General features: G+C 71.0%; 206 protein-coding genes, 3 tRNA genes, 4 pseudogenes and 1 riboswitch (2 of these 214 running past the window's edge). Of the genes and pseudogenes, 72 read left to right on the top strand and 141 right to left on the bottom strand.

The genetic code is table 11. The features are described 5' to 3' along the window. The 3 genes from GQF42_RS29460 to GQF42_RS29450 form a co-directional block, all read right to left on the bottom strand. On the bottom strand, positions 1 to 197 hold the 5' portion of the coding sequence (locus tag GQF42_RS29460; protein ID WP_158924837.1) for a hypothetical protein. The gene continues 121 nt to the left of window position 1, outside the view; 197 of the gene's 318 nt are visible here — the first part of the coding sequence; it begins with the start codon at positions 195 to 197; its stop codon lies beyond the left edge, outside the window. Between the two features lie 37 nt (positions 198 to 234). Continuing rightward, positions 235 to 753 carry a hypothetical protein gene (locus tag GQF42_RS29455; protein ID WP_158924835.1) on the bottom strand — a complete coding sequence of 173 codons (519 nt, stop codon included), beginning with the start codon at positions 751 to 753 and terminating at the stop codon, positions 235 to 237. A 75-nt stretch (positions 754 to 828) separates the two neighbouring features. Further along, on the bottom strand, positions 829 to 1,473 hold the full coding sequence (locus tag GQF42_RS29450; protein ID WP_158924833.1) for a TetR/AcrR family transcriptional regulator: 645 nt from the start codon (positions 1,471 to 1,473) through the stop codon (positions 829 to 831). Between the two features lie 97 nt (positions 1,474 to 1,570). Between GQF42_RS29450 and GQF42_RS29445 the strand changes: the two genes are divergently transcribed. Genes GQF42_RS29445 through GQF42_RS29435 form a run of 3 tightly spaced genes read left to right on the top strand, consistent with a single transcriptional unit; the run spans position 1,571 to position 3,705 of the window. Then, the gene (locus GQF42_RS29445; protein WP_158924831.1) at positions 1,571 to 2,356 is read left to right on the top strand and encodes an ABC transporter ATP-binding protein; all 786 of its coding nucleotides are present in this window, start codon (positions 1,571 to 1,573) and stop codon (positions 2,354 to 2,356) included. 13 nt (positions 2,357 to 2,369) lie between these two features. Next, positions 2,370 to 3,119, top strand: a complete 750-nt coding sequence (locus GQF42_RS29440) for an ABC transporter permease (RefSeq protein ID WP_158924829.1) — start codon at positions 2,370 to 2,372, stop codon at positions 3,117 to 3,119. Positions 3,120 to 3,132: 13 nt separating this feature from the next. Next, positions 3,133 to 3,705, top strand: a complete 573-nt coding sequence (locus tag GQF42_RS29435; protein WP_158924827.1) for a cob(I)yrinic acid a,c-diamide adenosyltransferase — start codon at positions 3,133 to 3,135, stop codon at positions 3,703 to 3,705. 15 nt (positions 3,706 to 3,720) lie between these two features. Here GQF42_RS29435 and GQF42_RS29430 read toward each other — a convergent pair whose 3' ends face one another. The 5 genes from GQF42_RS29430 to GQF42_RS29410 form a co-directional block, all read right to left on the bottom strand. Beyond that, a complete protein-coding gene (locus GQF42_RS29430) occupies positions 3,721 to 3,927 on the bottom strand; it encodes a hypothetical protein (RefSeq protein ID WP_158924826.1) in 207 nt (68 codons plus the stop codon). Continuing rightward, on the bottom strand, positions 3,927 to 4,355 hold the full coding sequence (locus GQF42_RS29425; RefSeq protein WP_158924824.1) for a hypothetical protein: 429 nt from the start codon (positions 4,353 to 4,355) through the stop codon (positions 3,927 to 3,929). The genes GQF42_RS29430 and GQF42_RS29425 overlap by 1 nt, the downstream gene beginning before the upstream one ends. A gap of 65 nt (positions 4,356 to 4,420) precedes the next feature. Continuing rightward, the gene (locus GQF42_RS29420) at positions 4,421 to 5,887 is read right to left on the bottom strand and encodes a sensor histidine kinase (RefSeq protein ID WP_158924822.1); all 1,467 of its coding nucleotides are present in this window, start codon (positions 5,885 to 5,887) and stop codon (positions 4,421 to 4,423) included. Further along, positions 5,884 to 6,606 (bottom strand): response regulator transcription factor, encoded by a 723-nt coding sequence (locus GQF42_RS29415; protein ID WP_158924820.1) that lies wholly within the window; start codon positions 6,604 to 6,606, stop codon positions 5,884 to 5,886. The genes GQF42_RS29420 and GQF42_RS29415 overlap by 4 nt, the downstream gene beginning before the upstream one ends. 9 nt (positions 6,607 to 6,615) lie before the next feature. Next, on the bottom strand, positions 6,616 to 7,197 hold the full coding sequence (locus GQF42_RS29410; RefSeq protein WP_158924818.1) for a hypothetical protein: 582 nt from the start codon (positions 7,195 to 7,197) through the stop codon (positions 6,616 to 6,618). 151 nt (positions 7,198 to 7,348) lie between these two features. Between GQF42_RS29410 and GQF42_RS29405 the strand changes: the two genes are divergently transcribed. From GQF42_RS29405 to GQF42_RS29395, 3 genes are all read left to right on the top strand, one after another. After that, positions 7,349 to 8,533, top strand: a complete 1,185-nt coding sequence (locus GQF42_RS29405; RefSeq protein ID WP_158924816.1) for a sensor histidine kinase — start codon at positions 7,349 to 7,351, stop codon at positions 8,531 to 8,533. Continuing rightward, positions 8,530 to 9,180: a response regulator gene (locus GQF42_RS29400; RefSeq protein ID WP_158924814.1), complete on the top strand. Its 651-nt coding sequence runs from the start codon at positions 8,530 to 8,532 to the stop codon at positions 9,178 to 9,180. The genes GQF42_RS29405 and GQF42_RS29400 overlap by 4 nt, the downstream gene beginning before the upstream one ends. 129 nt (positions 9,181 to 9,309) lie before the next feature. Beyond that, complete coding sequence (locus GQF42_RS29395; RefSeq protein ID WP_158924812.1) at positions 9,310 to 11,130, top strand: glycosyl hydrolase family 18 protein; 1,821 nt, start codon at positions 9,310 to 9,312, stop codon at positions 11,128 to 11,130. A 65-nt stretch (positions 11,131 to 11,195) separates the two neighbouring features. Here GQF42_RS29395 and GQF42_RS29390 read toward each other — a convergent pair whose 3' ends face one another. From GQF42_RS29390 to GQF42_RS29270, 25 genes and pseudogenes are all read right to left on the bottom strand, one after another. Next, entirely contained in the window at positions 11,196 to 11,642 is a 447-nt protein-coding gene (locus tag GQF42_RS29390) for a DUF2550 domain-containing protein (RefSeq protein WP_158924810.1), read from the bottom strand. Positions 11,643 to 11,799: 157 nt separating this feature from the next. Beyond that, a complete protein-coding gene (locus GQF42_RS29385) occupies positions 11,800 to 12,174 on the bottom strand; it encodes a F0F1 ATP synthase subunit epsilon (RefSeq protein ID WP_158924808.1) in 375 nt (124 codons plus the stop codon). 111 nt (positions 12,175 to 12,285) lie between these two features. Continuing rightward, entirely contained in the window at positions 12,286 to 13,722 is a 1,437-nt protein-coding gene (atpD, locus tag GQF42_RS29380) for a F0F1 ATP synthase subunit beta (protein WP_158924806.1), read from the bottom strand. After that, complete coding sequence (locus tag GQF42_RS29375) at positions 13,722 to 14,639, bottom strand: F0F1 ATP synthase subunit gamma (protein WP_158924804.1); 918 nt, start codon at positions 14,637 to 14,639, stop codon at positions 13,722 to 13,724. Before GQF42_RS29375 ends, atpD begins: the two co-directional genes overlap by 1 nt. A gap of 21 nt (positions 14,640 to 14,660) precedes the next feature. Continuing rightward, positions 14,661 to 16,253: a F0F1 ATP synthase subunit alpha gene (gene atpA / locus GQF42_RS29370; protein WP_031171915.1), complete on the bottom strand. Its 1,593-nt coding sequence runs from the start codon at positions 16,251 to 16,253 to the stop codon at positions 14,661 to 14,663. A gap of 140 nt (positions 16,254 to 16,393) precedes the next feature. Continuing rightward, on the bottom strand, positions 16,394 to 17,209 hold the full coding sequence (locus tag GQF42_RS29365; RefSeq protein WP_158924802.1) for a F0F1 ATP synthase subunit delta: 816 nt from the start codon (positions 17,207 to 17,209) through the stop codon (positions 16,394 to 16,396). Then, positions 17,206 to 17,757, bottom strand: coding sequence for a F0F1 ATP synthase subunit B (locus GQF42_RS29360; protein WP_158924800.1), 552 nt, complete (start codon positions 17,755 to 17,757; stop codon positions 17,206 to 17,208). The genes GQF42_RS29365 and GQF42_RS29360 overlap by 4 nt, the downstream gene beginning before the upstream one ends. 39 nt (positions 17,758 to 17,796) lie before the next feature. Continuing rightward, entirely contained in the window at positions 17,797 to 18,045 is a 249-nt protein-coding gene (gene atpE / locus GQF42_RS29355) for an ATP synthase F0 subunit C (protein WP_023546735.1), read from the bottom strand. Between the two features lie 76 nt (positions 18,046 to 18,121). Next, positions 18,122 to 18,892 (bottom strand): F0F1 ATP synthase subunit A, encoded by a 771-nt coding sequence (atpB, locus tag GQF42_RS29350; protein WP_158930729.1) that lies wholly within the window; start codon positions 18,890 to 18,892, stop codon positions 18,122 to 18,124. Positions 18,893 to 19,165: 273 nt separating this feature from the next. After that, entirely contained in the window at positions 19,166 to 19,603 is a 438-nt protein-coding gene (locus tag GQF42_RS29345; RefSeq protein WP_158924798.1) for a hypothetical protein, read from the bottom strand. 303 nt (positions 19,604 to 19,906) lie between these two features. After that, positions 19,907 to 21,223, bottom strand: coding sequence for an MraY family glycosyltransferase (locus GQF42_RS29340; protein ID WP_158924796.1), 1,317 nt, complete (start codon positions 21,221 to 21,223; stop codon positions 19,907 to 19,909). A 151-nt stretch (positions 21,224 to 21,374) separates the two neighbouring features. Next, positions 21,375 to 22,617: pseudogene (locus GQF42_RS29335) on the bottom strand (serine hydroxymethyltransferase). Positions 22,618 to 22,706: 89 nt separating this feature from the next. After that, a complete protein-coding gene (locus GQF42_RS29330; protein ID WP_158924794.1) occupies positions 22,707 to 23,384 on the bottom strand; it encodes an arsenate reductase/protein-tyrosine-phosphatase family protein in 678 nt (225 codons plus the stop codon). After that, positions 23,381 to 24,028 (bottom strand): L-threonylcarbamoyladenylate synthase, encoded by a 648-nt coding sequence (locus GQF42_RS29325; protein WP_158924792.1) that lies wholly within the window; start codon positions 24,026 to 24,028, stop codon positions 23,381 to 23,383. The genes GQF42_RS29330 and GQF42_RS29325 overlap by 4 nt, the downstream gene beginning before the upstream one ends. A gap of 61 nt (positions 24,029 to 24,089) precedes the next feature. After that, the gene (gene prmC / locus GQF42_RS29320) at positions 24,090 to 24,935 is read right to left on the bottom strand and encodes a peptide chain release factor N(5)-glutamine methyltransferase (protein ID WP_158924790.1); all 846 of its coding nucleotides are present in this window, start codon (positions 24,933 to 24,935) and stop codon (positions 24,090 to 24,092) included. 54 nt (positions 24,936 to 24,989) lie between these two features. Further along, complete coding sequence (gene prfA / locus GQF42_RS29315) at positions 24,990 to 26,066, bottom strand: peptide chain release factor 1 (RefSeq protein ID WP_158924788.1); 1,077 nt, start codon at positions 26,064 to 26,066, stop codon at positions 24,990 to 24,992. 105 nt (positions 26,067 to 26,171) lie between these two features. Next, positions 26,172 to 26,396 (bottom strand): 50S ribosomal protein L31, encoded by a 225-nt coding sequence (gene rpmE / locus GQF42_RS29310; RefSeq protein WP_158924786.1) that lies wholly within the window; start codon positions 26,394 to 26,396, stop codon positions 26,172 to 26,174. A 160-nt stretch (positions 26,397 to 26,556) separates the two neighbouring features. Then, a complete protein-coding gene (locus GQF42_RS29305; protein ID WP_158924784.1) occupies positions 26,557 to 27,687 on the bottom strand; it encodes an LCP family protein in 1,131 nt (376 codons plus the stop codon). A gap of 366 nt (positions 27,688 to 28,053) precedes the next feature. Then, the gene (gene rho, locus GQF42_RS29300) at positions 28,054 to 30,036 is read right to left on the bottom strand and encodes a transcription termination factor Rho (RefSeq protein ID WP_158924782.1); all 1,983 of its coding nucleotides are present in this window, start codon (positions 30,034 to 30,036) and stop codon (positions 28,054 to 28,056) included. A gap of 403 nt (positions 30,037 to 30,439) precedes the next feature. Beyond that, positions 30,440 to 31,357, bottom strand: a complete 918-nt coding sequence (gene thrB / locus GQF42_RS29295; protein WP_158924780.1) for a homoserine kinase — start codon at positions 31,355 to 31,357, stop codon at positions 30,440 to 30,442. Positions 31,358 to 31,647: 290 nt separating this feature from the next. Beyond that, complete coding sequence (gene thrC, locus GQF42_RS29290) at positions 31,648 to 32,706, bottom strand: threonine synthase (RefSeq protein ID WP_158924778.1); 1,059 nt, start codon at positions 32,704 to 32,706, stop codon at positions 31,648 to 31,650. A gap of 6 nt (positions 32,707 to 32,712) precedes the next feature. Next, positions 32,713 to 34,005 (bottom strand): homoserine dehydrogenase, encoded by a 1,293-nt coding sequence (locus GQF42_RS29285; protein WP_199272844.1) that lies wholly within the window; start codon positions 34,003 to 34,005, stop codon positions 32,713 to 32,715. A 157-nt stretch (positions 34,006 to 34,162) separates the two neighbouring features. Beyond that, on the bottom strand, positions 34,163 to 35,554 hold the full coding sequence (lysA, locus tag GQF42_RS29280; RefSeq protein WP_158924776.1) for a diaminopimelate decarboxylase: 1,392 nt from the start codon (positions 35,552 to 35,554) through the stop codon (positions 34,163 to 34,165). A 54-nt stretch (positions 35,555 to 35,608) separates the two neighbouring features. Further along, positions 35,609 to 36,670: an ArgS-related anticodon-binding protein NrtL gene (nrtL, locus tag GQF42_RS29275; protein ID WP_158924774.1), complete on the bottom strand. Its 1,062-nt coding sequence runs from the start codon at positions 36,668 to 36,670 to the stop codon at positions 35,609 to 35,611. 351 nt (positions 36,671 to 37,021) lie between these two features. Next, positions 37,022 to 37,561, bottom strand: coding sequence for a response regulator (locus GQF42_RS29270; protein WP_407699502.1), 540 nt, complete (start codon positions 37,559 to 37,561; stop codon positions 37,022 to 37,024). Between the two features lie 207 nt (positions 37,562 to 37,768). Between GQF42_RS29270 and GQF42_RS29265 the strand changes: the two genes are divergently transcribed. Continuing rightward, positions 37,769 to 37,840, top strand: a tRNA-Arg gene (locus GQF42_RS29265). A 141-nt stretch (positions 37,841 to 37,981) separates the two neighbouring features. Here the strand turns inward: GQF42_RS29265 and GQF42_RS29260 are convergent. The 17 genes from GQF42_RS29260 to GQF42_RS45055 all read right to left on the bottom strand — a co-directional run bounded on the left by GQF42_RS29260 (position 37,982) and on the right by GQF42_RS45055 (position 49,630). After that, complete coding sequence (locus tag GQF42_RS29260) at positions 37,982 to 39,463, bottom strand: tyrosine-type recombinase/integrase (protein ID WP_158924770.1); 1,482 nt, start codon at positions 39,461 to 39,463, stop codon at positions 37,982 to 37,984. Continuing rightward, positions 39,460 to 39,630, bottom strand: coding sequence for a helix-turn-helix transcriptional regulator (locus GQF42_RS29255; RefSeq protein ID WP_158930725.1), 171 nt, complete (start codon positions 39,628 to 39,630; stop codon positions 39,460 to 39,462). Before GQF42_RS29255 ends, GQF42_RS29260 begins: the two co-directional genes overlap by 4 nt. A 133-nt stretch (positions 39,631 to 39,763) precedes the next feature. Further along, positions 39,764 to 40,795, bottom strand: coding sequence for an AAA family ATPase (locus GQF42_RS29250; protein WP_158924768.1), 1,032 nt, complete (start codon positions 40,793 to 40,795; stop codon positions 39,764 to 39,766). Further along, complete coding sequence (locus GQF42_RS29245) at positions 40,792 to 41,694, bottom strand: bifunctional DNA primase/polymerase (protein ID WP_158924766.1); 903 nt, start codon at positions 41,692 to 41,694, stop codon at positions 40,792 to 40,794. Before GQF42_RS29245 ends, GQF42_RS29250 begins: the two co-directional genes overlap by 4 nt. 87 nt (positions 41,695 to 41,781) lie before the next feature. After that, positions 41,782 to 42,261: a single-stranded DNA-binding protein gene (ssb, locus tag GQF42_RS29240; RefSeq protein ID WP_158924764.1), complete on the bottom strand. Its 480-nt coding sequence runs from the start codon at positions 42,259 to 42,261 to the stop codon at positions 41,782 to 41,784. Between the two features lie 5 nt (positions 42,262 to 42,266). After that, positions 42,267 to 42,782 (bottom strand): hypothetical protein, encoded by a 516-nt coding sequence (locus GQF42_RS29235; RefSeq protein WP_158924762.1) that lies wholly within the window; start codon positions 42,780 to 42,782, stop codon positions 42,267 to 42,269. After that, a complete protein-coding gene (locus GQF42_RS29230) occupies positions 42,779 to 43,375 on the bottom strand; it encodes a hypothetical protein (protein ID WP_158924760.1) in 597 nt (198 codons plus the stop codon). Before GQF42_RS29230 ends, GQF42_RS29235 begins: the two co-directional genes overlap by 4 nt. 13 nt (positions 43,376 to 43,388) lie before the next feature. Further along, positions 43,389 to 43,583 (bottom strand): hypothetical protein, encoded by a 195-nt coding sequence (locus GQF42_RS29225; protein WP_158924757.1) that lies wholly within the window; start codon positions 43,581 to 43,583, stop codon positions 43,389 to 43,391. Then, positions 43,580 to 43,777 (bottom strand): hypothetical protein, encoded by a 198-nt coding sequence (locus tag GQF42_RS29220; protein ID WP_158924755.1) that lies wholly within the window; start codon positions 43,775 to 43,777, stop codon positions 43,580 to 43,582. The genes GQF42_RS29225 and GQF42_RS29220 overlap by 4 nt, the downstream gene beginning before the upstream one ends. 17 nt (positions 43,778 to 43,794) lie before the next feature. Continuing rightward, positions 43,795 to 44,049 carry a hypothetical protein gene (locus tag GQF42_RS29215; protein WP_158924753.1) on the bottom strand — a complete coding sequence of 85 codons (255 nt, stop codon included), beginning with the start codon at positions 44,047 to 44,049 and terminating at the stop codon, positions 43,795 to 43,797. Between the two features lie 141 nt (positions 44,050 to 44,190). Next, entirely contained in the window at positions 44,191 to 46,434 is a 2,244-nt protein-coding gene (locus GQF42_RS29210) for an FtsK/SpoIIIE domain-containing protein (protein WP_199272843.1), read from the bottom strand. Between the two features lie 152 nt (positions 46,435 to 46,586). Beyond that, entirely contained in the window at positions 46,587 to 46,922 is a 336-nt protein-coding gene (locus GQF42_RS29205) for a hypothetical protein (RefSeq protein WP_158924751.1), read from the bottom strand. Beyond that, on the bottom strand, positions 46,919 to 47,569 hold the full coding sequence (locus GQF42_RS29200) for a GGDEF domain-containing protein (RefSeq protein WP_158924749.1): 651 nt from the start codon (positions 47,567 to 47,569) through the stop codon (positions 46,919 to 46,921). The genes GQF42_RS29205 and GQF42_RS29200 overlap by 4 nt, the downstream gene beginning before the upstream one ends. Further along, positions 47,566 to 48,504: a DUF2637 domain-containing protein gene (locus GQF42_RS29195; RefSeq protein WP_158930721.1), complete on the bottom strand. Its 939-nt coding sequence runs from the start codon at positions 48,502 to 48,504 to the stop codon at positions 47,566 to 47,568. Before GQF42_RS29195 ends, GQF42_RS29200 begins: the two co-directional genes overlap by 4 nt. A gap of 89 nt (positions 48,505 to 48,593) precedes the next feature. Further along, positions 48,594 to 48,911: a hypothetical protein gene (locus tag GQF42_RS29190; protein ID WP_158924740.1), complete on the bottom strand. Its 318-nt coding sequence runs from the start codon at positions 48,909 to 48,911 to the stop codon at positions 48,594 to 48,596. A 94-nt stretch (positions 48,912 to 49,005) separates the two neighbouring features. Further along, positions 49,006 to 49,296 carry a hypothetical protein gene (locus GQF42_RS29185; RefSeq protein ID WP_158924738.1) on the bottom strand — a complete coding sequence of 97 codons (291 nt, stop codon included), beginning with the start codon at positions 49,294 to 49,296 and terminating at the stop codon, positions 49,006 to 49,008. Positions 49,297 to 49,456: 160 nt separating this feature from the next. Beyond that, entirely contained in the window at positions 49,457 to 49,630 is a 174-nt protein-coding gene (locus GQF42_RS45055; RefSeq protein WP_199272842.1) for a hypothetical protein, read from the bottom strand. A 654-nt stretch (positions 49,631 to 50,284) separates the two neighbouring features. Between GQF42_RS45055 and GQF42_RS29180 the strand changes: the two genes are divergently transcribed. Beyond that, positions 50,285 to 51,658, top strand: coding sequence for a hypothetical protein (locus GQF42_RS29180; protein ID WP_158924736.1), 1,374 nt, complete (start codon positions 50,285 to 50,287; stop codon positions 51,656 to 51,658). 4 nt (positions 51,659 to 51,662) lie between these two features. On the opposite strand, the gene GQF42_RS29175 is transcribed toward GQF42_RS29180, so the two are convergent. The 3 genes from GQF42_RS29175 to GQF42_RS29165 form a co-directional block, all read right to left on the bottom strand. Then, complete coding sequence (locus GQF42_RS29175) at positions 51,663 to 52,565, bottom strand: phosphotransferase enzyme family protein (RefSeq protein WP_158924734.1); 903 nt, start codon at positions 52,563 to 52,565, stop codon at positions 51,663 to 51,665. Further along, on the bottom strand, positions 52,562 to 53,014 hold the full coding sequence (locus GQF42_RS29170) for a GntR family transcriptional regulator (protein WP_158924732.1): 453 nt from the start codon (positions 53,012 to 53,014) through the stop codon (positions 52,562 to 52,564). The genes GQF42_RS29175 and GQF42_RS29170 overlap by 4 nt, the downstream gene beginning before the upstream one ends. 567 nt (positions 53,015 to 53,581) lie before the next feature. Then, positions 53,582 to 53,962 (bottom strand): DUF6083 domain-containing protein, encoded by a 381-nt coding sequence (locus GQF42_RS29165; protein ID WP_158924730.1) that lies wholly within the window; start codon positions 53,960 to 53,962, stop codon positions 53,582 to 53,584. Between the two features lie 488 nt (positions 53,963 to 54,450). On the opposite strand from GQF42_RS29165, the gene GQF42_RS29160 reads away from it, so the two are divergent. The 3 genes from GQF42_RS29160 (at position 54,451) to GQF42_RS29150 (ending at position 57,343) form a co-directional block, all read left to right on the top strand. Further along, complete coding sequence (locus GQF42_RS29160; RefSeq protein ID WP_233273503.1) at positions 54,451 to 54,702, top strand: hypothetical protein; 252 nt, start codon at positions 54,451 to 54,453, stop codon at positions 54,700 to 54,702. A 209-nt stretch (positions 54,703 to 54,911) separates the two neighbouring features. Further along, positions 54,912 to 55,835: a hypothetical protein gene (locus tag GQF42_RS29155; protein ID WP_158924726.1), complete on the top strand. Its 924-nt coding sequence runs from the start codon at positions 54,912 to 54,914 to the stop codon at positions 55,833 to 55,835. Next, a complete protein-coding gene (locus tag GQF42_RS29150) occupies positions 55,829 to 57,343 on the top strand; it encodes an Eco57I restriction-modification methylase domain-containing protein (protein ID WP_158924724.1) in 1,515 nt (504 codons plus the stop codon). Before GQF42_RS29155 ends, GQF42_RS29150 begins: the two co-directional genes overlap by 7 nt. A 107-nt stretch (positions 57,344 to 57,450) precedes the next feature. Here the strand turns inward: GQF42_RS29150 and GQF42_RS29145 are convergent, their stop codons facing one another. Together GQF42_RS29145 and GQF42_RS29140 are read right to left on the bottom strand one after the other, a co-directional pair. Then, positions 57,451 to 58,098, bottom strand: a complete 648-nt coding sequence (locus tag GQF42_RS29145; protein ID WP_158924722.1) for a wHTH domain-containing protein — start codon at positions 58,096 to 58,098, stop codon at positions 57,451 to 57,453. A 432-nt stretch (positions 58,099 to 58,530) separates the two neighbouring features. Further along, entirely contained in the window at positions 58,531 to 58,899 is a 369-nt protein-coding gene (locus GQF42_RS29140; protein ID WP_158924720.1) for an ArsR/SmtB family transcription factor, read from the bottom strand. Between the two features lie 115 nt (positions 58,900 to 59,014). Between GQF42_RS29140 and GQF42_RS29135 the strand changes: the two genes are divergently transcribed. Beyond that, positions 59,015 to 60,280, top strand: coding sequence for an MFS transporter (locus GQF42_RS29135; RefSeq protein ID WP_158924718.1), 1,266 nt, complete (start codon positions 59,015 to 59,017; stop codon positions 60,278 to 60,280). Positions 60,281 to 60,545: 265 nt separating this feature from the next. On the opposite strand, the gene ku is transcribed toward GQF42_RS29135, so the two are convergent. Continuing rightward, on the bottom strand, positions 60,546 to 61,607 hold the full coding sequence (gene ku, locus GQF42_RS29130) for a non-homologous end joining protein Ku (protein WP_158924716.1): 1,062 nt from the start codon (positions 61,605 to 61,607) through the stop codon (positions 60,546 to 60,548). A gap of 122 nt (positions 61,608 to 61,729) precedes the next feature. On the opposite strand from ku, the gene ligD reads away from it, so the two are divergent. Then, the gene (gene ligD / locus GQF42_RS29125) at positions 61,730 to 62,611 is read left to right on the top strand and encodes a non-homologous end-joining DNA ligase (RefSeq protein WP_158924714.1); all 882 of its coding nucleotides are present in this window, start codon (positions 61,730 to 61,732) and stop codon (positions 62,609 to 62,611) included. A gap of 1 nt (position 62,612) precedes the next feature. Here ligD and GQF42_RS29120 read toward each other — a convergent pair whose 3' ends face one another. Further along, positions 62,613 to 63,416 carry a nuclease-related domain-containing protein gene (locus GQF42_RS29120; protein WP_158924713.1) on the bottom strand — a complete coding sequence of 268 codons (804 nt, stop codon included), beginning with the start codon at positions 63,414 to 63,416 and terminating at the stop codon, positions 62,613 to 62,615. A 100-nt stretch (positions 63,417 to 63,516) separates the two neighbouring features. Between GQF42_RS29120 and GQF42_RS29115 the strand changes: the two genes are divergently transcribed. From GQF42_RS29115 to GQF42_RS29090, 6 genes are all read left to right on the top strand, one after another. Further along, a complete protein-coding gene (locus GQF42_RS29115) occupies positions 63,517 to 64,026 on the top strand; it encodes a protein-tyrosine phosphatase family protein (protein WP_199272841.1) in 510 nt (169 codons plus the stop codon). A gap of 119 nt (positions 64,027 to 64,145) precedes the next feature. Then, a complete protein-coding gene (locus GQF42_RS29110) occupies positions 64,146 to 64,940 on the top strand; it encodes a hypothetical protein (protein ID WP_158924712.1) in 795 nt (264 codons plus the stop codon). Continuing rightward, the gene (locus tag GQF42_RS29105) at positions 64,937 to 66,217 is read left to right on the top strand and encodes a sensor histidine kinase (RefSeq protein WP_158924711.1); all 1,281 of its coding nucleotides are present in this window, start codon (positions 64,937 to 64,939) and stop codon (positions 66,215 to 66,217) included. Before GQF42_RS29110 ends, GQF42_RS29105 begins: the two co-directional genes overlap by 4 nt. Before the next feature lie 83 nt (positions 66,218 to 66,300). Next, positions 66,301 to 66,657 (top strand): SH3 domain-containing protein, encoded by a 357-nt coding sequence (locus tag GQF42_RS29100; RefSeq protein WP_158924710.1) that lies wholly within the window; start codon positions 66,301 to 66,303, stop codon positions 66,655 to 66,657. Positions 66,658 to 66,700: 43 nt separating this feature from the next. Continuing rightward, complete coding sequence (locus GQF42_RS29095) at positions 66,701 to 68,062, top strand: FtsW/RodA/SpoVE family cell cycle protein (RefSeq protein WP_158924709.1); 1,362 nt, start codon at positions 66,701 to 66,703, stop codon at positions 68,060 to 68,062. Positions 68,063 to 68,097: 35 nt separating this feature from the next. Continuing rightward, the gene (locus GQF42_RS29090) at positions 68,098 to 69,555 is read left to right on the top strand and encodes a penicillin-binding transpeptidase domain-containing protein (protein ID WP_199273108.1); all 1,458 of its coding nucleotides are present in this window, start codon (positions 68,098 to 68,100) and stop codon (positions 69,553 to 69,555) included. Between the two features lie 6 nt (positions 69,556 to 69,561). Here GQF42_RS29090 and GQF42_RS29085 read toward each other — a convergent pair whose 3' ends face one another. Together GQF42_RS29085 and GQF42_RS29080 are read right to left on the bottom strand one after the other, a co-directional pair. Beyond that, complete coding sequence (locus GQF42_RS29085; protein WP_325100412.1) at positions 69,562 to 70,395, bottom strand: hypothetical protein; 834 nt, start codon at positions 70,393 to 70,395, stop codon at positions 69,562 to 69,564. 111 nt (positions 70,396 to 70,506) lie between these two features. Beyond that, complete coding sequence (locus GQF42_RS29080; RefSeq protein WP_158924703.1) at positions 70,507 to 71,616, bottom strand: ferritin-like domain-containing protein; 1,110 nt, start codon at positions 71,614 to 71,616, stop codon at positions 70,507 to 70,509. Between the two features lie 123 nt (positions 71,617 to 71,739). Here GQF42_RS29080 and GQF42_RS29075 point away from each other — a divergent pair, with 123 nt between their 5' ends. From GQF42_RS29075 to GQF42_RS29055, 5 genes are all read left to right on the top strand, one after another. Next, positions 71,740 to 72,678: an AurF N-oxygenase family protein gene (locus GQF42_RS29075; RefSeq protein WP_158924701.1), complete on the top strand. Its 939-nt coding sequence runs from the start codon at positions 71,740 to 71,742 to the stop codon at positions 72,676 to 72,678. Positions 72,679 to 72,867: 189 nt separating this feature from the next. Then, positions 72,868 to 73,611 carry an SDR family NAD(P)-dependent oxidoreductase gene (locus GQF42_RS29070; protein WP_158924699.1) on the top strand — a complete coding sequence of 248 codons (744 nt, stop codon included), beginning with the start codon at positions 72,868 to 72,870 and terminating at the stop codon, positions 73,609 to 73,611. Between the two features lie 47 nt (positions 73,612 to 73,658). After that, a complete protein-coding gene (locus GQF42_RS29065; RefSeq protein WP_158924697.1) occupies positions 73,659 to 74,309 on the top strand; it encodes a TetR/AcrR family transcriptional regulator in 651 nt (216 codons plus the stop codon). After that, entirely contained in the window at positions 74,302 to 74,622 is a 321-nt protein-coding gene (locus GQF42_RS29060; protein WP_199272840.1) for a hypothetical protein, read from the top strand. The genes GQF42_RS29065 and GQF42_RS29060 overlap by 8 nt, the downstream gene beginning before the upstream one ends. Before the next feature lie 110 nt (positions 74,623 to 74,732). Continuing rightward, complete coding sequence (locus GQF42_RS29055) at positions 74,733 to 75,782, top strand: C40 family peptidase (RefSeq protein ID WP_158924696.1); 1,050 nt, start codon at positions 74,733 to 74,735, stop codon at positions 75,780 to 75,782. A 67-nt stretch (positions 75,783 to 75,849) separates the two neighbouring features. Here the strand turns inward: GQF42_RS29055 and GQF42_RS29050 are convergent. From GQF42_RS29050 to GQF42_RS29020, 7 genes and pseudogenes are all read right to left on the bottom strand, one after another. Continuing rightward, positions 75,850 to 76,038: pseudogene (locus tag GQF42_RS29050) on the bottom strand (IS3-like element ISAar24 family transposase); the annotation flags it as partial. A 270-nt stretch (positions 76,039 to 76,308) separates the two neighbouring features. Then, positions 76,309 to 76,653 carry a hypothetical protein gene (locus tag GQF42_RS29045; RefSeq protein WP_233273501.1) on the bottom strand — a complete coding sequence of 115 codons (345 nt, stop codon included), beginning with the start codon at positions 76,651 to 76,653 and terminating at the stop codon, positions 76,309 to 76,311. A 661-nt stretch (positions 76,654 to 77,314) separates the two neighbouring features. Beyond that, positions 77,315 to 78,568 carry a styrene monooxygenase/indole monooxygenase family protein gene (locus GQF42_RS29040; RefSeq protein ID WP_158924694.1) on the bottom strand — a complete coding sequence of 418 codons (1,254 nt, stop codon included), beginning with the start codon at positions 78,566 to 78,568 and terminating at the stop codon, positions 77,315 to 77,317. A gap of 23 nt (positions 78,569 to 78,591) precedes the next feature. Continuing rightward, entirely contained in the window at positions 78,592 to 79,251 is a 660-nt protein-coding gene (locus GQF42_RS29035) for a GTP-binding protein (protein WP_158924693.1), read from the bottom strand. Then, positions 79,232 to 79,642, bottom strand: coding sequence for a DUF742 domain-containing protein (locus GQF42_RS29030; protein ID WP_158924692.1), 411 nt, complete (start codon positions 79,640 to 79,642; stop codon positions 79,232 to 79,234). Before GQF42_RS29030 ends, GQF42_RS29035 begins: the two co-directional genes overlap by 20 nt. Further along, a complete protein-coding gene (locus tag GQF42_RS29025; protein WP_158924691.1) occupies positions 79,639 to 80,136 on the bottom strand; it encodes a roadblock/LC7 domain-containing protein in 498 nt (165 codons plus the stop codon). The genes GQF42_RS29030 and GQF42_RS29025 overlap by 4 nt, the downstream gene beginning before the upstream one ends. Then, entirely contained in the window at positions 80,133 to 83,006 is a 2,874-nt protein-coding gene (locus tag GQF42_RS29020; RefSeq protein ID WP_233273500.1) for a sensor histidine kinase, read from the bottom strand. Before GQF42_RS29020 ends, GQF42_RS29025 begins: the two co-directional genes overlap by 4 nt. 385 nt (positions 83,007 to 83,391) lie before the next feature. Here GQF42_RS29020 and GQF42_RS29015 point away from each other — a divergent pair, with 385 nt between their 5' ends. Then, the gene (locus GQF42_RS29015) at positions 83,392 to 84,180 is read left to right on the top strand and encodes a protein phosphatase 2C domain-containing protein (RefSeq protein WP_158924688.1); all 789 of its coding nucleotides are present in this window, start codon (positions 83,392 to 83,394) and stop codon (positions 84,178 to 84,180) included. Positions 84,181 to 84,207: 27 nt separating this feature from the next. On the opposite strand, the gene GQF42_RS29010 is transcribed toward GQF42_RS29015, so the two are convergent. Continuing rightward, positions 84,208 to 84,699: a MarR family winged helix-turn-helix transcriptional regulator gene (locus GQF42_RS29010; protein WP_375992680.1), complete on the bottom strand. Its 492-nt coding sequence runs from the start codon at positions 84,697 to 84,699 to the stop codon at positions 84,208 to 84,210. A 228-nt stretch (positions 84,700 to 84,927) separates the two neighbouring features. On the opposite strand from GQF42_RS29010, the gene GQF42_RS29005 reads away from it, so the two are divergent. Next, positions 84,928 to 85,779, top strand: a complete 852-nt coding sequence (locus GQF42_RS29005; RefSeq protein WP_158924684.1) for a lysozyme — start codon at positions 84,928 to 84,930, stop codon at positions 85,777 to 85,779. Positions 85,780 to 85,901: 122 nt separating this feature from the next. Beyond that, complete coding sequence (locus tag GQF42_RS29000) at positions 85,902 to 88,307, top strand: SpoIIE family protein phosphatase (protein ID WP_158924682.1); 2,406 nt, start codon at positions 85,902 to 85,904, stop codon at positions 88,305 to 88,307. A 301-nt stretch (positions 88,308 to 88,608) separates the two neighbouring features. Here the strand turns inward: GQF42_RS29000 and lon are convergent, their stop codons facing one another. Together lon and GQF42_RS28990 are read right to left on the bottom strand one after the other, a co-directional pair. Then, the gene (lon, locus tag GQF42_RS28995) at positions 88,609 to 91,038 is read right to left on the bottom strand and encodes an endopeptidase La (RefSeq protein WP_158924680.1); all 2,430 of its coding nucleotides are present in this window, start codon (positions 91,036 to 91,038) and stop codon (positions 88,609 to 88,611) included. Between the two features lie 125 nt (positions 91,039 to 91,163). Then, the gene (locus GQF42_RS28990) at positions 91,164 to 91,949 is read right to left on the bottom strand and encodes a rhomboid-like protein (RefSeq protein ID WP_158924678.1); all 786 of its coding nucleotides are present in this window, start codon (positions 91,947 to 91,949) and stop codon (positions 91,164 to 91,166) included. A 243-nt stretch (positions 91,950 to 92,192) separates the two neighbouring features. On the opposite strand from GQF42_RS28990, the gene GQF42_RS28985 reads away from it, so the two are divergent. The 4 genes from GQF42_RS28985 (at position 92,193) to GQF42_RS28970 (ending at position 98,968) form a co-directional block, all read left to right on the top strand. Beyond that, complete coding sequence (locus GQF42_RS28985; protein ID WP_158924676.1) at positions 92,193 to 92,870, top strand: spermine/spermidine synthase domain-containing protein; 678 nt, start codon at positions 92,193 to 92,195, stop codon at positions 92,868 to 92,870. Positions 92,871 to 92,983: 113 nt separating this feature from the next. Then, entirely contained in the window at positions 92,984 to 93,724 is a 741-nt protein-coding gene (locus tag GQF42_RS28980) for a response regulator transcription factor (RefSeq protein ID WP_158924675.1), read from the top strand. Beyond that, a complete protein-coding gene (locus GQF42_RS28975; protein ID WP_158924674.1) occupies positions 93,721 to 94,836 on the top strand; it encodes a HAMP domain-containing sensor histidine kinase in 1,116 nt (371 codons plus the stop codon). Before GQF42_RS28980 ends, GQF42_RS28975 begins: the two co-directional genes overlap by 4 nt. A 301-nt stretch (positions 94,837 to 95,137) precedes the next feature. Then, the gene (locus tag GQF42_RS28970) at positions 95,138 to 98,968 is read left to right on the top strand and encodes a multifunctional oxoglutarate decarboxylase/oxoglutarate dehydrogenase thiamine pyrophosphate-binding subunit/dihydrolipoyllysine-residue succinyltransferase subunit (protein ID WP_158924673.1); all 3,831 of its coding nucleotides are present in this window, start codon (positions 95,138 to 95,140) and stop codon (positions 98,966 to 98,968) included. A 138-nt stretch (positions 98,969 to 99,106) separates the two neighbouring features. Here GQF42_RS28970 and fxsT read toward each other — a convergent pair whose 3' ends face one another. The 8 genes from fxsT to GQF42_RS28930 all read right to left on the bottom strand — a co-directional run bounded on the left by fxsT (position 99,107) and on the right by GQF42_RS28930 (position 111,274). Continuing rightward, positions 99,107 to 102,100, bottom strand: a complete 2,994-nt coding sequence (gene fxsT, locus GQF42_RS28965; RefSeq protein ID WP_158924672.1) for an FxSxx-COOH system tetratricopeptide repeat protein — start codon at positions 102,098 to 102,100, stop codon at positions 99,107 to 99,109. A gap of 77 nt (positions 102,101 to 102,177) precedes the next feature. Beyond that, the gene (locus GQF42_RS28960) at positions 102,178 to 103,452 is read right to left on the bottom strand and encodes an aKG-HExxH-type peptide beta-hydroxylase (protein WP_158924671.1); all 1,275 of its coding nucleotides are present in this window, start codon (positions 103,450 to 103,452) and stop codon (positions 102,178 to 102,180) included. Then, on the bottom strand, positions 103,449 to 103,736 hold the full coding sequence (locus GQF42_RS28955) for a hypothetical protein (protein ID WP_158924669.1): 288 nt from the start codon (positions 103,734 to 103,736) through the stop codon (positions 103,449 to 103,451). Before GQF42_RS28955 ends, GQF42_RS28960 begins: the two co-directional genes overlap by 4 nt. Positions 103,737 to 103,827: 91 nt before the next feature. Further along, entirely contained in the window at positions 103,828 to 107,103 is a 3,276-nt protein-coding gene (locus tag GQF42_RS28950) for an SAV_2336 N-terminal domain-related protein (RefSeq protein ID WP_158924667.1), read from the bottom strand. Positions 107,104 to 107,110: 7 nt separating this feature from the next. Further along, positions 107,111 to 108,127: an AAA family ATPase gene (locus GQF42_RS28945; RefSeq protein ID WP_158924665.1), complete on the bottom strand. Its 1,017-nt coding sequence runs from the start codon at positions 108,125 to 108,127 to the stop codon at positions 107,111 to 107,113. Positions 108,128 to 108,315: 188 nt separating this feature from the next. Then, positions 108,316 to 110,535 (bottom strand): VMAP-C domain-containing protein, encoded by a 2,220-nt coding sequence (locus tag GQF42_RS46990; protein ID WP_158930715.1) that lies wholly within the window; start codon positions 110,533 to 110,535, stop codon positions 108,316 to 108,318. Positions 110,536 to 110,549: 14 nt separating this feature from the next. Next, positions 110,550 to 110,957 carry a CU044_2847 family protein gene (locus tag GQF42_RS28935; RefSeq protein ID WP_233273498.1) on the bottom strand — a complete coding sequence of 136 codons (408 nt, stop codon included), beginning with the start codon at positions 110,955 to 110,957 and terminating at the stop codon, positions 110,550 to 110,552. Between the two features lie 137 nt (positions 110,958 to 111,094). Beyond that, on the bottom strand, positions 111,095 to 111,274 hold the full coding sequence (locus GQF42_RS28930) for a DUF6104 family protein (protein ID WP_003992906.1): 180 nt from the start codon (positions 111,272 to 111,274) through the stop codon (positions 111,095 to 111,097). A 667-nt stretch (positions 111,275 to 111,941) separates the two neighbouring features. Here GQF42_RS28930 and GQF42_RS28925 point away from each other — a divergent pair. Both GQF42_RS28925 and GQF42_RS28920 read left to right on the top strand, forming a co-directional pair. After that, entirely contained in the window at positions 111,942 to 112,919 is a 978-nt protein-coding gene (locus GQF42_RS28925; protein WP_158924663.1) for a DUF4097 family beta strand repeat-containing protein, read from the top strand. 1 nt (position 112,920) lies between these two features. Next, positions 112,921 to 113,976, top strand: a complete 1,056-nt coding sequence (locus tag GQF42_RS28920; protein WP_158924661.1) for a PadR family transcriptional regulator — start codon at positions 112,921 to 112,923, stop codon at positions 113,974 to 113,976. Positions 113,977 to 114,069: 93 nt separating this feature from the next. On the opposite strand, the gene GQF42_RS28915 is transcribed toward GQF42_RS28920, so the two are convergent. Continuing rightward, complete coding sequence (locus tag GQF42_RS28915; RefSeq protein WP_158924659.1) at positions 114,070 to 115,035, bottom strand: zinc-binding dehydrogenase; 966 nt, start codon at positions 115,033 to 115,035, stop codon at positions 114,070 to 114,072. Between the two features lie 193 nt (positions 115,036 to 115,228). Then, on the bottom strand, positions 115,229 to 116,452 hold the full coding sequence (locus GQF42_RS28910) for an NAD(P)-dependent malic enzyme (protein ID WP_158924657.1): 1,224 nt from the start codon (positions 116,450 to 116,452) through the stop codon (positions 115,229 to 115,231). 559 nt (positions 116,453 to 117,011) lie between these two features. Here GQF42_RS28910 and GQF42_RS28905 point away from each other — a divergent pair. The 3 genes from GQF42_RS28905 to GQF42_RS28895 are packed head-to-tail and all read left to right on the top strand — an operon-like array spanning position 117,012 to position 119,750. After that, complete coding sequence (locus GQF42_RS28905) at positions 117,012 to 117,968, top strand: ABC transporter substrate-binding protein (protein WP_158924655.1); 957 nt, start codon at positions 117,012 to 117,014, stop codon at positions 117,966 to 117,968. A gap of 37 nt (positions 117,969 to 118,005) precedes the next feature. Further along, on the top strand, positions 118,006 to 118,947 hold the full coding sequence (locus tag GQF42_RS28900; protein WP_158924653.1) for an amino acid ABC transporter permease: 942 nt from the start codon (positions 118,006 to 118,008) through the stop codon (positions 118,945 to 118,947). 50 nt (positions 118,948 to 118,997) lie between these two features. Next, positions 118,998 to 119,750, top strand: a complete 753-nt coding sequence (locus tag GQF42_RS28895; RefSeq protein WP_158930711.1) for an amino acid ABC transporter ATP-binding protein — start codon at positions 118,998 to 119,000, stop codon at positions 119,748 to 119,750. A 163-nt stretch (positions 119,751 to 119,913) separates the two neighbouring features. On the opposite strand, the gene GQF42_RS28890 is transcribed toward GQF42_RS28895, so the two are convergent. Continuing rightward, complete coding sequence (locus GQF42_RS28890; protein ID WP_158924651.1) at positions 119,914 to 120,672, bottom strand: class I SAM-dependent methyltransferase; 759 nt, start codon at positions 120,670 to 120,672, stop codon at positions 119,914 to 119,916. Between the two features lie 100 nt (positions 120,673 to 120,772). Here GQF42_RS28890 and GQF42_RS28885 point away from each other — a divergent pair, with 100 nt between their 5' ends. Continuing rightward, positions 120,773 to 121,402 carry a CGNR zinc finger domain-containing protein gene (locus GQF42_RS28885; protein WP_158924649.1) on the top strand — a complete coding sequence of 210 codons (630 nt, stop codon included), beginning with the start codon at positions 120,773 to 120,775 and terminating at the stop codon, positions 121,400 to 121,402. On the opposite strand, the gene sodX is transcribed toward GQF42_RS28885, so the two are convergent. Continuing rightward, the gene (sodX, locus tag GQF42_RS28880; protein WP_158924647.1) at positions 121,306 to 121,740 is read right to left on the bottom strand and encodes a nickel-type superoxide dismutase maturation protease; all 435 of its coding nucleotides are present in this window, start codon (positions 121,738 to 121,740) and stop codon (positions 121,306 to 121,308) included. The two genes, GQF42_RS28885 and sodX, sit on opposite strands and share 97 nt — an antisense overlap. 145 nt (positions 121,741 to 121,885) lie before the next feature. On the opposite strand from sodX, the gene sodN reads away from it, so the two are divergent. Beyond that, the gene (gene sodN, locus GQF42_RS28875; protein ID WP_158924645.1) at positions 121,886 to 122,281 is read left to right on the top strand and encodes a superoxide dismutase, Ni; all 396 of its coding nucleotides are present in this window, start codon (positions 121,886 to 121,888) and stop codon (positions 122,279 to 122,281) included. Between the two features lie 3 nt (positions 122,282 to 122,284). On the opposite strand, the pseudogene GQF42_RS28870 reads toward sodN, so the two are convergent. Together GQF42_RS28870 and GQF42_RS28865 are read right to left on the bottom strand one after the other, a co-directional pair. Continuing rightward, positions 122,285 to 122,973: pseudogene (locus tag GQF42_RS28870) on the bottom strand (site-specific integrase); the annotation flags it as partial. Between the two features lie 270 nt (positions 122,974 to 123,243). After that, positions 123,244 to 124,503 (bottom strand): hypothetical protein, encoded by a 1,260-nt coding sequence (locus GQF42_RS28865; RefSeq protein ID WP_158924643.1) that lies wholly within the window; start codon positions 124,501 to 124,503, stop codon positions 123,244 to 123,246. Between the two features lie 420 nt (positions 124,504 to 124,923). Here GQF42_RS28865 and GQF42_RS28860 point away from each other — a divergent pair. Further along, positions 124,924 to 125,283 (top strand): annotated as a pseudogene (locus GQF42_RS28860) (SLC13 family permease); the annotation flags it as partial. A 119-nt stretch (positions 125,284 to 125,402) separates the two neighbouring features. Here GQF42_RS28860 and GQF42_RS28855 read toward each other — a convergent pair. The 4 genes from GQF42_RS28855 to GQF42_RS28840 all read right to left on the bottom strand — a co-directional run bounded on the left by GQF42_RS28855 (position 125,403) and on the right by GQF42_RS28840 (position 128,250). After that, positions 125,403 to 126,338 (bottom strand): hypothetical protein, encoded by a 936-nt coding sequence (locus GQF42_RS28855; RefSeq protein ID WP_158924641.1) that lies wholly within the window; start codon positions 126,336 to 126,338, stop codon positions 125,403 to 125,405. Next, positions 126,335 to 126,691 (bottom strand): PadR family transcriptional regulator, encoded by a 357-nt coding sequence (locus GQF42_RS28850; protein WP_158924639.1) that lies wholly within the window; start codon positions 126,689 to 126,691, stop codon positions 126,335 to 126,337. Before GQF42_RS28850 ends, GQF42_RS28855 begins: the two co-directional genes overlap by 4 nt. A 159-nt stretch (positions 126,692 to 126,850) precedes the next feature. Continuing rightward, positions 126,851 to 127,078, bottom strand: coding sequence for a hypothetical protein (locus GQF42_RS28845; RefSeq protein ID WP_158924637.1), 228 nt, complete (start codon positions 127,076 to 127,078; stop codon positions 126,851 to 126,853). Between the two features lie 17 nt (positions 127,079 to 127,095). Further along, on the bottom strand, positions 127,096 to 128,250 hold the full coding sequence (locus GQF42_RS28840) for an inorganic phosphate transporter (RefSeq protein WP_158924635.1): 1,155 nt from the start codon (positions 128,248 to 128,250) through the stop codon (positions 127,096 to 127,098). Between the two features lie 209 nt (positions 128,251 to 128,459). Here GQF42_RS28840 and GQF42_RS28835 point away from each other — a divergent pair, with 209 nt between their 5' ends. The 3 genes from GQF42_RS28835 to GQF42_RS28825 all read left to right on the top strand — a co-directional run bounded on the left by GQF42_RS28835 (position 128,460) and on the right by GQF42_RS28825 (position 130,206). Continuing rightward, entirely contained in the window at positions 128,460 to 128,858 is a 399-nt protein-coding gene (locus tag GQF42_RS28835; protein ID WP_158924633.1) for a helix-turn-helix transcriptional regulator, read from the top strand. A 111-nt stretch (positions 128,859 to 128,969) separates the two neighbouring features. After that, entirely contained in the window at positions 128,970 to 129,386 is a 417-nt protein-coding gene (locus GQF42_RS28830) for a VOC family protein (RefSeq protein WP_067129055.1), read from the top strand. A gap of 55 nt (positions 129,387 to 129,441) precedes the next feature. Next, entirely contained in the window at positions 129,442 to 130,206 is a 765-nt protein-coding gene (locus tag GQF42_RS28825; protein WP_158924631.1) for a VOC family protein, read from the top strand. Positions 130,207 to 130,427: 221 nt separating this feature from the next. Here the strand turns inward: GQF42_RS28825 and GQF42_RS28820 are convergent, their stop codons facing one another. The 4 genes from GQF42_RS28820 to GQF42_RS28805 all read right to left on the bottom strand — a co-directional run bounded on the left by GQF42_RS28820 (position 130,428) and on the right by GQF42_RS28805 (position 134,380). Continuing rightward, complete coding sequence (locus GQF42_RS28820) at positions 130,428 to 130,760, bottom strand: DUF952 domain-containing protein (protein ID WP_158924629.1); 333 nt, start codon at positions 130,758 to 130,760, stop codon at positions 130,428 to 130,430. Between the two features lie 29 nt (positions 130,761 to 130,789). Next, positions 130,790 to 131,374 (bottom strand): dihydrofolate reductase family protein, encoded by a 585-nt coding sequence (locus GQF42_RS28815; RefSeq protein WP_158924627.1) that lies wholly within the window; start codon positions 131,372 to 131,374, stop codon positions 130,790 to 130,792. 308 nt (positions 131,375 to 131,682) lie between these two features. Continuing rightward, complete coding sequence (locus tag GQF42_RS28810) at positions 131,683 to 132,861, bottom strand: family 2 encapsulin nanocompartment cargo protein polyprenyl transferase (protein WP_158924625.1); 1,179 nt, start codon at positions 132,859 to 132,861, stop codon at positions 131,683 to 131,685. A gap of 112 nt (positions 132,862 to 132,973) precedes the next feature. Further along, positions 132,974 to 134,380, bottom strand: coding sequence for a family 2B encapsulin nanocompartment shell protein (locus GQF42_RS28805; RefSeq protein WP_158924623.1), 1,407 nt, complete (start codon positions 134,378 to 134,380; stop codon positions 132,974 to 132,976). Between the two features lie 281 nt (positions 134,381 to 134,661). Here GQF42_RS28805 and GQF42_RS28800 point away from each other — a divergent pair, with 281 nt between their 5' ends. Both GQF42_RS28800 and GQF42_RS28795 read left to right on the top strand, forming a co-directional pair. Further along, the gene (locus GQF42_RS28800; protein WP_158924621.1) at positions 134,662 to 135,255 is read left to right on the top strand and encodes an N-acetylmuramoyl-L-alanine amidase; all 594 of its coding nucleotides are present in this window, start codon (positions 134,662 to 134,664) and stop codon (positions 135,253 to 135,255) included. Between the two features lie 41 nt (positions 135,256 to 135,296). After that, on the top strand, positions 135,297 to 136,211 hold the full coding sequence (locus GQF42_RS28795) for a 1-aminocyclopropane-1-carboxylate deaminase/D-cysteine desulfhydrase (RefSeq protein WP_158924619.1): 915 nt from the start codon (positions 135,297 to 135,299) through the stop codon (positions 136,209 to 136,211). Here GQF42_RS28795 and GQF42_RS28790 read toward each other — a convergent pair. Beyond that, complete coding sequence (locus GQF42_RS28790; RefSeq protein WP_158924617.1) at positions 136,187 to 137,788, bottom strand: Na+/H+ antiporter; 1,602 nt, start codon at positions 137,786 to 137,788, stop codon at positions 136,187 to 136,189. The two genes, GQF42_RS28795 and GQF42_RS28790, sit on opposite strands and share 25 nt — an antisense overlap. A 61-nt stretch (positions 137,789 to 137,849) precedes the next feature. Between GQF42_RS28790 and GQF42_RS28785 the strand changes: the two genes are divergently transcribed. From GQF42_RS28785 to GQF42_RS28775, 3 genes are all read left to right on the top strand, one after another. Next, a complete protein-coding gene (locus GQF42_RS28785) occupies positions 137,850 to 138,110 on the top strand; it encodes a UBP-type zinc finger domain-containing protein (RefSeq protein WP_158924615.1) in 261 nt (86 codons plus the stop codon). A 336-nt stretch (positions 138,111 to 138,446) separates the two neighbouring features. Further along, positions 138,447 to 138,863 carry an ATP-binding protein gene (locus tag GQF42_RS28780; protein ID WP_031163342.1) on the top strand — a complete coding sequence of 139 codons (417 nt, stop codon included), beginning with the start codon at positions 138,447 to 138,449 and terminating at the stop codon, positions 138,861 to 138,863. 17 nt (positions 138,864 to 138,880) lie between these two features. Further along, complete coding sequence (locus GQF42_RS28775; protein WP_199272838.1) at positions 138,881 to 139,993, top strand: RNA polymerase sigma factor SigF; 1,113 nt, start codon at positions 138,881 to 138,883, stop codon at positions 139,991 to 139,993. Between the two features lie 10 nt (positions 139,994 to 140,003). On the opposite strand, the gene GQF42_RS28770 is transcribed toward GQF42_RS28775, so the two are convergent. Then, positions 140,004 to 140,462 carry a hypothetical protein gene (locus GQF42_RS28770; RefSeq protein WP_158924611.1) on the bottom strand — a complete coding sequence of 153 codons (459 nt, stop codon included), beginning with the start codon at positions 140,460 to 140,462 and terminating at the stop codon, positions 140,004 to 140,006. Positions 140,463 to 140,602: 140 nt separating this feature from the next. Here GQF42_RS28770 and GQF42_RS28765 point away from each other — a divergent pair, with 140 nt between their 5' ends. Both GQF42_RS28765 and GQF42_RS28760 read left to right on the top strand, forming a co-directional pair. Continuing rightward, entirely contained in the window at positions 140,603 to 141,571 is a 969-nt protein-coding gene (locus GQF42_RS28765; RefSeq protein ID WP_158924609.1) for a diacylglycerol/lipid kinase family protein, read from the top strand. Between the two features lie 320 nt (positions 141,572 to 141,891). Next, on the top strand, positions 141,892 to 142,149 hold the full coding sequence (locus tag GQF42_RS28760; protein WP_003992873.1) for a WhiB family transcriptional regulator: 258 nt from the start codon (positions 141,892 to 141,894) through the stop codon (positions 142,147 to 142,149). 223 nt (positions 142,150 to 142,372) lie between these two features. Here the strand turns inward: GQF42_RS28760 and GQF42_RS28755 are convergent, their stop codons facing one another. Together GQF42_RS28755 and GQF42_RS28750 are read right to left on the bottom strand one after the other, a co-directional pair. After that, a complete protein-coding gene (locus GQF42_RS28755; protein ID WP_158924607.1) occupies positions 142,373 to 143,848 on the bottom strand; it encodes a sensor histidine kinase in 1,476 nt (491 codons plus the stop codon). A 427-nt stretch (positions 143,849 to 144,275) separates the two neighbouring features. After that, a complete protein-coding gene (locus tag GQF42_RS28750) occupies positions 144,276 to 144,914 on the bottom strand; it encodes a TetR/AcrR family transcriptional regulator (protein ID WP_375995514.1) in 639 nt (212 codons plus the stop codon). An 87-nt stretch (positions 144,915 to 145,001) separates the two neighbouring features. Here GQF42_RS28750 and GQF42_RS28745 point away from each other — a divergent pair, with 87 nt between their 5' ends. The 8 genes from GQF42_RS28745 to GQF42_RS28705 all read left to right on the top strand — a co-directional run bounded on the left by GQF42_RS28745 (position 145,002) and on the right by GQF42_RS28705 (position 154,990). Next, positions 145,002 to 145,754, top strand: coding sequence for an SDR family oxidoreductase (locus tag GQF42_RS28745; RefSeq protein ID WP_158924603.1), 753 nt, complete (start codon positions 145,002 to 145,004; stop codon positions 145,752 to 145,754). A 126-nt stretch (positions 145,755 to 145,880) separates the two neighbouring features. Continuing rightward, complete coding sequence (gene nagB, locus GQF42_RS28740) at positions 145,881 to 146,666, top strand: glucosamine-6-phosphate deaminase (protein ID WP_158924601.1); 786 nt, start codon at positions 145,881 to 145,883, stop codon at positions 146,664 to 146,666. A 224-nt stretch (positions 146,667 to 146,890) separates the two neighbouring features. Then, entirely contained in the window at positions 146,891 to 147,655 is a 765-nt protein-coding gene (locus tag GQF42_RS28735; protein WP_158924599.1) for a GntR family transcriptional regulator, read from the top strand. 444 nt (positions 147,656 to 148,099) lie between these two features. Continuing rightward, positions 148,100 to 148,363 (top strand): DUF3311 domain-containing protein, encoded by a 264-nt coding sequence (locus GQF42_RS28730; protein WP_158924597.1) that lies wholly within the window; start codon positions 148,100 to 148,102, stop codon positions 148,361 to 148,363. Next, complete coding sequence (gene mctP, locus GQF42_RS28725) at positions 148,360 to 149,976, top strand: monocarboxylate uptake permease MctP (protein WP_158924595.1); 1,617 nt, start codon at positions 148,360 to 148,362, stop codon at positions 149,974 to 149,976. The genes GQF42_RS28730 and mctP overlap by 4 nt, the downstream gene beginning before the upstream one ends. Before the next feature lie 118 nt (positions 149,977 to 150,094). Then, a riboswitch (cobalamin riboswitch) is annotated at positions 150,095 to 150,265 on the top strand. A gap of 126 nt (positions 150,266 to 150,391) precedes the next feature. Next, a complete protein-coding gene (locus GQF42_RS28720; protein WP_158924593.1) occupies positions 150,392 to 152,761 on the top strand; it encodes a ribonucleoside-diphosphate reductase subunit alpha in 2,370 nt (789 codons plus the stop codon). Further along, positions 152,761 to 153,780 (top strand): ribonucleotide-diphosphate reductase subunit beta, encoded by a 1,020-nt coding sequence (locus GQF42_RS28715; RefSeq protein ID WP_158924591.1) that lies wholly within the window; start codon positions 152,761 to 152,763, stop codon positions 153,778 to 153,780. The genes GQF42_RS28720 and GQF42_RS28715 overlap by 1 nt, the downstream gene beginning before the upstream one ends. 247 nt (positions 153,781 to 154,027) lie before the next feature. Beyond that, a complete protein-coding gene (locus GQF42_RS28705; RefSeq protein ID WP_158924588.1) occupies positions 154,028 to 154,990 on the top strand; it encodes a GlxA family transcriptional regulator in 963 nt (320 codons plus the stop codon). Between the two features lie 32 nt (positions 154,991 to 155,022). On the opposite strand, the gene GQF42_RS28700 is transcribed toward GQF42_RS28705, so the two are convergent. The 10 genes from GQF42_RS28700 to GQF42_RS28655 form a co-directional block, all read right to left on the bottom strand. Beyond that, positions 155,023 to 156,393, bottom strand: coding sequence for a bifunctional albaflavenone monooxygenase/terpene synthase (locus GQF42_RS28700; protein ID WP_158924586.1), 1,371 nt, complete (start codon positions 156,391 to 156,393; stop codon positions 155,023 to 155,025). Beyond that, entirely contained in the window at positions 156,390 to 157,475 is a 1,086-nt protein-coding gene (cyc1, locus tag GQF42_RS28695; RefSeq protein WP_158930706.1) for an epi-isozizaene synthase, read from the bottom strand. The genes GQF42_RS28700 and cyc1 overlap by 4 nt, the downstream gene beginning before the upstream one ends. A gap of 291 nt (positions 157,476 to 157,766) precedes the next feature. Further along, the gene (def, locus tag GQF42_RS28690) at positions 157,767 to 158,417 is read right to left on the bottom strand and encodes a peptide deformylase (RefSeq protein WP_158924584.1); all 651 of its coding nucleotides are present in this window, start codon (positions 158,415 to 158,417) and stop codon (positions 157,767 to 157,769) included. A gap of 87 nt (positions 158,418 to 158,504) precedes the next feature. After that, complete coding sequence (locus GQF42_RS28685) at positions 158,505 to 159,485, bottom strand: hypothetical protein (RefSeq protein WP_158924582.1); 981 nt, start codon at positions 159,483 to 159,485, stop codon at positions 158,505 to 158,507. A 100-nt stretch (positions 159,486 to 159,585) separates the two neighbouring features. Next, a complete protein-coding gene (locus tag GQF42_RS28680; RefSeq protein ID WP_158924580.1) occupies positions 159,586 to 160,878 on the bottom strand; it encodes an HD-GYP domain-containing protein in 1,293 nt (430 codons plus the stop codon). After that, a complete protein-coding gene (locus tag GQF42_RS28675; RefSeq protein WP_158924578.1) occupies positions 160,875 to 162,179 on the bottom strand; it encodes an HD-GYP domain-containing protein in 1,305 nt (434 codons plus the stop codon). The genes GQF42_RS28680 and GQF42_RS28675 overlap by 4 nt, the downstream gene beginning before the upstream one ends. 138 nt (positions 162,180 to 162,317) lie before the next feature. Continuing rightward, positions 162,318 to 162,620, bottom strand: coding sequence for a mycothiol system anti-sigma-R factor (gene rsrA, locus GQF42_RS28670; protein ID WP_158924576.1), 303 nt, complete (start codon positions 162,618 to 162,620; stop codon positions 162,318 to 162,320). Then, positions 162,617 to 163,312, bottom strand: a complete 696-nt coding sequence (gene sigR / locus GQF42_RS28665; protein ID WP_199272837.1) for an RNA polymerase sigma factor SigR — start codon at positions 163,310 to 163,312, stop codon at positions 162,617 to 162,619. Before sigR ends, rsrA begins: the two co-directional genes overlap by 4 nt. 256 nt (positions 163,313 to 163,568) lie before the next feature. Further along, positions 163,569 to 164,195: an alpha/beta hydrolase family protein gene (locus GQF42_RS28660; RefSeq protein WP_158924572.1), complete on the bottom strand. Its 627-nt coding sequence runs from the start codon at positions 164,193 to 164,195 to the stop codon at positions 163,569 to 163,571. A gap of 1 nt (position 164,196) precedes the next feature. Continuing rightward, a complete protein-coding gene (locus GQF42_RS28655) occupies positions 164,197 to 165,012 on the bottom strand; it encodes an SOS response-associated peptidase (protein ID WP_158924570.1) in 816 nt (271 codons plus the stop codon). Positions 165,013 to 165,117: 105 nt separating this feature from the next. On the opposite strand from GQF42_RS28655, the gene GQF42_RS28650 reads away from it, so the two are divergent. The 4 genes from GQF42_RS28650 to GQF42_RS28635 all read left to right on the top strand — a co-directional run bounded on the left by GQF42_RS28650 (position 165,118) and on the right by GQF42_RS28635 (position 168,615). Next, a complete protein-coding gene (locus GQF42_RS28650; protein ID WP_158924568.1) occupies positions 165,118 to 165,840 on the top strand; it encodes a M50 family metallopeptidase in 723 nt (240 codons plus the stop codon). Positions 165,841 to 165,868: 28 nt separating this feature from the next. Then, the gene (aroA, locus tag GQF42_RS28645; protein WP_158924566.1) at positions 165,869 to 167,185 is read left to right on the top strand and encodes a 3-phosphoshikimate 1-carboxyvinyltransferase; all 1,317 of its coding nucleotides are present in this window, start codon (positions 165,869 to 165,871) and stop codon (positions 167,183 to 167,185) included. Positions 167,186 to 167,196: 11 nt separating this feature from the next. After that, on the top strand, positions 167,197 to 168,207 hold the full coding sequence (rsgA, locus tag GQF42_RS28640; protein ID WP_158924564.1) for a ribosome small subunit-dependent GTPase A: 1,011 nt from the start codon (positions 167,197 to 167,199) through the stop codon (positions 168,205 to 168,207). 84 nt (positions 168,208 to 168,291) lie between these two features. Next, the gene (locus GQF42_RS28635) at positions 168,292 to 168,615 is read left to right on the top strand and encodes a DMT family transporter (RefSeq protein ID WP_158924562.1); all 324 of its coding nucleotides are present in this window, start codon (positions 168,292 to 168,294) and stop codon (positions 168,613 to 168,615) included. A gap of 94 nt (positions 168,616 to 168,709) precedes the next feature. Here the strand turns inward: GQF42_RS28635 and GQF42_RS28630 are convergent, their stop codons facing one another. After that, positions 168,710 to 169,315, bottom strand: a complete 606-nt coding sequence (locus GQF42_RS28630) for a TetR/AcrR family transcriptional regulator (RefSeq protein ID WP_199272836.1) — start codon at positions 169,313 to 169,315, stop codon at positions 168,710 to 168,712. Positions 169,316 to 169,512: 197 nt separating this feature from the next. Here GQF42_RS28630 and hisN point away from each other — a divergent pair, with 197 nt between their 5' ends. Then, positions 169,513 to 170,313, top strand: coding sequence for a histidinol-phosphatase (gene hisN, locus GQF42_RS28625; protein WP_158924560.1), 801 nt, complete (start codon positions 169,513 to 169,515; stop codon positions 170,311 to 170,313). A gap of 161 nt (positions 170,314 to 170,474) precedes the next feature. Further along, on the top strand, positions 170,475 to 170,870 hold the full coding sequence (locus tag GQF42_RS28620) for a CBS domain-containing protein (RefSeq protein ID WP_158924558.1): 396 nt from the start codon (positions 170,475 to 170,477) through the stop codon (positions 170,868 to 170,870). A gap of 292 nt (positions 170,871 to 171,162) precedes the next feature. Here GQF42_RS28620 and GQF42_RS28615 read toward each other — a convergent pair whose 3' ends face one another. Further along, positions 171,163 to 172,614 (bottom strand): catalase, encoded by a 1,452-nt coding sequence (locus tag GQF42_RS28615; protein ID WP_158924556.1) that lies wholly within the window; start codon positions 172,612 to 172,614, stop codon positions 171,163 to 171,165. Between the two features lie 156 nt (positions 172,615 to 172,770). On the opposite strand from GQF42_RS28615, the gene GQF42_RS28610 reads away from it, so the two are divergent. Further along, complete coding sequence (locus GQF42_RS28610; RefSeq protein WP_158924554.1) at positions 172,771 to 173,187, top strand: Fur family transcriptional regulator; 417 nt, start codon at positions 172,771 to 172,773, stop codon at positions 173,185 to 173,187. Positions 173,188 to 173,341: 154 nt separating this feature from the next. Here the strand turns inward: GQF42_RS28610 and GQF42_RS28605 are convergent. The 4 genes from GQF42_RS28605 to GQF42_RS28590 form a co-directional block, all read right to left on the bottom strand. After that, positions 173,342 to 173,415, bottom strand: a tRNA-Met gene (locus tag GQF42_RS28605). Positions 173,416 to 173,483: 68 nt separating this feature from the next. Continuing rightward, positions 173,484 to 175,304: a tetratricopeptide repeat protein gene (locus GQF42_RS28600; protein WP_199272835.1), complete on the bottom strand. Its 1,821-nt coding sequence runs from the start codon at positions 175,302 to 175,304 to the stop codon at positions 173,484 to 173,486. Between the two features lie 205 nt (positions 175,305 to 175,509). Then, a tRNA-Met gene (locus GQF42_RS28595) sits at positions 175,510 to 175,583 on the bottom strand. Between the two features lie 40 nt (positions 175,584 to 175,623). Next, positions 175,624 to 178,560 (bottom strand): UPF0182 family membrane protein, encoded by a 2,937-nt coding sequence (locus GQF42_RS28590; protein ID WP_199273107.1) that lies wholly within the window; start codon positions 178,558 to 178,560, stop codon positions 175,624 to 175,626. 164 nt (positions 178,561 to 178,724) lie between these two features. On the opposite strand from GQF42_RS28590, the gene GQF42_RS28585 reads away from it, so the two are divergent. After that, on the top strand, positions 178,725 to 179,267 hold the full coding sequence (locus tag GQF42_RS28585) for a PPA1309 family protein (protein ID WP_199272834.1): 543 nt from the start codon (positions 178,725 to 178,727) through the stop codon (positions 179,265 to 179,267). A 141-nt stretch (positions 179,268 to 179,408) separates the two neighbouring features. Here the strand turns inward: GQF42_RS28585 and GQF42_RS28580 are convergent, their stop codons facing one another. From GQF42_RS28580 to GQF42_RS28570, 4 genes are all read right to left on the bottom strand, one after another. Next, positions 179,409 to 180,506 carry a YlbL family protein gene (locus GQF42_RS28580; protein ID WP_158924551.1) on the bottom strand — a complete coding sequence of 366 codons (1,098 nt, stop codon included), beginning with the start codon at positions 180,504 to 180,506 and terminating at the stop codon, positions 179,409 to 179,411. A gap of 50 nt (positions 180,507 to 180,556) precedes the next feature. Beyond that, positions 180,557 to 180,730, bottom strand: coding sequence for a hypothetical protein (locus tag GQF42_RS45050; protein WP_199272833.1), 174 nt, complete (start codon positions 180,728 to 180,730; stop codon positions 180,557 to 180,559). Between the two features lie 183 nt (positions 180,731 to 180,913). Then, on the bottom strand, positions 180,914 to 181,372 hold the full coding sequence (locus GQF42_RS28575) for a molybdenum cofactor biosynthesis protein MoaE (RefSeq protein WP_158924550.1): 459 nt from the start codon (positions 181,370 to 181,372) through the stop codon (positions 180,914 to 180,916). A gap of 117 nt (positions 181,373 to 181,489) precedes the next feature. Then, complete coding sequence (locus GQF42_RS28570; protein ID WP_158924549.1) at positions 181,490 to 182,611, bottom strand: SDR family oxidoreductase; 1,122 nt, start codon at positions 182,609 to 182,611, stop codon at positions 181,490 to 181,492. 192 nt (positions 182,612 to 182,803) lie between these two features. Between GQF42_RS28570 and GQF42_RS28565 the strand changes: the two genes are divergently transcribed. Both GQF42_RS28565 and GQF42_RS28560 read left to right on the top strand, forming a co-directional pair. Further along, positions 182,804 to 184,246, top strand: a complete 1,443-nt coding sequence (locus tag GQF42_RS28565; protein ID WP_158924548.1) for a zinc-dependent metalloprotease — start codon at positions 182,804 to 182,806, stop codon at positions 184,244 to 184,246. Continuing rightward, positions 184,243 to 184,764 carry an NUDIX hydrolase gene (locus GQF42_RS28560; RefSeq protein WP_158924546.1) on the top strand — a complete coding sequence of 174 codons (522 nt, stop codon included), beginning with the start codon at positions 184,243 to 184,245 and terminating at the stop codon, positions 184,762 to 184,764. Before GQF42_RS28565 ends, GQF42_RS28560 begins: the two co-directional genes overlap by 4 nt. A 55-nt stretch (positions 184,765 to 184,819) precedes the next feature. Here the strand turns inward: GQF42_RS28560 and GQF42_RS28555 are convergent, their stop codons facing one another. From GQF42_RS28555 to GQF42_RS28540, 4 genes are all read right to left on the bottom strand, one after another. After that, positions 184,820 to 185,575, bottom strand: a complete 756-nt coding sequence (locus GQF42_RS28555) for an AIM24 family protein (RefSeq protein ID WP_158924544.1) — start codon at positions 185,573 to 185,575, stop codon at positions 184,820 to 184,822. Between the two features lie 17 nt (positions 185,576 to 185,592). Next, complete coding sequence (locus GQF42_RS28550; protein WP_158924542.1) at positions 185,593 to 186,273, bottom strand: AIM24 family protein; 681 nt, start codon at positions 186,271 to 186,273, stop codon at positions 185,593 to 185,595. An 11-nt stretch (positions 186,274 to 186,284) separates the two neighbouring features. Continuing rightward, positions 186,285 to 188,060 carry a TerD family protein gene (locus GQF42_RS28545; protein WP_158924540.1) on the bottom strand — a complete coding sequence of 592 codons (1,776 nt, stop codon included), beginning with the start codon at positions 188,058 to 188,060 and terminating at the stop codon, positions 186,285 to 186,287. A 130-nt stretch (positions 188,061 to 188,190) separates the two neighbouring features. Next, positions 188,191 to 188,787: a M48 metallopeptidase family protein gene (locus GQF42_RS28540; RefSeq protein ID WP_158924538.1), complete on the bottom strand. Its 597-nt coding sequence runs from the start codon at positions 188,785 to 188,787 to the stop codon at positions 188,191 to 188,193. 361 nt (positions 188,788 to 189,148) lie between these two features. Here GQF42_RS28540 and GQF42_RS28535 point away from each other — a divergent pair, with 361 nt between their 5' ends. After that, entirely contained in the window at positions 189,149 to 190,375 is a 1,227-nt protein-coding gene (locus tag GQF42_RS28535) for a TOMM precursor leader peptide-binding protein (RefSeq protein WP_158924536.1), read from the top strand. Then, positions 190,368 to 191,747, top strand: a complete 1,380-nt coding sequence (locus GQF42_RS28530; protein WP_158924534.1) for an ABC1 kinase family protein — start codon at positions 190,368 to 190,370, stop codon at positions 191,745 to 191,747. The genes GQF42_RS28535 and GQF42_RS28530 overlap by 8 nt, the downstream gene beginning before the upstream one ends. 62 nt (positions 191,748 to 191,809) lie before the next feature. Here the strand turns inward: GQF42_RS28530 and GQF42_RS28525 are convergent, their stop codons facing one another. The 5 genes from GQF42_RS28525 to GQF42_RS28505 form a co-directional block, all read right to left on the bottom strand. Continuing rightward, positions 191,810 to 192,025 (bottom strand): hypothetical protein, encoded by a 216-nt coding sequence (locus GQF42_RS28525; protein WP_158924532.1) that lies wholly within the window; start codon positions 192,023 to 192,025, stop codon positions 191,810 to 191,812. Positions 192,026 to 192,163: 138 nt separating this feature from the next. After that, the gene (locus GQF42_RS28520) at positions 192,164 to 192,487 is read right to left on the bottom strand and encodes a hypothetical protein (protein WP_158924530.1); all 324 of its coding nucleotides are present in this window, start codon (positions 192,485 to 192,487) and stop codon (positions 192,164 to 192,166) included. Continuing rightward, on the bottom strand, positions 192,484 to 192,852 hold the full coding sequence (locus tag GQF42_RS28515; protein WP_053664703.1) for a WhiB family transcriptional regulator: 369 nt from the start codon (positions 192,850 to 192,852) through the stop codon (positions 192,484 to 192,486). The genes GQF42_RS28520 and GQF42_RS28515 overlap by 4 nt, the downstream gene beginning before the upstream one ends. A gap of 174 nt (positions 192,853 to 193,026) precedes the next feature. Beyond that, positions 193,027 to 193,347 carry a hypothetical protein gene (locus GQF42_RS28510; protein WP_158924528.1) on the bottom strand — a complete coding sequence of 107 codons (321 nt, stop codon included), beginning with the start codon at positions 193,345 to 193,347 and terminating at the stop codon, positions 193,027 to 193,029. Between the two features lie 164 nt (positions 193,348 to 193,511). Continuing rightward, on the bottom strand, positions 193,512 to 195,764 hold the full coding sequence (locus GQF42_RS28505) for an ATP-dependent DNA helicase UvrD2 (protein ID WP_233273496.1): 2,253 nt from the start codon (positions 195,762 to 195,764) through the stop codon (positions 193,512 to 193,514). A gap of 147 nt (positions 195,765 to 195,911) precedes the next feature. Between GQF42_RS28505 and GQF42_RS28500 the strand changes: the two genes are divergently transcribed. Continuing rightward, a complete protein-coding gene (locus GQF42_RS28500) occupies positions 195,912 to 196,154 on the top strand; it encodes a mycoredoxin (protein ID WP_158924526.1) in 243 nt (80 codons plus the stop codon). Positions 196,155 to 196,536: 382 nt separating this feature from the next. On the opposite strand, the gene nudC is transcribed toward GQF42_RS28500, so the two are convergent. From nudC to GQF42_RS28475, 5 genes are all read right to left on the bottom strand, one after another. Next, positions 196,537 to 197,481, bottom strand: a complete 945-nt coding sequence (nudC, locus tag GQF42_RS28495) for an NAD(+) diphosphatase (protein WP_199272831.1) — start codon at positions 197,479 to 197,481, stop codon at positions 196,537 to 196,539. A 153-nt stretch (positions 197,482 to 197,634) separates the two neighbouring features. Next, positions 197,635 to 199,038, bottom strand: a complete 1,404-nt coding sequence (locus GQF42_RS28490) for a dipeptidase (protein WP_158924524.1) — start codon at positions 199,036 to 199,038, stop codon at positions 197,635 to 197,637. A gap of 53 nt (positions 199,039 to 199,091) precedes the next feature. Continuing rightward, entirely contained in the window at positions 199,092 to 202,664 is a 3,573-nt protein-coding gene (locus GQF42_RS28485; protein ID WP_158924522.1) for a UvrD-helicase domain-containing protein, read from the bottom strand. 115 nt (positions 202,665 to 202,779) lie between these two features. Next, positions 202,780 to 206,262 (bottom strand): ATP-dependent helicase, encoded by a 3,483-nt coding sequence (locus GQF42_RS28480; protein WP_158924520.1) that lies wholly within the window; start codon positions 206,260 to 206,262, stop codon positions 202,780 to 202,782. A gap of 257 nt (positions 206,263 to 206,519) precedes the next feature. Next, positions 206,520 to 206,906: an MGMT family protein gene (locus GQF42_RS28475; protein ID WP_158924518.1), complete on the bottom strand. Its 387-nt coding sequence runs from the start codon at positions 206,904 to 206,906 to the stop codon at positions 206,520 to 206,522. 185 nt (positions 206,907 to 207,091) lie between these two features. On the opposite strand from GQF42_RS28475, the gene GQF42_RS28470 reads away from it, so the two are divergent. Together GQF42_RS28470 and GQF42_RS28465 are read left to right on the top strand one after the other, a co-directional pair. Continuing rightward, positions 207,092 to 209,947 (top strand): lysylphosphatidylglycerol synthase domain-containing protein, encoded by a 2,856-nt coding sequence (locus GQF42_RS28470; protein WP_158924516.1) that lies wholly within the window; start codon positions 207,092 to 207,094, stop codon positions 209,945 to 209,947. Between the two features lie 69 nt (positions 209,948 to 210,016). Then, positions 210,017 to 211,561 (top strand): alpha/beta hydrolase, encoded by a 1,545-nt coding sequence (locus GQF42_RS28465; protein ID WP_158924514.1) that lies wholly within the window; start codon positions 210,017 to 210,019, stop codon positions 211,559 to 211,561. A 434-nt stretch (positions 211,562 to 211,995) separates the two neighbouring features. Here GQF42_RS28465 and moeZ read toward each other — a convergent pair whose 3' ends face one another. The 12 genes from moeZ to GQF42_RS28410 all read right to left on the bottom strand — a co-directional run. Continuing rightward, complete coding sequence (gene moeZ, locus GQF42_RS28460) at positions 211,996 to 213,174, bottom strand: adenylyltransferase/sulfurtransferase MoeZ (RefSeq protein ID WP_158924512.1); 1,179 nt, start codon at positions 213,172 to 213,174, stop codon at positions 211,996 to 211,998. A 63-nt stretch (positions 213,175 to 213,237) separates the two neighbouring features. Further along, positions 213,238 to 213,987, bottom strand: a complete 750-nt coding sequence (locus GQF42_RS28455) for a spherulation-specific family 4 protein (protein ID WP_158924510.1) — start codon at positions 213,985 to 213,987, stop codon at positions 213,238 to 213,240. Next, positions 213,975 to 214,934 (bottom strand): NAD-dependent epimerase/dehydratase family protein, encoded by a 960-nt coding sequence (locus GQF42_RS28450; RefSeq protein WP_158924508.1) that lies wholly within the window; start codon positions 214,932 to 214,934, stop codon positions 213,975 to 213,977. Before GQF42_RS28450 ends, GQF42_RS28455 begins: the two co-directional genes overlap by 13 nt. A gap of 178 nt (positions 214,935 to 215,112) precedes the next feature. Beyond that, complete coding sequence (locus tag GQF42_RS28445) at positions 215,113 to 216,195, bottom strand: hypothetical protein (protein WP_158924506.1); 1,083 nt, start codon at positions 216,193 to 216,195, stop codon at positions 215,113 to 215,115. Positions 216,196 to 216,434: 239 nt separating this feature from the next. Then, positions 216,435 to 218,141, bottom strand: coding sequence for a glycosyltransferase (locus GQF42_RS28440; RefSeq protein WP_233273810.1), 1,707 nt, complete (start codon positions 218,139 to 218,141; stop codon positions 216,435 to 216,437). A gap of 293 nt (positions 218,142 to 218,434) precedes the next feature. Beyond that, positions 218,435 to 220,027, bottom strand: a complete 1,593-nt coding sequence (locus GQF42_RS28435) for a dipeptide ABC transporter ATP-binding protein (protein WP_158924502.1) — start codon at positions 220,025 to 220,027, stop codon at positions 218,435 to 218,437. Next, a complete protein-coding gene (locus GQF42_RS28430) occupies positions 220,024 to 221,022 on the bottom strand; it encodes an ABC transporter permease (RefSeq protein ID WP_158924500.1) in 999 nt (332 codons plus the stop codon). The genes GQF42_RS28435 and GQF42_RS28430 overlap by 4 nt, the downstream gene beginning before the upstream one ends. Further along, positions 221,019 to 222,098, bottom strand: coding sequence for an ABC transporter permease (locus GQF42_RS28425; RefSeq protein WP_158924497.1), 1,080 nt, complete (start codon positions 222,096 to 222,098; stop codon positions 221,019 to 221,021). The genes GQF42_RS28430 and GQF42_RS28425 overlap by 4 nt, the downstream gene beginning before the upstream one ends. Before the next feature lie 4 nt (positions 222,099 to 222,102). Further along, a complete protein-coding gene (locus GQF42_RS28420) occupies positions 222,103 to 223,821 on the bottom strand; it encodes an ABC transporter substrate-binding protein (protein WP_158924496.1) in 1,719 nt (572 codons plus the stop codon). A 193-nt stretch (positions 223,822 to 224,014) separates the two neighbouring features. Further along, positions 224,015 to 224,110, bottom strand: a complete 96-nt coding sequence (locus GQF42_RS47320; RefSeq protein WP_325100358.1) for an Ms4533A family Cys-rich leader peptide — start codon at positions 224,108 to 224,110, stop codon at positions 224,015 to 224,017. Positions 224,111 to 224,177: 67 nt separating this feature from the next. Beyond that, entirely contained in the window at positions 224,178 to 225,665 is a 1,488-nt protein-coding gene (locus GQF42_RS28415) for a DUF3152 domain-containing protein (protein WP_158924494.1), read from the bottom strand. 7 nt (positions 225,666 to 225,672) lie between these two features. Then, on the bottom strand, positions 225,673 to 226,270 hold the 3' portion of the coding sequence (locus GQF42_RS28410; RefSeq protein WP_233273494.1) for an alpha/beta fold hydrolase. The gene runs 422 nt beyond the window's last position; the window shows 598 of its 1,020 coding nt (coding positions 423-1,020); its start codon lies off the right edge, out of view; its stop codon occupies positions 225,673 to 225,675.

Below are 226,270 nucleotides of genomic sequence, written 5' to 3'. Positions count from 1 at the left end.
TCGTCGACGCTGACGGGGGCGACGTCCGGGAAACCGGCCTCGCCCGCGGTGGACTTCGCCATGTTCAGCCGCAGTCCGACGAGTTGGGGCACCGCCGTGCCGTCCGGGGCTGCCTTGTACGTTTCGCCGCAGGCGGTTGCGAGCAGCGCGAGGACGGTCAGAGTGACGGCGGCGGAGACCGGATGCCGGGGCCGCACGACGGACACCTCTGCCCTGTGACGGTGACCGGCGGCCCTAGCCGACCCACTCCCGCAACAGCGCCTCCCGCTCCGCCGCCCGGGGTGAACCGCCCTCCCGGGCGCGGCCCCACTCGGACATCGCCGCGAGGGTCGTCGCCATCGTCGCGGCGCCGTCCGTGAGGCGGGCGAGGAGGGCGCGGGAGAGGTCGACCTCGGTCCGGGAGTAGCCGACGGCCGCCGCGACGTAGGCCGCCAACTCGTGCTCCCCGTCGGACGACTGGACGCGCACCGTCATGAGCGGCGGAGCCTCCTGGCCGTACCCCGTGGTCAGGACCAGCTCCGTCATGCCCAGGGCCAGGTCCGCGACCGCACCCAGCTGCCGCTTCAGGGACTTCTCGGGGACGTCCGCCACCGTCAGCGCGGACACGTCCTCCCACAGGTGGAGGCCGGACCGTCCGTCGCCGAGGGCCATCACGCCCTCGGACGTCAGGCGCACCCCGGGGGCCAGGCCGGCCGGCTTGGCGCCCACGTACACGTCGCCCTCGGCGATCCAGAACAGGCCCACCATGGCCATGGTCAACCCACTTCCCCGACGGTCAGATCGCCCTTCGCAACGCGCGAAGGAACCGGAAGGTTCCCGCTCGGAGCGTCAACGCGTCTGTGCTCGCACCGCGTAGCCGAGGACACGCTCGCTCAGCAGGTCCTCGATGTCGTCGAGGAGGGCGAGCACCTCCCGGGAGACCTCGGCAGGTCTGCGGCCGGCGAGCATCTCTCGGCTGATGGTGACGAAGACCGACTGGTGGATCCAGCAGATCTGGCCGGCCATCAGGTCGGGCAGCGGGTCGCCGGGCTCGGCGCCGGTCTCCTCGCGCAGGGCCGCCGTGACGTTGTCGTGCACCTCCTGCTGGAAGGTCCACAGCCGGGAGCGCAGCGCCGGCGCCTCGTGGATGACGCGCATGAAGCGGTCGTAGCCCTCCATCAGGCCGACCCGGGGCGAGACGGCCTGGACCTCCTCACGCAGCTCGCGCAGCACGGCGCTCGCGGCAGACTCCCCCGCGTCGCGGCTGCGGATCCAGCGGGCGAGCCGGTCGACCATGCCGGCCGAGCGGTCGAAGAAGAGGTCCTCTTTGGCCGGAAAGTAGTTGTAGACCGTGTTGACGGAGACGTTGGCCGCCTCGGCGATCTCCGCGACGGTCACCGACTCGAAGCCGCGCTCCAGGAACAGGCCCGTGGCGACATCCGAGATGTACTGCCTGGTCTGCCGCTTCTTCCGTTCCCTGAGTCCCTCAGCCATGCCCGCATCGTAGCTTCGCTGGACCCACTGGAAAGTTGGTGACATATAAAACTTGGTGTCGTTGCAAAATTTCAGAGACTCTGTTTTTCTGTGGGGCATGGCATCAGTCATCAGTGCGGCGGGCCTCGCCCGCACCTTCCAGAGCAAGTCCGGCCCGGTCGAGGCCGTCCGGGGCATCGACCTCACCGTCCGCGCGGGCGAGATCCTCGGCTTCCTCGGGCCCAACGGCGCCGGCAAGACGACCACCCTGCGGATGCTCACCACCCTGCTGAAGCCGACCGGCGGCGCGGCCACCGTCGCCGGGCACGACCTCGCGACCGACCCGGCCGGGGTGCGCCGGGTGTCCGGGTACGTGGCCCAGTCCGGCGGGGTCGATCCGCAGATCAGCGTGCGGGAGGAACTGGTCACCCAGGGCCGGATGTACCGTCTGACCAGGGCGGAGGCGGCCGGGCGGGCCGAGGAACTCGCCCGCGACCTGGACCTCGGCGACCTCCTCGACCGCAGGACGGCGGCGCTGTCCGGCGGCCAGCGCCGCCGCCTGGACATCGCGATGGCCCTCACCCACCGCCCCGAGGTCCTCTTCCTGGACGAGCCGACGACCGGCCTCGACCCTGCCGGCCGCGCCGAGCTGTGGGACCTGGTGCGCCGGCTGCGCGACGAACACGGCACGACCGTGTTCCTGACCACCCACTGCCTGGACGAGGCCGACGCCCTCGCCGACCGCCTGGTGATCGTCGACCGGGGCACGGTCGCCGCCGAGGGCACACCGAGCGCGCTCAAGCTGCGGCACGGCGGCTCGCTGGACGCCACGCTCCAGGACACGTTCCTCGCCATCACCGGCCGCGGTCCCGCCCCGGCCGACACCACCCCCGTAGCCGTCTAGGGATCCCGAGAAGATGCTGCTGAACGACACGGCCCTCATCTACGGCCGCTATCTGCGCCAGTCCCTGCGTTCCCGCTTCGCGCTGCTCTTCGGCGTGCTCACCCCGCTGCTCTACCTCCTCTTCTACGGCCCGCTGCTCACGCATCTGCCGCTGGGCGGGGGCGGCAGCTCCTGGCAGGTGCTCGTGCCCGGCCTGCTGCTCCAACTGGGCCTGTTCGGCTCCCTGTTCGCCGGATTCACGGTCATCATCGAGAACGGGCAGGGGGTACTGGAGCGGATGCGGGTGACCCCGGTCAGCCGGCTCGCCCTGCTGCTCGGCCGGGTGCTGCGCGACACCACGGTCTTCGTCTTCCAGGCCGTGCTGCTGGTGCTGGCCGCGCTGGTGATGGGGCTGCGCGCGCCGCTCGCGGGCATCCTGATCGGCTTCGCGTTCGTCGCCCTGCTCACCCTGTCGCTGGCCTCGCTGTCGTACGCGCTCGGGATGAAGGTCCGCACCCCGCAGGAGTTCGGCCCGCTGGTCAACATGGTGTCGATGCCGTCGATGCTGCTGTCCGGCCTGATGCTCCCGATGACCCTCGCGCCCACCTGGCTGGACGTGCTCTCGCACTGCGTCCCGTTCCGCTATCTGGTGGACGCGGTGCGCGACGCCTACACCGGCCACTACGCCGACGCGCACATGCTCCACGGCGCCCTCGTCGCCGTCGGCTTCGCGGCACTGGCGGTGACGGTGGGCACACGGGTGTTCCGGACGGCCGGAGCATAACTACGCTGGTCACATGGTCAATCTGACGCGCATCTACACCCGGACCGGGGACAAGGGCACCACCAACCTCGGTGACATGAGCCGGGTGCCCAAGACGGATCTCCGTATCTCCGCCTACGCCGACGCCAACGAGGCCAACGCGGCGATCGGCACCGCGATCGCGCTGGGCAACCTGGACACGGAGGTCGTCCAGGTCCTCTCCCGCGTCCAGAACGACCTGTTCGACGTAGGTGCGGACCTGTCGACGCCGGTGGTGGAGAACCCCGAGTTCCCGCCGCTCAGGGTCGAGCAGTTCTACGTCGACAAGCTGGAGGCGGACTGCGACCGCTTCAACGAGCAGCTGGAGAAGCTGCGGTCCTTCATCCTCCCGGGCGGCACCCCCGGCGCGGCCCTCCTGCACCAGGCCTGCACGGTCGCCCGCCGGGCCGAGCGCTCCACCTGGGCGGCCCTGGAGGCACACGGCGAGACGATGAACCCGCTCACGGCCACGTACCTCAACCGGCTGTCCGACCTGCTGTTCATTCTGGCGCGGATCGCCAACAAGGAGGTCGGGGACGTGCTGTGGGTCCCTGGTGGGGAGCGCTGAGCGCACCCCACCAGGTCACCGGTCCGCGTTGCTCGTCGCGTCCTGGTCGGCCGCCGCGGCGGCGGACTGGGCCGCGTTCACCTTCTGCTGCATCTGCGCGTACCCCGAGGGCGTTGCGGAGGGGGCCGGTGCCCCCGAGGAGGCGCCGGTGTGGTGCGCGCAGCCCGCGGTGAGCGCCACGAGCAGTGCCACCGCGGGCAACGCGGCGTGCCGGACCCGCATCAGCCCGCCGCCTTGGCTCCGCCGTTGCCCGCGGCCTTGCCCATCCCGTTGTCCTTGCACCAGGCGGAGACGGCGACGAGGTCCTTCTGCCGCTGCTTGAGGTTCGTCACCAGGGACTTACGGAGGTTCAGCCGGTCCTGGAGATACGTGGCGATCTGGGTGTGGCCCGCCTTCTTCGCGTTGTCCACCCGCTGCTCGAGCCGGGCGACCGAACCGCGCCGTGCGACCCCGGCGTCGAGCCGCTTGAGGGCCCGCTCGATGCGGCGGTCGAGCTTGGGCACCCGCTTGCACAGCGCCTGCGCGCCGTCGCCGGTCGGGCCCGGCCCGGGGGTGCTGTCGGCCGCGGCTGCCGTCCCCGCCGTGCCCGCCAGCACGGCCGTCACGGCGAGCCCCGCGAAGAACGTGCGCGCGCGTCGTCGTAGGTACATGTGCCTCTCCGTTCACTTCCGTTCACGTCCGGAAGGCCGGCATCGGCCCTCCGTCGTCCCGGACGCTAGGCGGAGTCCTTGGGGAAACTCTGTGACCGGTTTGCCCCGGCTGTGCCGATCAGCCAGTCCCGTCGGCCGGGCAGGTCGCCACCGTCCGAGGGCAGCCGTACGGCACAGCGGGCGCCGATGCCGTCGGGCCCGTCCGTGACCGTGGCACTCCCCCGGTGCAGCGCCGCCTGCTGGGCGACGAGGGTGAGGCCGAGGCCCGAGCCCGTACTGTCCGGGCCCCGCTGGAAACGCTCGAAGATCCGGGCGCGGGCCTCGGCCGGAACGCCCGGGCCGTGATCGTCCACGGTCACCAGCACCTCGCCCGGGGCTTGGCCCCGCACGCCGACCCGCACCACGGCCCGGCCCTCGCGGTCCCGGCCGTGGGCGAGGGCGTTGGCCAGCAGGTTGTCCAGCAGCAGCCGCAGGCCCGGCTCCCAGCCGTGCACGGTGAGCCCCGGCGCCGCGTCCAGGGTGATGTCCGCGTCCGGGGCGCGGCGCCTGGCCTCGGCCACGGCCGCGTCGGCGACCTCGGTGAGATCGACGGGGCCGAAGGCCTCCGCCTCCACCAGGTCACCACGCCCCAGGGCCCGCAGCATCACCAGCAGTCCCTGCAGCCGGGCGTGTTCGCGGCCCAGGTCGGCCAGCACCTCGCTGCGGTCCGGCTCCGGCAGCCCGGGGTGGGCGGCGAGGATGTCGAGGTTGGTGCCCATGCTCATCAGCGGGGTGCGCAGTTCGTGCGCCGCCGCCGCGGAGAAGGAGCGGGCGGTGTCCAGCGCCTGGCCGGTGCGGGCGGCCTGCTCGTCGTAGCGGGCGAGGACGGTGCGCAGCGTGGCGGCCAGCTCGTCGACCTCCCGCACCCCGGTGCGCTCCTCGGGCAGCCGGGCCGCGCTGGTGCGCGGGTCGAGTCCCGCGGTACGGCGGGTGAGCCGGCGCAGCGGCACGCTCGCCCCGGCGGCCAGGCCCCAGGCGAGCAGCCCTGACAGCGGTGCGGCGAGCAGCGCGGTGCCGAGCACCCGGCGGCGCACGAGCGGGATCTGCACGCGGTCGGCGGTGTCGGGCGAGAAGAGCCACAGCGTGCCGGAGGCCGTGCCGCCGTGCACCGGCCGGGCCAGGGCCCGCCAGCTGCGCCCGCCGCCGTGCACCGTGACGATCCCGGCGGTGCGGTCGGGCAGCCTCACCGCGGGGCCGGGCTGGGGGCCGCCGCTGAAGGTCGTGTCCGGGCCCACCACGCGTACGCCGACGTCGAGGGCCGCGTCGAACAGCTGCCGTTCCCGGGTGTCGGCGGCCTTGGGGTGGTCGCCCGCCGCGGCCCGCAGGAGCGCGCGGGCGTCCGGGGCGACGGCCGTGGCGCGCCGGCGCAGGTGCTGGTCCTCGGCCCGGTGCAGGTCGCGGCCGACCAGGTGCAGCAGCAGCCAGCCGCCGGCCAGCACCAGCAGCGGGACGGTGCAGCCGACGGCGAGGCCGATGCGGGCGGAGAGTCTCATGGCGTGTCCCGCGGTTCGCGCACGTCCCGCAGGACGAAGCCGACGCCCCGGACCGTGTGGATCAGCCGGGGGCGGCCCTGCGCCTCCAGTTTGCGCCGCAGGTAGCTGACGAAGGTGTCGACGGTGTCGGTGCGCACGTCGAAGTCGTAGCCCCAGACCCGGTCCAGCAACTGGTCGCGGGTGAGGACCAGGCCGGCGTTGCGGACGAGGACCTCCAGCAGCTCGAACTCGCGCCGGGTCAGCTCGAGCGGGCGGCCGTCGCGCTCGGCGGTGCGGGCCGCCGGGTCGATCACCAGGCCCGCGGCGCGCAGCGGCTCCGTACGCCTGCTGTCGGCCGGCGGGCGGCGGCGCAGCAGGGCGCGCAGCCGCAGCACCAGTTCCTGCAGGGCGAACGGCTTGACGAGGTAGTCGTCGCCGCCCGCCTGGAGCCCGGCTATCCGGTCGGCGGTCTCGTCCAGCGCGGAGAGCATCAGCACGGGCAGGTCCAGGCCCTCGTCACGCAGCCGGGTGCACACCTCGATGCCGCTCATGCCGGGCATCGACACGTCGAGCACGAGGACATCGGGCGGGGCGGTCCCGATCGCGGCCAGTGCCTCCGGGCCGTCGGCGGCGGTGCGCACCGCGAAGCCGCCGAGCCTGAGCCCGCGCTCCAGCGAGCGCCGGATCGCCGCGTCGTCGTCGACGACCAGCACCGCGCCGCCACCCGCCCTGTCACTCATGCGCTCTCCTCATCGCCCGGCCAGCGTACGACCCTCCGTCTCACGGGTGGCAGTGCCGGCCGGGGGCTTCTTGGGCCACAGCAGATAGGTCAGGGCGATGACACCGTGGATCGCGACGATGCGCAGTGCGCCCCACTGCCAGGACCGCAGCGGGCCGGTGGCGGTTCCGTCGCCGACGTACCAGATCGCCGCCTGGAGCAGGGCGAGGGCCACGGCCGCGGCCAGCAGCGTGCGCAGCCACAGGCGTCCCTCGTACCGGGCGCGGGCGAGCCCGTACCGGGGCGGCTTCGGGGGCCGGGGTGCGCCCGCGAGGCGATGGGCCGCGTGGCCGTCCAGCCGGCCGATCGTGTAGTGGCCGTAGCCGACGGTGAAGCCGATGTAGAGCGCGGCCAGGCCGTGTTCCCAGCTCGGCCGGGCGCCGTTTCTGAGGTCGACGGCCGTGGCGACGAACAGCACGACCTCCAGCAGCGGCTCGCACAGCAGCAACGCCACGCTCGTACGGCGCCACTTGAGCAGGTAGCGGACCGCCAGCCCGGTGGCCAGCAGCACCCAGAACGCCACCTCACACGCGATGATCAACCCGACGACCACGACTCGCTCCTTTCGTCGCCTTTACCAGGCTGGCCGCCGTGCCGCCCGGTTTCGTCGTCACCGCGGGCGAACTCGCCGTAAGCGAAAGTTGCAGGACGAGACCCTTCCCGGGGAGCAGGCGGGTGCGTCCACGGCCGTGTTGGATGGGCGCATGGCTCCCGCACTCCCCCGCCCCCACCGTGACGACCTGCGCATCGCCCTGGGCGGGCTGCTGGGCGGGGTGCTGCTGTGGGCGCTCGGGATACATCCCCGGGTGCCCTCCGACCCGTTGGTGCAGTGGCAGGCGTCCTGGGCCCCGCTGCTGCCGCTCCTCGCGACCGCGTTGTGCGAGCCGCTGCGCCGGATCCGGCCCCGCGTCGGCCTGCTGGTCGGCACGCTCGCGCTGACCCTGGACACGGTGACCCTGGGCAACGTCGTCACCCTCGTCCTGTACACCGACCTGATGTACGCGGCCGTCCTGTACGGCACCCCCGCCTCGGCCCGCCGGATCCCCTGGGTCACCGGGATGCTGACGGTGCTCGGCGGTGTGGTGCCCGCCGCGCTCTGGCGCGATCCCCAGGGCCTGCTGATCGGCGTGGGCGTGGGTGTGCTCGCGTTCGCGCCGGCGGCGACGGGCCTGGTGGTGCGCAACCACCGTGACGCCGCCGAGACGGCCCGGCTGCGCGCCGAACAGACCGCGCTGCTGGCGGAGATGGACCGGGCACAGGCGGTGACCGCCGAACGGGCCCGGATGGCACGGGAGTTGCACGACATGGTCGCCAACCATCTGTCGGCGATCGCCATTCACTCCACGGCCGCGCTCTCGCTCGACGATCCGCAGACCTCCCGGGACGCCCTCGTCGTGATCCGCGAGAACAGCGTGGAGGGGCTGGCCGAGATGCGCCGGCTGATCGGTATCCTGCGGGACAGCAGCGGCGACCGGGAACCGGCCGCGACACCGACGCTCGACGGCCTGGCCGCCCTGGTCGACAGCGCCCGCGCCAACGGGCTGGAGGTCCTGCTCGAGGACGGCCACGACCGGGTGCCGGCGCCGGTCGAGCTGGCCGCCTACCGGATCGTGCAGGAGTCGCTGACCAACGCACTCAAGCACGCGGCCGAGGGAGAGGTCCGGGTCACCCTGCGGCAGCAGGACGGCACCCTGCGCATCCGGGTGACCAGCCCGTACCGGCCCGGCGACAGCCCGCGCGCACCCGGTTCGGGCGCCGGGCTCGCCGGGATGGGGGAGCGGGCCGCGCTGCTCGGCGGCAGCTTCGAGGCCGGGCCCGAACCCAGGTCCGAGGGCGCCCGGTGGGCCGTGTGCGCCGCTCTTCCGCTCGACCAAGGAGATTCCGCATGACCCCCGCCATCCGGGTCCTCGTCGCCGAGGACCAGTCCGCCGTCCGCGCCGGGCTCGTGCTGATCCTGCGCAGCGCACCCGACATCGAGGTGACCGGGGAGGCGGCGGACGGCGAGCAGGCGGTGGAGCTGGCCCGGGAACTGCGGCCGGACATCGTCCTGATGGACGTGCAGATGCCGCGTCTGGACGGCGTGTCGGCGACCCGGCAGATCGTCGCGGAGGGGCTCGCGGACGTGCTCGTGCTGACCACCTTCGACCTGGACGCGTATGTGTTCGGGGCGCTCAGGGCGGGAGCGGCCGGGTTCCTGCTGAAGAACACCGAGGCGCGCGATCTGCTGGAGGCGGTACGCACGGTGGCGCGCGGTGAGGGGATCGTCGCCCCGGCGGTCACCCGGCGGCTGATCACCGAGTTCGCCGCCACGCCGGTGCGCGGGCCGAAGGCCGATCCAACGGTGCTGGAGGGGCTGACCCCGCGCGAGCGCGAGGTGCTGTCCTGCATCGGCGAGGGCCTGTCGAACGCCGGGATCGCCGAGCGGCTGCACATGGCCGAGGGCACGGTGAAGACGCACGTCAGCCGGTTGCTGGCCAAGCTGGGGCTGCGCAGCCGGGTCCAAGCGGCCGTGCTGGCTCAGGAGTTGGGGATCTAGCGGGCACTCCGAGGCGAGTGGTCCAGACCTATTGACCCGTGGTCCAGACCTTTCTACTCTCGCAGCACCGTGAGCGTGAAGGCTCAGTCATGCCCACGACACCCCACTCCTAGATGAGGGAGGCGCAGCATGCGCTTCAGACACAGAGCCGCGGCAGCTCTCGCGACCCTGTTGCTCCCCGTGGCCGGTCTCGTCGGTCTCGCGGGCCCCGCACAGGCCGCGACGAACGCGACGGCGAGCTTCACCAAGACCACCGACTGGGGAACCGGCTTCGGCGGCCAGTGGACCATCAAGAACACCGGTAGCAGCAGCATCAGTTCCTGGACCGTCGAGTGGGACTTCCCCTCCGGAACGTCCGTCACCTCCGCCTGGGACGCGGACGTCACCAGTTCCGGCAACCACTGGACGGCGAAGAACAAGTCCTACAACGGCACCCTCGCCCCGGGCGCCTCGGTCTCCTTCGGCTTCAACGGCGCGGGCCCCGGCGCCCCGTCCAACTGCACGCTGAACGGAGGCAGTTGCGACGGCGCGACGGTCCCCGGTGACAGCCCGCCGAGCGCACCCGGCACCCCCACCGCCTCCGGTGTCACCGACACCTCGGTACAGCTCAGCTGGGGCGCGGCCACCGACGACAAGGGCGTCAAGAACTACGACGTCCTGCGCGACGGCAAGGTCGTCTCCACGGTGGCCACGACCTCGTACACCGACACCGGCCTGAGCGCCGGCACCGACTACTCCTACACCGTGCAGGCCCGCGACAGCGCCGACCAGACCGGCCCGGTCAGCGGCGCGGTCGCCGTGCACACCACCGGCGGCGGCACCACGCCCCCGCCCACCAGCGACAAGGTCAAGCTCGGCTACTTCACCGAGTGGGGCATCTACGGCCGCAACTACAACGTCAAGAACCTGGTGACGTCCGGCTCGGCCGCGAAGATCACGCACATCAACTACGCCTTCGGCAACGTGACGAACGGCCAGTGCGCGATCGGTGACGCCTACGCCGACTACCAGAAGACGTTCACCGCCGACCAGTCGGTCAGCGGCGCCGCGGACACCTGGGACCAGCCACTGGCCGGCAACTTCAACCAGCTGCGCGAGCTGAAGGCCAAGTACCCGAACCTCAAGGTGCTGTGGTCCTTCGGCGGCTGGACCTGGTCCGGCGGCTTCGCCCAGGCGGCGGCCAACCCCACCGCGTTCGCCGACTCCTGCTACAACCTGGTCAACGACCCGCGCTGGGCCGACGTGTTCGACGGCATCGACATCGACTGGGAGTACCCGAACGCCTGCGGCCTGTCCTGCGACACCAGCGGGGCGGCGGCCTTCAAGAACGTCATGGCCGCGCTGCGCGCCAAGTTCGGCAGCAGCAAGCTGGTCACGGCCGCGGTCACCGCCGACGGAACCTCCGGCGGCAAGATCGAGGCCGCGGACTACGCGGGCGCCTCCCAGTACGTCGACTGGTACAACGTGATGTCGTACGACTTCTTCGGCGCCTGGGACGCCCAGGGGCCGACGGCCCCGCACTCCCCGCTCACCTCGTACTCGGGCATGCCAAAGGCCGGTTTCGACACCGCCGACGCGATCGCCAAGTACAAGTCGGTCGGCGTCCCCGCGTCCAAGCTGCTCATCGGCATCGGGCTCTACGGCCGCGGCTGGACCGGTGTGACGCAGGACGCGCCGGGCGGTACGGCCACGGGTCCGGCGGCGGGCACGTACGAGCAGGGCATCGAGGACTACAAGGTGCTCAAGACGTCCTGCCCGGTCACCGGCACCGTCGCGGGCACGGCGTACGCCCACTGCGGCAGCAACTGGTGGTCCTACGACACCCCGTCGACCATCGCCGGGAAGATGAGCTGGGCCAAGTCCCAGGGCCTGGGCGGCGCCTTCTTCTGGGAGTTCAGCGGCGACACCAGCGACGGTGAACTGGTGAACGCGATCAGCAGCAACCTGTAGTACCTGCAGGTGTCCTGAGCGACGTTGGCTCTCCCCCGGACTCGTCCGGGGGAGAGCCAACGTGGCTACGCCACATTCACTCTCTGACCGGGTGGGGCTGCCTCCAGCCACGCGAGGAATCCGGTCAGCGCGTCCTCGCTCATCGCGAGTTCGAGGCGCGTGCCCCGATGCATGCAGGCGAGGATCACCGCGTCGGAGAGCAGCGCCAGCTCCTCCTCGCCCTCGGGCAGCCGGCGCCCGGCCACCTCGATGGCGGCGCGCTCCAGGGTGCGGCGCGGGCGGAAGCCGTAGGAGAAGACGCGGTACCACTCGATGCGGTCGCCGTTGTAGCGGGCGACACCGTAGGACCAGCCCTTGCCACTGCTGTCCGGTTTCTCGGCCACGTCCCAGCGCAGCGAACAGTCGAACGTGCCGCCGGAGCGCTGGATCAGTCTGCGGCGCAGCCCGAACAGGAACAGCCCCACCACCACGAGCGCGACCACGACCCCGCACACAGTCAGAGCGAGGACCATCGGCACCGACCTCCTCGTCTCCTAGGTAGGGGAACTGCTTCTGTTACTGAGTAATGAAACTTAAAAAACACCCACATCTGCCTCAGCCGCGACCGGCACCGGATTGCTCCGGGCCGACCGCGGCTGAGTGACGTCATACGGCAGACGAGCTATGGGCTCAGCTCGCCGCCGCCGCACGCAGGCGGACATCCGCGCGGCGCTCGGCGGCGGCGTCGCCCTCCGCCTTCGCGCGCTCCAGCTCCCGCTCCGTGCGCTGGACATCGATCTCGTCCGACAGCTCGGCGATCTCGGCCAGCAAGGACAGCTTGTTGTCCGCGAACGAGATGAAACCGCCGTGCACCGCGGCGACGACCGTTCCACCATCACTCGTACGGATGGTCACCGGGCCCGACTCCAGCACACCGAGCAGCGGCTGGTGACCGGGCATGACGCCGATGTCGCCGGACGTGGTGCGCGCGACGACCAGGGTGGCCTCGCCGGACCAGACCTGGCGGTCCGCGGCGACCAGCTCGACGTGCAGCTCAGCAGCCAAGGGTGGCTCCTCGGGTCACCACCCGGCAGGGGCGCCGGGTGTTGGGGTCAATTCTAGAGGGCGTGGCAGAGGGGGCGGGACGCGCCCGCCCCCTCACACGAGCACGGGGGCTCAGGAGACGCCCAGCTCCTTGGCGTTGGCCTTGAGGTCCTCGATGCCACCGCACATGAAGAACGCCTGCTCCGGGAAGTGGTCGTACTCGCCGTCGCAGATCGAGTTGAACGCCGCGATCGTCTCGTCCAGCGGGACGTCCGAACCGTCCACGCCGGTGAACTGCTTGGCGACGTGGGTGTTCTGGGACAGGAAGCGCTCCACACGACGGGCACGGTGGACGACGAGCTTGTCCTCCTCGCCCAGCTCGTCGATACCGAGGATCGCGATGATGTCCTGCAGGTCCTTGTACTTCTGCAGGATGTTCTTCACGCGCATGGCCGCGTTGTAGTGGTCCTGCGCGATGTAGCGCGGGTCCAGGATCCGGGACGTCGAGTCCAGCGGGTCCACGGCCGGGTAGATGCCCTTCTCGGAGATCGGACGGGACAGAACCGTCGTCGCGTCGAGGTGGGCGAAGGTGGTGGCCGGGGCCGGGTCGGTCAGGTCGTCCGCGGGGACGTAGATCGCCTGCATCGAGGTGATCGAGTGACCGCGGGTCGAGGTGATGCGCTCCTGGAGGAGACCCATCTCGTCGGCCAGGTTCGGCTGGTAGCCCACCGCGGAGGGCATACGGCCGAGCAGGGTCGACACCTCGGAACCGGCCTGCGTGAAGCGGAAGATGTTGTCGATGAAGAACAGCACGTCCTGCTTCTGGACGTCACGGAAGTACTCGGCCATGGTCAGGCCGGCCAGCGCGACACGCAGACGGGTGCCCGGGGGCTCGTCCATCTGACCGAAGACCAGCGCGGTCTTGTCGATGACGCCCGAGTCGGACATCTCCTCGATCAGGTCGTTGCCCTCACGGGTGCGCTCACCGACACCGGCGAACACCGAGACACCGTCGTGGTTGTTGGCGACACGGTAGATCATCTCCTGGATGAGCACCGTCTTGCCGACGCCGGCGCCGCCGAACAGGCCGATCTTGCCGCCCTTGACGTACGGGGTGAGCAGGTCGATGACCTTGACGCCCGTCTCGAACATCTCGGTCTTGGACTCGAGCTCGTCGAAGTTCGGGGCCTTGCGGTGGATGCCCCAGCGCTCGCCGTCGTACGTCTCGTCGACGTTCAGCACCTCACCGAGGGTGTTGAACACCTTGCCCTTGGTGAAGTCGCCGACGGGCACCGTGATGGAGTTGCCGGTGTCGGTGACCGGGGCCTGGCGGACCAGACCGTCGGTGGGCTGCATGGAGATGGTGCGGACCAGGCCGTCACCCAGGTGCTGGGCGACCTCCAGGGTCAGCGTCTTCTTCTCGCCGGCGTTGGCCGGGTCGGCCACGTCGACGTGCAGGGCGTTGTAGATGTCCGGCATCGCGTCGACGGGGAACTCCACGTCGACGACCGGGCCGATGACCCGGGCGACGCGGCCCGTAGCCGTCGCGGTCTCAACAGTGGTGGTCATTATCGGTCACTCCCCGCGGTCGCGTCGGCCAGGGCGCTCGCGCCACCGACGATCTCGCTGATTTCCTGGGTGATTTCGGCCTGGCGGGCCGCGTTGGCAAGACGGGAGAGCGTGTTGATCAGCTCGCCCGCGTTGTCGGTGGCCGACTTCATCGCGCGCCGCGTGGCGGCGTGCTTCGAAGCGGCCGACTGGAGCAGCGCGTTGTAGATACGGCTCTCCACGTAGCGCGGCAGCAGGGCGTCGAGGACGTCCTCCGCCGAGGGCTCGAAGTCGTACAGCGGCAGGATCTCGCCCTTGGGCACCGCCTCCTGCGCAACCTCTTCGAGACGCAGCGGAAGGAGCCGGGCGTCCAGCGCCGTCTGCGTCATCATCGAGACGAACTCGGTGAAGACGATGTGGAGTTCGTCCACGCCGCCCGCGGCCGTGTCCTTCTCGATGGCCTCGATCAGGGGTGCCGCGACCTTCTTGGCGTCCGCGTACGACGGTTCGTCCGTGAAGCCCGTCCACGACTCCGAGATCTTGCGCTCACGGAAGTTGTAGTGGGCGACACCACGGCGGCCGACGATGTACGTGTCCACCTGCTTGCCGTCGCGCTCCAGGCGCTCGGTCAGCTGCTCCGCCGCCTTGATGGCGTTGGAGTTGAAGGCACCGGCCAGACCCCGGTCGCTCGTGAGGAGCAGGACCGCGGCACGGGCCGGGTTCTCCGTCTCCGTGGTGAGCGGGTGCTTGGTGTTCGAACCGGTGCCGACCGCCGTGACCGCGCGCGTCAGCTCGGTCGCGTACGGCGTGGAGGCCGCCACCTTGCGCTGCGCCTTGACGACGCGCGAGGCGGCGATCATCTCCATCGCCTTGGTGATCTTCTTGGTCGCGCTGACGGATCGGATGCGACGCTTGTAGACCCGGAGCTGGGCTCCCATGAGTCAGGTCCCTTCCTTACGTCACTTGGCGGCAGCGGCAGGAACGTCCTCGCCGAGCAGCTTGCCGTCCGAGGTCTCGAACTGCTTCTTGAACTCCGCGACGGCGTCGTCGATCGCCTGGATGGTGTCGTTCGACATCTTGGCGCCCTCCTTGATGGAGGTCATCAGGCCCTGGTGCTTCCGGTGCAGGAAGTCGATCAGTTCCTTCTCGAAGCGACGGATGTCCGCGACCGGGACGTCGTCCATACGGCCGTTGGTGCCGGCCCAGACGGAGACGACCTGGTCCTCGGTGGCCATCGGCTGGTACTGGTCCTGCTTGAGCAGCTCGACCATGCGCGAACCGCGCTCAAGCTGCGCCTTGGAGGCCGCGTCCAGGTCGGAACCGAAGGCGGCGAACGCCTCCAGCTCACGGAACTGGGCGAGGTCCACACGGAGGCGGCCGGAGACCTGGCGCATCGCCTTGTGCTGCGCGGAACCACCGACTCGGGAGACGGAGATACCGACGTTCAGCGCGGGGCGCTGACCGGCGTTGAACAGGTCCGACTCCAGGAAGCACTGGCCGTCGGTGATGGAGATGACGTTGGTCGGGATGAACGCCGACACGTCGTTGGCCTTGGTCTCGACGATCGGCAGACCGGTCATCGAGCCGGCGCCCATGTCGTCGGAGAGCTTGGCACAGCGCTCCAGCAGACGGGAGTGCAGGTAGAAGACGTCACCCGGGTAGGCCTCACGGCCCGGCGGGCGGCGCAGCAGCAGGGACACGGCGCGGTAGGCGTCGGCCTGCTTCGAGAGGTCGTCGAAGATGATGAGGACGTGCTTGCCCTCGTACATCCACTGCTGGCCGATGGCCGAACCGGTGTACGGCGCAAGGTACTTGAAGCCGGCCGGGTCGGACGCCGGGGCGGCGACGATGGTCGTGTACTCCAGGGCGCCGTTCTCCTCCAGCGCGCGGCGCACGCCGGCGATGGTGGAGCCCTTCTGGCCGATGGCGACGTAGATGCAGCGGACCTGCTTCTTCGGGTCGCCGGTGCGCCAGTTGTCACGCTGGTTGATGATCGTGTCGACGGCCAGGGCGGTCTTGCCGGTCTGGCGGTCACCGATGATCAGCTGACGCTGACCGCGGCCGATCGGGGTCATCGCGTCGACGGCCTTGTAGCCCGTCTCCATCGGCTCGTGCACCGACTTGCGCTGCATGACCGTGGGGGCCTGCAGCTCAAGGGCACGGCGGCCGGACGTCTCGATCTCGCCGAGGCCGTCGATCGGGTTGCCGAGCGGGTCGACAACGCGGCCGAGGTAGCCCTCGCCGACCGCGACGGAGAGGACCTCACCGGTGCGCTGCACCGGCTGACCCTCCTCGATGCCGCTGAACTCACCGAGGACGATGGCACCGATCTCGCGCTCCTCGAGGTTGAGGGCGAGGCCGAGGGTGCCGTCCTCGAACTTCAGCAGTTCGTTGGCCATGGCCGAGGGAAGACCCTCGATCTTCGCGATGCCGTCGCCGGCAAGGGTGACCGTACCGACCTCCTCGCGCGAGGCCGCGTCCGGCTTGTACGACTGGACAAAGTTCTCCAGCGCGTCCCGGATCTCCTCCGGCCGGATCGTGAGCTCCGCCATCTGGGTTCCCTGCTCTCCTTGTTGGGCCCGAAGTTTCACTTGGGGGGGATGGGGACTCCCCCCTGAAAGAGGTGAATCCTCTGCACGGCCCAACCAGGGCCGTAAGTACGTACTGCTGTTCTCGACGTATCGAGTTGCTGCTAGCTCGCCATGCGGCGGGCGGCGTCGTCCAGCCGGTCCGCGATCGAACCGTTGATGACCTCGTCACCGACCCGCACCCGGATACCGCCGACGACCTCGGGGTCCACGTCCAGGTTGAGGTGCATCCGCCGGCCGTAGAGCTTGGCGAGGGCGGCGCCGAGGCGCTGCTTCTGGCCGTCGCTCAGCGGCACCGCCGAGGTGACGACGGCGACCATGCGGTCCCGGCGCTCGGCAGCCAGCTTGGACAGGGACTCCAGTCCCGCTTCCAGGCTACGTCCACGCGGCACCGTCACCAGGCGCGCGACCAGGCGCTCGGTGGCGGGCTTGGCCCGTCCGCCCAGCAGCCGGTGCAGCAGCTCGGTCTTGGCCTGGCCGGTGGCGGTCCGGTCGGTCAGCGCGGCGCGCAGGTCCGTGCTCGAGGCGACGATCCGGCCGAACCGGAACAGCTCGTCCTCGACCTCGTCGAGGTTGCCCCGCTTCTCCGCCGCGGTGAGGTCGGCGATGTCGGCCAGTTCCTCCAGCGCGTCGACCAGGTCGCGGGGCTGCGACCAGCGGGCGCGGGCCATCCCGGACACCAGGTCGGCGGTGGGACCGCTGACCTGGCCGCCGATCAGACGCTGGACCAGCTCCGTCTTGGCCTCCGCCTGCTGCGCCGGGTCGGTGAGGACCCGGCGCAGGCCGGCCTCGCGGTCGAGCAGCGCGGTGACGGCCGTCAGCTCGTCGGCGAGCGATGCGGCATCCACGGACGTGGAGTCCGTCAGCGCGTCGAGACGCTCACGTGCGGCAGCCAGGGCCTCGCGGCTCGCTCCGTTCATCGCGTGGCCTCGGCCTTCTCCTCGAGCTCGTCGAGGAAGCGGTCGATCACACGGCTCTGGCGGGCGTGGTCCTCGAGGGACTCGCCGACGAGCTTGCCGGCCAGTTCGGTGGCGAGCTTGCCCACGTCCTGGCGAAGCGTCTGCGCGGCAGCCTTGCGGTCGGCCTCGATCTGGGTGTGACCGGCGGCGACGATCTCCTCGCGCTGCCGCTGGCCCTCGGCCCGCATCTCGGCGATGAGCGCGGCACCCTGCTCCTGCGCCTCCTGGCGCAGGCGCGCGGCCTCGTGCCGGGCCTCGGCGAGCTGAGCCTTGTACTGCTCAAGGACGCCCTGGGCCTCGACCTTCATGGCGTCGGCCTCTTCGATACCGCCTTCGATCGCCGCGCGGCGCTCCTCCAGAACCTTGTTGATGTTCGGAAGCAGCTTCTTCCAGAAGAAGAAGAACACGATGGCGAAGGCGATGGTGCCGATGAGCAGCTCGGGGCCGGCCGGGACGAGCGGGTTCTGCTCGGTCTCGGAGGCCGCCAGCTGTGCCAGGTTGGCGATCACATCAGTGCCTTTCGTCGTTTCGTGTCGGGTAAGGGGTGATTACTTACCGAACACGAACGGCATAACGATGCCGATGAGGGCGAGCGCCTCACAGAAGGCGAAGCCCAGGATCTGGTTGGCACGGATCAGACCGGCGGCCTCGGGCTGGCGGGCCAGGGCCTGGGTGCCGTTACCGAAGATGATGCCGACGCCGATGCCGGGGCCGATCGCAGCGAGGCCGTAGCCGATCGAGCCGACGGAGCCGTGGACACCAGCGGTGGCGGCGAGGGTCTCAAGAGCAGCGGACATGCCGGTTCTTCCTTCTCTTTCATGGACCGGTGGGGGTTGGCCACCGGACGTCTGGGGGTTGGCGGGGTGGTACGGCTCAGTGGTGCTCGGCGAGAGCGCCCTGAATGTAGGAGCAGGCCAGCAGCACGAAGACGTACGCCTGGACGGCCTGGACGAAGAGCTCGAAGAGGATCATGGCCATCGTCATCACGAAGGAGACGCCGGCGCCCACGACCAGCCAGCTGTTGAGCAGGTACCAGGAGGCCACGGTGAACATGACCAGCATCAGGTGACCGGCGAACATGTTGGCGAAGAGTCGCACCGCGTGCGTGAACGGGCGGACCAGCAGGTTCGAGAAGAACTCGATGAGCATGACCAGCGGCAGGACGGCGCCGAGCGACTTGTCGTAGCCCGTGACGTTCTTGAAGAAGCCGACGAAGCCGTGCTTCTTGAAGGTGAGCGCGACCCAGGTGATGTAGACGATCGCGGCCAGCACCATCGGGAACGCGATGACCGAGGACACCGGGAACTGTGCCAGCGGGATCACGGACCAGACGTTCATGAGCCAGACGAAGAAGAAGAGGGAGACCATGAGCGGCACCCACTTCTCGCCCTCGCGCTTGCCGAGCGTCTCGTAGACGATGCCGCGGCGCACGAAGTCGTAGCCGGCCTCGCCGATCATCTGCAGCTTGCCCGGGACGACCCTGGCCTTGCCGAAGGCGGCCGAGAAGAAGACGACGATGACCAGCGTGGTGACGAGCGCGAGCAGCATCACCTTGTTGAACTCGAAGCCGCCGACCGTGAAGAGCGGCTTGAACAGGAAGGAGTTGAGGCCCGGGGCCGGGAAGCCGCACCCGTTGTCGGACATGACCCGACAACTCCAGTCAAAGGCGAGCTGGGTCTGGTCAGCACTCACCGCGGGCTCCTTCGGCATGACGCATGGGTACGGCAACCTCGTTGTGTCGGCGCGGCACACGGCCGCGGATCGGCACCGGACTGGTGTTACGGATGTGGGGGCGGCTGGGGGCCCTCGAGCCTCGCCATTGAGCAGGCGTCAGCTCAGATGCCCGCGCCCGCGATGCCGCAGTTGGCACCGGACGATAGCAGGAGATCTCACAAGCCTTTATCCCGCCCCTACCCCTCACGACGACGGCCCTGTCTTCTCGGGCTTCTCGCTCTTCTCGGAGTCCGGGTCGACGTAGAAGATCTTGGCCTTCATGTGTGCGCGAGCCTGCGCGGCCATCCACACGACGGTCGAGACGACGAGCGACACGGCGAACGTCTTCGGGTTGAAGAGGGAGGTGTCCTTGAAAACAGCGACGAAGATCAGGAGGAGCAGCAGCTGGGCGACGTAGAGCAACAGGCCCATCATCTGGAACAGCTGCGGGAGCGTTTTTGCCGTCCACTGCAGCACGTAGAGGCCGACTCCCATGAACAGGACGGCCAGCACCGTGCCGACGGCCGCGCCGAGCGCACCCTTGCCCCCCGCGACCGCGGCGCTCACGGCGACAGCGATCGCGCCTGCAGCCGCTGTGGGCACAGCGATCCGCAGAAGGTTCCGGGCGTCTTTGGACGGCATGGCGGCAACTCCGCTTTCACAAGGGGGCAGGGTGTCGTCATGGACGAGCGTAGTCCCGGGCTGAGTGATCGAGACCTCACACCAATGGACCGTCGCACTACGGTCCTTCGGTTCTATCCGGGGTTCTCGTGAACCGTATCACAAACTATTTGATGAGGTCTTTACCTGCTAGGTGTGCTTGCTGTCACACATGAGAGTGACAGTGCGCGTCTGTGCAATTGCCGTGCCCACTTGTCTGGTATTAGGGGACTTTGCTCCCCCACGAGTTGGCAATGCTCTAGTCAGATTCTTACCTTGTTCGTCTCAGTGACGATCAACAAAACGCGATCGGGGGCCAATGGCCGTCGCCCCGTTGACGCCCGAGATCCCCGCCGCGACCGGCGCCCGTCCCGCGGTCTCCCCCGCCTCGGCGGCCTCGGGGGCCACAGCGGCCCGAGCCGCCTCGGCCGCGCGGCGCCGCCGGTAGCGCGGCGGCACGAACCGTTGCGCCCACACCGGCACGCGCGGGGTGAAGCGCGGGAGCAGCAGCAGGACCAGCCCGACCGCGCTGAGGAAGACGATGCCGAGCACGATCCACATGGACGCCGAGTTGACCGAGTACGCCAGCGCGCCGAAGGCGATCAGGGCCGACCAGAAGTACATGATCAGCACGGCCCGGCTGTGCGAGTGGCCGATCTCCAGGAGCCGGTGGTGCAGATGCCCGCGGTCGGCGGCGAACGGCGACTGACCGCGCCAGGTACGGCGCACGATCGCGAGGACCAGGTCCGCGGCCGGCACCGCGATGATCGTCAGCGGGAGCAGCAGCGGGATGTAGACCGGCACCGTCTGGTGCACCGCCGCCTTCTCCGAACCCGTGAACAGCGCGAGCGCGTCCGGGTCCACCTGGCCCGTGATCGAGATCGCGCCCGCCGCCAGCACCAGGCCGATCAGCATCGAGCCCGAGTCGCCCATGAAGATCCGCGCGGGATGCATGTTGTGCGGCAGGAAGCCCAGGCACATACCCATGAGGATCGCCGCGAACAGCGTCGCCGGGGCGGCGGCCTCGATGCCGTACGAGTACCAGATCCGGTACGAGTACAGGAAGAACGCCGCCGCCGCGATGCAGACCATGCCGGCCGCCAGGCCGTCCAGACCGTCCACGAAGTTCACGGCGTTGATCGTGATCACGACCAGTGCGACGGTCAGCAAAGTGCCCTGCCACTGGGTCAGCGCCACATTGCCGACGCCCGGGATGGGCAGCCACAGGATCGTCAGACCCTGCATGACCATCACGCCCGCGGCGATCATCTGGCCGCCCAGCTTGATCAGCGCGTCGATCTCGAACTTGTCGTCCAGGACGCCGATCAGCCAGATCAGGGCGGCGCCGGAGAGCAGCGCCCGCGGCTCGTTCGACTTCGCGAAGACCTCGTTGAGGTTCGTCAGGTGGTCGGCGACCAGCAGCCCCGCGCACAGGCCGAAGAACATGGCGATACCGCCGAGACGCGGAGTGGGCTCCCGGTGCACGTCACGGGCCCGGATCTCCGGCATCGCCCCGGCCACGATCGCGAACTTCCGCACCGGCCCTGTCAGCAGGTACGTCACCGCGGCCGTGATGCAGAGCGTCAGCAGGTATTCACGCACAGGCTTCCCCACAGGTCTCGCTGGCCATCACAGCCCCACACCCTAGCGATGGACGTATATGGATGGGGACTTCCGGGTAGCCACGATGGTTGCACGGGTAGCTGTGGAGCACGGTCGGCATCAGGGTGGTCGGGGCATCTCCTGTCCCTGTTCAGCCCGGATACGGCGGAAAATCACCTGTCAGTTCGCGCACGTCCTCCCGGGCCCGAGCCGGTTCGGTCACACCGCGCAGCACGGCCGTCATCATGGCGCCGATCCGCACCATCTCCTTCTCCCCCATGCCCTGCGTGGTCACCGCGGCCGTGCCCAGGCGCAGGCCCCGGCCGTCGCCGTGCGGCAGCACACAGCAGTCCAGGACGAGCCCGGAGGCGGCGAGCCGGCCACGCGCGGTGCGGCCGTCCACGCCGAGCGGAGCGGGGTCGGCGGTGATCAGATGGGTGTCCGTGCCGCCGGTGGTGACGCCGAACCCCTCGGCGGCCAGGTGACCGGCCAGGGTCCGGGCATTGGCGACCACCTGATGGGCGTACGCGGCGAACGCCGGTGTCGCCGCCTCGCCGAACGCGACGGCCTTGGCGGCGATGGTGTGCATCTGGGCGCCGCCCTGGGTGAAGGGGAACACGGCCCGGTCGATCCGCTCGGCCAGGTCGGCGGAGCCGCACAGGATCATCCCGCCGCGCGGCCCGCGCAGCACCTTGTGGGTCGTCGCGCACACGACATCGGCGTACGGCACCGGGTTCGGCGCCGCTCCCCCGGCGACCAGCCCGATCGGATGCGCGGCGTCGACGATCAGATAGGCCCCGACCTCGTCGGCGACCTCGCGGAAGAAGGCGTAGTCGACGTGCCGGGGATAGGCGATGGAGCCGCACACCGATCGCCTTGGGCCGGTGGTTGCGCGCCAGATGCCGGACCTGGTCGTGGTCGATGAGACCGGTCTCCGCGTCCACCCCGTACCCCACGAAGTCGAACCAGCGGCCCGAGAAGTTCGCGGGCGAGCCGTGGGTGAGGTGGCCGCCGTAGTGCAGGCCGAGGGCGAGGACGGTGTCGCCGGGGCGCAGCAGGGCGGCGTAGGCGGCCAGGACGGCAGAGGAGCCCGAGTGGGCCTGGACGTTGGCGTGCGCGGCGCCGAACAGCGCCTTGGCCCGCTCCACGGCGAGCCGCTCGGCGACGTCGACCAGTTCGCAGCCGCCGTGGTACCGGGCGCCGGGATAGCCCTCGGCGTACTTGTTGGCGAGCGGCGAGCCCAGTGCGGCCAGCACGGCGGGCGAGGTGAAGTTCTCGGCGGCGATCAACTGCAGTGAGGTCGACTGCCGTCGCAGCTCACCCAGCAGGATCTCGGCCAGCTCGGGGTCCTGCCGCCGCAGGACATCGGTCGAGAGGGTAGGGGTGACCGACATGGCGGGCTCCCGGGCGGTCGACGGTGACGTATCCCCAATGTAGGCCGGGCCCGCGCCGCACGCGCGACCACCGCACCGGGATATGCGCCTTATGCCCGGGCGGCTACGCCGGTCAGCGCCGTCACCACCGGATCCAGCGCCTGGTGTATCTCGCCCCCGACCGACCGGAAGAACGTCAGCGGGGCGCCGTACGGGTCGTAGACCTCGTCCGCCTCCGCCGTGGGCGCGAGCAGCCAGCCGCGCAGCGCCGCCGCCGCGCGGACCAGGGCGCGGGCGCGCATCACCACGCCGTCCTCCAGGGGCGGCAGCGTGGCGGGGTCTATCGCGCGGACCAGGCGGGTGAACTCCTTCAGGGTGAAGGTGCGCAGTCCCGCCGAGTGGCCCATGGAGATGACCTGGGCGCGGTGGTCGCGGGTGGCCGTGAGCACGAGGTCGGCCCTGATGACGTGCTCGTCCAGCAGCTCCCGGCCGACGAAGCCGGTGGCGTCCGCGCCGAACTCGGCCAGCACGGTCTCCGCGTTGGCCTCCATCGGCGCGCCCTCGTGGCCCCAGGTGCCCGCGCTCTCCACGATCAGACCGCCGCCGAGCATGCCGAGCCGCTCCGCGACGAAATGGCGGGTCAGCCGCTCGGTGATGGGCGAGCGGCACACGTTGCCGGTGCTGACGTGGAGGATGCGGAAGGTGTCGCGCGGAAATCCGAAGGTCGTCGTCTCCTCCGCGACACGCTCCCCGATGCCTATGCCACGCCCCGCTTCAGGGGCCGTCAATTCGCCACCTCGAGGTCGGGTACCACCTTGCGCAGCTCCTCGGCGGACAGGGCACCCTCGCGCAGCAGCACGGGCACGGAACGGCTGACGTCCACGATCGACGACGGCACGATACCGGGGGTCGGGCCGCCGTCGAGGTAGACGGAGACGGAGTCGCCGAGCATCTCCTGGGCGGCGTCGCAGTCCTCCGGCGCCGGGTGCCCGGTGAGGTTCGCCGACGACACCGCCATCGGGCCGACCTCGGTGAGCAGCTCGATCGCGACCGGGTGCAGCGGCATGCGGACGGCCACCGTGCCCCGGGTGTCGCCGAGGTCCCACTGCAGCGACGGCTGGTGCTTGGCGACGAGCGTGAGGGCGCCCGGCCAGAACGCGTCGACCAGTTCCCAGGCCATCTCGGAGAAGTCCGTGACAAGGCCGTGCAGGGTGTTCGGGGAGCCGATGAGGACAGGGGTGGGCATATTGCGGCCCCGGCCCTTGGCGGCGAGCAGGTCGGCGACGGCCTCCGAGGAGAACGCGTCGGCACCGATGCCGTACACCGTGTCGGTCGGCAGCACCACCAGCTCGCCCCGGCGGACGGCGGACGCGGCCTCGCGCAGACCCGTCGCGCGGTCGGTCGCGTCGTTGGTGTCGTATCGCCGTGCCATGTCTAGCGGGCCTCCTCGTACACGTACTGCGGGACTTCGGAAAAGACTGCCTGGTGGGTGCTCACGGCAGCGCCTTGCGGGCGGTCGCGAACCGGGGGCGGTTGTTGAGGTCGGGGTGGTCGGCCGCGTCGGCCCAGCCCCGCTCCTCGGTGAAGATCCACGGCACCTGGCCGCCCTGGGTGTCGGCGTGCTCGATCACGACGACGCCGCCGGGGCGCAGCAGCCGGTGTGCGGTGCGTTCGATGCCACGGATCAGGTCGAGGCCGTCCTCGCCGGAGAACAACGCCAGCTCAGGGTCGTAGTCACGGGCCTCGGGGGCGACGTACTCCCACTCGGTGAGCGGGATGTACGGCGGGTTGGAGATCACCAGGTCCACCTGGCCGTCGAGGTCGGGGAAGGCCTCCAGGGCGTTGCCCTGGCGCAGGTCGACCCTGGAGCCCGCCACGTTCTTGCGGGTCCACACCAGGGCGTCCTCGGACAGCTCCACGGCGTGCACCCGCGAGCGCGGCACCTCCTGGGCGAGGGCGAGCGCGATGGCGCCGGAGCCGGTGCACAGGTCGACGATGCACGGCTCGACGACGTCCATGGCGCGCACGGCGTCTATGGCCCAGCCGACCACGGACTCGGTCTCCGGCCGGGGCACGAACACCCCCGGCCCGACCTGGAGTTCCAGGTACCGGAAGTAGGCCCGCCCGGTGATGTGCTGCAGCGGCTCGCGCTGTTCGCGCCGGGCGATGACCTCCCAGTACCGGGCGTCGAAGTCGGCGTCCTTCACGGAGTGCAGTGCGCCGCGCTTCACGCCGTGCACGAACGCGGCCAGCTCCTCCGCGTCGTTGCGCGGCGAGGGCACGCCGGCGTCGGCCAGCCGCTGGGTGGCCTGGGCCACCTCTGCGAGCAGCAGGTTCACGCGAGTCCTCCGTGTCGTGCCCGTACGTGTCGTGCCCGTACGTGCGTACGTGTCTTACGCGGCGGCGAGCTTCGCCGCCGAGTCGGCGTCGACGCAGGCCTGGATCACCGCGTCGAGGTCGCCGTCCAGGACCTGGTCCAGGTTGTACGACTTGAAGCCGACGCGGTGGTCCGAGATGCGGTTCTCCGGGAAGTTGTAGGTGCGGATCTTCTCGGAGCGGTCGACGGTGCGGACCTGGCTGCGGCGGGCGTCGGCGGCCTCCCGCTCGGCCTCCTCCTGCGCCGCGGCGAGCAGCCTGGAGCGCAGGATACGCAGGGCCTGCTCCTTGTTCTGCAGCTGGCTCTTCTCGTTCTGGCAGGAGGCGACGACCCCGGTCGGCAGGTGCGTGATGCGCACGGCGGAGTCGGTGGTGTTGACGGACTGACCGCCCGGCCCGGAGGAGCGGTAGACATCGATGCGGAGGTCGTTCGGGTTGATCTCCACGTCCACCTCCTCGGCCTCGGGGGTCACGAGGACACCGGCGGCGGAGGTGTGGATACGGCCCTGGGACTCGGTGGCCGGCACGCGCTGCACGCGGTGCACACCACCCTCGTACTTCAGCCGGGCCCACACGCCCTGGCCGGGCTCGGTGGCGCCCTGGCCGCCCTTGGTCTTCACGGCGACCTGGACGTCCTTGTAGCCGCCCAGCTCGGACTCGGTGGCGTCGATGATCTCGGTCTTCCAGCCGACGCGCTCGGCGTAGCGCAGGTACATGCGCAGCAGGTCGCCGGCGAACAGCGCCGACTCGTCACCGCCCGCGCCCGCCTTGATCTCCAGAATGACGTCCTTGTCGTCACTCGGGTCGCGCGGGACCAGCAGCAGGCGCAGCTTCTCGGTCAGCTCCTCGCGCTGCTTGTCCAGCTCCTTGACCTCGGCGGCGAAGTCGGGATCGTCGGCGGCCAGCTCACGGGCCGTCTCCATGTCGTCGCCGGACTGCTTCCAGGAGCGGTACGTGGCGACGATCGGGGTCAGCTCGGCATAGCGCTTGTTCAGCTTGCGCGCGTTCGCCTGGTCGGCGTGGACCGACGGGTCGGCGAGCTTCTTCTCCAGATCGGCGTGCTCGGCGACGAGTTCCTCGACGGCCTCGAACATCTTTCGGCTCCTGTACAGCGGTGAAGGGAAGGGCGGGCGACCAAAAACGCCGGTCCCGGGCACACCCGGCGGGGGTGTGGCCGTGGACCGGCGAATGGGGGCTCGCTACTTCTTGGAGCCGGCGGCAGCCTTGCCGAAGCGGGCCTCGAAGCGGGCCACACGGCCACCGGTGTCGAGGATCTTCTGCTTGCCCGTGTAGAACGGGTGGCACTCGGAGCAGACCTCGGCCCGGATGGTGCCGGACTCGATGGTGCTACGGGCGGTGAACGACGCGCCGCAGGTGCAGCTGACCTGCGTCTCGACGTACTCGGGGTGGATGTCGCGCTTCAAGGTGTCTCCTAGGTTTCGGGAGGGCGCCGGGTCGCCGCCCGCGGGGTGCGGGAGCGTGAACCGGAGCCGACGTACCAGTCTGCCAGGACTGGCGCCATCCCCCAAAACCGGGGGCGACTGTCATCTATTCCCCGAGGTGGTCGCCCCCGGGAAGCCGCAGCTAGGAACTCACCACGCCCTTGGCCTCGCCCATGGCCGTGCCCTCGGTCGCCGACCTCGGAATGGGCCGGTCGTGCTTGAGCGCGTCCCACACCAGCTGGGCCTTGGTGGTCTGCATGACCACGCGGTTGGGGTTGGCCGGGTCGTACTGGACCGGCATGGTGACCATGGTCATCTTCTTGGCGCCGATGCCCTTGAGGCCGTCCGCGAAGTCCATCAGGGAGTTGACCGAGTCCAGGTCGGAGTCGGTGGTGACGGTCTTGGTGGCGGTGTCGGCGAGATCGTACAGCTTCTTGGGGCTGGTGAAGATCCCGACGTGCTCGACCTGGTTGATCAGCGCCTTGACGAAGGCCTGCTGGAGCTGGATACGGCCCAGGTCGGAGCCGTCGCCGACGCCGTGCCGGGTGCGGACCAGACCGAGGGCCTGCCGGCCGTTCAGGGTGTGGGCGCCGGCCTGGAGGCTCAGGTGGCTCTGCGGGTCGTCGATGTTCTTCGTGGTCGTCACCGGGACGCCGCCGAGGTCGTCGATGAGCTTCTGGAAGCCCTCGAAGTCGACCTCCAGGTAGTGGTCCATGCGGATGCCGGTGAGGGACTCGACGGTCTTCACGGCGCAGGCCGCGCCGCCGGTGGAGTAGGACTCGTTGAACATCACGCCGGTCGCGGCCGGGTGGGTGGTGCCGCCGGTGTCCGTGCAGGCGGGACGGTCGACCAGGGTGTCCCGGGGGATGGAGACCACGTCGGCCTTCTTGTGGCCCTTGTAGACGTGGACGATCATCGCCGTGTCGGAGCGGGCACTGCCGTCGTCGGTGCCGCCGCCGAGCTTCTTGTTGGAGCCGGAACGGCTGTCCGAGCCGAGGACCAGGATGTTCTGGGAGCCGTTGTCGATCTTCGTGGGCCGGTCGGCGCCGAGGGCCTGGTTGATGTCGACGCTCTTGAGGTTGCCGTTGAGCTTGAAGTACACGTACCCGGCGCCGGTGCCGCCCAGGACGACCACCCCCGCGGCGGTCCAGGCCATGACGCGCAGAGCCTTGCGGCCCTTGCTGGGACCCTTGCGGCGCCGTCCCCTGCCCTGGTGGGGTGCGCTTCCGTCCGGCTCGGGTATGACGGGCTCCGGCGTGCTCTGGGCGGACACATCGCTCCTAGGTCTCGTCGGTCGGCTTACCCCCTGCTTTCAGGGTCGGGAACGGTCGTGACCGCTCCATCGTCGCTCCGTACGGTCAGACGGAGAAACTCGGGAAAGAGTTGCACAACGCTAAGTGCTCCTCCCGTGCGGCGATGGACACCGTGTGTAGTCGACCGTGCGAGGGTCGCCTCGCTGACCTGCGGGTTCAACCCCGGATGCGGTACGCCTGGAAACCGGTACCTAAGGCAACTCTTGTGGCAAAGATCTCGCTTGTGGCCTTTCCGGTGTGCTTGTGCAGATGTGCCAAAGGACCGCCCCCCGTCGCTGACGGACAGGGGGCGGCCCCGGTGAACCTCTGGATGAAGTCCCTTGCGACTAGTCGCCGTTGCCCGGCGTCGGCGTCGTCTTCTGGATCTGCATCAGGAACTCGACGTTCGACTTGGTCTGCTTCATCTTGTCGAGCAGCAGCTCGATCGCCTGCTGCTGGTCGAGCGCGTGCAGCACGCGGCGCAGCTTCCAGACGATGCCCAGCTCCTCGGCACCGAGCAGGATCTCTTCCTTACGGGTGCCGGAGGCGTCCACGTCCACGGCCGGGAAGATCCGCTTGTCCGCGAGCTTGCGGTCGAGCTTCAGCTCCATGTTGCCCGTGCCCTTGAACTCCTCGAAGATCACCTCGTCCATGCGGGACCCGGTGTCCACGAGAGCCGTGGCCAGGATGGTCAGCGAGCCGCCGTCCTCGATGTTGCGCGCCGCACCGAAGAACCGCTTGGGCGGGTACAGCGCGGTCGAGTCGACACCACCGGACAGGATGCGGCCGGAGGCCGGCGCCGCCAGGTTGTAGGCACGGCCCAGACGCGTGATGGAGTCGAGCAGGACGACCACGTCGTGGCCCAGCTCGACCAGGCGCTTGGCGCGCTCGATGGCCAGCTCGGCGACCGTGGTGTGGTCCTCGGCCGGGCGGTCGAAGGTCGAGGAGATGACCTCGCCCTTGACCGACCGCTGCATGTCGGTGACCTCTTCCGGACGCTCGTCGACGAGGACGACCATCAGGTGGCACTCGGGGTTGTTGTGCGTGATCGCGTTGGCGATCGCCTGCATGATCATGGTCTTGCCGGTCTTCGGCGGGGCCACGATCAGACCGCGCTGCCCCTTACCGATCGGCGAGACGAGGTCGATGATGCGGGTGGTGAGCACGCCCGGGTCGGTCTCCAGACGGAGCCGGTCCTGCGGGTAGAGCGGGGTCAGCTTGTTGAACTCCGGGCGGCCACGGCCGTGTTCGGGCGCCATGCCGTTGACGGAGTCCAGACGGACGAGGGCGTTGAACTTCTCGCGGCGCTCGCCCTCCTTCGGCTGACGGACCGCACCGGTGACGTGGTCACCCTTGCGCAGGCCGTTCTTGCGGACCTGGGCGAGGGAGACGTACACGTCGTTCGGACCCGGGAGGTAGCCGGAGGTCCGGATGAAGGCGTAGTTGTCGAGGATGTCCAGGATGCCCGCGACGGGGATCAGGACGTCGTCCTCGGCGAGCTGCGGCTCGACACCCATCTCGTCACGGCCACGGCGGCCACGGCGGTCGCGGTAGCGCCCGCGACGGCCACGGCGGCCACCCTCGAAGTCGTCGTCGTCCTGCGGGCCGTTGTCGCGCTGGCGGTCCTGCCGGCCGCCGCCCTGCTGCTGGCCGCCCTGCTGCTGACGCTGGCCGCCCTGCTGGTCGTCGCCCTTGCCCCGGCGGTCCCGGTCCCGGCCGCGCTCGCGGCGGTCGCGGCGGCCACGGCCCTCGCCGTCACCGGCGTCACCCCTCGCCTCGCCCTGCGCCTGCGGCTGCTGGGCGGGCGCCTCGGCCTTGGCCTCGGCGGCGACGGTCTCGGCGCTGCTCGCGGAGGGGCTGCCGGCCTCGGCGGTGGCACGGCGGCGACGGCGCTCGGTCGGCGCATCGTCGGAGGCCGGCTGACCGGGGATCTCGATCTGCTGCTGGGCCGCGGCCTTGTCGGCCGGAGCCTCGGCCTTCTTCTCGGCGTCGGCGGCGGCCTCACCCGTACGGGCCTTGGAGGTGGCGCGGCGCTTGGGCTTGGTCTCAGCGGCGTCCCCGGCGGGGGAAGACGCTGCCTTGGGGGCGGCGCCCCCGGCGGCCTGCGCCTCCTTGATGACCTCGATCAGCTGGCTCTTGCGCATCCGCGCGGTGCCCCTGATGCCCAGGCCCGAGGCGACCTGCTGCAACTCGGCCAGCACCATGCCCTCGAGGCCGGTACCGCGGCGCCGCCGGGAGCCGGCACCGGTGGCAGGCGCGGAGGCGTCCGTGGCGGGCGCGGCAGCGGTCTCCTCGACACGTGCGCCCATCAGATCGGTGGTGTCGCTCACGAAGGGTCCTTCCCTGGAGCGGACGTCGGCCTGTCTGGCTCGGCGACCGGTTGTGCTGTCCGGCTACGGTCCTGTCTTCTGTGAACCGCGCCGGGGCGGTGGTCCGCCAAAGCGGCGGAAGAAATGTGCGGTGATGGCGCTTCCGCGAGCCGTGGCACCCAGTGTCACGTGGCGTGGTAGCACCTGTTCCGAAGCGTGCCCGGCGGCCCGCTCAATGCCCACATACGACGTACTGCCCAGGTACGAAGCAAGGAACACGGAGTGGCGTGGGAGGCTCCCGGAAGAATGTCTGTCCCGGACGGGGACACGAGGCACCTCGCCATGGTGGGGTCGGGTGCAGACTTGAGGTTAACACTACCGGATCCAACAAACATTCCCCCTCTCCAAATCCGGCAACCGGGTGTCAGGTCGCAAGCGGCAGCACGCTCGCTCCCTGCACGTCCAGGTCCAGCCGGTTGGCTGCCCAGCCCTCACCCGCGAGGTGAGAGACCTTGTCGGCGCTGTCGGTGTCGGCCAGGGCCATGACGGTGGGCCCGGCGCCCGAGATGACGGCCGGGATGCCGTCGGCGCGCAGCCGCTCCACCAGCGCGGCGCTCTCCGGCATGGCCGGGGCGCGGTACTCCTGGTGAAGGCGGTCCTCGGTGGCGGGCAGCAGCAGCTCGGGGCGTCTGGTCAGGGCCTCGACGAGCAGGGCGGCACGGCCCGCGTTGGCGGCGGCGTCCACGTGCGGCACGGAGCGCGGGAGCAGGCCGCGGGCGGTCTCGGTCAGGACCGGCTTTCCGGGGACGAAAACCACCGGAACGATGGAATCATCGGGGTCCATCCTGATCGCCCGGGCGGCGCCGGACTCCATCCAGGACAGGGTGAAACCGCCGAGCAGACAGGCGGCCACGTTGTCCGGGTGGCCCTCGATCTCGGTGGCCAGCTCCAGCAGGGCGGTGTCGTCGAGCCTGGCCTCCCCGCCTATGGTCACGGCGCGGGCGGCGACGATGCCGGCACAGATGGCGGCGGAGGAGGAGCCCAGGCCACGGCCGTGCGGGATGCGGTTGGCGCAGACGATTTCCAGCCCACGGGGCTGTCCGCCCAGCAGATCGAAGGCGGTACGCATCGAGCGGACGAGGAGATGGCTCTCGTCACGCGGGAGGGTCTCGCTGCCCTCGCCCGCGATGTCGATGTGCAGCCCGGAGTCGGCCACCCGGACGACCACGTCGTCGTAGAGCCCCAGCGCAAGGCCGAGGGCGTCGAAGCCCGGCCCGAGATTGGCGCTGGTGGCGGGAACGCGCACCCGGACGGCGGCGGCGCGGAACGCTGGACCGGCCATCGCTCGTTGACTCTCCTTGAGCTGCGTGACGGTCGAACGAGTTCGAAGGACTCGATGGACATTCGACCGATGTTCGGTGGACATCCGATGACGTACGAAGACCCGTCGGGCCGCGGAGACGGTGCGGCGCCGTGCCACACGCCTGGGCATATGCGGTGGACGGGTTCAGTACAGCCTATCGAAGGAAGGTTCTGTGGCGACATAGGGCGCACAGGAGGCGCACGATGCGTGTCGTAAGCCCCCTGTGCACCCTGTCAGGGGTTTCCCGGGATCGGGCGGGTCGGGCGCGCTCAGGCCAGACCGAGGCGCTCGGCCGCGGTGGCCGCGTCGACCGGGACGGTGACCGGCTGCGGGGCGCCGGCGACGGCCCAGTCCGGGTCCTTGAGACCGTTGCCGGTGACCGTACACACGATCGTCTGGCCCGGGTCGACCCTGCCCTGCTCGGCGGCCTTGAGCAGACCGGCCACGGAAGCCGCGGAGGCGGGCTCCACGAAGACACCCTCCTGCGCGGCCAACAGCCGGTAGGCGCGCAGGATTTCACGGTCCGTCACCTCGTCGATGGCGCCGCCGGACTCGTCGCGGGCCTGCAGTGCGTACTGCCAGGAGGCCGGGTTGCCGATACGGATGGCGGTGGCGATGGTCGAGGGATCCTTGACCACCTCTCCGCGCACGATCGGGGCACTGCCCGAGGCCTGGAAGCCCCACATGCGAGGAGTCCCCGAGGCGATGCCGTCGGCGGCGTACTCCTTGTAGCCCTTCCAGTAGGCCGTGATGTTGCCCGCGTTGCCGACCGGCAGGACGTGGATGTCGGGTGCGTCGCCGAGCATGTCCACGATCTCGAAGGAGGCGGTCTTCTGGCCCTCGATACGCACCGGGTTGACCGAATTGACCAGCGCCACCGGGTAGTTCTCGCTCAGGTCGCGCGCGAGGGTGAGGCAGTCGTCGAAGTTGCCGTCGACCTGGAGGATCTTCGCTCCGTGCACGAGGGCCTGGCCCATCTTGCCGAGGGCGATCTTGCCCTGCGGCACGAGGACGGCCGACACCATGCCCGCGCGTACCGCATAGGCGGCCGCCGAGGCGGAGGTGTTGCCCGTGGAGGCACAGATGACGGCCTTCGCCCCTGCCTCCTTCGCCTTGGAGATGGCCATGGTCATGCCGCGGTCCTTGAAGGACCCGGTGGGGTTGGCACCCTCGACCTTGAGGTGGACCTCGCAGCCCGTGCGCTCGGAGAGCACCTGCGCAGGCACGAGGGGCGTGCCGCCCTCGCGGAGCGTCACGACCGGCGTGGTGTCGGACACCGGCAGCCTGTCCCGGTACTCCTCGATGATTCCGCGCCACTGGTGGGTCATTGCTGGTTACTCTCCTTCAACCCGCATGATGCTGGCGACACCCCGCACGGTGTCGAGCTTGCGCAGCGCCTCGACGGTCCCGGACAGGGAGGCGTCGGACGCCCGATGGGTGACGACGACGAGGGAGGCCTCGCCGTCCTTGCCCTGCTGCCGAACGGTGTCGATCGAGACGCCGTGCTCGGCGAAGACGGTGGCGACCTGGGCGAGCACGCCCGGCTTGTCCGCCACGTCGAGGCTGATGTGGTAGCGCGTGACGACCTCGCCCATGGGCGAGACGGGCAGGGCGGCGTACGCCGACTCACCGGGCCCCGTTGCGCCGTTGAGCCGGTTGCGGCAGACGGCGACGAGGTCGCCGAGCACGGCGGAGGCGGTGGGGGCGCCGCCCGCACCGGGGCCGTAGAACATGAGCTGGCCGGCGGCGTCGGACTCCACGAAGACGGCGTTGTACGCGCCGCGCACGGAGGCGAGCGGGTGGCTCAGCGGAATCATGGCGGGGTGCACGCGCGCGGTGACGGAGCCCCCGTCAGCGGCCCGCTCGCAGATGGCGAGCAGCTTGATGGTGCAGCCCATCTCCTTGGCGGAGGCGAAGTCGGCTGCCGTCACCTCGGTCATGCCCTCGCGGTAGACGTCGTCGAGACGCACGCGCGTGTGGAAGGCGATCCCGGCGAGGATGGCGGCCTTGGCGGCGGCGTCGAACGCCTCGACGTCGGCGGTCGGGTCCGCTTCGGCGTACCCGAGCGCGGTGGCCTCGTCGAGCGCCTCCTGGTACCCCGCCCCCGTGGAGTCCATCTTGTCGAGGATGAAGTTGGTGGTGCCGTTGACGATGCCGAGCACCCGGTTGACCTTGTCCCCGGCGAGGGACTCGCGCAGCGGGCGGATCAGCGGGATGGCACCGGCGACGGCGGCCTCGTAGTACAGGTCCCGGCCGTGCTCCTCGGCGACGGCGTGCAGGGCTGCCCCGTCCTGGGCGAGCAGCGCCTTGTTGGCGGAGACGACCGAGGCGCCGTGCTCGAAGGCGGTGGTGATGAGGGACCGGGCGGGCTCGATCCCGCCGATCACCTCGACCACGACGTCGATGTCCCCGCGTTTGACGAGAGCGGTGGCATCGGTGGTGACGAGGCCGGGGTCGATGCCCTCACGCACCCTGCTCGGGCGGCGTACGGCCACCCCGGTCAGTTCCACCGGGGCGCCGATCCTCTGGGCGAGGTCGTCGGCGTGCGTCGTCATGATGCGCGCCACCTCTGAGCCGACAACCCCACAGCCCAGCAGCGCCACCTTCAGCGGACGCGTACGCATCATCCGACCTCGTTTCCTCATACCGTCTACGGTTGGACCAGTCTCACTCACCGGACGGGAGTTTCTACCCTTGGTCCGGATCGTGAGACATGTATTTCATTTGTACGGGGCCGGAAGACAGGAGATCTTCCAGCCCTTTTCCGTCGGGGCTTCTTTTTGGCTAACCGACGTCGAGACGCAGAAGGTCCTCCTCCGTCTCACGCCGGACGATCACCCGGGCCTCGCCGTCCTTCACCGCGACGACGGGCGGCCGGAGAACGTGGTTGTAGTTGCTGGCCATGGACCGGCAGTAGGCACCGGTGGCGGGTACGGCGATGAGATCGCCCGGCGCCAGGTCGGCGGGCAGGAACGCGTCCTTGACCACGATGTCCCCGCTCTCACAGTGCTTGCCGACCACGCGGGCGAGCATCGGCTCGGCGTCGGAGGCGCGGGACACCAGGGCGACGCTGTACTCGGCGTCGTACAACGCGGTGCGGATGTTGTCGGACATACCGCCGTCGACCGACACATACGTCCGCAGCCCCTCGAGCGGCTTCACGGTGCCGACCTCGTAGAGCGTGAAGGCGGTCGGCCCGACGACGGCCCGGCCGGGCTCGACGGAGATCCGAGGCGTCCGCAGCCGGGCGGCCTCGCACTCCCGGGTGACGATCTCGGTCAGGGCCTTGGCGATCTCGTGCGGCTCGCGCGGATCGTCGGCACTGGTGTAGGCGATGCCGAGCCCGCCTCCCAGATCGATCTCGGGCAGCTCCACACCGTGCTCGTCACGAATGTCCTTGAGCAGTCCGACCACACGATGGGCGGCGACCTCGAACCCGGACATGTCGAAGATCTGCGACCCGATGTGGGAGTGGATCCCGATCAGCTCGAGCCCGTCGAGCTGAAGAGCGCGCCGCACCGCTTCCGCCGCCTGACCCCCGGCGAGCGGAATCCCGAACTTCTGGTCCTCGTGGGCGGTCGCGATGAACTCGTGCGTATGCGCCTCCACCCCGACGGTGATCCGGATCTGGACCCTCTGCCGCTTGCCGAGGGACTGCGCGACATGGGCGACCCGCACGATCTCCTGGAAGGAGTCGAGCACGATCCGCCCGACCCCGGCCTCGACGGCGCGACGGATCTCGTCCGTGGACTTGTTGTTGCCGTGGAAGGCGATGCGCTCGGCGGGCATGCCGGCGGACAGGGCGGTCGCCAGCTCCCCGCCCGAGCACACATCGAGGTTGAGCCCCTCCTCGTGGAGCCACCGCACGACGGCACGCGAGAGGAAGGCCTTTCCGGCGTAGAAGACATCGGCATCGGGACCGAAGGCGGTGCGCCAGGCACGCGCCCTGGCCCGGAAGTCGGCCTCGTCGAGGATGTAGGCGGGCGTGCCGAACTCCTCGGCGAGCCGGCCCACGTCGACTCCGCCGACGGTGACGACCCCGTCGGCGTTGCGCCCGACGGTCTGGGCCCACACCTTGTGGTCGAGGACGTTGAGGTCGGCGGGCGGCGCGGAGTAGTGCCCCTCGGGCAGGACGTCGGCGTGGCGGGGCCCGGCGGGGTGGGCGGAACGGCTCATGACGGTGGCTCTCAGACTCTCTGTCTCTCTCCGGGGCGTCCTCGGCGAGGGGCCTCAGAGGTGTTCGGGTGCGTCGATACCGAGCAGGGACAGGCCGCCGGCCAGCACCGTCCCGGCGGCTTCGGCGAGCGCGAGCCGGGCACGGTGGGCGGCCGAGGGTTTCTCCTCGCCGCTGGGCAACACGCAGGGCAGAAAGGGCAGCACGGCATCGGCGACGGTGACGAGATGCCGGGCAAGCCGGTCCGGGGCACGGTGGGTGGCGGCCGCGGCGAGGATGCGGGGATGGTCGGCCAGGGGGGTGAGAAGGTCACGGGAGGCGGCGACGGCTTCATTGCCGGCATCGGTACGGGTACCGGCGCCCGTGACGGGCTCGAGGGGACCGGACTCGAGGGGACCGGACTCGAGGGGACCGGGCTCGGCGGTGAAGCCCAGGCGGGCGGCATTGCGGCTGACGGAGCGGACGCGGGCGTGGGCGTACCGCACCCGGAACAGCGGATTACCCTCCCGCTGGACGAGGTGGTCGGCGGTGATCCGGGGCCGGTCGTGCGGGGCGGGATGGAGCAGGGCCCACTGCACGGCGTCCGGCCCGAGCGGCGCCGGGTCCTCCGGCGCGGGCACAGGCCGCAGAGTGACAGGCTCGCCGTGCTCGACGGTGGCCCGCCCGCCCTGCGCGGCGACCAGTCGTACGACGGCGTCGGCGACGACCTCGGCCCGGACCTCGTACGGCACCCGCAACGCGACGACCTGCCCGGCGAGCGCGTCACCGTGGCCGTACGCGGCACCGCGGGCGCGGATCTCCCGGACGACGGCGGTGACGAGGCCGGCCTGCGCCTGCTCGGCGAGGCTGATGTTGAGGAATCCCGGCCCTGTGACGACGACCTCACGGATGCCGTCGGCGTCCGCGAGCCGCAGCCGCAGGATCTCGGCGACCCGACGCGGCGGCTGCCCGGCCGGCCGGGCGAGCTGGAGGGCGATGGTGGTGGCGTAGTCACCGCACCCCCCGGCCCCCGGCTCGGTCACCACGACCCGCTCGGGCACGGTCACCCTCAGCTCCCCGTCATCGACAGCACGACGCACCGCGTGCAGCACGGTGCGGGACAGTTCGACGGGGGTCACGGGACAAGCGTAGGGGAGGACGGGACGGGTAGGTGAAGCGGTTCTCACTGTGGGACGGGGGACGACACGGTCCGCCTCGCGGGGCGGGGGGACGGTGGGGACAGTGTTGATGGCGCGGCCAGCTGCGCCGATGGTGCCGCTGGCGCCTGACGCTGGTGCAACTGGTGCCGCTGGTGCGCTGGTGCCGCTGATGCAATGACCGCAGTAGGTGCCGCCCCGAGCCGCCCGCCGCCCGGCCGGCCGGGCCTGTGGCGAAACCGCCCTGACCTGCTGTGCCTGACCGGTGCGCCAGACCACCATGCCTGACCACCGTGCCTGACCACCGTGAGGGATCAGGAGCGATGCGCTGCGCTATCCGCCGTAGGAGATCCGGCCGGGAACGCCGTCGACGAAGCCGTCACCGACGCCACCGTCATCCCCACAGCCTTCCCCTTCCCCTTCCCCTTCCTCTTCCCCTTCTCCGCACCCGTCCCCACCGTCGTCGCTCCCGTCACCCTGACCCCCTCCGTGTCCCCCAGGCCCTCCGCGGCCTCCCGCGGAGCTGTCGGCACGCTCGATCAACTGCTTGACGAGCCGCACCAGTTCGGCCGGTTCGAAGGGTTTGGCGAGGAAGGCGTCGACGCCGACGTCGAGACCACTGTCGACCTCGTGCTGTGTGCACGCGCTGATGATGGCGAGAGGGAGGTGGTGTGTACGGGGATCGGCACGCAGCCGTGCGGCGGTGCGCAGGCCGTCCAGCCGGGGCATGACGACATCGAGCGTCACAACGTCGGGCCGCACCTGATGCACCACGTCCAGACACTCGGCACCATCGGCCGCGGTCACGACCTCGAGCCCTTCCAGCTCAAGATTGACCCTGATCAACTGCCGGATGACCTTGTTGTCGTCCACGACAAGGACCCGACCCGAGGCGCCTGGCACACGTCGAGAGTAGGTCCGGACCGGCCATCGCGTCCGGGTTTTCCCCACTTCCGCCCCGTACAGGGGACCCGTACCGCCCTGCCTGCTCCCCCACCCCGACAAACGGGTTCCTGATCATCCCGCCGGACCTGCTAGTGTTCTACCCGTCGCCGCGAGCAACAGCTCAACAGCCGACACGCCCCCGTAGCTCAGGGGATAGAGCAACGGCCTCCGGAGCCGTGTGCGCAGGTTCGAATCCTGCCGGGGGCACTCGCCGGTCAGAGACCCAAAGCAACGGTCTGACCAGGGCGGATGCCGACAGAAAAGGGCGGGAGTCAGTCTCACTGACTCCCGCCCTTTCTCACTCTCTCTCACTGATCGTGCGTGAGGAGTGCGTGAGCCACGCACGGCTCACCCAGCATCCGGCGGCTCCCATCCCATGGCCTTCTCGATCTTCTTGTTGTTCTCCTCCTCGCTGTTGTCGAGACAGCCCGCGTAGTGGCGGTCGATAACCTCCGGGGAGGTGCCCGCACGGCGGGCCACCTCCGCCACAGGGAGGCCGGAGCGGAGCCAGTCCGTGATGCACGTGGCCCGGCCGTCGTACGGCTTCCTGGCGAGTGGGGACGCGACCTTGTACGGCGGGAAGGCGAAGGGGCGAGCCTCCTGCCAAACGCGCCAGTAGCTGGAGGTGCCTACCAAGCCGCCTCGCTCGTTCTGGAACAGCCGGCCGTCGGCTGCGGTGCCGAACTCCTTCACGTGCGCCCGGAGCATCGCGACCAAGATGGGCGGAATCGGCACCGGACGATCCGCCTCGGGGTCTCGCATCTTGAGCCCCCGTTTGTCATGCCGCTGCCCTGAGTCGGTCCATTTCTTGCCCGATACGGGACGCGTCTCCCGAAGGGTGAGCACGCCCCATCCCTTCTCCGGCAAGTGGCAGTCTGCCAGTCTCAGCCCCACGACTTCCGCCGGGCGCATCGCGGCGTAGAGGATGCAGCCGAAGAAAGCGACCAAACGTCTTCCCCGGTTTCGGTGGACCGATCCAACGTACGAGACGGCCGTCAGGAATTCGCGCCCCTGTACTGCGTTCATCAGTACGCGCGGATCGATCGCGCCATGGCTTGCAGTGGCGTAACGCTCCAACCCATCGATCGGGTTTTCGTCCAGATACCCCTTCTGTATCGCGTAAGCCATGGCTGCATTGAAGCTGCGCCGACGACGCTTGTACGTGTCCTTAGCGGCCAACTTGCCATCCAACTTGTAGGCCAGGCGATAATGGACATCCTCGGCGACGCCAGATTCCCTCAGAGCAGAAAGCGGGAGAGCGTTCTCCGCGAGCCATGCGCAGACCTTTTCGAGGTCCGGCGGGGGCTCTTCATTCTCGTGAGCCGGTACGACGGCCCACCTCACGGCTCGTCGTACAAGCCGGAGGTTCGGGGCATCTGGCTTGTCACCCATCATCCCCAGAGATGCGGATGCAAGGCTGTCGGCGAACCCCTCCCGCGTCTTCGCTGCCGCCGTACGCCAACGACGCTTCATGAACTCCCGCGAGAACTCCCACCAAGTGGGGTCCGGCCTTTTCTCAGTCTGAGCAGCCTCCGCTTCCGCCCGCCGAATTTCCGACTCGGGCAAACCCGATTCCACATCGAATGCTTCGCCTCTGCGCATGGCCTGGCGCAATTCTGAACGGCGATTGTCGGCAAGTGTGGAGGTGGCAAACGATGCATAGCAGCGCTTGCCCGCAACGGCCCAACGGAGCTGATATGGGGCGCTCTTACTCCTTACCTTGCTGACACCCCATACACGGACGTCATTGGAGAAGACGCGTTCCTTGCTGCCCCCAGGGCGCCCACTTCCGTGAGCGCCCTGAGTTGCACCGGTCGTGCGGTTGTTCACGCGGTTTCCTCCAACGTGGCAATCCAGCGGTCCAAGTCGGAGCGACGAATCCGTACGGAGCCGTTCGGGAGCTTGATTGACCTCGGCCCTTTCCTCAATTGGCGCCAACGGTGGAATGTCGACAGAGGAACGCCGATTTCCTCAACAACGTCGGAGATGGTGAGCATTTCGTCACGCGCCACGTTCGACTCCCTTCCAGGATTCGTTGGCGGACCGAGAGTCGGACAGTCGGACACTGGGGGCTTGGGGGTGTCCGGTCTGTTCGCGCAGGTCAGATCGGGTGATCGGACAGTCGGACACCTAGGACACCCCCGGGGTAAGGCTGTCCGGGTAGTAACAACCCCCGGCGCCCTTGGTGAGCTGCCCTGCCTCTGCCATGCGCGAGCAGTAGCGGCGAACGGTGTCCGCGTCGATGTCCGGCAGCGCGGCCACGATGTCCCGCGGCCGAACGCCGGGGTTCTCCCGGACGTACCGCAGGATCGCGGCGCGGGTGTCGCCAATGGTGTGGTCCGAGACCGGCCCATCGAGCATCTGCCATGCACCGGAGGCAGCTTGGAAGCTGAGCGCGTATTCGGCTTCGTCGACGTCGCGTCCGGTGGCGTGCAGGATCCCATCTGCCTGCCCACGGGCCCGCTTCAGTACGAGCGTGGCGTCAGCGGCCCCAGCGATGCCGTTCGTGCCGGACACTTCCGTGAGGAAGTCCTCGGACCCCGCCTTGCGGACGTGGTGGACAAGGACCACGGCAATGCCGTAGTGGTCGGCGATCCGTTTCGCGTAGCCGACGGCGACGTAGTCCGCGTCATAGGCGGATACGCCCTGCGGGGCGGGGCCGCGCATCTTGGCGAAGACGTCGATGACGACCAGGCGGGCGTCCGGGTTGCGGTCCAGCCATCCGGCGATGGCGTCGCTGCCGCCCTGAGGGAAGGGCGGGCATTCGGTGACCAGGGTCAGCCCGGCCGGGGCCGCCTGCCCTCCCAGGATCTTGCCCATGCGGGTCTGGAGACGGCGCGGGGTGTCCTCCAAGGCGAGGTAGAGCACGGGTCCGCCCTGGACGGGGACGGAGTCGAAGGCGTGACCGCCGGCCGCGACCGCGAGGGCCAGACCGAGGGACAACCACGACTTGCCCACCTTGGGCGGTCCGGCGAGCAGGGTGACGCCCTCGGCGAGGATGCCGGGCACGGCCCACTTCGGCTCCGGGAAGTCCGCGGCCATGAGCTGATCCGCGGTCCACGCCGTGCGCGGACGCTCCCGCTTCGGCAGCTCCCGGGGGCCCGCCTCGGGGTCACTGGGCACGGAGTAGAGATGCAGCGGGGGAATCGCGTTGGCGCTCATGCAGCGACCTGCCGGGGGCGGTTGGCACCGGCGCGCAGGCCGGAAGCGATGGTGCGGCGTGCCTCGCGCTCGCCTTGGCCGACGCTGAGCGCTGCCTCGGTGAGCTTCTCGGTCACCTCGTACGTGTCCAGCTCTCCCCCGGCGACCAGCTGTCCGAGGGCCACGGATGCGCGGTAGAGCGCGTTGTTGTGCTCGTGCGGGCCGGAGCCGGTGACGCGGGCCAACTCGCCGTTGAGCGCGGCGCTGAGGAACTTGCCGCGTCGGTCGCCGGTGGTCAGCGGGACCGTGACCGGTCGCTGCGGCGGCAGGGGCGCCGGGCGCAACAGTGTGGCGAGCCAGTCGGGCAGGGGGGCCACGGGGGCGTAGTGAATGGTGGCGTAGGCGCGTCCCATCGCGGTGCTGCCCGCAGCGACGACGTAGCCGCCTGCCGCGCGGGTGTCGACCTTCCAGCCGAGCCCGTTGCCCTTGTCCCCTGCGGTGTTGCGCAGGGGCTCGCCGTCGGTGGGGGCGGTGAAGTACAGGTGCAGACCGCCGCGGCAGGTGCGCACGGTGTGGGTGTCGCAGGGGAAGGGCTGGCCGTGGCGCTCGCACAGCACCGCGAGCACGTCCGCGCCGTCACTCACGCCGGGCAGGGCCCACGCGGCCGGCGGCGTGTCGTCCGGCGTCTTGGGGGTGTCCAGGTCTACGACGACCAGCCGTGAGGGGCCAGCGGCGATCCCGACGTTGTATGCGCCGTGCGTCCAGCACCGGGTGATGCGGTCCAGGTCGGTGGTGGCGCGGTTCTCCCAGTCGCGGACGGCGGGGCGCTTGTCGCCGGGGATGAGGGGGAAGACGTGCCAGCCCCGCGACGCGGCGTCGAGCGCAGAGACGAGCTGGTCGTGGGGGCGCGGTTGAGTCATGCTGGTGGTTCTCCTTGTTCCTTGGAGGGACGAGGGAAACCGGGGTGGGTGCAGGCTTTGGCGAGACGGCACCCACCCCGGGCGCATCTAGAACGGCGGCTCGTCACCGGTCGACGGCGCGCCCCAACCGGACGTCGCCGGAGCCCCGGGACTGGTCGACCAGCCACCGTTAGACGGGGCCGGGGCGGCGCCGTTGGTGCGCTGGACGCGGGTGACGGTGGTGGTGGCGAAGCGCAGGGACGGGCCGATGTCGTCCACCTCCAGAGCGAGCATGGAGCGGTTCTCGCCCTCCGGGGTCTGCCAGTTGTGCTGGCGCAGGCGGCCGGTGACGACCACGCGCATGCCCTTGGTGAGGCTGTCGGCGATGTGCTGGGCAAGGTCGCGCCATGCGGTGCAGCGCAGGAACATCGCGGTGCCGTCCTGCCACTGGCCGGATGTCTTGTCGTAGCTGCGCGGGGTGGAGGCGACGGAGAACTTTGCCATGGCCACGCCGCTGGGGGTGAACCGGAGTTCGGGGTCGTCGGTGAGGTTGCCGACGATGGTGAGCGGGGTCTCTCCCACGGACATGTGGATCACTCGCTTTCGGAGTCGGTGACGGGCTCGTGGTCAGGGCTGGGGTGACGGGGGCAGGAGCCCTCGCCGATGCCGTCGCAGACGCACGTGATCCAGCGGGCGTACTGCTTGCGGACGTAGTCGCGGGGGTTGTCCGTCACGTCCGCTCCGTCCAGGGCGATCAGGGCGCGGGCGACGTAGACGGCCTGTTCGTCAGGGTGGAACCGGTCGGCGAGGGCGGCGCGGCGCAGCCACCAGTTCCGGTCGCACCTGCCGGCGTTGGACTCGGCAATCAGCCAGTCCAGCTCGGTGCGCTGGTCAGGTGCGCCGATGTAGGCCGCGTGGTTACGGGCGCGCTCGTGTTCAACCAGGTCGGGGCACGGGCTGCGGTGGTCGGCGGTGACGTACAAGCGCCGACGCTTGCCGTCGCGGGTGGGGTAGTCACGCACAGCGCCGGTGTCGAACGCGGCATTGAGTGCGGTGGCGACGCGGTCCGTGTCGGCCGGGTCGCAGATGACGCGGATCTCGAACGTCACCGGCCCTCCCGCGCGGCCGGGAGCTCCGGCAGCCCTGCGGCTTCCAGGGCAGTGGGGTCGAAGCCGGGCAGCGTGGCGCGCGTGATGAGTGCGGAGGCGAGCTGTTCGGCGTAGGCGGTACCGGCGCGGGCCATCTCGATCTGTGTTTCGGCGCGGATGGTCTCGACGCGTTCGAGGTGGGCGTGTTCCTCGCGTCGCTCGCTCAGGTGGCGCTGGTGGTCGAGGGCGTCGCGGCGGTCCTGGCGCCAGTGGCGGGCGGTGAAGCAGTAGGTGAGCACGGTGGCGAGCGCCCACAGCAGCAGCGGCAGGGACAGGCCGTCGGAGTATCCGGCGACGCCCGCGAGGGCGAGGCTGCCGGAGACGGCGTAGCCGGTGGCGGCGAGCACGGGTTCACCGGCGCGGGCCAGGGAGGCACCTCCGGCTGCGGCTCCGGCGGCGAGGACGGTCATGAGGGCGGCGTTGCCGACGGAGTGTTCTGCGCCGTTGGCGTTCCAGATCCGGGCGAGGGCGAGCACGGTCGTGGTGGCGACGGCGGGCGCGGCCTTGGGTGCGGCGGTGATAGCCCAGTGCCGTACGACGATGGGTTCGTTCACGGGATGCCTCCGGTCAGTGGCCGAGCTGGGTAAGGAACCGGGCGAAGGACGCCACCAGGTCGTGAATCGGGCCGTAGGCGCCGGTCCCGGCGGTGAAGAACCCGAAGAGGAACAGCAGCACCGCGGCGCCCGCGCCGGTGGACCTGGTCTTGACGGCGACGGCGGAGGCGAGACCGAAGAGCAGCACGGCCGAGACGGTGAGGGTCATCGGCCGGCCTCCGGGCGCGAGCCGAGGTGGGCGGCGCGGGCGCGCATCTCGGCTATGAGGCGGCGGAGTTCATCAAGGGTGACCGGCGGCTCGCCGGACAGAGAGCGTTCGGCGCGGGCCAGGTTGAGGAGGTCCGCGGCTTCGTCGTGGACGATGACGATCGGGGGCGTGGTGGGCTCGGGGTTGTGGGTCATGGGTGGTCCCTTCGTGGTCAGTCGGCGGTGCCTGCGCGGTAGATGCGGGCCCAGCGGTTGTAGAGCCAGCGGCCGGCGCGGATGCGCTTGCCGGTCGCGTGGCAGCGACGGCAGTCCTTGCCGCGCTTGAGCCGTCCCTTGCGGTCGGTCTTGAGCTGGTGGCCCATGCCACGGCACTTGCGGCAGTTGCCGAACGGCGAGGCCGCACACAGCCCGCCGTAACTCAGAGTGACTATGGACAGGCAGGCCACAGCAAGGAGGATGGGGGTCACAGGGGCCCTTCCCAGGCGGTTTTCAGGGGTTTCCGCAGGTGGGCCGCTAGCTACTAGCGGCCTGATCAGAGCGCGGATGGGGCGATAGGTGCGGTGCTAGGTCTAGCGGCGTGTGCCGCTAGACCTAGCACCGCGTGAGGGTCAGCCCGCGTCCCGCTTTTCGTCACGCTCCGCAATCGCAGCCGTGATGCGGGCCCGCTCGATGCCGCGCCGGTTGGCGCCCTTGCCGGACTCCGTCTTGCCCCACACCTGCAAGGTGGGCACACCGTGCGGCTTGAGCATGTAGGCGAGCTGTTCGGGCTCCCACCCGGCGTAAACGTCGGGCCGCAGCTCGCCGAGCCGGGCGACGACCGTTTCGGACCACACCTTGGGTTCCTCGGCCGGGACAACGGCGAGGATGTCGGCGAGCAGGTCGTACCGGGCCGACTCGCTCACCTCGGGCTCGTGTCCGAGGGCGTATCCGGCGAGCGTGCCCGCCGTCTCCCGCGCGGCGCGGGCGCGCAGGGCGATGGTCTCTGCGGCCACCGCGTCTACGAACACGGAGCGGACGATGCGGGCGTCCGCGCCTTCGCCGACGAAGTAGCAGATGCCCTTGTCGGCCCAGCTGAACATGGTGGCCCGCACGCCGCGCTTGTAGCTGGACGTGCCGAGCACCATGTCGTTCTCCAGCTGGCCCATGACCTTCAGGCACCAGCGGGCCGACGCGTTCGCGGAGATGCCCGTGGGCAGCGACTTGGCATCCGGGCGCTGCGTGGCCAGCAGCAGCACGATCCCGGTCGCCGGGCCGCGCTTGACCAGGTCGGTGCAGATCTCCTCGAACTCCGCCCCGTACTTGGGGTGTTCGAACCACTTCTGGCACTCGTCCACCCCGATCACGATCGGGTGCAACCCGAGCGAGGGCATGTTCGCCAGCTCGGTGGTGACCTTCGACTCCGGGCAGATGTCCCGGGGCAGCGAGCGGATCACCTTCGCGCGGCGGCGCAGCTCACCGCGGACCTCGCGCATGTCGGCGAGCGCGTACTCGAAGTCCTCCTCGTCCTCGCCGGCCCGGTGCCGGTAGGACACGGCGTCGCCGACCGGGTCCAGGTCACCGGTGCCCTTCATGTCGTAGGTGTGCAGCTCAGCACGCGGGTCCAGAGCGGCGATCAGCATGAGCAGACGCAGCAAGAACGTCTTGCCCATGCGCGGGATCGCACCGATCACGCCCGCGATGTACATGAGCGTGACCTCGACCCAGCGTCCGCGCTGGTCAGTGGCGAACGCGGCAGGCTTGAACAGGTCCACCGCACCCGACCTGGCCAACGGCCACACCGGCGCCGGGGTCTTGGACATGTCCTGATCGCCCACCCACAGCACCAAGCGGCCGGTGTGCTCGTCCGGGACCGACTCCGGCCACACGCACCCCAGCGGACGGCGAAGCCCCGACGCGAGCCGCTCGCGGCGGTCCATGACGTCGGTGACGGTCACGCCGTAGGGGAGGTCACCCTCCGCGCGCCACCCGGGGCCGTCCCGGGTGATCGGAGCGGTGAAAGCGAAGCCGTCCCGGCCCTTGCCTTGCGCCTGGTTGATCGCCGGAATACCCAGCGCACCCAGTGCCCGCAGCACGATGTCACTGGTGAGCTTGGGCGCGTCCGGCAGTTCCACAGCCTTGTGGATAACCGGGGCGTCCGCCTTACGGCCCGCGTAGCCGAGCGCCATCACGACCGCGCTCACCGACACCGCTTGAAGCCAGTCGGGGGCCAGCACGTAGATGGCCAGGGCCGCGCCGACCCCGATGAACAGGGCCAGCACCGCCACCAGGGTCCGCAGCCGGACCCGGCCGTCGCGCTGCCGCGACAGCTTCAGGTACTCGGCCGCGTCCTCGCGGCGGACCGCGGCCAGGCGGACCGGCTCGCCCTCTCGGTCGGCCACCCACCGCATGGTGCCGCCGATGAACCGGGCGGTGCCGGTCGGCGCCTGGAGGGTGAGGCGGGCGGCGTAGACCGGGGCGCGCAGCGCGTGGTACCCGGCGGTGTGCGCGTAGTGGCGGGCCACCCACCCTGCGGCCGTGCGCAGCTCGGCCACCGAGCGCAGCCACACCGGGACGACCGCCCGGCGCCGGGCGCCCGCGAGCCGACCGAGGTAGCCCGGACCGGTGGCGGTCGGGGTCGGCTGGTCGACCATCACACGGACGGTCGGGTCGCCCGACTCGTAACCCGCCCGGCCCGCGCCGGAGTCGGGCGACCGGTCGACATCCGGTCGGGCAGTCGGATCGGCCGACTCGGAGCGAGCCGACCGGGCCTTGTCGAGGTCGACCACCTCACCGCCCGAGTCGGGGCGGGAGTCGGCGGCCATTTCGGCTTCGAGTCGGTTGAAGAGTTCGTTGTCGTCGTCGGGGTGCTTCACTGAGGGTCCTTCCACAGGGAGGTGTGACGGGGCCCGGCCGCTGTCTTGGTCGGTCGTGACCGGGCCCCGTCGGTGCAATGGTGAGCCCGTGGAATCGGCGCAAGTGCTACAGCTTGTAGCACTCCTCGCCGTTGACACGGGCCGCTTGGCTGCTACAGGTCGAACAGGCCGCACTGGTCGTCGGGCGCCGCGGGCAGGCGCTTGCGGGCGAGCCGTGCGGTGGCGGCGTGGCAGTCGGGGCACCAGGCCCGCAGCTCACCGGGCGGCAGCGTGACTGCCTTCACCGGCGAGACACGCAGGTCGGCGGGCGCGGCCATCAGGCGGATGCGGTGGCCGCGCTTGCTGGTGTAGCCGTCGTGCTCGCGCGGGCAGCGGCCCTCGGTCTTGGCGTGCGGGTTGCCGCACTCGCCGGTGCACTGGCAGCGGTAGCCGGCCGTCTCCATCACGGGCAGCCAGACGTCAACTGCGGCGAGCGGTGCGGACTTCATGCCGCCACCCCCACGACCAGGGCGTTCGTGCGGGCGCCGGTACGGCCGGCGCGGCGTCCGGCGAGGGTGGCGAACAGCCGTCCCAGGCCCGCGCGGCGCGTTCCCGCGCGGGCCTGTTTGGCGGCGTACATCGCTTCGTCCGCCCGCCGCAGCAGGGCGGACAGGTCCTCGCCCGGGAAGTCCGCCGCGCGCACCCAGCCCAGGGAGACGGTGGTGCGCACGTTCGGGTCCTGCCCGTCGACGGGACGGGCGAGGACACCGTGCAGGACGGCGAGCCGGTCACCGCCGCTACCGTGGTCATCGAGCAGGACGGCGGCGAACTCGTCGCCCCCGAGCCGCCCGGCGACACCGCTGCGGCCGGCATGGTGGGCGAGCCGGTCCGCAGTCGCCTTCAGCAGCGCGTCTCCGGCGGCGTGCCCGTAGGCGTCGTTGATCCGCTTGAACTTGTCGACGTCGGCGAGGACGACGATGGCGCGCGGGTCCTTGAGCAGGGCCGTGGCGCGGCGGGTGAAACCGTCCCGGGTGTGCAGGCCGGTCAGTGGGTCACGGCGGGCCGTGTCCAGGGTGGAACGAAGCCGCCACGCGTGGACGGCCCACCCGCAGGTGAGCGGCAGCGTGGACGATAAGACCGTGGCCAGAGTGTTCACGCCGCTACCTCCTCGCGAGCAGCACTGGACGCGTCGGTGTCGACGGGGCGAAGGGCGTGGCCGTCGGTCCGCTCGGCGAGCAGGGCGTCACGCACCTGCCGGGCCGGGGCGGAGCCGCAGTGAAGCGCCCTGCGCAGCGCTTCGGCGTTGACCTCGGCGTCCTTCCAGTCGGCCGTGACCGTGCGCGCCTCGGCGAGCAGTTCGGCCGTCGTGCGCTGCGGCGTCTTGGCCTTGCCCTTGGCGGGCCGCTTGCGGGGCGGCTTGGGCGCCTCACGCTCCGGCTCCTCCGGGGCCTGCTCCGGCCCCGGGGCCTCCGACACGTCGACGCCTGTGGGGGCGAGTTCACCGATGCGGAGAAGCACACGCTCACGGCGCGGGGTCTTGCGGCGCCAGCCGCGGCCGTAGCGCTCGCGCAGGTCCGCGCGGGCCAACAACCGCTCCCGCTCACGAGCGAGCGCATCCGCGTAGGCGGTGACCTCCCACAGCGTCATGCGCCGCCACAGCAGGAACGTGGACAACGGGGCCAGCAGCCAGCGGGAGACGCGGATCTTCTCCATGCGGCGGCCGGTGACGGCTCCGATGCGGACGGCGTAGACGTGCGCGCCGATCTCGGAGAACACCACCCACAGCAGCGGCATCGTCCCGTGCGCGACCTTCGCCCACAGCGAGTGGCCGGCCGCGATGTTCAGCCCGCACGTGACCAGAGTCAGCGCCCAGGGCACGAACCGTACCCACGCCAACCCCATGTCCAGCCGGATCAGCAGCAGGTTGGCCAGGGTGAACACCGGGATCGCGATGTCGATCGCGATCGGCAGGGTGTGCGGGTTGCTGAACCCCCACCGGGCGGCAGCCAGGGACACCGCGTCGAAAGAGGAGTACAACCCGAGCGCACCGACCGCGGCGGCGGCCAGCGCCCCCACCCCGGCCAGCCCCATCTCAGGACGGGTCAGCGGCGGCACCGAAGCCGTGGACGGGATGGTCGTACCGGCGTCCTGCGGCAGGGGCGTGGTGGTGTGGTCCACGCTCACCACCACCCCGAGGACTTCTTCGCCGCCTTGTCCTTGGCGGCGGCAGCGATGATCCGGTCCCGCTCCTTCTCCAGCGCGGAGACCTCCGCGCCCAGCCGCCGCTCAGCCCCGCTCCACGCCCTTTCGAGGTTCCGCTCGGCGCGCGCCGGAGTCTTGCCACGGACGATCTTGATCGCACCACCGGCAGCGGCGGACAGGATCGCCCGCTTCTCAGCGCCAGTCAGGGGCCACAGCTCACGCTCGCGGACCGCTTCGAGCTTGCGGTTCGCCTGCGAGATCTCACGGTCCAGACGGCGGGTGTTCGGCTTGCTCATCGCTGACCACCGCCCCGGCCCTGCTCGGAGCGCTTGTTGGCGTCTTTGACCTTCTGCGACAAGGCCTTGTGCTCTTCCTCGGTCAACTGCGTGATCACGCCGCCACTCCCTTCCGGGACGGCCGGCGGCGCCCGGTGGGGCGGGCCAGCGGGATGACGTCGAACAGCTCCGGGTGCTCCTGGACGATCCCGGCCGCCAGGCGGATCAGGTCGTCGGTCATCTCGGGGTTGTCGGCGAGGATGTCGCGCGCGGCGTCCTCACGGGCCGCGCGCTCTTCGTCCGTCTCGCCCTCCACCCCGAGCCACAGCTCGGGCGGGGTACCGAGGGCGAGTTCGGCGAAGTCGAGATCGGTCACCGCCAGATGGCGGCCGACGTAGGAACGCATGATGGCTCCTGGCTTGGAGGGACAGAAAGCCGGAGCAGTCGCAGGCTTTGGCGAGACGACGACTGCTCCGGGAAACACCGGGCCGCGGGTGCGGCGGGGTGAGTGCCCCGGGCCGGATTCGATCCGGCGCCCCTCACGGCTGAATGCCGGGGCGGTGGTGTTAGCGGCCGTTGACGTCGGAGATCTTGACGTTCTTGCCGTAGCCGTCGCGAAGACGGACGAGCTTGAAGTAGCTGCCGCCGACGTCCGTGATCCGGTGCGGCTCGCCCTCGTACTCGACGTCCGTGCCGACCTGGTTCACGTTCGGGTGCTTGGGGTTGGTGATTCGGCGCATGGCTTCTCCTCTCGTGTGCGGCGTACCGCACAGGGCGTGTGGATCGGAGGGGCAGGAAGCGGAGGGGCCGCAGGCTGTTGGCGAGACGACAGCCACTCCGGAGAGCAGGAAGCGAACTAGTCCCGGCTCCCCTCGGCGCTGCTCGTTCGAGACGAGCAGCGGAGGCAACCGGCCGCGGCATGCGTGAGTGCGCCGCGGAGAGGTCGAAGAGTGCGCGGGTCGTTCTCCGCGCGGGCCGCCTTCTTGATGCTGAGGACAGGCGGTAGTTCCTCGGTCCACTGTTCAGTTCTCAAGGCACTGGCACTCCCCGACGAGCGCGGTAACCCCCGGGAAAGGGGCTCCCGTGGCCTCACGGCCACAGGACTCGCCGGACGTGCATCGGTGCTGCACACTCGCTCAGTGCGTGGTGTGTATTACCTACCACTCACGTTGGCAGACGAGTTCCGCGTCGTCAAGCGCTCTCGCTTTTTGATCTCGGCTCGCCGTCTGCCCTGTGGCGATGACTCAACTGTCGCCAAGGTGAACGTCGTTCGGGAGCGTCCACTTGGGGGTGCACTCGTGTGGAGGGGGGTGTAAACCCTCTACACCCCCACCCTGACCTGCGTAGAGTGGTGCTGCGCCACAGCGAGGCTCCGACCGCACCCAGGGGGTGTGATGGCAGACCAGAACGGCAAATTGGCTGCACTCATGGAAGAGAGCGGCTTCTCACACAAGGCTCTGGCCCGTGCCGTCGTTGCCGCTGCCGCGCGGGCCGGCAAGGACATCAAGTGCGATCACACGTACGTGAGCCGGTGGTTGAAGGGGGCCATCCCCCGCGGCGATCTCCCGCACTACGTAGCCGACGCGTTGAGCCGCAAGGTGGCACGGTCTCTCACGCTCGATGACATCGGCATGGGTGCGGCCTCGACCGCTGCGGTTCAACCGGACGTCGGGCTGGACTTCACGGACCGGCCGGACGACGCGGCCAAGACCGTAGCCGACCTGTGGCGCGCAGATCTCGCGGAATCTGAGCTACTGGTCAAGGCCAAGCCGGACTCCGTCGCATGGCATGAGGCGTCCGTACGGTTTCTCGTCGCCCCTCCTGACGCCCAGCTCACCCGATCTGGAACCAGGGCTGTTGGCTTGGCCGATGTTGAGATGCTTCGCTCTACGGCCGACATGTTCGCGAGGCTCGATGGGCAGTTCGGCGGAGGCCACGCCCGGCGCGCGCTGATCCAATACCTGCACTCGGACGTCCGACCCATGCTTGACGGCCAGTACTCGGATGATGTCGGCCGGCGGCTTCACAACGCCGTCGCCGAAGCCCTGCTGATCGCCGGATGGATGACGTACGACAGCGGCATTCACGGAGCCGCTCAGCGCTACTTCATTCAGGCGTTGCGCATGGCTCAAGCCGCAGGTGACAGGCTCTTGGGCAGCAGCATCCTTTCCGCAATGAGCCACCAAGCAACCTTCGTCGGGAACTATCGGGAAGCCGCGACGCTGGCCCGCGCGGCGAGCATGGGACCAGCGGCGAGCCTCACCCCCACCCTGGCGGCACAGTTCCGCGCCATGGAAGCTAGAGCCCTTGCCCGCCTGGGTGACGCGCGAGGGTGTGACCTGGCACTTGCCGAAGCCGAACGACAACTCAGCCTGCGCACGCCGGACAGCGATCCGCCATGGATTGCGTACTTCGATGAGGTAGAGCTTGCTGCCGAGTTCGGGCATTGCTTCCGCGACCTGGGCCGATCCGTCGAAGCCACGGAGCGCGGGGCAGGGTCCATCGTCGGCGACGGCTTCAACAACCGCAGCGACTTTTTCGCAACCATGGTCCAAGCCGAGTCGTACATCGCTCAAGGCGAGATAGGCCGTGGCTTCGAAATCGCCCTTACGGCTCTACAGCTCGGCGAGACCCTGAAATCCGCACGATGTGTGCAGTATGTAAGGGAATTCCAAGGACGCGTCACCCCGGCCATGAGGCGGGCCGCAGAATTCGGTGACTTCACCGAACGGGCCCACGGCTTCCGCCTATGGCAGCAAGCTTCTTGACGTCCTAGAAAGGCGCCCAGTCTCGACGGGAGCCCCCTGAGCGCAGGGTATCAACGCGCTTCTCAACTTCCTCAGCTGCGCGCGGGTTCATGCCAGCATTCTGCGAAAGCCAAGTGACCATCAACAGTTCTCGCACGCCACGAAGGACGGCGTACCCGGACCATTCCCGGACGTCGAATCCATAGCCATCCACAAAGTCGACGTATTCGGCCTCTGTATGCCATCCGAAGCTGTCGTAGTACATGGCCGTCTGCATCAGGTCCCACTCGCGCGGACCGATGACGAAGCCGTCCAGGTCAATGACCTTCGGGTGTCCCGCAGCATCACGCAGGACATTTCCGACGTTGAAGTCTCCGTGCAGGTGGCCGGTCGGCAAGGCGAACGATAGCCGGTCGTACTCATCCGCCAACTCGTCTGCCAAGGAGACGAGGTAGGCCCGGGTGCCCGACGGGATCACGGCACGCTGCAACCGCTGCCTCACCTTGTCGAAGGGTCGGAGTTCGGGAAGTGAAAAAGTCGGCGGCTCCAATTCATGGAGTCGCCGAAGCAGTTCACCCATCTCTCGCGTGCTCGCATACGTGTCGCCGTCGCCCAACCCTTCCCAGAAGGTCACGGGATGGCCGTCGACCACGACGGGCTGTTCGGCTTTCGTGACGAGCCGGGCAGCCGGATACGCCTCGGTCGCCAGCCACTGAGCTACGGCTACTTCTCGGCGAACGGACGACAGGCGGTCTGGGCTCCGGCCGACGCGCGAAATGATCCGACCGCCGTCGATACGGAAGACAGCATGGTCGCCAAACCGCTGCATCGCGATACCGTCCGGTTCCACGTGGGCGACATCGCACGCCCTTCGCAAGAGGTCCTCGGCCGCCACTGCATCGAATTCCGTACGCTCGCTCGTCGTCATGCCCTGGGGTCCCCCTGCCCAATAGGAAGCGCGTGGACTTCTCGCCCACGCGTCGTTCCCTTGCCGATGAGCCCTTGTCCTTCCATCTGCGCGATGGCAGAGCGGATCGCCGTCCGCGAAGCCTCGAACCGCTCGCACAGTTCCTTCTCGGTGGGGAAGGGATCCCCAACCTTGACTCCATCGGCCCGCAAGAGGTCCGTCACTCTCTCCACGAGCGGGCGCCGGTCGCCTGTCCCGACCACGTACCAGCCAGCCCCCTGCACGGACTCGATCACGCCCTTGCTCTTGAGGTCACCCAACGCGCGCTCGATGGTGCTGCGGCTGACGTCGTAGAGCTCCATCAGCTTCGCCTGAGACGGCAGCTTCTCAGTGATCTTGCCCTTCTCGATCTTCTGACGCAGAGAATCCGAGACCTCTAGGTACGTGTCTCGCGGACTGGCCGGCGGCACCTAGCCTCCCCTTCGATAGTCTCGCTTGGCAGCGGCTCACAGCTTCCAGCTTCCCACGGTGGCCCTTGGCTGGCGTAGGGCGCCATAGGGAGTGTCCCACGTGTCCGACTGTCCGGTTAGAGCGCTGACCTGCACGAACTAACCGGACACCCCCTACAAGCACGTGTCCGGGTGTCCGGGGTTCGAGGCTGCAACACCGGGGTGTTACAGCGCTCCCCACGCCGACAGCACACAGGCAGATGTCGGCGGAGGCACACGGCGCGTGCGTGAGTGGTGCGTGAGATTCGGGACCGAGGAACCTTGGTTGTACGTCCGCGCAGGTCACAGCCACAATCACGCACGCCATTCGAACGTTCTCCGGAGCCGTGTGCGCAGGTTCGAATCCTGCCGGGGGCACCCAGCATGAGGTGCCCAAAGACCCCGTCACCAGCGGAAACGCTGAGGCCGGGGTCTTCGCGTTTGTGCAGGCGTGTGCAGCACTGAGCGGCCCTCGGACGGGATCTATGCACTACTGACAGGATCTTGGGGCATTCGCCCTGGTCAGCCCCGGCGTCTTCCGAGTGCCCGTCAGCCGGCGTCCGGCCATTGCGCAGGGGGCGGAGGCGGCTCCGGCTCGTCCCGTTCGGTCTGCCGTGCGTTCTCCCCTCGCAGGGCCGTCAGCCACGGCCACAGATCCGGCAACGGTTGTGCCGGGCAGGCCAGGCGGTGTTCGATACGGCACCGCTGGAACTGATCCGGCGGACAGACCCCGTAGACGGTCACCCGTCCGTCGGACAGTTCGATCCACCGGTGCTCCGCCGGCACTGTGTGGGCGAGTGGAGCCATGTCCGGTTCCAGCATCACCCAGTCGTACTCGAGCGTCGCCACCCGATCTTGCGGTAAACCGCAGTACGGGCAGCGCAACTGTCCGCTACCCAGCCGGCGTGGTGTCTTCTCCAAAGCCCCCATAGGGCGAGGGTCGGCACCTCGGCGGCCCATGCGTAGAGCGCGAACCAGCCGGGACGCCTGGGGCAGTCGAGCACTGATGGATCGGGATACGACGCGGCAGGTGCAACTGGCAACCACCAGCCGAGGAAACGCGGCCGAGACACGACGAAGCTCCTGCTGCCGGACACGTCGTGAGCGGGCCGAGTCGGACGCGAGCCTCCGCACAGAGAGCCGACGGGGGCCGAGCGCCGCGGGGCCAGGGCATGGCCGGCGCCATCGCCCACCCGGTCGTCGCCCACGGCAGGGATCAGGGCCGCACCGTACCCGCAGAGCTGTCCGCAGATACCCGATGGGTGGGCCATCCGTCGCGGTCGCATTCCCCCGCCATCTCGTCGGCATGGAACTCGGGCGCCTCGGACAAGGCAGGGGAGTGGGTGTCCGACGGCTGCGAGTTGATGGCGAAGGCCCGGCCTCCCACGTGAAGCCGTGCCTCGTGCATGCTCAGTCGTATGAGCGCCTACAGCAGCGATCTGGATCTGCATGTCACTGACGCCAACGGCAACGACATCGAGGTGGACGTGGCAACGAACCTGCTGACCGGCGCCGTGCGGCTGTCGGTGCTGTGGGCCCAGGAGATCCATCTGCCCCCTGACGACGCCGAACGGGTAGGCCGCTCGCTGTTACGTGCTGCCGAACACGGCCGTCGCATCGCACGGACCGAAGGCTCGGGACCGGGTCGAAGCACCGGCCCCAGCCAGTGAGTTACAGCCTTCTCTGCTGGCTTCAAGCGCACGGTCCGAGCCGTGGCAAGCATCCCGAGGTCACTCCACTCCCGGGGCACAGACTTACGCCCGTGTGAGCCGGCTTCCGTCAGTAAGCTTACTCGCAAGCAGATAGAAGATGATCAAGATGCGGCCGGGGGCCGTATGTCCTCGAGCGAAACTGCACGCGTCCCAACAAAGGACCATCCTTGCTGTCTATTGACCCCAGCCTCGGGAAAGACCCGCAGATCCTCCTCGCTTACTTTCGCGATGAATTCTCCAGATCGACAGCCCGCCTGGACTCCGAATACAAGAACTCGCAATACAAGCAGCATGCAGCCGCATTCAACCAATCCGCGGCCAAAATCATAAGCAGCGTGAAGCAGACCATTGACGGCGCCGCTCGCAGTCAGAACTGGACGGGCGCGGAACGGCTATCAGCACTCCTCATGGCCCACTATACCGGCTGCGTCAGCATGATTGAAGGAAGGAATGCAATATGGCCGTATGAGTACATGGCCTTTTCGCGGCGCATGGGAGAACTGTGGCAGGCATTCTGCCAGTTGGCCTTTGAGCACCCGTTGGGAAAACTGGAGCTGATCGATCCACCGGCGTTCCAGGACATCAGGTCCGGACTGCAGCGGGAGCTTGCCGAATATGTAGCGTCACTCGACCTCGATACGCCCGCAAAGAATGAGCTTCACGGCTACTATGATAAAATCTGGCTGCTTGTGGACTCAGGCCAGATAAAGATGGATCTCGATCTTCATTTTGAGCAGCAAGGCCAGAAAGTGGTAGTCGACTTCAAGAGCGGATTCGGGTCCAACGAGAAGGGCAATACCAATCGACTGCTACTGGTGGCCACCATATACAAAACGCTGGTCGAAGACTACCGCTGCCTACTGCTGGTTCGTTCGCCCGAGGATCGAAATAACCACTACTTCAGAACGCTTCGGGACTCCAAGGTCTGGGAGGCTTATTCGGGAGCCGAGGCGTATGAAAAGATCGGGGAGTTCACTGGATTCGGCTTGCGGAGCTGGATCGATTCTCATGTCGACTGGCTGGGACACCTCAATGACGAGACCGCGCGCCTGATCCAAGGCTCGGGCATGAACGGGTACACAGAGTGGTAACGCAGAACAAGAAGCGATTTCAGGAATACTATACGACCTCTTCTCCCATCGTGGAGTACATGAGCCGCATGCTGCTGCTCGAGGCCGGGGACCGGGTGCTGGAGCCATCAGCCGGACAGGGTGCACTCGTTGATTCGGTCATCCGGGCCGAGCCGTGCCTCACTGTCGACGCATACGAACTCAACGAGGAATCAGTACTCCACCTCAAGAACACATATGCCGACGACAACAGAGTTAACGTGACTCACGCGAACACGTTGCTCCAGCAGTCCTTTGGCGAGGAGGGCAGGTCTTCCGGAATCTACGACAAGATCATCGGCAATCCGCCGTACGGCGCCTGGTTGGACTACGACGAACGAGCCGATCTGAAGAATTTGTTCCCGGGCATGTACGTGAAGGAGACGTACGGCCTTTTCTTGGCTAAGTGTATTGGGCTGCTCAAGCCGGGTGGGCGACTGGTCTTCATCATTCCTGAGACCTTCCTCAGTCTGCATCGGCATCAAAACCTGCGACGCCTGGTCCTGGAGACCTGCGCAATTCACGAGATCTCGATCTTCCCCTCCTCCTACTTCCCAGGCCTTAAATTCGGTTACGCCAAGCTGTGCATCATTTCGCTGGAGAAGGCGAGGACTCCAGGTAACCTTCCGGATCATGAGGTTTCTGTCCGATACGGCTTTTCGGGCGCCCACGAACTACTGGAAGGTGCTTCGTTCTCGGGCACCAGGGTCCTGCGTAAGCAGAGGGACATCTACGACTCGGCCGACCATGCCCTGCATCTTCACAGCACCCCGGGTGTCGTCGAACTCATCGGCTCGACAACCACACGGCTGGGCGACATCGCAGACTGCGTTACCGGGTTCTACTCCGGCAACGACCTCCGGTTTCTTCGCCACAACTGTCCTGGCGCACGAAGCGCCAAGCGGTATGAGCACATCACCGAAGAACTAGTGACTTCCTCACCGGACGGCGAAGAGAGGACACTCGGGATCAACGGGCCTCGACGCTACGTTCCAATCCGTAAAGGCGGGTCGGCGGAGTACGTGGCCCTGGAGAAGTGGTACATGGACTGGTCGCCGGCTGCCGTGCACCACTACAAGACCGACAAGAAGTCTCGTTACCAGAACTCTCAGTACTACTTCCGTAACGGGATCGGCGTGCCGATGGTTTCCTCGAAGAGGATCAAGGCCGCACTGATCCAAGAGGAACTGTTCGATCAGTCAATCGTCGGCATCTTCCCGAGGGACGAAAGACTTATCCCGTACCTGCTGGCCTTCTTGAACTCGGCAACCGGGAATACTCTTGTCAGGGCGATCAATCCGACGGCGAACAACTCCGCAAACTACTTGAAGAAAGTTCCGGTGATCATTCCGGAAGCCCCTGTACTCGACCGGATCGGTGAACTCGTCTCTCGTACTGTCGGCGCACTTTCCACAGACCCCTCGTCGGTAGTTCTGAGTTCGGTTCGCGATGAAGTCGATTCCATTTTCAAGGATATCTACGGCTTCTGACCGCCGAATCGAGCGGTGGTCGCATCGCCAGGTCGATGCGCGCGGGACGCGAGCGAGGGCCGTGCCCAGGGTTTCTCCGGTGTCCGGTACCGGGGCGCCCAGTTGTGTCAGCCATGAGATGACCTGAGCGAGGGTCGTCTTCCTGTCGCGCGGTGGACCAGGTGCTGCAGGGAGACCTCGCTGTCTCCGAGGTAGTGATCAACCGTCTTGCTCACGAGAAGCAGGTCGAGCGTGCGGCTGAAGGACAGCCCGTCCGGCAGGTCGGGGCAGGAGGGCGGCACACCGTAGGACGCGAGTCTTTCCGCCAGTTCCCGTGGACTGCGGTGGAGGTCCCGCGCGGCTACGACGATGTGGGCGAAGGGCATCGCGTCACCCGTGGCCACGCCCCACCAGGAACAGGGCCCCATGGCATCGAGGAGCTGTCCGTCCAGGTCGTCCTGATGGGCGGGGACGCGCAAGGAGACCGGAAACCCGCGGTCCTGCAGTCGGGAGCAGACTTCGGGCACACGCAGTCCCGGTTCGACGGCGGCCTCGGCGATCCGTCCCGGCGGTACGATCTCGCCCGGTCCGAGCCGGCCCGCTTCTTCGTCCTCGAGATCCCACAGCAGAATCAGGTCCCCGGTCGCGGCCGGGAGCGCCACGTCGATCACCTCGTCCGGTACCTCGACGCCCAGTCCACGCCATACGGCGGCGAGTTCGGTGATGCTCGTGTTCGAGGACTCGGCCTGCCGGCGAGGTCCGGTCGCCGTGGGCACGTGACTCCGGCTCGGGATCCCGCCGTAACCGCGCCGGACCGGAGCCGGATCGGCTTCGGAGACCACCGGGCCTGCTGGTTACGGACCTCACCCTGCCCCATGCCGAACGCCCGCCCCTGCGCCGTCCGCAGGCGCGCCCTTCCGGCGGCCTTCTCCGGCTCCGCTGCCGGTCCGCCCAGCAGGGCACCTCGCCACAGACGCCACCCGCGTCCTGGCCGAGCCCCCGGGACCGGCGGCCGGGCGTCAGCCCCGGCTCATGCCCATGCCCATGCCCAAGGGGCCGAGAATCCCACGACCAGGAGGGCCGGGTACGAGGGCCGGGTACGAGGACCGGGAACGAGGACCGGGAACGAGGTCCGGGTACAAGGTCCGGGTACGACGGCTTCGCCGGGGTGAGGAGTGAGGAGCAAGCGGGTCACCCCGGGAGCCGGTTCAGTGGTCGTCCGGTGGAGTCCATGCGGTGACCAGGGCCAGCAGGCCGGGGAAACGGGCGTCCAGGTCGGCGACCCGGACGTGGCTGCGGCGCTCCAGGCCGTACTGGCGCTGTCGGGTGATGCCGGCCTCGCGCAGGGCCCGGAAGTGGTGGGTCAGCGAGGACTTGGGGCGGTCCAGGCCGAACCAGCCGCAGCTGTGGTCGAAGTCCTCCGACTCCAGCAGCAGCTTGCGGACGATCCGCAGGCGCAGCGGGTCGCTGAGCGCGCCCAGGACCGTCTCCAGGCGCAGCTCCTCGACGGGCGGTTCGGGCAGTGGGGCGGGCAGGTCCGGGGGTTCGGGCAGCGTCTTGATCGCGGTTCCGGTCATCTGCGGCTCTCTCGCATCGGCTCCTTGTACGACTTTGATCGTACTGCATGCTAACTTCGTCTCCACTCGTACAAGTACGACTGAACTCGTACAGCCTCTCGGGAGGGACTTCGTCATGCCCGGAACCGGAAACGGAACCGACCCGCGTACAGCCCGCACATCACCACCGGTCCGGCGTACCGCCGAGGTGCCCGCGCGCTGGATCTGGCTCGCCGCCTGGCCCGTGACCGCCGTGTTCGTGCTGTCCAACGCGGCCACCCCGCTCTATGTGCTGTGGCAGCGCGAAATGGGGTTCGGCAGGGGCACCCTGACGGTGGTCTTCGCCTGCTACATCGCGGGGCTGCTCGGCTCGCTGCTGGTGTCCGGTGTCGTCTCCGACCGGCTCGGCCGCAAGCCCGTGCTGCTGCCGGCGCTGGGGCTGGCCCTGGTGGCCTGCCTGGTCTTCGCGACCGCGGGCGGCGTGGCCGCGCTGATCGCCGCCCGGCTGTGCACCGGCATCGCGGTCGGGGCGGTGGTCTCGGCCGGTATGGCCGCGGTGACGGACGTCGCCGGACCCGGACGGCGGCCGCTCGCCGCGCTGCTGGCCTCCTGCGCGATGGTGCTGGGGGCAGGGACGGGGCCCTTGCTCGCCGGGGTGCTGTCAGAGACGCTGCCCGGGCCGACCGTGACCGTGTTCGCGGTGGAGGCGGCGCTGCTGGTGACGGCGGTCGTGGTGGTGCTCCGTATGCCGGTACGGCGTCCGGCCCCGGCCCCGGCCGGCGCCGGCGCCGGGGTCTGGATCCGGGTGCCGGGCGTGCCGCGCGGCTCCGGGCGGCAGCTCGCCCTCGGTATCGCGGTGTTCGCGCCCGGCATCACCGCCACGTCGTTCGTGCTCTCGCTCGGGCCGTCGCTGCTGTCGGGCCTGCTGGGCACCGGGAGCCGCATCGTCTCCGGAGGGCTGGCGTTCGCGATGTTCCTCTGCGCGACGGGGGTGCAGTTCGCGGTACGACGGCTGCCGCGACGTACTGTCCTGGTCGCCGGGGCCGGTGCCACCGCGCTCGGCATGCTCGCGCTGATCACCGCCGTGCACACCGGCTCGGTGCCGGCGCTGGGCGCCGCCGCGCTGCTGGCCGGGGCGGGGCAGGGCATGGGGCAGCTGGGGGGTCTGTCCCTGCTGAACTCCTCCGTGCCGGCGAGCCGGCTGGCCGAGGCCAACGCGGCCCTCAACGTGGGCGGTTACCTTCCCGCCGGGCTCCTTCCCGTCGCCGTCGGCTATCTGAGCGACGCGGTGGGGCTGACGACCGGCACGACGGCCTTTGGCGCGGCGCTGGCGGTCCTGGCTGTCGCCGGGGGCGCTCTGGCGCTGTTCGGGCACCGGGGCCGGGAGTTCCCGAGCAGTTGAACGGCGGCGTGACGAAGTCCCCGGTGCCCCGGCTCCCGACCAGGGACGGGCTCGGGGAACGGCCCGACCGGCCCACCGCCCGGCCCACCCACCGCTCGACCAGCCCACCGCCCGACCGACCCACGACGCGACCGACCCACGACGCGACCGACCCACCGCCCGCCCGACCCACGGCGCCTCCGAGCCCGGCAGCCGGACGGACACCCTCCGGCCCCTGAGGGACCCCGGCCCCGGACGGGCACGTCTCGGTGCCGGGCTCTCGCCCTCAAGCCGTCCGCTTGCGGGACGTGGCCCTCTTCTGCGTCGCCTTCTGTGTCGCCTTCTGCGTCGCCTTCTGTGTTGCCTTCTGCCTCGTCTTCTGCGTCGTCTTCTGCGCAGCGGACTTGGCCGAGGCCGCCTTGTCCGTGGTCGCCTTGGCCGTCGTCGACTTGGCCGTCGTCGACTTCTTGGCCGCCGCCGTCTTCTTCGTACCGGCCGTCTTCTTCGCGGCAGCGGCCTTCTTACGGGGCAGCCGCCGGACCTCGGCCTCGCCCTCGGGGGGCGGTGCCTCGCCACGGGACTCCCGGGCCGCGCGGACGCTGCTCTCCAGGGCCGCCATCAGGTCGAGAACCTTGCCGCCGGTGGCCGGGGCCGGGGCCTCGGGCGGGACCTCTCCGGTGGCCTTCGCGGCGATGACCTCCTCCAGCGCCTCCCGGTACTCGTCGTGCAGATCCGCGAGGTCGACCTCGCCCAGGGTGTCCATCAGTGCGTCGGCGAGGTCGAGTTCCTTGTCGCGGACGGTGACGTCGGTGTCCGGGGCGACGCCCTCGGGGGCGCGTACCTCGTCCGGCCAGAGCAGGCCGTGCATGGCGATGGCGTTGTCGACCACCCGCAGCATGCCGAGCCGTTCACGGCCGCGCAGCGCGTACTTCGCGATGGCCACCTTCTTGCTGCGCTTGAGGGCCTCGCGCAGCAGGACGTACGGCTTGGCCGCAGGCGCGCCGCCGGCCGCGAGGTAGTACGCCGCGTCGATCTGGAGCGGGTCGATCCGGTCGGCCGGCACGAAGGCCACGATCTCGATGGTGCGGGCGGTCGGGATCGGCAGGTGGGAGAGGTCCTCGTCGGTGATCGGGATGATCGTGCCGTCCGCGTCCTCGTACCCCTTGCCGATCTCGGCCTGGCGGACCTCGCGGTCCTCCAGCTCGCAGACCTTGCGGTAGCGGATGCGGCCGTTGTCCTCGGTGTGGATCTGGCGGAAGGAGATCGCGTGGCTCTCCGTGGCGTTCACCAGCTTGATCGGGATGCTGACGAGCCCGAAGGAGATGGCGCCGTTCCAAATCGACCGCACGTGCCGCACCCTTCCTCTGCCGATGGCCTTGCCGGTGGCCTTGCCGGCGAACTTGCCGATGAGCTTGCCGATGGCCTTGCCGATTCCACCGATTTGGGCGGTTCTTCTGGGATTGTCATCCTATGACGCCTATCACCGAGGTGGAGGGGCGGCGGGTCCCGCTCAGCAACCTGGACAAGGTGCTGTATCCGCAGACCGGCTTCACCAAGGCGGAGCTGGTGCACTACTACGCGACCGGCGCCGACGCACTGCTGCCGCACCTGCGCGACCGGGCCGTGTCCTTCCTGCGCTATCCGGACGGCCCGGAGGGCGAGCTGTTCTTCACCAAGAACGTGCCGCCGGGTACGCCCGAATGGGTCACCACCGCCGAGGTGCCCCGGTCGGAGGGGCCGGCCCGGATGGTCGTCGTACAGGACCTGCCGAGCCTCGTCTGGGCGGCGAATCTCGTCGCCGAGTTCCATACGCACCAGTGGCTCGTACAGGACCCGGACCAGGCCGACCGGCTGGTATTCGACCTCGATCCGGGGGCGCCGGCGCATCTCGTCCACTGCTGCGAGGTGGCGCTGTGGCTGCGCGAACGGCTCGCGGCCGACGGGATCGAGGCGTACCCGAAGACGGCCGGGTCGAAGGGGCTGCACCTGCTGGCCGCTGTACGGGGCTCGTCGTCGGAGCGGACCAGCGAGTACGCCAAGGCGCTCGCCGTCGAGGCCGAGCGGGCGCTGCCCCGGCTGGTGGTGCACCGGATGACGAAGAGCCTGCGGCCGGGGAAGGTGCTCGTCGACTGGAGCCAGAACGCCGCACGCAAGACCACGGCCGCGCCCTACACCCTGCGCGCCCGCCCGGCCCCGCTGGTGTCCGCCCCGCTCACCTGGGCGGAGGTCGCGGCCTGCCGCAGCCCGGCCGAGCTGGAGTTCCAGGCGCGGGACATCGCCCCACGGCTGCAGGACCTCGGGGATCTGATGGCACCTTTGCTGGACCCGCAGGCAGCGGCGCGCCTCCCCTGAGCTACAGCCTCCCCCACGTGTTCCGGTCCCGGGCCATGCCGTGCAGGGCCTCCACGTCCGCCGGCTTGAGCACTCCGCCCGAGCGGGCCAGGCCCGCCAGCTCGGTGTCCTGCAGGATGCGTACCGCGCGCGGCGGGGCGGTCGCCGTCACTTCGGCGGGACCCGCCAGGGCCAGTACCGGGCGCACCTCGGCGGTCAGGGCGTAGGAGGCGCGGTCTGCGTCGGCGCGCAGCCGGCGCAGCAGCGGCTCGGCCTCGCGGCGGCCGACGGTGACCATCGGGTCGGCGACCAGGATCCGGGTCTTGCGGGCGTACAGGGCGTGCACGGCGAACACACCACCGGGACCGAGCAGCAGATGGTGGATGCGGTCGCCGCCGGGCAGCGGGACGGAGTGCAGGGTGTGCCAGCCGGCTCCCTCCAGGCGGTCCAGGGCCTCGCCGACGGTCTGCTCGGCGGTCAGGGCACGGCGGCGCGGGTCGGGGCGCAGCCGGTGGGCGGGTCCGGGGTCGCGGTCGAGGGCGACGAGCAGGGCCTCGCCGGGGCGGTTGGGCGCCAGGTCGTCGTCCGGATGCAGGGTCAGCCGGGCCAGTTCCGCAGGGGTCGGGACCGAGGGCGGCCCGACGGTCACGGGGCCGGTCAGAAAGGGTTTCAGGGCTTGGAGTACATCGTCTCTGCTGTCCTCGCCGAGCAGGTTGACCCGGGCCGCCTCCCGGTCGTACCAGGCGACGTTGCTGCCGTCCGGGCGGCAGACGTACAGCCGTTCCCGGCCGTGCCGATAGGCCGGCACCACGCGCAGTGCGTTCATGCGCCATCACCCCTCGACCATGGGAACAGGCGGGGTGCTCCCGGGGCAAGACCGGTTACCTTGGAGGACGGCCCCGCGAGGGGGAGTTGGGGAGGCGCCGTTGCGGATCCGCGGAGAGCAGCCCGACGTACCGGCTCCGGAGCGCCCGTGGAACGAGATCGTGCCAGGCCTGTGGATGGGCGGGCACGAGGTCCGCGGCCGTTACGGGCAGGTGGAGCCCGTCGTCGTACGGGACCAGTTCGATGTGGTGCTGTCGCTGTTGCGGCTGCCGGGGTACGGCCCCGATCCGGGCATCGAGCACCACGTGTGGCCGATTCCCGACGGTCCGCTGGACGGCACGCAGCTCGCCGGGGTGATGCGGCTGGCCCTGACGGCGAACGAGGCACTGGACGTGGGGCTGCAGGTGCTCGTGCGCTGCTACCACGGGTACAACCGCTCTGGCCTGGTCGTCGGGCACGCCCTGGCCCAGCGCGGCCATTTTTCGCCCGACGAGGTGATCCAGCTGATCCGGGCCCGGCGCTCGGCCTGGGCGCTGCACAACGAGCTGTTCGTGGAGTACCTGCGTGCGGGGCTGCCGACCGTTCGGCTGCTCGAGGAACTGGCCGAGTAGCCTCTCTCCCAGCGCCTCCCCCAGGGCGCAAAAAGGACTTCCCTACGAAACTAAGAACAATAAGAAACTACGAATAAGGTGTACGGGGTCCCGACCGGCCCCGACGCCCCAGGAGCACCGTGCCAGCCCGCCGTCCCGCGCGCACCGCCCTCACCGCGGTCCTCGTCGCCCTGCTGTCGGCGACGGCCGCGGCCTGCGGGGACCGCGGCGGGCTGCGAGCCGCCGGGCCGACGCAGACCGCGGTCAGCCCCGCCAAGCTCTGGCCCGACCTGCGTCCCGCCTCCAGCCCGGCCTACCCCTACGCCGTGTCGACCCGGGTGGTCGTCAAGGGCATCACCGTCCCCGGTGGCGACATCCACAAGGTTGACCCGGTGGCCGTGGTCGAGGCGGAGATCAAGGCGGAACCGGACGACTACGGCTCCAAGGGGGCGTACCACGCGACCGTGGACCGGCTGAAGGACTGCCGGGCCGGCGGTGACAAGGCGCGCTGCCCGCTGCTCAAGCCGTACTACCGGGACCTCACGGGCGACGGCCGGGACGATCTGACGCTCGGCTTCCGGCTGTATCCGACCAACCAGACGGGGGTGCGGGTCTACACCGTCGAGAAGCACAGGCTGGTGCAGGTGCTGGCCGACAACGACGCGATCCTCGGCGTGGAGCTGGCCGGCCGGTCGCTGATCGAGCGCTCGCCGGCGGACATCTCCGGCTACGAGTACCGCACGACCTGGGTGTGGGACCCGGGGCAGCGCGCGATGGTGTTCTCCCGCGACGAGTATTTGCACACCGGTGACGGCCGCAAGCCCACCAAGCCCACCAAGCCCACCAAGCCGACCCGGTCCGCCTCCCCGGCCCCCTCCACCTCCGCGGCCCCGTCCTCGTCCCTGTCGGACACCTCCTCGGCGAGCACCCCGTGAAGCCCGTCCTGCCCCGGTGGGCCGGTCCGCTCGCCGTGAAGGCGGCCGTGTTCATCACGGTGATGTGCTGTGCGCTGGCCGCGCTGCTCGGTGTGCTGGTGCACGTCTCGGTGACCAACCAGACCGTCGGCCAGGCCCGCGCCCAGGCACTGTCCCGCCTGGGCGACGCGACCGAGGCGTACGAGGCCGGGGACACGCTGCTGCCGGGCGCCGGAGTGGACCCCGAGGGGCTGCCCGCGTCGCTGCGGTCCCTTGCGGCCTCCGGTCGGCGCGGCACGATCGTCTCCCGGCACCGGGGGCGCCCGACCATGTGGGCGGCGGGCCCGGTGGCCGGGCACCGGGCGCTGGCCGTGGAGGTCGACTACTCCCAGCAGTCCCGCACCATCGCCGGGCTGGACAACTCGATCCTGTGGTCGTCGGGGCTCGCGATCGGAGCGACGGTGCTGGTCGGCGTGTTCGCGGTGACCCGGGTGACCCGGCGGCTGCACGCCACCGCGCGCGTGGCCCGGCGGATCAGCGCGGGCGACCTGGACGCGCGCGTGGACGACCCGCTGACCAAGGACCCGTCCCGGCCGCAGGACGAGGTGGCCGCGGTCGCGGCGGCCCTGGACACCATGGCCTCCACGCTGCAGAGCAAGCTGCTGAGCGAGCAGCGGTTCACCGCGGACGTGGCGCACGAGCTGCGCACCCCGCTGACCGGGCTGCACGCGGCGGCGGAGCTGCTGCCGCCGGGCCGGCCGACGGAGCTGGTGCGGGACCGGGTGGCGGCGCTGCGCACGCTCACCGAGGACCTGCTGGAGATCTCCCGGCTGGACACCGGCCGGGAGAGGCTGGACGTGGGCACCGAGGAGCTGGGGGCGCTGGCCCGGCGGGTGGTGCGGGCCTCGGGCACCGACACGGAGGTGCGGATCGTCCGTGGCGCGCGCGTGGAGACCGACCGGCGGCGGCTGGAGCGGGTGCTCGGCAATCTGGTGGCCAACGCGCACAAGCACGGCCGGGCGCCGGTCGTGCTCACCGTGGACGGGGCCGTGGTGACCGTGCGGGATCGCGGGGAGGGGTATCCGGGGTATCTCGTGGCGCACGGTCCGCAGCGGTTCCGCACGGAGGGCGGGGCGACCGGGCACGGGCTGGGGCTGACCATCGCGCTGGGGCAGGCGGAGGTGCTGGGGGCGCGGCTGGTGTTCGCCAACGCGGTGGACGGGGGCGCGGTCGCCACGCTGGTCCTGCCGGTGGTCCCGCCCTCCGCGCAAAAGAACGACGAATCTCCACGCCTCTAGACGAGCGTCGCGGCGGGCTTGGGCCGAATCTCCCTCCTAATCTGGCAATTGGTCAGATTCCGCCTGTTTTCTGGAGGTTCCCCATGACCCTGCGTCATCCCCTTGCCCGCTCTCTCGCCCTGGTGGCCGCCACCGGGGCCCTGCTCGCCACCGCCCTTGCCGTTCCCGCGACCGCCGGCGGGCAGGGCAAGGAGCACGGACTCGGACAGTACAAAGGGGTCGTCACCGCCCGGGACGGCATGTGGCTGCGGGACCGGTCGGACCGCAGCAGCCGACGCGTGCGGTTCGTCGCCAAGGGCAAGGAGGTCACCATCTACTGCAAGATGGCCGGCGGTGGCGTGCTCGGCAACCAGGTCTGGTACCTGCTGACGGACGGCACCTGGGCCTGGGGCTCGGCGCGCTACATCCGCAACGTCGGTCCCGCGCCACGCTGGTGTTAGCGGGCACGACCCACAAGACGCCCCATTTGGGTAGGTTCCGGGCATGACCAAGGCCGGAACCACCCTGGCGGCGGCGAAGGCTCCCGCAGCCGTCGTACGCCTCCCCCGGCGCCGTGGCATCGAACTGGCCCTGCTCGTGCTGGCCGTCCTGCTGTGCGTGTACGGCTACTGCGCAGTGGGGTTCGCGCGGACCGGTAGCGTCCCGCCCGGCGTCGCCGGTTACGGCGCCGGGCTCGGGGTGCTCGCCCTGTGCACGCATCTCGCCGTGCGCCTGCGGGCGCCGTACGCCGACCCGCTGCTCCTGCCGATCGGGGTGCTGCTCAACGGGCTCGGCCTGGTCCTGATCTACCGGCTGGACCTGGAGACACCGCACAACCGGGCGGCCCCCGCCCAACTGGTGTGGTCCACGCTCGGGGTCGGGCTGTTCATCGTCGTCGTCCTGGTGCTGCGCGACCACCGGGTGCTGCAGCGGTACGCGTACCTGTGCGTGGCCGTCGCGCTCGCCCTGCTGGCGCTGCCGATCCTCTTCCCGGCCGTCAACGGCGCCCGTATCTGGATCCGGATCGCCGGATTCTCCATCCAGCCGGGCGAGTTCGCGAAGGTACTGCTCGCGGTGTTCTTCGCCGCCTACCTGGCCGCCAACCGCAGCGCGCTCGCGTACTCGGGCCGCCGGCTGTGGCGGCTGCAGTTCCCGACCGGGCGGGTGCTCGGTCCGATCGTGACGATCTGGCTGCTGAGCGTCGGCGTGCTGGTCCTGGAGCGGGATCTGGGCACCTCGCTGCTGTTCTTCGGGCTGTTCGTGGTGCTGCTGTACGTCGCCACCGGGCGGACGGGTTGGATCGCGGTCGGCCTGGCACTCGCCGTCCTGGGGGCCGTCGCCGTCGGACGGCTGGAGCCGCATGTGAACCAGCGGATCGAGGACTGGCTGCATCCGTTCGCGACCATCGACGCCGGCCGGGGGCCCAACCAGCTCGCCCAGTCGCTCTTCGCGTTCGCGGCCGGCGGGATGCTCGGCACCGGGCTCGGTCTCGGGCACTCCGTGCTGATCGGCTTCGCCGTGAAGTCGGACTTCATCCTGGCCACGGCGGGCGAGGAGCTGGGTCTCGCCGGTCTCGGCGCGATCGTCCTGCTGTACGCGCTGCTGGTGGAGCGCGGCTACCGGGCGGGCCTCGCCCTGCGCGAGCCGTTCGGCCGGCTCCTCGCCGTCGGGCTCGCCTCGATCCTGGCGCTGCAGGTGTTCGTGATCGCGGGCGGGGTCACCGGGCTGATCCCGCTGACCGGCATGGCGATGCCGTTCCTGGCCCAGGGCGGCTCCTCGGTGGTCACCAACTGGGCGATCGTGGCGCTGCTGATCCGGGTGAGCGACTCGGCACGCAGCCAGTACGACGGGCGGGAGGCCCCATGAGCGAGTACGGCGGCTTCCCCGACGGCGGGCGGCCCATGGCCCGGTACATCCGGCACGCCTGCGCGTTCTGCGCCCTGCTGCTGGCCGCCCTGTTGGTCAACGCCGCCCGGGTCCAGGTGGTGCAGTCCCGGCTCTACGACACCAATCCGGCCAACCGCCGTGCCACGATCGCCCGTTACGCCCAGCCGCGCGGCAACATCCTGGTCGGCGACGAGCCGGTCACCGGCTCCACCGACACCGGCGAGCCGCTGCGCTTCGAACGCACCTACCGCGACGGCCCGTTGTACGCCCCGGTCACCGGTTTCGCCTCGCAGACGTACGGCACCACGTTCCTGGAGCACGCCGGGGACGGGGTGCTCGCGGGCACCGATCCGATGCTGGCGCCGCTGCCGCTGTGGAACGACATGACGCGCAGGCCCCCTCCGGGCGGGAACGTGGTGACCACCCTGAACCCGGGCGCGCAGCAGGCGGCGTACCGGGGGCTCGCCGGACGCAAGGGCGCGGTCGCCGCGATCGAGCCGGCCACGGGCCGCATCCTGGCGCTGGTGTCGAGTCCGTCGTACGACCCCGGGCAGCTGTCCGGCAACGGGGAGGCGGTGGCGTCGGCGTGGGAGCGGCTCAACCACGACCCGGAGAAGCCGATGCTCAACCGCGCGGTGCGGCAGACCTATCCGCCGGGCTCGACGTTCAAGGTGGTCACGGCGGCAGCGGCGCTGGACGCGGGCGTGGTCACGGACCTGGACGCGCTCACCGACTCCCCCGACCCCTACCGGCTGCCGGGCACCACGACCCGGCTGACCAACGAGGCCGACGGCTGCGGCGACGCCTCGCTGCGGTCGGCCTTCGAGTGGTCCTGCAACACGGTGTTCGCCAAGCTCGGGGTGGACGTCGGGGTGCAGAACATGGTGGCCATGGCGCAGGCCTTCGGGTTCAACGACACCGGGGTGCGCATCCCCTTCTCCGTCTCGCCCAGCACCTTCGACCCGCACGTGGACCGGGCCCAGCTGGCACTGTCCTCGATCGGGCAGTACAACACGCGGGCCACGCCGTTGCAGATGGCGATGGTCGCGGCGGCCGTCGCGGACGGCGGGCAGCTGCGCTCGCCGTACCTGGTGGAGCGCACGACCCGGCGCACCGGTGAGACGGTCGCCGCGAGCGGGCCGCATCCGATGCGGCAGGTGATGAGCCCGGCGACGGCCGTGCGGCTGAAGGAGCTGATGGCGAACGTGGTCCAGGAGGGCACCGGCACCCAGGCGGCCATCCCCGGCGCCCTGGTGGGCGGCAAGACCGGCACCGCTCAGCACGGGGTCGGCAACTCCGGTGTGCCGTACGCCTGGTTCGTCTCCTGGGCGCAGGCCGACGACGTCCTGGAACCGCAGGTGGCGGTCGCGGTGGTGGTGGAGGACGCCTCGGCGAACCGGGGCGAGATCAGCGGCGGCGGGGATGCCGCGCCGATCGCGCGGGACGTGATGCGAGCGGTGCTGAACCGCTGAGCGGGGTCAGCCGATAGGCTGGACCGCCTCGGTGCGGATCTGCCGGGTCTTCTTCGCGAGCGCCTCCAGGTCCACCTCCGACGGGCTCTGCGAGAGCAGCGGGGTGTTCACCTCCGCGACCGTGGCGCCCGTGTTGCCGTCGGCCCAGGCGCACATCGGCACGGTGATCTTCGTACCCATCTGCTCCTGCGTCACCACCTCGCAGGTGATCGTCACACCGTCGAGGGCGAAGTCCTTGGGGGCCACCGCGACGGTGGCGCCGTTGCCCTGGGCGGCGCCCTTCATCATGTTCCTGCGGGCGGCGTCGCTGTTCTTGAACCGGCCGTACATGCCGGACAGCGCCAGGGTGCCCTTGGCCGCGTCACCGTCCAGGTTGTAGCTGCCGACCACGCCGTGGATGTCCTTGGCGTCCCAGGCGCCGTCGGCCTCGTCCTCGATCTTCTTGCCCTCGGAGTCGGAGAGGTCCCGGGCGAGCCTGTACTTCCCGTCGAGCAGCGTCCCGGGCAGGGTGAGCTTGTTCTTCGCCTCGGGGAAGCCGCTGCCGGCCACCGCGCCGAGCAGGACGAACCCCACGACGACCAGCGTGACGACACCGCCCACGATGCCGAGCACCAGCCCGACCCGGCGCTTCTTCGGCGGCACGGGCAGGGGCGGCGCGCCCCAGCCCGGATAGGGCTGCTGCGCCTGCGCGTAGGGCTGGGGCGGGTACGGCTGGGCCTGCGGGTACGGCGGGCCGTACGGGCCGGGGGCAGCGTGCGGAGGCGGACCGTACGGAGGCTGCTGGCCATAGGGAGGCTGCTGGCCGTACGGCGGCTGCGGCTGCTGCGGTGGTGGAGGCATGGACACGCCAGCACGCTACTGCACCTGGGTGAACGGCCCGCCACCGCGCCCGGGGACCCCCCTGCACAGCGGGCCGGTGGCGGCCCTCGACCGCCCCGGCCCCGTACGGCCTCAGCCCTCGGCCGCCCCCGCCTCGACGGCCTCCTCCACCTCGGCCACCCGTGCCCGCTCCTCGGCGGCGAAGCGCTCCTCGTCCAACTGCTCGGCGAGTTCCTCGTCCTGGGCCATGAGCAGGTCCAGGCTGGCGTCGCCCAGCTCGAAGACGCCCATGTCCACATAGGCCCGCTGGAGCCGTTCGCCCCACAGGCCGATGTCCTTGACACAGGGCACGATGCGGCTGAACAGCAGCCTGCGGAACAGCTGGAGGAACTCGGAACGCTCGCTCAGCTCCGCCGCCTCGGCCTTGGGGACGCCGAAGTTCTCCAGCACCTCCTCGCCGCGCAGCCGGTCGCGCATGAGATAGCAGCCCTCGATGACGAACTCCTCGCGCTCGCGCAGTTCGGCGTCGGTGAGCTGCCGGTAGTAGTCCCGCAGCGCCATCCGGCCGAAGGCCACGTGCCGGGCCTCGTCCTGCATGACGTAGGCCAGGATCTGCTTGGGCAGCGGCTTGGTCGTGGTGTCCCGGATCATCCCGAAGGCGGCCAGCGCGAGGCCCTCGATGAGCACCTGCATGCCCAGGTACGGCATGTCCCAGCGGCTGTCGCGCAGCGTGTCCCCGAGGAGAGACTGCAGATTGTCGTTGATCGGATAGACGAGCCCCATCTTCTCGTGCAGGAAGCGGCCGTAGATCTCGGCGTGCCGGGCCTCGTCCATCGTCTGGGTCGCGGAGTAGAACTTGGCGTCCAGGTCGGGCACCGACTCCACGATCCGCGCCGCGCAGACCATCGCGCCCTGCTCACCGTGCAGGAACTGGCTGAACTGCCAGGAGGCGAGGTGCCGGCGCAGTTCGGCCCTGTCCCTTCCGGTCATCTTCTCCCAGTACGGGGTGCCGTACAGGGCCATGGACTCGTCGGGGGTGCCGAGCGGGTCGTAGGGGTCGACCTCCAGGTCCCAGTCGATGCGCTTCTGCCCGTCCCACTGCTTGTCCTTGCCCTTCTGGTACAGGGCGAGCAGACGGTCACGGCCGTCGTCGTACTCCCAGTTGAACCGGGCCGCGCCGCTCGCGGGCACCTGCCAGAGGGAGTCTCCCGGATCGTTGGCGTACAGGTCATGGGTCGGCATACCTCGCAGGCTCACACGTAGACGCGCAGTCAACAAGTCATGTGCAAGGGATTGACGCCCTTGCTGACAGGCAGTCTCATAAAGGCAAGACGACGTACCCCCCGGTAACGAGGTGAGGGAGCCATGACGACGCTGACGGAAGCGGACGCGCTGGAAGGTCTGCGCGACGCGCTCGGCCTGCTCAAGGACCGCGAACAGGTGGCCGAACGGCTGCTCGTCTCCTCTGCCAAGCACTCCTTCGACCCGGACACGGAGCTGGACTGGGACGCGCCCTTCGAGGAGGGCAAGTGGTTCTGGCCGCCGGAGCTGGTGTCCCTGTACGGCACGCCGATGTGGAAGCGGATGAGCGAGGAGCAGCGGATCCTGCTCTCCCAGCACGAGGCGGCGGCACTGGCCTCGCTCGGCATCTGGTTCGAGATCATCCTGATGCAGCTGCTCGTCCGGCACATCTACGACAAGGCGGCGACGAGCGCGCACGTGCGCTACGCGCTCACCGAGATCGAGGACGAGTGCCGGCACTCGAAGATGTTCGCCCGCCTGATCTCGCACGGTGGCACACCCTGGTACCCGGTGAGCCGGGCCCACCTGAACCTCGGCCGCGTCTTCAAGACGATCTCGACGACCCCGGGTTCCTTCACGGCGACGCTGCTCGGCGAGGAGGTCCTGGACTGGATGCAGCGGCTGACGTTCCCGGACGAGCGGGTCCAGCCGCTGATCCGGGGCGTCACCCGCATCCACGTGGTCGAGGAGGCGCGCCATGTCCGGTACGCCCGTGAGGAACTGCGGCGCCAGATGATGACGGCACCCAAGTGGTCCCAGGAGTTCACCCGGATCACCTCGGGCGAGTTCGCCCGCGTCTTCTCGGTCGCCTTCGTCAACCCCGAGGTCTACACGAACGTCGGCCTCGACAGGCGGGAGGCGATGGCCCAGGTGAAGGCGAGCGGACACCGACGGGAGGTCATGCAGACGGGAGCGAAGCGGCTGACGGACTTCCTGGACGACATCGGGGTGCTGCGGGGGGCCGGGAGGCGGCTGTGGAGGTCGTCGGGGCTGCTGGCGTAGCGGACGAGGGCGATCCGACCCGAGGCCGGGCAGCGGGCCCCGGGCCGCCGAACTCCCGGGTGCGGGCTATGTCCTGGTCTGGAAGGATTGCTCCTGGTGCGGGGCGGGGCACACGTGGAGCAGGCGTTACCGGTGTGCCCGGATGCCCACCTCGCCGACCTGGGCTGTGGGGGCTGCGACGGGAAGACCATGACTGATCAGAGCAAAGGCGTGGCGGTCGTCACGGGCGCCAGCCGGGGCATCGGCGCGGCGATCGCCGAACGGCTGGCCGGCGACGGCTACGCCGTGGTCGTCAACTACGGGGTCGACGCCGAGGGAGCCGAGTCGGTGGTGGCCGCCATCCACGCCAAGGGCGGCCGGGCCGCGGCCGTGCGTGCCGATGTCGCCTCGGAGGGCGAGGTGTCGGACCTGTTCGACCGGGCACGGCAGATGGGGTCGCTGGCCGCACTGGTCAACAACGCCGGCACGGCCGGCCTGCGGGTCCGCCTCGACGAGCAGCAGACGGACGGGCTGACCCGGCTGATGCAGGTCAACGTCGTGGGGCCCATGCTGTGCGCCCAACGCGCCGTCCGGGCGATGTCGACCGCTCGCGGCGGCACCGGCGGATGCATCGTCAACATCGCCTCGATCGCCGCCAAGGCGCCGGCCGACTTCTCCGGGATGACCCCCTACGCGGCGAGCAAGGGCGCCCTGGTGACGTTCACCCGCGCGCTGTCCAACGAGGTCGCCGCGGAGGGAATCCGGGTCAACAGCGTCTCACCGGGGGTCATCGAGACCGGGTTGATCACTCCCAGGGACCAGGAGATGGGCGCGCTCAGCCCGCAGGGTCGCACGGGCCGGCCCGAGGAGATCGCGGCTGCCGTGTCGTGGCTGATCTCGCCGGAGGCGTCGTACGTCACCGGCAGCGACATCACCGTCTCGGGTGGGCGCTGACCACAGCCGACGTGGAGCCGGCCAGGACGGCGATTAGGCTGCCGTCCATGACCCCGTCCGCCACCCCCGCCTACCGTCGGCTCAGCGTCGAGGAGCGGCGAAGCCAGCTCCTCGACGCCGCCCTGAACCTCTTCGCGCACCGCGCGCCCGAGGACGTGTCGCTGGACGACGTGGCAGAGGAGGCCGGAGTCTCGCGCCCCCTGGTGTACCGGTACTTCCCGGGCGGCAAGCAGCAGCTGTACGAGGCCGCGCTGCGCTCCGCCGCCGAAGAGCTGCAGCAGTGCTTCGACGAGCCCCTCGAGGGCCCGCCGCTGCGCCGGCTCTCCCGCGCCCTGGACCGCTACCTGGCCTTCGTCGACGAGCACGACACCGGCTTCAGCGCACTGCTGCAGGGCGGCAGCGTGGTGGAGACCTCCCGTACCACCGCCACCGTGGACGGGGTGCGCCGGGCCGCCGCCGAGCACATCTACCGCCATCTCGACATCGCCGACCCCGGCCCCCGGCTGCGCATGACCGTGCGGACCTGGATCACGGCCGTCGAGGCGGCCTCCCTGATCTGGCTGGACGAGGACAAGCAGCCTCCGGTGGAGGAGCTGCGCGACTGGCTGGTGGAGCAGTTCGTGGCCGTCCTCACGGTCACCGCCGCCCGGGACCCGCAGACGGCCGCCCTCGTCGGCACGCTCGCCGAGGATGGCTGAAACTGAACCCGTGAAGAGCCAGGACACCCCCTTCGAGGGCGGCCCCATGGACGGGCGCGTACTGCCCGTCGTGCTGGGCCCCACCGGGCACCCCCCGAAGACGTACCGCATCCCCGTCCCGGACCCGGACGGCGGTCCGCCCACGGTGCTCGTCTACCGGCGGGTCCCGCGCGGCCACAGCAGGCGACTGGGTCTGATCCAGGGCTGGAAGTACAGCTACGACCCCGACGACGCCTCCGCCGGAAAGCTCAGGTGGCCCTGGTCGAAGCCACAGGCCGGGCCGCCCGGCGGGCCCCGCGACACGAACGGGTGACAGGCATCGGCCGAAACGCCCGCACGCCGCGCGCCTTGCGCCGACTCATCCGATAATCGCGGTGCCATGGGAGGTGAACCGCCCACCCTCCCCGCACCCGAGGTGATGACGTGTCAGGACGGCTTCCGCGCCTGGCCTGTACGGCGGCGCTGGCGGCCCAGGCCGTCCTCGCGCCCGTGCCCGCCGTGGCCGAACCGGCCCCCCAGCGCTCCGTCTCCCAGCTGCTGACCGACCTCCAGCAGCTGTACCGGCAGACCGAACAGGCCACCGAGGCCTACAACACCACCACGGACAGACTCAGGCGGCAGCGCGCCGAGGTGTCCCGGCTGGACGGCGAACTGGCCCGCTCCCGCCTCGCCCTCCAGGACAGCCGGGCCGACGCCGGCCGGCTGGCCCGCGAGCAGTACCGCAGCGGCTTCGGCCTCGGCCCCTACGCCCGCCTGCTGCTCGCCCCCGACCCGCAGCACGCCCTGGACGAGGGCCATGTCATCGCCGAGCTGGCCCGCGAACGGGCCCGGACGGTGGACCGGCTGACCACCGCGGAGCGGCGCACGGACGTCCTGGCCCGGGCCTCCCGCAGGGCCCTGGACACCCAGCTCGCGCTGGCCGGCCGGCAGAAGAGACAACGCGACGCCGTCCGGGCCGGACTTGCCGACGTGGAACGCCTGCTGACCGGCCTCACCCCGGCCCAACTGGCCGCGATCGCCGCTCTGGAGCAGCAGAGCGTCACACAGGCCCAGCAGCGGCTCACCACCGCGGGTGCGCTGCCCACGGACCGCTCCGCCTCCCCCGCGGGCGCCCGCGCGGTCCGCTTTGCCATGGAGCAGCTGGGCAAGCCGTACCAGTGGGGCGCGCAGGGCCCGGGCTCCTACGACTGCTCGGGCCTGACCTCCCAGGCCTGGCAGCACGCGGGCACGCCCATCCCGCGCACCAGCCAGGAGCAGTGGCGACGGCTGAGGAAGATCCCGCTGAACGGACTGCGGCCCGGCGACCTGGTGGTCTACTTCCCCGACGCGACCCATGTGGCGATGTACATCGGGGACGGCAGGATCGTGCAGGCACCGAGACCGGGAGAGGACATCAGGGTGTCGCCCCTGGCGTCCCTTCCGGTACTCGGTGCCGTACGTCCGGATCAGGCTCCGGCGACCGCAGCCAGGTAGGCGCCCGTCTTCTCCGGCTCATAGAAGCAAGCCAACGGCCCCGCAAGGGTCTGCTGCAGGTTTGGGTGCGGCTGAACGCATCCAGGACCACCGCGCAGTACACCCGCCCTTCCCTGGTGCGGTGCTGCGTGATGTCGGTGACCCACAGCTCGTCGGGACGCAACCGATGAAACGTGCGATTGACCAGGTCCTCGGCGGTGACGATGCCACGCAGCCGCTTGATGCGCACCGGTCCGGGCAGGCCGCGGATCCCGGCCGATCACCCCAGGGCCATGGTTCCCAGCCGCACGGCCAAGCAACGCCTTCGGATCGGCTTCAGCTGACACTCCGCGGCGAAGGACAGCACCCGCGAAGAACCGATTGGGGGCGGATACTTCGATCACGCGGGGGACCTATGCGGGCCGCAATGAGGAAGGGGAGCCCTTCCAGCAGGCACTCAACCAACTGCGCCGGCCTGGGCCTCACCTGGTGGGTCGGCTGCGTCCCGCACCCGGACGCCGGCTCGGCCAAGTCGCACCGCGCAGCCCTAGTGCAAGGTTCTGCGGTGCCGCAAACTTCGCGCCAAGAGCGAAACCGACAAAAGGAGAAGGGCCCCTTCGACGGCCAGGCTGACCAGCCCGAGCGGTTCCGTCCAGTTGCCGATGTCGTCGCTGTAGTTGGGCAGTCCCGGGCCCCTGGAGAGGATGTATCCCAGCAGGGGGCCCGCGGCGACCCCGACCGCCAGCAGCCACCCCGGTCGGACGATGCCGGAAAGAAGCAGCGCGGCAGCGACCACGGCCACGATCTCGAGGACGTGGTAGGCGACACCGATGTAGCGGGGATCCCTCGTTGTCGTGACGCCGCCTTGATCTTTGACATGGATGACGGCCACCGCGAGGCACAGTAGGGCCCCCGCCGACCTGGCCACCCACGTGGCCTCCGGCCCCCTCACAGCGCGGTGTGACATGCAACGGCACCTCTTACTTCCATCGGCAGTGCGTGTCTGAGGCGCCGCATCCAAGGCCGTACGGTCGGGCTTGAAGATCGGCAACGCGCCGCACTTGTGTCATGTCCAGCCTCGGCGGACTGATGCTCGCTGTCGCCCCCGACGACGCAGACGGGTGACGCAGAAGGAGCGCGTTCTGACATCAACGCCTGACACCAACAGGCGCGAACGCCAGCGGTCAGTGGCGATCTCCAGCACACGCCCCCTGGATGCCCCGGTCGGTTGGTGGACGTCAGGGCGGGCCGTGATCGACCTGATAAAGATGAGGGCAGACCTCAAAGCCTGCGGCCGGGACGGCTCAGAGCACTGAGTGAGAGCGGAGGCCCAAGGCAGGCTTGGCGGCGCAGGAGGGCTGAGAACGCGGCTTGACCAGGGCGGAAGACCTCAGCGACCTTACGTGCCCGTAGTTCGCACCGAGGGGCTGAGTCCCCGTGCGCCGCCAACGGCCCCGGCAGCAAGACCGGGGCCGTCTCCGGGCCGTCCGAGGGCGACCAGCAGCGACCAACGACGACAGGTGACGGTGGTCGAACTGCCGGTCAGAAGCCCGTCACGCTCCGGCGACCGCAGCCAGGTAGGCGCCCGTCTTCTCCGGCTCGTAGAAGAAGTTCTCGAAGTCGGCCGGGTCGTTGAAGGCGTTGGCGAAACGGTCCGCCACCGGCTGCAGCTGACCGGCCGCGCCGATGAGGTTCAGGATGTGCTCCGGCGGCGGGGCGAGCATCGCGTTGGTCCACTTGGTGACGTGCTGCGCGGTGTTCCAGTAGCGGTCGAACGTCGCCTGCATCCAGGCCTCGTCGAACTCCCGGTCCCCGTGCTCGAGGATCGAGTCGAGGTAGGCGGCGGCGCACTTGGCCGCCGAGTTGGAGCCCTGGCCGGTGATCGGGTCGTTGGCGACGACGACGTCCGCGACGCCCAGGACCAGGCCGCCGCCGGGGAGACGGCCGATGGGGTTGCGGACGGTCGGGGCGTAGCGGCCGGCCAGCGTGCCGCCGGCGTCGGTCAGTTCGACCTTGGTCGCGCGCGCGTACTCCCAGGGCGTGAACTTCTCCATGAGTTCCAGGGTCAGGGAGAGGTGCTCCGCCGGGTCCTTGACGCCGTTGAAGACGTCGAGCGGGCCGCCGGGTATGCCCTCCCAGAACAGGATGTCCGCGCGACCGGAGGTGGTGAGGGTCGGCATGACGAACAGCTCGCCGACGCCCGGCACCAGGTTGCAGCGCACGGCGTCGAACTCCGGGTGCTCCGGACGCTGGCCGAGCCCGTGGACGTACGCCACGGCCAGCGCCCGCTGCGGCTCGCTGTACGGGGAGCGCGAGGCGTCGCGGCCGAACATCTGGACCAGCTCGCCCTTGCCGGCCGAGACCAGGACGAGGTCGTAGGCGCGGGAGAAGTAGTCGAGGTCGCCGACCGCCGCGCCGTGGATGACCAGCTGGCCGCCGCGCTGCGCGAAGGTCTCCATCCAGCCGGCCATCTTCACCCGCTGGTCGACCGACTGCGCGTACCCGTCCAGCTTGCCCACCCAGTCGATCGCCCGCTGGGTGGGGCCCGGGTCGTGCGAACCGGGGGCCGCGACCGAGACACCGAGCCCCTCGATCTTCGGGGCCTGGGACTCCCAGAAGTTCAGCTGGAGATCGCGCTCGTGCTGCAGTGCCGTGTGGAACATGCACTGCGTCGACATGACCCGGCCGGTGCGGATCTCGTCCGCGGTCCGGTTCGACATCAGGGTGACCTCGTAGCCGTGGGACTGGAGGCCGAGGGCGAGCTGGAGGCCGGACTGGCCGGCTCCGACGACGAGTATCTTCCGCATGCGGGTGGTGCTCCTAACCGGGACTACTCGGGGGTTTCGTCCAGCGCGTGGCCGACCAGGGCGAGGAGTGTCTCGATGGCCGAAATCCGACGCCGCGCATCCATGATCATGACAGGGATGTGCGCGGGTATGGTCAGCGCCTCCCGGACGTCCTCCGGCTCGAACAGCTCGCTGTCGTCGAAGTGGTTGACGGCGACGACGTACGGCAGCCCGCAGCTCTCAAAGTAGTCCAGTGCCGGGAAGCAGTCCTTCAGCCGACGGGTGTCGGCCATGACGACCGCACCGATCGCGCCCCGCACCAGGTCGTCCCACATGAACCAGAACCGCTGCTGGCCCGGCGTGCCGAACAGGTAGAGCACCAGGTCGTCGTCGAGCGTGATGCGGCCGAAGTCCATGGCCACGGTGGTGGTGAGCTTGTCCGGCGTGGCGGTCAGGTCGTCGGTCTCCTCGCTCGCCTCGGTCATCAGCGCCTCGGTCTGCAGGGGCGTGATCTCCGAGACGGCGCTGACCAGCGTGGTCTTGCCGACGCCGAAGCCCCCGGCCACCACGATCTTCGTGGCGACGGGAGCCCGGGTGCGGTCCGTCTGCCAGGACTTCAGGTCCTCGTCGGGCTCGGTGAAACCGGCGACGAGGGGAATGCCTCCGACCGCGGAGGCGGCGGCGTCAGAGACGACGGAGTCCACCGAGCACCCTTTCCAGCAGAGCGCGGTCCGGACGGCCGGTGCCGTGACCGGTCCCGGTGCCGTACACACGGATCTTTCCCTGGTCCGCGAGGTCGCTGAGGAGCACGCGGACCACGCCGAGCGGCATCTGCAGCAGCGCGGCGATCTCGGCCACCGTGCGCATACGGCGGCACAGTTCGACGATGGCCCGCATCTCCGGCATGACCCGGGTGTTGAGGGAACCATTCGCCAGCTCCCTACGCTCCTCCGGGGCTTCGAGCGCCGCGACGAACGTCTCCACGAGGAGGACGTGGCCGAAGCGGGTACGGCCGCCGGTGAGCGAGTAGGGGCGGACGCGGGCGGGTTTGCGTTCGCCGCCGCGCACGGGGAGCCTCTTGGGCGTGCCGCTCATCGGGTGCTCCCCACCGACTCGGCTTCCAGGGACTTTCGCAGCTCGCTGCGGAGTTCGGGGGTCAGGACGTGCCCGGCGCGGCCGACGAACAGGGCCATGTGGTACGCCACCACGCTCATGTCGCACTCGGCGGAACCGTGCACTCCGAGCAGTGAGCCGTCACTGATGGACATCACGAACAGACTGCCCTCCTCCATCGCGACCATCGTGTGCTTGACCCCGCCGAACGCCATCAGCCGGGCGGCGCCCACGGTGAGGCTGCCGATGCCGGAGACGACGGTGGCGAGGTCCGCGGAGGAGCCACGGGGCCCTTTGGCCGGGCGGGCCCGGCGGGTCTGCTCGGTGTGTCCGGGGTCGGACGAGAGCAGCAGCAGGCCGTCCGAGGAGACCACGGCAACCGATTCGATGCCGGGTACTTCCTCCACCAGGTTGGTCAGCAGCCAGTGCAGGTTGCGGGCTTCACTGCTCAGTCCGTAGGTACTGGGCGCGGTCAACTGCTTGCCTCCTCGGCTGTGCCCCCCGTGGATTCTTCGGCGTGTACGTATGCGGCCGGGCGCTGGTGGCCGGCGGTCTGTTCGGCGATCTCGGCCTCCACCTCGCGGTAGCCGGCCTGGGCGCCGCTGCGGAACCCGCCGAGCCTCCTGCGGAGGGCTTCGGCGTCCACGTTGCCGCTGCGCTGGCGGGGCGGGGCGGCGGGTGCGGTGATCCTGGGTGTGCGCTTGGGGAGCCCCTTGCTGGTGACCCGCTCCGCCGCCTCGGGTTCGCCGCCGTCGGCGGCTGCCGGAGCCGTGGGCGCGGCCGGGGAGTCGGGCACTGACGGATGTGCGGGGGCCGACGAAGCGGTGAAGGCGGCGTCCCGCTCGGTGGCTGCTTCGGTCGCTGCTCCGGTCGCTGCTTCGGTGGCCGGCTCGATCACCGGTTCAGTGGCCGGTGCGGTGCTCGGCGGGTCCTGGCGTACGTCCGGGAGTAGCAGTTCCATCGTCGACTCGGCGTAGGTCTCCGCCGGGGCCTTGGGACGGGTCTCCGCCTGCTGCGCGGCGGCCGGGGCGGCCTGCTCGTGGACGGCGGGCTCTTCGGTCTCGGCGGCAGAGGCGTCCGCGCGGGCAGGACCGGCGGTGGCCGCCTCCGCCCGTACCGCCTCTTCCGCCAGGGCGACCAGGGGGTCCGTGTGCTTCGTACGGCCGTGCAGGACGTTGGAGTTGACCTCGGCGTCGGCGCCGGGCAGGGAGAAGGTGCCGGTGCCGCTCATGGATGTGGTCTGCGGGGGCATGGCCGTCGGCGGGGCCTCGGTGAGCAGGGTGGCGGGCAGGACCACGACCGCCGCGATGCCGCCCTGCTTCTGCTCGCGCAGCTGCACGCGGACGCCGTGGCGGTGGGCGAGGCGCGCGACGACGTACAGGCCGAGGCCGAGACCGGCGTCGCCCTCGTGGTCGTAGTGCGACTCGGGGTCGAAGCCGGCCAGGCGGGCGTTGAGGTGCTCGAGGCGGTCGGTCGCCATGCCGATGCCCTCGTCCTGGACCGAGAGCATCACTTCGCCGCTCTCCAGCAGCCAGCCGGAGACCTCGACCGGCAGGTCCGGCGGGGAGAACGACGAGGCGTTCTCCATGAGTTCGGCCAGCAGGTGGGAGAGGTCGTCGGCCGCGAAGCCCGCCAGGTGGGCGTGCGGGGGCAGCGCCGCGATACGGACGCGTTCGTAGCGCTCGATCTCGCTGACCGCCGCGCGGACGACGTCGACCAGCGGGACCGGGCCGTGGTGCTGCTGGACGTGCTCGGTACCGGCGAGGACCAGGAGGTTCTCGCTGTGCCGGCGCATGACCGTGGCGAAGTGGTCCAGCTTGAAGAGCGTGGCGAGCCGGTCGGGGTCCTGTTCGCGCTCCTCCAGGCCCTCGATGACGGCGAGCTGGCGCTCGACCAGGCCGAGGGTGCGCAGAGCGAGGTTGACGAACGTACCGCCGATGCTGCTGCGCAGCCGTTCCAACTGGGCTGCTGATTCTGCGAGTTCGGAGCGCAGTTCCTCGCGGGCGTCGGCCATCTTCTGCCGCTGTCCGACCAGGTGCTTGCGGTCGGTCTCCAGCGTGGCCACCCGCTCGCGCAGGGCCGCCGCGTGCGTGTGCAGGGCATTGACCGAGCGGACGACCTGGGCGAACTCGTCGTTGCGACCGGTGAAGGCGATCGGCTCCTGGGTGCCCGGTTCCTCGGACTCGGCCAGCCTGGCCGAGCCGCGGCGCAGCACGGACAGGGGACGGGTGAGGGTGCGGGCCAAGGCCGCCGCGATGCCCACGGCGACCAGCATCAGAGCGCCGAGGACGGCGATCCGGATCTCCAGGGTGGTGACGTCGTCGTCCCGGAGCGTGGCCAGGGTCTTGGTGCGGTGGTCGTAGAGGGCCGATTCCGCGCCGCGCATCAGGTCGACGCGGGCGGACAGGACCGCGTCCAGCTTCTTGGCGCTGGTGGCCTGCTCGCTGTCGGTGAGGGTGGGCTGCGCGGTGAGCGTGGCCAGGTACTTCTCCGCCGAGTTGACGTCCGGACCCGTGACCGTGGTGTCGTAGGACTCGACGGAGGCCTGGGGGGCGGTCTCGCGGAAGTCGGCGAGGGCCGCGTCGGCGCGCAGCCGGGCCTGCTGGGCGGCGGCGGACAGGGCGTCGCGCTGCCTGCTGTCGGCCCGCGAGGCGGTGGAGGTCGTGACGGGCAGGCCGGTGACCGGGTTGATCACCGTCCGGGTGACGGAGGGCACGTTCAGCGCGGCCAGCAGCAGACCGCGGGCGGCGGCGGACTGCTGGACGGCGGTGTCCAGCTCGGCGAGCGCGTGGGCGCCGGAGCCGGCCCGCGCGGTCGACTGTTCGGCCAGTTGCTCGGCGACCAGGTGCAGGGCGGTGATCGTCGCCGAGTACGCCTCGTGGGCCTGCAGGGCCGTGGTCTTGCCGGTGAGCGCGTCGTGCCGGACCGCGTCGATGCCGTCGAGGGTGCTGCGCAGGCTCGCCGGGGTGTCGGACTCGGCGCGCAGGTCCTCGACCTCGCGGTCGACGCGGGCGCTGCGGTCCTCGGAGGGAGCCTCGGACTTGGGACGCCCGGCCGCGATGTAGGAGGTGACCTCGTCACGCTCGTCGGCGAGGGAGTTCGCAAGGGCGAGCGCGTCCTGGGTGCGGGTGGCCAGCGTCACCAGGTCCTGGGTGTCACTGACCTGCTGGGAGGCGCTGAGCAGGGAAGGCGCCCCGGCGCCGGCGATCGCGGCGGCCACCACGGCGACGGCGACGATCAGCCGGGTGCGCACATGAGTGGGGCGGCCGTGGCCCACGGAAGTCTGCCGGGCGGCCCCCGTGAGGTCCGTCTGCCTGCCTGTGCGCCGAGGCCGCTTTTTCTGCACCGGTGCTCGCATTCCTGAACTCGTCTACCCAGGGGCCCGGGTGGCGCCCCGTCATTTCGGTGCCAAGTGGTGCGTACACCCGGTTCGTACGGTTCCCGACCCTCCCAGTGCCGGTGGGCGGTGGTCGCGCATCACCTGACCCGCCACCCGAAGGAGTGAACATCGGAGGGGAGTTGGCGGGCAAGTTCCTGCGGCCCGTACGCAGCCCCCGTGGGGCACGCCGGTTGGACGCACGCGGCAGGCTTTGGCAGTATTCGCCGCTCGCGCCTTCCCGGAATGGGCCATTCCGCCGCAAAGCGGACGTCCGACCTGCTGGATCGCATCAATTCGAGGGCGCTCACCAGCCTTTGGCGGATCCCGTGAAGGCCTCGTGCAGACTGGCCCGATGCGAACTGATCTCGTTTCGGAGCCCGGCGAGGCCAACCGCCCCAACGAAGACTTCGCCGGTGTCGGACTACCCGCCTCCGGACAGGGCGGTTGCGTGGTCGCCCTGGACGGGGTGACGCCGCCGAGGGGTGAGACGGGGTGTCTGCATTCCGTTCCCTGGTTCACCACACGGCTCGGCGGCGCACTGACCGAACTGACCGTTTCGAGGCGAGATCTGACGCTCCCGGAGATTCTCGCGCGGGCGATCGCCCGGACCGCGGAGGCCCACGTCCAAACCTGTGAGCTTTCTCACCCGCGAACCCCTCAGGCAACCGTGGCCCTGGCCCGCTGGTCGGCCGACACGGTCGAGTATCTGGTGCTGGCCGACGCCGCACTGTTCCTGAAGGCTCCCGACGGCACGCTCACCCCGGTCCTGGACGACCGGCTGGCCCGGCTGCCGCGCTCCGCGCTCGCCACCGAGGCCCTGGTGGACGCGAATCTCCGCAACAAGGAGGGCGGCTTCTTCACGGCCGCCGCCGACCCCTCGGTGGCCGCCCGCGCGGTCGCCGGCACCGCGCCGCGCGAGGCGGTCCGGGCCCTGGCCGCGCTCACGGACGGGGCGACCCGCTGGACGGAGAAGTTCCACGAGGGCGACTGGGCCGCCCTGTTCGACGTGGTCGAGAAGGAGGGCGCCCGGGCACTCGTGGACCGGGTGCGGGAACGGGAGACGGCGGACCGGGAGGAGCGGGCGTTCCTGGGGCGCAGCAAGACGCACGACGACGCGACGGTGGTCTACGTGGAGCTGTGACCGGTTCCCCGTGCGCCACCGTCGGGCCTACTTCTCCATGACGCCGTTCAACTGGTGCAGCAGCCGGGCCAGTTCCGCGACCTCGCTGCGGTCCCAGTGGGCGAGCTGGCTGACATAGCGCGCGCGGCGCGCCTCGCGGACCTTGCCGACCCGGCCGCGCCCCTCGCCGGTGAGCGTGACGAGCCAGGCGCGGCCGTCGGCGGGGTCGGGCTCCCGGGCGATCAGTCCCAGCTCCTCCAGGGCGCGCAGCTGGCGGGACATGGTGGCCTTGCCGACGCCGATGTAGGCGGCGAGTTCCGTGGCCCGCTGACCGCCGCACTCGTCGAGCCGGATGAGCAGCCCGTACGCGGAGGACTCCAGGTCGGGATGGACCTCGCGGGCCATCTCGCCCTGGTTGGCCCGGGCGCGCCGCAGCAGCACGGTCAACTCCCGCTCCAGCGCCAGGAATTCCTGGTCTGCACCACTGGGCGTCATCTGCCCGGCTGCTCGATGTGCGCCATCGTTTCCGTCCTCGTGCACGTCAGCACCCCTACCCGGTTTCGCGATCCTGAAAGTTTCTGCCAAAAGTCGTCATTGCCGCAGCTCCGTAAGTATTTCGCAGGCGTAGACCAACGGCGGCGTCCGGACCCCCTTCCCACGCCGTCATCTACGTGCGTAGCTTCTTTATCAGGCAATGAATGGCATGCCCACGCCAGTGGGACGGACCCCCCACATTCTCGCCCCCACCTCACTTTCCGGAGGCACGTCATGCCCGTGCACAGACCCGGCTCCGACCGCACCCCCCACACCCCTCGTTCCCCGCGTCCACGCCCGGCCGCCGTCCTCGTCACGGCCCTGTTCGCGGCGCTCTGCCTCAGCCTTCCCCTAGCCTCCGCCCAGGCCACGACCACGCCCGGCCGCGGCTCCGCCCACATGGGCATGGGCGTCCTCGCCCACGACGGCCAAAGCGGCACGCCCACCACGGGTGACGCCACCCAGACCGAGGGCGTGGACGTCGCCGGCTACCAGGGCAACGTCGCCTGGTCGACCCTGTGGAGCAGCGGGGTCAAGTGGGCGTACACCAAGGCCACGGAAGGCACGTACTACACGAACCCGTACTTCGCCCAGCAGTACAACGGCTCGTACAACGTGGGCATGATCCGCGGCGCCTACCACTTCGCCACCCCGGACACCACCAGCGGCGCCACCCAGGCCAACTACTTCGTCGACCACGGCGGCGGCTGGTCCAAGGACGGCAAGACCCTGCCCGGCGCCCTCGACATCGAGTGGAACCCGTACGGCGCCGAGTGCTACGGCAAGTCGGCCGGCGCGATGGTCAGCTGGATCGCCGACTTCCTGAACACGTACAAGGCGCGCACCGGCCGGGACGCCGTGATCTACACGGCGACCAGCTGGTGGAGCGACTGCACCGGCAACTACGGCGGCTTCGCGGCGAACAACCCGCTGTGGATCGCCCGCTACGCCTCGGACCCGGGGACGCTGCCGGCCGGCTGGTCGTACTACACGATGTGGCAGTACACCTCCTCCGGCCCGACCGTCGGCGACCACGACAAGTTCAATGGCGCGCTGGACCGGGTGCAGGCGCTGGCCAACGGCTGACGCCCGGGTCAGGACCGCGGTGACCTCTGCCGGGCGGCAGGGGTCACTGCGTTGGTGCTCCAAGCCGCCCCGGACGATGCTGGTCAGGGAGAGCCTGCCGAGCAAGGGCGAGATGAGCGGCGATGGAGCGACAGGAGCGGCAGTCGACGTACACGGCCACGGCCACCATCGATGAGCAGGGCGTCCTCACGGGCTGGAGCGAAGGCGCACGGCGGCTGCTCGGCTACGACTCCCCCGCTGTCGTCGGCCGCCCCGCCACCGCCCTGCTCGCCGCCGACGGCGGACCGGCCCGCCGGATGCTGGCCGGACGGCAGCGCTGGAGCGGCATCGTCCCCCTGCGCCACCGCGACGGCCGACTGCTGGAACTGGGAGTGCTCGCGCACCGCCGGACCTCGGCCACCGGGGTCTCCGACTGGCTCGTGGTGAGTGCCGTACCGGCCCGCGCGCGACCGCCGCGAGGCGAGCCGCTGGAGGAGTGGACGTTTCTGCAGTCCCCGTTCCCGCTCGCCATCTTCGACGCCGAGCTGCGTTTGGTGCGCGCCAACCACCGGATGGAACGCGCCCTCGCCCTGCCCGAGTCCACGATGCGCGGGCTCGGGCTGCCGCACATCGTGCCCGGCGCCGCGAGCGAGGAGGCCGACCGGTCCATGCGACGCGCGCTGGACTCCGGCGAGGCACAGGAGACCCGGGTCCGGCTCGGCCCTGAGCTGGACCGCGGCATCGTGCTCACCCCGCTGAAGGACGCGGGCGGCACGGTGCGGGCCGTCTGCCTGTCCACCCGGCCCCCGGTCGCCCCGGACTCCCCGGGCGCACCGGAGTCGGCAGGCGCACCGGAGTGGGCAGGCGCACCGGGCGAGAGCGGCGCACGGGCCGGCACGGCGGCGGACCAGGCACGGGCCGCGCAGGAACTCGGCGAGGTCACGGTCCCCCGGCTCGCCGACGTCATAGTGGTCGACCTCCTCGACGCCCCGCCCACGGAGGCCGAGGACTCCGCCCCGCTGCCGGGCCCTGTCGTGCTGCGCCGCGCCGCTCTGCGGGCCGTACCGGACGAGGCACGGCCCGGGCCCGGCGCCGGCGTGGGCGAGACGGTCGTGTGCCCGCCGGACTCCCCGCCCGCCCAGTGCCTGGCGGCCGGCCGGCCGCTGCTGTACGACACGGTGGACCCGATCGTCACCGAGTGGGCCGCGCTGGACCCGGGCGCGGCCTGGCTGCGGGCGTCCGCGACGCGCTCGCTTCTGGCGGTGCCGCTGCTCGCCGAGGGCAGCCTGCTCGGCGTGGCCCTGTTCGGCCGGCTGCGCGAGCGGCAGGCGTTCGGTCCCGAGGACCTGCGGCAGGCCGAGGAGTTCACGGCCAGGGCCGCGGCCGGCATCCGGCAGGCCCGCGACCGTTCCGGCGCCCGCACCACCACGGTGGCCCTGCAGCGCAGCCTGCTGCCGCACACCCTGCCCGACCAGGCGGCCCTGGAGGTCGCCTCCCGCTATCTGCCGACCGCCACCCGGGCCGGCGTGGGCGGCGACTGGTTCGATGTGATCCCGCTGTCCGGGGCCCGGGTGGCGCTCGTCGTGGGTGACGTCGTCGGGCACGGCATCCGTGCCTCGGCCACCATGGGCCGGCTGCGCACCGCGGTGCGCACCCTGGCCGACGTCGACCTGCCGGCCGACGAACTGCTGACCCACCTCGACGACCTGGTCCTGCGGCTCGCCGCCGACGAGAGCAGCGCGGACCCGGCCGGCGACACCGCGGGCGGCATCGGCACCACCTGCCTGTACGCGGTCTACGACCCGGTGTCGCGCCGGTGCACCCTGGCCCGGGCCGGGCATCCGCCGCCCGCCCTGGTCACCCCGGACAGCGAGGTCCGCTTCCTCGACGTGCCCGCCGGGCCGCCGCTCGGGCTGGGCGGGCTGCCCTTCGAGGCCGTCGAGACCGACCTGCCCGAGGGCACCCTGCTCGCCCTGTACACCGACGGGCTGTTCGAGGCCCGCGAGCACGACATCGACGAGGCGCTGGACAAGATGTTCGCCGCGCTCGGCCGGCCCGCGCGGTCGCTGGAGGCGGTCTGCGACCACGTGCTCGCCGCACTGGTGAGCCACCGGCCCGACGACGACATCGCCCTGCTCGTCGCCCGCACCCGCGCCCTGCACGAGGACCAGGTCGCCACCTGGGAGCTGGCGGACGACCCCGCGACGGTCGCCCACGCCCGCCGCCTCACCGAGGAGCAACTGTCCGCATGGGGTCTGCCGGACGCCGCGTTCACCACGGAGCTGATGGTCAGCGAGCTGGTCACCAACGCCATCCGCTACGGCCGTCCGCCCATCCGGCTCCGGCTGATCCACCACGACTCGACCCTCATCTGCGAGGTGTACGACGCGAGCGGCACCACCCCGCACATGCGCCGCGCCCGCATCTTCGACGAGGGCGGCCGGGGCCTGCTGCTGGTCGCCCAGCTCGCCGAACGCTGGGGCACCCGCCACGACCGGGTCGGCAAGACGGTGTGGGCCGAGCAGTCGGTGCCCGCGGCCACCGGCTGAGTCGGCCGCGGCCACCGTCGCCGCCGTTGGCGCCGACGCGGCCGGATCCACACCCGGCCGGGCGTCCACCAGGGTCGGTGCACGGCGGCGGGGGCCCGGCCGGCCGACGGGAGACGCGGCTGCTGCGCACCGACGGCGCGCGGCGGCTCGTACCGGCGCGCCCGCAGCAGTTCCAGGGAGTGCTCGAGGGGCACTCGCGGCGCCTTTGCGGGGGCATGGCGAAGGCCCGGGCCTCCCTCACGGGAGCCGGGCCCTCGTCCGTCCGGACCCCGCGGGCGAAGCCCGCTGAAGGGCACCGTCGTCACGCCGCGACCGGAACCTCCGGCGCCGCACCGTTCGTGGCGGGCGCGAGCGCCAGCTCCAGGACCTGTCGGACGTCGGTCACGGTGTGGACGTCGAGCTTGTCCAGCACCTCGGCCGGGACGTCGTCCAGGTCGGGTTCGTTGCGCTTGGGGATGATCACGGTGGTCACCCCGGCGCGGTGGGCGGCGAGCAGCTTCTGCTTCACGCCGCCGATGGGCAGCACCCGGCCGGTCAGCGAGACCTCACCGGTCATCGCCACGTCCGTGCGCACCAGCCGCCCGGACAGCAGGGAGGCGAGAGCGGTGGTCATGGTGATGCCCGCGCTCGGCCCGTCCTTGGGGACCGCGCCCGCCGGGAAGTGGATGTGCGCGCCCCGGTCCTTCAGGTCGGCCACCGGCAGCTCCAGTTCGGCACCGTGGCTGCGCAGGAAGCTCAGCGCGATCTGCGCCGACTCCTTCATCACGTCACCGAGCTGACCGGTCAGGGTCAGGCCCGCCGCGCCCGTCTCCGGGTCGGCCAGGGACGCCTCGACGAAGAGGACGTCTCCGCCGGCGCCGGTGACCGCGAGACCGGTCGCCACGCCCGGCACGGCCGTACGGCGCTCGGCCGGGTCCTGGGCGGACTCGGGTACGTGGTGCGGGCGCCCGAGCAGAGCGCGCAGGTCCTCGTCCCGGACCGTGAACGGCAGCTTCCGCTCGCCGAGTTCGTGCTGGGCCGCGACCTTGCGCAGCAGCCGCGCGATGGACCGCTCCAGGGTGCGCACGCCCGCCTCGCGCGTGTACTCGCCGGCCAGCTTGCGCAGCGCGCCCTCGTCGATCGTGACCTCGTCCGTGTTCAGACCGGCCCGCTCCAACTGGCGCGGGAGCAGGTGGTCGCGGGCGATGACGACCTTCTCGTCCTCGGTGTATCCGTCCAGCCGCACGATCTCCATACGGTCGGCGAGGGCCTCCGGGATCGCCTCCAGGACGTTGGCGGTCGCGAGGAAGACGATGTCGGACAGGTCCAGCTCGACCTCCAGGTAGTGGTCCCGGAAGGTGTGGTTCTGCGCCGGGTCGAGGACCTCCAGCAGAGCCGCCGCCGGGTCGCCCCGGAAGTCCGAGCCCACCTTGTCGATCTCGTCCAGCAGGACCACCGGGTTCATGGACCCGGCCTCCTTGACGGCGCGCACGATCCGGCCGGGCAGCGCACCGACGTACGTACGGCGGTGGCCGCGGATCTCGGCCTCGTCGCGGACGCCGCCGAGGGCCACGCGGACGAACTTGCGGCCCATCGCGTGCGCCACGGACTCGCCGAGCGAGGTCTTGCCGACGCCGGGCGGTCCGACGAGGGCGAGGACGGCACCGCCGCGCCGCCCGCCGATGACGCCCAGGCCCCGCTCACCGCGCCGCTTGCGCACCGCCAGGTACTCGGTGATGCGCTCCTTGACGTCCTGAAGGCCCGCGTGCTCGGCGTCCAGGACCGTCTTGGCGCCCTGGATGTCGTACGCGTCCTCGGTGCGCTCGTTCCACGGCATCTCGAGGACCGTGTCCAGCCAGGTGCGGATCCAGGAGCCCTCGGGGGACTGGTCGCTGGACCGCTCCAGCTTGTCGACCTCCTTGAGCGCGGCCTCGCGGACCTTCTCGGGCAGGTCGGCGGCCTCGACACGGGCGCGGTAGTCGTCGGACTCCTCGGCCGAGTCCCTGGAGCTGTCGCCGTTCAGCTCGCGCAGTTCCTTGCGGACGGCCTCCAGCTGACGGCGCAGCAGGAACTCCCGCTGCTGCTTGTCGACGCCCTCCTGGACGTCCTTGGCGATGGTCTCGGCCACGTCCTGCTCGGCGAGGTGGTCGCGGAGCTGCTGCGCGGCGAGCTTGAGCCGGGCCACCGGGTCGGCGGTCTCCAGCAGTTCGACCTTCTGTTCGGTGGTGAGGAACGGCGAGTAACCGGAGTTGTCGGCGAGCGCGGAGACGTCCTCGATGGCCTGGACCCGGTCCACGACCTGCCAGGCGCCGCGCTTCTTCAGCCAGGTGGTGGCGAGCGCCTTGTACTCCTTGACGAGGTCCGCGACCTGGCCGGGCAGCGGCTCGGGCACGCTCTCCTCGATCCGGGCGCCCTCGACCCACAGGGCGGCGCCGGGGCCGGTGGTACCGGCGCCGATCCGCACCCGGCTGCGGCCGCGGATCAGAGCCCCCGGGTCGCCGTCGGCCAGCCGGCCGACCTGCTCGACCGTGCCGAGCACACCGGTCTTGGCGTACGTGCCGTCGATGCGTGGCACCAGCAGCACCCTGGGCTTTCCGGACGCCGACCGGGCGGCGGCCTGTGCGGCCTCCACCGCGGCCCGCACCTCGGCGTCGCTCAGGTCCAGCGGAACCACCATGCCGGGCAGCACGACCTCGTCGTCGAGCGGCAGCACGGGCAGGACGAGCGTGAACGCCGTGGACTCAGCAGCCATGATCTCCCCTTCGGCAGTCAACTTGAGCTATGCCGACTCAACCTCTGGGCAGGGGCCGGTGTTCCCCGCACTTGTTCGCTGTGAGCGATCAGGGGATGACGCAGAGATGGGTGCAGGCGGGAGGGTCAGGCAGCGCGCGCCCAGCGACGCACGAGGGGCCAGCTCGCCACCCCTATGGTGAGCGCGATCAAGTGGCCCCAGTCCGTCATCGGGTCCACGAACTCGGCCAGATCGTTGAGCAGCAGGCCGGCCACCACGGTCAGCAGGGGCCAGCGCAGCCAGGGGGCGAGCAGGCCCGCCAGGGCGCCGATACTGGCGGCAACGCCGAAGCTGATGCCGTAGTCGAGGCGGTGCAGCGAGCTGGTGGGGAGATGGCCGAACAGGACGGCGAAGCCCACCGGGATCTCGGTCGCGAGCGTGGCCAGGACATGCCCGGCCAGGAACACGCAGGCCGCCCGCGCCCCGCCTATGCGCCGCTCCAGCGCGGTGAGCACCAGCACGAAGGCGGCCGTGTACGGAGAGAACACCCCGCCCGCGATCCACAGGGCGCTCGCCAGCAGCACCTGCACGGGCATGCACACCAGGTGGGCCACGTCCGTGCTGGAGTTCTCGTAGAGCGTGCGCAGCAGCCCGGGGGCGGCCACGGCCGCGATCGCGGAGGTGGCGGCCAGCACGGCCGCGTAGGCGAAGGTGAAGGGCGTGCCGGCCGGGGTGGGCAGCAGCCGCCACAGCCGCGCCCCGAACGGGAGCGGGCGCACCACGACGGGGACGGGAGCGAGAGGCGTGGTGCCGCGCTGGCGCGGCATGCCGTCCAGCAGGGCGGGGAACACGGCGGTGGTGCCGTCGGACAGGGGCGTGCCCGCCGGGGGCGGGGACGCGGCCGTCGCAGGGCCCGTCGCGGTCCGTTCCACGATGAGGCGCTCCTTCCGTCGCGCCCCACCATTGGGGCTCGAAGGCCTGTGTGTCTATGACCGACGCCACGCGAGAGCCGATTCACAGCAACCTCTCACGCTGCGCCGGCGTCCGCACCCCGCCGCACCCCCGCCGTACTCCCTCGGAACCCGCGTCGCACGAATGGGTACATCGCGCCACGCTCCCCCCTCGCCATCCGTAATTCCCGCGAACGACAAGGCGTGTTCAAGCAGGATGGAAGCATGACTGCCGCACATGACGCCCCCGTGGTCCTCGACCGGCGCGACGGCCCGTACGGCGAGGTGGTGCTGCGCAGGCACGGTGAACTGCTCCAGATCATCGCCAACGGGTGTTTCCTGATGGACACTTCCGACGGCCGCTCGGAACGACTGCTGGTCGACGCGGCGTACGACACGCTGGACGGCCGGCCGGAGCCATCGGTGCTGATCGGCGGCCTGGGGGTGGGATTCTCGCTCGCACACGCCGCCGCGGATCCCCGCTGGGGGCGGATCACCGTCGTGGAGCGGGAGCCGGCGGTCATCGACTGGCACCGGGACGGCCTGCTGGCGGAGCTGTCCGCCGGGGCGCTCGGCGACCCGCGCACGCAGGTCGTGCACGATGATCTCGCGGCCTACGTCCATGAGACTTCGGACACGTTCGACGCATTGTGCCTGGACATCGACAACGGGCCCGGCTGGACCGTCACGGAGGGCAACGCCGGACTGTACTCTCCGGCCGGACTGGCCGCCTGCGCAAGGGTGTTGAAGCCCGGCGGGGTGCTCGCGGTGTGGTCGGCCGAACCCTCTCCGGATTTTGAAGGAACCTTGCGGAATGCCGGGTTCCGGCAGGTGCGTACCGAAGAGGTGCCGGTTGCCCGGGGCGTTCCGGACGCCGTGCACCTCGGGGTCCGCCCTGGATAGCGACAGCGCGGTGGATCCCCGTAATGTGCTGCCCTGACGCGGATCATTCAAGCGTCAATCGCAGACATGGGATCACCCCACTGATTCCGGAAAGCAACAAGCAGGGGCGGGCGATGGAGCAGACACACACCTCCCAGAGCGGCGCGGCGACGAGCACTCCCGGCGCCCAGCGACGGGTGCTGGTCGTCGAGGACGACCCCACGATCGTCGACGCCATCGCGGCCCGGCTGCGCGCCGAGGGGTTTCTCGTGCAGACGGCGTCGGACGGTCCGGCGGCCGTCGACACGGCGGAGGCCTGGCAGCCCGACCTGCTGATCCTCGACATCATGCTGCCGGGCTTCGACGGCCTGGAGGTCTGCCGTCGGGTGCAGGCACAGCGGCCGGTACCGGTGCTGATGCTGACCGCGCGCGACGACGAGACGGACATGCTGGTCGGGCTCGGGGTCGGCGCGGACGACTACATGACCAAGCCGTTCTCGATGCGGGAGCTGGCGGCGCGCGTGCACGTGCTGCTGCGCCGCGTGGAGCGGGCGGCCCTGGCCGCCACCACGCCCCGCTCCGGCATCCTGCGCCTCGGTGAGCTGGAGATCGACCACGCGCAGCGCCGGGTGCGGGTGAAGTCCGAGGACGTCCACCTGACACCGACCGAGTTCGACCTGCTGGTGTGCCTGGCCAACACCCCGCGCGCGGTGCTCTCCCGTGAGCAGCTGCTGGCCGAGGTGTGGGACTGGGCGGACGCCTCCGGGACCCGTACCGTCGACAGCCACATCAAGGCGCTGCGCCGGAAGATCGGCGCCGAGCGGATCCGTACGGTGCACGGCGTGGGCTACGCCCTGGAGACACCGACGCCATGAGCGACGGCGGGCGCCCGGCCGCACGGAGGAGCCCCGGGGAGGACCCCTGGGGCGGCGTACGCCCGTTCTCGATCAAGACCAAGCTCGGCGCGCTCGTCGTCATCGCGGTGCTGATCACCACCGGACTGTCGATCGTCGCGGTGCACACCAAGACCGAGCTGCGCTTCATCACGGTCTTCTCGATGATCGCCACCCTGCTGATCACGCAGTTCGTGGCGCATTCGCTGACCATGCCGCTGGACGAGATGAACGCGGTGGCGCGGTCGATCTCCCAGGGCGACTACACCCGCCGGGTGGGCGAGGGCCGCCGGGACGAGCTGGGCGACCTGGCCGAGACGATCAACGTCATGGCGGACGAGCTGGAGGCCCAGGACCGCCAGCGCAAAGAGCTGGTGGCGAATGTCTCGCACGAGCTGCGCACGCCCATCGCCGGACTGCGTGCGGTGCTGGAGAACATCGTCGACGGTGTCACCGAGGCCGACCCCGAGACCATGCGGACGGCCCTGAAGCAGACCGAGCGGCTCGGCCGGCTCGTGGAGACCCTGCTGGACCTGTCCCGGCTGGACAACGGCGTCGTCCCGCTGAAGATGCGCCGCTTCGAGGTGTGGCCGTACCTGTCGGGCGTGCTCAAGGAGGCCAACATGGTGGCCTCGGCGCGGGCCGGCATCGCCTCCGGCTCCGGCAGCCACACGCGCACCGACGTCCATCTCCACCTGGACGTCTCCCCGCCGGAGCTGACCGCGCACGCGGACCCCGAGCGCATCCACCAGGTCGTCGCCAACCTGATCGACAACGCGGTCAAGCACAGCCCGCCGCACGGCCGGGTCACGGTGAAGGCGCGGCGCGGGCCGCAGCCGGAGTCGCTGGAGCTGGAGATCCTGGACGAGGGTCCCGGTATCCCGCGCTCGGAGTGGCACCGGGTTTTCGAGCGCTTCAACCGCGGCGCCGTGACCCGGCCGCACGGCCCGGGCAGCGACGGCGGTACGGGCCTCGGGCTCGCGATCGCCCGCTGGGCGGTGGATCTGCACCGTGGCCGGATCGGCGTGGCCGAATCCGAGCGCGGCTGCCGGATCATCGTCACCCTTCCGGGACTGACTTCCGCATCAAGTTGACGTAAAGTCCGAACCGGAAGCACAAGATCCACGACAGTCGCTGCCCCTCCGCGCAGCTGGACACGTGTGATCAGGAGCAGGCCCGCGCCACCCTTCGAACGAAGGGGCGCCGGGCCGGGTCTGTGCACCTTCTCACATGTGGAACCACGCTTGTTTCCCGCCATATCAAGCCCTGAAACAAGATTTCCGGTGTGACTTACGCGACGATGACCTTGCTCGACCTGACCTTCACGGCTGTGGAGGCGTAGCCTTTATTCCCGCTGTCCATCACCTTGTGAAGCGGAAGAGGGCGGTTGCCGCCGTGTCGCCACAGTCCCCCAGTAACCCGAGCGTCTCAACCGACGACCAAGCCGGGAAGAACCCCGCTGCTGCGTTCGGTCCCAACGAGTGGCTCGTCGACGAGATCTATCAGCAGTACCTCCAGGACCCGAATTCGGTAGACCGTGCCTGGTGGGACTTCTTCGCCGATTACAAGCCGGGAGCACCTGCCACCCCGGCTGCGGCGGGTACTGCGGCCGCGGGGGCCGCAGGGACCACCTCCACGGCCCCGCAGGCCCAGCCCGCGGCTCCGGCCGCCCCGGCTGCCGCCGCGCCGGCTCAGGCCGCCCCGAAGCCCGCCGCGGCCCCTGCCCCGGCGCCGGCTCCCGCAGCCCAGGCCGCCCCGGCCCCGGCCAAGCCGGCGCAGCCCGCACAGGCGCCCGCTCAGCCGAAGCCGGCGCCGGCCGCCAAGGCCGCGCCCGCCGCCGCGGCTCCCGCGGCCCCCGAGGGGCCCGAGCTGGTCACGCTGCGTGGCCCGGCCGCCGCGGTCGCGAAGAACATGAGCGCCTCGCTGGAGCTGCCGACCGCCACCTCGGTCCGCGCGGTCCCGGTGAAGCTGCTGTTCGACAACCGCATCGTCATCAACAACCACCTCAAGCGCGCCCGCGGCGGGAAGATCTCCTTCACGCACCTGATCGGGTACGCGATGGTGCAGGCCATCAAGGCCATGCCGTCGATGAACTGGTCGTTCGGCGAGAAGGACGGCAAGCCGACCCTCGTCAGGCCGGCCCACATCAACCTCGGCCTGGCCATCGACCTGGTGAAGCCCAACGGCGACCGCCAGCTCGTCGTGGCCGCCATCAAGAAGGCCGAGACGCTGAACTTCTTCGAGTTCTGGCAGGCCTACGAGGACATCGTCCGTCGTGCTCGTGACAACAAGCTGACGATGGACGACTTCACCGGTGTCACGGTCTCCCTGACCAACCCCGGCGGCCTCGGCACCGTCCACTCCGTGCCGCGTCTGATGCCCGGCCAGTCCGTGATCATGGGCGTCGGCTCCATGGACTACCCGGCGGAGTTCCAGGGCACCAGCCAGGACACCCTGAACAAGCTCGGCATCTCGAAGGTCATGACGCTCACGTCGACCTACGACCACCGGGTGATCCAGGGCGCCGCCTCCGGCGAGTTCCTGCGTGGCGTCGCGAACCTCCTCCTCGGCGAGAACGGCTTCTACGACGACATCTTCGAGGCCCTGCGCATCCCCTACGAGCCGGTCCGCTGGCTCAAGGACATCGACGCCAGCCACGACGACGACGTCACCAAGGCCGCCCGTGTCTTCGAGCTGATCCACTCCTACCGGGTCCGCGGCCACGTCATGGCCGACACCGACCCGCTGGAGTACAAGCAGCGCAAGCACCCCGACCTGGACATCACCGAGCACGGGCTCACCCTGTGGGACCTGGAGCGCGACTTCGCGGTCGGCGGCTTCGCCGGCAAGTCGATGATGAAGCTGCGCGACATCCTCGGCGTGCTGCGCGACTCGTACTGCCGCACCACCGGCATCGAGTTCATGCACATCCAGGACCCCAAGCAGCGCAAGTGGATCCAGGACCGCGTGGAGCGCCCGCACTCCAAGATGGAGCGCGAGGAGCAGCTGCGCATCCTGCGCCGGCTGAACGCGGCGGAGGCCTTCGAGACCTTCCTGCAGACGAAGTACGTCGGCCAGAAGCGCTTCTCGCTGGAGGGCGGCGAGTCCGTCATCCCGCTGCTGGACGCGGTGATCGACTCCGCCGCCGAGTCCCGGCTGGACGAGGTCGTCATCGGCATGGCCCACCGCGGCCGCCTGAACGTCCTCGCCAACATCGTCGGCAAGTCGTACGCGCAGATCTTCCGCGAGTTCGAGGGCAACCTCGACCCCAAGTCGATGCACGGCTCCGGCGACGTGAAGTACCACCTGGGCGCCGAGGGCACCTTCACCGGCCTGGACGGCGAGCAGATCACGGTCTCGCTGGCCGCCAACCCGTCCCACCTGGAGACCGTCGACCCGGTCATCGAGGGCATCGCCCGCGCCAAGCAGGACATCATCAACAAGGGCGGCACGGACTTCACGGTCCTGCCGGTCGCGCTGCACGGCGACGCGGCCTTCGCGGGCCAGGGCGTGGTGGCCGAGACGCTGAACATGTCGCAGCTGCGCGGCTACCGCACCGGCGGCACGGTCCACATCGTCATCAACAACCAGGTCGGCTTCACCGCGGCCCCCGAGTCCTCGCGTTCCTCCATGTACGCGACGGACGTGGCCCGCATGATCGAGGCCCCGATCTTCCACGTGAACGGCGACGACCCCGAGGCCGTCGTGCGTGTGGCGCGGCTCGCCTTCGAGTTCCGCCAGGCGTTCAACAAGGACGTGGTGATCGACCTCATCTGCTACCGCCGCCGCGGTCACAACGAGTCGGACAACCCGGCCTTCACCCAGCCGCTGATGTACGACCTGATCGACAAGAAGCGCTCGGTGCGCAAGCTCTACACCGAGTCCCTGATCGGTCGCGGCGACATCACCCTGGAAGAGGCCGAGCAGGCCCTGCAGGACTACCAGGGCCAGCTGGAGAAGGTCTTCACGGAGGTCCGCGAGGCCACGTCCCAGCCGGCCTCCGGTGACGTCCAGGCCCCGCAGGACGGCTTCCCGGTCGCGGTGCCGACCGCGATCTCCTCGGAGGTCGTCAAGCGGATCGCCGAGTCCCAGGTCAACATCCCCGAGACCTTCCACGTGCACCCGCGTCTGCTGCCGCAGCTGCAGCGCCGGGCGACGATGGTCGAGGACGGCACGATCGACTGGGGCATGGGCGAGACCCTCGCGGTCGGCTCCCTCCTGCTGGAGGGCACCCCGGTCCGTCTGTCCGGCCAGGACTCCCAGCGAGGCACCTTCGGCCAGCGCCACGCGGTGCTCATCGACCGTGAGACGGGCGAGGAGCGCACCCCGCTCCAGTACCTCTCCGAGGACCAGGCGCGCTACAACGTCTACAACTCCCTGCTGTCCGAGTACGCGGTCATGGGCTTCGAGTACGGCTACTCGCTGGCCCGCCCCGACGCGCTCGTGATGTGGGAGGCGCAGTTCGGCGACTTCGTCAACGGCGCGCAGACCGTGGTCGACGAGTACATCTCGGCGGCGGAGCAGAAGTGGGGCCAGACGTCCGGCGTCACCCTGCTGCTCCCCCACGGCTACGAGGGCCAGGGCCCGGACCACTCCTCGGCCCGCGTCGAGCGCTTCCTGCAGCTGTGCGCCCAGAACAACATGACGGTCGCCATGCCGACCCTCCCGTCGAACTACTTCCACCTCCTGCGGTGGCAGGTGCACAACCCGCACCACAAGCCGCTGGTGGTCTTCACCCCGAAGTCGATGCTGCGCCTGAAGGCCGCGGCGTCGAAGACGGAGGAGTTCACCTCGGGTCAGTTCCGTCCCGTCATCGGCGACTCCACGGTGGACCCGGCGGCGGTCCGCAAGGTCGTCTTCGTGGCCGGCAAGCTGTACTACGACCTGGAGGCCGAGCGGATCAAGCGCGGCGTCACGGACACGGCGATCATCCGCATCGAGCGCCTGTACCCGCTGCCGGGTGCCGAGCTGCAGGCGGAGGTCAACAAGTACCCGAACGCCGAGAAGTACCTGTGGGCCCAGGAGGAGCCGGCGAACCAGGGTGCCTGGCCGTTCATCGCGCTCAACCTGATCGACCACCTGGACCTCGCGGTCGGCGCGGACATCCCGGCCGGCGAGCGGCTGCGGCGCATCTCGCGCCCGCACGGCTCGTCCCCGGCGGTGGGTTCGGCCAAGCGTCACCAGGCGGAGCAGGAGCAGCTGGTGCGGGAAGTCTTCGACGCGTAAGGCTTTCCCAAGGGGCCCGGTGCCGAGTTCTTGCTCGGCACCGGGCCCTTCGCCTGCCCAAGGGACCGGTCAAGTCCGTTGGCGACTGCGGGTTCGTCGTGGCTTGTCGCGCAGTTCCCCGCGCCCCTTTGCGGCGCTTCAGCCCAGGTATGCCTCGAAGTCCCAGTAGGGGCGCACCCGTTGGCGGGCCGAGATGGTGTGGGGGTGTTGGGCGCCCAGGGTGCGGGTGAGGGTGAGCAGGGCGTCCTCCTCCAGTTTCCCGGCTTCCTCGCGTTCGTTCACGCCCCTCAGATCCGCGGCGAGTGCGACCTGGGCGGAGAGGGTGAGCGGGTGCTCGTGGCCGAGGACCCGCCGGGCCCGGCGCAGGGTGTCCCGGCTCAGCTCGGCGGCCTCGGCGAGGCGGCCGGTGAAGTTGCGGGCGGCGGCCGTGTTCAGGGCGCAGCCGAGGACCCAGGGGTGGTCGGCGGTGAGGGTGGAGCTGAGCCCGGCCAGCGCGGCCTCCGACATGGCGAGCGCGTCGGAGCGGTCACCGGCGACCTGCATGACGAGCGCCGTGTTGGAGAGCATGCCCGTGGCCACCGGGTGGGCGGGGCCGAGCAGGGCGCGGTAGCCGGCCTCGGCCTCCTCGATCAGCTCCCGGGCATGGCTCAGATCGCCGTGTTCGCGCAGGTAGTTGCCGTAGTCGGTGAGGAACGCCAGGGTGCGGTAGTGCTCCCTGCCGTGCAGCTGGACGAGTTGGTCGAGGAGGTCGGCCATCATGGCGCCCACGTCCTGGCTGTAACCGCCCTCGCGGCGCCGGCACAGGGCCATCTGGACCCGTGCCGCCACCGTCTGCGGATGCTGCGGGCCGAGCACCTGCACATGGAGGCGGACCACCGGTTCCTGGCGGGCCAGCGCGTCCCGGTAGCGGCCCAGGAGGCGCAGGTCGTGGGCGACGGCGCTGGCCGAGTGGAGCGTGCTGATGTGCCGGGCGCGCAGCACGTTCTCGCGCCGGGTCAGGGTCTCCAGATCGAGTTCGTACGCCTCCGCGTAGCGGCCGAGCAGCCGCAGGCTGACGCCCAGGTTGTGCCGGGCGATCAGCGTCGCGACCTCGTCGGGGCCGAGCAGCCGTTCGTTGCCCTCCCACACCCGGACCTGAAGGGCGTGCGCCTCCTCGTACCGTCCGAGGTAGCGCAGGTCGCTGGCGACGGAGCCCTGGGTGATCAGCTCGGTGAGTTCGTCGCTGCGGGGCGCGGCCTGCTGGCGCTCCAGCAGCCGGCGGTCCAGCTCGTGCGCCTCGCGGAACCTGCCGCTGGAGCGCAGGATGTAGCTCTCCTGGTAGGTCAGGTCGAGCATGCTCTTGTCCAGCGGGTCCATGGTGTTCGACCAGCGCTCGCGGATCTTCTGGGCCAGTTCCAGGCCGCTGTTGTACTCGCCGCTGCGCAGGCAGTACTGGAGGCAGTTGAGGACCGTGGCCCGTACCCTCGGCTGGCCGCTGCTGAGCGCACCGGAGGGTTCCAGGTGGGGCAGCAGTTCGGCGTAGCGCGGCCAGTTCCTGCTGTCCACGGGGTTGCCGGGGTCCGCCTCGGCGAGCAGGGTGCGCACCGCCCGGCGGTGCAGGGCCCGGTTCTCCTCGCTGGTCAGCTTGGAGACGATGTCGTACACCAGCCGGTGCATGTGCACGGACTCCTGGTGCGGGCCCATCTCGGCGCCGAGCGGGCCGCGGGTCTCGCGGGTGAGCACCGAGTAGTTGACGAGGGTGTCCAGGGCGCGGGTCCAGGCGGGCAGGTCGGTGACCATCCAGCGCAGCTCTTCGGGCAGGTCGGCCTGCGGGTAGGCGCGGATGAGTCCCAGGGGGATGCGTCCGGGCGCGAAGGACGTGCACAGCCCGAGGACGTCGATGGCCTGGGGCTGGGAGCGGCGCAGCCGGTTGAGCAGTATCGACCAGGAGGTCATGGAGGACTGCGGGAAGCCCTCGCCGGTGGCGGGCTCGTCCACGGTGGAGAGCTTGCGTTCCCGCACCATCCGCAGGTACTCGGGCACCTCCATGCCGGACTCGCCGAGCCAGGAGGCGGCCTGAACCAGCGGCAGCGGTACGTCACCGAACTCGGCGGCGACCTCGTCGGCCTCGACCGCCGTGATGTGGGGGGCGCGGCGCAGCAGATAGCCGGTGGACTCGGCGCGCAGGAAGGCCGGCACCTCGAGGACGTCGGTGTACTCGGTCCAGGCCCGGCTGCGGGAGGTGACGAGGACGTGGCCGGAGCCCTGCGGGAGGAGCGCGTTCATGCCCTCGGAGTCGTCCCAGCCGTCGAAGATGACCAGCCAGTTGGCGTACGGCTCGCCCCGGCGCAGCGCCTCCCGGACGGCGCGGATGCGCTCGCCGGGCTCGCCGCCGATGGGCAGGCCGAGTTCGACGGCGAGTTCACCGAGGCGGTCGCGCTGGACGTTGCGGTCGTCGGAGTTGACCCACCACACCAGGTCGTAGTCGGTGCTGAAGCGGTGCGCGTACTCGGCGGCGAGCTGTGTCTTGCCGATGCCGGACATGCCGAGCAGAGTGCAGGCCGAGGCACCGCGCTCGGCGTCGGACAGGCGCTCGTGGATCTCGTTGAGGAAGTCGTCGCGGCCGGTGAAGCGGGGGTTGCGGCGCGGCACCTCGCCCCAGATCTCGCAGCGCAGCTCCGGGTAGCGGGCCGCGCCGGGCAGGACCCGCGGATTGCGCCGGCGATCCAGGCCGAGCCGGCTGAGCAGGCGTTCCTCGGCGGCCTCCGCGCCGAGCGCCCACAGGCTGGCCGGTTCGAGGACGGCGGTGGCGGGCAGCAGCGGGCGGTTGGTGAGGTTGACGGCGGCGAACCGGTCGGCGTGGTGGGCGACGAAGCCGCGCAGCACGTCGTTCCACTCACCGGCCGGACGCGGACCGAGTTCGAAGAACCAGTCGTTGAGCACGAGCAGCACCCGGCCGCTGGAGAGCAGCAGGTCGCCGAGCGAGTCCTCCAGCGGGACCTCACGCGGTGGATCCCAGCGCTGCAGGGTGGCCCGGTGGCCGTGGCGTTCCAGGGTCTGGGCGATCCAGGCCGCCCAGGAACGGTGATAGCCGGGGAAGACCACCAGGAAGTGCTGCGCCCCGTTGGTGTCCGACCGCCGTTGTTCCGCCATCGCCGCTCCCTGCCTTCCGCACCCGGCTCACGGGCGAGCGCCCGCACCACGTAGCGCAATACACCATGTACGACCTGTCACCCGGGACTTCGGGCCGCCACGCCGAGATCTGTGTGCCGCCGTTCCATCTCCTGGACGAACTCCCGCCCGGTGAAGGTCAGTTCATCGGATTCACGGAGGATGGACAAGGCTTCGCCGACCTGATCCCAGGAGACCTCGAACTGGCGCCCGGCCCGGGTGCGCCAGTCGTCCGTCCCGGCCGGCCCGGCGCGGGCCCGCCGCCACAGGTCGGCCAGGGCCAGATGGGCGTACGCGCCGTGGAGCACCCCGGGGACGGGGCGCGGGTCGGTCCGCCAGCCCACCCGGTACCGGGCGCCGCCCGGCCGGTACAGCGGGACGAGTTCGTGCAGCGCGGCCAGCTTGGTGTGCTGGGTCTCGTGCACGAGCACTTCGGCCAGGCGGTCGGCCTCGCCCGGCAGCTGGCTGAGCAGGGCGCCGGGCGCGGCCCGTAGGGTGGCGCTCATCGGCGGGCCGTGCCTCCGCCCCGACGGCGCGAGGGGCACCACGGCCCGCAGCACCGTCCCGGTCTCCGCCACCCGGCCGGGATCGACGGCCGCGAGCAGCGCCCGTGCGGCCCGCCAGCGTTCGGCCCACCGGCCGGGGGTGGACTGCGGGCGCCCTGCGGCGGGCAGCGCCTCGGGGCCGATCCCGTGGGCCGGTACCCGGTGGGGGTCGAGGTCGTCGAGGAGTACGGCGCTGCCGGGCAGTGCGCACAGCCCCGACCAGCCGGTGCCGCTGCCGACCGGCCGGCCGCCGGGTCCGCCGCGGGCGAGCAGCACCTCCGTCCGCCCGGCGCCGTCGCCGATGCGCACCAGGCGCGGATCCCCGTCGACCAGGACCCGGCCGGACGGGCAGCGCAGCACGCCGAGGCCCGGCAGCACGAGCACGCCCGAAGGCACCGCCCACTCCCCCGACACGGCACACCCCGCGCGTACGGCGGCAGCCAGGGCGACGCCGCCCAGCCGGGCCAACTGCCCTTCCCACGCGGGCCCTCGAGGGGCGGCGAGCGCGGCGGTGAGCCAGGCTCCGGTCATCGGGTAGTCGAGGAGGGCACGGACCGCCACCGGGTCGGCGTGCTCGGCCCTCTCCAGCAGCGCCCAGTCGGTCTCGAAGCGGCTGCGGGCGGCCGGTGCGAGCAAGCCGCCCTCCCGCTCGGCCCGGACCAGGAGGGCCTTCAGAAGCAGCATGCGACGCGCGTGGAGTGCGGCACGCAGTGCCACCGTCCCCGCGGGCGCGGGCCGGGTGGTGGCGAGTTGCCTGATGGTCTCGGCGGGAACGGTCGCCGGGATCATCCCCCGTCGTCCCCATCGGTGGCCGACGCGCCTGGTCCGGCCGGAAACGTACGGTCCCCGGGCCAGGGTGACACCCCGGGCGGCCGCGGGGGCGGGTCGTCGTTCACGTACCAGACCTCGCCCTGTTCCCGGGACCGGCACAGGACACCCGCCACCGCCGCCATCAGACCCGGATCGTCCATGGCGCGCAAAGTCCGCAGGTCGACGTCGGTGAGATCGGGCGGGAACGCGGCCCATCCGCCGTACTCCCCGGGACCGGCCGCTCCTTTCCTCTGCTCCGCCACCTCGGCTCCTCCCTGCCCAACGCCCGCCCCGCACGGCCATATCGGCTGCCCAGTTCTTCCCGAGGTGCAGGAAGGAGAAACCCTGAATCGATCAACTCCGGTCAACCGCCGACCAGTTCTCCCGCTCCTCGGTCCATGGCCACCAGGGCGGAGCTGTTTCCCGCCACTGGTCCTCCGGCATCCGGCGGCCGGCGCCGGCCGCGAGTGCCGCGGACCCCTCCTCGGCCCGCCGGGTCAGCTCGACATCCGCCCAGTCGACCTCGTACAGCGTGGCGAGCAGCCGCTGCCACTGTTCGCGGGCCGCCCGGTAGGCGCCGCGGGCCGCGCCGGGCCGCTCCATCAGCGCCAGCACCGTGCCGGTGGCGTGCCGGGCCCGCGCGGCCGTGACCGAGCCGGGGTCGCCGCCATGCGCGGACCGCGCCTCCCGCTCCGCGCTCTCGTACGCCTGCAGCGCCTCCATCAGCGCCGGCGCGCCCGCGTGGTACCAGCCCTCCAGCCGCACCCGCCCCAACTGCAGCCACGCCTCGGCCCGTACGGCCGCGTCGACGGCCGCGCGCACCGCCTGGCCGAGCAGGTGCCGGCTCTCGAACAGGTCGGGCAGGAAGCCGAGATGGCGAAACCGCTGGGCGAGCGCGCTGCCCACCAGGCCCTGGAGCCGGCCGCGCTGGGCCGAGCGGGCCGGCAGCGCCTTGAGCGCCTCGCGCAGCACGTACTCGGCCCGGTCCACGATCTGCGCGCCACCCTGCGCCGAGGCCCGGCGCAGCAGCGACTCGCCCCAGCCGGTCAGCAGCCGGCAGCGCAGGGCACTGTCCGCGGGGGCGAGCAGCACGGCCCGCTCGTAGGCCGTGTCGGCCTCGCCGCTGTGCCCGGTCTCGTCCTGGAAGGCGGCCAGCGCGGCCAGGCAGGGCAGCAGCAGGCGGGGCTCGTCCCCGGCGGCCCGCTCGGCCCGCTCGAGCGCCCGGCGGATCTCGGTGTCCTCGGCTCCGGCGGCCCGCAGCGCCCGCGCCAGATCGAGCAGCGCGGGCGACCGCACCGCGCCGGAAGCCTCCTGGAGCGCCAACAGCTCGCAGCCTTCCCTCAGTTCGGGCACCGCGGCACCGGCATGCCGCAGGTCCAGCAGAATCCGGCCGCGCAACAGCAACCGGGCGCGGTGCACCCCGACGGCCCACAGCACGTCCCCACCGCCCGACGCGTCCCCGGGGCCCGACGCGGCCGGTCCGGCCCCGCCTCCCGCGGTGGCGCGGTCGCCGCCCACGGCACCGTCGTCCGGACGGTGCAGACGTGCCCACGCACGTGCCTGCTCGGCCGGCCGCACCCAGGGGGCACCGTCCGGGTCGAGGACCGCAAGGGCGGCCGAGAGCTGGTCGGCCTGCGCCGTCAGCTGCCACAACTCCCGCTGACAGGCGGCGAGTTCGAGGGCGGACTCGGCGTGCTCCCGGCTGTCGGCGCGGGCCGCCCCCCGGGCGAGGGCGAGTTCGGCCACGGCCTGGCGCAGCAACACCTCGCGCCGGCCGGCCGCGCGGACCGCCGCCGTACCGGCCTCGGCGCGCAGCACCCGGCCGAGCAGCAGCCGGGCCCGTACGGCGGTGACCGGGGCGTCGTCCGAGCCGCTCGCCGCCGTACGGGCGAGGTCCCGGGCCTGGCGCAGCACCTCGGGATCGCCCCGTCGCCGCCACTCCTCGAGCAGCCGGACGCCCTCGGCGAGCGGGTCGACCGCCGGGCTCTCGGGCTGGTAGAAGCGCAGCACGCGGGCCGGGATCCGGGCGAACAGCTCGGCCTCGACACTGCCGCCGTCCTGCACCCCGGCGTCCTCGGCCGGCGCCGCCGCGCCGCCCGCCGGGTCGTGGTCGGTGAGCCGGGCCGCGGCGAGGGCGGCGAAGTTCCGGGTCCCCCGGCCGAAGTGCCGTTCCACATAGGCCGAGCAGTGCTTGAGGACGAGGCCGGCGGTGTCCTGGTCGAGGGAGGCGAGCAGCAGGTCCTGCACCCGGCCCGGATAGACGAAGCAGGGCTGGTCCTCGGTGCCGGGCAGTTGCCGCAGCAGTCCGCCGAGCAGCACCTCGGCCAGCTCCATGGGCCCGGTGTCGGGCAGCATGGCCCGCTGCACCAGCTGCATCACGGGCAACGTGAGCGGGGCCGCGGCGAGGTAGACGGCGAGCCGCAGGGCACCGGGCGAGGCGCCGGCCCGGAAGGCGCGCAGCAGCGCGTCGTCACCGGGCGGTCCGGCGGCGGCCGGCGCGGGCGCCGGGTCCGTATCCGCTCCCGTGACCGCGGCCCAGGCCCGCTCGCTGGTCGGGCCGGTGCCCGCGAGCAGCCGGGCGAAGGCCTCGAAGGCGTCCGGGGTGGGCTGCAGGACCGGCACCGGCCGGGCGTCCGGGGCCGGTTCCTCCCACGGCTCGTCGTCGGGGACGAAGACGAGGCGCCCGCCGACCTCGGCGCCGCGTACCAGCACCCCGGGCTCGGCGGGCAGCGCGGTACGGCCCCACAGACGGGGCGGCAGCGGCTGGACGACGGCGAGCGGGGCGGTGCGCGGCCAGCTGTGCAGCAGCCGCTGCGCGCTGCCGTTCTGCCACAGCGGGCCCACGCAGTCGCTGATCACGAAGGTGACACAGCGTCCGGTGGGGTCGTGCAGCTCGTCGGCCGGGCGCAGCCGGGTGCGCCGGCCGGGGCCGGCGGTCGTACCGACGAGCGGGATGCCCGAGTCCCCCGCGTACAGGTGGTGGACGCGGACCGAAGCGAACGCGCCGGACTGCTGGCAGGCCTGGCGCAGTTCCTCGACCATCCGGCCCCAGACGGCCATCGCGGGACCGGTGTCCATCAGGAGCTGGACGTCGCAGCGCCGGCGGCGCCCGGGCCGGGTGACGGGGAGCAGGATGCCGCCGGCGGCGGCGCGGTCGGCGGTGGCCTCCTCGTCGATCCGCTCGTCCTGGCCACGGGCGGAGCCGGTGCGGTAGCGGCCGAGGGATCGCAGCGCCTTCTCCAGGCCGAGCAGGCCGGGCAGGGCACCGGCGGCGGGAGCACGGACGGGGAAGGCGCCGGGGGCGCCCTCGGCGGCCGGGCGCCCGGGGGCGGCGCTCGTGGTGCGCGTGTGCAGCGGGACGGAGGCGGTGGCGGACTCCGGGCGCGGCGGCAGCGGGTGGGCGGTCTCCGGATCCGACGGAGTGGCGGAAGGGGCGGCCTGCTGCGGCCCCGGCGGGACGGCCGCGGGCGGGTGGACGGGTGGGTCCGTGCGGGGCCCTGGTGCGTCGCGCGCCGGGCCCGCGGCGAGCCGGCCGGCCAGCCAGAGCGCGTCGGCCACGTCCTCGGGGGTGAGGTCGAGCCCGCCCTGGCGCAGCTTGCCGATCAGCTCGTCCAGACCCATGCCGGGCATCGGGCCATCACCTCGTACGGTCGAGCGGCTGCATGAGCATCTCGGCGATGCGCTCCCGTGTGAGGCTCTGTGCGCGCGGGTCGTGCCGGGTCAGGAAGAGGGCGTTGAGGAGCTGGTCGGCGGCGAGCACCTCGCCCGGCTCGCGCCCCAGGAACCTGCGGATCAGGTCCGTGCCCGCGGCGACGCCCTCCGGCCCCAGGTGCGCCTCGACCATGGCGGTCAGCTGCTCCTCGCCGGGCGCCTCCAGCTCCAGCTGGATGCAGCGGCGCAGCAGCGGGGCGGGGAAGTCGCGTTCGCCGTTGGAGGTCAGGACGATCACCGGGAAGGCGGTGCAGGCGACCCGCCCGCCGCGCACGGCCACCCGCTCGCCGTCGTGCGTGAGCACCTCCACGACGGGCTCGCGGACGGCCAGCCGCTCCAGCTCGGGGATCGCGAACTCGCCCTCCTCCAGGGTGTTCAGCAGGTCGTTGGGCAGGTCGAGATCGCTCTTGTCCAGCTCGTCGATCAACAGCACGCGCGGCTCGTCGGCGGGCAGCAGCGCGGTGCCGAGCGGCCCGAGCCGGATGTACGACCCGATCCCGGAGGCACTCGCCGGGGCCTCGTCGCCGCTGCGGGCGCGCTCCAGCTGGACGTCCTGGAGGCGGCCTATCGCGTCGTAGCGGTACAGGCCGTCCTGCAGCGCGGTCCGGCTGACGATCGGCCAGCGCAGCACCTTGCCGAGGCCCAGTTCATGGGCGATCGAGTAGGCCAGGGTCGATTTCCCGGTGCCCGGGTTGCCGGTCACCAGCAGCGGCCGGCGCAGATACAGGGCCGCGTTGACGGCGTCGACCTCGGCGGGCCGGGGCGCGTAGTTCTCGACCATCCGGCGGCGCACACCGAGCCGGCGGGCGCTGCTGGGGTCCTCCGGGCCGGACTCCTCGCTCTCCCGTGACGCCGCGAAGTCACGCCAGGGCGGCGGCGCCGGCAACCGCCGTACGCCGTCGTGCGGCTGGCCCACTCCGCGGTAGATCCGCCAGTCGTTCACCTTGGGCTCCTCCCGGCTCTGGTGATCATGCAGCGGGTCCCGGCCGTCCGGCCTATGAGGCTACCGCCAGCGGGCCGTGCCTGCCGAGTTTCAGGGACGCCCCGCCGTTCACTTCCGGCCGGGCGAACGCCCCGGCGGATCAAGCATGTTGACGAGGCGTCCGATCGCGTACCGGCCCGAGGCGGGGGTCAGCCGGCCGGCGCGGCCGGCGGCGGCGGACGCATCGCCTCCGCGCCGTACGGCGGCCGGTCCGGCGGATCGAACAGTACGGCGATCTTGCCGCGCAGTCCGTGGGCGCGGGCGGTGTCGGGGTCGGCGAGGCGGATGCGCAGGTCACGCACCGGACCGTGCAGACCGCTCGCCCGCCGGGCGGCCGTCAGCAGCTCGGCGGCCTGCCGGTGAAAGGCCCCGCACTCCTCGTGGTCGTGCCCGTCCCGGCGCCACAGCACCACCGCGTGCCCGGCCATCAGCGCGTCCCTCATCGCGGCCTGTCCCTCTCCGCCGCCGACGGGCCCGCAGTAGACGGGGACGCCGGCGTCGCCCAGTGCGGTCAGCCCGCCGTAGTACGCCAGGCGGCCTGCGGGGCGGGCACCGGGCGGATGAGCTGCACCCGGCGGCCGGCCGTGCAGCGTCCCGGCGGCGAGCGGCCCGTCCTGCACGCCGTTCCAGCGCCGACGCCACTCCGGGGAGGGCGGTGACGCGTTGCGCCGCATGTCCCGCACGACGACGGTCCGCCGCATGCCGAGGGGGATGGCCCGCTCGTCCACGAAGTCGTCCTCCTCGTCGTAGGCGTCGTAGGCGTCGTGGCCTTCCTCGCCGCCGGGCCGCTCGGGCAGCAACTGCCATTCGTCCACGGGCAGATCGAACAGCTTGCGCGGCAGGAACACCTCGATCGCGGCCAGGTGCTCCCCGTGGTCGCCCTGCCTGAGCGCCCGGGCCAGCGGTTCCCGCAGCGCCCGCACCAGTTCCTCGGCCCGCACGCCCCGGTCGTCGGCGGCGACCGGGGTGACGTCCCGGCCGTCGTAGATCAGCTGCACGCTCCAGGGGTAACGGCCGTCGTACATGGCGGCGCAGACCTTGACGAGGACGTCGGTGCGCGAGGCGCCGGGGGCGAGTGCGGGCGCGGGGACGGGCGTGGGCCCGGGTACGAGTGCGGGTGCGGGCTGGGGTGCGGGTGCGGGTTGGTGTGCAGGCCGGGGCAGCGAGCCGCCCTCGAACGCCAGGAGCGCCCGGATGGCCTCGCCGACCGCCCAGTTCCGGTGCCCGGCGGCCTGTCCGGCGATCCAGCCGGTGAACGCGCCCAACCGGTCCGGATCCACCTCCCCGGCCCGCTCCGCGGCGATCGTGCGGGCCACCTTCGCCGCGTAGAGCAGGACGGCGTCCAGATCGACCAGCGTCCCGCCGCCGCCCGGCTCCAGCGTGCGCAGCCCGTACAGCAGTCCGGCGCCCTCGCGCCAGGTGCGTGCGGTGTGCAGCACCAGCGACGGCAGTCGCTCGCCGCGCACCTGTTCCTTCACGTCCTCCACGAGGTGGACGACCTCGCCCGGGCCGACCGGCGGCGGCAGCTGGGCGAGGTGGCCGTGGAGCCGGGTGCGCAGCTCGGCGGTGATGCCGGTGACGGCGGGCGCGTGCCCGGGCAGCCCGGCCTGGTACGAGGCCCAGTCGGGGTACGCCGGGAAGTCGGCGGACGCGGTGGAGGGCGAGGAGGCAGCAGCAGCGGCGTCCAGGCGGCGCAGGTGATGCAGGTCGTGCGCGCGCAGCGCCTCGCGCACCGCCGGGCCGCCGTCGCGCAGGTCCAGCAGCTCGTACAACGCCGTGACCGGGACGGCGACGCCCTCCTCCGGTCGCCGCCCTTTGATCACACCGACGACCGAGCCGTGCCGCAGGTCGATCACCGGGCCGCCGGAGAGTCCGCCGACCGGCAGGCTCCCGGCGAGCAGCAGGGCCTGGGCGTCGGACCCGGCGAGTTCGCCGTCGCCGTGCCGGATGCCCAGCTCACCGGTCTGCACGGACCAGCCGTAGAGCCCGACCGGGGTCCGCGGGCCCGCCTCCCGGTCGGCGAGCCACAGGCAGGGCACGTCGTCGGCGCCGACGACCCGGACGAGCGCGAGGTCGGGGAACGGCCAGCGGTCCCGCGGTGCCTGAGCGGCTTCGGGGCGGGGGGCGACGAGTACGGCCGTACCGGTGCCGGTGCGCTCCGCCCAGCCGTCGCCTGCGGAGCGCTCCTGCCAGGTCACGCTCATGGCGCTCTCCCCTCGGCACACCGCGGCGCCTCCCCTCCCCACGACATGCGCGCACGTCAGCAGCCAGCCGGGAGCGATGAAGAACCCCGATCCCCAGTACGGGTCACGGTCCGTTGCATACCCATCACCCGGTGCGCCGACGCGTGCCAGGCAGGGGCGCACCATCGCAGCGAAGGTGCTCATTCGGCGCCAGGGGCCGTCGCCTGCGGCGGTACGGCCGGGCCGGCCGGCATCGCGGGATCCGTGCCGCCCGCCACGGTGGCGGGTTCGGTCCAGCTCAGGGACACGGTGAGGGACGACTTGCCGCCGCCTTCCGCGATGGCGCTCACGATCTTGCCGGACTGCGCCGTCAGTTCGATTCCGAAGCTGACGCTGACCTCCACCGGGGCCGGGGTGTCCAGACCGGCGCGCAGGGAGCGCACGACCCCACCGACCGTGCCGGCCAGTCCCCCGGCCATGTCGATGACCCGATCCCCGAGCGAGGTGTCCGCGTACCCGCCCTCGTACCCGCTCTCGCTCCCCGCACCGATCCTGGCCCAGACGACGGTCCCGTCGTCCAGCCGTATCCGTTCGACTCCCGCGGCCATGACGCCCCCCGTTCCCCGATGGGAGGAGAAGGCTAACGCCAGGGGAAAGGGAGAGGGAGGGGCAACGAGCGATACGGCTGATGATCGCCCCCGCTCATGAGCCCGCCGGGCGCGCGGCTCACCGGTCGCGCGGTCGCCTACTCGTCGTCCTCGTCGTCGAGCCGCGCGAGCCAGGTGGCAAGGCGCTCGACGGGCACCTCGAAGTCGGGATTGAGATCGACGAACGTGCGCAGCTGCTCGGCGAGCCACTCGAAGGTGACCTCTTCCTCGCCACGCCGTTTCTCCAACTCCTCGATCCCGCGGTCCGTGAAGTACATGGGGTGCGTCTCCTGCATCTGCATCAAGGCCGACAGTGCCTGCACAGACAGCCTATGCAACGTACGGACCTGCTCGGGCGCAGCCGTGCGGGGACCCACGGTGGGGCCGCGCAGCCGGCACCCGCGGACACGGGCGAGCGCCCCCGCACCTTGCCGCGCGCCGTGTGCCGTGTGCCGTGTGGCGTGTGGCGTACGCCGTGAGCTGTGTGCCGTGCGCCGTGCGCCGTGAGCTGCGTGCCGTGAGCTGTGTGCCGTGTGCCGTGAGCTGTGAGCACCTCCCAGCCGCACCCCCATCGCACGACTCCGGCCACTGCCCCGGCGCGCACGCTCGCCCGTGCCGGCGCATCTGCTCGTACGCCGTCCCCAGCGCCCCGTGCGCCAGAAGCAGCGCCCCGCACACACCATCACGCGGCGACCGGCACCCCCAACGCCACCTGCGCCATCCCGAGCCGACGGGCCCGCGGATCCCCCGACTCGCCCTTACGGCGCCCGACGCGCGCCCCCGATGGGCTCGACCTGCACCTCGGCGCACGCGAGAGGCACCCTGGCACCCTCGGCACGCCTGCTCACTCGAATGAGTGCCTTGACTTCCGGCGGCCACGATATATCGTGTTTTACGCGAGACGCGATATGGCGCGTTGTGACCGTGTCCGGCCAAGGAGGCCCCATGTCCGAGTGGTCCGTCACCGAGCCCCAGAAGCTGACCTTCGACGCCGGCGTGAACGACCTCCAGGTCCGCATCGTCAGCGGAACGGTCAACGTGGTGGGCACGGAAGAAGGTTCCGCCCGCCTCGAGGTCTCGGAGATCAAGGGCCCGCCCCTCGTGGTCACCCACAAGGGCGGCACCCTCACGGTGGCCTATGAGGACCTGCCCTGGAAGGGGCTGCTGAAGTGGCTCGACCGCAAGGGCTGGCGGCGCAGCGCCGTCGTCTCCCTGGCGGTCCCGGCCGACACGCGCGTGGAGGTGGGCGTGGTCGACGCCGGCGCGGTCGTCTCCGGGATCCGCGGCCCCGCCGTGGTCAAGGGCGTGACCGGGGACACGACCCTGGTCGGCGTCTCGGGCCCGGTCCACGCGGACACCGTGTCGGGGAACCTGGAGGCCCAGGCGGTCACCGGAGACCTGCGGTTCAAGTCGGTCTCGGGCGACCTCACGGTGGTCGCGGGCTCCGGCCGCACCGTCCGGGCCGACTCCGTCAGCGGATCCATGATCGTCGATCTGGACCCGGACGGCCCCACGGAGGTCAGCCTCACCAGCGTCTCCGGCGAGATCGCCATCCGCCTGCCGCACCCGGGAGACGCGGAGGTGGAGGCGAACACGGCGAGCGGCACGATCTCCAACGCCTTCGACGGACTGCGGGTGCACGGCCAGTGGGGTGCCCACAAGATCACCGGTCGGCTGGGGGCGGGCACCGGCCGGCTCCGGGCCACCACGGTCTCCGGCTCGATCGCCCTGCTGCGCCGCCCGCCGAGCGAGCACGAGGACCACACCCCGTGGGAGTCCGAGCCGCCACGGCGCCCGGACACCGCCCCCGCCACCGGCGCCCCGGCCGCCCCGGGAGACAATTCCGTCTCCGACCAGGGCTCCGAGTCCACAGAGGCCACCGACGCCCCGGCCGACGGTACGACCGACAAGAAGGTGCTCTGACATGCCCCCCGTCTTCGCCCACGGGCGCCTCCGCCTGTATCTGCTCAAGCTGCTCGACGAGGCCCCGCGCCACGGCTACGAGGTGATCAGGCTCCTCGAGGAACGCTTCCAGGGGCTGTACGCCCCCTCGGCGGGTACGGTCTACCCCCGACTGGCCAAACTGGAGGCCGAGGGCCTGGTCCGGCACACCACGGAGGGCGGCCGCAAGGTGTACGCCATCACGGACGCCGGACGCGCCGAACTGGCCGACCGCCGCGGCGAGTTGGCCGACCTGGAGCTGGAGATCCGCGAGTCGGTCGCGGAACTGGCCGCCGAGATAAGGGCCGACGTGCGTGGCGCGGCCGGCGACCTGCGCCGCGAGATGCGCGCGGCCGCCTCCGAGGCCCGCCTGGGTCCCAAGACGGGCGCGTCGGCCGGGGAGTACGGCGACCTGGGCGACGACAAGGAGTCCTGGCGAGCCGCCAAGGAGGAGATGCGCCGGGTCAAGCAGGAGTGGAAGGAGCAGGCCCGCCGCGCCAAGGACGAGAGCCGCCGGGCCCGCGAGGAGGCCCAGCGGGCCCGCCGCCAGGCCCAGGAGGCACAGGCACGGGCGCGGGCCCAGGCCCAGGAGGAGATGCAGCGCATCGCCCGGCAGGTCCAGGACCGGGTCCAGGACCACTTCACGCGCGGCGACTGGCCGACCGGCGTCCGCGAGGGCCTGACCGAACTGGCCAAGGAATTCGGCGATTTCGGCAAGGACTGGGCCAAGGGCCGGGGCAGGGACCGGAGCTTCATCCGCACCCCTGAGGACGCGACCGCACCGTCCACCCCCACCGAAGCCCACTACGTCCCGCCCACCGAGGACTTCCCCGTCGAGTACGAACCCTCCTGGGCGCACGAGGACTTCACCGGAGACCCTGCCCGCGACCTGGACCGTCTCCTGGACCGCTTCCGCGACGACATCCGCGACGCGGCCCGCGACCACGGAGTCACCCCCGGCCAACTCCACGAGACCCGCCACCACCTGTCGTCGGCGGCGGCCCGCATCGCCGCGCTCCTGCGACAGCCGAAGGTCTGACGGGGCCCGCCCGGGCGGCCGGGTTCCGCGCGGGAAGAGGGCGGGCCGGGAACACCCCGGACCCGCCCGAACGACCCAACCACCCTGCGAACCTCAGGAGTTGGTGAGCACGATCTTCCCGAACTGCTCCCCGGACGCGAGCCGCTCGAAGCCCTCGCGGGCCCGGTCCAACGGCAGTTCCTCGTCGATGACGGGCCGTACGCCCGTGGCCGCGCAGAAGGAGAGCAGATCCTCCAGCTCCTCCTTGGTGCCCATGGTGGAGCCGACGACCTTCAGCTCCAGGAAGAAGATCCGGGTCAGCTCGGCGTGCGAGGGCCGGTCGCCGCTCGTCGCCCCGGAGATGACGAGCGTGCCGCCGGGCCGCAGCGACTTCACCGAGTGGGACCAGGTGGCCGCACCCACCGTCTCGATCACGGCGTCCACCCGCTGCGGCAGCCGCGCTCCCGGCTCCACGGCCTCCACGGCCCCCAGTTCCAGGGCTCGCTTCCGCTTGGCCTCGTCCCGGCTGGTGGCGAAGACCCGGAGCCCCGCGGCCCTGCCGAGCACGATCGCGGCCGTCGCCACGCCACCGCCGGCGCCCTGCACGAGGACCGAGTCACCGGGGCGTACCCCGGCGTTGGTGAACAGCATCCGGTAGGCCGTCAGCCACGCGGTCGGCAGACAGGCGGCCTCGGCGAAGGACAACTCCTTGGGCTTGGGCAGCACGTTCCAGGTCGGCACGGCGACCTGCTCGGCGAAGGTGCCCTGGTAGCGCTCGGTGAGGATGGAGCGCGGCTCGTTCGGGCCGACACCGTGGCCGGTCTGGCCGATGACGGAGTGCAGGACGACCTCGTTGCCGTCCGCGTCGACCCCGGCGGCGTCGCAGCCGAGGATCATCGGCAGCCGGTCCTCGGGGAGGCCGACGCCTCGCAGGGACCAGAGGTCGTGGTGGTTGAGGGAGGCGGCGCGCACATGGATCGTGCTCCAGCCGGGCCGGGCCTCGGGAGCCGGACGCTCCCCCAACTCAAGGCCGGTGAGCGGCTGGTCGCGGTCGATTCGGGCGGCGTAGACAGCGAACATGGGCCCGACGATAGGTGCGCGGGTCGGCCGACGGAACCACGGCGGCCTGTGACACATGCCCTCTTGCACAAGGGCACCCATGCGGCCCAGCCCGCCACAGGCCCCCTCAGGGGCACCCCTGCAGCGCCCGCGTCGGGGGCAGGCGGGGGAAAGAAAATGGCCCCGCCTCAGCAGGCGGGGCCATTCGACCGACTCAGCGGCGCGCAACCCCTTCGGCCCGCGCGGCAGCCGCGACCGCCGCCGTCACCGCAGGAGCGACCCGCTCGTCGAACGGCGAGGGAATCACGTAGTCGGCGGCGAGGTCGTCGCCCACCACGGCCGCCAGCGCCTCCGCCGCGGCGATCTTCATGCCCTCGGTGATCCGAGAGGCCCGCACCTGCAGCGCGCCCGCGAAGATGCCCGGGAACGCCAGCACGTTGTTGATCTGGTTCGGGAAGTCGGACCGCCCGGTCGCCACGACCGCCGCGTACTTGTGCGCGACGTCCGGGTGCACCTCGGGGTTCGGGTTGGCCATCGCGAAGACGAAGGCACCCTTGGCCATGGAGGCGACGGCCTCCTCCGGGACCGTACCGCCGGAGACGCCGATGAAGACGTCGGCGCCCGCGAGGGCGTCCTCCAGCGTGCCGGTGATGCCCGCCTTGTTGGTAAAACCGGCCAGCTCCCGCTTGACGGAGGTGAGGTCCTCCCGGTCTGCGGACACGACGCCCTTGCGGTCCGTCACGGCCACGTCCCCGATGCCGGCCTCGACCAGCATCTTGGCGATGGCGACACCGGCCGCGCCGGCACCCGAGATGACGGCCCGCAGCTGCCCGATCTCGCGCCCGCTCAGCCGCGCCGCGTTGCGCAGCGCCGCGAGCGTCACGACGGCCGTACCGTGCTGGTCGTCGTGGAAGACCGGGATGTCGAGGCGCTCCTGGAGCCGGCGCTCGATCTCGAAGCACCGGGGTGCCGAGATGTCCTCCAGGTTCACTCCGCCGAAGGACGGGGCGAGCCGGACGACGGTCTCGACGATGTCGTCCACGTCGGTGCAGTCGAGCGCGATCGGGACCGCGTCGACGCCGCCGAACTGCTTGAACAGGATCGCCTTGCCCTCCATGACGGGGAGGGAGGCCTGGGGACCGATGTCCCCGAGTCCGAGGACGGCCGTACCGTCGGTCACGACGGCGACCACGCTCGACTTCCACGTGTAGTCGTTGACCAGCTCCGGCTGCTCCGCGATCGCGGTGCACACGCGCGCGACGCCGGGCGTGTACGCGAGGGAAAGGTCGTCCTTGTCACGGACCGGCACGGTGGCCTGCACGGCCATCTTGCCGCCGCGGTGCAGCGCGAACACCGGATCGAAGGAATCGAGGGGCTCGGCCCCGCCGTCCTGGTCCGTTGTGCTGTCGCTGCGAGGATTGACGATCTCCGCTGCCACTTTGTCTTACCCCTTAGGTATGCATGGTTTGAGGGTCGACCACTCCTGGTGAGGGGTGGGCGGGCACCGCGCAGGACCCGATTGCTGATACGTACGAGCATCTGCGCGACGGGCGCGCCGCACACGCGCCCTGAGCCCCGGATGAGGGGTGTAAAGAACCTTCTTACCGGACGGACGGCGCCCACGACGAGTCCATTAGGTCCAAGGTCACATCCGGCGACTAGAGAGCCACACGCGGATGACACGAGGCTGACGTCCACGCCGAGCGCGGACAGCCATGGGTACGCGCGTAGATGCGCTGACCACATCGTGAGACGAGCCGAAGATTTTCCGGCCGGAGTACCGCATTCCCGCAGATGGTCCGGTGGTCAAGGACCGTTGTTTCACCGACTGATGCGGTTCGGGGGATCACCCGTTATGCGATTTTGACATAGTCACAACCCTGAATGGCGTAGTCCGAATGGCAAGATGCCGTAAACCCACGAGGTCGCGACACCCGAAGGTGTGTGTTCCCGTCGACCCCATCGGAAAATCTTCCCCATCCGCCGGAGGAACCACGATGACCGCAAGCTCCACCCGTCGTACCACCGCCGCGCACTCCCGTCTGGCCGCGGTGGGTGCGATCGCGGTCGCGGGCGCTCTCCTGCTCACCGGCTGCGGTGACCAGACCAAGACCAAGAGCACCGGCTCCACCGGCTCCACCGGCGGCGCCCCGCTCGCCGGCAAGCTCCCGGCCGACATCCGGAGCAAGGGCGAGATCAAGGTGGGCTCGGACATCGCGTACGCCCCCGTGGAGTTCAAGGACTCCTCCGGCAACGTCGCCGGCCTCGACCCCGATCTCGCCGCGGCCATGGGCAAGCAGCTCGGCGTGAAGCTGACCTTCGAGAACGGCACCTTCGACGGCCTGCTCACGGGCCTGCGCTCGGGCCGCTACGACATCGCGATGTCGGCGATGACGGACAACAAGAACCGCCAGGAGGGCGTCGACCCGGACACCGGCAAGAAGGTCGGCGAGGGCGTCGACTTCGTCGACTACCTGACCGCCGGTGTCTCGATCTACACGCGCAAGGGCGACACGCAGGGCATCAACGGCTGGTCGGACCTGTGCGGCAAGAAGATCGCCGTCGAGCGCGGCACCGTCTCCGAGGACCTGGCCAAGCAGGAGGCCAAGAAGTGTCCGGGCGGCAAGAAGCTCTCCATCGAGCCGTTCGACGACGACCAGCAGTCCCAGACCCGGCTGCGCTCGGGTGGTGTGGACGCCGCCTCCTCCGACTTCCCGGTGGCCGCGTACGCGGTGAAGACCTCCGGCGGCGGCAAGGACTTCCAGGTTGTCGGCCAGCAGGTCGAGGCGGCCCCGTACGGCATCGCCGTCTCCAAGAGCGCCACCCAGCTGCGCGACGCGCTCCAGGCCGCGATGGACGCGATCATCAAGAACGGCGAGTACGAGAAGATCCTCGAGAAGTGGGGCGCCCAGGACGGCGCCGTCAAGCAGTCCGTCATCAACGGCGGCAAGTGACCCGCGTCCGGCAAGCGGCCACCGAGAGGCAACACCCGTGACTGACAAGGACAAGACGGCCGGGCAGACACCGGCCCAGGAGACTCCCCCAGCCCGCCCGGAGGCCATCAAGGCCATCCCGGTCCGGCACTACGGACGCTACGTCTCCGCCGTCATAGCCATCGCGATCCTCGTCGCGATCGTCTACGCGTTCGGCCAGGGCAAGATCAACTGGCACGCGGTGCCGGAGTACTTCTTCGACCACCGGATCCTGACCGGCGTCAGCAAGACCCTCCTGCTGACCGTCCTGTCGATGCTGATCGGCATCGTCGGCGGCATCGTCCTCGCGATCATGCGCCTGTCGAGGAACCCCGTGACCTCGTCGATCGCCTGGTTCTACATCTGGTTCTTCCGCGGCACGCCGGTCCTGGTCCAGCTGTTCCTCTGGTTCAACCTGGGCCTGGTCTTCGAGTACATCAACCTGATGCCGTTCTACAAGGACTACTGGTCGAACTTCATGACGCCGCTGCTGACGGCGCTGCTCGGCCTGGGTCTGAACGAGGCGGCGTACATGGCCGAGATCTGCCGGGCGGGCCTGCTCGCGGTGGACGAGGGCCAGACCGAGGCGGCCCACGCGCTCGGCATGAGCCACGCCAGGACCCTGCGCCGGGTGATCATCCCGCAGGCGATGCGCGTGATCGTGCCGCCGACGGGCAACGAGGTCATCAACATGCTCAAGACGACCTCGCTCGTGGCGGCCGTCCAGTATCCCGAGCTGTTCCGTTACGCCCAGGACATCGGCCAGAACTCCGGCGCCCCGGTGGAGATGTACTTCCTCGCCGCGGCCTGGTACCTGATCATGACCTCGGTCCTGAGCGTCGGCCAGTACTACATCGAGCGGTACTACGCCCGCGGCTCCAGCCGCAGCCTCCCGCCCACCCCGTGGCAGAAGGTCAGGTCCCACCTGACGACCTTCTCGAGCAGGAAGGTCACGGCATGACCGAGAAGCCGAGCAGGACCCAGGACGCTCCCGCGAAGGGCACCGTCCCGATGGTCAGGGCGCAGGGCGTCCACAAGTCCTTCGGCCACGTCGAGGTGCTCAAGGGCATCGACCTGGAGGTGAAGCCGGGCGAGGTGTTCTGCCTCATCGGCCCCTCCGGCTCCGGCAAGAGCACGTTCCTCCGGTGCATCAACCATCTGGAGAAGATCAACGCCGGCCGGCTGTACGTCGACGGTGAGCTGGTCGGCTACCGCCAGCAGGGCGACAAGCTGTACGAGCTGCGGGACCGCGAGGTCGCCCTCAAGCGCCGGGACATCGGCATGGTCTTCCAGCGCTTCAACCTGTTCCCGCACATGACCGCCATGGAGAACGTCATGGAGGCGCCGGTCCAGGTCAAGGGGACCGGCAAGGCGCAGGCCAAGGAGCGGGCGATGCAGCTGCTGGAGCGCGTGGGGCTGGCCGACCGGGCCGGGCACTACCCCTCACAGCTCTCCGGCGGCCAGCAGCAGCGCGTGGCGATCGCCCGGGCCCTCGCGATGGACCCGAAGCTGATGCTGTTCGACGAGCCGACCTCGGCCCTGGACCCGGAGCTGGTCGGCGACGTCCTGGACGTCATGCGAGACCTCGCCGAGTCCGGCATGACGATGGTCGTCGTCACCCACGAGATGGGCTTCGCCCGCGAGGTGGGCGACAGCCTGGTGTTCATGGACGAGGGCGTGGTGGTCGAATCCGGACATCCACGGGACGTCCTGACGAATCCGCAGCACGAGCGGACGCAGTCGTTCCTGTCCAAGGTCCTCTGAGGTCCTTCGACCGGGTGACGCACGAGGGGCGGTACGGACTTCCCGTACCGCCCCTCGCCCTTCCATGCCCGTCCGTGCCGGGCCACGACCGTCCACAACCGGCCACGACCGTCTGCACCCGGCTACGACCGGCCACGACCGTCTGCACCCGGCTACGACCGGCTCATTTCACCGCCAGCAGCATCGTGTCCGACGGCGAGCACCACACCGGCCGGGCCTCGCCGAAGCCCTTCTCGCGCAGCACCCGCGCGTGCCAGGCGGCCGAGGGCATGTCCCCGTCGGCGTGCTCGCCGTAGATCTCGAAGCGGCGGGCGGTGGGCTCGGCGAGGACCGGGTCCTGCGCGGCGAGCTGCCACCACTCGGTCCAGTCGACGGCGCCGTCCCGCTTGGCCTGATCCATCCGGGCGTGCCTGAGGGCGCGCTCCGCCTCGTTGATCCGTGGCGTGCTGTCGTCGATCATGTGGTCCGCGTTCATGAAGACACCGCCGTCGCGGACCAGTTCCGCGACCTGACCGTAGAGGGCCGCGAGGGGTTCGCTGTGCAGCCAGTGCAGGGCCGTGGCGGTCAGAACGGCGTCGTAGGTGCCGTAGGGCAGTTCCGCCCGCCAGCCGGGGTCCTTGAGGTCGGCGGTGACGAGGGAGACGCGGTCGTCTCCTTCGAAGGTGCCGCCCGCGATGGCGAGCAGGGCCGGGTCGAGGTCGACGCCCGTGCTGGTGGCCTCCGGGAGGCGGGCCAGCAGCCGGGCGGTGACGGTGCCGGTGCCGCACGCGAGGTCGAGGACCCGCGGGGCAGGTCCCACCAGTGCCTCGACCATGTCCAGCATGATCCGGAACCGCTCCTCGCGGTCCGGCATGTACCACTCCTGCTGCCGGTCCCAGCTCTCCTGCCACGCTGCCCAGTCGGTTCCGGTACTCGTGGTCACGGCACCTCATCTCCCCTCGCGACGCGTAATACCCTGGAAGCACGACCGGCTGTTACCCGACCGCAGACACGACCATAAAGCGCCCCCGTAAGGACTACAAGTGGAACTGGCCTATTACTCGGATTACGCCGTACGTCTCGTCAACAGCGAGGAACCGGCCCGGGGCAAGGACTCCCTGACGTCGGTCGAGGCCGTCCGTGATCTGTTCGGCGCCAACGCGTCCGCGGGCCGCCGTGCCACCGACGCCGACGTCACGCGCTTCCGCTCGGTACGGGCGAGGCTGCGCGCCGTCTTCGAGGCGGCGGACAAGGGCGATGAGACGCTGGCCGTGGACCTGCTGAACTCACTGCTCCTGGAGTTCCCGGTCAGCCCCCAGATCTCCGGTCACGACTTCCGCGACGAGGACGGCCGCCCGCTGTGGCACATGCACCTGGCCGACCACCCCTCCAACGCCACCGCCGGCTATGCGGCCATCGCGGCGATGGGCCTGGCCTTCCACCTGACCGAGTACGGCGTCGACCGCCTGGGCCTGTGCGAGGCGACCCCGTGCCGCAACGCCTACCTCGACACGTCCACCAACCGCTCCCGACGCTACTGTTCGGACCGCTGCGCGACCCGGGCCAACGTGGCCGCCTACCGCGCCCGCAAGCGCCTGGAGGCCGACCGGTCGGGCAGCAGTGGCCGCGCGGCCGAGAGCGCCCAGCGTGCCAGCGCCAGCGGCGAACGCTGACCGACCGGCCGCGGCCGGTACCTGAAGTACGCCTTGCCCAGGACCAGTTCGTCCGGTACGACGCCGTAGTCGGTGCTGTCCCCGCCCGCGTACGGATTGTCCCCGAGCACCCACCAGCCGCCCTCCCGCCGCTCCACGGCGCGCTTGACGACCAGCAGGTCCTGCTGGAACGGATGGCGCAGGACGACGACGTCCCCCGGCCGGACCGCTCCCCCGTACCGCAGCAGCAGCCGGTCCCCGTGCCGGAGCGTGGGCACCATGGACGGGCCCGTCACCTCGGCCAGCCCGAACGGCGCCACGGCCCTGCCCCGCTCGGTCTCCTGCGACAGTTCCGGCATCCCCGGCACCTCCCCGGTCCGTTCCTCCACCAGTCTCAGTCTCACCCTGGACTTTTGTCCTAAGCCCTAGGGGGCACCCGAGAAATCGTGTTCCTCAGGGAGTAATGTCGCACCTGAGAAGACGATCACGAGGAAGGAATGCTCCATGCTTTCCCGCCTGTTTGCCCCCAAGGTCAAGGTCAGCGCCCACTGCGACCTGCCCTGCGGCGTCTACGACCCGGCCCAGGCCCGCATCGAGGCGGAGTCGGTGAAGGCCGTGCAGGACAAGATGGCCGCCAACGACGACCCCCACTTCCAGGCACGCGCCACCGTCATCAAGGAGCAGCGCGCGGAGCTGGCGAAGCACCACGTCTCCGTGCTCTGGAGCGACTACTTCAAGGCTCCGCACTTCGAGAAGTACCCGGAGCTGCACCAGCTGGTCAACGACACCCTGAAGGCCCTCTCGGCCGCCAAGGCGTCGACCGACCCGGCGACCGGCCAGAAGGCTCTGGACTACATCGCCCAGATCGACAAGATCTTCTGGGAGACCAAGAAGGCCTGATCTTTACGCCTTCTGACCTGCGATTTGTTTGGTTGCAGCGTCTCCCTGTCCGCACCCGGTCCGCAGGCCGCCGAGCACGGCGTCCATGGCGGATCGGGTGCGGTCTTCTTCACCCGGCCACAGGTGCGCGTAGATCCGCAGCGTGATGACGGCGGACGCGTGGCCGAGGACGAGCTGGACCTGCTTGACGCTCGCTGCGCCCGCGATGAGCGCGGAGGCAAAGAAATGCCGTGGTGGGTCACCATGTGCGGCAGCTCGACGGGCTTGCGCTCCTCGCGCTCGGCCGCCTCGTTCTCCGCCTTCTGCAGCGCCTTGCGGGCGCACTTCCACTCGGTCTTCCAGCGACTGTAGTTGAGGGGCTCCCCCTCCTCCATCGTGAACAGCCACTCCTTCGAGGGCCGTGCGGCGAGGTGCGCGAGGAGGGTGTCCGTGACGACCTCTCCGACCGGGACCGTGCGCCGGGACTTGGCGGTCTTCGGCGGGCCGATGAGGCCGGACTGCAGCCGCTGCCGCTCGATGCGGATGGCACCCCGCTTGAAGTCGACGTCCGGGACCTCCAGGCCGAGCAACTCGCCAATGCGCAGTCCCGATCCGGCCAGCACGACGATCGCCGCGCGAAGGTACGGCGGCATGACGCCGGCCATCGCCTCGACCTGTGCGACGGTGGGCGGCGTGACCTCCTCGTCCGAGAGTGCCGTTCTACGCCGACCTGGCCGACAGCGTGCGGCAGCATCTCGATCACCTCAGCTGAACGTCTGCGGCGTCAGCGCGACCGGGGCGGAACGTGGTCGACGGGTGCCGGTCGCCCGCCGATCTCCTCGACCCGGGCGCGTAGCTCTGATCAATGGGCGCGTCCGGGGCACTGCCCTGCACAGGTGATCCAGCGCCGTAACAGGGGACACCGATACCGCCGAGTCTGCGCCGGGGCATTTGCGCGGCCCGCGCCGCCGCTCACCACACGCCTAAGGCGTCGCCGTGGCCCGTTCGGTGGTCAGGCGGGCCCGCCAGTCACGGACGTAGTCATGGGACATAGAGGCCAGGCGGGCTATCTCCGCGTCGTCGCGGCCGTCGGCCCACGCCAGGATCCGGGTCACGGTGCGGTTCCGCGCGGCGCGGAAGTCCCTGAGCATGCCTTCGAGACGTTCGACCTCCTCGCCTTCGTAGACAAGCTGCCGGTCGACGGAGGCCCGTTCGTCGGCGCGCAACCGCTGCAGATAGGCGGACAGGCCCGTCAGGACCAGCCCCTCCTCGTGCGCGGCGCTCTGGAAGCGTTCGGCCAAGGCCGCCAGCACACAGTCCGGCACATCGGCGAGCGTGGCTCCGGGGGGCTTGGCCGCCTCCCAGGTGCCCCTGCCGGCCTCTGTCGTCTCCAGCCAGGTGCGGGCCTCCGTCGGGGAACGGTCGCCGCACGCCCGGGCGCGATAGGCGTACAGGGCGGCGCGGTGGCCGTAGAAGGTGAAACCGTCCTCGATCTGCCGGTCGGCGGCGCGGCACATCCGCCCCGGGACACCGCCGTAGCCCGAGTCGGGCCGGTAGTCGGCGTAAGCCTCCAGTTCCGCGTCGGTGGCCACTCCCCAGGACGGGTCGCACAGGTCGGGGTTGCTCGCGAGGAACGCGTCGACCTCGACCCGCCACGCGGGGACCGGGCTCATCCGGAGCCTGGGCCAGACGACCGCTCCGGAGGGAGCGAAGGTGTAGGTGGCGGCCTGCTCGATGTCGTCCCAGGCGGTGGCGGCCTCGGCGGACCACTCCAGTTCGCCGGCCGGTCCCGTACGGTGTATCGAGTCCACGAGCCGCTGTACGGCGGGGAGTATGCGCAACGCGAGCGCGTGCAGTTCCTCGGCGGTGAAGAAGCGCCAGGAGTAGCCGCGCTGCTCGTCGTGCGCAAGGTGGGTCAGCAGGTACACGAGAACGCCGGGGGCCGGCAGCGTCCCGTCGCCGAGTGCGCTGCGCGGGACACCGGGGAGCTGGCGCTCCAGGTGCTCGCGCGAGGCCCGCCAGTCGACGTCCCCGAACCAGACCGCACCGCTCTGCGCGTCGACGGCCAACCATTGGTGGTATCCCACGCCCGGGCCGTACCGCTCCTCTTGCTGCTCGGCGTCTTCGTCGTGCCAGACGTATTCGGCGGGGGGCGGGTTCAGCTCCACGGCCACGAAGCCGTCCTCCGGGCGGTAGCCGGTGAGGATGCGGGCCGTGATCGGTGCGCTGTCGGCGGCGGTCATGAGGGGTTTCCTCTCGGTGGAACAGCAACCGCCGCAAACCGTAGTGCGCCCGTCGACCATTAGTTCAATTTTTAGTCATTTGCGCCTGGCCCGACACGGCAGGCGGGCACCGCCGGGGCCTCGGTGTCACGCGAGGTTTACGCGCGTGCAAGCGGCCACCAGGTTGGCCATATTTCACATGGCCTCCATGTTTTGCTCACTTCACGGGATGCTTCCGCGGCCCACCCCCGGTCGATTCGAAGGCATGTCAGGCGTATACGGCCACATTGAACACCGGACGCCAGGCCGGACCTGATAGTTTAATATTCTACTACTTACCAGGGGTGCGGCACGCTCCCCACGAACGCGACGTGCTCGACGCCAGCCGCCGCCGACCCGGCGCGACCTTTCACCACCGGCATCCCCCGAAAGGCTCTGGCCCTGAACACCGCACTCGCAGAAGCCTTCTCTGTCGCCCTGCTCCTAGCGGTGCCGGCCTGCGCGGTGATCCGGCCGTGGGGGTGGCCGGAGACGATCGTGGCCGTCCCTGCCGCCGGAGTGGTCATCGCCACCGGTGCGATCTCCCTCGACCATGCGGCGGCCGAGGTCATCCGACTGGGCCCGGTGATCGGCTTCCTCGCGGCCGTCCTGGTCCTGGCCCAGCTCTGCGACGACGAGGGCCTCTTCCACGCCTGCGGTGCCTGGATGGCCCGCAGAGCGGCCGGCCGCCCCCGTCGCCTGCTGGTGCTGGTGTTCGTGGTCGCCTCGTTGATCACCGCGGTGCTCAGCCTGGACGCCACGGCGGAAGGACGTCGCCCTTGACGACGGCGAACACGCCGGCGGTGGGGTCCGTGACGACGGTCCGACTGTCGCCCCTGCAGATCCTCACGCGCGATGCCGAGCGCACCGCACGGACCGTCCTACGCCGCGCTCGGCGGTGCCGGCCGGGTGCGGTGCCTGCGTGCGCGCAGGACGGCCACGGCCGCGCCGACCAGCAGCGCGAGCAGGGCGCCCGCGCCCGCGGGTGAGAGCGGGAACAGCAGTGGCACCGTCATCTGCACCGCGGTGGGCAGCAGAGCCACCGCCAGGCCCGCGGGAGCCCGCCGGTCCCGCCCACTGAAGAGCAGGGCGACGGCGAGGACCCCGGCCCAGAGCGTGTGCACCGCACGGGGTCCACCCGGCAGGGCGTGGTAGATGCCGAAGAGCTGCGCTCCCCACAGCAGGACGGCCAGGGCCCCGGCGCCCGCGATGGCGGCGTGCTGTGACCGGGAGAGCCCGAGCAGGTCCCTGGGCGCGGCGAGGACGACGGCGCCGGTGAGCAGCGGCACGACCAGGCTCAGCACCGCGGCCGACTGGGCAAAGGGGCCGCCGGGGTGGGCGAGCAGGAGGAGAGGGACATCGGCCAGCCGCAGCACCGTCGCCGGTACGGCCAGCGTCCCTGCCGCGGCCCAGCGCCCGGTCCAGACCGCCGCGAGCGCCACCAGCCAGAGCAGCGGCACGAGAACCTGGTCGGCAAGGACGACCACGTCCGGGAACGAGGACCACGACAGGGTCCGGACGCCGGGGACGAAGAGCCACAGCATGTTCACCACACTGCCGCCCGCCGCGACGGCAACGGCCGACGGAGCCGCCTGGGCCAGGACCTGACCGGCGGTCCGGTCGGACCCCAGCCCGGTACGCCGGCGCAGCCCGTGCCCGGCGACATCGAGCGCCTCGCGCAGCCGGCCGAGCGGGCCGGCGCCCTGCGTAGCCTCGGCGTAGATCGCGGTCAACTCGGCTTCGTGCCGGGCGCGATAGGCGGCCGGGTGACAGCGCAGGGCCCAGCGCAGGGCGCGCGGCGGATGCTGCTCCCTCATGCCAGGGCCCCCTTCGGGCGGACGGCGAGGACGCGGCGGGCGGCCAGGCGGCGCTCGGCCTCGGCGACGACGGTACGCAGCCGCTCGGTCTCGGCGGCCAGGGCGGCGCGGCCGGCCTCGGCGAGCGCGTAGACCTTGCGGGCCCGGCCGTCGACGACCTCCTCCCGCTCCACGCGGATCAGGCCCTGTTGCAGCAGCCGGTCCAACGCGCCGTAGAGCGTGCCGGTGCGCATCCGCACCCGGCCCTGCGAGATCGCGTCGATCTCCTGGATCAGTCCGTAGCCATGCCTGGGCTCGTCGGCCAGGGCAGTGAGCAGGAGCAGCGTAGGCTCCTGAAGCGGTCGGTCACTCATGCCGCCTATATATATCGGTGAACGACATATGCTGTCGAGCGACTTATTGAGCCAACGAAGATCTTTCGACGCATGCGACGAGCAGGGGCCCGACCGGTTCACCGGTCGGGCCCCTGCAGGTGTTCCACCGCGCAGCGCCGCCGCGGTGTGCTGCCGCCGTCAGTGGAACTGCGGCACGATCAGGTAGATCCCGTACGCCACCACCGCCGCGCAGGCGAGGAAGGACAGCGCGGCCTGGGCGCGGCCGGACGTGCCGGTACCACCGTCACGGGCGGCTTCCGCGCGGGACAGGCCGAGGACACCGAAGGTGAAGACGGCGACCACGGCGACCGTGGTGCCGAGGCTGACCGCGGCGACGCGGCCGAGGGCGGACCAGTCGACATGCATGCGGGGCTCCTCGAAGCTCAGGCGGCCTTGCCGACGTTCGCCGGGGCCGGGGTGCGGAGGCTGACCTCGTGGTGGTCGTTGACGTTGTCGGCGCGCACGGGGTTGCGGCGGGACGCGGCCACGATGACCCCGGCGAGGGCGAGAGCCACCAGCGCGATCACGGCCGTACCGGCGTTGCCGCCGTGCTTGACCACACTCGCGGCGAGGCCGCCCACCAGCGCCGCCGAGGGCAGCGTGATCAGCCAGGCCAGCACCATCCGGCCGGCCACGCCCCAGCGGACCTCGGCCAGCCGCCGGCCCAGACCCGCGCCGAGGATGCTGCCGGAGGCGACCTGGGTGGTGGACAGCGCGAAGCCGAGGTGGGCGGAGGTGAGGATCACCGCCGTGGACGCGGTCTCGGCGGCGAAGCCCTGCGGGGACTGGATCTCCGCCAGGCCCTTGCCCATGGTGCGGATGATCCGCCAGCCGCCCAGGTAGGTGCCGAGCCCGATGGCCACGCCCGCCGTGCCGATCACCCAGACCGGCGGTCCCGCGTCGCGGTGGAGCGCGCCTGCCGAGATCAGGGTCAGCGTGATCACGCCCATGGTCTTCTGCGCGTCGTTGGTGCCGTGCGCGAGGGAGACCAGGGAGGCGGAGGCGATCTGCCCCAGCCGGAAGCCCTTCGCGACCGAGTCCTGGCGGGCGCGGGCGGAGAGCCGGTAGGCGAGGTAGGTGGCGACCAGGGCCGCCACGCCAGCCACCACGGGAGAGGCGACGGCGGGGATCAGCACCTTCTCGACAACCTTGTCGAAGTGCACACCGTGCGAGCCCGCACCGACCCAGACCGCGCCGATCAGACCGCCGAAGAGGGCGTGGGAGGAGCTGGAGGGCAGTCCGGCGAGCCACGTCACCAGGTTCCACAGGATCGCCCCGACCAGCCCGGCGAAGATCATCGCCGGGCTGACGAGTGTGTCGTCCACGATGCCGCCGGAGATCGTCTTGGCGACCTCGGTGGACAGGAACGCCCCGACGATGTTGAGGACTCCGCTGACCAGGACCGCTGTCCGCGGCTTGAGCGCCCCGGTGGCGATGGAGGTGGCCATCGCGTTCGCGGTGTCGTGGAACCCGTTCGTGAAATCAAACGCCAGTGCTGTGACGATGACGACCGCCACGAGGAACGTGATGTGGTCCATTCCCCAAGGCAAGCAAGGGCAGGCCAATGCGCGGAGAACTGAAGGCTAACGGCGTGTCGAAGATGGGGAAGTCTGTTGTGCGTTCCTGTCGGAAAACGTTTGGGCAGCGCTCGAGGAGACGTTTGGGCGGCGCCCAGGCAGGCCGTGCGGGACGGCGCTCGGGAAGACGTCCCCTCCTCGGTGTCAGTGCCCTGTGCCAAGCTGTCGGCGTGACCCTGGAGGACCTCAGACGGCTGCGCCGGGTGCGTGACCGGATGGACCGCGAGTACGCCGAGCCGCTCGACATGACCGAGCTGGCCCGGGGCGCCCACATGTCCCCCGGCCACTTCCAGCGCAGCTTCCGCAAGGCCTTCGGGGAGACGCCGTACAGCTATCTGATGACCCGCAGGATCGAGCGGGCCAAGGCGCTGCTGCGCCGGGGTGATCTCACCGTGACGGAGGTGTGTCTCGCCGTCGGCTGTACGTCGCTCGGCTCCTTCAGCTCCCGCTTCACCGAGCTGGTCGGAGAGACGCCGAGTGCCTACCGGGCCCGCGACCACCGGGAGAGCGCGGTGATCCCGTCCTGTGTGGCCCGTACGTTCACCCGCCCCCGCCGTCGCCCCTACTGAACCCGTCCCTACTGAACCCGTCCCTGTTGAGCCCGTCCCTGTTGAGCCCGGCCCTGTTGGCTCTCGACCGACTCGCGCGCGCCGCGGTCCGGATGGGCCTAGCGTGAGCCTATGGACGTGAAACTCAAGACCTGCTTCATCGCGGTGGACGACCATGACAAGGCGCTCGCCTTCTACCGCGACGTGCTCGGCCTCGAGGTCCGCAACGACGTGGGCTTCGAGGGCATGCGCTGGGTGACCCTGGGCTCGCCGCTCCAGCCGGACGTCGAGATCGTGCTGGAGCCGCCCGGCGCGAACCCGGACGCCTCACCCGCCGACCGGCAGGCGATGGCCGAACTGCTCGCCAAGGGCATGCTGCGGGGCGTCCTCTTCACGACCGAGGACTGCGACGCGCTGTTCGAGCGGGTGCGGGAGTCCGGCGCCGATGTACTCCAGGAGCCGACGGACCAGCCGTACGGCGTGCGCGACTGCGCCTTCCGGGATCCGGCGGGCAACCAGCTGCGATTCCTCCAGCGGCCCGCCGAGTGACGCGTGCCGTGAATTCCCGGCGGTCTTCCGGCGGTTCGCGCCTACACTCCGGGGCGTGACCATTCGCTGGACGTACGCCTTCGCCGACCGCCCCGCCGACCGCCTGTCCGAGGCGAGTGCCTTCTGGACGACGGTCACCGGCACCCGGGCGTCCGAACCCCGGGGCGAGCAGGGTGAGTTCATGACCCTGGTGCCCGACGCGGCCGACTGGGCGGATGCCTGCGTGAAGCTCCAGGGGGTCGCCGAGGGGGACGGCGGCGCCCATCTCGACCTGTGCACCGAGGACGTAGGGCAGTTGGCCGGGGCCGCCCGCGGACTCGGCGCGGATCTCGTGGCGGACCACGGCGACTGGGTCGTACTGCGCTCTCCCGCAGGGCAGTTGTTCTGTGCGGTGCAGTGGCACGGCGAGGCGGTACGGCCGCCCGTGGTGGCGGGCAGCCGGCTGGACCAGGTGTGCCTCGACATCCCGCCGTCCGCGTACGCCCCCGAGTCGGAGTTCTGGGCCGCTCTCACCGGCTGGGACCGGCTCACCGGGTCCCGGCCGGAGTTCGAGGTGCTCAGGCCGCCGGCCGCGCTCCCCGTACGGATCCTGCTGCAGCGGCTCGACGCCGAGCGCCCCGCCTCCGCCCATCTCGACCTCGCCTGCGCGGACATCGCCGAGGTCCGCGCCCGGCACGAGCGACTGGGGGCCGTCGCCGTGCACCACGGCCCGCACTGGTCGGTGATGCGCGACCCGGCAGGCGGCGTCTACTGCCTGACCGGCCGGGACCCGCAGACGGGCGGCCTGCCGAGCACCGGTCGTCGGCCCGGCGGTCACTAGGTCCTGCCGTCGGACTCCCGCCGTCCGCCCGGAGGACGGGCCTCGCGGCGTCAGGTGCGTGCTCCCGGGGTGCCGGGTCCCGGCCCTCGTGCTGGACGTACTCGGGCCCGGGCCCGGTGCGGCGAGAGGGCGTGCACGGCGTCGCGGGGCAGGCGGGAGTTCGACGCCAGGGCCCAGGCCGGCATCGGGCGACCGCTACGCGCGAGACGCGACCGGCCCGCTCACTTCCAGGGCTCCACGTCCACCACGGCGTCGGCCGGGACCGGCCCGTACACATGCGGGAACTCCTCCCCGCCGGGCTCCACCGCCTCGTACTTCACCGGCGCGCCGACCAGGGCCGGGTCCACGACCAGTACGACCAGTTCGTCCGGGCCGTCGTAGTCGCCGTAGAGGAAGGCGGCGATGCGCGGGAGCTGCTCGCGGGTGGAGAAGTGGATGAAGCCCTCCTCCTGGAGCGTGCGGCCGCGTGTCGACAGCTCATAGGTGCCGCGCGCACGAGCCGCTTCCCACAGGGAGCGTTCGGTGATGTGGAAGATCCGGGGCAGTTTCGGCATGCGCCCACGGTACGGCGCCGGCGGCGGGCTCAGCGCTTCCTTTTGTACGTCCGCACGATGGCCCCGTTGGTGAAGGTGCGCACCCCTTCGAGGCCGAACTCCTTGATGTCGAGGCCGGTGCCGAACATCGGCATGCCGGTGCCGTAGACGATCGGGTAGCTCTTGATGACGAGTTCGTCGATCTCGTCCAGCAGTTCACCTGCGATGTGCGAGCCGCCGCACAGATAGATGCCGAGGCCGCCCTCCTCCGCCTTGAGTGCGCGGACCCGGCCGGTCAGGTCGTCGGCGATGATCTCGACGTTCGGGTCCGGGGACGCGCCGAGCGTGCGGGAGGCGACGTACTCGCGCAGGTGGGCGTAAGGGCTGGTGACGCCCTCCTTCAGGGCCAGGTCGTAGCTGGCCCTGCCCTGGATGAGGGTGTCGAACCGTTTGTTCTCCAGGTCACCGAGGCCGAGCGCCGCACGGGCGTGGGTGGGGATGGTCTCCGGGAACTCGGTCTTCAGGAAGTCGAGGTACTCCTCGTCCAAGAAGCGGAGCATCGCGGAGCCGTCGCCGTGCTCGTCACCGATGAAGCCGTCGAGCGAGCAGGCGATGAAGTAGGTGAGCTTGCGCAAACTGATCCCTTTTCTGCAGGACTTGACGGGATGCGGCGCGGCGTCCGGGTGGCCGAAGACCTGACCACTGCATCTGTAGTGGTTCAGTTGTAGTGACAGGGAGGCTGCGACCGCAAGGCATTTCGGGGGACGCGTTCGGTACGGCCTCAAGTGGGAGGACGGCTTCCGAATCCATGCAAACGGCGGGCCTCGCACACTGTGGGGATGTGCGAGGCCCGCCTGGCCGGAGCCCCCGTGACCGCGCGGGGTCAGGAGCCGCGCGGGTCCGGGGACTCCGGATTCCTCCCGGCCGCCGTTTCCGGCAGCCGTCAGCTGCTGCGCCGGGTCACGAACTCGGCAAGGGCCAGCAGTCCACCCGCCGCCTCGGGGTCGGGGACAGCCCGGGCCAGCTCCTGCATCACGCGGGCCATCCGGTCGGCCGCCTCGGCCTGCGCCCAGTCCCGGCCGCCGGCCCGCTCCACGGCCAGTGCCGTGCGCGCGATGCCCTCGGCGTCCCCGGCGACGTACGGCTTCCCGTACAGCTCGGCCAGCTCCGCCGCCGCCTCGGTGCCGGACGTGAGCGCCGCCACCACCGGCAGCGACTTCTTGCGGGCCGCGAGATCCGCGCCGGCCGGCTTGCCGGTGCGCTCCGGATCACCCCATATCCCGATGACGTCGTCGATCAGCTGGAAGGCGAGCCCCACCTGGCGGCCGAAGCCGTCCAGCGCCGCCACCTCCTCCGGCCCGGCGCCCGCGTACAGCGCGCCGAGGGCGCAGGCGCAGCCCAGCAGCGCGCCGGTCTTGGCCTCGGCCATGGCGAGCACCTCGTCGAGGGTGACCTCGTCCGGGGCGCGGTGCTCCATGTCCGTGTCGGTGTGCTCTCCGGCGCACAGCTCCACGACGCAGTTCGCGAGCCGGGCCGCGGCCGGTCCGCCGGCCGGGTGGGCGTCCTCGGCGAGCAGTCGCAGGGCCAGCGCCAGCAGGGTGTCCCCGGCGAGGATCGCGTCGGTGTCACCGAACACGGTCCAGGCGGTGGGCTGGTGCCTGCGGGAGGTGTCGCGGTCCATCACGTCGTCGTGCAACAGCGTGAAGTTGTGGACCAGTTCGACCGCCACCGCTGCCCCGACGGCCGCCGCTCGGGCCGCCGGGCCGCCGAGGGCCTCGGCCGCGGCCAGGACGAGCGCGGGCCTTATGGCCTTGCCGGCGTTGCCCGCCGCCGAGGTGCCGTCGGCGTTCTGCCAGCCGAAGTGGTAGAGCGCTATCCGGCGCATGGAACCGGGCAGCGACTCCAGGGCCGCGCGCAGCTCCGGGTCGACCAGGGCCCTGGTGCGCTCCAGCAGGGCCAGTGCCTCCTGCCCCTCGGCCGGCTCTGTGCCGTCGCCGTCCGGCGCCCTCTGCTCCTGCTCCGGCCTGCCGGTACCGCCCCGCGCGTCCCCCGCCGCGCCCGGACGGGGCACGGCGGGGGACCGCTGTTCGCTCTGCGTCGTCTCCGTCATGAACTCGGCCATGTCTCCCCCTTGCCAGGTCCGCGCACGCCGGTGTCACCGGCCCGCCCGGACACGTGTGCCGAGGGTCTACCCGCCCCGGCGGGCGAGAACACGGCCGCGAAGTGCGGAAACGTCACCTCCACCGGCCGATCTCGACGTTCTCCAGCACGCCGAGCGCGTCCGGCACCAGCACGGCGGACGAGTAGTAGGCCGTGACGAGGTAGTTGATGACTGCCTGTTCGTTGATGCCCATGAAACGGACCGACAGGCTCGGCTCGATCTCGTCCGGGATGCCCGACTGCCGCAGGCCGATGACGCCCTGGTCCTGCTCGCCGGTACGCATCGCGATGATCGACGTCGTGCGCTCCGGGGTGACCGGGATCTTGTTGCAGGGGTAGATCGGCACACCGCGCCAGGTCGGGATGCGGTTGCCGCCGATCTCGACGGTCTCCGGTACCAGGCCCCGCTTGTTCAGCTCGCGGCCGAACGCGGCGATCGCGCGCGGGTGGGCCAGGAACAGCTTGGTGCTGCGACGGCGGCTGAGCAGCTCGTCCATGTCGTCCGGGCTGGGCACGCCGTCGTGCGGCTGGATCCGCTGGTCGTACTCGCAGTTGTGGAGCAGCCCGAACTCGCGGTTGTTGATCAGCTCGTGCTCCTGGCGCTCCTTGAGCGCCTCGACCGTGAGCCGCAGCTGCTGCTCGGTCTGGTTCATCGGCTGGTTGTACAGGTCGGCCACGCGCGAGTGGACGCGCAGCACGGTCTGGGCGATGCTCAGTTCGTACTCGCGGGGCCGCGCCTCGTAGTCCACGAAGGTGTGCGGGATGTCGGGCTCGCCGGAGTGGCCGGCCGCCAGCTCGACTTCCTTCTCGCCGTACTTGTTGGTCGCCTGCTCGGGGATCGAGCGCAGTTGCTCGAGGTGTGCGCGCAGGGAGTCCGCGCGCTCGGCGACCTGCTGGAAGTCCTGGCGGCTGAGGATCAGCACCGTGGTCGCGGTGTCCGCGCGGGCGGTGAACTCCCAGATGGCGTCCGGGTCGAGCAGGGCCTGCTCGCCGAAGTAGGCGCCGTCGGCGAGGACCCCGAGGACGGCGTCGTCGCCGTACGGGCCCGTGCCGATCTTCTCGACCCTGCCGTGCGCGAGCAGGTAGACCTCATTGGTCTGGTTGCCGAAGTCGGCGATGACCTCTCCGGGAGCGAAGTCGCGCTGACGGCAGCGCCGGGCCAGCTCCGTCAGCACTTCCTCGTCCTCGTAGGCGCGCAGGGCCGGCAGCTCGCCCAGCTCGGCCGGGATGACCTCGACCTGGTCCCCGGTCTTCACGAAGGTGATGCGGCCGTCGCCGACGGCGTACGTCAGCCGCCTGTTCACGCGGTACGTGCCGCCCTGTACATCCACCCACGGGAGCGTGCGCAGCAGCCAGCGGGAGCTGATCTCCTGCATCTGCGGAACGGACTTGGTGGTGGTGGCCAGGTTCCGCGCGGCCGCTGTGCCGAGGGACTGCTGGGGCTTGCCCTCGTCCGTGCGGACCTCTTCGCCTACCGACATAAGGAAATGTCCTCCCATGTATGCCCGGTGCCGGATCGCACGCGCACCGGTCTCGAGGCCGAGCCTTCCATCACGGAACGCGCCGTCGCCATTACCCGAAAGAGCGGGAATGGATCATTGAACTCCTGGGCATAAAGGGGGACTTCGTACAGACCCCACGGGGCCGCCGACCCACGCCACCTGGCCGGATCGGCTCGCACGGCGTGCGAACCAGGTGGTCCGGGACGCCTGCTTTTCGGTAGAGGTTCGCTGCGGGACGAGGCGCGAGTGAAGGAGACGGCATGGCCCCACCCATGTCCGCGAGCACGTTTCTGGACGTTCTGCTGGCGGAGGGCGTCAGGGTCGCCGAGGCCGGCGACTGGCGGCACCACAACCGCAACCACAAGGGGCCGTGGGGACCGGTGCACGGCGTGATGGTCCACCACACGGTGACCCTGGGCGGCGCGCGCACGGTCCAGGTCTGCCGGGACGGCTACGAGGGGCTGCCGGGCCCGCTGTGCCACGGTGTGATCACCAAGGACGGCACGGTCCACCTGGTCGGCCACGGCCGGGCCAACCATGCCGGGCCCGGCGACGACGAGGTCCTGCGCGCGGTGATCGCCGAGACGGGGCTGCCGCCGGACACCGTGGCGGACACCGACGGCGACCGGCACTTCTACGGCTTCGAGTGCGAGAACCTGGGCGACGGCGTGGATACCTGGCCGAAGGCCCAGCTGGAGGCGATCACCCGCGCCGCGGCGGCGGTGTGCCGCCGGCACGGGTGGTCGCAGCAGTCGGTCATCGGCCACCTGGAGTGGCAGCCGGGGAAGGTGGACCCGCGCGGCTTCGACATGGCCTGGCTGCGGGAGCGGGTCGGAGCGCGGCTGCAGGGGTAGTACCACCGCGGCCGGGCACCCGGGCCGGGCGACAATGGAGCGTGACCAGCCTCGACGCCCTCGCTCCCCGGCTCCCCTCGCCCCTGCAGGAGGTGCGGGACGAGCGGTTCGGGCGGCGCGGGCTGCGGCTGCTGCTCAAGCGCGACGACCTCGTCCACCCGGAGCTGATCGGCAACAAGTGGCGCAAGCTGGTGCCGAACATCGCGGCGGCGCACGGCCGGCCGCTGGTCACGTTCGGCGGGGCCTACTCCAACCATCTGCGGGCCACCGCCGCCGCGGGCCGCCTCCTCGGGCTGCCGACCACCGGCGTGGTCCGCGGCGAGGAGCTGGCCGGCCGTCCGCTCAACCCGTCCCTGGCCCGGTGCGCGGCCGACGGCATGCGGCTGCACTTCGTCGACAGATCGACGTACCGGCGCAAGACCGAGCCGGACATCCTGGCCGCGATCCTGCGCGCGGCCGGTGTCGAGGAGGCGTACGTCGTCCCCGAGGGCGGCAGCAACAACGCGGCCGTGCGCGGCTGCCGGGCCCTCGGCGAGGAACTGCGCGGGCACGCCGATGTCGTGGCCGTCGCCTGCGGCACCGGTGGCACGCTCGCGGGGCTGGCCGCGGGTCTGGCACCCGGGCAGCGCGCGCTCGGCGTACCGGTCCTCAAGGGCGGCTTCCTGGAAGCCGACATCCAGGCACTGCAGGAACGTGCCTTCGGCCGTCGTACCGGCTCCTGGTCGCTGGAGGAACGCTTCCACTTCGGCGGGTACGCCCGTACGACCCCCGCACTGCATGCGTTCGCACGGGACTTCGAGGACCGCCACGGGCTGCTCGTCGAGCGTCTCTATGTCGCCAAGTTGCTCTACGGACTTGTCACTCTCGCGGAAGAAGGCGCCTACGCGCGCGGGACGACGATCGCCGCCGTGGTCACCGGTCGGCCGTTCCCTCAGGCCTGGCCCGCCTCCCGGTAGGCCGCCGCCTCCTCCAGGTCCAGACGTCTGAGCAGGACGCGCAGCATCTCGTCGTCGAGGTAGCGGTGGTCTCGGAGCTTGACGAAGACCGCGCGTTCGGCGCTGATCATCTCGCGGGAGAGGCGGCGGTAGGTCTCGTCGACCGACTCCCCGGTGACGGGGTTGGTCTGGCCGAGCCGCTCCCAGACGGCGTTGCGGCGGCGCTCCAGGACCGTGCGCAGGCGGTCGGCGAGCGGCGGGGGCAGATCGTTGCGCTCGTCGCAGAGGAGTTCGTCGAGGCGTCTTTCGGCCGCTCGTGACGCCTGGGCCTGGGCGTTGGCCTCGGCGAGCGTCTCGGCCTGCCGGTCCCGGCCGGGAAACCGCATCAGGCGGATCAGCGGCGCGAGCGACAGGCCCTGCACGACCAGGGTGCCGATGACCGTCGTGAAGGTCAGGAAGAGGATCAGGTTCCGCTGCGGGAAGGGAGCGCCGCCGTGCACCGTGAGCGGGATCGAGAACGCGATGGCCAGGGACACCACCCCGCGCATGGCGGCCCACCCCATCACGACCGGTGCCCGCCACGTGGGGTTGTCCTCGCGCTCCCTGATCCGGCGGAAGAGCGCGCGGGGCAGGAAGGTCGCCGGGAACACCCACGCGAAGCGGGCCGCGACGACCACGGCGAAGACCGCGAACGCGTACCAGGCCGCGTCGGCCCCCTGGTACGCACCCAACCCCTTGAGCACGGTCGGCAGCTGCAGGCCGATCAGGGCGAAGACCGCCGACTCGAGCAGGAAGGCGACCATCCGCCACACCGCGTCCTCCTGCAGCCGGGTGGCGAAGTCGACCTCCCACGCGCGGTGCCCGAGATAGACGGCGACCACCACGACCGCGAGGACGCCGGAGCCGTGCAGCTGTTCGGCGACGCCGTAGGCGACGAACGGGATCAGCAGGGAGAGGGTGTTCTGGAGCAGGGCCTCCTTCAGGTGCGTGCGCAGCCAGTGGATCGGCACCATGAGCACGAGTCCGACGAGCACACCGCCGACCGCGGCCCGCAGGAACTCCTCGATGCCGCTCGCCCAGGTGGCGCCCTCGCCGACGGCCGCGGCAAGGGCCACCCGGTAGGCGGTGATCGCGGTGGCGTCATTGAGCAGGGACTCGCCCTGGAGGATGGTGGTGATCCGGGACGGCAGGCCGACCCGGCGTGCGATCGACGCCGCCGCGACCGCGTCCGTCGGCGCCACCACGGCGCCCAGCACCAGCGCGGCGGGCAACGGCAGCCCCGGCACGACGAGATAGGTGACCCAGCCGACGACGAAGGTCGCGAAGAGCACGTACCCGATGGACAGCAGCCCCACGGGCCGCATCTGGGCCCGCAGGTCGAGGTACGAGCTTTCGGTGCCCTCCTTGTACAGCAGCGGGGGCAGCACCAGCGGCAGGACGATCGCCGGGTCCAGCGTGTAGTGCGGGATCCCGGGGACGTACGAGACGGCCAGGCCCACCGCGACCAGCAGCAGCGGTGCCGGCACCGGTGTGCGCCGGGCGACCCCCGCGATACCCGCACTGCCCGCCACCAGCAACAGCAGCGGCATCACGTCCATGGTCCTCGCCCACCCTCGTTTTTCGCGCGGCCACCCGCACACCCGTCGTAATCTGGCAATCATGAAACAGTGCACGCACTCCGACGCACTACCGCGCCCGGAACCCGAGCCGCTCAACCCGACCTGCCCGGAGTGCCTGCGCGACGGCACGCACCCGGTGCAGCTGCGGCTGTGCCTCAGTTGTGGTCACGTCGGCTGCTGCGACTCCTCGCCGGGGCAGCATGCGACGGGGCACCACAAGGAGTCCGGACACCCGGTCATGCGAACCTTCGAGCCCGGCGAGGACTGGCGGTGGTGCTTCGTGGACCACATCCTCGTCTGAACGGCCTGCCGCGCCGACGGCTTCCCGCCCGGCCGCAGCCCGGCTGCTCGGCGTCCGGGTGCGTTCTCGTGTGACACTGCATGCGGTAGCGGCCGTACGACGGTTCGAGCGTCGGACGCCTGGGTACGTCAACCCGGCGCGCGCTCTTCCCTTTTGGGCCCGCAAACCCTCTAGACACGGAGCGTATCCACAGCTTTACTGTGAGTGACGCCAGGGGGTTGGGGTCCCGGGGACAGGACCGATCGGAGCGCGATAGCGTCACCGCGGAACCACGTACGCGTTACCCCGGGGGGCGACCCTCGGCCCCGTAGAGCTTGTACCACCATGGAGGTGAGGGTGTCCCAGATCGCAGGCGAGCCCACGGCGAATCAGGACTTCGTGGAAGTCCGGCTGCCGGCCGCGGGTGCCTACCTGTCGGTGCTGCGGACGGCCACGGCCGGTCTCGCGGCCCGCTTGGACTTCACCCTGGACGAGATCGAGGACCTGCGCATCGCCGTGGACGAGGCCTGCGCGATCCTCCTCCAACAGGCCGTGCCCGGCTCCGTGCTCAGCTGTGTCTTCCGGCTCGTCGACGACTCGCTGGAGGTCACGGTCGCGGCGCCGACCACGGACGGACACGCCCCCTCGCGGGACACCTTCGCCTGGACCGTGCTCTCGGCCCTCGCGGGCAAGGTCTCGTCCGCCGTCGACGAGGACAAGACCGTGTCGATCAGCCTCTACAAACAGCGCGGCGCGGGCCCCGGCCCGGCGTGAGGAACGGGGACGGTCCGGTGCGGGACGAAGAGCGCGGCACACGGGAGCTGCCGGCCGGGGACGGGGGTGCCCCCTGGCCGAGCGCAGGCGGGATCTCCGGGGAGCCCCCTCGGGACGGTTCGCGGCGCATGGCGGACGGCATCGACAGCATCCCCGAGCAGGCCAGACCGCACCCGGAGGACGACTCCGTGCGGGCCGGCGACGGCGGCGCCGTGCTGGGCGTGCCGCCGAATCGGCCCGGCGGCGCCGAATCCGCCGTCCGCGCAGGTGCGAGGGCTCGGGGAAGGGCTACGGGCGGGACGATGAGCGAGCACGAGCGATACGCCGGGGACGAGGCGCTGGGCGCGGAGGCCGTGCAGGCCGTACAGCACGGCCCCCAGGACCGCAGCGGGGCGCGGGCGATGTTCGTCGAGCTGCGCAAGCTGAACGCGGGCAGCCCGGAGTACGCCGAGCTGCGCAACCAGCTGGTCCGTATGCATCTGCCGCTCGTGGAGCACCTGGCGCGCCGCTTCCGCAACCGCGGCGAGCCGCTGGACGACCTCACCCAGGTCGCCACGATCGGCCTGATCAAGTCCGTCGACCGGTTCGACCCGGAGCGCGGCGTGGAGTTCTCCACGTACGCCACCCCGACCGTGGTCGGCGAGATCAAGCGGCACTTCCGCGACAAGGGCTGGGCGGTGCGCGTGCCGCGCCGGCTGCAGGAGCTGCGGCTCGCGCTGACCACGGCGACGGCCGAGCTGTCCCAGCTGCACGGCCGCTCCCCCACGGTCCACGAGCTGGCCGAGAAACTCGCGATCTCCGAGGAGGAGGTCCTGGAGGGCCTGGAGTCCGCCAACGCGTACTCCACGCTGTCCCTGGACGTCCCCGACACCGACGACGAGTCACCGGCGGTGGCCGACACCCTCGGCGCGGAGGACGAGGCGCTGGAGGGCGTGGAGTACCGCGAGTCCCTCAAGCCGCTGCTGGAGGATCTGCCACCGCGCGAGAAGCGCATCCTGCTGCTGCGCTTCTTCGGGAACATGACCCAGTCGCAGATCGCGCAGGAGGTCGGCATCTCCCAGATGCACGTCTCCCGCCTGCTGGCCCGCACGCTGGCCCAGCTGCGGGAGAAGCTCCTCGTCGAGGAGTGAGCCGGCGGCTCTATTCGCTCCGGCCCGGACCCTTGATGCCGAGGGCCCGGGTCGTCGCGGGATTGACGAGGAGCACCAGCCCCAGCACGGCGACGGCCGCGAGGGCGATGCCCGCGGGGATGGCCATGCTGTCGGCCTTGAGCAGGCTGTAGGCCACCGGAAGCGCCATGAGCTGGGTGATAACCGCCGGGCCCCGGCTCCAGCTGCGCCGCAGCAGCAGACCGCGCGCGGCGAGCAGCGGCAGCAGCGCGAGCACGACGAGGGTGACACCGAGGGACACACCCTGCTGCCGGCCGGAACCGCCGCCGGTGATCCCGAGGACGAGCATCCACAGGCCGCCGACCACCAGGGCGACGCCCTCCAGCACGGCGAGCGCCGCCGCGTACGTCAGCCGGCGCGGGCGCGGCTCGGCGGCGACGGCTTCGGTGGTGTCCGCGGCGCCCTTGGCGGGCTTCTGCTCACTGCTCACCTCAGCAGGGTAGCCGCCGCCCCACGGCCGCAGTTCCGCGCCCCGAGAGCCCGTGGAGTGTCCAGGCTCACGCCCCCCTCTCTTACCCGATCCCTACCTCGGCCTTCGTCGGGTACCCCCCAGTAGGTACGCTGCCATCCATGCGTGCACTTCTCGTGGTCAATCCGGCGGCTACCACCACAAGCGCACGCAGGCGTGACGTCCTGATCCACGCGCTGGCGAGCGAGATGAAGCTGGAGGCGGTCACCACCGAGTACCGCGGCCACGCGCGCGACCTCGGCCGGCAGGCGGCGGACAGCGACGACATCGACCTCGTGGTGGCCCTCGGCGGCGACGGCACCGTCAACGAGGTCGTCAACGGCCTCCTGCACGCCGGTCCCGCCCTGGACCGCCTGCCCGGTCTGGCCGTGGTGCCCGGCGGTTCCACGAACGTCTTCGCCCGCGCCCTGGGCCTGCCCAACGACCCCGTCGAGGCCACCGGGGCCCTGCTGGACGCGCTGCGCGAGAGCAGGGAGCAGGTCGTCGGGCTCGGGCTGACCTCGGGCACGCCCGGCACCGAGGACGAGGCGGTCCCCAAGCGCTGGTTCACCTTCAACGCCGGGCTCGGCTTCGACGCGGGTGTGGTCGGCCGGGTCGAGCAGCAGCGTGAGCAGGGCAAGACGTCGACACACGGGCTCTACGTCCGTCAGGTGATCCGGCAGTTCCTCGGCGAGTCGAACCGCCGGCACGGCGCGATCACGCTCGAACGGCCCGGCGAGGACCCGGTCCAGGATCTTGTGCTCGCCATAGTCTCGAACACGGCCCCTTGGACGTATCTCGGCAATCGCCCCATGTACACGTCGCCTAAGGCCTCGTTCGATACCGGCCTCGACGTACTCGGTCTCAGCCGCCTGTCGGCGACCGCGGTTGCCCGGTATGGCACCCAGTTGCTCACTTCGTCCCCCGAGCGCGGCCCCCATGGCAGGCATGCCCACTCACTGCACGATCTGGACCAGTTCACCTTGCATTCGAAGGCGCCTCTGCCCCTCCAGATGGACGGCGACCACCTCGGGCTGCGTACGAGCGTGACGTTCACAGGCGTACGCCGTGCACTGCGTGTGATTGTGTGAGCGGAAGGGGCCAAAGTCCTTTCACTCGAACGTTTAGGCCAGGATCCACCCCATGGAAGTACGGCTGTGACCTAGTCGACACCGAGGAATCAAAAAAAACTTTCCGGAAGGGGTTGTATCCGCCGCTGAGGTTTGCGAGTCTCTACGTGTCGATCGGGACGGCCCGCAACACCGGCCTCCGCTGATCGACAGAACCCCTCTTCAAACCCAGGACCACGCCGGGAAGATCTCGGCGGTCGGCCCTTCACTTGTTGAGGGATTCGTGAAAGCGTTCACATTCACAAGCACCCAGCACGTAATACCAAGGAGAGGTAGCAGCCATGGACTGGCGTCACAACGCCGTTTGCCGCGAGGAAGACCCCGAGCTCTTCTTCCCCATCGGCAACACCGGTCCTGCGCTGCTGCAGATCGAGGAAGCCAAGGCCGTCTGCCGTCGCTGCCCGGTGATCGAGCAGTGTCTGCAGTGGGCGCTCGAGTCCGGTCAGGACTCCGGCGTCTGGGGTGGTCTCAGCGAGGACGAGCGCCGCGCCATGAAGCGCCGCGCCGCTCGCAACCGGGCTCGTCAGGCCTCCGCCTGACATTCCCACCCCTGCTGACAGCCTGAGCTTGGCGGCGCGTGCACCACGTACGCATCTCCCGCCCCCGAGCCGCAGCGCGCAGTATCCCCCGATGCGCTTAGCGATAGAAGCAGAGCAGCAACGAGCACAAGCCTCGGACCCATGGTGGTCCGGGGCTTTTTGCTGTGCTCAGCAGCGCCGGCCCATGGCCCGCCCCAACCCGCTTGTTCCGCAGGGCCGTTGGCTATTTCTGCGCCCGCACCGGAATGTCGAGGATCACCCGGGTCCCCCGCTCCGGCGCCCTGACCATGTCGAACGAGCCGCCCAGCTCGCCCTCCACCAGCGTCCTGACGATCTGCAGGCCGAGGTTGCCGGAACGGTGCGGGTCGAAGTCCTCGGGCAGGCCGACGCCGTCGTCCTGGACGGTGACGAGGAGGCGGGCCTCCTTGGTCGTGCCGCCGCGGACCGCGGAGACCTCGACCGTGCCGGTGTCGCCCTCACGGAAGCCGTGCTCCAGGGCGTTCTGGAGGACCTCGGTGAGGACCATGGACAGCGGGGTGGCGACCTCGGCGTCGAGGATCCCGAAGCGTCCGCTGCGCCGACCGGTCACCTTGCCCGGCGAGATCTCGGCGACCATGGCCAGCACGCGGTCGGCGATGTCGTCGAACTCCACCCGCTCGTCCAGGTTCTGAGACAGCGTCTCATGCACGATCGCGATCGAGCCGACCCGGCGGACGGCCTCCTCCAGGGCCTCCCGGCCGCGCTCGGAGTCGATGCGCCGGGCCTGCAGGCGCAACAGGGCAGCGACCGTCTGGAGGTTGTTCTTCACCCGGTGGTGGATCTCCCGGATGGTGGCGTCCTTGGTGATCAACTCACGCTCACGGCGCCGCAGTTCGGTGACGTCCCGGCACAGCACCAGCGAGCCGATCCGGGTGCCCTTGGGCTTGAGCGGGATCGCCCGGAACTGGATCACCCCGTCGTTGGCCTCGATCTCGAACTCGCGTGGCGCCCAGCCGCTGGCCACCTTGGCCAGCGCCTCGTCCACCGGTCCGCGCGTCGGGGCGAGTTCCGCGGTCGTCCGCCCGAGGTGGTGGCCGACCAGGTCGGCGGCGAGGCCGAGGCGGTGATACGAGGACAGGGCGTTCGGGGAGGCGTACTGGACGGTGCCGTCCGCGTCGAGCCGGATCAGTCCGTCGCCGACGCGCGGCGCGGCGTCCATGTCGACCTGCTGGCCGGGAAAGGGGAAGGAACCGGCCGCGATCATCTGCGCGAGGTCGGAAGCGCTCTGGAGGTAGGTCAGCTCCAGCCGGCTCGGGGTGCGCACGGTGAGCAGGTTGGTGTTGCGGGCGATCACGCCGAGGACCCGGCCCTCACGGCGTACGGGGATGGACTCGACCCGTACGGGGACCTCCTCGCGCCACTCCGGGTCGCCCTCGCGCACGATCCGGCCCTCGTCCAGGGCCGCGTCCAGCATGGGCCGGCGGCCGCGCGGGACGAGGTGGCCGACCATGTCGTCCTGGTAGGAGGTGGGGCCGGTGTTGGGGCGCATCTGGGCGACCGAGACGTACCGGGTGCCGTCCCGGGTGGGGACCCACAGAACCAGGTCCGCGAAGGAGAGGTCGGAGAGCAGCTGCCACTCCGAGACCAGCAGGTGGAGCCACTCGAGGTCGGAGTCGTCGAGGGCGGTGTGCTGGCGGACCAGTTCGTTCATGGAGGGCACGTCTTGGAGCGTACCCGCACGTTTGAACGTGGCTGAAAACACCCGCGGGCCGCGGCGCCTGGAAGGGACCCTCAACCCTCCCGGCACCGCAGCCCGGAGCATCATCGGCCGTGGGGTGTGCGGTCCCGGTCGGCCGAAGGTCGAGGAGCCGGGGCAGTCAGGGCAGAGAGCTCCGGTTCCTCGATCCGCCTTCCTGTGCGGGGAAGACGGAGGCTTGTGTTCTCTTGGAATTGTGGACTAGACCACAAGGATGTGTCCATGGTCTTGTCGGCATGTACGAGGACCGCGTACGCACAGGCCACCGGCACAAGGCCGCGTACATGAAGCCGCCCGCACGAGGCGCGTGCACAAGGCCGCGTGCACAGAACCTCACGCACAAGGTTGATGGCACTCGATGCCATGCAGCACGCAGCCTAGCCCGCCGGGCTCACTCATGGGGCCAGATGGCCATGGCAATTTCCGCGAGGGCCTCCAGATCCTCCCGGCTCGCCCCGTCCCGCGCCTGCTGGGACATGCCCTGGATCATCGCGCCAGTGTGCCGGGCGAGGGCGCCTGCGTCGGTGCCGGCCGGGAGCAGCCCCGCCGCGACGTCCGCCCGGATCCGGGTGGCGAAGGCGGCGATGTTGGCGTTGCGCCGCTCGCGCAGCAGCCCCTCCACCTCGGCGCTGGAGCAGTTGGTGGCGGCGTGCACGACCAGGCAGCCGTAGGGGTGGGCGGGGTCGGTGTACTCGGCGGCGGCCTCGCGCAGCATGCGCTCCACGGCCGCGCGGGCGGTGGGCTCCTCTGCGAGGGCGCGGTCGCCGAAGGCGCCGTGCGTGTCGGTGTAGACCCGGACGACCTCCTCGAACAGGCTCCGCTTGTCACCGAATGCCGCATACAGACTGGGGGCCCCGATGCCCATGATCCGGGTGAGGTCGGAGACCGAGGTGGCCTCGTAGCCGTGTTCCCAGAAGGCCATCAGCGCCTTCTCCAGTGCGGTGGCCCGGTCGAAGGAGCGCGGTCGGCCGCGCGTCCGGCGGGCGCCGTCCTGCACTGTCGTGTCCTGCCCGTTCACCATGAGGTTCATTTTATAGCGGACCCTAGAAAAATACCGGAGGGATGGTGTACGGTTTTTGTGTAGCGACCGCTAGACAAATGTGAAGGGATGGCGGGGATGGGTGTGCTCACGGGGAGGACGGCGCTGGTCACGGGCGCGAGCCGGGGTATCGGACGGGGAATCGCCGAGCGGCTGGGGCGGGACGGGGCCCGGGTGGCGGTGCACTACGGCAGCGACGCGAAGGCCGCCGAACAGACGGTCGCGGCCATCGAGGCGGCCGGCGGCTCGGCGTTCGCGCTCGGGGTGAGGCTCGGCGAGCCGGGGGACGCCGCGCGCCTGTGGGAGGAGTTCGACCGGCACGCGGACGGCGTGGACATCCTCGTGCACAACGCGGGCATCGGCACCTCCCGCCCCTTCACGGAGATCGACGAGGAGGAGTACGACAGGCTCTTCGCGGTGAACGTGAAAGCGCCGTTCTTCCTCACCCGGCTCGGGGCGGACCGGCTGCGCGACGGCGGACGGGTGGTGAACATATCGTCGGGGCTCGCACGCAACGCCGCGATGCCCCAGTTGCTCGCCTACGCGATGACGAAGGCCGCACTGGACGTCTTCTCGCGGGACCTGTCCAAGCTGCTCGGCCCCCGCGGCATCACGGTGAACTCGGTGGCACCGGGCATCGTGGACACCGACGTCAACGCCGACTGGCTGCGCGGGAGCGAGGAGGCACGGCAGGGTGCGGCGGCCTACTCGGCGCTGGGGCGGGTGGGCGCGCCGGCGGACATCGCCGACGTGGTGGCCTTCCTGGTCTCACAGGACGGCCGTTGGGTGACGGGCCACTGGCTGGACGCGACGGGCGGCTCCCTCACCTGACCATTTCCCGGGCTTTCCCAAGGGACCTTTCCCTCTCCTTGGCCACGCCCACGAACGTCGATTCTGTTAGATTGGTCTAAACCACATAGAGACGCACAGAGCCCACTTCAGAACGGCAGGCCCAGCGTGGAAGTTGTCATCGTTCCGGACGCCGCGGCGGGCGGCGAGCTGATCTCCGAGGCCATGGCCAAGCTGCTGCGACGCAAGCCCGACGCCCTGCTCGGCGTGGCCACCGGCTCCACCCCGCTGCCCATCTACCAGGCACTGACCGCGAAGGTGCGTTCCGGCTCCGTGGACACCTCGCGGGCCCGGATCGCCCAGCTCGACGAGTACGTGGGGCTGCCCGCCGACCACCCCGAGTCCTACCGCTCGGTGCTGCGCCGGGAGGTCCTTGAGCCGCTCGGCATCGGCATGGACGCGTTCCTCGGACCCGACGGCACCGCCGAGGACATCCAGGCGGCGTGCGAGGCGTACGACCGCTCGCTCGCCGAGGCGGGCGGGGTGGATCTGCAACTGCTCGGCATCGGTACCGACGGGCACATCGGCTTCAACGAGCCGTGCTCCTCGCTCGCCTCACGCACCCGGATCAAGACTCTGACCGAGCAGACCCGCGTCGACAACGCCCGCTTCTTCGACGGCGACATCGAGCAGGTCCCGCACCACGTCATCACCCAGGGCATCGGCACCATCCTGGAGGCCCGGCACCTGGTGCTGCTCGCGACCGGCGAGGGCAAGGCGGACGCCGTCGCCGCGACGGTCGAGGGCCCGGTCGCGGCCGTCTGCCCGGCCTCCGCGCTCCAGCTGCACCCGCATGCCACGGTGGTCGTCGACGAGGCGGCCGCGTCCAAGCTGAAGCTCGCCGACTACTTCCGGCACACCTACGCCAACAAGCCGGACTGGCAGGGCATCTAGCCCGGGGCGTCGGTACCGATACGCCGCTGCCCGTGCCGTTGCCCATACCGGTACGGGCAGCGCACACCGAGCCCGATGGACTAGACCAACCTGGAGTGCGACGGTATATAGAGGAGATCACGGAGCGTGCGGGTGGACTCCGGACACACAAAGCCGTGCCACGATGTGAGCCGTGGCCGATGTCAGCCGGTCGCTTTCGGCATCCGGAGCCGGGAAGGCAGAGCATGAGCACCGACGTCAGCAGTGCGGAGAACGAGGCCGGCACGACCGTCCGTACGGCTCGCGTGCCCAAGTACTACCGCCTGAAGAAGCACCTGCTCGACATGACGGAGACGCAGGCCCCGGGCACGCCAGTGCCGCCCGAGCGCACGCTGGCCGCCGAGTTCGACACCTCCCGCACCACCGTCCGCCAGGCCCTGCAGGAGCTGGTCGTCGAGGGCCGGCTCGAGCGCATCCAGGGAAAGGGCACCTTCGTCGCCAAGCCCAAGGTCTCCCAGGCGCTCCAGCTCACCTCCTACACGGAGGACATGCGCGCCCAGGGCCTGGAGCCGACCTCGCAGCTGCTGGACATCGGGTACATCACGGCCGACGAGCGGCTCGCCGATCTGCTCGGCATCTCGGCCGGCGGGCGCGTGCTGCGCATCGAGCGGCTGCGCATGGCCAACGGCGAGCCGATGGCCATCGAGACCACCCATCTGAGCGCCAAGCGCTTCCCGGCGCTGCGCCGGTCCCTGGTGAAGTACACGTCCCTCTACACCGCCCTCGCCGAGGTGTACGACATCCACCTCGCGGAGGCCGAGGAGACCATCGAGACCTCCCTGGCCACCCCGCGCGAGGCGGGCCTGCTCGGCACCGACGTGGGCCTGCCGATGCTGATGCTCTCCCGCCACTCCCTGGACCACGAGGGCAGACCGGTGGAGTGGGTGCGGTCGGTGTACCGCGGGGACCGCTACAAGTTCGTGGCCCGACTCAAGCGGCCTGCCGAGTAGAACAGTCCGGGACTCGTCCCCGTACTCGGCCCCCGTGCTCGGCATCGACTTGCGACGGACGCTGATTGAGTGGGGCCCGACGGTGCGCCACAGCTTTCCGAGAATGTGGAGAGCTGAGTGACCCCGCCCTGCACGCCGAGGCGCTCGGTCTCCTGCAGGAGCATCCGGCGATCGACACGGCCCGCGCGGAAGTGCGGAAAGGGGCGAACATCACGCTGCGGGAGATTCGGGATCCACCTGGCTGTCCGGCTCGCGAAGTCTTCGCGGCACTCTGCGACTTCGTGGTGACCGAGCCGCTGAGAGCCCACCGCGGCCGTACCGGGGAACCCGCGATCCGGAATCCGGACGAGGTCTTCCGCTGGGGTCCTGCGTCACCTAGATTGCCTGCGCATTACACAGGTGATCGCATTACCCGGGTGATCAACGAGGGGACGGAGTCGCGGCATGTCCGATACACCAGAAGTGAGACCACCGGTCGTGACACCGGTCCGCGTGATCATCGGCCTGTGTCTCGTCGCACCCTTCGTGGCGATGCTGTGGGTCGGCTCGTACGCCAAGACGGATCCCGCGTTCATCGGGATCCCGTTCTTCTACTGGTACCAGATGCTCTGGGTGCCGATCTCCGCCGCACTCACCATGACGGCGTACAAGCTGTGGCAGTACGACCAGCGCTCCCCGACCGCGCCCCAGGGCGGTGAGGCGAAGTGAAGAACGGGGTCAACGGCGTCGCGCTCGGCGTCTTCATCTTCTTCTTCCTGGCCGTCACGGTCATGGGCTTCCTCGCCGCACGCTGGCGCAAGGCCGAGAACGAGCACTCGCTGGACGAATGGGGCCTGGGCGGACGGTCGTTCGGCACCTGGATCACCTGGTTCCTGCTCGGCGGGGACCTGTACACGGCGTACACCTTCGTCGCCGTGCCGGCGGCGGTCTACGCGGCGGGCGCGTCCGGCTTCTTCGCGGTGCCGTACACGATCCTGGTCTACCCGCTGATCTTCACCTTCCTGCCGCGCCTGTGGTCGGTCTCGCACCGCCACGGGTACGTCACCACCTCGGACTTCGTCCGGGGCCGGTTCGGCTCGAAGGGCCTGTCGCTCGCGGTGGCGCTGACCGGAATCCTCGCGACGATGCCGTACATCGCGCTCCAACTCGTCGGCATCCAGGCCGTGCTGGACGTGATGGGGGTCGGCGGCGGGGACAACACCAACTGGTTCATGAAGGACCTGCCCCTGCTGATCGCCTTCGGCGTGCTGGCGGCCTACACCTACTCCTCCGGCCTGCGCGCGCCCGCCCTGATCGCGTTCGTCAAGGACGCCCTGATCTACATCGTCATCGCGGTGGCGATCATCTACATCCCGATCAAGCTGGGCGGCTTCGACGACATCTTCGCCAAGGCGGGCCACGCGTTCAGCCAGGTCAGCCCCGCCACCGGCAAGCCGCGCGGCGCGCTCGCGCCGCCGGAGGCGGGCCAGTGGACCTACGCCACCCTGGCCCTCGGCTCGGCCCTGGCCCTCTTCATGTACCCGCACTCGATCACCGCGACCCTGTCGTCCAAGAGCCGTGAGGTGATCCGCCGCAACACCACGATCCTGCCGCTGTACTCCCTGATGCTCGGCCTGCTGGCCCTGCTGGGCTTCATGGCGATCGCGGCCGGCGTGAAGGTCACCAACGGCCAGCTGGCGATCCCGCAGCTGTTCGAGGACATGTTCCCGGACTGGTTCGCGGGCGTGGCCTTCGCGGCGATCGGCATCGGCGCGCTGGTGCCGGCGGCGATCATGTCGATCGCGGCGGCGAACCTCTTCACCCGCAACATCTACAAGGACTTCATCAAGCCGGACGCCACGCCGAGGCAGGAGGCCCAGGTCTCCAAGATCGTCTCGCTGCTGGTGAAGTTCGGCGCCCTGCTCTTCGTCCTGACCATGGACAAGACCGTCGCCATCAACTTCCAGCTGCTGGGCGGCATCTGGATCCTGCAGACCTTCCCGGCCCTGGTCGGCGGCCTGTTCACCCGCTGGTTCCACCGCTGGGCGCTGCTCACCGGCTGGGCGGTCGGCATGATCTACGGCACGGTCGCCGCGTACGGTGTCGCCTCCCCGACCCAGAAGCACTTCGGAGGCTCGTCGAAGGAGATCCCGGGCATCGGTGAGATCGGCTACATCGGCTTCACGGCGTTCGTGCTCAACGTGGCGGTCACGGTGGTCCTCACGCTCGTCCTGCGGGCCGTGAAGGCCCCCGAGGGCATCGACGAGACCAGGCCGGAGGACTACACGGCGGACGCGGGCGACCAGGGTGTCGAAACGGAACTGGTGGGCGTCGCCCACTGACGCACGTCGTACGCGGCACACCACCACAGCGGGCCGCCGGGGGACGAACCCACGGCGGCCCGTTTCGCATACCTCCCGTCATACACAAGTTGACGCTCTGAAGCCAGCGCAACACACAACAGACACAACATCTGGTGGTGCCACGACAGCCCGGCACTAGATGTATGCTCATCCTCGCTGTCGTCGCAGGGGAATCCGGTGTGAATCCGGAACTGTCCCGCAACGGTGTACTTGTGCGCGTATGCGCCCAGGAGTCAGTCCGAGGACCTGCCGGCAGCGTGCGCCCGGCCGTCCGGCCCGGGTGCCTTCCGACGTCCGGGCCTCGTGGAATGGGCCGGTGGACGCCACGCGTGTGCGCTCGTGGCTGCCCCCTGCCCTCCGCAAGGCCCCCGTGCCGAGCGAGGGAGAGCCCCACGTGACCATCGCGCCAGCAGATCCGGCTTCAGCCAGCGGCCTGGACACCGACGGTCCCGGTACCGCGTTGCTGCGGACCCTGACCGAGCTGACCGCCGACCTCCCCGACGCCGACCCCGGCCGGGTCGCCGCCGCCGCGCTGCGCGGCCGGTCCGCCCGGGCCGACGAGGCGGAGTTGCGCGAACTGGCCACCGAGGCCGCCGCCGGGCTCATCTCCGAGGACCCCGCCTACTCGCGGCTGGCCGCCCGGCTACTGACCCTCTCCATCCGCGCCGAGGCCGGCTCGCAGGGCGTGACGTCCTTCACCGAGTCCGTGGCCGTCGGTCACCGCGAGGGCCTGATCGCCGACCGCACCGCGGAGTTCGCGCGGCTGCACGCGGCCCGCCTCGACGCCCTGATCGACACCGGCGCCGACGACCGCTTCGGCTACTTCGGCCTGCGCACCCTGCACAGCCGCTATCTGCTGCGGCACCCGATCACCCGCAAGGTGATCGAGACTCCGCAGCACTTCATGCTCCGGGTGGCCGCCGGACTCGCCGAGGACGACACCGCACGCTCCGTCGACGAAGTCGCCGCGCTCTACCGGCTCATGAGCCGCCTCGACTACCTGCCGTCCTCCCCCACGCTCTTCAACTCCGGTACGCGGCACCCGCAGATGTCGTCCTGCTACCTGCTCGACTCCCCGCTGGACGAGCTGGACTCCATCTACGACCGCTACCACCAGGTTGCCCGGCTCTCCAAGCACGCGGGCGGCATCGGGCTGTCGTACTCCCGTATCCGCAGCCGCGGTTCGCTGATCCGGGGCACCAACGGGCACTCCAACGGCATCGTCCCGTTCCTCAAGACGCTGGACGCCTCGGTGGCCGCCGTGAACCAGGGCGGCCGGCGCAAGGGTGCCGCGGCCGTCTACCTGGAGACCTGGCACTCCGACATCGAGGAGTTCCTGGAGCTGCGGGACAACACCGGTGAGGACGCCCGCCGTACGCACAACCTGAACCTCGCGCACTGGATCCCGGACGAGTTCATGCGCCGGGTGAACGCGGACGCCGAGTGGTCGCTGTTCTCCCCGGCCGACGTGCCGGAGCTGGTGGACCTGTGGGGCGAGGAGTTCGACGCCGCCTACCGCAAGGCCGAGCAGGCGGGCCTGGCGAAGAAGACCATCCCGGCCCGCGAGCTGTACGGCCGCATGATGCGCACCCTCGCGCAGACCGGCAACGGCTGGATGACCTTCAAGGACGCGGCCAACCGCACCGCCAACCAGACGGCCCTGCCCGGTCACGTGGTCCACTCCTCCAACCTCTGCACGGAGATCCTGGAGGTCACGGACGACGGCGAGACGGCGGTCTGCAACCTGGGATCCGTGAACCTGGGTGCCTTCGTCGACGCGGCGCGCGGCGACATCGACTGGGAGCGGCTGGACGAGACCGTCCGCACGGCCGTGACCTTCCTCGACCGGGTCGTGGACATCAACTTCTACCCGACCGAGCAGGCGGGCCGCTCCAATGCCAGGTGGCGTCCGGTCGGCCTCGGGGCGATGGGTCTGCAGGACGTCTTCTTCAAGCTGCGTCTGCCCTTCGACTCCGCCGAGGCCAGGGCCCTGTCGACGCGGATCGCCGAGCGGATCATGCTTGCCGCGTACGAGGCCTCCACCGACCTCGCCGAGCGCAGCGGCCCGCTGCCGGCCTGGGAGAAGACCCGTACGGCCCAGGGCGTGCTGCACCCGGACCACTACGACACCGAGCTGACCTGGCCCGAGCGCTGGGACGCGCTCCGCAGGCGCGTCGCGTCCGTCGGCATGCGCAACTCGCTGCTGCTCGCCATCGCCCCGACGGCGACCATCGCCTCCATCGCGGGCGTGTACGAGTGCATCGAGCCGCAGGTGTCGAACCTGTTCAAGCGCGAGACGCTGTCCGGTGAGTTCCTGCAGGTCAACTCGTACCTGGTGCAGGACCTGAAGAACCTCGGCGTGTGGGACGCGCGCACCCGTGAGGCGCTGCGCGACTCCAACGGCTCGGTGCAGGGTTTCGTGTGGATCCCCGAGGAGGTGCGGGCGCTGTACCGCACGGCGTGGGAGATCCCGCAGCGCGGCCTGATCGACATGGCCGCGGCCCGCACCCCGTTCCTGGACCAGGCGCAGTCCCTGAACCTGTTCCTGGAGACGCCGACCATCGGCAAGCTCTCCTCGATGTACGCGTACGCCTGGAAGTCGGGCCTGAAGACGACGTACTACCTGCGCTCCCGCCCGGCGACGCGGATCGCCCGCGCGGCCCAGGCGCAGAGCACCGCCGGCATCCCCGTCCAGCAGGCCGCCGACCCCGACGCCGTCGCCTGCTCCCTGGAAAACCCCGAGTCCTGCGAGGCCTGCCAGTAATGAGCACCACCACCCGTAACGCCAACCTGCTCGACCCGGGCTTCGAGCTGACTCTGCGCCCCATGCGCTACCCGGACTTCTACGAGCGCTACCGGGACGCGATCAAGAACACCTGGACCGTCGAGGAGGTCGACCTCCACTCGGACGTCGCCGACCTCGCGAAGCTGACGCCCGAGGAGCAGCACCTCATCGGCCGGCTGGTCGCCTTCTTCGCGACGGGTGACTCGATCGTCGCGAACAACCTGGTGCTGACGCTGTACAAGCACATCAACTCCCCCGAGGCGCGGCTGTACCTGAGCCGTCAGCTCTTCGAGGAGGCCGTGCACGTCCAGTTCTACCTGACGCTGCTGGACACCTACCTCCCCGACCCGGAGGACCGGGCGGCGGCCTTCGCGGCGGTGGAGAACATCCCGTCCATCCGCGAGAAGGCCGAGTTCTGCTTCAAGTGGATCGACTCGGTGGACAAGATCGACCGGCTGGAGACGAAGGCCGACCGCCGCCGCTTCCTGCTCAACCTGATCTGCTTCGCCGCGTGCATCGAGGGCCTGTTCTTCTACGGCGCCTTCGCGTACGTCTACTGGTTCCGCAGCCGGGGTCTGCTGCACGGCCTCGCCACCGGCACCAACTGGGTGTTCCGCGACGAGACCATGCACATGTCGTTCGCCTTCGACGTGGTCGACACCGTCCGCAAGGAGGAGCCGGATCTCTTCGACGACGAGCTGCAGCAGGAGGTCGTCGACATGCTGAAGGAGGCCGTCGAGGCCGAGCTGCAGTTCGCCCGCGACCTGTGCGGTGACGGCCTGCCGGGCATGAACACCGAGTCGATGCGCCAGTACCTGGAGTGCGTTGCGGACCAGCGCCTCACGCGCCTCGGCTTCGCCCCGGTGTACGGCTCGGAGAACCCGTTCTCCTTCATGGAGCTGCAGGGCGTTCAGGAGCTGACGAACTTCTTCGAGCGCCGTCCGTCGGCGTACCAGGTCGCGGTCGAGGGCACCGTCGACCTGGACGAGGACTTCTGATCCTGCTCTCTTCCCGCTCTCTTCCCGGCCTCCCTGAGCTGTCGGTCGATGCGCCGTTCGCGCACGGCACCGACGGCGGAGGGGAGGACGAGGAGGAGCAGGATTCCGAGGGTGAGCACCATGCCGATGAGGCCTTGGATCTGGTTTCCGTTCATGACACCACTGTCGCGCCCGACACTGCTGACCGGCAGTGGCAGGACTGCCGGACACCCTCGAAATACTGCCACTGACGAGGCACACTGGCAGCATGCTGAAGAACGTGGCCGCCGTATTGCTCGAGGGGGTGCATCCCTTCGAACTGGGCGTCGTGTGCGAGGTCTTCGGCATCGACCGCCGGGACGAGGGGCTGCCGGTCTACGACTTCGCCGTGGTCTCGGCCGAGGGGCCGACGCTCGGCACCCGCTGCGGGTTCACCGTGTCCACGCCCTACGGGCTGGAGCGGCTGGAGGAGGCCGACCTCATCGCCGTACCGGCCGGTGACTCCTACGTCGAACGGGACTATCCCGAGGAGCTGCTGGACGCCCTGCGGCGGGCCGTCGGGCGGGGCGCGCGGGTGCTGAGCGTCTGCTCAGGGGTGTTCCTGCTGGCCGCCGCGGGGCTGCTGGAGGACCGGCGGTGCGCGGTGCACTGGCATCACGCCGAGCAGCTGGCCCGGCGCTATCCGCGGATAGCCGTCGAGCCGGATGTGCTGTACGTCGACGAGGATCCGGTGATCACGTCCGCCGGTACGGCCGCCGGGATCGACGCCTGCCTGCACATCGTGCGCAAGGAGCAGGGCCCGGAGGTCGCCAACAAGATCGCCCGGCGGATGGTGGTACCGCCGCACCGGGACGGCGGGCAGGCACAGTACATCGAGCGGCCGCTGCCCAGAGGCTCGTGCGACACCGTCGGCGAGGTGCTGGTGTGGATGGAGGAGCACCTCGAGGCGGAGGTGACCGTCGAGCAGCTCGCCGCCCGCGCGCACATGTCGCCACGCACCTTCGCCCGCCGCTTCCAGCAGGAGACCGGGACCACGCCGTACCGCTGGATTCTGCGCCAACGGGTGCTGCGCGCCCAGGCGTTGCTGGAGGGGACCGACGAGACCGTGGACGCGATCGCCTGGCGCACCGGGTTCGGTACGGCGGCGGCGCTGCGGCATCAGTTCGTCCGGGCGCTCGGCACCACCCCGAACGCCTACCGGCGCACGTTCCGCGGCCCCCACGCCGCGTGAGCGCACGCCGGTATCAGGTGTGGCCCCCTGGGTCACCAGGGCATCGGTCGCAGCAGCAGGTCGTGCGGGCGCAGCGTGATGCCCACCCGGGTGCTGTCGTTGGACCCGGTGACCTGCTCGAAGCGGTACTTCGCCGAGATCGCCGCGGTGATCAGGGTCAGCTGGGTCATGGAGAAGTGGTCGCTGGGGCACTTGCGGTTGCCCGTGCTGAAGGGGCTCATGGCGTGCTTGGGCACCTGCTTGGCCCGCTCCGGAAGCCACCGGTCGGGGTCGAAGTCGAGGTTGCGGTCGTAGGAGCGGGCGTCGCGCTGGATGGCGTACGGGCTGTAGACGATGTCCGCCCCGGCCGGAATGCGATAGCCGCCGAGTGAGGTTTCGGTCACCGCGCGCCGCGTCAATATCCATACGGCCGGCCTGAGCCGCATGGCCTCGACGACGACATTGTTGGTGTGGGTGAGTGCGCGGACGTGCTCGAATGCGACGGGTCGACCACCGGTCACGGATTCGACCTCGGTCCGTACCTTCTCCGCGTGTTCCGGGTGCGCGGCAAGGACTTGGAGCAGCCACATGATCGTGGAGGCCACCGTTTCGCTGCCCGGGGTGACTATCGCGACGACCTGATCGTGGATCTCCTGTTCCCCGATGGGGTCGCCATTGTCGTCCTTCGCTTCCAGCAATGCCGTCAGCAAATCGTCCGGCTTTTGACCAGATGCCCTCCGCTCGGCCACGATCTCGTCGACCAGGAGATGCAAATCGGCCAGGGCCCGGTTGAATTCGCGGTTGGCCGGAAACGGCAGTCGGTACAGCGGTCCGAGCGGGACGACCATCCGGCGGTACATGCCGCGGAAGACCGTGGCGAGGTCCGCGCTCAACCGCTCGGCACGCTCGTCCATGTACTCGCCGCGCAGCAGGCAGCGGGCGGCGATGCGCACGGCGACCCGGAAGGACTCCGAGGTGCAGTCGACGGTCTCACCGGGTTTCCAGCGCTCGGTGAGCCGATGCGCCTCCTCCTCCATGATCGGCCCGTAGCCGGGGATGGCGTCGAGCCGGAACGCGGGCTGTATGGTGCGTCGCTGGCGGCGGTGCCGGGGACCGTTGGCGGTGGCCACGCCCTCCTTGCCGAGCAGCCCCTCGAGGGACTCCCACAGCGGGCCGTCGATCTTGAAGTCGGGGCTGAGCGCGAGCGCACCGGTGAGCGCCGGCGTGGTGACGGCGTACACCGTCTTGGGGCCCAGTTTCAGGCGTACGACGTCACCGTGGTTCCGCAGGCCCGACATGAAGGCGAGCGGGTCGCGGACGAGCTTCAGGCCGTGCCCGAGGACCGGCACGGCACCGCCGGCCAGCGGCGGCTCGCGCAGCTCGGCCGCCTCGGTGGTCACGGGCTCCACAGAGTCGAGGGTCATTTCTCACCTACCGCTTCGTTGGTGACGTACGGGGGCGTGGACTGGTCGTCCCAGCTGTCGACCATGTACCGGCCGGACTCGTGGTGGAACCAGTAGACGGAGCTGAACCAGTTCCGCATATTGCCGACGCTGTCTCGCACCGCAGTGCTCAGTTCCTTTCCCCGGATGCTTCCGTCGGCAATTGCGTCGGCGAATTGCAGGGCTTCCTGCTCGGCCTCGATGAAGTCTCGGATGCACTCCTCCACACGCCGCCTCACTTCGTCGACGGCTTCTTCGAGAGTCAGTCCCTCGTGGCTGATGAGGCAGATGCCGAGATTGTGGACCTCATCGCCCGCTATTTCTTTCGGCAGCGAGCACAGATCGTTGTACCAGGCGGCGAATTCCTGGGTGAGCAGTGCGGCCCGGCGAAAGGCCGGGTTCTTCCGCACGGCGTCCGGGAGTTCGCATCCGGCGCTCACCTCGAGCAGATCCGTCCATATCCAGTGGGCGAAGGTGTGCCGACGCAGGGCGAGATATTCCTCGACGCCCGGCACATATCCCTCGGTTCGATTGCGGAATTCCCGGTCGTAGGCCTCGATCACGGTATGGAAGTGCCGGGAGAACCGCTGGTTCCAGGTGCGCGGCAGGAAGCCGTACAGCCGCAGCACACTGTCCGCGAACCCCGCGACCAAGGGGTCCGGATGGTGCAGATGGTGCCTGGGTGCGTCGAGGGCCGCGTGCAGGCGGTAGCGCAGCCGCCGCCAGTCGCCCACCCGGCCGTGCACGATGTCGCGATCATGGCGGTCGTCCCAGACGAAGAACCATGCGCTGTAGTCGGCGATGGCTTGCAGGACCTCGTCGGCGGCGTTCACGTAGAAGCCCGCCATCAGGTCGGTGTAGCACAGTCCGTCGGCATATTCCTGCACCTTGCCCGCCGGCATGAGCCGCTTTTCCAGCAGCCAGAGCCGTGTCTTCTCCTGGAGCTGCGGCCAATACGGATGCAGTTGCCGGGGAAAGGCGGACTCGATCACCGGGAGTGCCAGTGAGGGTGGTACTACGACCGCCGTCGGTGTCGCTGTGGTGCTGTGTGGGAAAGCTTGCACGAACAAACCCCTCTCAGCCGCCAGGAGCGCACACCCCTCCTGTTGTGCCGGGCGTGCGCCGTTGCGTATCCCCGCCGCTCCATTCAGCACCACAACTGACCGTCATGGGAACGGATTTGCTCCACTCACTACCCCAAGGTGCCGAGAATCCCCCCTTGCGTGACCGGTTAGGGATCACTAGGGGGCCGGACGGGATCAGTTGTACGACGCACGGATGAGCGAAGCCCGGCCATACGAAGGACGCCCGACCGGGAGTGATCCCGGCCGGGCGTCCCAACGGCTCGATGGGGCCTAGTCGTTGGCGATCACCGGATAACGTGGCTCGTTCTCGGCCATCTGGCGCAGCGCGTCCTTGCGGTCCCGCTTGGACAGCCGGTCGATGTACAGGTAGCCGTAGAGGTGGTCGGTCTCGTGCTGCAAACAGCGCGCGAAGTAGCCGGTGCCACGGACCTTGATCGGGTTGCCCCGCTCGTCCTGGCCGGTCACCTCGGCATAGTCGGGACGCGCGAGCGGCGCGTAGGCGCCGGGCACGGACAGGCAGCCCTCGTTGCTGTCGTCCAGCCGGCGCCTGTCGGCCGCCAGCTCGACCAGCTTGGGGTTGCACACCACACCGGTGTGCCGGACACCGTCGTCGTCCGGGCAGTCGTAGACGAAGACCTTCAGGTCGACACCGATCTGGTTGGCGGCCAGGCCCACGCCCTCGGCGGTGCGCTGGCTCGCGAACATGTCCGCGACCAGCTGCTGCAGCTCGTCGCCGAACTCGGTGACGTCCCTGCACTCCTTGTGCAGCACCGGGTTGCCGACGACCGTGATCGGCCGCGAGGCCCCGCGCTCCCGCCAGGCCTTCTCGCGCTCCTCGCAGTCCTCCGTGTCGACGACATAGCCCTCGTCGTCGACGGGGAGCACGCCCGCGTGCTGCTGATCGGTGTCCTGCTGCGCCATGACCGACGTACGCCTTCCTGCAACCTTGGAAAAGTCCCGAGCGAAAAAGTCTCGAGTACAGACTAAAGGTGGCTGGTCATCGGCGGCTCAGCAAACCTCTTCGAGATCCCGCCAGTCCCTGGAGTCCGGGCTGTCCGCGATCCACCCGTCCAGCAGCCCCCGCACGAGGGAGGCCGGCGCCGCGACCCCGCACTCCCGCTCCGGCACCCACAGCTGCCCGTCCGTCCGGTGGCCCAGCGGGCCGGGGTGACCGGGCTCGCTGTGGTCGTGCGGATCCAGATGCACGCCCTCGCCCTCGTCGGAGGGCATCCGGGACTCCGAGCACATCCGGCACAGCAGCCGCACCGAGGAGGACCAGTCCTCCGCGGCGAACCCGGCGTCGGCGGCCAGCTGCTCCAGCGCGTCCCGGTCCGCCTCCGTGGCCGCCTCCAGCAGGACCACCCAGGTCGGCACGGGCGAGGGCGCCCACAGCTCGATCTCGTCGAAGACCGGGTAGGCATGGCCGGCGGACGTCGTGCGCTCGCCGTGCGGGACGCCGTCGTGCAGCACGACCTCGCCCCAGCGTCGTCCGGAGGAGGGAAGCGGGATGGACAGCACCTCGATCCGCGCCGGGTCCAGCCTGCGGCCCCACACGACCTCGGCCTCGCCCTCCGGCGAGAGCCGCACGGCCGCGCTGCCCAGCTCCATGCCGGCCGGTTCCCCGGCCGTGGTGGCACCGCCGGGCACCTTCAGGCCGTACGCCTGCCAGGCGCGGCGTGCCAGCGGCCAGTCCTGCAGGGCGGTGGCGGCGATGCCGACGTTCCACCAGTCGGGCGTTCCGGTCTCCCGGTCCAGCAGGGCGACGGCGCGCAGTCCGGCCGCGCGGGCCTGCTCCCAGTCGTGCCGGAACTTGTGCAGCAGGGCAAGGTTGAACCACGACTCCGACAGCCAGGGTTCCAGGTCGGCGGCCCGCGTCAGCAGCTCGCCCGCGTCCTCGTAGCGGCCGTCTCCGATGAGCGTGAACGCTCGGTCGGTGGCCTGCCGCCAGGAGGCGGAGGGCCGGTGCCGTCCCTTGCCGAAGATCCTCACGATTCCCGCCTGCCAGTTCCAGTTCCGCACAGTGGGCTGGCTTGTGCCCCCGGACACCCTCTCCCTCGCATCCAACCACGTACGGTGGGAAAGGCGCTCATTACCCATGGGTTACCCAGCCGAGGGTGGGGTCAGACAGTGCCGTATGTCTCCCGTCCCCTTGCGCCGGCGCGGTCCGGCACCAGCCACGCGGCTGGGCCAGCACCCGGGCGAGTGACTCGACCACCTCCGGTGCGTAGTCCCCGGCGGCGGTGAGCCGCAGCTCCTCCAGTGCCCGCAAGGGGCCTTCGGGGCCGGCGTCCCGGGTCTTCTCCTCATAGGCGTTCACGGCCCGGACGATCCGCGCGGCCAGGGGCTGTTCCCGGCACGGGTCGGCCTGCCGCTCGACCACGACGGCGACGGCCGCGTCCACCCCGGTCTGCCGGACCACGGCTCCGCCGAGCAGCGCGATCCGGCGCTGCTGCGCCGGCGGCAGCCCGGCCGTGGCACCGGCCGGGACCGGGTCGACGAGGCTGAGCTGGCCGATGTCGTGCATGAGGGCCGCGTACTCCAGAACGGTCAGTTCGCCTCCGGCCAGCCCGAGATCGCGGCCGACGGCGAGGCTGAGCGCGGCGACCCGGCGGGCGTGGCCCGTGGGGGTGCAGCCGGCAATCTCGGTGGCGCGGGCGAGGGAGGCGATGGTCTGCCGGTAGGTGGCGCGGACGGCGGCGTACCGCCGCACGGACAGCTGGGTGAGCAGCAGGGGCAGACAGAACACGGGCAGCGCCCACAGGCCGACGACGGCGACCGCGAGCGCCATCACCGCGCCGGTCGCGCCGACGGCGGAGCCGATCCCGAGCAGTCCGCGCAGTTCCTCGCGCAGCAGCGGGGCGAACGGCCAGTGGGTGCGGCAGTGGGCGAGGGCGGCGGCCAGGACCGCGTCGCACAGGCCGGTGAGGCCGAGCAGGGCGATGAGGAGCAGGGCGTAGGCGGGGCCGTTCCAGGAGGCGAACAGGCGCTGGTTGTACAGGGGTTGGAAGCAGACGGCGGCGAATCCGACGGTGAGGACGCGGCGGGCGAGGTGGTCGAGGGTGGGGGTGCGACCGGACCAGATGTGCGGGACGGCACCGAGCACGGAGGCGACGAGGACGACGGTGACGACCTGGTCGGCGTGATGTCCGGTGGGCCGTCCGGCGTCGTCGCCGAGCAGGGCGTACGCCAGCGAGCCCGCGGCGGCCAGCGGCGCGGCCCGGCCCGCCTCGGCGTCGCTCCACCGGGTCAGCTCACCGACGGCTATGAGCACCCCGAAGGCGAGCGCGACGCCCCGGCCCGTGAGTCCGGTGCCGAGAGTGGCGGCGAGGGATCCGGCCGCGGTGAGGGCGGCGGCGCCGTGGATCAGCCGCAGGGCGGTCACCGGGGTGTCCCGGTGCCGGCCGCCCGCTGCCGGGGTGCCGTCTCGTGCGCCGGTTCGTCGGCGGTGACCGTGGGATGCCAGCCCTGACGGCGCAGGGCCCGGGCCAGCGCCTCGACCATCCGGGGGTCGAACTGCGTACCGGCGCAGCGCTCCAGCTCGGCGACAGCCGTCTCGACGGGCCGGGCCCGGCGGTAGGAGCGGGTGGAGGTCATCGCGTCGAAGGCGTCCGCGACGGCGACGACCCGGGCGCACTCGGGGATCCCGGAGCCGGCGAGGCCGTAGGGGTAGCCGCTGCCGTCGAGGCGTTCGTGGTGGTGCAGGATCGCGGCGCGGGCCTCGCCGAGGAAGGAGATCCCGCGGACCATCTCATGGCCGTACTCGGGATGCAGTTCGATGATCCGGCGCTCCTCGGGAGTCAGCGGCCCCTCCTTGCGCAGCAGCCGGGTGGGGACGCCGAGTTTGCCGACGTCGTGCAGGATGCCGGCGAAGCGCAGCACCTCCACGCGGTCGTCGTCCATGCCGAGTTCGCGCGCGATCAGCACGGAGGCCTGGCCGACGCGTTCGCTGTGGCCGCGGGTGTAGCCGTCCTTGATGTCGACGGCCTGTACGAGGGCCCGGATGGTGGCCTGGTGGGCGGCGCGTTCGCGGTGGTACTGGGCGAAGATCCACCAGGAGACCCACATCGGCAGCAGTACGAGCAGCGCGGCGACCGGGCCGTACGGGCTGCGCCACAGCACGGCCATCATCAGCCCGGCGAGTCCGTGCACGGCGACCGGCGCGAGCGAGCGGGACAGCAGCCCGCGCCAGGCCCGGCGCAGGGGTACGCGTTCGGCGAAGGCGAGGATGCCGCCGTCGAGGACGGTGAGGATCAGGCAGAAGGCGAGGACGGCCGCGCCTGCGGGCAGCAGGGCGTAGGGGAAGTCGGAGCCGACGACGGCGTCCCGGCCGCCGAGCGTCCAGTGCACCTTGGCGGCGCCCCACACGGCGAGCGCGGGCCGCGCGGCCCGCCACAGCCGCCGCAGCAGGGCGGGCCGGTGCTCGACCGGGCAGAGCAGGGCGGCGGGCAGCGGAACGAGCGCGGCAGCCGGCGCGGGCAGCAGGAACGCCGCGGCGAGCAGAACGGGGTGGAAGGTGGAGCCGAAGCGACGCCGTACGGCGTACTCGCAGGCGGCGTAGAGCGCGGTGAGCAGGCCCAGCGCCCACCACGGGGTGCGTACCGTCGGCAGCGGCAGCAGGCAGAGCAGCGCCAGCACCGCGACGGCGGCCACATAGCCGCGCGCTCTCGCCGGAACCGCCTCCATCGCGCCCCTCCCCGACCGTGGACCGTGCCTGTCCAGGCTCGGAGCCTAGGGCGGGAACGGCGGGGCAGGGGGCTTATGACCTGAGGATTAGCACGTTCGGGTGATGACCGGGGCGGTCCGCGCTCCGGGAGCGGGCGCTCAGCCGTCCTGGGCCGTGGCGGTGACGTCGTGTTCCGGCACGGCCTGCCCGGAGCGGATCAGGTCGATCCGCCCCATGACCTTGGCGCGCAGGTCCGCGGGCACGTCGTCGTGCCCGCAGCACCGCTTGACCAGCTTCTTCACGGCCTGCTCCAGGCCGTACTTCTCCAGGCACGGAGAGCACTCCTCGAAGTGGTGCTGGAACTTGTCGCGATCGACGTCCGGCATCTCGCTGTCGAGGAACTCGTACAGATGGTCGAGGACCTCACTGCAGTCCGTCTCGTGCGACTCTCCGCAGCTCATGAGCCCGAGCCTTTCGCTTCGTCCGACTCCCCGGCGCCCGCCGGTACCAGCCCGCGGTCACGGGCATAGTCCTCCAGCATGCCGCGCAGTTGACGGCGGCCCCGGTGCAGCCGGGACATCACCGTACCGATGGGTGTCCCCATGATGTCCGCGATCTCCTTGTACGCAAAGCCCTCTACGTCCGCGAGATAGACGGCGATGCGGAACTCCTCGGGGATCGCCTGCAGCGCTTCCTTCACATCCGAGTCGGGCAGGTGGTCGAGCGCCTGCGACTCGGCGGAGCGCAGACCCGTCGACATGTGCGACTCGGCGCGGGCGAGCTGCCAGTCCTCGATCTCCTCCGCGGCGGAGCGCTGCGGCTCGCGCTGCTTCTTGCGGTAGGAGTTGATGAACGTGTTGGTGAGGATCCGGTACAGCCACGCCTTGAGGTTGGTGCCCTCACGGAACTGGTGGAAGGACGCGTACGCCTTGGCATACGTCTCCTGCACCAGGTCCTCGGCGTCGGCCGGGTTGCGCGTCATGCGCAGCGCGGCCGAGTACATCTGGTCGAGGTATTCGAGCGCGTCCCGCTCGAAGCGCGCACTGCGCTCCGTGCTGGACTCGGAGGCCGCCTCCGCGCCCACGCCCCGGCCCTCGGGCTGCTCCGCCTGGCCGTTGTCGGTCCCTGCGTCGGTACCGGTGACCGCACCCACCTCCTCAAGATCCCGGGCAGGACCGAGACCGGTCCCACTCGATTCGGAGGATAGAACACGACCGGTGCCTGCCGCCGCTCGAATAGGTGCCGTCTTGGCCGCCTGCAGCACCGTCCAGTCCAGGTCAGTACTGCTGCTGCGGGCCGGGCAGATGGTCGAACCCATGCGGCGGACTTCCTTCCCTACGACGTCGGTGCCGAGGCCTCAGCACTTCTGTCCGCCACAACAGTGGTGTGTCACGCAACATTCCCGGCCGTCACCCGAGTGACGCGGCCCACTTCACGACACCGTCGGTGATGATCTCCAGGGCCCGCTCCTGGGTGATCTCCGCGCGCTTGGGCACCGCGAACCCGTGATCGCCGTACGGCACCTCGATCAGTTCGTACGAGCCCCTGGGGAACTCGGCCGGCCGGCCGAAGGGGTCGTTGCCGCCCTGGACGACGAGTGTGGGCACCCCGGTCCCGAGCAGCTCCTCGGCGCGGGACTTCTCCGGCTTGCCCGGCGGGTGCAGCGGGAAGCTCAGCGCGAGCACGGCGTGCGCGCCCAGCTCGGTGGCGGTACGGCAGGCGACCCGGGCACCGGCGCTGCGGCCGCCGGAGATCACCGGCAGCTCCATCCCGGCCAGCGCGGGCCAGATCCCGCGCCATCCGGTGTCCAGCGTCCTGGGGGCGGGCGCGACCTTCCGGCCCGCGACCCGCCAGGGCTGCTCGACCAGGGCGACGGTGACGCCGTGCGCGGGCAGGGCTGCCGCGAGCGCCATCAGGTCGCGGGCCTCGATGCCGCCTCCCGCGCCATGGCTCACGGCAAGGACGAGTGCGGGCCTCTTCGCCTTGTGCCAGGTGATGCGTGCGGTCCCGGCGTCGGTCTCGACAATCTCGATCACGCTAGAAGAGTGTGCCCTCTTCCGGCGCCTCAAGCTCCTTCAGCAGCTCCGCGCCGTTGTTGCGGACGTTGCTGACGGCCGTGGAGACCGGGTAGGCGCGCAGCAGACCGGGCGGGGGCGGGGCGAGCAGGTCGCGCAGGGCGTCGGGGTCGGTGCGGGCCGGGTCGAGCCAGGCGTCCCAGCGGTCCGGGGTGAGCATCAGCGGCATCCGGGGGTGGATCTCGGCGAGCGTGCCCGGGCCCTGGGCGGGGGCCACGGCCAGCGGGGTCCGCTCGGCCTCCGTGGTGATCACCGAGCAGGTGGCCCACCAGGCCTGCGGGTGGTCGTCGGGCAGGGTGCGGTCGCGCCAGAACTCGTACAGCCCGGCCATCGCGAACACCGAGCCGTCGGCGGGCAGCACGAAGTACGGCTGTTTGCGGGGCCGCTTCTTCTTGCCCTCGACCTCCAGATCCCGTTCCTGCGTCCCGGTGACCCACTCGTAGTAGCCGTCGGCGGGCAGGATGCAGCGCCGGGCGGCGAAGGCGCGCCGGTAGGACGGCTTCTCGTGCACGGTCTCCGCGCGCGCGTTGATCATCCGGGCGCCACCCTCGGGCGTCTTGGCCCAGGACGGCACCAGTCCCCACTTGAGCTTGCGCAGCTGGCGAACCGGACGCGGGGAGTCCGCGTCTTTCAGGGGACGGTCGAGGACGGCGTAGACCTCTTTGGTCGGCGCCACGTTGTAGTCGGGCTCCAGAGTCTCCTCGGGATCCCACTTCTCGACCTCGAAGACTCCTGCGAGATCCTCGGGCCTACGACTCGATGCATACCGTCCGCACATACGTGCCACACTGCCAGGCCCACCCGTCACCCGACCACCACCCCACGACGACGGCGCTTCGCGCCGACTCCTCTCCGATCACGACGACAGGGAGCCACCACCGGAATGGACAGCCTCGCCGCCACCTCGCTGCCCGGCCTCTGGGACCGGCTCACCGGCACCCAGCCCGACCCCGACCTGTGGGTGGTGATCGCGACGCTCGCCGCCGCGCTGGCCGTCGTCGCCCCGCACCCGGTGTGGCGCATATCGCGCAACGCGGTCACCATCGCGCACGAGGGCGGCCACGGTCTGATCGCCCTGCTCACCGGCCGGCAGCTCACCGGCATCCGGCTGCACTCCGACACCAGCGGCCTCACGGTCAGCCGGGGCAAGCCGTACGGGCTGGGCATGATCCTCACGGCGGCGGCGGGGTACACCGCGCCTTCCCTGCTGGGACTGGGAGGAGCCGCCCTGCTGGCCGCCGGCCGGATCACCCTCCTGCTCTGGGTCGCGACGGCCCTGCTGGTGACGATGCTGGTGATGATCCGCAACGCGTACGGCGTCCTGACCGTCGTCCTGGCCGGGGGCGCCTTCGTGCTGGTGTCCTGGCTGGCGGGGCCCCAGGTGCAGGCGGCGTTCGCCTACGCGGTGGTGTGGTTCCTGCTGCTCGGCGGGGTCCGGCCGCCCTTCGAACTGCAGGCGAAGCGCACCCGGGGCGGGGCGGGCGACTCGGACGCGGACCAGCTGTCCCGGCTGACGCACGTCCCCGCGGGACTGTGGCTGTTCCTGTTCCACGCGGTGTCGGTGTGCTCGCTCATCGGCGGGGGGCGCTGGCTGCTGGAAGGTTGACGGCCGACCCTCCTTATAAAGTGGGCCCATGGCCCCGAACACCGCCCTTCCCGCACTCTGGCCCGCCCCGCACGCGAGCGGAGCCGTCGACGCGACGGTCCACGTGCCGGGGTCCAAGTCGGTCACCAACCGCGCCCTCGTCCTCGCCGCCCTCGCCTCCGAGCCGGGCTGGCTGCGCCGCCCGCTGCGCTCCCGCGACACCCTGCTGATGGCGGGCGCGCTGCGGGCCATGGGCGTGGAGATCGAGGAAGGGGTCGGCCCCGACGGCACGGGTGAGGCCTGGCGGGTGCTGCCGACCGGCCTGCACGGCCCGGCCACGGTCGACGTCGGCAACGCCGGCACGGTGATGCGCTTCCTGCCGCCGGTCGCCGCACTGGCCGACGGTCCGATCCGGTTCGACGGCGACCCGCGGTCCTACGAGCGCCCGCTCAGCGGTGTGATCGACGCGCTGCGCGTGCTCGGCGCCCGGATCGATGACGACGGCCGGGGCGCGCTGCCGCTGACCGTGCACGGCGGCGGGGCACTGGACGGCGGCCCGGTGTCGGTCGACGCCTCCTCGTCCTCCCAGTTCGTGTCGGCTCTCCTGCTCTCCGGCCCGCGCTTCAACCAGGGCGTCGAGGTCCGCCACACCGGCGCGACCCTGCCCTCCGTGCCGCACATCCGGATGACCGTGGACATGCTGCGCGCGGTCGGCGCCCAGGTGGACACCCCGGAGTCCGGCGGCGAGCCGAACGTGTGGCGGGTGACGCCGGGTGCGCTGCTCGGCCGGGACCTGACGATCGAGCCGGACCTGTCCAACGCCCAGCCGTTCCTGGCGGCGGCGCTGGTGACCGGCGGCAAGGTGGTCGTCCCCGACTGGCCGGAGCGGACCACGCAGCCCGGTGACCGGCTGCGGGAGATCTTCACCGAGATGGGGGGTTCCTGCGAACTCACCGACTACGGGCTGATGTTCACCGGTTCGGGTGCCATCCACGGGATCGACGTGGACCTCGGCGACGTCGGCGAGCTGACCCCCGGCATCGCGGCCGTGGCGGCCCTCGCGGACTCCCCCTCCACGCTGCGCGGCGTGGCCCATCTGCGACTGCACGAGACGGACCGGCTGGCCGCGCTCACCAAGGAGATCAACGAACTGGGCGGTGACGTCACGGAGACGGCCGACGGTCTGCACATCCGCCCGCGCCCGCTGCACGGCGGGACCTTCCACACCTACGAGGACCACCGCATGGCGACCGCCGGCGCGATCCTCGGCCTGGCGGTCGAGGGCGTGCTCATCGAGAACGTGGCGACGACGGCCAAGACCCTGCCGGACTTCCCCGAGCTGTGGACCGGGATGCTCGGGCAGTAGGGACGTACGCCATGCGCCGCTACGGCAAGCACACCGACGAGGACGACATCCGTACCCGTCCCAACCGCAAGGGCAACCGGCCGCGGACGAACATCCGGCCCAAGCACGAGGACGCGGCCGAAGGAATGGTCCTCACCGTCGACCGGGGCCGGCTGACCTGTCTGGTCGGCGACCGCACGGTCATGGCGATGAAGGCCCGCGAACTGGGCCGCAAGGCCGCCGTGGTGGGCGACCGGGTGGCGCTGGTCGGCGACCTGTCCGGCAGGAAGGACACCCTGGCCCGGATCGTGCGCATCGAGGAGCGCGCCTCGGTGCTGCGCCGCACCGCCGACGACGACGATCCGTACGAGCGGGTGGTCGTGGCGAACGCCCACCAGCTGGCCGTCGTCACGGCGCTCGCCGACCCCGAACCCCGCCCGCGTCTGATCGACCGCTGTCTGGTGGCCGCCTTCGACGGCGGCCTGGAGCCGCTGCTGGTGATGACGAAGTCGGACCTGGCTCCGCCGGACAAGCTGCTGGAGCTGTACGGCGACCTCGACATCCCGTACGTCGTCACCAGCCGCGAGGAGCTGGAGAACGGGGACGCGGCGGACCGGGTGCGCGCGCATCTGGACGGCCGGATCACCGCGTTCGTCGGGCACTCGGGCGTCGGCAAGACGACGCTGGTCAACGCACTCGTTCCGCAGGAGCGGCGGCGTACGACGGGACACGTCAACGCGGTCACCGGCCGCGGCCGGCACACCACGACCTCCGCCCTGGCCCTTCCTCTCGGCGGGGACGAGGGCTGGGTCATCGACACCCCGGGCGTACGTTCCTTCGGGCTCGCGCACATCGACCCGTTCCGGGTGATCCACGCCTTCCCCGACCTGGAGCCGGGCACGGCGGGCTGCCCGCGCGCATGCAGCCACGACGAGCCGGACTGCGCGCTGGACGCCTGGGTCGAGGAGGGGCACGCGGACCCTGCGCGGCTGTATTCGCTGCGTCGGCTGCTGGCCACCAGGGAGCGCCGGGAAGGGGACTGACGCCCGCGTTGTTTGCCGGGGCGTACGGCCGGTAAGTGCATAATCGCACCGAGCCGGTGATCCGGATCAACGGGAGGACAGCGCATGGCGTGGCTGCTGGTCGTCGTGGCCGGGATTCTCGAGACCGGTTTCGCCGTCTGCCTGAAGCTCTCGCACGGATTCACCCGCCTGTGGCCGACGGTCGCCTTCGCGTCGTTCGCCCTCGGCAGCTTCGGCCTGCTGACCCTGTCCCTGAAGAAACTGGACGTCGGCCCCGCGTACGCGGTGTGGACCGGCATCGGCGCCGCGGGCACCGCGATCTACGGCATGGTCTTCCTCGGCGACCTGGTCTCCACGCTGAAGATCGTGTCGATCAGTTTCGTCATCGTCGGAATCATCGGTCTGCAGCTGTCGGGTTCAGCGCACTAGCTCTGCACGGCGGCGAACCGCTCGGCGGCGAGGCCGTCTGCCAACTGCCTGGATCCTCATGGCAGTTCCGTGATCCGTGTGGCGGTCCTGTGGTTCACGCCGCCTGCCGAGGAACCACCGCGCGGACCAGTTCCGCCATTCCGCCCTCCCCAGGCGGGGCCGCGACGCAGGACAGCGCGAGGCGTACGACCAGTTCGCAGGGGTGGGCCAGATCGGCGGGGTCGACGGCGGTGGCGGTGGGTCCGGCCAGGGCGGTGACCGCGCGGTCCCGCACGATCCGCAGGAAGTCGTGGGGCGTCGGCAGCGGCCCGTCCGCCCGGCGCTGTGCGGGCACCGCGGAGGAGGACGGCACGGCGGCGAGCGGCGGAGCGGGCAGCCGCTCGCTCCAGCAGCCGGTGAGCAGGGCCCGGATCAGCACGTCCTCCTGAGCGGCCCATCTGGTCCACTCGGCGACCGCGGTGAGCCGCTCGCAGGGCTCGACGGAGCCGGCGAGTGCCCGCTCGACGCCGGCGAGGTAGCGATCGGCCGCCCGCCGCACCAGCGCCCGGGCCAGGCCGTCCTTGCTGCCGAACTCGTTGTACAGGGTCTGCCGGGACACCCCGGCCGCCGCGGCCACATCGACCATCCGCACCGCGGACCACGGCCGGCGCGCAAGCGCCGTGAAGGCGGCGTCCAGTAGGGACTCCCGGGCAGCAGGCATCAGCGCCTCCCTGGGCCAGACCAGTTCTGCGCCCAGATTTGACGCGCCGGTAGGCACTGTCAAGGGTTCGCGAGCGCACGCACGGTTCTCCCGGCCTCTTGGGAACCTCCGCGGAACCTCTCGTAACTTCTCGGGAAACCCCAGTGCACCGTGTCCACGCTGGCCCCGACCCGACCTTGGCCGATACCGTTCCCTGTATGCCGGACTATCTGGACGACCTGCGCCTCGCCCACGTCCTCGCGGACGCCGCCGACGCCGCCACCATGGACCGCTTCAAGGCCCTCGACCTGAAGGTGGAGACGAAGCCGGACATGACTCCCGTCAGTGAAGCGGACAAAGCGGCGGAGGAACTCATCCGCGGCCAGCTCCAGCGCGCCCGCCCCCGGGACTCGGTCCTCGGCGAGGAGTACGGCACCGAAGGCACCGGACCCCGCCGCTGGGTGATCGACCCGATCGACGGCACCAAGAACTACATCCGCGGTGTCCCCGTCTGGGCCACGCTCATCTCCCTGACGGAGGCGGGAGAGGGCGGGTACCACCCCGTCGTCGGCCTCGTCTCCGCCCCTGCCCTCGGCCGCCGCTGGTGGGCCGCGAAGGGCCACGGCGCCTTCACCGGCCGAAACCTCACCGCCGCCAGCCGTCTCCACGTCTCCGGCGTCGGCAAGCTCTCGGACGCCTCCTTCGCCTACTCCTCCCTCTCCGGCTGGGAGGAGCAGGGCCGGCTGGACGGCTTCCTGGACCTCACCCGCCAGGTGTGGCGCACGCGCGCGTACGGCGATTTCTGGCCGTACATGATGGTCGCGGAGGGCTCGATCGACATCTGCGCCGAGCCGGAACTGTCCCTGTGGGACATGGCGGCCACCGCGATCGTCGTCACCGAGGCCGGCGGCGCCTTCACGGGCCTCGACGGCCGCCCGGGTCCGCACAGCGGCAACGCGGCCGCGTCCAACGGCCTGCTCCATGACGAGCTGCTGGCGTATCTGAACCCGCGTCACTGAACAGCAGGGGAACCCGAGCAGCACCAGGAGTAACCCGGGCGCGCCCTCAACTCACCACGCGCGCCCTCTTGTTGACCCGGCCTTTACCTGTCACTCTGGCGCTACCCCACTTGTGAACTTGTGAATCCACGTCGTGCGGATTCCTAGGAGGTGGCCCATCCATGCTGGTCCGTGACGCCATGAGCACGGTGATCCTCACCCTCGGCCCTGCCCACACACTCCGCCAGGCGGCCACACTGATGTCCGCCCGCCGCATCGGCGCCGCCGTGGTCTTCGACCCGGACGCCGGCGGCATCGGCATCCTCACCGAACGCGACATCCTCAACTCCGTCGGGCTCGGCCAGAACCCGGACACGGAACGCACCCACGCCCACACCACCACCGACGTAGTCTTCGCCGCCCCCACCTGGACCCTTCACGAGGCCGCCCGCGCCATGACCCAAGGCGGCTTCCGGCATCTGATCGTCCTCGACCACGGCGAGGTGGCCGGCATCGTCTCGGTCCGCGACATCATCCGCTGCTGGCTCCCCGCCCGCGAGCCCGCACCTGCGCTCTAGGCCCGGCTCCGCTCCGGGCACGGCTCGGCTCAGGGCACGGGACGGGGCTCCGCTCCGGGCACGGCCCGACTCCGGGCACGGCTCGGCTCCGGGCACGGCCCGGCTCAGGGCACGGCCTGGCTCAGGCGTGGCTTCGCTGCGGACATGGCCTCGCCACGCTCCCGGCACGGCTCGGGGCAAGCGGAACGGGCCGGACCCCGAGCACCGTGGGGTCCGGCCCGCCCTGGGGCTCCCCCAGGACCTCGAGGCACTGGCCGCGGCACGGGCAGTGCCGCCGGCCAGTGGCGCCGACTCAGCCGCGCAGCGCCTGCACCGCCGCCTCCAGCCGCTTGCCGAAGTCGGCGTCGGCGCTCGCGAAATTACCGATCGCCCGCGCGACGATGTCCTCGCGCGAGACCGGCGCGAGCGCCCCCGCCAGGTTCGCGACCAGCCGCTCCCTCTCCTCCTGCGACATCAGCCGGTAGAGGTTGCCCGCCTGGACGAAGTCGTCGTCCTCGGCGTGCACCGGGGTCGGGTGGTTGCCCGTGAGGCCGTCGACGGAGGTGGACCGCCACAGCGCACGGCCCGTCTGCTGCGGACCGCCGAAGCTGTTCGGCTCGTAGTTCTTCGCCCCGCCGTGCCGGCCGTCGTAGAGGAAGCCGTCCCGGGAGTTGGTGCGCGCCTCGGTGGCGTGCGGGCGGTTCACCGGCAGGTGGTCGGCGTTGATGCCGACGCGGTAGCGGTGCGCGTCGCCGTACGCGAAGAGCCGGCCCTGGAGCATCTTGTCGGGCGAGGGGCCGATGCCCGGCACGAAGTGCGCGGGCGAGAAGATCGACTGCTCGACCTCGGCGAAGACGTTCTGCGGGTTGCGGTTCAGCTCCAGCTTGCCGATCTCGATCGGCGGGTAGTCCTCGTGCGGCCACACCTTGGTGAGGTCGAACGGGTTGAAGCGGTACGTCGCCGCGTCCGCCGCCGGCATGATCTGCACCTGCACGGTCCAGGTCGGGAAGTCCCCGCGCTCGATCGCCTCGCGCAGGTCGCGCTGGTGCGAGTCGGGGTCCTTGCCCGCGAGCACCGCGGCCTCGTCCGCCGTGAGGTTCTTGATCCCCTGATCGGTCTTGAAGTGGTACTTGACCCAGAAGACCTCGCCCGCCCCGTTGCTCCACTGATAGGTGTGCGAGCCGTAGCCGTTCATGTGCCGGTACGACGCCGGGATGCCGCGGTCGCCGAACAGCCAGGTCACCTGGTGGGTCGACTCGGGGCTGAGCCCCCAGAAGTCCCAGACGTTGTCGGCCTCCGTGGAGCCCGTGTACGGGTCGCGCTTCTGGGTGTGGATGAAGTCCGGGAACTTGATCGCGTCCCGGATGAAGAAGACCGGGGTGTTGTTGCCGACGAGGTCGTAGTTGCCCTCCTCGGTGTAGAACTTCAACGCGAAGCCGCGCGGATCTCGGACGGCATCCGCCGCGCCGAGGTTTCCGGCCACGGTCGAGACGCGCAGGAAGACCTCGGTCTCCTTGCCGACCTCGGAGAGGAAGGCGGCGCGCGTGTACGGCGTGACGTCCGCCGTCACCGTGAAGGTGCCGTACGCACCCGCACCGCACGCGTGCACGACGCGCTCGGGGATGCGCTCCCGGTTGAAGTGGGCGAGCTTCTCCAGCAGCAGCTGGTCCTGGACCAGGACCGGCCCGCCGACGCCCGCCGTCTCGCTGTTCTGGTTGTCGGCGACCGGAGCACCGGCCTCCGTGGTGAGCGGTCCCTGCGTCACGTGCGCCTCCTGCGTCATTCCTGACCAGTCCTGTCCCAGTCCTGTCCTGTGGCCAAAGCCGTTCTCGATCCTACATTGGACTAGATCTAAGTCAAACAGTGTTCCAATCTCACACCTATTCCCGTCCTGGTGCTCCCTGCTGTTAGGCTGGTAGCCATGAGCGACCTTCTGGAACGGCTGCGTGGACGCGGATGGCGGATGACCGCGCAGCGACGCGTGGTGGCCGAGGTCCTGGACGGCGAGCACGTCCACCTGACGGCCGACGAGGTCCATGCGCGCGCTGTCGCGAAGCTCCCGGAGATCTCCCGGGCGACCGTCTACAACACCCTGGGTGAGCTGGTCTCCCTCGGCGAGGTGCTGGAAGTCTCCACGGACAAGCGCGCCAAGCGGTACGACCCGAACGCGCACCGCCCGCACCACCACCTGGTCTGCGCCCGCTGCGGCTCGATCCGCGACGTCCACCCGACGGGCAACCCGCTCGCCGACCTCCCCGACACGGAGCGCTTCGGCTTCACGGTGTCGGACGTCGAGGTGACGTACCGGGGGCTGTGCCCGGACTGCGCGGGCGCGTAAGCCGCACGCCGCACACCGCGAGCAGGAGGGGGCGCAAGCCCCCTCTTTTTGTTTGCCGGGTTCTTCTCGCGGTCCGGAATCTTCTGGCGGCCCGGATGTCCGAAAACGACTGAGGGCCGGAATCCATCTCTGGATTCCGGCCCTCGGCCTTGAGTAGCGGGGACAGGATTTGAACCTGCGACCTCTGGGTTATGAGCCCAGCGAGCTACCGAGCTGCTCCACCCCGCGTCGGTGAACACGACATTACGTGAGGGAGGTGCGTGCAGGCAAATCAGTCGGCGGCGACGTGGCCGGGCTCACGCCGACAGCTCTTCCCGCAGGGCGTCTCGCAGTCGCCCCGCGCGCTCCGCGACCTCCGCCGGCCCCAGCGCCACCGCCCGGTCGGCCCAGCGCTGCCCCTCCGCCAGCTCTCCCCGACGCGCGTAGACAAGGGCCAGCCGGAGCGCCGCCCGGCCGTGCCCGGCATCCGCGGCCCGGGTCCACCACACCGCCGCCTCGGGCCCGCTGCCCTCCCGGGCCAGCAGCAGCCCCAGATTGAACGCGCCGTTGCGCGACCCGGCCTCCGCCGCCATCCGGTACCACCTCGCCGCCTCGACGACGTCGCCCCTGGCGGCGGCCAGCATGCCGACCCGCACCTGGGCGCGCCGGTGCCCCTGAGTGGCGGCACGCTCGTACCACTCCTCGCACTCGGTCTTCTCGTGCACGATCTCGCCCAGCTCATGCGCCGGCTCCGGCGGGCGGCGCGCGTCCAGCAGCGTGGCCAGCCGGTACGCCGCCTCGGCGCTGCCACCGCCCGCCGCACACCGCAGATGCCGCTCGGCCTCCTGCTCCTCGCCCGCGCGCAGCCGGGCGATGCCGACCTGGAGCGCGGCCTCGGTGTGCCCGGCGGCGGCGGCCCGCTCGTACCAGCTCAGGGCCATCTCCGCGTGCTGCCCGGTGCCGCGCCCGGCGTAGAGGATCCCGAGGTTGAAGGCGGCGTCCACGCTCCCGGCCTCGGCGGCCTTGGAGAACCACGGCTCGGCGCCGGTCGTGTCACCGCCCTGGAGCAGCAGGATGGCGAGCGCGTTCGCGGCCTCCCGGTGCCCGGCGTAGGCCGCGCGCCGGTACCACTGCTCGGCCTGCGCGGTGCGCCCCTGCTCGGCGCAGAGCAGCCCGAGGTTGTACGCCCCGTTGTCGTCGCCCGCGTCCAGCGCCGCCCGGTACCAGCGCTCGGCGGTCTGTGTCTCGCCGCGCTCGGCGTGCAGCGCGCCGAGCGCGTTGGCGGCGTTGCCGTCGCCGTCCTGGGCGGCGCGCAGCCACCACACGGCCGCACTCTCGGTGTCCCCGGCGTCGCGCAGCAGGAAGCCCAGCGCACAGGCGGCCCGGGCCTCGCCGTCCTTGGCCGAGGTCAGATACCAGCGGCCGGCCTCCTTCAGCTCGCCCCGCCTCTCCAGGATCGCCCCGAGGTGCAGCGCGGCCCGGCGGTGACCGCGCGCGGCGGCCTGCCGGTACCACTGCTCGACCTCCGCGACAGCGTTGTCGGACCCGGTCCCCTCCTCCGGGCCGGCCTTGCGGTCGAGGGCGCGCGCCAGCCGGTACGCCGCCTCCCGGTGGCCGCGTTCGGCGGCGGCCCGCATCCAGTGCTCCGCGGCGACGTCCCCGCGGTGCTCCAGCAGATCGGCGAGCGCATAGGCGCCGAGGACATGGCCCTGCTCGGCGGACTGGCGCAGCCAGTACTCGGCGGCCGGCTCGTCCCCGCGCTCGCGGTGGTAGCGGCCGAGCGCGTGCGCTGCGGCGGCGGATCCCGCGACGGCGGCGATGCGCCACCACCCGGCCGCCTCCTCGGGGTAGCCGCGCTGGTGCAGGAGGACGCCGAGGTTGTTGGCGGCGGCCCGGTCGCCGGCCGCGGTGGCGGCCCGCAGCTGGGGTTCGGCCCCGTCGAGGTCGCCGCGGCGCAGCAGCATGGCCCCGAGGACGCTCGAGGCCTCGGTGTCACCGCTCTGCGCGGCGAGACCGAGGCGTACCTCTTCCGCCGCGTCCCCCGTCTCGGTCAGCTCGTCGCGGGTCGGCTCCTCAGCGGAAGGCTGCACAAATCGCCCTGACTCGAACAGAGTTGCCTTGTCCCCCATAACGTCCATCGTCGCACCACCTGCAACCTGGGTACACCCGGTATACCGCAGCCCGTGAGGTCACTTCAGCGTTTTGTCGACATGCCCACAGGGCGACAAGTCAAACACACATCGACCAACTCCCCACGGCGGCGCGGCCGTACCTCCCCTCCGTATTTGAGTTCGCACACCACGAAGGCCCGGATCCCTTGGGAATCCGGGCCTTCGACTGCAGTAGCGGGGACAGGATTTGAACCTGCGACCTCTGGGTTATGAGCCCAGCGAGCTACCGAGCTGCTCCACCCCGCGCCGTTGCTCGGCAACCATATCACGGCGCGGGGGGCCTTGATCAACTCCCGTTCTTGCCGCCGTTCTTTCCTGCGTTCCTGTCGGCGTTCTTGCCGTTTCCGCCGGACTGGCCGGCCTTGGCCTGGGCCTCTTCCGCCCGCTTCAGCGCGGCCTGCAGGTCCTTCTGCGCCTTGTCGTACGCGGTCCAGTCCGGGCCGTTCGTCCCCCGTAGGGCCTGTTGTCCCGCGTCGAACGCCTTCTGGGCGTCGTCCAGGGCCTGTTGGACGGTCGGATTACTGGACGTCGGCGGATTGGCGGTCCCGGTGTCCGGTGGCGTGGTGGTCGAACCCTGCACCCCGAAGACCTTGTTCAGCGCCTCGTCGAGGGTGTTCTCGAACGCCGTGGCGCCGTTGTAGCTGACCAGCACCTTGCCCAGCAAGGGGTACTTGAGCTTACCGCCAAGGACGTAGACCGGCTCCGCGTACAGCAGTCCGCCGTCGAGGGGGACGGCCAGCAGATTGCCGTACTCGATCTTGGAATGCCCGCGGCTGAGCAGGCTGATCGTCTCCGCGATGTCCGGCCGGGAGTTGAACTGGCTCTGCACCTGTTTGGGACCGTCGACGGTCGTACTGGTCGGCAGTTTCAGAATTCTGATCTTGCCGTAGTCGCTGGCGCCCGGGTCGGAGTCGACCGCCATGAAGGCGCTGAGGTTGTCCCGCCCGTTCGGGGTGAACGTCGTCGTCAGCGAGAACGACTGCGCGCTCTGGTCCGGCATCTTCATACTCAGGTAGTACGGCGGCACCGCACTGCCCGAGTCGTTGGTCGGGTCGTCCGGCACCTGCCAGACCTCACTGCCGGTGAGGAAGGTCTGCGCGTCCGTCACGTGGTAGCGGGTGAGCAGCTCGCGCTGGACCTTGAACAGGTCCTGCGGATAACGCAGATGGGACAGCAGGTCCCCGGAGATGGCGCTCTTGGGCTTCACCGTGCCGGGGAAGGCCTTCATCCAGGTCTTGAGCACCGGGTCCTGGGTGTCCCACTGGTAGAGCTTGACCGCGCCGGTGTACGCGTCGACGGTCGCCTTCACCGAGTTGCGGATGTAGTTGACCTGGTTCTGCTGAGCCACCACCGCGCGGTTGTCGTTGCCGGCGGTCAGCGAGTCGGCCGTCGTATCGCCGAGGGTCGTACGGGAGGAGTACGGGTAGCCGTTCGACGTCGTGTAGGCGTCGACGATCCACTGGATGCGGTGGTTGACGACCGCCGGGTAGGCATCGCCGTCGATGGTCAGCCAGGGGGCGACCGCCTCCACGCGCTCCTTGGGCGTGCGGTTGTAGAGGATCCGCGAACCCTTGCCGATCGCGCCCGAGTAGAGGATCTGCGGATCGTTGAACGCCACCGCGTACGCGGCCCGGTTGACCGGGTTGTCGAGGTTGACCCCGCTCTTGCCCGTGTAACTGGTGGTCTCCTCGTCGCCGTTGTTCGCCGAGTAGTCGACCTCCTTCTGCGGCCCGCCGACGATGGAGTACGTGGTGGTCTTCTCGCCGTAGTAGACGCGCTGCTCGTACGTGCCCAGGTCGCCCTTGGACGGCAGGTCGGACTCGGTGAAGACCGGCTGTCCCTGGGAGTCGGCCTCGGTGCCCTTGGCGGCGACCACGCCGTAGCCGTGCGTGTAGCGGAAGTGGTCGTTGATCCAGTTGTTCTTGGGGATGCCGTCCAGGTTCAGCTCGCGCAGGCCGATGACCGTGTCCTGCTCCTTGCCGGTCTTGTCCTTGTAGCGGTCGACATCCAGGTTGGTCGGGAATGCGTAGTAGTTCTTCATCTGCTGGGACTGCTGGAACGTCGGCGAGACGACGTTCGGGTCCATGATGCGGATACTCGCCGCGGCGTCCGCGTCACCGCGCAGTCTGGTCTTGTCCGAGGTCGTGGACTTGCCGTCGTACTCGGTGACCTTGGTGTCGTCGATGCCGTACGCCTCGCGGGTCGCCGTGAGGTTCTTCTGGACGTACGGGGCTTCCTTGGCCTGCTCGTTGGGCTGGACCTGGAACTTCTGCACGATCGCCGGGTACAGCCCGCCGATCAGGATCGCCGACAGGACCATCAGGCCGAAGCCGATGACGGGCAGCTGCCAGGTGCGCCGCCACAGGGTCGCGAAGAACAGCAGCGCGCAGATGACCGCGATGCAGAACAGGATGGTCTTCGCGGGCAGATAGGCGTTGGCGTCGACGTAGCGCAGGCCGGTCCAGTTGCCGGTCGCCTTGAAGTCGCTGGACTTGACGGCCAGGCCGTACCGGTCGAGCCAGTAGGCGACGGCCTTGAGGGCGACGAAGATGCCGAGCAGGACCGACAGATGCCCGGTGGCGGCGGCGGTGGCCCGGGCACCCGGGCTGGTCACGCGCAGCCCGCCGTACAGGTAGTGCGTGAGCGCGGCGGCGATCAGGCACAGGATGGCCGCGGCGAAGCCGAAGCCCAGCAGGAAGCGGTACCAGGGCAGGTCGAAGGCGTAGAAGGAGACGTCGAGGTGGAACTGCGGGTCCTGCTGGTGGAAGGGCACACCGTTGACCCACATCAGCCAGAGCCGCCACTGGCCGGCCGCCGAGGCGCCCGCGATCAGTCCGACGAGGGCGGTGACAGCGAGCAGCAGCCACGTCTTGTACGGCGCGATGCCCATGCGGTAGCGGTCGAGGCTCTGCTGCTCCATGGACATGGCACTCAGCGGGGGCCGCAGCCGGTGCGCGATCCAGATGTTGACCCCGACCGCGACCGCCATCAGCAGGCCGAAGACGAAGAACAGCCCGATCTTGGTCCACAGCGTGGTGGTGAACACCGACGAGTAGTGCACCGACCGGTACCACAGCCAGTCCGTCCAGAAGCCCGCGAACATGGTGAACGCCATGCCGAGGACGGCCAGGACGCCCAGTGTCATGAGCAGGGTCCGAGCCCCGCGGGACGGGCGGCCCGCTCTGATCCGTGGCCCCGTCGGGCCTCCGCCACGGTCCGGCATCTGGAAAGCCAAGGTGCGCACCTCGAAGTTCGCTGTCGATCCGTCAGGCCCTCGTGTTCGCGGGCCCGCCGTGGCCCCCCGTGATCGCGGACCCACACCTATGCAACTTACTCACGGTTTGCTCGGTTCCCGATTCCGGCCCTGAACGAGGCAGGATTGTGACCATGTCCAACACTCCCATGGCAGCGAACCCGCTCACCCGGGCCGTACTCGAGATCGACGAGTACGTCTCCGGCCTCGGCTGGGACCAGCCCGCTCGCCTTTTCGCCCTTGTCGACACCGCACGGCTGCGGTCCCAGGAACCCTCGCTCGCGGCCCAGCTGGGTCTCGAGAACGAGTCCGAGACCACCGGTCTCACCCCGATCGAGCAGGACGAGCTTCCGGCCGGCAAGCCGCTCGACGACTTCCTCGGCACCATCGCCTGGCCCGACGCGGTGGCCGGCTGCGCGCTGTCGGTGGAGCGCCTGATGCTGCCGCCGTCCGCCGAGGCGCAGGTCCCGCAGAACCTGAGCGACGCCAAACTGGCCCAGTGGGTCGCGCAGCACCCCGAGCGTCAGGAGGTGCGCATGACGGTGGCGGTGCTGCGCGACGGCAGCCGCGAGTCGGCGCTGCGCCTGCGCGAGAAGGACTCCCCGTCGGAGGTCCTCACCGGCCCGGACCTGGTGCCCGGCCTGGCGGACGCCCTGTCGGCGACGTTCGCGGACTAGCCGTTCGAGGTCCGGACGGACGAGGACGGGACGGACGAGGACTGGGCCGACGAGGACTGGCGGCCTCTCCGGCTCTCCCCAGTACGGCGATGGGGGTGCCCCTGCACCGAGGGGCACCCCCAGCCGTGCCTCACGGGCCGCTCAGCCCTTGGTGGTGCACTTGGGCAGCGCGCCGGTGTTGCCGCTGCGGATGTCCTTCAGCGCGCTGAGCGCGTCGCCGATGTTCTTCACCTTGACCAGGGTGAGCCCGCCCGGGGTGTCCTTGGCGGCGGCCGCGCAGTTGTCGGCGGGCGTCAGGAAGTACTGGGCGCCCTTTTCGCGCGCGCCGATGGTCTTCATCTCGACACCGCCGATCGGGCCGACGGTTCCGTTGTCGTCGATCGTGCCGGTGCCGGCGACGAACTTGCCGCCGGTGAGGTCGCCCGGGGTGAGCTTGTCGTAGATCCCGAGGGCGAACATCAGGCCGGCGCTGGGCCCGCCGACGTCGGCGAGCTTGATGTCGATGGTGAACGGGAAGGTGTGGTCGGTCCCGGCGGAGATCCCGACGATGGCCCGCTTGGGGGCGCTGTCGTCGGACGTCCTGGTGGTGATGGTGACGTCCTGGGTCGCGGTCGCCGTCCGGTGCGCCTTCTCGGCGGCGGCCTGTTCCTTGACGGGGACGACGGTGAAGACGACGTTCTGCCCGGGCCGGTGCTTGGTGACGAGCTTGGCGACGTCGGACGGATGCTTGACCGCCGTACCGTCGATGGCCTTGATCACGTCTCCGGCGTGCAGCCTGCCCTCGGCCGGTGAGTCCTTGACGACGGTGGAGACGATCACCCAGGACTTCACCGGGATGCCCAGCTCCTTCAGGGCGGCGACCTTGGCGCTCTCCTGGGACTGGCTGAACTCCTCGGCGTTCTGCTGCGAGGACTGCTCCTCCGTCGTGCCGGCCGGGTAGAGCGTGTCGTGCGGGACGACCTTGGTGTCGGGATCGAGCCAGCCGTAGACGGCCTCCACCAGGTTCATCCGGAAGTCCGCGCTGGTCACGCGGACCGTGGTCATGTTCAGGTTGCCGCCGGCCTGGTACGTCTTGTGCCCGGTGATCTGCAGCACCGGCTCGCCGCCGTGCTCCCCCAGCGTGTTCACGGTCGGGCCGGGAGACATCTCCGCGTACGGCACGGGGATGAGCACTCCCGCGCACAGGAGCGCGATCAGCATCAGGGTGGAGGCGAGCATCGTCGCGGTGCGGCGTGGCATGCCACGACAGTACGTGACGCCTCTGTCAGCGGCCCGTCAGGGCACCCCTGTCAGGCCTCCCCGGCGCCCGTGTGGGACTTCTCCATCGCCGCACGGAACCGGGCATAACCATCCAGTTCGGGCCCGTCCCCGCGCACCTTGCGGGTCCGGTTGGCCCAGCTGCCCCAGAGCCCGCCACCGATCGCGGCCAGTAGCGGAATCAGCAGCCAGACAAGCGCCCCCATGCCGACCTCCCAATGCCAAGAGCGTCTGCAACTGACTGATCAGCAGATTAACCATCCGCACGGACAACGCTCACGCGAGGGGGCGGGTTACGCAACCGGAGGGACAGATGTGCTCCAGATGACGGACATGAGCAAGCCCCCACCCCGCCCTCCCGTCACCCGACCGCCACTCCGACGACGGCGCTACGCGCCCACCCACTCCTCGGTGCCGTCCGAGAACTTCTGGTGCTTCCAGATCGGCACCTCGCGCTTGAGGTCGTCGATGAGCTTGCGGCAGGCGTCGAAGGCCTCGCCGCGATGCGGGCAGGCCACCCCGACGACCACGGCGATGTCCCCGACCGCCAGGTCCCCCACCCGGTGCACGGCGGCCAGCGCCCGCACCGGATACTGGGCCGCCACCTTCTCGGCGATGCGCCGCATCTCGGCCTCGGCACTGGGATGGCAGGAATAGCCGAGCGCGTCCACGTCGGCGCCCGCGTCGTGGTTGCGCACGGTCCCGACGAACAGCGCGATACCCCCGGCCGCCTCGTCCCCGACGGCGCGGAGCACCTCGTCCACGGAGAGGGCGGTCTCCCGGACGGCGATCAGCTTGATGGGATCCCGCGCCGCCTGCTCACCGGGATGCTCGTTCGCATGTGCCATGCTCCCATCGTGCCGCACGCCTGTGACAACGGGGAATACGAGATTCACCAGGCACGCGCGTGGAGCGCTTTGGATGCTCCTACAGCCACCTTCCGGTCTGCGGTCCCGGCCGGGGTCTCACAGACGCCGCCGAGCCTTGCGGGCCCGCCGTACGACAGCCGCCGCGCCCAGCAGGGCGACCGTCGCGCCCGCGGCGCCCGCGGCCGTGGCGTCCTTGCGCCCGAGCCGCCGGCCGGCCACCGTGTGCCGCCCGGAGACCTCCTCCAGCAGCTCCGCGAGCACCTCCTCGTTGGTCCACAGCGGCCGCCACCCGGCGTCGTGCAACCGGCTCCCGCTGACCACCCAGGGATACATCGTGTACGCGAGATCCCCGGCCGGGGACGGCGTGAGCCCGATCCGGTGCAGCCGGGCCGCGGCGCCGAGCGCGACCGCCGACGGCAGCTCCATCCGCCGGATCCCGGTCAGCTCCTCGACCTCCTCCTGCTCCAGCCACCCGTCGCAGCCGACGGCCAGTTCCCCGTCGACCTTCTCCAGGACGGCGTACTCCAGCGCGCTGCACAGGTCCTCGACATGGCAGAACTGCCACGCGGGCCGCGACCCGGCGACGACGAGCAGCCGCGGCGACTCGAAGTACCGGGTCAGCGCGGTGTCCGTGCCTCCGACCAGCACGGCGGGCCGCACGACGGTGACGTTGAGCCCGGGATGCGCGCGCGGCGCCCGCCGGGCCAGCCGCTCGATCTCCAGCAGGTCGCCGACCCCGGTGGCCTCGGCGGTCGCGCGCAGCTCGGCGTCCTCCGAAAGGGGCAGCTCGTTGTCCGGCAGGGCGCCGTAGACCATCGACGACGTGCACAGCACCACCCGGTGCACGCCGGCGGCCGCCGCGGCCGTGAGGACGGTCTGCGTCCCCCGGACGTTGTAGGCCGTGCGGGCGGCCGGATCGGTCTCCAGATCGAGGTCCAGCGCGAGGTGGACGACGACGTCGGCGCCGCGCAGTTTGTCCGCGATGGCGGGGTCACGCACGTCGAGGATGTGCCACTCGGCGTCGGCGCACTCCCCGCGCCGCTCGTCGATGGCGACGACCTGCCTGATCTCCCTGGAGGCGACCAGCCGCTCGGTGAGCAGGGCGCCGACCCCACCGGCGGCGCCGGTGACCGCGACGACGGGCCCGCGCACGGCGGACTGTGCGGACGGGGTGGAAAGGTTTCGCGCTGCGCGAACCTGCGGATCTGGGGAACTCACCGGGCGTCTCCAGCGGTTGTCTTCCATACGGGCGCGAGTGACGCGTACGTACCAGGTGCATCCATCCTGCCGCAGGCCTTGCGTGGGCGAAGCACCGAGGCCCGATCGGGTCCGGGTGTCTACGCTGGGTGGTGTTGTCGGGCAGCCGCGCCGCCGGAGACAGACCGGTGGCCTTACCAGCCGAGGAATCCCGTGAGTGACACCCCATTCGGTTTCGGCCTTCCGCCGGAGGAGCCGGAGGACGGCGACGAGGGCAAGAAGAAGGACCAGCAGAGCGGTGGTGGGCAGGGACCGGCCAACCCGTTCGGCTTCGGCGGCCTGCCCGGAGCCGGAGGCTTGGGCGGCCCCGGCGCCGACAATCCGCTCGCAGCGATGTTCGGGTCCCTGAACCCCACCGACCTGGGCGCCGCCTTCCAGCAGCTGGGCCAGATGCTCTCCTACGAGGGCGGTCCGGTGAACTGGGACATGGCCAAGCAGATCGCCCGCCAGACGGTCGCCCAGGGCACCCCGGACGGCACGAAGGACGCCAGCGTCGGCCCGGCCGACCGCAAGGCGGTCGAGGAGGCCGTCCGCCTGGCCGACCTGTGGCTGGACGACGCGACGTCCCTGCCGTCGGGCTCCGCCTCGGCGGTGGCCTGGTCCCGCGCGGAGTGGGTCGAGGCGACCCTGCCCGCCTGGCAGGAGCTGGTCGACCCGGTCGCCGAGCGGGTCGGCGCGGCCATGGGCGACGTCCTGCCGGAGGAGATGCAGGCCATGGCGGGCCCGCTGATCGGCATGATGCGCTCGATGGGCGGCGCCATGTTCGGCACGCAGATCGGACAGGCCGTCGGTGTGCTCGCGGGCGAGGTCGTCGGCTCCACCGACATCGGCCTGCCGCTGGGCCCGGCCGGCAAGGCCGCGCTGCTCCCGGCCAACGTGGAGGCCTTCGGCAAGGACCTCAGCGTGCCGCAGGAGGAGGTGCGGCTCTACCTGGCCCTGCGCGAGGCCGCCCACCAGCGCCTGTTCGCGCATGTGCCGTGGCTGCGCTCGCACCTGTTCGGCGCGGTCGACGGCTACGCGCGCGGGATCAAGGTCGACACGGCCAAGCTGGAGGATGTGGTCGGCCAGTTCGACCCGCAGAACCCCGAGCAGCTGCAGGACGCGCTCCAGCAGGGCATGTTCCAGCCGGAGGACACGCCCGAGCAGAAGGCCGCCCTGGCCCGCCTGGAGACCGCTCTGGCGCTCGTCGAGGGCTGGGTGGACGCGGTGGTCCACGCAGCCGCGAAGCCGCGTCTGGCGTCCGCGGACGCCCTGCGCGAGACCCTGCGCCGGCGCCGCGCGACCGGCGGCCCCGCGGAGCAGACGTTCGCCACGCTGATCGGCCTGGAGCTGCGCCCGCGCCGGCTGCGCGACGCCTCCCGCCTGTGGGCCTCGCTCACGGACGCGCGCGGGGTCGACGGCCGGGACGGCCTCTGGGCGCACCCGGACATGCTGCCGACCGCGACCGACCTGGACGACCCGGACGGCTTCGTGCACCGCGAGCAGCTGGACTTCTCCGAGCTGGACAAGATCCTCGGGGAAGCGGCGGGCGGCTCCCAGGGCAAGCCCGACCTGCACAAGAAGGACGACGAGGCCAAGGGCGACGAGGCCGAGTGAGCCTGTACGACGACGCGGTCCTCGTACTGAAGGCGTACGAGGACCAGGGCGACCTGCGCCAGGCCTATGTGGACCATCTGGCAGCCCACCCGGACGGCATGTGGAAGGCCTGCGGGGCCGGGCACATCACGGCGAGCGCCCTGGTGATCGACCCGTCGCGCGCGCGTGTGCTGCTCACCCTCCACAGGAAGCTGCAGATGTGGCTCCAGATGGGCGGCCACTGCGAGCCCGAGGACACCTCGCTGCGGGCGGCGGCGCTGCGTGAGGCGACCGAGGAGTCCGGTGTCACCGGGCTGACGCTGCTGCCCGGCGGCCCGGTCCGCCTGGACCGGCATCCGATCCCGGCGCCCTGCCACTGGCACTACGACGTCCAGTACGCGGTGCTGGCCCCGCCCGGAGCGGTGCAGGCGATCAGCGACGAGTCGCTCGACCTGCGGTGGTTCGCCTACGACGAGGTGGCGGGGGTGGCCGACGAGTCCGTCGTACGGCTGCTGGAAGCGACCCGCGCAAGGCTGTGAACGGGTAAGGGGCGCCGCACATTGCGGACGCCCCTTACGTTGGCCGACCGGACGCTCAGTTCCAGACGTTTCCCTGGTTCTGGCCGCGCGCTCCGTGCTGTCCCATGCCGAACTGGGCGGCGAGGCCCTGCCCGATCACCGCGTTCTGCGGCGGCAGCAGCTCGCTGGGCTGGACCAGCGCGAACCCGGACCCCATGAAGCTCAGCTCCCAGCCCTCACCGGTGTTGCCACGTCGGCGCCACACCCCGGACGAGTGCGTCTGGGCCTGCATCTGCACGCGCAGCCCGGCGGACCAGGCGACGATCGCGTCCGCGTCGCAGTTGACGTACCGGTCGGGCGTGACCTGCATCAGCAGCGGAGCGCCGGAGGTCATCAGGGCGACCTTGCCGCGTCCGGTGATGTTCAGCTGGTACTTCCCGGAGCCGGAGATGCCGTAGAGGCTGTCGACGGCGACGACCTCGTAGTGGAGCGAGGAGTCCATGGCGAGGACGTAGGAGTTGTCGACGGTCAGCCCGTCCTGCTCGACGTCCATGATGTGCACGTGCTGGGCGAGGTTGGCGAGATACACCGTGCCCTGTCCGTGGCAGCGCATCAGGTCCAGGCCCTCGCCGGTGTACGCACGCGCGCGTGCCTGGTTGTTGTTCTGGTACTCGGCGTCGAACTCCATCAGCCCCTGGTAGGCGACCATGGTGCCCTTGCGGGCGAGGATGTCGTCGTGGCCCTCCAGGGTGACGCGGAGCAACTGCGCGTTCTGCAGGCTCCAACGCTCCTGCGTCTGGAGGTCGTTGTGCGCGAAAAGCGGGCTCTGCATGACGTTCTGACTTCCCCTCAGCCCCGGATCCGGAGGCGGTCGGTGCTGTCCTCGCTGGGCTGGACGACGACGATGCCCTGGCCGGAGAAGGCCATCTGGTAGGCCTCGCCGCTGCCCCTGCCGATCAGCGACTGCGCCTTGAAGCTGCGCTTGCCCTTCACCTTCAGGTTCGGCGACCAGGCGACGAGTGCGTCGGGGTCGACGTACGTCTCGTCCTCGCCACCGCCGCAGTCGACGACGATCGGCGTGCCCCGGGAGGTCAGCGCGACCCAGCCCTGCCCCGAGATCCTGGTGTTCCACAGGCCCTGCCCGGCGAACTTGGCGAGCCCCTTGACCCGCTCGACACCCCAGCTGAGGTGGGCGTCGAAGGCGAGCAGGTTGGTGGCGTTGACCGAGATGCCGTCGCCGTTGAGGTTGACCACGACCACGTTGGCGCCGTAGTCGGCGAGGTAGAGCAGCCCGTCGCCGGAACACTTCATCAGGGGCGCGCCCTCGCCGGTGATCCAGTCGCGGGCGATCTGGCGGACGGCCGGCGGGTTCGGCTCGTACTGGACGAAGCCTTCGTAGGCGACCATCGACCCCACGCGCGCGAGAAGGTCGTTTCCGGTCTGCATGGCGACCTTCAGCATGTGATGGCCGTGGTTCTCCATGCGCGCGGTGACGGGTGCGGGGGCGAAGCCCGCGAGCGGCTGGTTCATGACGGGCTCCCTCAGACCTCGTACGGCTGGACGACGATGAAGTTGCCGGGCGCGCCCCGGAACTGGAGGTTGACGCTCTCCCCGGTGTCGCCCGGGTACGCGTTGCGGCGCATGCGGACCTGGCTGGAGACGATCACCTGGGAGGCGGCCGACCAGGCGACGACGGCGTTGCAGTCCGCGAAGGTCGTCGGTGTGACCGGCAGGACGACGGGCGTGCCGTGCGTCTTGACGACGACCGTCCCCGTGCCCTGGAACTGCATCGTGAACAGCGCGCCGCCGGGGATACCGTGTCCCTCGATCCGGCGGACCTCGTGGTGCAGGCCCTCGTCGAAGGCGAGCACGTTCTCCGCGGACACGCAGATGGCGTCGCCCTGCAACTCGATGGCGTGCAGCTGGGTGGCGTTCTCGGCGAGGAACACCTGGCCGTTGCCGGTGCAGCGCATCAGCTGCATCTCCTGGCCGGTGGCGTGACCGACGATCCGCCCGGCGAACCCGGCGCCCTTGTAGCCGAAGTCGACCTTGCCCTGGTAGAGCACCATGCTGCCCTGCCGGGCCAGCACGGGCTGTCCGCCGATGCCGAGATCGACCCGGACGAGCTTCGTGTTCTGCAGCGTCCAGCGCTGCCCGGTGGGCGTCTCCTTGTACATCTGGAGCGCGGCCGTCACACCGGCACCGCCCTGCGGGGCTCCCTGCGGCGCCGCGTAACCGGCGGTCTGCTGGCCGGGGATCTGCCCGTAGGACGGCTGCTGGCCGTATCCCGGGGGCATGGGGGCGGCCGGCTGACCACCGTAGGAGGGCGGCTGCTGGCCGTGTCCCGGTGGCACCGGCGCACCCGGCCGGCCGCCGTACGACGGCTGCTGCTGCTGCGGCTGGCCGTAGGGCGAGGGAGCCGGCGCGGGCGGGGGGACCATGCCGGCGGCCTGCGCGCCCAGGGGTGCGATGACCGTCGGCGCGGCGTGCACGTTCGGCGCGGGAGCGGGGGGCGGAGGCGGGGTCTGGCCGGGCGGGGTGTGGCCGGGCTGCGGGGTGAAACCCTGTGGGGGCGTGCTCCCGGCCGGAGGGGGGAAGCCCTGCAAAGGAGTGCTTCCGGACGGAGCCGCGTAGCTCTGAGCGGCGGGCTGCGGGGCGGGGTTCGGTGCGGGAGCGGCGGCGGGGGCCGCCGGGGCGGCGAAGGCGGGCGGGGTCGTGGCCTGGGCGGGCGGGGCGAATCCGGGGGCGGCGCCGGTCTGCGGCGCCTGCGGGGCGGCGGGCGGCTCCTCCTCCAGCACCTCGCCGCCGAAGTTCTTCAGCAGCGCCTCCAGTCCGCCGTCGAAGCCCTGTCCGACGGCGGCGAACCGCCACGCGTCCTTGAAGTAGATGTCACCGAGCATCACGGCCCGCTCGGTGGAGAACTCCGCGCCGTCGAAGGAGTACCGCGCGACCTCCTCGCCGCCCGCCACGATGCGCAGGTAACCGGGGGCGATCTGCGACATCTGCCCGGCCCCGTCGACGGTCGCCGTGAAGGACAGCTTGCGGATGTGCGCCGGGATGCGGTCCAGAGTGACCCGGAACGACTCCGTGTCGCCCGCCTGGGCGCCCAGCAGCTGAAGGGACTCCTCCGGGGACTTCGGCTGGTTGAAGAAGACGAAGTACCGGTCGTCCGAGAGACGCTCGTCGCCGTCCAGACCGAAGCAGCTGATGTCGAAGGTCAGTCCGGGGGCGGAGATCTGCACCCCTACGTACAGATCCGTGCCCGCCGTCAGGTCACTGATCCTGGCCTTGTGGCCGCGTTGGAATTCCCTGGCCATGCGTTACGACCGTCCCCCATCCCGAATGCGAGTGCGTCGCGTCAGGCTAACGGCAAAGTCCGACAACGGGCGCAGCCGGTACAGAGCCGGTACACAACCCGCGCAGGGGACGGACGTACGGCGTCCCGGCTCACTCCCCGCGCGCGCCGGGCACATGCGGCAGCCGGTCGGCCGCCACGACCCCCTCGAGATAGCCGCGGGCCCGCTCGGTGCGCGGATAGGCCTCCAAGAGCCGCCAGAAGTCCGGCCCGTGACCGGGCACCAGCAGATGCGCCAGCTCATGGCAGAGGACGTAGTCGATGACGTAGTCGGGCGTCCCCTGCAGCCGGTGCGAGAGCCGGATGCTGCCCTCGGCCGGGGTGCACGAACCCCAGCGCGTGTTCTGGTTGGTGACCCAACGGACGGAGGCGGGACGCGCCCGGCCGTCGAAGTACTGGGCCGACAGCCGCTCCGCACGCTCGGCCAGCTCGGCGTCGCCGAGAACCCGTTTGCTCTCCTGGGCGGCGAGTTTGTCGAGCATGACGGTGACCCAGCGCTGCTCCTCCGCCTTCGACATGCGGGCGGGGATCAGTACGACGGTGCGATCACCCTCGCGGTACGCGGAGACCGTCCGGCGACGCCGGGCACTCCTGCGGACCTCGATCGCGCTCGCCTTTGAGCCGCTGGGCGGCTGGCTCGTCGTGCTGCGCTGTGGCTTTCCGGCGCGGTGCAGTGGGTCGGCGGGCACGCCCCGACGTTACCCGGTGGGCACGGCCAAAGTCCCGGCTCCGGAACGGTTCCGTGCCGATCCCCCACCATGCGTTTGATTCCTATGATTCCTCCGACTGATCCGCACATCCGGTTTCCGTGACTCTGCCCGAGTGATCCAACCGACTTCGCCCGACTGCTGTTGGTTATTTTCGATCGAACAGGACGATTTCACCCACCCAGCTTGTACGACAAATACCCCCACCCTGTGGATAACTCTCGGCAGCGGACGGCCGGGCACGGCATGCTGACAGGCATCGGCGGAGCGCTACCGGCTGCCACCGACGACGAGGATGTTCCAGGGGGGTACGGGCGATGCTTCAACGGACGGGGGGTCAGTCATGCATCCGGTGATGAAGCCCGCGCTGCGGCGCGGCTGGCGTGATCGCGACACCGTGCAGTTCGGGATGACCGCGGCGCACGCACAGACGCTGGGACCGATGGATCCGGCGACACGCGACTTCCTCGACCTGCTCAACGGCACCCGCGGGCTGCCGCTGCTGCGCGAGGAGGGCCGCCGCATGGACCTGCCGGCCGACCGGGTCGACACGCTGCTGGAACGGCTCTCGCGCGCGGGCCTCGTCGACGACGCGCGCGGCGGCGGACCGGCCGCCGACGCGCTGCGCGCGCGGGACGACGTCCTGCTGCGGCTGCGCCCCGACCTCACCTCGCTGTCCCTGACCACGGCCGAGCCGGGCGGCGCGCTCGCACGGCTCGCCGCCCGCCGCGCGCTCAGCGTGCGGGTGGAGGGAGCGGGACGCGTCGGCGCCGTGCTGGCGTCGGTGCTCTCGGGCGCCGGCGTCGGCGAGGTCGACGTACGCGACACGGGACGCGTGGAGCCCTGGGACGTGGCCCCGGGCGGCCTGCCCGCCGATGCGCTCGGCGAGCGCCGGGACACGGCGGCGCGGGCCGCGGTCCGCCGCGCGGCACCGGACCACCCTCGACGCCGCGCCCACCGGCCGGATCCCGGTACCCCGGATCCCGGGCTCTCCTTGGTGATCCTCACGCCCCGGGACGACGTGGCCGTGCACGCACCGGACCCGGTCGCCGCCGAGCCGCTCATGGCCTCGGGAACGCCCCACCTGTACGCAGGTGTCGTGGAGAGCACCGGGGTCGTCGGCCCGCTCGTCCTGCCCGGCGAGACCGGCTGCGCCCGTTGCCTGCACTTTCACCGCACGGACCGGGACCCGGTCTGGCCCCGGCTGATCGCCCAGTGGCGCTGCGCGAGGTCCCGTCGGGTCGGGGCCTGCGATCTGACGCTGGCCACAGCGGTCGCCGGTTTCGCCGCGGCGCATGCGCTGGCCTTCCTCGACGGGGAGTCACCGTCCGGCGCGGGAGCCCGCTGGAAGGTGTCCGCACCTGGCCTGAACTGGTCCTCCCGACCGGTCCTGCCGCATCCGGAGTGCGAGTGCGGTGCGGCCCGGCAAGCTGCGAGAAAAGCCAAGGGGGAGCACTCCTCAACCAACGGGGAGCCTCGCGCGACAATGGCGGTGCAACGGCCGCCGACGGAGCGACGACGCACAGCAGGCGCGGCGCGGCCGACTGGGACTTGGAGGGCGCATGTCTGATCTTCCCCGGAAGGCGGTCACCCGTACCGCCAAACTCGCCGCGCTCCCGCTCGGCTTCGCCGGCCGGGCGACCTGGGGGCTGGGCAAGCGGATCGTGGGCGAGTCCGCGGAGATCGTCGGCCGTGAGCTGCAACAGCGCACGGCGGAGCAGTTGTTCAAGGTGCTCGGCGAGCTGAAGGGCGGCGCGATGAAGTTCGGGCAGGCCCTGTCCGTCTTCGAGTCCGCGCTCCCCGAAGAGGTCGCCGGCCCCTACCGGGTGGCCCTGACCAAGCTCCAGGAGGCCGCACCGCCGATGCCGACCCGCACGGTGCACTCCGTGCTCGAGAAGCGGGTCGGTCCGGACTGGAGGGAGCTGTTCGAGGAGTTCGAGGACAAGCCTGCCGCCGCGGCCTCGATCGGTCAGGTGCACCGGGCAGTGTGGCACGACGGCCGCGAGGTGGCGGTCAAGGTGCAGTACCCGGGCGCCGGCGAGGCTCTGATCTCCGACCTGGGCCAACTGAGCCGTTTTGCACGCCTGTTGGGGCCTCTCATCCCCGGCATGGACATCAAGCCGCTGATCTCGGAGCTGAAGGACCGCGTCTCCGAGGAGCTGGACTACGGACTGGAGGCCCAGGCCCAGGCCGTGCACGCGGAGGAGTTCGCGGGCGACCCGGACGTGGTGGTCCCGGCAGTGGTGCATCAGTGCGAGCAGGTCCTGGTGACCGAGTGGATGGACGGCATCCCGCTGGCCGACATCATCACGGACGGCACCCCTGAGCAGCGCGACCGGGCCGGGCAGCTCCTGGCCCGCTTCCTCTTCTCGGGCCCGGCCCGCACCGGCCTGCTGCACGCCGACCCGCATCCGGGAAATTTCCGTCTGCTGCCCCCGGGCCCGTCCGGCGAGGACGACTGGCGGCTCGGGGTCCTGGACTTCGGCACGGTCGACCGGCTCCCCGGCGGCCTGCCGACACCGATCGGTGTCTCCCTCCGTATGACGCTGGACGGCTATGCCGAGCCGGTCTACGAACTCCTCTGCGAGGAAGGGTTCGTGAAGGAGTCCATAGAGCTGGACCCCGACGCGGTGCTCGACTACCTGCTGCCGATCATCGAACCGGCCCGAGCGGAGGCCTTCACCTTCACCCGCACCTGGATGCGCAGCCAGGCCGCCCGCATCGCCGACCCCCGCTCCCCCGCGTACCAGCTGGGCAAGCAGCTCAACCTGCCGCCGGCCTATCTGCTGATCCACCGGGTGACCCTGAGCACGATCGGCGTGCTGTGCCAGCTGGGCGCCACGGTGCGCCTGCGGGAGGAACTGGAGGAGTGGCTCCCGGGCTTCGTCTCCGGCGCCCTTGATGACGAACTGGCCGAGGAGGAACCGGCGGCGGAGGCCTGAGCCGTCATTTTCGGCCGACGGTGGCGGAGTACGCAGCGATCACCTGGCGGCGGGAGGGGTACTCACCACCACGCCGAGTCAAGCCGTCCCTCGATCGCCCGGAGGTTCTCACGGGAGCAGGTGTCGCAGAAGTACTGGCGGGTGCCGTTCTCCACGGAGCAGGTCCAGGTGGCCGGCTGGGGGCCGTCGGCAGGGGTGCCGCAGCGGGCACACACGAGGGGAAGCCGGGGCTCCGTGCTGGAGCCGCCCTGATCACTGCCTCGGGGAAGACTCGTCACCTGCTGACCATAACTCCCGGACCGGCCGATCGCCGTGCACAACGCACCGCGGGGGCCGGTCCGTTCGGCCGGACCGGCCCCCGCAGGGAAGGTTTCGCCTCCCTGGGCCGGGAGGCCACCGCTTCTCGGGTGTGATCGTTACTGCATGACGGCCATGGCGAGCGCGCGGCGGGCGCGGAGCGAGGCCCGCTCGGCCCGGCGCTGCATCCGCTGGGCGACCACCAGGCGCAGGGCCCGGCGCTCTCTCCCGGCGTCATGAAGTCGCTCGTGCATATGCGCACGAGCCAGGGCTTCTTGCATGAGTTGCATCTCACGGTTCCTGTTCTGGCGCGCTTCGGTCGCGCCGGTGGTGGTGAAGTCTGTGGTTGCGGAGCCGGCGGGCTCGCTGGTGGACGGCTTCATCGGGGCCTGCTTCTGGGGGTCGTGCGTGAGGGGGCGATCGATCGTTCCTGCGGTGTTCATGCCGTGACCGGGTTCTTCCGCGGGCGACCACGCGGCCGCTTCCGGGCGACGACGACACCCTGGACGAACAGCTCGCCACCCCAGACGCCCCAGGGCTCACGCCGCTCCTTGGCGCCGGCGAGGCAGGCCTCGATCAGCGGGCAGGTGCGGCAGAGGGACTTGGCGTACTCGACGTCCGCCGGCGACTCGGCGAAGAAGACCTCCGGGTCGTAGGAGCGGCAGGGGACGGGTACGCCGAGGTTCTCGATGGCGTCGTCGAGCGCGGTGAGCGCAGTGAGGGGGATCAAGGTGGAGTCCTCCGTGAGGCCGGGCGGGGGGATCGTTTGCGAAGGCGGTACGGACGGGGCGTGCGCTTCGAGTTGCACGGTTGGTCTTCCTCGTCTGGTCGTTCCGGCCGGTTGACCGGGTGTCGGCTGGTACCGGGTTCTTTTCTTGTCCCGAGGCCCCTTCGGCTTCGTCTTCCCGCTTGAGGGAAAACAGAAGGGCCGCGGATCCCGGTTGGGGTTCCGCGGCCCTGAAGGCGCCGGCCTGATCGGCTGTCAGGCTGGATCACTCCAGGGTTTTGGCCCACGGAAGGCCCACATCTGGTGGTGCTGCGTCGTCTGCTTCCGGAATCCGGCACCGGCCGCCGCAAAGACATAGGCATGTGCCTGTGCCGCTACCGCTTCCAGTGCCTTGGTCGGTCGCTCATTGCGCTCACGAACGGGAAGACCCGCGAGAGCAAGGGAGGACGCCGGACGGGCGGCACGGATGCCGGACAGACCGGTGCCCTGGTTCGAGGCGCCGAGCATGCACGTGGAGACGGTCGAGCGATCGGTCAGTTTGGCCGCGCTGATGTTGCTGATGTTGATGCTGATCACTGGACTCGCCTCCTCTCGGCGTCTTGGGGACTGGGGCGAACCAGTCCGTTCGGATATGCAAGTACATCACGGAGCCGCCGCCTTCGAGAAGGCCGCTGCTTCCGTGCCTAGAACCTATGGGGATTGCTGGGGCATGCGCAAACTATTTTTTCGACGAGTTCGCATCAGTCGCCCCCGGCGGCCTCGCTGGCCTCCTGGCCTGCACAGATGGCCAGAACTTCGCCTCCATAGCTGCGCAGCTTGCGGCTGAGGACACCAGGGATGCGGGAGAGCTGGGCGGAGTTCTCGGGCCGTGCCTCGGCAATGGCCATCAGGGTCCGGTCGGTGAAGACGCAGAAGTCCGGCTGCCCGCTGCGCTCGGCCTGGACCGCCCGCCACTCGCGGAGCCGTTCGTAGAGCCCTTCGTCCATGTCGGACGGGCAGTCCTCACAGCGCATCAGCTTCATCTCGCCCGCCTCGGTGAGCGTCCGGCCGCAGACCCGGCAGCGGGCGGGGGTGCGCTGGGCACGCCGGGGCACGGCGGTGGTGTCGCGGCCGGTGCCGCGTTCGACGCCCGCGCCGGTGCCGCTACTACTGCGGCCGACGGCGGCGGCGGTGCCCGGGCGCAGGCCGTCGAGGAAGCGGCTGGGTCTGCGGTTGGGGCGCCCGCCGGGCGAACGGGACAAGGCCCAAGAAATGTGGAGCCGTTCCCGCGCACGGGTGACGCCGACGTAGAGAAGCCGGCGTTCCTCCTCGATCTGCTCGTCGCTCTTGGCGTAGGTGATGGGCAGCATGCCCTCGGCGACGCCGACCAGGAAGACGACGTCCCATTCCAGGCCCTTGGCGGCGTGCAGGGAGGCGAGGGTGACGCCCTGGACGGTGGGGGCGTGCTGGGCACCCGCCCGCTCGTCCAGTTCCGTCACGAAGTCGGCGAGCGTGGCCTTCGGGCTGGCCGCGGCGAGGTCGTGCGCCAGGTTGACCAGGGCGGCGAGGGACTCCCAGCGCTCTCTGACGGCGCCGGAGCCGGCCGGGGGCTTGCTGGTCCAGCCTTCCCCCGACAGGACGGCACGGACCTGGGAGGGGAGGTCGACGGCGTCGTCCAGCAGGGAGTCGTTGCCGCCGAAGCGTGCCGCACCGCGCAGGGCGATGCCGGCCTTGCGGATCTCGGGCCGGTCGAAGAAGCGCTCGGCGCCACGCAGCTGGTAGGGGACACCGGCGTCGGCGAGTGCCTGCTCGAAGGTCTCGGACTGGGCGTTCGTACGGAACAGGACGGCGATCTCGGCGGCCGGCACGCCCGCGTCGATCAGCTCGCGGATACGGCGGGCGGCGCCTTCTGCCTCGGCGGGCTCGTCGGTGTACTCGGTGTGGACGGGCTCGGCGCCGGGGGCACGCTGGGAGACCAGTTCCAGCCGGTGGTCGGCGGCGCGACCGCGGGCCTGGGCGAGCAGGCCGTTGGCGAGGTGGACGACCTGGGGGGTGGAGCGGTAGTCGCGGACCAGCTTCACGACGGTGGCTCCCGGGTGTCTGGTCCGGAAGTCCAGGAGGTGGTCGGGGGTTGCTCCCGTGAACGAGTAGATGGTCTGGCTGGCGTCGCCGACGACGCACAGATTGTCGCGGTCGCCGAGCCACAGCTCCAGCAGCCGCTGCTGCAGCGGGCTGACGTCCTGGTACTCGTCGACGACGAAGTGCTGGTACTGCGCGCGAACCTGTTCTGCGATGTCGCTGCGATCCTGGAGGATGGCGACGGTCAGGAGCAGGACATCTTCGAAGTCGATCACCGCGCGGTCGCGCTTGAGGTCTTCGTAGGCCGCGTACAGGTGGGCGATCTCGGCGGGGGCGCGAGGGGCTTCGCGACCGGCCTTCGCGGCCGCGTACGGGTAGTCGGCGGGGACGGTCTGGGTCACCTTGGACCATTCGATCTCGGCGGTGACGTCCCGCAGCTCACCGCGGTCGAGCCTGGTGCCGCAGGCGGCGGCAGCGTCGGCGACGAGCTGGATCTTGCGGTCGACGAGCCGGGGCATGCCGCCACCGATGGCTTTCGGCCAGAAGTACTGGAGCTGGCGCAGCGCGGCGGAGTGGAAGGTGCGGGCCTGGACGCCCTGCGCGCCGAGCTGGCGCAGTCGGCCGCGCATCTCCCCCGCGGCGCGGTTGGTGAAGGTGACGGCGAGGACGCTGGAGGGTTGCAGGATGCCGGCGCGCACCCCGTAGGCGACGCGGTGGGTGATCGCCCGGGTCTTGCCCGTGCCCGCTCCGGCGAGGACGCACACCGGGCCGTGCAGGGCGGTGGCCACCGCGCGCTGCTCGGGGTCGAGCCCTTCGAGCACCGCGTCGGCAGAGTCCGGTGCCTGCGGGAAGAGGGTGGAGTGCGTTGCTGCTGTCACACCGCAATGCTGCCAGGTCCCCCGGGGCTGCCGTGGCCGTTGTCCACAGGCGGGCATCTCTTGTCGTACTAATGCGGCAAGCGTCACAGCGGCTGTGGACAACCAGGGTGAGAAGGTGCATACCCCTGGCGGGAATGGCGGGCCTGCCGCGTACGTTCTCCCCGCGGACGAACTTTTTCGAGCTGCCTGAGGAGCGCGAGAGACATGCAGGGCACTGTGACGATGTACAGCACGACTTGGTGCGGTTACTGCCGGCGGCTCAAGAGCCAGCTGGAGCGGGAGGGCATCGCCTACACCGAGATCAACATCGAGCAGGACCCCGAGTCCGCCGCGTTCGTGGAGAAGGCGAACGGCGGAAACCAGACGGTCCCGACCGTGCTCTTCGCGGACGGCAGCACGCTGACGAACCCGTCGCTGGCCCAGGTGAAGCAGAAGATCAGCGCGTGACGCGCCGCGGGTCCTCCGCGGTGACCACAGCAGGGCGGCCCCTGAGGGACCAGGGGCCGCCCTGCTGTGTCTTGTCCCGGACCACGGCGCAGCGCCACGGCAGCCGGCGCCGGTAGCCGCAACCGCAACCGGGCAGCATGCGCTGGGCGGCCTCGCGGGCCCCGCCCCCCATGCGCGGGCGGGGCACTTCAGGGGCGTGCCGGCCGGACCACGCTTGCCGACGCGCGGTCGCGCAGTCGCATGCAGAGGGTCAGGGGACTCGGGCTCGGGCTCGGGCTCGGGCTCGGGCTCGCCGGATCATCTCCGGCGAGCGGTCCACGCCCACGACCGACTCCGCGCGGGCAGCGAGCCGGTACGGGTCGCCCCGCACCCGGTACAGGTCTCAGACGAAGCTGCGTGTCGGCAGCGGCTTGCCGTACCACATCTCGATCAGGCGGGCGGCGATGGAGATGCCGTAGGGCGGCATGACCTCGCCGGACTCGAAGGCCTCGTGCAGCTCCTCACGGGAGAACCAGCGGGCCTCGTGGATCTCGTCGCCGTCGACGTCGATCTCGGTGGACGTGGCGCGGGCCATGAAGCCGAGCATCAGGCTGGACGGGAAGGGCCAGGGCTGGCTGGCCACGTACTCCACGAAGCCGACGGTGACGCCGACCTCCTCGAACACCTCGCGGCGCACCGCCTGCTCGATGGACTCGCCGGGCTCGACGAAGCCGGCGAGCGTGGAGAAGCGGCCCTCGGGCCAGTGGACCTGGCGGCCGAGCAGGATGCGGTCGTCCGCGTCGGTCACGGCCATGATCACGGCCGGGTCGGTGCGCGGGTAGTGCTCGGCACCGCAGGCCTGGCAGCGGCGGATGTGGCCGGCCGCGGCGATGACCGTGCGCTCGCCGCAGCGCGAGCAGAAGCGGTGGGTGCGCTGCCAGTTCTCCAGACCGACCGCGTGCACCATCAGGCCCGCGTCGCGCGGCGACAGCAGCAGACCCGCCTCCCGCAGGCCGGCGGGGCGCGCGGACTGGTCGATGCGGCCGGGCAGCGCGTCCTTCTGGAGCGCGAAGTAGCTGACGCCGTCCTCGTCGATGCCGAGGAAGTAGCGGTGCGCCTCGGTGAGCGGGGCCTCGAAGGAGGGCGTCATGACGAGTTCGGTCCGGCCGTCCGGGGTCTCGTCGATGAGCACCTGGCCGCCGGAGACAACGAAGCAGCGGGTCGTGGGGTGGCTCCACGCCGCCGCGAGCCAGGCCTCGTCGAGCCGGTGGTGGGCGGCGCGGTCGATGCCGCTCGGGGCGGTCAGTGAGATGGGTCGGTCGGCTGTGTCGTCGGTCCAGGTGGTCACGGGTGCTTCCAACTCCCCCAGTGCAGCGGTTCGTTCAGCGGGCGGTTCGGCGGGACGTACGGCGTGGGGCACCGGGCCGGGCGGGGGCGGGCGTGCGGGGCGGTTCTTCCAGTGTGCCCCGCGCGCGGTGGCTTCCCGTACGGCGCGGTCCGGTCAGGGCGTGGGTCGCCAGTTCTCGGCCAGGTCACCCCACAGGTAGGCGCTGGTTTCGACGCCCTTGAGGAGGAGGTCCAGCTCGACCTTCTCGTTGGGGGCGTGCCAGCCGTCGGAGGGGACGGAGATGCCCAGGAAGAGCACGGGGGCGCCGAGGACTTCCTGGAGGTCGGCGGCGGGCCCGGAGCCGCCCTCCCGGGTGAAGCGGACCGGTCCCTCGAAGGCGCGGCCCATGGCGCGGGCCACGGACTGCAGCGCGGGATGGTCGAGCGGGGTCAGGCACGGGCGCGTGGCCGAGCCGAAGTCGATCTCGCAGCGGATTCCGGCGGGCACCTGCTCGGCCGCCCAGGCGCGCACGGCCTTCTCGACGTGGTCGGGGTCCTGGCCCGCGACCAGCCGGAACGACAGCTTCACCATGGCCGAGGACGGGATGATCGTCTTGCTGCCGGGGCCCTGGTAGCCACCCCCGATGCCGTTGACCTCGGCGGTCGGGCGGGCCCAGATCCGCTCGAGAGTGGTGTGCCCGGCCTCGCCGTGGGTGGCGCGGGACTTGGCGGTGCTCAGCCAGCGCTCCTCGTCGAAGGGCAGCTCGGCGAAAAGCTCGCGTTCGCGGTCGGTCAGCTCGACGACGCCGTCGTAGAAGCCGGGGACCGCCACGCGCGCGTGCTCGTCGTGCAGGGCGGCGACCAGGCGTGCGGCGGCGGTGGCCGGGTTCGGTACAGCGCCGCCGAAGGAGCCGGAGTGGATGTCCTGGTCGGGGCCGTACAGGCGGATCTCGCACTCGGCGAGACCACGCATGCCGGTGCACACGGTCGGGGTGTCCTCGGACCACATGCCGGTGTCGGAGACGATCACGGCGTCGGCGGCGAGCCGCTCCGCGCGCTCCTCCACGAGGGCGCGGAAGTGCGGGGAGCCGGATTCCTCCTCGCCCTCGACCAGCAGCTTCAGGTTGACCGCGGGGGCGGTGCGGCCGGTGGCGGCGAGGTGGGCGCGGACGCCGAGTGTGTGGAAGAACACCTGGCCCTTGTCGTCGGCCGCCCCGCGCGCGTAGAGGCGGTTTGCGCGGACGACCGGCTCGAAGGGGTCACTGTCCCAGCCGTCCTCGCGTGCGGCGGGCTGTACGTCGTGGTGGCCGTAGACGAGCAGGGTGGGGGCCTCGGGGTCGCCCGAGGGCCACTCGGCGAAGACGGCAGGGGCGCCGGGGGTCTGCCAGACCTCGACCGTGGGGAACCCGGTCTCCTGCAGCTTGGTGGCGAGCCAGTCGGCGCTGCTCCGTACGTCGGGCGCATGGTCGGGCTGTGCCGACACGGAGGGGATGCGCAGCCAGGCCGCGAGGTCGTCGAGGAAGGTGGCGCGGTGCTGCTCGATGTACGTGCGGACGGCGCTGTCCGGGGTCTGGCTCATGTTCACGAGCCTATCGGCCCGCACCGACATCCTCGGCGGGCGGTTCGTCACACTCAGTCCGCGCTGTGTGCCGTTCCGGCGTCTTCCGTGAGGAGCCGTTCCAGGGCTGCCCGGTCCGGCAGGTCCGTGGGCCGTACGACCTCGCCGGTGCGCACGTACAGGAAGGCGGCCGTGACCGACTCGGCCGGCACGCCCTGCTGCTCGGCCCAGGCCAGCCGGTACACCGCGAGCTGGAGCGGGTCGGCGGCACGTGTGCGGCTGGTCTTCCAGTCGACGATCTCGTACGTCGTCCCGGCGCCGTCGCCGGATCGGTAGACCGCGTCGATGCGGCCCCGTACGACGCGGCCGGCGAGGGTGAGCTGGAAGGGGGCCTCGACCCGGTAAGGGGTGCGCTGGGCGTAGGCGCTGCGTTCGAAGGCTTCCTTCAGTGCCTGAAGGTCCTGTTCGTCGGCGATCTCGGCGTCGCTGCCGGGCAGCTCGTCGGGTTCGAGCAGGGGCAGTGTCAGCTTCTCGAAGCGGGCTTCGACCCAGGCGTGAAAGCGGGTGCCCCGGCGTGCGGCCGGTTGTGGTGGGCGCGGCATGGGGCGCGCGAGTTCCTGCGCGAGCCCGTCGGGGTCCTCGGCCAGAAGCATCAGCTGGGACGCGGTCAGCGTGGCGGGCAGGGGAACGTCCGTGACGGCCTGCCGGGCGCGCAGCAGCTCTCCGGTGAGCGCGTCCAGGTCGCGGTCCCAGGAGGCGATGGTGCGGGCCTCCTCCGGGGTGAGGTGCTGCTGTGGCTCGGCGGGGTGGGGGCGGTACCGGGGGGCGGGCGCCTGGCGGGGGCCGGTGGGCCCGGCGGCGTCCCAGGTGTCCCGGTCGGCAGGGGCGTCGGGTGCGGGGCCGTCCGCCTCGTACGGCGGTTCTCCGTCACCGAAAGGGTCCTCGTCGTAGAGGAAGTCCGCTCCGGGGTCGTCGTACGGCTCTGCCCCGTAGGTGTCCTCGTCCGGTGGCGTGGGCCAGTCCGGGTCGTCGAAGGCGGCGGGGTCGTAGGCGGCCGGCTGGTGGCCGGTGTCCTGGGCGGTGAGGCCGTCCAGGTGGGCGAGGACGGTCTCGGCTGCCGCGCGGCGGCGGGCCAGGGCGGCGTCGTCCAGCGGGAGCGGCCACACCTGGTCGGCGGTGGCCGCGTGCAGGGCCGGGTTCGCCTCGTCCTGGGCGGGCTCGTCCGCCCATGCCTCGATCTCGCCGTGACCGGCGGCGCAGTGGTCGTACAGGGCCTGCAGGAAGCCGGACGGGCCGCGCGGCTTCTTCTGGCTGGGCCCCCACCAGTGGCCGGAGCCGAGCAGGAGGGAGCGGGGGCGGGTGAAGGTGACGTAGCCGAGGCGCAGCTCCTCGGTGTGCTGGTGGTCCTTCATGGACTCGTGGAAGGCCTTCATGCCGCGCGAGTCCCAGCTGCCGACGTCGGGCAGGGTGTCGGCGTCGCCGCGCAGGGCGTGCGGCACCACCTTGGCCTGCGCCGTCCACTTCTCGCGGCCCTGGGCGCTGGGGAACGTGCCCTCGACCAGCCCGGGGACGGCCACGACGTCCCACTCCAGGCCCTTGGACTTGTGGGCGGTGAGCACCTTGACGGTGTTCTCGCCGCCGGGCAGGGCGTTGTCGAGGCCCTTCTCGTACTGCGCGGCGGTACGCAGGAAGCCGAGGAAGGCGAGCAACGTGGCCTCGCGGTCGCTCGCCGCGAAGGAGGCGGCGATGTCGAGGAAGTTGGACAGGGTCTCGCGTCGACGGGCGGCCAGGGCGTGCGGCGACGCCGACAGCTCCACCTCCAGACCGGTGACGGCAAGGACGCGGTGCAGAACGTCCATCAGCGGGTCGGACAGGGAACGGCGCAGGTCACGCAGTTCGGTCGCCAGCCGGGCGAAGCGCACGCGCGCGTCCGCGGAGAACGGCAGCCCGTCGTCGGCGTCTTCCGCGAAACCTCCCTCCAACGGTGTCTCCAGGAAGGTGTCGAGGGCGTCTGCGAGCGATATCACCTCGGACGGGTCGACGCCCTCGACGGCCGCGGCGAGACGGCGGTCCGGGTCGTCGGTGTCGCCCACGCGCGCGTGGGCGACCAGCAGGCGGGCGCGGCGGCCCAGCAGGGCGAGATCGCGCGGGCCGATGCGCCAGCGCGGCCCGGTCAGCAGGCGCACCAGGGAGGCATTGGCGCCGGGGTCCTGGAGCACCTCGCACACGGCGACGAGGTCGGCGACCTCGGGCAGGTGGAGCAGCCCGGACAGTCCGACCACCTCGACGGGGATGTCGCGGGCCACGAGAGCGCCCTGGATCTCGGCGAAGTCGGTCGCCGTACGGCACAGGACGGCGATCTCGCCGGGGGCCGTGCCGGTGCGCACGAGGTGGTCGATCGAGCCGGCCAGCCAGTCGATCTCCTCGGCGTGCGTGGGCAGCAGGGCGCAGCGGACCGTGCCGTCGTGCTCGGCGCCGGGGGCCGGGCGGAGTGCCTCCACGCCCGCGTGCATGGCGCGCAGGGGCTCGGCGAGGCCGTTGGCGAGGTCGAGGAGGCGGCCACCGCTGCGGCGGTTCTCGCTGAGCGCCTGCCGGGTGGCGGGACGGCCATCGGCATGCGCGAAGTGTGCGGGGAAGTCGTCCAGGTTGGCGACGGAGGCGCCGCGCCATCCGTAGATGGCCTGGCAGGGGTCGCCGACGGCGGTTACCGGGTGGCCCGTACCGCCGCCGAACAGGCCTGCCAGCAGGACGCGTTGGGCCACGGACGTGTCCTGGTACTCGTCCAGGAGCACCACGCGGAACTCCTCGCGCAGCAGGCGGCCCACCTCGGGCACGCGCGCGAGGCGGGCGGACAGGGCGATCTGGTCGCCGAAGTCGACCAGGTCGCGGTCGCGTTTGGCGGCCCGATAGCGCTGGACGAGGTCGGCGAGTTCGCGGCGGGCGGCGGCCGTCTCGGGAACCCTGCGCAGATCGGCGTTGGTGAGCTTGGCGCCCTCAAGGGTGCGCAGCAGGTCCGCGTCCCAGGCGCGCAGCTTTTCGGGGTCGACGAGGTGCTCGGCGAGTTCGGAGTCGAGGGCGAGCAGGTCGCTGACGAGGTCGGCGAAGGAGCGGGTGAGCGCGGGATAGGGGCCGGGAGCCTCGCGCAGCACACGCGCGGCGAGCTGGTAGCGGGTGGCGTCGGCGAGCAGCCGCGAGGTGGGCTCCAGGCCGATGCGCAGGCCGTGGTCGGTCAGCAGCCGGCCCGCGAACGCGTGGTACGTCGAGATCACCGGCTCGCCCGACGGGTTGTCCGGGTCCCACCGGGCGGGGTCGGCGCGAGGCGCTGTCGTCGAGGGGTGGTGGTCGGCCGGCGGGAGGGCTTCGGGGTCGGTGACGCCGGCCTTGACCAGCGCCTTGCGGACGCGTTCGGCCAGCTCGCCGGCGGCCTTGTTGGTGAAGGTCAGGCCGAGGACCTGTTCGGGCGCGACCTGTCCGGTGCCGACCAGCCAGACCACCCGGGCCGCCATCACGGTGGTCTTGCCCGATCCGGCGCCGGCCACGATCACCTGCGGGGCGGGCGGCGCGGTGATGCAGGCCGTCTGCTCCGGGGTGAACGGGATGCCGAGCAGCTCCTTGAGCTGCTCGGGGTCGCTGATACGGGCTGGCATGTCGGAAAAGGCTAGCGGCGGGCACTGACAGCCGAGGACGAATCAACCGCGCGATGAGGAAGAAACGCAGGTCAGCGCCTGTGGTGCCGTGCGTCACTCCTGCCCCGCGGAAGGTTCACTCCACCACGTGCCGTCCCTCGGGCCGGGCACTGCACGAGGCCCGGAACGCGCAGTGGGTGCAGTGCTGGCCGCTGCTCGGTGTGAACCGCTCGTCGAGGACCTTCCCGGCGGCGGTGGCCAGCAGTTCGCCGACCCACTCGCCCGACAGCGGCTCCTGGGTCTGCGTCTTGGGCAGGCTGTCGCCTCCGTCGCGCTGGGCGGCGCCCTGCCTGAGGTGCACCAGTTCGGCGCCGCCCGGTTCGGGGCGTACGCCGTCGAAGGCCTCGTCGGCGGCGCCTTCGCGGACGGCGAGCTGGTAGACGGCGAGCTGGGGGTGGCGGGTCACCTCGGCGGCGGTGGGCGCCTGTTTGCCGGTCTTGAAGTCCACCACGTAGGCGCGGCCCTCGCCGTCCGTCTCGACGCGGTCCATCTGGCCGCGGATGCGGACGTGGTAGTCGCCCGCCTCCAGGGTGACGTCGAAATCCTGCTCGCTCGCCACAGGGGTGCGCCCGGTGCGGGCCAGGACGTGCCAGTTCAGGAAGCGTTCGAGCGCCACGCGCGCGTTGTCCTTCTCCTGCCTCGACTTCCAGGGCGCGTCGAAGGCGAGCGCGTTCCACACGGAGTCCAGGCGTTCCATGAGGACGTCGAGGTCGGCCGGGGTACGGCCGGAGGCGACCTCGTCGGCGAGGACGTGGACGACGTTGCCGAAGCCCTGTGCGGTGGTGGCGGGGGCGTCGGCCTTCACCTCGCGCCCCAGGAACCACTGCAGCGCGCAGGTGTTCGCGAGCTGGTCGAGGGCGCTGCCGGAGAGCACGACCGGCTGGTCGTGGTGGCGCAGCGGCACCTTGCTCTCCGTCGGGTCGTACATGCCCCACCAGCGGTAGGGATGCGCCGAGGGCACCAGCGGGCGGCCGTCCTCGTCGGCGAGGGCGGCGAGCCGGGCCAGGCGTCCGGCGGCGGCCTCCCGCAGGGGGGCGGACACGCGCGGGTCGACGGTGGTGGCACGCAGCTCGGCGACGAGTGCGGCCACGGACAGCGGGCGACGCGGGCGGCCGGTGACGTCCCGTGGCTCGACGCCCAGTTCCGTCAGGAACCGGGACGGCTGGTCGCCGTCGTCGGCCGGTGCCTTCACGGCGGTCACGACCAGGCGCTCGCACGCGCGCGTGGCGGCGACGTAGAACAGCCGGCGCTCCTCGGCGAGCAGCGCTCCGGGCGGGAGCGGTTCGGCGAGTCCGTCGCGACCGATACGGTCGGCCTCCAGGAGGGAGCCGCGGCGGCGCAGGTCGGGCCACAGCCCCTCCTGGACTCCGGCGACGACGACCAGGCGCCACTGCAGGCCCTTGGCGCGGTGGGCGGTCATCAGACGGACGGCGTCGGGGCGTACGGCGCGGCGCGCGAGTGTGTCGGCCGCGATGTCCTCGGCCTCGATCTGCTCCAGGAAGTTCAGGGCGCCACGGCCCCCGGTGCGCTCCTCCGCGCGCGCGGCGGTGGCGAACAGCGCGCACACGGCATCCAGGTCACGGTCGGCGTTGCGGCCGGCCGCGCCGCCGCGCCGGGCGGCCCGCTCCAGGCGGGCCGGCCAGGGAGTGCCCTCCCACAGGTCCCACAGCGCCTCCTCGGCCGTACCGCCGCCCGCGAGGCGTTCGCGGGCCTTGCGCAGCAGCGCGCCGAGGCGCTGCGCTCCGCGCGCGTACGCCGGGTCGTGCACGGCCAGGCGCTCGGGCTCGGCGAGCGCTCGCGCGAGCAGTTCGTCGGACGGGGGCGGCAGCGGGTTGCCTGCCGTGCGTTCTTCCTCGCGCAGCGCCCGCCCGAGCCGGCGCAGATCGGCCGCGTCCAGGCCGGCGAGAGGGGAGGCGAGCAGGGTGAGAGCGGTCTCGGTGCCGAGCCAGGAGGTGTCAGAAGTCGGCACTTCGCCGTCTTCGGTGCCTGCGCTGTCCTCGCTGTCCTCGCTGTCCTCGCTGTCCTCGGGGGCGGCGTCGTCGGCAGCGGTGTCCGCGACGACGGCCTCCTCGGCGGCGCCTTCAGGGAGCGCTTCTTCGGTAACGGCTTCTGCCGAGGGCGACTCACCCTCCGGAGTGCGCCCGTCGGCGGTCTGCTCGCGGGGCCGGGCCTCCGCCGTGGCCACCGCTCGCAGGGCGGTCAGCAGGGGAGCCACCGCCGGCTCGTGCCGCAGGGGCAGGTCGTCACCGTCGATGTCCAGTGGTACGCCGGCCGCGGTGAGGGCGCGGCGCAGGGTCGGCAGGCGGGATCCGGCGCGTACCAGGACGGCCATGTCACTCCAGGGGACGCCGTCCTCCAGGTGGGCGCGGCGCAGGACGTCCGCGATGTTGTCCATTTCTGTACCGGGCGTCGGGTACGTGTAGACCTCGACGCGGCCGCCGTCCCGTACGGCGGCCGGTTCGCGGTGGGCGCGCACCTTCCCGGCGGGCAGCCGGGTCAGTGGCATGCGCTGGGTGATCAGGCGGGTGGCGGCCAGCAGGGCGGCGCCGGAGCGGCGGGCGGTGCGCAGCACCTCGACAGGGGCGGGACGGCCGTCCGCGCGCGGGAAGGCCGCGGGGAAGTCGAGGATGCCGTTCACGTCGGCGCCCCGGAAGGCGTAGATCGACTGGTCGGGGTCGCCGAGCGCGACCAGGGTTCGTCCACCGCCGGCCAGGGCGTGCAGGAGCCGTACCTGGGCGGGGTCGGTGTCCTGGTATTCGTCGACGTACACGGCGTCGTACCGGGCGGCGAGCCGACCGGCGGTGTCGGGGCGGCGGGCGAGCAGGACCGCGCGGTGGACCAGTTCCGCGTAGTCGATCACGCCCTGGAGGTCGAGCACGTCCAGGTACTCGGCGAGGAAGGCGGCCGCGGCGCGCCAGTCGGGGCGGCCGGTACGGCGGGCGAAGGCATCCAGGGCGTCGGGGCCGAGGCCCAGCTCGCGGCTGCGGGCGAGGACCGCGCGGACCTCGTCGGCAAAACCGCGCGTGGTCAGGCAGGCGCGCAGTTCGTCGGGCCAGCGCACATGGGTGAGACCGAGCCGCTCCAGCTCGGGCTGTCCGGCGAGCAGCTCGCGGACGGCGACGTCCTGCTCGGGGCCGGAGAGCAGGCGCAGCGGCTCCACGAACCGATCACTGTCCTGGTGGGCGCGGACCAGGGCGTAGCAGTACGAGTGGAACGTGGTCGCCCGGGGCGCGCGGGCGGCGCCCAGGCGCAGGGCCATGCGGTCACGCAGCCCGACGGCGGCCTTGCGGCTGAACGTCAGCACCAGGATGCGCTCCGGGTCCCCGCCGCGGGCGATCCTTGCGGCAACGGACTCGACCAGGGTGGTGGTCTTGCCGGTGCCCGGGCCCGCGAGGACGAGCAGCGGTCCGGACCGGTGGTCAACCACGGCGCGCTGTGCCGCGTCCAGTCGGGGGGGATCCACCACGGCCGGCGGGGTACGGACCAGCCGGTAGGCGCCACGGCTCCCCTGCCGCACCTGGGGGTGCGGCAGGCGTCCGGTGAAGGAGGAGGAACTCACGTGGTTGGCCGGTCCTGGTGGTCGTGCGGGTGGGCGTGCGGTCACGCGCGCGAGGCGGTGGCCGCGGGGTGAGGGGGACGGGTGCAGCCGACGCTACGCCGTCGCTCCGGGCGGAAGCAGGGCTTCCGCTTCTTCCCTCGCGACGCTTGCGTCACGCGCGTCCCACTCCTGTCGAACGTACGTCATGCGACGAACGTCCCCCCTGTCCCCCGTACGGGCCACAGGCTCTCCCCGAGGGCGTCCGATGGCGGAAGCTGTCAGGTGTGACCGTCCGCCCCCGCCCCGCCGTCCCATCGGGCCCGCCGCATGTCGAGCCGCGGCAGATGCCCCTCGGCGCTCCTGGCCGCCTCTTTCAGCGGCGTACCTTCCGCGCGGTAGTGGTCGAGGGCGCTCAGTTCGTGCCCGGGCAGCAGCGTGCCGTCGGCGCGGACGACCCGCCACCACGGGACGGCGCCGCCATAGAGGGCCATCACCCGGCCGACCTGGCGCGGCCCGCCCTCCTCGAGCCACTCGGCGACATCGCCGTAGGTCATCACACGTCCCGGCGGAATCCGCTCCGCGACCTCGAGGACTCGCTCGGCGTACTCCGGCAGCGCTTCCGCGTACCCTTCATGGGTGTCCTCGGCAGGGCTCTGCTCGCTCATTCGCCCCATCCTGCCGCACTGCGCCGACATCGCGGCGCGGACCGCGGGGACGGCCCTCTCGCTCCTGGACGGTGCTTCGGGCAGACTGTGCGCCCGCGCATCCGCACCCTGATGCCCCCGTGTGCCGGTGGGGCATGCCACCATCGTGCGGGCGGTAACTGGTGATACGAGACCAAGAAGAGACCATGAATCAGCAGGGCGTGCACCCCGAAGGCGCGGCGGGCACCCCTGACGCCACCGCGCGCCCCGGCGCCGCCGGCGCCGGCGCACACCAGGAAGACACCGATACACCCAAGGACGACGCCACGCGCGCGCGTGGGACTCGTGGGAACGGCGCCGGGGATCGGAAGAGCGACGGCACACACACGCGTGCCGACGACAACAACGACACCGAGGGGGCGCACGTCTCTCAGAACACGCCCCCAGACCACGGTCCCGACGACGAACCGCACACCGACGAGGTGGAGGGCGACGAACCGCTGCTCCCCGCGCGCGTGCACCGCCCTTCCGATCTCATGCGGCTCCTGGTGGGCGTGCTCGCCATCGCGGTGCTGCTCGCGATCGCCGCATTCGCGCACGGCACCACCTCGGGCCTCGAGCAGGACATCAACAAGGGCACCGGCCAAGCGCCCGACCTGCTGATCAGGTTCGCGGGGCTGGCATCCAGCATCGCGATCCTGCTGGTGCCGGTCGCCTTCGCCATCGAGCGGCTGATCAAACGCGACGGGCTGCGCATCGCCGACGGTGTCCTCGCCGCCGTCCTCGCCCACGGGGTGACCCTGGCGACCGACCTATGGGTGGCACGGGCCGCGCCGGGTTCGATCCAGGAAGCGCTCACCCAGCCCTCGCCGGGCGACATCCACGCCCTGACCGACCCCGTACACGGCTATCTGGCACCCGTGATCGCCTACATGACGGCCGTCGGCATGTCCCGCAGACCCAGATGGCGTGCCGTGCTGTGGATCGTGTTGCTGCTCGACGCGTTCTCGATGCTGGTCACCGGCTATACGACGCCGTTCTCGATCATCCTGACGGTGCTGATCGGCTGGACCATCGCCTACGGCACGCTGTACGCGGTCGGCTCCCCCAACATCCGCCCCACCGGGCAGACCCTGATGGCGGGCCTCAGGCACGTCGGCTTCCACCCCGTCGCCGCCGCGCGCGAGGAGGCCGTGGAGTCGGAGAACGGCGACCGCGGCCGGCGCTACTTCGTCACCCTGGAGGACGGCCCGCCGCTGGACGTCACGGTCGTCGACCGGGAACAGCAGGCCCAGGGCTTCTTCTACCGGGCGTGGCGCAATCTGACCCTGCGCGGCTTCGCCACCCGCTCCAGCCTCCAGTCACTGCGCCAGGCGCTGGAACAGGAAGCCCTGCTGGCGTACGCGGCGATCGCGGCCGGTGCCAACGCGCCCAAGCTGATCGCCACCTCCGAACTCGGCCCCGACGCCGTCATGCTCGTCTACGAGCACACCGGCGGGCGCACGCTGGACTCGCTGGCCGACGAGGAGATCACCGACGAGCTGCTGCGCAACACCTGGCACCAGGTGCAGGCGCTGCAGTCGCGGCGTATCGCGCACCGCAGACTCGCAGGTGACGCGATTCTGGTGGATCGTTCCGGCAAGGTGATCCTCTCCGAACTGCGCGGTGGCGAGATCGCCGCCGGCGAGGTGCTGCTGCGCCTGGACGTGGCCCAGCTGGTCACCACGCTCGGTCTGCGGGTGGGCGCCGAGCGGGCGGTGACCTCCGCGGTCGGGGTGCTCGGCCCCGACTCGGTCGCCGACTGCCTGCCCCTGCTCCAGCCGATCGCGTTGACGCGCTCCACGCGCGCGACGCTGCGCCGGCTGGCCCGGGAGCGTGCCCAGCGGGAGCGGGACGCGGTCCTGGAGGCGTCCCGGCAGGCGAAGCAGGCCCGCTTGGAGGAGGCGGCCGAGACGGACCGGCCCGCCCTCGAAAGGCCCGACAAGAAGACCGTCCGCGCCGAGCAGCGTGCGGAGCGGCAGGCCATGGACGACGCGCTCGAAGAGGCACGCGAGGAGGACCTGCTCACCCAGATCCGGCACCAGGTACTGCGGATCAGGCCGCAGGCTCCCGTTGAACCGGCCCGGCTGGAGCGGGTGCGGCCGCGCACGCTCATCAGCTTCATCGCCGGCGCGATCGGCGCCTACTACCTGCTGACGCAGCTCACCCACATCGAGTTCGGCACGCTGTTCGCCCAGGCCCAGTGGGGCTGGGTGGTCGCCGCGGTGGCGTTCTCCGCGCTCAGCTACGTCGCCGCGGCGATGGCGCTACTGGGCTTCGTACCGGAGCGGGTGCCGTTCCTGCGGACGGCGGCGGCGCAGGTCGCCGGGTCCTTCGTGAAGATCGTGGCGCCGGCCGCGGTCGGCGGTGTCGCCCTCAACACGCGCTTCCTGCAGCGCGCCGGCGTGCGCGCGGGCCTCGCGGTGGCGAGTGTCGGCGCGTCGCAGCTGTTCGGGCTCGGCTGCCACATTTTGATGCTGCTGACCTTCGGGTATCTCACCGGCACGGAGAAGACACCGTCGCTGTCGCCGTCCCGGACGGTCATCGCGGGTCTGCTGACCGTGGCGGTGCTCGTGCTCGTGGTGACCTCCGTGCCGTTCCTGCGGAAATTCCTCGTCACGCGCGTGAGGTCGCTGTTCGCCGGTGTCGTTCCGCGCATGCTCGACGTGCTCCAGCGGCCGCAGAAGCTGATCACCGGTATCGGCGGCATGCTCCTGCTCACCGCCTGCTTCGTGATGTGCCTGGACGCCTCCGTCCGCGCGTTCGGCAACGGCACGGCCTCACTGAGCATCGCCAGCGTCGCCGTCGTCTTCCTCGCCGGCAACGCACTCGGCTCCGCGGCACCCACCCCGGGCGGCGTCGGTGCGGTCGAGGCGAGCCTCACACTCGGCCTGATCGCCTTCGGCCTGCCCAAGGAGGTCGCCGCCCCGGCCGTTCTGCTGTTCCGGCTGCTGACCCTGTGGCTGCCGGTGCTGCCGGGCTGGTTGGCCTTCAACCAGCTCACCCGCAAGGGAGCCCTGTAGGACCGCGGGCCGTACCTCGTACGGCCCGCGCCCCGCGCGCCGCGGCGTGCACGCCCCCAGGATGAGGGCATGGCGAACCCCTCCTGGCTGCGCGCGGCCGTCCTGACCACCACTGCCGTGCTGCTGTCCACACTGCTGGCCGGATGCGGCGGCGGCGCCAAGGACGGGGATCTCAGGGCGCAGAAGCTGGACTGGAAGGACTGCCCGGCCCCGTCCGAGGCCGAGGGCGGCGGCAGCGCGCCGTCCCCGCTGCCGAACGGCGGCACATGGCAGTGCGCCACCATGAGAGCGCCGTTGGACTGGGGCAAACCCAAGGGGGACACCATCGGCATCGCCCTGATCCGCGCCAGAGCCAGCGGCCCCGCGAGCGAGCGGATCGGTTCGCTCGTGTTCAACTTCGGCGGCCCCGGCGGCAGCGGCGTGAGCACGCTGCCCGCGTTCGGTGAGGACTACGCCGCCCTGCGCACCCGCTACGACCTGGTCAGCTTCGACCCGCGCGGGGTCGGCAGCAGCACGCCGGTGAAGTGCGAGAACGACTCCCAGCTGGATGCGTACTTCCAGCAGGACGGGACCCCCGACGACAGCGCCGAGCGCACCGCGCTGCTGAACCGCACCAAGCAGTTCAACGCGGCCTGTGAGAAGAACTCCAGGAAGATCCTGCCGCACGTGGCGACCACGGACGCGGCCCGCGACATGGATCTGCTGCGTCAGGTCCTCGGCGATGACAAGCTGCACTACTTCGGCATCTCCTACGGCACCGAACTCGGCGGCGTGTACGCCCACTTGTTCCCCAAGAACGTCGGCCGGGCCGTCTTCGACGGCGTCGTCGACCCCACGCAGAACCCCGAACAGGGTTCACTCGGCCAGGCCCGGGGCTTCCAGCTCGCGCTCGACAACTTCGCCGAGGACTGCACGTCGAAGACCACGGAGTGCCCGATCGGCAACACCCCGCAGGAGGTGAAGGACCGCATCGCGAAACTGCTGACCGACCTGGACAAGAAGCCGATCTCCGGCATCCCGCCGCGCCAGCTCACCGAGACCGCCGCGACCAACGGCATTGCGCAGTCCTTGTACTCCAAGGATTTCTGGGAGTACCTCACCGAGGGCCTGGAGCAGGCGTACGACGGTGACGGAAAGATCCTGCTGCTGCTGTCCGACTCGTTGAACGGCAGGAACGAGGACGGCGAGTACAACAACCTCACCGCGGCGAACACCGCCATCAGCTGCGCCGACCAGAAGCCGAGGTACACCGCCGACTACGTCCAGCAGAAGCTGCCCGAATTCCGGGCCGCCTCACCGCTGTTCGGGGACTTCCTGGCCTGGGGCCTGGTCAGCTGCACCAACTGGCCCGTGCCGGGCGCCGCCGACCATCCCGACGTCAGCGCGCCCGGATCGGCGCCCATCCTCGTCGTCGGCAACACCGGCGACCCGGCCACTCCGTACGAGGGCGCGAGGAAGATGGTCGACGCGCTCGGCAAGGGCGTAGGAGTCGAGCTGACATACAAGGGCCAGGGGCACGGTGCCTACGACAGCAAGGACAAGTGTGTGCAGAGCGCGGTGAACAGCTACCTGCTGGAGGGCAAGGTGCCGACGAGCGGCGCGGTCTGCACCTGAACCACCCCTCCGCCGAACCATCCTTCAGCCGCCTAGAACTCGCAGGTCAGAGGGTTATCCACAGGCCGCCACGGCCACGGCCCGACGGATCTACCATGGCCTCAACGCCCGGCGCGGCACGACGCGAAGGGCCTGCGAGGGGGGTGCGCATGAGGCAGTTCCTGTGCTGGACGGCCGCCGTGACCGCGGCGCCGGCCATGCCGTCCGGCGCCCGTCCGCACGAAGCGGCAACCGGTCGGGGCCGCACAGATCCCACCGGCGTTCGGGGGCTTCCTCTTGGGTCGGTACACAGCCGGCTGGTGCCACGACGGGCCTGTGCCCGGCCCGTTCGGCACACCACGACCCGGCCGACGCGTGCGGGGGCGGTGACGCGGACGGGGGCTCCGGGCGCCGTACGCACCCGAAGCCCCCGCCACCCACATCAAGGAACCGGCTCAGTAGACCGGCTTGTCGGGTTCGATCTGGTTGACCCAGCCGATGACACCGCCGCCCACGTGAACGGCGTCGGCGAAGCCCGCGGACTTCAGGACGGCGAGGACCTCCGCACTGCGGACACCCGTCTTGCAGTGCAGGACGATCTTCCTGTCCTGCGGGAGGCCCTCCAGGGCGCTGCCCATGAGGAACTCGTTCTTGGGGATCAGCTTGGCGCCGGGGATCGAGACGATCTCGTACTCGTTCGGCTCGCGGACGTCGATGATCTCGATGTTCTCGCCGTCGTCGATCCACTCCTTGAGCTGCTTGGGAGTGATCGTGGAGCCGGCGGCCGCCGCCTGGGCCTCCTCGGACACGACGCCGCAGAAGGCCTCGTAGTCGATGAGTTCGGTGACGGTCGGGTTCTCACCGCAGACCGCGCAGTTCGGGTCCTTGCGGACCTTCACCGTGCGGTACTGCATCTCCAGGGCGTCGTAGATCATCAGGCGGCCGACGAGCGGCTCTCCGATGCCCGCCAGGAGCTTGATGGCCTCGTTGACCTGGATGGAGCCGATGGACGCGCACAGCACGCCCAGGACGCCGCCCTCGGCGCAGGAGGGGACCATGCCCGGGGGCGGGGGCTCCGGGTAGAGGCAGCGGTAGCAGGGGCCGTGCTCGGACCAGAAGACGGACGCCTGGCCGTCGAAGCGGTAGATCGAGCCCCAGACGTACGGCTTGTTCAGCAGCACGCAGGCGTCGTTGACCAGGTAGCGGGTCGCGAAGTTGTCGGTGCCGTCGACGATCAGGTCGTACTGGCTGAAGATGTCCATCACGTTGTCGGCCTCGAGCCGCTCCTCGTGAAGGATCACGTTCACGTACGGGTTGATGCCCTTGACGGTGTCACGGGCGGATTCGGCCTTGGAGCGGCCGATGTCGGCCTGCCTGTGGATGATCTGGCGCTGCAGGTTCGACTCGTCGACCTCGTCGAACTCCACGATGCCGAGGGTGCCCACGCCGGCGGCGGCCAGGTACATGAGCGCGGGCGAGCCCAGGCCGCCCGCGCCGACACACAGCACCTTGGCGTTCTTCAGCCGCTTCTGCCCGTCCATGCCCACGTCGGGGATGATCAGGTGGCGGGAGTACCGGCGGACCTCGTCTACGGTGAGCTGATCAGCTGGCTCGACCAGGGGTGGCAGCGACACGGGGACTCCGTTGGTCGGTCAATCACTACAGTTGTTCTCCCCGTAACACTGCCACGCCCTTCTTCATTCCGAGACACCTGTTCCGACACGCGAGACGATGTCGTCCCAGTAGCCGGGCATGGTCTCCCAGGGGTCGGCACGGCCGCCGCGGTCCGTGCGGTCGGTGAAGTAGATCGTCGCGGCTCCCTGCCAGCGGGCGATGCGCAGCGCCTCGTCCAGGTGGCCGTGGGGTACGCCGTGCACGAAGTGGCAGAAGCGGTCCGGCGGATAGTCGGCGGTCCACTCGGCGGCCTGCGACCAGCGGTAGTCGGACCAGGAACCGCAGAAGGTCACCAGTTGGTCGGCGTTCTCCGCGTAGCCGGGGTGCGGGTGGCTGCCTTGGCCGAGGACGATGTGAGCGGCGTCATAGATCGTCCGGAGTGTGGTGACCACGCGGCGGACATCGGGCAGCGCACCGCGCTCGGCGGGGCAGCGGTCCAGCAGGAATCCGTCGGCGCGGTACCAGTCGAGGTGGCGGTGGGCGTCGGCGAGCAGGTCGCCGAAGGCGCGGGCGCCGTACGCGAGGTCCAGGTGGCCAAGGACGCGGACGCCGGCGCCCCGCAGCCGGCCCGCGGCTTCCAGACAGTGCGGGTCGGGGCGAGTGCCGGGCCCCGCCGCCACGTTGAGGACGACCCAGTCCAGCGGGATGCCCGGGCGGGTGAGTTCGCCCCACTGGGCAGGGGCGACGAGCGGATGGGCGTAGCCGGGGACGCCGAGCGCGGTGCGCAGGCCGGTGCTCGTGGTGCTCGCGGTGCTGCTGGTCAGATGCGGCATGCCGCCTCCATCCAGATGTCTGCCAGGGATTCTTCGAGATTGATGCGGGGCCGCCAGCCGAGCCGGTCACGCGCGGTGCGCACGTCGGCCTGCTGCCAGCTGCCGCAGCCGTCCGGGTACGGGTACGCGACCGGGGCCACGTGGTCGGAGTCGGTGCGGGGATGGCCGATGGCGTTGCGCAGCGGGCCGGGCGGGGCGTCGAGTTCGTGCAGCGCGCCGCCGTACCCGGCGACCCGGGCCAGCACGGCGGCGGCGTCCCGGAGTCGTACGGCGCGGCCGGAGCCGATGTTGATGACGCCCTGCGCGGCGGAGAGCGAGGCGGCGTGCACGGCGCGGGCGACGTCGCGTACGTCGACGAAGTCGCGCTGGACGCCGAGCCCGCCGAGTTTGAGTTCGCCGTCTCCGGACTGCATGGCGCGGCGCATGGCCTCGGCGAGGCGGCCCAGCGGGGAGCCGGCCGGGGTGCCGGGGCCGGCCGGGGAGAAGACGCGCAGCACGACGGCGTCCAGGCCCGAGCCGAGGACCAGTTCGGTCGCGGCGAGCTTGCTGACGCCGTACGGGCCGCCGGGGCGGGGCACGGCGTCCTCGGCCGTGGAGGAGCCCGGCTGGCTGGGGCCGTACTCCGAGCCGCAGCCGACCTGCACGAGACGGGCGCCGCAGCCGCTGCGGCGCAGGGCCTCGCAGACGGTGGCGACGGCGACGGTGTTGTGCCGGGTGAGGTCGCGGGCGCCGCCGCGGGTGGCACCGGCGCAGTTGACGACGACGCCGGGGTGGACCGCGTCGAGGAAGCGGGTGAGTGCGCCCGGGCTGCCGGAGGCGAGGTCGAAGCGGACGTCGGCGTCGTCGCCGCGGCCGAGCGCGGTGAGCTGGACGGCCGGGTCGGCGAGCAGGCGGTCGGCGACGAAGCGGCCGATGTATCCGTTGGCTCCGATCAGCAGGACCCTCATCGTGCGGCTCCCGGGGTGTGCGCGCCGACGGAGCCGGCCGTGGCAAGGGCTCCGGTCGCTGCGGGCGCTCCGGCGGTTCCGGTGGCTCCGGACGCTCCGGGTCGGGAGGTGGTCATCTGGTGTTCTCCTTCAGAGGGGTGGCGCGGGTGCCTGCGGTGGCGGGCCGGGGGCGGAAGGTTCACTCGGGGGCTCCCGTGGGCGCGTGGGCCGAGGCCCGGGTGAGGGCGCGGCCGGCGTGGACCAGCAGGGCCAGGGCCGCGCAGCCGCAGGCCAGGGCTGGTACGGCGGCCGTGCCCCAGGTGTTCGCGAGGGTCCGGACGGGAGCCGCCAGAAAGGCGCAGCCGGGCAGCCGGCCGGCCAGCGGCAGGGCGAGGGCCGCCACCTCCGTCGCCGCCGCGGCGCTCAGCGCGAGAGCGGGCGCGTGCCGGTGGCGGTGTACAACGAGCAGACGGGCGAGCAGGAGCAGGGCACCCAGGGTGAGGGCCTGCGGGTAGGCCGCGGGTTCGTGCAGGAGCCTGCCGCACAGCAACAGCAGTACGGTGAGCGCGCCCACGAACAGGGTGAAGGTGCCGAACAGCAGCGGTTTGGCGGCGGACGTGAAGTCCTCCAGCCCCCGGCTGCCCGCCAGCCTGCGGCGGGCACCTGCGCTGAGCAGGTGGGCGCACCAGGCCGCCGGGGTGCAGGCCAGGGTGAGGGCCAGGGCGGGGGCGAGGGCCGTGGGCCAGGGGCCGTCCGGGGCGCCGGTCGGCAGGGCGTCGGGGCCGCCCGTCAGGACGGCCCCGAGGAGCCCGTCGCCGAGGAGGGCGTAGCCGAGCAGCCAGAGGGTCCACGCGCGCGTGCCGGTCCCTGTGCGCCACACCCGCGTGCGGGACGGGCCCGCGAGCGGGCCGCGGCGCAGCACCGCGCGGGCGGCGAGGGCAAGGGCGAGGACGCCGCCGAGAGCGGTGAGAAGACGCAGGTGTCCGTGGGTGAGGCGCAGTCCGGCCGCGGTGGCCGCACCGAGCGCACCGGGCAGGAGGGCGAGCAGGGCCCAGTCGGCCCGGACGCGGGGTACGGGCAGGGGGTCGGGCTCGGGACGCCCCTCACCACCGCTGCGCGGCACGCGCGCGTACAACTCCTCGGCCAGCGAGAAGACATCGCGATGCCGGAACCGGGCCGCGGCCCGGTCGGTGATGCCGTGCGCCTCCAGCCCGGCGGCGATCTCCAACGGATCCACCGCCTGCTCGCACAGCTCACGGTGCCGGTGCAGCAGGGCCTTCACGGGGTCGGCGGCACCGCGTCGGGGCGCGGTGCGCGCCGTCGGACCGGGGACGCTTGCGCCGGTCGGCGACGCACAGTGCCCGGGAACCTCCGGCACGGTCCTCGCGGATGCTTGTGGCTCCCTTGCCCCGAACCACTCCCCCGGCCGTGCGTCCCACGGTTCGGCGCCGCTGGGCATTGCGGGACGGTCGGATCTGCCGAGCCCGCCCTCGCTTCCGCGGTCGTCGTCCTGTACGCCCATCACGCCCCCTCCGCAGCCGCCAGTGGTGTCGCGCGGACCGGTGCGGTCGTGGCCCAGCCGGGGGCGGTCCGGGGCAGAACGCGGGCCGCGGGCCCGGTCCAGCGGCCGGGGACGCGGGACTCGGCGGGGGCGGCGAACGGCAGCGGTTCACCGGTCTCGTCGAGCACGACCCGGCGGACCGGGCAGTGCGAAACGATCTGCAGGTAAATGCCGTGAAATGCCGTGACGTTCTGCTCGACGGTGAACAGTTCGAGAGCGCGGGCGCGCGCGGCGGCGCCGAGGCGCTCACGGCGCTCGGGGTCGCGCAGCAGTGCCACGCACGCCTCGGCGAGCGCCCGTGGATTGCGCGGGGGCACGACGAGCCCGGTGCCGCCGATGACCTCCACCACCGCGCCGACGTCCGTGGACACCGTGGCCCGGCCGCAGAGCATGGCCTCGGCGAGGCCGATGGGGAAACCCTCCACCACGCTGGACAGCACGACGACCGCTCCGGTGGCGTACGCATCGGGCAGCGTCGGGGCCTCGGGTCCGCCGATCTCCTCGAAGGAGACCGGGTTGTCGCCGACGGCGTGCGCGCCGTCCGCCTCGTCCGGGAAGAGCTGCGCGGCGAGCGCCCGGCAGTGACCGAGGTAGACAGCGCCCTCGGGACCTAAGGGCGCGCCGACGATCCTGAGGCGCGCCTTGGGCTCCTCCTTGCGGACCTCCGCAAAGGCGTGCAGCAGCGAGATCAGGTCCTTGGCGGGTTCGACGCGCCCGACCCACACCAGGGTGTCGGGGTCGGCGCGGTCGGGGGACTCACCGACCTCGGCGAAGCGGGTGGCGTCCATGCCCGGGTAGACCGTGCGGATCCTGGCCCGGTCGGCGCCGCACCGTTCCTGCCAGCGGCGGGCGTGCGCGTTGCCGGGTGTGAGGATCTCGGCGCGCCGGTAGACCTCGGCGGCGAGCCGGCCGTGGAAGGCGCCGAGGAGCGCGCGTACGGCGGGGGCGGCGGCGTCGGGGCCGAGGCCCAGGTAGTGCGAGCGCAGTGGCACGCCGTACTCGGTGACGAGCAGCGGTACGCCGCACAAGTGCCGGGCGAGCAGCCCGGGCAGGGCGGCAGGGCCGCCCGCGGTGGCGTGGCAGAGGTCGGCCGCGCCGAGGCCGTCGTCGCCGTACCAGTCGAGGGACAGGGGCCGCAGGGCGCGTTCGAGGTGTGCGGTGACGGCGAGCAGGTCGGGGACGCGCGCCTCGCGTGCCGTGCGCAGCGCGCCGGGGGCGCGGCAGGCTCGTTCCAGGGTGCGCACGGCGGCGTCCGAGCGCAGGGCACCGACGAGTCCGGCCTTTTCGCGGGCAAGTTCGGCGAGTCCGTACAGCGCGCTGCCGAAACGGTCCGCCAGATCGGCGGACCCACCGCCGGCCCCCTCTCCCGAGGCGTCCGCCGACGCGCCCTCGCGCGCGCCGCCGGCTTCCGGAGCGGCTCCGGCGCACACCGTCGCGACCAGTTCCCCGTAGCACTCGGTGAAGCGCCGTCGCGCGCGCCACCCGTATGCGGCCCCGTCGTCGGCCGTCCACAGCGGCGCCGTACGCACACGGCTCACCTGGGGCGGGAGCTGGACCCAGCCCTCGTCCTCCTGGCGCCGGCTGCGGCTGAGCGCGTAGATGTCGAACTCGTGCTGCTCGAGCCCGCGCACGAGCCGGTCGCACCAGAGTCCGGCGTCACCGCTCACATACGGGTAGCCACCCTCCGTAAGCAGTCCGATGCGCACGTGTGCACCCCCGATCTCCCTTCTGGGGAGCCGCCGTTGTCCCGGCGGCTCGCAGCGGGACGAACGTAAGCGGACAAGGCGGTGGCGCGACGGACGGTTGTCCATCGCGCCACCAAAAGGGGTGAACGGTCGTAACTTTCGCGTGCAGGTCGCGTTCCGTCGCGCTATGAGTTCAGAGCGTCATCGCTCATGCGCGAAACGTTACGCCAGGCCCACCCCGCTGCCCGACCGTGTCACGCCGCTCCCCGACCGCGTCACGCCGCGGCAGGTTCGCGCCGGGCCGCGCGCCGCTGGGCCGCCAGCTCCGGATCGAGCGCGGGTACGGCGGCCAGGAGCTGCTGGGTGTACGGCTCGCGCGGGCTGTCGTACACCTCGTCGGCCTGCCCGTACTCGACGACCCGGCCGCGGTGCATCACCGCGACCCGGTCGCTGACCTGCCGTACGACGGCGAGGTCGTGCGCGATGAAGACCAGCGCGAGGCCTAGTTCCCGCTGCAACTCGCCGAGCAGGCCGACCACCTGGGCCTGTGTGGTGACGTCGAGCGCGGAGACGGGCTCGTCGCAGACGATGACGCGCGGCTCGGCGGCGAGCGCCCGGGCGATGCCGATGCGCTGGCGCTGGCCGCCGCTGAACTCGTGCGGGTAGCGGTCGTAGTGCGCCCTTTCGAGCCCCACGCGCTCCAGCAGTTCCGCCACACGCCCCCGGATGCGCTCCTCGTCCCGGTCTCCACGCGCGCGCAGCGGGTCGGCGACGGACTCGCCCACGCTACGACGGGGGTTGAGCGAGGAGACCGGGTCCTGGAAGACCATCTGGACGGCCGGGTTCACCGTGGTGTGTGCGCGGCCCTCGTAACGGATCGCGCCGGCCGTCGGCTCGAGCAGACCGACGAGCATCCGGCCGAGCGTGGTCTTGCCGCTGCCGCTCTCCCCGACGACGCCGAGGGTCTCGCCGCGGCGGACGGTCAGCGAGACGTCGTCCACGGCCGCGAACGCCTGCCTGCCGCGCCCGAACTCGCGCCGCACCCCGGTGGCTTCCAGCACGATCTCGCCGGTGGCCCCGGAGCCGGTGCGGCGGGTGTCCACGCGCGGGACGGCGTCGAGGAGTTCGCGGGTGTACGTCTGGGCGGGCGCGGCGAGGACGGTGCCGACAGGGCCGCGCTCGACGGCCCTGCCGTGCCGCATGACGAGGATGTCGTCCACGCTCTCGGCGGCGACGCCCACGTCGTGGGTGACGAGCAGCAGGCCCATGCCCGTCTCCTCGCGCAGTGTGTGCAGCAGATCGAGGATCTGGGCCTGGACGGTGACGTCGAGGGCGGTGGTCGGCTCGTCGGCGATCAGCAGGTCCGGCTCGCAGGCGAGGGCCATGGCGATCAGGGCGCGCTGGCGCATGCCACCGCTGAACTCGTGCGGCCGGGACCGGGAGCGCCGTACCGCGTCCGGAATTCCCACTCTGTCCAGCGCCTCCACCGCACGCGCGCGTGCGGTACGACGCGTCACGCGCGTGTGCACGCGATAGACCTCGGCGATCTGGTCGCCGATCGCGTAGTACGGGTCGAGCGAGGACAGCGGGTCCTGGAAGACCATGGCGGCCTTGGCACCGCGCAGCCGGCGCAGTTCCTCGTCGGAGGCGTCCTGGACGTCGGTACCGGCCACATGGACCGCGCCGGCGACCCGCGCCCCGGTGCCCCGGTGCAGGCCCAGCAGGGCGCCCGCGACCGTGGACTTGCCGGAACCGGACTCGCCGACGAGGGCGAGGGCGGCGCCCTTCGCCAGGCTGAAGGACAGCCCGTCCACGGCCCGCAGGGAGCCGAACTCGACGGTCAGGTCCGTCACTTCCACCAGGCTCATGCGAGCACCACCCGTCGGTCGGCCACCGCGTACAGCACGTCCGCGACGGCGTTGGCGAGGACCACGAAGAAGCCGATGACCAGGACCATGCCGACGACCACCGGCAGGTCCACGACCTTCACCGCGTGGACCAGCTCCTGGCCCACGCCGGGCAGCCCGAAGAGGGTCTCGGTGAGGACGGCGCCGCCGACGGCCGAGCCGAAGGTGACGGCGTTGAGTGCGATGACGGACGCGGTCGCGCCGCGCAGCGCGTGCCGGACGATCACCGCGCGCTCGCCGACGCCGTACGCGCGGAAGGTGCGGATGTGGTCCTCGGCGAGGGTCTCCAGCATCGACGCCCGGGTGAGCCGGGCGAAGCTCGCCGCCTCGATGAGGGCGAGGGAGAGCCAGGGAAGCAGCAGGTTCCACGCCCACTGCTGGGGGTCGTCGGTGAAGTTCACGTACTCCGGGAAGGGCAGCAGCTGCAGCTCGCCGCAGACGACGATCATCAGCACCAGGCCGATGACGAAGACCGGCGTGGCCGTGCCCGCGAGGGTGATCGCGGTGAGTACCCGCTCGCTGAACCGGCCGCGCCGCCACGCGGACAGCACACCGGTGCCGACGCCGAGCACCAGCCAGATCACCATCGCGCCGAGCACCAGCGAGAAGCTCACCGGAAGCCTGGTCAGGATGATGTCCGTGACCTGCTGGTCGCTCTGGTACGACTCCCCGAGGCAGGGCGCCGAGCAGTGCTCGACGCCGGTGCCGGTCGAGAAGTCCTGGCCGGCGAGGATGCCCTGCAGGAAATGCCAGTAGCGCACGTACAGCGGGTCGTCGAGGTGCAGCTGCTGGGCGACCTGGTGGACCTGTTCCGGGGAGCAGCGCGGGCCGCAGGTGATCTGGGCGACGTTGCCGGGGGTGACGTAGAACACGACGTAGATGATCACCGAGAGCGCGAACAGGGTGACCGCGGCGCCGATGACACGGCGCAGGACGAAGCCGGTGAGGCCGCTCATGCCCGGTCCTCCTTCTTCCCTGCAACTGCGTCGTTCTGCATTGCGACCGCGTCCGCCTTGTCCGTTGCCGGCACGCCCTTGTCCGCGCGGGCCTCGAGCCTGCGCCCGGTGCCGATGCGCAGGCGCGAGGCCGCGCGCGGGTCGAGGGCCACGCGGACGCCGTCGCCGAGGACGGTCAGCGCGAACACGGTCACGAACAGGGCGGCGGCGGGCAGCAGCAGGTACTGCGGGGCCGCCTGGTACCAGACGTCGGCGGAGGTGAGCATCTGTCCCCAGGAGGGCGTCGGGGGCTTCACGCCGACGCCGAGGAAGGACAGGGCCGCCTCGGCGCTGATGTTCGAGGGGATCAGCAGCGCGGAGTACGTGATGACGGGCGCGGCCAGGCCCGGAAGGAGTTCGCGTACGGCGGTGCGCCAGGTGCTCCAGCCACTGAGCCGGGAGGCGGCGACGTAGTCGAGGTTCTTGAGGGTGAGGGTCTGGGCCCGCACCATCTTCGCCGTCGTGCTCCAGCCGGCGACCAGGGCGATGATCAGCGCGACGAGGACGGGCCGCGGGAAGCCGCTCGGGACGACGGCGAGCAGCGCAAGCGCCATGATCATCAACGGCATCGAGACGAAGATGTCGGTGATGCGGCTCAGGACCTGGTCGACCCAGCGGTTGCCGAGGCCGGAGGCCACGCCCATGGCGACGCCGAGGACGACCTGCAGCACCGTGGCGGCCAGCGCGACGCCCAGGGACACCTGAGCCCCGTAGACGAGCCGGGCGAACATGTCACGTCCGGTCTGCGGTTCGACGCCCAGCCAGTGGTCGGCGCTGATGCCGCCGAAGGAGCCGATGGGCACGCCTCCGCGCGCGGAGTCGACCAGGGACGGGTGGTACGTGGTGGGGTCCTGGCCCTCCAGGGCGGTGAGCAGCGGCGCGGCGAGCGCGACCAGGACGAGCAGCGCGACGACGGCCGCCGCGACCAGGGCGGCACGCTGCGCTCGCAGCCGCCGCCAGAACTGACGGGTCCCCGAGGCCGCCGGGACGGGCGCTTCCGTCCCGGCGGTCTCGACGGTGACAAGTGCCTCGCTCACGGCGCTACTTCACCGCGACCTGGGAGATGTCGAGGACGCCGGTCCAGTCGCTGATGACGATGTTCTTGACGTCCTTGCCGTACAGGCGCTTGTAGACGGGGTGGAACAGCGGCACGACGAGGGCCTGCTCACCGATCTTCTGGTCCAGTGCACCCCACCGCTTGGCAGCAGCGTCAAGGTTGGTCAACTTGTTGATCGCGTCAATCTCGTCATTGACCGACTTGTCATTGAGCAGACCCGTGTTGAAGTTCGCGCCGTCCTTGACGATCTGGCGGCCGTCGAAGATCGGGGCGAGGAAGGGACCGCCGGAGGGCCAGTCGGCACCCCAGTGGGCGAGGAAGAAGCCGGGCTCGGTCTTCACGCTGTGGATCGTGTCCCGGTAGTCGTTGTCCTCCAGCCCCTGCAGCTTGACCGTGACGCCGGCCTTCTTGAGCGCGTCCTGGACGGCGGTCGCGATCTCCGGGCTGGTCTCGAAGTCCTTGGCGTTGGAGTGGGTCAGCGTGATGGTGAGCCCGTTCTTGTAGCCGGCCTGCGCGAGCAGTTCCTTGGCCTTGGCCGGGTTGCCGGTGGCGCCGGCCGGGAACGGGTCGTAGGGCGTGTAGCCGAAGGACTTCTGGTTGGGCAGGAAGGTGGTCGCGGGCTCGGCGAGCGCGCTGCCCCCGGCGGCGTTGACCACCGAGGACCGGTCGACGGCATAGGCGATCGCCTGGCGCACCTTGGGGTTGTCGAACGGCTTCACGGTGGGGTTGAACGCGATGTAGTTCGTGTAGCCGAAGTGTCCGGTGCCCACGCGCGCGGCGAGGTCCCTGTCGCCGCTGACCTTGGCGAGTTCGGCCGGGCCGAGGTTGGTGTCCGTGGTGACCGCGGCCGAGTCCGCGCCCTGGGACGCGGACAGCCGCTGGTTGATCACGGAGGAGTCGAGGCCGGAGCGGACGTCGATGGTGTCCGGGTAGGCCTTGCGCTCGTCGTCGGTGGCCGCGGACCAGTACGTGTTGCGCGTGAGGACGACGTGCTCGCCGTCGTTCTCGTTCTTGACGACCTTGTACGGGCCGGACGAGACCGGGTGCTCCTCGTACTTGGTGCCGGTGTCCTTGCTCCTGGGCACCGGGGCGAACTGCGTCTGCGTGGCCAGGAACGGGAACTCGCCCTCGGGCTTGTTCAGGTGGAAGACGATGGTCCGGGAGTCCGGCGTCTCGATCGCCGGGAGCCCCTTCTTGTCCTTGTACGGCCCCTGGTAGTCGGCGGCACCGACCAGCCAGTCCCGCAGGTAGGGGGCGCCGCCGGACAGTTCGGGGGCGAAGGAGCGCTCGATGCCGTACTTGATGTCGGCCGAGGTGATCGGCGTGCCGTCCTCGTACGTGAGCCCCTTCTTCAGGGTGTACGTCCACACGGTCGCGTCCTTGCTGGGGCGCCCGGTGTCGGTGGCGAGGTCGGGGACGACCTTGGCGCCGGCCGCACCGTTCTCGCGGTTGCGCGTGGTGAGGGTGCGGAAGACCAGCGAGGGAACGTTGCCGCCGCCGGAGGTGTAGAGGCGGGCGGGGTCGAAGTCGGTCTGCGGCTGGGAGTTCAGCACCGTCAGGGTGCCGCCCTTGTGGGGCGTGGAGTCGCCACCGGAACCCTTGGCATCGTTGTCCTTCGGGCCGCAGGCGGCGGCGCCCGCTGCCACGACCAGGCTGACGGATGCCGCGGCCACGCGGCGCGCTATGACGGACGGTTGACGCATCGGAATGACGACCTCTCGGGGAACTGATCGGGCTCTGATCGAGGATTTCTCGAAGAGTGAGACATGTGGACGAGAAATGAGACGCCTGCGAGCAGACGTCGGCCTCGGCGCCGGGTCGTCGAAAAGCCCGTACCAGGGGTACGGACGCAGAAGGAAAAAGAAGAGTCGCGACGCGAACGCCGAGGAGGCGGCGTCAGCGACAGTGGATGTCGGCCACGCAAAGTGCGGTCACGCCGATGAGCGCCAGCTCGATGGCGGCGCTCCCGTGGGCGGCATGACTAGACCACATGCGCAGAAATATGAACGAACTTGCGACTCATGTCAATGTGACATAAGCGCTCCCGAGGCGACTGCCGTCAACTCCCGGGATACGGCCATGGATTGGGCAGACAGTGGATTCCGTCATGGTCGAGGAACTTGGTCTGCTGTTGCATGACGGGGGCGAGTTCGCCGCTCTTCTGGCACGCCACATGGCCGTAGCCGAGCCGGTGGCCGACTTCATGGTTGATCAACATCTGCCGGTAGGGGTAGATCTTGTCCCCATATGTCTTGCTGCCCTGGGCCCACCTGTATGCGTTGATCATCACTCGTTCGGTGGACGCCGAGTCGCAGGAGACGTTGTCTTCGGTGGTGTCCAGCCCGGACTTCGAGCACCAGGCGGCGGTCGTACCGGGGCTGGCCAGCGTGATCACGAAGTCGGGCTTGCCGGAGGAGATCCGCTCGAAGGTACGGGCACCGCCGTGGGCCCAACTGCGGTCGTCGTTCAGGGTCTTCTGCACGGCCTCGGCGAACAGCCTGCCGTCCAGCCCCAGCCCCTGCTCGACGTCCACGCGGTAGGTGTACTTGCGCCCGGCGCCCGGCGCCTTGTCGAACCCGGGCACGGCGTCGAACTTCCCCGAGCCCTTCAGCGTGGCGCCGAGCGGGTACTTCCGGCCCATCGCCTGCTCGTACGTCAGTGCCACCGCGCTCGCCGAGGCGGAGGGCGCCGACTCCCCCGGAGTGCGTGCGTCACGAGCCTGGTCGGGGGCTGAGCGCGACTGTGCGGCGCCGTCGTCGCGCCGCCCCTCGGTCACCTGTCCGGCGACGACCACCGCGAGCACGGTGGTGACGGCGGCCGCCGCGACACCGGTGAAGGCCCGCCCCTTGCCGCCCGAGCGCTGCGCGGGCAGCCCGGCGGGAGGCTTCTCGTTGCCGTCCGCCTCGGGCGCCGCCTGCGGCGACTGCGTCTCGGTGCCGGCCGGCCGTGTGTCGCTGCGGCGCGGCCCACGCGCGCGGGGCGCGAAGACGTCGACGTCGTCCTCGAGGCCCGCGCCGCCGTCACCGGTCGCGCCGAAGGCGTCGAGGTACTCCTGCCGGGGCCCGCCTGCCGGGCCTGCCGGGCCCGCCTGCCCCACCTGCCCTGCCTGTCGCTGCCGCGGAAGCACGACACCGGGACCGCCGCCGGGACCGGACCGCCCCGCGAACTCCCCCCAGCCACCCCCGCGTTCCCGCTGCTCGGGATGGCCGCCACGCACGGGTGCACCCGCACGGAAGTGCGGCACCTCGTGAGCGGGAGTGCCGTCGGACGGCGTCGGCACACCACGTGCGGGCGTGCCGTCGGGCGGCCCGGGCACGCCTTGCGCGGGTGTGCCGTCCGGATGCCTGGGCACCTCGCCCGGGAGTGCGCCCTCCGCAAGCCGCGGGACCCCACGCGCGGGTGTACCCCGCCGTTCCGCCCGCTCCTGTTGCCCCTCTTGCCCTGCCCGCTCCACCCGCCCTGCTTGCTCTGCCCGCTCCACGCGCCTGGCGGCTACGTCCGCGGCCTCGCCCTTGGGGGCCGGTCCGCGGCGGCTGTGGCGTCCCACGCGGGCCTCAGCTCCCCGCGCCCGGGACGGTCACGCCGTCCACGCCGGACGCGCGCGTGGCGCCCGTACCGGCCTGCGCGGTGTCGGACAGCAGTTCCCGGAACGCTGCGGCCACCACCTCCGGGTACTCCATCATCGCCACGTGCCCGGCGTCCGGCAGGGACAACAGGCGGGAGTCACGAAAGGAGTGGGCGGCCTTGCGGGCCATGCGGAAGGCGACGAGTTGGTCGCGGCCTCCGTAGATGAGCAGGGTCGGCGCGAGCACGCGCTCGGCCTGGCGCCACAGCCCGTGCTGCCCGCCGAGCGTGTAGGCGTTGACGATCCCGCGCGCGGAGCGGGCCATCGCGTCCCAGAAGTACGGCAGCTGCAACCGCCGCTCCAGTTCCTCGACGGCGTACTGGAAGGCCTCCGACGACACGCGCGCGGGGTCGCCGTAGCACAGGCCCAGGACCCCGCGTACGCGCTGCTCGGCCGTCCACTCCTTGGTCAGCCGGGTGAACAGGGCGGCGACACCGGGCACGCCGAGCAGTGCGGTCGGCGCCGCCGTGCGCTGGATGCGCAGCTCGGGCAGGGCGGGCGAGACCAGCGTGAGCGTACGGACGAGG

Source organism: Streptomyces broussonetiae (assembly GCF_009796285.1).
GTDB classification, from domain to species: Bacteria; Actinomycetota; Actinomycetes; order Streptomycetales; family Streptomycetaceae; genus Streptomyces; species Streptomyces broussonetiae.
The sequence above is the reverse complement of the archived record's forward strand: the minus strand, read 5'-3'. Positions and strand labels throughout refer to the sequence as shown.

Bases quoted from the DNA above. Each gene is read 5' to 3' on its own strand.
- GQF42_RS29455 (WP_158924835.1), bottom strand. From the start codon at position 753: ATGGCCATGGTGGGCCTGTTCTGGATCGCCGAGGGCGACGTGTACGTG.
- GQF42_RS29450 (WP_158924833.1), bottom strand. From the start codon at position 1,473: ATGGCTGAGGGACTCAGGGAACGGAAGAAGCGGCAGACCAGGCAGTAC.
- GQF42_RS29445 (WP_158924831.1), top strand. From the start codon at position 1,571: ATGGCATCAGTCATCAGTGCGGCGGGCCTCGCCCGCACCTTCCAGAGC.
- GQF42_RS29440 (WP_158924829.1), top strand. From the start codon at position 2,370: ATGCTGCTGAACGACACGGCCCTCATCTACGGCCGCTATCTGCGCCAG.
- GQF42_RS29435 (WP_158924827.1), top strand. From the start codon at position 3,133: ATGGTCAATCTGACGCGCATCTACACCCGGACCGGGGACAAGGGCACC.
- GQF42_RS29430 (WP_158924826.1), bottom strand. From the start codon at position 3,927: ATGCGGGTCCGGCACGCCGCGTTGCCCGCGGTGGCACTGCTCGTGGCG.
- GQF42_RS29425 (WP_158924824.1), bottom strand. From the start codon at position 4,355: ATGTACCTACGACGACGCGCGCGCACGTTCTTCGCGGGGCTCGCCGTG.
- GQF42_RS29420 (WP_158924822.1), bottom strand. From the start codon at position 5,887: ATGAGACTCTCCGCCCGCATCGGCCTCGCCGTCGGCTGCACCGTCCCG.
- GQF42_RS29415 (WP_158924820.1), bottom strand. From the start codon at position 6,606: ATGAGTGACAGGGCGGGTGGCGGCGCGGTGCTGGTCGTCGACGACGAC.
- GQF42_RS29405 (WP_158924816.1), top strand. From the start codon at position 7,349: ATGGCTCCCGCACTCCCCCGCCCCCACCGTGACGACCTGCGCATCGCC.
- GQF42_RS29400 (WP_158924814.1), top strand. From the start codon at position 8,530: ATGACCCCCGCCATCCGGGTCCTCGTCGCCGAGGACCAGTCCGCCGTC.
- GQF42_RS29395 (WP_158924812.1), top strand. From the start codon at position 9,310: ATGCGCTTCAGACACAGAGCCGCGGCAGCTCTCGCGACCCTGTTGCTC.
- GQF42_RS29390 (WP_158924810.1), bottom strand. From the start codon at position 11,642: ATGGTCCTCGCTCTGACTGTGTGCGGGGTCGTGGTCGCGCTCGTGGTG.
- atpD (WP_158924806.1), bottom strand. From the start codon at position 13,722: ATGACCACCACTGTTGAGACCGCGACGGCTACGGGCCGCGTCGCCCGG.
- GQF42_RS29375 (WP_158924804.1), bottom strand. From the start codon at position 14,639: ATGGGAGCCCAGCTCCGGGTCTACAAGCGTCGCATCCGATCCGTCAGC.
- atpA (WP_031171915.1), bottom strand. From the start codon at position 16,253: ATGGCGGAGCTCACGATCCGGCCGGAGGAGATCCGGGACGCGCTGGAG.
- GQF42_RS29365 (WP_158924802.1), bottom strand. From the start codon at position 17,209: ATGAACGGAGCGAGCCGCGAGGCCCTGGCTGCCGCACGTGAGCGTCTC.
- atpE (WP_023546735.1), bottom strand. From the start codon at position 18,045: ATGTCCGCTGCTCTTGAGACCCTCGCCGCCACCGCTGGTGTCCACGGC.
- atpB (WP_158930729.1), bottom strand. From the start codon at position 18,892: ATGTCCGACAACGGGTGCGGCTTCCCGGCCCCGGGCCTCAACTCCTTC.
- GQF42_RS29345 (WP_158924798.1), bottom strand. From the start codon at position 19,603: ATGCCGTCCAAAGACGCCCGGAACCTTCTGCGGATCGCTGTGCCCACA.
- GQF42_RS29325 (WP_158924792.1), bottom strand. From the start codon at position 24,028: ATGGCACGGCGATACGACACCAACGACGCGACCGACCGCGCGACGGGT.
- prfA (WP_158924788.1), bottom strand. From the start codon at position 26,066: ATGTTCGAGGCCGTCGAGGAACTCGTCGCCGAGCACGCCGATCTGGAG.
- thrB (WP_158924780.1), bottom strand. From the start codon at position 31,357: ATGGCCGGTCCAGCGTTCCGCGCCGCCGCCGTCCGGGTGCGCGTTCCC.
- thrC (WP_158924778.1), bottom strand. From the start codon at position 32,706: ATGACCCACCAGTGGCGCGGAATCATCGAGGAGTACCGGGACAGGCTG.
- GQF42_RS29285 (WP_199272844.1), bottom strand. From the start codon at position 34,005: ATGATGCGTACGCGTCCGCTGAAGGTGGCGCTGCTGGGCTGTGGGGTT.
- lysA (WP_158924776.1), bottom strand. From the start codon at position 35,554: ATGAGCCGTTCCGCCCACCCCGCCGGGCCCCGCCACGCCGACGTCCTG.
- GQF42_RS29255 (WP_158930725.1), bottom strand. From the start codon at position 39,630: ATGCTCACCATCTCCGACGTTGTTGAGGAAATCGGCGTTCCTCTGTCG.
- GQF42_RS29250 (WP_158924768.1), bottom strand. From the start codon at position 40,795: ATGAGCGCCAACGCGATTCCCCCGCTGCATCTCTACTCCGTGCCCAGT.
- GQF42_RS29245 (WP_158924766.1), bottom strand. From the start codon at position 41,694: ATGACTCAACCGCGCCCCCACGACCAGCTCGTCTCTGCGCTCGACGCC.
- ssb (WP_158924764.1), bottom strand. From the start codon at position 42,261: ATGTCCGTGGGAGAGACCCCGCTCACCATCGTCGGCAACCTCACCGAC.
- GQF42_RS29225 (WP_158924757.1), bottom strand. From the start codon at position 43,583: ATGACCCTCACCGTCTCGGCCGTGCTGCTCTTCGGTCTCGCCTCCGCC.
- GQF42_RS29220 (WP_158924755.1), bottom strand. From the start codon at position 43,777: ATGACCCACAACCCCGAGCCCACCACGCCCCCGATCGTCATCGTCCAC.
- GQF42_RS29205 (WP_158924751.1), bottom strand. From the start codon at position 46,922: ATGAAGTCCGCACCGCTCGCCGCAGTTGACGTCTGGCTGCCCGTGATG.
- GQF42_RS29195 (WP_158930721.1), bottom strand. From the start codon at position 48,504: ATGGGGCTGGCCGGGGTGGGGGCGCTGGCCGCCGCCGCGGTCGGTGCG.
- GQF42_RS29190 (WP_158924740.1), bottom strand. From the start codon at position 48,911: ATGAGCAAGCCGAACACCCGCCGTCTGGACCGTGAGATCTCGCAGGCG.
- GQF42_RS29185 (WP_158924738.1), bottom strand. From the start codon at position 49,296: ATGCGTTCCTACGTCGGCCGCCATCTGGCGGTGACCGATCTCGACTTC.
- GQF42_RS45055 (WP_199272842.1), bottom strand. From the start codon at position 49,630: ATGCGCCGAATCACCAACCCCAAGCACCCGAACGTGAACCAGGTCGGC.
- GQF42_RS29180 (WP_158924736.1), top strand. From the start codon at position 50,285: ATGGCAGACCAGAACGGCAAATTGGCTGCACTCATGGAAGAGAGCGGC.
- GQF42_RS29175 (WP_158924734.1), bottom strand. From the start codon at position 52,565: ATGACGACGAGCGAGCGTACGGAATTCGATGCAGTGGCGGCCGAGGAC.
- GQF42_RS29165 (WP_158924730.1), bottom strand. From the start codon at position 53,962: ATGGGGGCTTTGGAGAAGACACCACGCCGGCTGGGTAGCGGACAGTTG.
- GQF42_RS29160 (WP_233273503.1), top strand. From the start codon at position 54,451: ATGAGCGCCTACAGCAGCGATCTGGATCTGCATGTCACTGACGCCAAC.
- GQF42_RS29140 (WP_158924720.1), bottom strand. From the start codon at position 58,899: ATGACCGGAACCGCGATCAAGACGCTGCCCGAACCCCCGGACCTGCCC.
- GQF42_RS29135 (WP_158924718.1), top strand. From the start codon at position 59,015: ATGCCCGGAACCGGAAACGGAACCGACCCGCGTACAGCCCGCACATCA.
- ligD (WP_158924714.1), top strand. From the start codon at position 61,730: ATGACGCCTATCACCGAGGTGGAGGGGCGGCGGGTCCCGCTCAGCAAC.
- GQF42_RS29120 (WP_158924713.1), bottom strand. From the start codon at position 63,416: ATGAACGCACTGCGCGTGGTGCCGGCCTATCGGCACGGCCGGGAACGG.
- GQF42_RS29100 (WP_158924710.1), top strand. From the start codon at position 66,301: ATGACCCTGCGTCATCCCCTTGCCCGCTCTCTCGCCCTGGTGGCCGCC.
- GQF42_RS29095 (WP_158924709.1), top strand. From the start codon at position 66,701: ATGACCAAGGCCGGAACCACCCTGGCGGCGGCGAAGGCTCCCGCAGCC.
- GQF42_RS29090 (WP_199273108.1), top strand. From the start codon at position 68,098: ATGGCCCGGTACATCCGGCACGCCTGCGCGTTCTGCGCCCTGCTGCTG.
- GQF42_RS29085 (WP_325100412.1), bottom strand. From the start codon at position 70,395: ATGCCTCCACCACCGCAGCAGCCGCAGCCGCCGTACGGCCAGCAGCCT.
- GQF42_RS29080 (WP_158924703.1), bottom strand. From the start codon at position 71,616: ATGCCGACCCATGACCTGTACGCCAACGATCCGGGAGACTCCCTCTGG.
- GQF42_RS29075 (WP_158924701.1), top strand. From the start codon at position 71,740: ATGACGACGCTGACGGAAGCGGACGCGCTGGAAGGTCTGCGCGACGCG.
- GQF42_RS29070 (WP_158924699.1), top strand. From the start codon at position 72,868: ATGACTGATCAGAGCAAAGGCGTGGCGGTCGTCACGGGCGCCAGCCGG.
- GQF42_RS29065 (WP_158924697.1), top strand. From the start codon at position 73,659: ATGACCCCGTCCGCCACCCCCGCCTACCGTCGGCTCAGCGTCGAGGAG.
- GQF42_RS29060 (WP_199272840.1), top strand. From the start codon at position 74,302: ATGGCTGAAACTGAACCCGTGAAGAGCCAGGACACCCCCTTCGAGGGC.
- GQF42_RS29040 (WP_158924694.1), bottom strand. From the start codon at position 78,568: ATGCGGAAGATACTCGTCGTCGGAGCCGGCCAGTCCGGCCTCCAGCTC.
- GQF42_RS29030 (WP_158924692.1), bottom strand. From the start codon at position 79,642: ATGAGCGGCACGCCCAAGAGGCTCCCCGTGCGCGGCGGCGAACGCAAA.
- GQF42_RS29015 (WP_158924688.1), top strand. From the start codon at position 83,392: ATGCGAACTGATCTCGTTTCGGAGCCCGGCGAGGCCAACCGCCCCAAC.
- GQF42_RS29005 (WP_158924684.1), top strand. From the start codon at position 84,928: ATGCCCGTGCACAGACCCGGCTCCGACCGCACCCCCCACACCCCTCGT.
- GQF42_RS29000 (WP_158924682.1), top strand. From the start codon at position 85,902: ATGGAGCGACAGGAGCGGCAGTCGACGTACACGGCCACGGCCACCATC.
- lon (WP_158924680.1), bottom strand. From the start codon at position 91,038: ATGGCTGCTGAGTCCACGGCGTTCACGCTCGTCCTGCCCGTGCTGCCG.
- GQF42_RS28985 (WP_158924676.1), top strand. From the start codon at position 92,193: ATGACTGCCGCACATGACGCCCCCGTGGTCCTCGACCGGCGCGACGGC.
- GQF42_RS28980 (WP_158924675.1), top strand. From the start codon at position 92,984: ATGGAGCAGACACACACCTCCCAGAGCGGCGCGGCGACGAGCACTCCC.
- GQF42_RS28975 (WP_158924674.1), top strand. From the start codon at position 93,721: ATGAGCGACGGCGGGCGCCCGGCCGCACGGAGGAGCCCCGGGGAGGAC.
- fxsT (WP_158924672.1), bottom strand. From the start codon at position 102,100: ATGGCGGAACAACGGCGGTCGGACACCAACGGGGCGCAGCACTTCCTG.
- GQF42_RS28960 (WP_158924671.1), bottom strand. From the start codon at position 103,452: ATGATCCCGGCGACCGTTCCCGCCGAGACCATCAGGCAACTCGCCACC.
- GQF42_RS28950 (WP_158924667.1), bottom strand. From the start codon at position 107,103: ATGCCCGGCATGGGTCTGGACGAGCTGATCGGCAAGCTGCGCCAGGGC.
- GQF42_RS46990 (WP_158930715.1), bottom strand. From the start codon at position 110,535: ATGGTGCGCCCCTGCCTGGCACGCGTCGGCGCACCGGGTGATGGGTAT.
- GQF42_RS28935 (WP_233273498.1), bottom strand. From the start codon at position 110,957: ATGGCCGCGGGAGTCGAACGGATACGGCTGGACGACGGGACCGTCGTC.
- GQF42_RS28930 (WP_003992906.1), bottom strand. From the start codon at position 111,274: ATGTACTTCACGGACCGCGGGATCGAGGAGTTGGAGAAACGGCGTGGC.
- GQF42_RS28925 (WP_158924663.1), top strand. From the start codon at position 111,942: ATGTCCGAGTGGTCCGTCACCGAGCCCCAGAAGCTGACCTTCGACGCC.
- GQF42_RS28920 (WP_158924661.1), top strand. From the start codon at position 112,921: ATGCCCCCCGTCTTCGCCCACGGGCGCCTCCGCCTGTATCTGCTCAAG.
- GQF42_RS28915 (WP_158924659.1), bottom strand. From the start codon at position 115,035: ATGTTCGCTGTCTACGCCGCCCGAATCGACCGCGACCAGCCGCTCACC.
- GQF42_RS28905 (WP_158924655.1), top strand. From the start codon at position 117,012: ATGACCGCAAGCTCCACCCGTCGTACCACCGCCGCGCACTCCCGTCTG.
- GQF42_RS28895 (WP_158930711.1), top strand. From the start codon at position 118,998: ATGGTCAGGGCGCAGGGCGTCCACAAGTCCTTCGGCCACGTCGAGGTG.
- sodX (WP_158924647.1), bottom strand. From the start codon at position 121,740: ATGCCGGAACTGTCGCAGGAGACCGAGCGGGGCAGGGCCGTGGCGCCG.
- sodN (WP_158924645.1), top strand. From the start codon at position 121,886: ATGCTTTCCCGCCTGTTTGCCCCCAAGGTCAAGGTCAGCGCCCACTGC.
- GQF42_RS28865 (WP_158924643.1), bottom strand. From the start codon at position 124,503: ATGACCGCCGCCGACAGCGCACCGATCACGGCCCGCATCCTCACCGGC.
- GQF42_RS28855 (WP_158924641.1), bottom strand. From the start codon at position 126,338: ATGAGGGAGCAGCATCCGCCGCGCGCCCTGCGCTGGGCCCTGCGCTGT.
- GQF42_RS28850 (WP_158924639.1), bottom strand. From the start codon at position 126,691: ATGAGTGACCGACCGCTTCAGGAGCCTACGCTGCTCCTGCTCACTGCC.
- GQF42_RS28845 (WP_158924637.1), bottom strand. From the start codon at position 127,078: ATGCATGTCGACTGGTCCGCCCTCGGCCGCGTCGCCGCGGTCAGCCTC.
- GQF42_RS28840 (WP_158924635.1), bottom strand. From the start codon at position 128,250: ATGGACCACATCACGTTCCTCGTGGCGGTCGTCATCGTCACAGCACTG.
- GQF42_RS28830 (WP_067129055.1), top strand. From the start codon at position 128,970: ATGGACGTGAAACTCAAGACCTGCTTCATCGCGGTGGACGACCATGAC.
- GQF42_RS28820 (WP_158924629.1), bottom strand. From the start codon at position 130,760: ATGCCGAAACTGCCCCGGATCTTCCACATCACCGAACGCTCCCTGTGG.
- GQF42_RS28810 (WP_158924625.1), bottom strand. From the start codon at position 132,861: ATGGCCGAGTTCATGACGGAGACGACGCAGAGCGAACAGCGGTCCCCC.
- GQF42_RS28805 (WP_158924623.1), bottom strand. From the start codon at position 134,380: ATGTCGGTAGGCGAAGAGGTCCGCACGGACGAGGGCAAGCCCCAGCAG.
- GQF42_RS28800 (WP_158924621.1), top strand. From the start codon at position 134,662: ATGGCCCCACCCATGTCCGCGAGCACGTTTCTGGACGTTCTGCTGGCG.
- GQF42_RS28790 (WP_158924617.1), bottom strand. From the start codon at position 137,788: ATGGACGTGATGCCGCTGCTGTTGCTGGTGGCGGGCAGTGCGGGTATC.
- GQF42_RS28785 (WP_158924615.1), top strand. From the start codon at position 137,850: ATGAAACAGTGCACGCACTCCGACGCACTACCGCGCCCGGAACCCGAG.
- GQF42_RS28765 (WP_158924609.1), top strand. From the start codon at position 140,603: ATGCGTGCACTTCTCGTGGTCAATCCGGCGGCTACCACCACAAGCGCA.
- GQF42_RS28760 (WP_003992873.1), top strand. From the start codon at position 141,892: ATGGACTGGCGTCACAACGCCGTTTGCCGCGAGGAAGACCCCGAGCTC.
- GQF42_RS28750 (WP_375995514.1), bottom strand. From the start codon at position 144,914: ATGAACCTCATGGTGAACGGGCAGGACACGACAGTGCAGGACGGCGCC.
- GQF42_RS28745 (WP_158924603.1), top strand. From the start codon at position 145,002: ATGGGTGTGCTCACGGGGAGGACGGCGCTGGTCACGGGCGCGAGCCGG.
- GQF42_RS28735 (WP_158924599.1), top strand. From the start codon at position 146,891: ATGAGCACCGACGTCAGCAGTGCGGAGAACGAGGCCGGCACGACCGTC.
- GQF42_RS28730 (WP_158924597.1), top strand. From the start codon at position 148,100: ATGTCCGATACACCAGAAGTGAGACCACCGGTCGTGACACCGGTCCGC.
- GQF42_RS28715 (WP_158924591.1), top strand. From the start codon at position 152,761: ATGAGCACCACCACCCGTAACGCCAACCTGCTCGACCCGGGCTTCGAG.
- GQF42_RS28705 (WP_158924588.1), top strand. From the start codon at position 154,028: ATGCTGAAGAACGTGGCCGCCGTATTGCTCGAGGGGGTGCATCCCTTC.
- GQF42_RS28700 (WP_158924586.1), bottom strand. From the start codon at position 156,393: ATGACCCTCGACTCTGTGGAGCCCGTGACCACCGAGGCGGCCGAGCTG.
- def (WP_158924584.1), bottom strand. From the start codon at position 158,417: ATGGCGCAGCAGGACACCGATCAGCAGCACGCGGGCGTGCTCCCCGTC.
- GQF42_RS28675 (WP_158924578.1), bottom strand. From the start codon at position 162,179: ATGGAGGCGGTTCCGGCGAGAGCGCGCGGCTATGTGGCCGCCGTCGCG.
- rsrA (WP_158924576.1), bottom strand. From the start codon at position 162,620: ATGAGCTGCGGAGAGTCGCACGAGACGGACTGCAGTGAGGTCCTCGAC.
- GQF42_RS28655 (WP_158924570.1), bottom strand. From the start codon at position 165,012: ATGTGCGGACGGTATGCATCGAGTCGTAGGCCCGAGGATCTCGCAGGA.
- GQF42_RS28650 (WP_158924568.1), top strand. From the start codon at position 165,118: ATGGACAGCCTCGCCGCCACCTCGCTGCCCGGCCTCTGGGACCGGCTC.
- aroA (WP_158924566.1), top strand. From the start codon at position 165,869: ATGGCCCCGAACACCGCCCTTCCCGCACTCTGGCCCGCCCCGCACGCG.
- rsgA (WP_158924564.1), top strand. From the start codon at position 167,197: ATGCGCCGCTACGGCAAGCACACCGACGAGGACGACATCCGTACCCGT.
- GQF42_RS28635 (WP_158924562.1), top strand. From the start codon at position 168,292: ATGGCGTGGCTGCTGGTCGTCGTGGCCGGGATTCTCGAGACCGGTTTC.
- GQF42_RS28630 (WP_199272836.1), bottom strand. From the start codon at position 169,315: ATGCCTGCTGCCCGGGAGTCCCTACTGGACGCCGCCTTCACGGCGCTT.
- hisN (WP_158924560.1), top strand. From the start codon at position 169,513: ATGCCGGACTATCTGGACGACCTGCGCCTCGCCCACGTCCTCGCGGAC.
- GQF42_RS28620 (WP_158924558.1), top strand. From the start codon at position 170,475: ATGCTGGTCCGTGACGCCATGAGCACGGTGATCCTCACCCTCGGCCCT.
- GQF42_RS28610 (WP_158924554.1), top strand. From the start codon at position 172,771: ATGAGCGACCTTCTGGAACGGCTGCGTGGACGCGGATGGCGGATGACC.
- GQF42_RS28600 (WP_199272835.1), bottom strand. From the start codon at position 175,304: ATGGACGTTATGGGGGACAAGGCAACTCTGTTCGAGTCAGGGCGATTT.
- GQF42_RS28590 (WP_199273107.1), bottom strand. From the start codon at position 178,560: ATGCCGGACCGTGGCGGAGGCCCGACGGGGCCACGGATCAGAGCGGGC.
- GQF42_RS28585 (WP_199272834.1), top strand. From the start codon at position 178,725: ATGTCCAACACTCCCATGGCAGCGAACCCGCTCACCCGGGCCGTACTC.
- GQF42_RS28580 (WP_158924551.1), bottom strand. From the start codon at position 180,506: ATGCCACGCCGCACCGCGACGATGCTCGCCTCCACCCTGATGCTGATC.
- GQF42_RS45050 (WP_199272833.1), bottom strand. From the start codon at position 180,730: ATGGGGGCGCTTGTCTGGCTGCTGATTCCGCTACTGGCCGCGATCGGT.
- GQF42_RS28575 (WP_158924550.1), bottom strand. From the start codon at position 181,372: ATGGCACATGCGAACGAGCATCCCGGTGAGCAGGCGGCGCGGGATCCC.
- GQF42_RS28555 (WP_158924544.1), bottom strand. From the start codon at position 185,575: ATGCAGAGCCCGCTTTTCGCGCACAACGACCTCCAGACGCAGGAGCGT.
- GQF42_RS28550 (WP_158924542.1), bottom strand. From the start codon at position 186,273: ATGAACCAGCCGCTCGCGGGCTTCGCCCCCGCACCCGTCACCGCGCGC.
- GQF42_RS28545 (WP_158924540.1), bottom strand. From the start codon at position 188,060: ATGGCCAGGGAATTCCAACGCGGCCACAAGGCCAGGATCAGTGACCTG.
- GQF42_RS28535 (WP_158924536.1), top strand. From the start codon at position 189,149: ATGCATCCGGTGATGAAGCCCGCGCTGCGGCGCGGCTGGCGTGATCGC.
- GQF42_RS28530 (WP_158924534.1), top strand. From the start codon at position 190,368: ATGTCTGATCTTCCCCGGAAGGCGGTCACCCGTACCGCCAAACTCGCC.
- GQF42_RS28520 (WP_158924530.1), bottom strand. From the start codon at position 192,487: ATGAACACCGCAGGAACGATCGATCGCCCCCTCACGCACGACCCCCAG.
- GQF42_RS28505 (WP_233273496.1), bottom strand. From the start codon at position 195,764: ATGCCCGCCTGTGGACAACGGCCACGGCAGCCCCGGGGGACCTGGCAG.
- GQF42_RS28500 (WP_158924526.1), top strand. From the start codon at position 195,912: ATGCAGGGCACTGTGACGATGTACAGCACGACTTGGTGCGGTTACTGC.
- GQF42_RS28490 (WP_158924524.1), bottom strand. From the start codon at position 199,038: ATGAGCCAGACCCCGGACAGCGCCGTCCGCACGTACATCGAGCAGCAC.
- GQF42_RS28485 (WP_158924522.1), bottom strand. From the start codon at position 202,664: ATGCCAGCCCGTATCAGCGACCCCGAGCAGCTCAAGGAGCTGCTCGGC.
- GQF42_RS28475 (WP_158924518.1), bottom strand. From the start codon at position 206,906: ATGAGCGAGCAGAGCCCTGCCGAGGACACCCATGAAGGGTACGCGGAA.
- GQF42_RS28470 (WP_158924516.1), top strand. From the start codon at position 207,092: ATGAATCAGCAGGGCGTGCACCCCGAAGGCGCGGCGGGCACCCCTGAC.
- GQF42_RS28465 (WP_158924514.1), top strand. From the start codon at position 210,017: ATGGCGAACCCCTCCTGGCTGCGCGCGGCCGTCCTGACCACCACTGCC.
- GQF42_RS28455 (WP_158924510.1), bottom strand. From the start codon at position 213,987: ATGCCGCATCTGACCAGCAGCACCGCGAGCACCACGAGCACCGGCCTG.
- GQF42_RS28450 (WP_158924508.1), bottom strand. From the start codon at position 214,934: ATGAGGGTCCTGCTGATCGGAGCCAACGGATACATCGGCCGCTTCGTC.
- GQF42_RS28435 (WP_158924502.1), bottom strand. From the start codon at position 220,027: ATGAGCCTGGTGGAAGTGACGGACCTGACCGTCGAGTTCGGCTCCCTG.
- GQF42_RS28430 (WP_158924500.1), bottom strand. From the start codon at position 221,022: ATGAGCGGCCTCACCGGCTTCGTCCTGCGCCGTGTCATCGGCGCCGCG.
- GQF42_RS28420 (WP_158924496.1), bottom strand. From the start codon at position 223,821: ATGCGTCAACCGTCCGTCATAGCGCGCCGCGTGGCCGCGGCATCCGTC.
- GQF42_RS47320 (WP_325100358.1), bottom strand. From the start codon at position 224,110: ATGTGGTCTAGTCATGCCGCCCACGGGAGCGCCGCCATCGAGCTGGCG.